The sequence below is a fragment of the Pseudoduganella sp. GW821-FHT05F09 genome, from assembly GCF_059419605.1.
The window spans coordinates 226576-451167 of sequence record NZ_JBWKSD010000005.1 but is presented as its reverse complement, the minus strand read 5'-3'; the positions used below and the strand labels follow the sequence as shown (position 1 = coordinate 451167).

The following is a 224592-nucleotide window of genomic DNA, read 5'->3' as shown; positions in this document are numbered from 1 at the left end:
GTGGAACAGCCTGCGCGCGCGCGCCCTCGGCATGGACGTGCCGGTGGCGCTGGGCATCGCCGCCGCCTTCGGCGCCAGCTGCATCGCCACCTGGCGCGGCCACGGCGACGTGTACTACGACTCCGTGACCATGTTCATCTTCCTGCTGCTGTGCAGCCGCTACGTGGAACTGGCCGCGCGGCGCAAAGCCTCGGCCGCGCTCGAGCGCATGCAGCACGGCCTGCCCGCCTCCGCCACGCGCCTGCCGGACTGGCCGCTGGCACGCGGCGGCAGCACCGTGGCCGCCGCCGCGCTGCGGGCCGGCCATTTCATCCTGGTCAAACCCGGAGAAGCGTTTGCCGCCGACTGCGAGATCGTCGAAGGCCAGACCTCGGTCGACCTGTCGCTGCTGACCGGCGAGAGCGCGCCGCAGCACATGGGCCCGGGCGCCAGCGTGCCGGGCGGCGCCATCAACGCCAGCGCCGTGGTGGTGGCGCGTGTGGACAAACCCGCCGGCGACAGCACGCTGTCCGGCCTGCTCAAGCTGATCGAAAGCGCGGGCGCCGAAAAGCCGCAGCTCGCGCAGTGGGCCGACCGCGCGGCCTCGCGCTTCGTGGCAGGCCTGCTGCTGTTCGCGCTGGCCGCATTCGCCTGGTGGAGCTGGCATGACGCAGCCCGCGCCTGGCCGGTGGCGATCGCCGTGCTGGTGGTGTCCTGCCCGTGCGCGCTGTCGCTGGCCACGCCGTCCGCACTGGCCGCCGCCACCGGCAGCCTGCTCGGCAAGGGCGTACTGATCGTGCGCCCGCACGTGCTGGAAACGCTGCACCGCGCCACCCACATCGTGTTCGACAAGACCGGCACGCTCACGCAAGGCCGGCCCACCGTGCAGCGCATCGATCCGCTGGCCCACACCGCCGCCAGCGCAGCGCTGCAAGTGGCCGCGGCGCTGGAAGCGAACAGCGCGCACCCCATCGGCCGTGCGCTGCTGGCAGCGGCGGGCGAAGCCGCCGTGATGGCGCGCTGGAACGCCACCGATGTGCAGGAGCTGCCGGGCCAGGGCCTGGAAGGCACGGTGCAGGGCATGCGCTACCGGCTGGGCAGCGCGGCCTTTGTGGCCGGCATTGCGGGCAGCGCCATCCCGGCCGCATCGTCCCGGCCCGCACTCCCGGCGGACAGCGATGCCGACGGCGAGGCCACGCCGGTCTACCTGGGCTGCAGCGGCGCATGGATTGCGCGCTTCCTGCTATGCGACGCGCTGCGGCCGGACGCGCAAGCCACCATCGACTATTTCCGCGCGCAGGGCAAGCAGCTGGTGCTGCTCAGCGGTGACGGCGAGGCGCTCACGCAGCGCGTGGCGCGCAGCCTCAACATTCCCCTGGCCAGCGGCGAATTCCTGCCGCAGCAAAAGCTCGCCTTTGTGCAGGAGCTGCAGCAGCAGGGCGCCGTGGTGGCGATGGTGGGCGACGGCATCAACGACGCCGCCGTGCTGAGCGCGGCCGACGTCTCCTTCGCCATGGGCAGCGGCGCGGCGCTGGCGCAAGCGCATGCGGACACGGTGCTGATGAACGGCCATCTGGGCGCCGTGGCCGACACCGCGCGCACCGCCGCGCGCACCATGGCCGTGATGCGCCAGAACCTGGCCTGGGCCACGCTGTACAACCTCACCGCCATCCCGGCCGCCGCGCTGGGCTATCTGAACCCCTGGCTGTCCGGCGCGGGCATGGCCCTCAGTTCCGCCGTGGTGGTGCTCAACGCGCTGCGGCTGCGCAAAGGCTGAAGGATAAGGAAAAACAATGGAAGCCCTGTATTTGCTGGTTCCCCTGAGCGTGGCCCTGGTCTTCGGCGCGCTGTGGGTGTTTTTCAAAGCCTCCGACAACGGCCAGTTCGACGACCTGGTCGGCCCCGGCCTGCGCGTGCTGCAGGACGACGACGCGGCCGAGGATTCCTGACCCGGTTCGGTCAATTTTGATCCACATCAAAGTTTTTTGAGGTCCACCCACGTAACCTTTGACATACATCATCAAAGCGTTCTTGGGAGAACACAAAGTGGATCACACTCTGAACTACAACTACAAGATCGTGAAGCAATTCGCGATCGCCACGGTAGTCTGGGGCATAGTCGGCATGCTGGTAGGCGTCATCATCGCCGCCCAGCTGGCCTGGCCCAGCCTGAACCTGGACATCGCCTGGCTTACCTACGGGCGCCTGCGGCCGCTGCACACCAACGCCGTCATTTTCGCGTTCGGCATTTCCGGCCTGTTCGCCACGTCCTACTACGTGGTGCAGCGCACCTGCCAGGTGCGCCTGTTCTCGGACAAGCTGGCCGCCTTCACCTTCTGGGGCTGGCAAGCCGTGATCCTGAGCGCGGTGGTCACGCTGCCGATGGGCCTCACGCGCGGCAAGGAATACGCCGAGCTGGAATGGCCCATCACCATCCTGATCGCGCTGGTGTGGATCGCCTACGCGGTGGTGTTCTTCGGCACCGTCATCAAGCGCAAGGTGGAGCACATCTACGTGGCCAACTGGTTCTTCGGCGGCTACATCCTGGCGGTGACACTGCTGCACGTGGTGAACGGCATGAGCATGCCGGCCTCGCTGACCAAGTCCTACTCCATGTACACCGGCGTGCAGGACGCCATGATCCAGTGGTGGTACGGCCATAACGCGGTGGGCTTCATCCTGACCGCAGGCTACCTGGGCATGGTGTACTACTTCATTCCCAAGCAGGCCGAAAGGCCGGTGTATTCCTACCGCCTGTCCATCGTCCACTTCTGGGCGCTGATCTTCACCTATATGTGGGCCGGCCCGCACCACCTGCACTACACCGCGCTGCCCGACTGGACCCAGTCGCTGGGCATGGTGTTCTCCCTGATCCTTCTGGCGCCATCGTGGGGCGGCATGATCAACGGCATGATGACGCTGTCGGGCGCATGGCACAAGCTGCGCACCGACCCTATCCTGAAGTTCATGATCGTGTCGCTGTCGTTCTACGGCATGGCCACCTTCGAAGGCCCGATGATGTCGATCAAGACCGTCAACGCGCTGTCGCACTACACCGACTGGGGCATCGCCCACGTGCACGGCGGCGCGCTGGGCTGGGTGGGCTTCATCACCATGGGCTCGATCTACTACCTGCTGCCGCGCCTGGCCGGCCGCAAGGAAATGTGGAGCGTCAAGCTGATCGACCTGCACTTCTGGGTCGCCACCATCGGCATCGTGCTGTACATCGCCGCCATGTGGATCGCCGGCGTGATGCAGGGACTGATGTGGCGCGCAGTCAATCCGGACGGCACCCTGACCTACACCTTCGTCGAAAGCGTGAAGGCGACCTATCCCTACTACGTGGTGCGCTTCAGCGGCGGCCTGCTGTACCTGGGGGGCATGTGCCTGATGGGCTACAACACCTGGATGACGCTGCGCGGCCGCGACACGGTCACCGCCCGCATCCCTGAACTCAAAGCCGCGTGAACTTTGGAGCTGACAAATGAAATTTTCGCATGAATGGATAGAGAAGAACCCCTGGCTGCTGATCGTGCTGGTGACGCTGGTGGTGTCGGTGGGCGGTGCGGTGGAGATCATTCCGCTGTTCTTCCAGAAGTCGACCACCGAGCCGGTGGCGGGCCTGAAGCCTTACAGCCCGCTGCGCCTGGCCGGCCGCGACGTGTATGTGCGCGAAGGCTGCTACAACTGCCACTCGCAGATGATACGTCCCTTCCGCGCCGAGACCGAGCGCTATGGCCACTACTCCGTGGCCGGCGAATTCGTCTACGACCGCCCGTTCCAGTGGGGCTCCAAGCGCACCGGCCCGGACCTGGCCCGCGTGGGCGGCCGTTATAGCGACGAATGGCACAAGACCCACCTGGCCAACCCGCGCGACGTGGTGCCTGAGTCGAACATGCCGAACTACCCGTGGCTGGCCAAGTCCGCGCTCAAGCCGGCCGACATCGTGCCGCACCTGCGGGCGCTGCAGCGCCTGGGCGACCCGTACACGGACGCTGAAATCGCCGCCGCCCCGGCCGAGCTGGAAGGCAAGACCGAGGAAGACGCCCTGATCGCCTATCTGCAAGGCCTGGGCACCCAGATCAAGACGAGGAACTGACATGGATAACCTGTTTGACAACGCCAGCCGCGTGATGACCGTCATCTCATTCATCACCTTCATCGGCATCGTCGCGTGGGCATACGCGCGCCGCAACCAGGCCGGCTTTGCGCAAGCGGCGCAACTGCCGTTCGCGGACGAGGAGAAAGACCATGTCTGACTTCACCAGCGGCTTCTGGAACTACTACATCATCACGCTCACCATGCTCGGCGTGTTCGGCTGCGCGGTGCTGCTGTATTCGCAGTCCAAGCACAAGGTCAAGGCGCTTAAAGATGTGAACGCGCCGGTCGGCACCACCGGCCATATCTGGGACGAGGACCTGACCGAACTGAATACGCCCATGCCGCGCTGGTGGATGTGGCTGTTCTACATCACCATCGTGTTCGGCCTGGCCTACCTGTTCCTGTACCCCGGCTTGGGCGACTACGCCGGCAAGCTGGGCTGGAAATCGAGCGGCCAGTACGGCGCCGAGCTGAAACAGGCCGAGGCCGAGTACGGCCCGCTGTTCAACCAGTACCTGAAGCAGGACCTGCCGGCGGTGGCCGCCGATCCGAAGGCGCAGGCCATAGGCGAGCGCCTGTTCCTGACCTACTGCGCGCAGTGCCACGGCTCGGACGCGCGCGGCAACAAGGGCTTCCCCAACCTGACCGACAAGGACTGGCTGTACGGCGGCGCGCCGGACGTGATCAAGACCACCATCATGAACGGCCGCCACGGCGTGATGCCGCCCATGGGCGCGGCGCTCGGCTCGGACAAGGATGTGGAAAACGTGGCGCACTATGTGCTGAGCCTTTCCGGCGGCGCGGCCGATCCGATCAAGTCCGTCTTCGGCAAGAGCAAGTTCAACGCCTGCATGGGCTGCCACACCGGCGCCGGCACCGGCAACCAGGCACTGGGCGCGCCCAACCTGACGGACAAGGTCTGGCTGTACGGCGGCAGCGCCGAGACCATCATGGAAACCATACGCAAGGGCCGCAACAACACCATGCCGGCCTTCGCGGACTTCCTCGGCGAAGGCAAGGTGCACGTTCTGGCCGCCTACGTGTGGGGCTTGTCGAACCAACCGGCTGTAGCAGCGGCTCCAGCACAAGGCAACAGCAATGAACGCGCCGGAACAAGTCATTAAGATGTACGCCGCCCGCGAGGAGATTTATCCTCGCGAGACGGCGGGCCGCTACGCCAGCCTGCGCTGGGTCTTTGTCTGGCTCACGCAGCTGGCCTTCTACGGCACGCCCTGGCTTACATGGAACGGCCGCCAGGCCTTGCTGTTCGACCTGGCGGCGCGCAAGTTCTACATCTTCGGCCTGGTGCTGTGGCCGCAGGACTTCATCTACCTGGCGGCGCTGCTCATCATCTGCGCCTACCTGCTGTTCCTGGCCACCGCCATCGCCGGGCGAGTGTGGTGCGGCTTCTCCTGCCCGCAAACGGTGTACACCGAAATCTTCCTGTGGATAGAGCGCAAATTCGAAGGCACGCGCAGTGCGCGCATGCGCCTGGCCAAGGAGGGCCTCACTTTCAACAAGATCTGGCGCAAGGGCGGCAAGCACCTGGCCTGGGGCGCCGTGGCGCTGTGGACCGGCTATACCTTCGTCGGCTACTTCACACCCATCAAGTCGCTGGCGCTGGAAGCGCTGCATCTGAGTTTCGGCCCGTGGGAATGGTTCTGGGTGCTGTTCTACAGCCTGGCCACCTACGGCAACGCGGGCTGGCTGCGCGAGCAGGTGTGCAAATACATGTGCCCCTACGCCCGCTTCCAGAGCTCGATGTTCGACCGCGACACGCTGATCATCACCTACAACGCGAAACGCGGCGAGCCGCGCGGCGCGCTGAACAAGAACACCGGCGGCTCCTGCATCGACTGCTCCATGTGCGTGCAGGTGTGCCCGGTGGGCATCGACATCCGCAAGGGCCTGCAGTACGAGTGCATAGGCTGCGCCGCCTGCGTGGACGCCTGCGACAGCGTGATGGACAAGATAGGCCAGCCGCGCGGCCTGGTGCTGTACAGCACCGACCACGCGCTGGCGGAAGGCTATACGCCGAGCCAGATCCGCCAGCATGCGCTGCGGCCGCGCGTGCTGATCTACGGCGCCATCCTGCTGGCGATCATCTGCGCGGTCGGCACGGCGCTGTGGCTGCGCACGCCGCTGAAAATGGACGTGATACGCGACCGCGGCGCCATGGGGCGCGAGGTGGAGGACGGTATGATAGAGAACGTCTACCGCCTGCAGATCATGAACACCTCGGAGCAGGCGCACAGCTACCGCATCCGCGTGTCCGGCATACCGTCGCTGGAGCTGGTGACGGAGCAGGAAGTGGCGCTGGCGGGCACCGAAACGCGCGCCGTGCCGATCCGCCTGCGCGCCGCGCACGGCGACGGCGCCAAGGGCTCGAACAAGATCGCCATCGAACTGACCGCGCTGGACGACCCGGCGCTGAGGGTCAAGGAAAACGCGGTGTTCATTGTGCCGCGCTAACGTGAAGGAGATGATTATGCAAAGCCATCAACTCAATCTGCCGGCGGTGCAGCCGTGGTGGTCGCAGCGCTGGCCGTGGCTGCTGATGCTGGGGCCATGCCTGGCGCTGGTGGGCGGCCTGTACACGGGCTGGCTGGCCTTCTCGCAGCCGGATTCGCTGGTGGTGGGCGACTATTACAAGCGCGGCAAGGCCATCAACCAGGATTTGCGGCGCGACAAAGCGGCCAGCGCGCTGGGGCTGTCGGCCGAGCTGCACTACGACGTGGCGCGCGGCGTGCTGTCGGGCCGTGTGGGCGGCGCGGACAAGGCCGGGCCGCAGCGCGTGCTGCTGCACCTGGCGCACGCCACGCAGCCGGAGCGCGACATCAAGCTGGAACTGGCGCCGGCGGCCGACGGCAGTTTTGAAGTGGCGCTGCCCATGCTGGAACGCAGCCGCTGGCAGGTGCTGCTGGAGGACGACAGCCGCCGCTGGCGCCTGGAAGGCAGCTGGCAATGGCCGGCGCAGCGCGAAGTGACGGTGCGGGCGGATTGAGCGCGGTTGTCAATCTCAGTCAGGCAATCAGATATTCGCGCGCCATCTGGCGGGCGCGGTGCAATCGGCTTTTGGCGGCGGGCACCGTCAGCGCCAGTTCCGCCGCGATTTCTGCGATGCTCATTTCAGCGAAGTCGCGCAGCAAAATCACCTGGCGGTAATCCACAGGCAGCGATTCGAGCGCGTTCACCAGGTCCGCGCGCAGTCCCGCCGTGTCCTGCGCGGCCAGCCATTGCTCGGCGCGCGCCTCGTCATACGGGTCGAAGTTGAGCGCCACCCGCCCCAGGCGGCGGCATTCGCGCTGCACCACCTTGAACAGCCAGCCGGAGAAGGCCGCCAGCACGCGCACCGCCTCGAGCCGGCGCGACAGCACCAGCAGCGCCTCCTGCACCGCGTCGTCCACGTCGCTGATCAGGCAGGAACGCTGCGCGTAGCGGCGGATATCGGGCTGGCACAGGCGCAGCAGCTGGGCCAGCGCCGCCGGATCGCCGCGGTGGGCGGCGTCCAGCACCGGCAAGTGTGTTTCAGAGAGTGCCATTCTTTTTCGCTTTATCGAGGCGGCGGCCCACCATGGCGCACATGGGGCAGAAGCCGAACAGGCCGGAGGCGACGATGCCGCCCGCCGACGCCGCCAGCACCGCGCCCAGCACGCCGCCCACGCTCACCAGGCTGAAAGCCACCGCCAGCAGGCCGGCCACCACGCGCAGCACGCGCTCACCATTTGGTACATTTTTAACATAGAACATTTTGCTCTCCTTTTCAGTAGATTGCTAAGTAGATTGCCATCGTGAGGAAGTCCCTCGGCTACTAAGAGGCGGGCAAACCGCATTTGGATTCGCGGATTCAAAAATATTTTGTTAGGCTACGTACATGAGCGCCCCCAAACACCCACCCAAGCCTCCCACGCTGGACCAGCACCTGTGCTTCAAGCTGTATTCCACCTCGCTGAAAATGACGCAGCACTACAAGCCCCTGCTGGCCGCCCTCAACCTCACCTATCCGCAATACCTGGTGATGGTGGTGCTGTGGGAGCAGGAAGGCCTGGGCATCAAGGACATCGCCGAGCGCCTGCAGCAGGATTCAGGCTCCATCACGCCGCTGGTGAAGCGGCTGGAGGCGGAAGGCTATCTGCTGCGCGGGCGCGATCCGCTGGACGAGCGCAACCGCGTGCTGACCCTGACCGCCAAGGGACAGGAGCTGCGCGCCGCCGGCCTGCGCGTGAGCGAGCAGTTCGCGCACGCCTGCGCCATCACCCACCAGGACGTGGAGCAGCTGGCGAGCGGGCTGGATAAGCTGAACGGCAACCTTTCCTGAAAGATCACGCCGCGCGCCTTGCCAAAACAGCACTTTGATAGGAGAATTCCCCAGCACCCCCGTCCAAGGAAGACATGAAACCTCTCGGCATCAAAGTCAAGGTTGCACTGGCCACCAGCATTACTTCGGTGGTCATGGTGGCGCTCGTGACCGTGGTGCAGATGCAGCGCATGGAGGCCGACTTCACGCGCGTGCTGTTCGCCCAGCAGACGGCGCTGATCAACCGCACCGCCGAGGAGCTGGACGACAAGCTGAACATGCTGCTGGGGATCATCGCGCTGTCGGCAAAAAACCAGCCGCTGGGCATCTCCCGCGACCCCGCAGCGCTGCGCGCCTACTACGCCGACCGCGCCGTGCTGTCCTTGTTCGACGACGTGCTGGTGCTCGACCCGCAAGGCCATGTGATCTCCGACCTGCCGGTGGTGAGCGGCCGCGTAGGCGTGGATGCCAGCGACCGCGCCTATTTCAAGCGCGTGATGGCCACCCGCCAGCCGCTGATCGCCGAGCCGGTGATAGGCCGCGCCGGCAAGCAGCCCATCGTGCAGATGGCCGCGCCCATCCTGAACCAGCAGGGCGAGGTTCAGGCCGTGCTGATCGGCGTGCTGCGGCTGTACAAGGACAATGTGCTGGGCCACCTGCGCACCGCCAAGGTGGGCCGCACCGGCTACTACTTCGCCGTCACGCGCGCCGAAGTGCCGCTGTATGTGCTGTACCCGGACCTGAACCGCCTGCTCAAGCCCCGCCCCGCCAATGCCAACCCGGCCACCACGCGCGCGCTCAACGAAGGCTTCGAGGGCACGGTGATCAGCACCAACAGCGTCGGCCTGCGCGCGCTGAACAGCTTCAAGACGCTCAAGTCGGTGGACTGGGTGCTGGCCGCTTCTCTGCCGGTGGACGAGGCCTTCGAACCGTTTGAGGGCATGCTGCTGCGGCTGGCCGCGTGGAGCTGCCTGGCCTCGCTGGCGGCGGCCGCGCTGATAGGCTGGCTGACCATGCGTTTGATGGCGCCGCTGGCGCAGCTGCGCGGCGCCATGCAGCGCATGCGCGGCAACGCCGCCGACTTCACGCCTATCCCGGTGCGGCAGGAGGACGAAATCGGCGACCTGACGGCGGCCTTCAACAGCCTGATGCAGGAACGCCAGGCCGCCGATGCGCGCCTCAACGATTTGATCGAGCTGGCGCCCAACGCCTATGTGGTGGTGGACGCGGAAGGCCGCATCGAAACCTTCAACCGCCAGGCCGAGCGCTACTTCGGCTACCAGCGCGCGGACGTGTTGGGGCAGCCGGTGGAAGTGCTGCTGCCGTCGGCGCAGCGCGAGGAGCACGGGCATTTGCGCCAGGGCTTCTCCTCGACGCGGCTGACGCCCGAACCGGTGCGCATGGGCGACGGCCGCGCGCTGTTCGGCCAGCGCCAGGACGGCAGCCGCTTCCCCGTCGAGGTCAACCTGAGCGCGATCCAGACCGGCGAAGGCACCAAGGTGCTGGCCATGATCTCCGACATCACCGAACGCCACCGCCTGCAGGGCGAGGTGCAGGCGCGCGCGCTGGAGCTGGAGCAGGCGCGCGACCGCGCCGAGGCGGCCAACCGCGCCAAGAGCGATTTCGTGGCCAATATGAGCCATGAAATCCGCACGCCGATGAACGCGGTGCTGGGCATGGCCTACCTGCTCGGCAACACCGCGCTGACCGGGCAGCAGCGCAAATACCTGACCATGGTGCAGGCCTCGGGCCAGACCCTGCTCGGCATCCTGAACGACGTGCTGGACTTCTCCAAGATCGAGGCGCGGCGCATGGAGCTGGCGCCCACCGATTTCGACCTGGGCGACGTGATCGGCACCCTGGCCACCACCATGACCATGAACGCCGGCGAGAAGGAGCTGGAGCTGGCCATCGCCGTGGAGCCGGACGTGCCGCGCCTGCTGCACGGCGACGCGCTGCGGCTGCAGCAGATCCTGGTCAACCTGGCCGGCAACGCCGTCAAGTTCACGCAGCAGGGCGAGGTGGTGGTGCGCGTCAGCCTGGAACAGGCGGCGGCGGACTACGCCATGCTGCGCTTCGAAGTCAGCGACACCGGCATCGGCATGGGCGAGGCGCAGCTGGGGCAGCTGTTCAGCGCCTTCTCGCAGGGCGACGAAAGCATCACGCGGCGCTTCGGCGGCACCGGCCTGGGGCTGGCCATCACCAAGCGGCTGATAGAACTCATGGGCGGCAAGATCGCCGTGCACACGGTCGAAGGGGAGGGCAGCCGCTTCTGGTTCAGCCTCCCGTTCGCGGTGCTGCCGGCGCCCGAAAAGCGCCAGCCCGCGCTCGGCCCGCAGCGCCTGCTGGTGGCCGACGACAACAGCACCACGCGCAGCCTGGTGGGCAAGCTGATACGCGCCTGGGGCTGGGAGGCGGACGAAGTGGCGTCCGGCGCCGAGGCCATCGCGCGCTTCCGCGCGCAGCAGGAGGCGGGCGAGCCCTACAGCGTGGTGCTGGCCGACTGGCATATGCCCGGCATGGATGGCGTGGCGGTGGCCAAGGCCATACGCGCGGCGGCCGGGCCGCAGGCGCAGCCCATCGTGGTGATGGTGAACGCCTTCGCGCGCGGCAAGCTGGAGGAGATTTCCGGCACGCCGGAGGCGGACGTGGTGCTGGTCAAGCCGATTACCAGTTCCAGCCTGTTCGACGCCCTGCACCAGGCGCTGGTGGCCAAGGGCGGCGATGAACACAGCGTGCAGGCGCAAGTCATCGCCAACCGCCTGAAAGGACGGCATTTCCTGCTGGTGGAGGACAATCTGCTGAACCAGGCCGTGGCGCGCGGCATACTGGAGCTGGCGGGCGCCACGCTGGACGTGGCGGAAGACGGCCAGCAGGCGCTTAACATGCTGCGCGCGGACGCCGGCCGCTACGACATCGTGCTGATGGACATGCAGATGCCGGTGCTGGACGGCTTCAGCGCCACCGCCATGCTGCGCCGTGAATTGAAACTGGACTTGCCCGTCATTGCGATGACGGCCGGCGTGCTGGCCTCGGAGCGCGACCGCTGCCTGGAAGCGGGCATTACCGACTTCATCCCCAAACCGGTGGTGGTGGAGGAAATGCTGGCGGTGATACAGCGCCACCTGCCGGAGCGGCACGGCGTGAAACCAGCCGCGCCCGCGCCGCTGCCGCTGCCGGCAGCCGCGGATCCCGCCGAACCGCTGTTCAGCATGGACAGCCTGATGCGGGTCATGGGCCAGGACCCCAAGGGCCGCCAGGTCATGTTCAAGATGGTGCGCGGCGCGCTGGACAGCGGCATGCAGCCGCTGGACGAAGCCGACCTGGCGCTGCGCGAAGGCCGCGCCGGCGAGGCGGCCCAGCTGCTGCACAGCCTGCGCGGCGCTGTCGGCGTGCTGGGCGCCAAGCGCCTGGTGCGGGTCACGCTCGACGCGGAAAACGCCATCGTGCAGCAGCGCACCGAAGAACTGCCCGCCATCTTCGCCGGCGTGCGCGGCGTGCTGGAAGCCACGCTGCAGCAAGCGGCCGACTGGCTGGAGCGGGAAGACCAGTAACAGGAAAGCGCGCCGCGCCTAGGCCTGCCCGCGCGCGGCCCGCTTGATGGCCTGCGGCGGCTGGCCGTAAGCGCGCAGGAAAGCGCGCCGCATGCGCTCCGGGTCCGCAAACCCGGTCTCGCGCGCCACCACGTCTATGGCATGGCCGCCCGCCTCGATCAGCGCGCGCGCCGCCTCCACCCTCAGCCCTTCCACCGCGCGCGCAGGCGACTGCCCGGTCTCCATGCGGAAGGTGCGGCTGAACTGGCGCCGGCTCAAGTGCGCCGCGTCCGCCAGTTCATCCACAGACAGCGCCTTGCGCAGATTGCTTTTGGCATAGGTCAGCGCCACCTGGATGCGGTCCGACTTCGGCTCCAGCTCCAGCAGCGCGGAGAACTGCGACTGGCCGCCGCTGCGGCGGTGGTACACCACCATCTTGCGCGCCACGGCCTTCGCCAGCTCCACGCCGTGATCCGCCTCCACCATGGCCAGGCACAGGTCTATGCAGGCCGTCATGCCGGCCGAGGTCCAGACCCGCCCGTCGTGGATATAGATGCGGTCCTCCTCCACCTTCACTTTCGGATACATGCGCTGCAGGTCGCGCGCCTGGCACCAGTGCGTGGTGGCGCGGCGGCCATCCAGCAAGCCCGCTTCCGCCAGCAGGAAGGCGCCGGTGCAGATGCTGGCCGTGCGGCGCGACAGCGCGCTGGCCGCCCGCAGGAAGCCGACGAAGCCGGGCGTCGACACGATCAGCTCCATGGCGCCCGCCACCAGCACGGTGTCGAAGCTATGGCCGCCGAACGCCTGCGTCAGCACTGGCACGCCGGAGGAGCTCGACACCGCGCCGCCGTGCTCGGACAGCAGCGCCACTTCATAGCAGGCTTCGCCCTTGAGTTCATTGGCCACCTCGAACACGGTGGTGGCCACCAGGTCCAGCACCTGGAAGCGGGGGAAGAGCAATAGTGCAATCTTGCGTGTCATGATGTCCCAAAACGAGGTATATACGGCATACGGGACTCAATTTAGAGGCCTACACTGCTCTTGTCAACCACATTCAAGGACAGCAAACATGAACACCAGCACCCACAACAGCGCCAAATCCGGCCTCGCCCTCATCACCGGCGCCTCCACCGGCATAGGCGCGCGCTACGCGCAACGCCTGGCCGAACGCGGCTACGACCTGGTTTTGGTGGCCCGCAACCGCGAACGCCTGCAAGCCGTGGCCGACAGCGTGGGCGCCAGCACCGGCCGCAAAGTGGAAATCCTGCCGGCCGACCTGACGCAGGAAGCCGGCCTGGCGCTGGTGCAGCACCGCCTGGCGAACGACGCGGACATCACCATGCTGGTGAATAACGCCGGCTTGGGCGCCACCGCGCCGCTGGTCGACTCGAAGCAGGAAGACCTGGACCGCATGATCTTCCTGAACGTGCACGCGCTGACCCGCCTCACGCGCGCCGTGGCGCCGGGCTTCGCCGCGCGCGGCCACGGCGCCATCATCAACATCGCCTCCATCGTGGCGGTGGCGCCGGAAGTGCTGAACGGCACCTACGGCGGCACCAAGGCCTATGTGCTGGCGTTCACGCAGTCGCTGCAGCACGAGCTGGGCGCCAAGGGCGTGCGCGTGCAGGCCGTGCTGCCCGGCGCCACCGGCACCGAGTTCTGGGACCATGCCGGCGTGCCGGTGGCCCACCTGCCGAGCGACATCGTGATGAACGTGGACGACCTGGTCGACGCCGCGCTGGCCGGGCTGGACCTGGGCGAAGTGGTGACCATACCGTCGCTGCCGGACCGCGCCGACTGGGACAAGTTCGAAGCCGCCCGCCTGGCCATGGGACCCAATCTGTCGCGCAGCAAGGCAGCACCGCGCTACACGGCCTGACAAGGCCCTGTACAAAACTGCGGCGCCGCCGCAGAATTCGTCCCGCACCTGGCCTGCTTCGTCACACGGGCAAGGCGTGCTGGCGGCGGCGTCACTAGACTCGGAGCCTCGATCAACATTACAGGCTTCGAACATGAAAACGTCACGCCATCTCACACTTTGCGCCCTGGCCGGCGCGCTGCACGCTGCCGCCTTCGCGGCCGATACCGGCCAGGCCGGCGCCGCCCCGGCGGAGATGGCGCGCGTGGAAGTGAGCGGCCCCGGTGCGGACGCCCTGCGCCGCAACGACTCCGCCGGCAAGATCGTGGTGGGACGCGAGGAACTGCTCCAGTACGGCGACAGCGCCTTGTCCGGCGTGCTGAAACGCCTGCCCGGCCTGTCCATGGCGGGCAGCGAAGTGCGCATGCGCGGCCTGGGCGCGGGCTACACGCAAATCCTCATCAACGGCGATCCGGCGCCGCCAGGCTTCGCCATCGACACGCTGGCGCCGGAGGTGATCGAACACATAGAAATCATGCGCACCGCCTCGGCCGAATTCAGCGCGCAGGCGGTGGCGGGCAGCATCAACATCGTGCTGCGCAAGGGCGCCAGCCGCGCGCAGCGCGACCTGAAACTGCAAATCGAACACGACCAGCGCTGGAACCCCAGCGCCACCATGCAGCTGGCCAACCGCGACGGCGCCTACTCGTATTCGGTGGCGAGCACGCTGTCGCGCACCGGCTACGACAACGGCGCGCGGATCAGCGAAATCCTGGCCGACGCCGCCGGCGTCCCCACCACGCGGCGTTTGTTCGATGAACGCTACCTGGGCGGCATCAGCAAGGCCAGCCTGGCGCCGCGCCTGAACTGGACGCTGGACGGCGGCGACGCCATCGCCTGGCAAAGCCTGCTCGATATCGCGCGCATCAACAACCACGGCGGCTCCCGCGAGACCACGCTGATGGGCGCCGCCACGCCGTCGCCCATCAGCAGCTACGGTTCCCGCATCCACAACGACGCGCTGCGCAGCGACGTCAGCTGGTCGCACAAGACCGGCGGGGAGGGCAGGCTCACCGTCAAGGCGGGCGTGAACGTCAACCAGCGCGAGATAGCCTATGTCTTCACCGGCGCGGACGCGGGCGGCGCGCCCTGGCTGCGGCGCGAGGTGAACTCCAGCGCCAGCGACAACAGCGCCACCAGCAGCGGCAAATATCAAACCCCGCTGTGGCCCGGCCACGGCTTCGGCGCAGGCTGGGACGGCAGCTTTACGCGCCGCAGCGAAAACCGCTTGCAGCGCGACAGCACGCCGCAGGGCGCGCCGCTCTACACCCTGGACCAGGACTACACCGCCGACGTCAAGCGCCTGGCCCTGTACGCGCAGGACGAGTGGGACGTGGCGCCCGGCCTGCAAGCCTATCTCGGCCTGCGCTGGGAAGGGCTGGACACCGGCACCGTGGGCCGCGCCATGGACAAGGTGCAAAGCCGCTCCAGCGTGTGGAGCCCGGTGCTACAAGCGCTGTGGAAGCTGAAGGACGGCGGGCGCGAACGCGACCAGCTGCGCCTGGCCCTGTCGCGCACCTACAAGGCGCCGCTGACGCGCAACCTGGTGCCGCGCCGCTACACCATCAACAACGGCAACGGCCCCACCAACCCGGACGTGGAAGGCAATCCCTATCTGCAGCCGGAACTGGCCTGGGGCGTGGACGCGGGCTACGAATCCTATTTCGGCAAGGGCGGCATGTTCAGCGTGTCCGCCTATGCGCGCCGCATCAGCGGGGTGACGGTGCAGCGCCTGTTCCAGGACGGCCCCACCTGGGTCAGCACCTTCGCTAACGGCGGCAACGCCAGCGCGCGCGGCCTGGAGTTCGACGCCAAATTCCCGCTGGCCGCGCTGTACGCGGACGCGCCGCCCGTCGACCTGCGGGCCAACGCCAGCCGCAACTGGTCGCGCATGGACAGCGTGCCCGGCCCGCACAACCGCCTGGCCGAACAGACGCCGCTGACGGCCAACCTCGGCCTGGACTACCGCATGTCCGCCGCGTGGAGCAGCGGCTTCAATTTCAACTACCTGGGCGGCGGCCCGGCCCGCATCACGGCGGCGCTGGCCAGCGACAGCGGCCCGCTGCGCACGCTGGACGCCTACGCCCTGTGGAAGACCGGCAGGGCCAGCCAGCTGCGCCTGTCCGTGGCCAACGCGCTGGGCCAGGACCGCCGCAGCACCCAGTACTATGCCGACATCCACGGCAGCACCGCCCGCAGCACCAGCGCGCCCGGCAGCCGGGGCGTGCGCCTGCAGTACGAGCAGCCGCTGTAGCGTAAGCATGCGCTAGAATCATGTATCGCCGATACAGGAGTCGCCATGCAGAACCGCCTTGTCACGCTGCCGCCGCTCGATGCGCTGCGCGGCTTTGTCGCGGCGGCGCGGCGCATGAGCATCACCGCTGCGGCGGACGATTTGTGCCTGACGCAATCGGCCGTCAGCCGCCAGATCCAGGCGCTGGAGGAGAAGCTGGGCACGCCGCTGTTCACGCGCCGCAACCGCGCCATCGCGCTGACGCCGGCCGGCGAGCAGCTGTTCCAGCTGGCCTCGCCGTGGATGGACAAGCTGCTGGACCTGGCCGACACGCTGCGCCAGGACAGCCGCGTGCGGCCGGTGACGGTGTCCGCCAGCATAGGCGTGGCCTCGCTGTGGATGCTGCCGCGCCTGGGCGAATTCCAGGCCGCCCATCCGCATATCGACGTGCGCGTGGCGACCAGCAACCGCCTGCTGGACCTGGAGCGCGACGGCGTGGACCTCGCCATCCGCTACAGTCCCGCCTCGCCCGCCACGCAGGGAGGGCTGAAGCTGTTCGACGAGGTGGTGGCGCCGGTGGCCAGTCCCGCGCTGGCGGCCAGCGCCTTCCGCGAACCGGCCGCGCTGCTGGAGCACGTGCTGCTGGACCTGGACGAACGCGTCGGCCCCTGGCTGCACTGGGAATACTGGCTCAAGGCGCAGGGGCTGGCGCAGGCGCCAGGGCGGCGGCCCAAGGGACGGCTGCACTTCAACCAATACGACCAGCTGATCCACGCGGCCGCCGGCGGCCACGGCGTGGCGCTGGGACGCCTGCCGCTGCTGCTGCCCATGCTCAGGGACGGCACGCTGGCCGCGCGGCTGGACCTGAGCCTGCAAGTGGACGACTACCGCTACTGGCTGATGCAGGCGCCCGGCGCGCAGCGCGCCGAGGTGGCGGCCTTCCGCGACTGGCTAATCGAGCAGGCGGCGCAGACCGCGCAGGAGTTGCGGCAGAAGCTGGCGCAGGCGCTCGCCAGCGCCGCCTGAGCGCGCGCCGCCGCCATCTCCGCCCGCCCGGTGCAGGCTGATGCTGGCTGCCGGCCCGCTCACCTCGAACGACACCGCCTCGTTGCGCCCCACGCTGGACAAATAGCGCCGCTGCGCCGCGCACAGCTCCGCGCTGTCGCCCGCCTTCAGCACGCGGTCCTTGCTGTCGCCATGATTGGTAATCCACAGCACGCCCGCCAGGCACTGCACGCGCACGGCATTGCCCGGCGCCATGGTGGCGCCTTCGCTGGGTTGCAGGGTGATCCGCATGGTGTTCTCCTTCGATGGTTGATGCTGGCATTGTTGCCCCGCCGCGCGCCGCGGACAAACGTTATCCCGGCATGCAATCCATGCGCCACACGCATGGATAACATGCCGATTTACCGTTGGCGCGCGCCCCGCCGTCCTGGCTATGCTTGCGGCACGGACTGGCGAGGAGACCCCGATGAAATACCTGAAAACACCACTGGCGGCCGTGCTGTGCGGCGGCGTCATCATGGGCCTGGCGCTGGGCATGCGCCACGTGCAGGGCCTGTTCATGCTGCCCATGACCTCCGCGCGCGGCTGGGGCAGGGAGGAGTTCGCGCTGGCCATCGCCCTGCAAAACCTGGTCTGGGGCCTGGCCCAGCCCTTTACCGGCATGATCGCGGACCGCTACGGCTCGCGCCGCGTGCTGGCCGCCGCCTGCCTGCTGTACGCGCTCGGCCTGGTCCTGATGGCGCACGCGGCCACCAATGCGCAGCTGCTGCTGGCGGGCGGCCTGCTGATCGGCATGGCCTTGTCCGGCACCGCCTTCGGCACCGTGTACGGCGCGCTCAGCCGCATCGTGCCGCCGCAGCGGCGCGGCTGGGCGCTGGGGCTGGCGGGCGCGGTGGGCGGCGTGGGCCAGTTCGCCATGGTGCCGGCCGCGCAGGGACTGATCGCCGGCGCCGGCTGGATGGCGGCGCTCACCGTCATTGCGCTGCTGCTGGCGCTGGCCGCGCCGCTGGCCTTCCCCATGGACGACAGCGCCGCCGCCGGCGCGCCGCAGCAGCCCGGCCAGTCGATGCGGCGCGCCATTGCGGAGGCCTTGTCGCACCGGGGCTTCTGGCTGCTGAACCTGGGATTTTTCGCCTGCGGCTTCCAGCTGGCCTTTATCGCCGGGCATTTCCCGGCCTATCTGCTGGACCAGGGCTTTTCCGCCAACACCGGCGTGATGGCGCTGGCCATCGTGGCGCTGGCGAATGTGGCGGGCACCTACTGGTGCGGCAAGCTGGGCAATGTCTATCGGCGCAAGCACCTGCTGGCCTGGCTGTACTGCGCGCGCTCGGCGGCCATGCTGCTGTTCCTCGTCGCGCCCATCAGCACGGCCAGCATCTATTTGTTCTCCTGCGCCATGGGATTGACGTGGCTGGGCACGGTGCCGCTGACCAACGGGCTGGTGTCGCAGGTGTTTGGCGTGAAATACATCTCCACGCTGTTCGGCCTGGTGTTCGTGGGCCACCAGCTGGGCGGCTTCCTCGGCGTGTGGCTGGGCGGCGCGGTGTACGACGCCACGCATTCCTACAAGCTGGTGTGGGCCGCGTCGGTGGGCGTGGGGCTGGCGGCGGCGCTGCTGCACTGGCCCATCGACGACCGCGCCGTGGCAGGGCTGCAGCCGGCATGAAGCCGCTGCACAACCTCGTGCTGTGGGCCGTGCTGGCGGCGGTGTGCGCGTGGGCCTGGCTGGCGCTGCTGCAGCCGGACCATGTGCTGACCTTCGCCAGCCTGGCGGCGCTGTGCTGAACGCTAGGCCAGTTTCAGCTCCCAGTAGCCGACGTCGACCCAGCGTCCGAACTTCATGCCGACTTCGGAGAAGTGCGCCACCTTCCTGAAGCCCATGGATTCGTGCAGCGCCACGCTGGCCTCGTTGGGCTGGGCGATGCCGCCGATGACCATGTGCAGGCCGCGCGCGCGCAGCTGGTCCAGCAGTTCGCGGTACAGGCGCGTGCCCACGCCCTTGCGCGGATGGCCGGGCGAGACATAGACGCTGCTTTCCACCGAAAACCGGTAGGCGCTGCGCACGCGCCAGGGCGTGGCGTAGGCATAGCCCATCAGGACGCCGTCCTGCTCGCACACCAGCCACGGCAACTTGGCGCCCACGCTCTCGATGCGGCCGGCCATCTCCTCGGCGGAAACCGGCTGCTCCTCGAAGGAGATGGTGGTGCTGGCCACGTAGTGGTTGTAGATGGCGGCGATGGCGGCGGCATCGGCTGTGGCGGCTGGGCGGATAAGGCTCATGGCAGTGTCGGAAAATTTTACAGTGATGGAATATTTAGTATCAAATAATACATGGATTTCACCTAAGTCACTGATATTACACGGATGGAACAGTAATTGCTTAAAAATAAGAATTCATATCAACCAACTACTTTCCAACCATGAAACTGATGTCCAAACTGGCACTGGCCCTCGCCACCCTGTCCGCCTGCGCAGCCGTGCAAGCGACCCCGATGACCTATACCTTCACCGGTCCGACCTTCACCTCGGTCAGCGGTCCCTACACCACGTCGGACCGCATCACCGGCTATGTGTCGTTTGATTCCAGCCTGCTGAACGCGCAAGGCACCGGCAATATCTACACCAGCTCGAACGGCATCAACAGCGGCATCAAGTGGATGTTCCAGGACGGCTACAACCACTTCGACAACGTGATCACCACCAATGCTTTCACGATTTCGATGAGCTTTACCAACTTCGCCGCCAGCGACTGGTTCATTGACGCCACCCATGGCTGGACTTCCAACGACCTGTACATCGCCGGCTCCAGCACCTACATCAGCATCTACCAGAACTCGGTAGCATCCAGCCCGGGCATTACCGCCGCCAACTTCTCCCGCGTGCCGGAACCGGGCAGCCTGGCGCTGGCCGGCATCGGCCTGCTGGGTCTGCTGGCCGCTCGTCGCCGCAAGGCCACCGGCCAGGCCTGATCAAATTTTCCCAATCTGGCGGTCGATAGCCTTGACCGCCTGCTCATTGCGCTCGCTGTAGCGGTCGGTCAGATAAGCGGTCCGGCCGCGCAGCAGCAGCGTCATCTTGAACAGCTCCTCCATCACGTCCACCACCCGCTCGTAGTAGGCGGAGGGACGCATGCGGCCGTCCTCGCCGAATTCCTTGTAGGCCATCGGCACCGAGGACTGGTTGGGAATGGTGAACATGCGCATCCAGCGTCCCAGCAGGCGCAGCGTGTTGACCACGTTGAACGACTGCGATCCGCCGCACACCTGCATCACCGCCAGCGTGCGCCCCTGGCTGGGCCGCAGCGCGCCCTGCTCCAGCGGTATCCAGTCGATCTGGTTCTTCATCACGGCCGTGATGGCGCCGTGGCGCTCGGGGCTGCACCACACCTGGCCTTCGGACCACAAGCTCAGCGCGCGCAGCTCCACCACCTTGGGATGCGTTTCGGGCACGCTGCCCGCCATGGGCAGCTCCATCGGATCGAATATCTTCACCTCGGCGCCGAAGTGCTCCAGGATGCGCGCCGCCTCGTAGACCAGGAAGCGGCTGAAGGAGCGCTCGCGCAGCGAGCCGTACAGCATGAGAATGCGCGGCGGATGGTCCAGCTCGCCCACCGGCGCCAGCTTGGCGAGCGTGGGCGTATCCAGCAGTTCGGGTTTGATGTTGGGCAGATTCGGGATGCTCATACGGACTCCTTATTCTCCGCGTACAGCCAGCGGAACAAGACGGTGGCGGCGGCCGCGCCGAGCAGCTGGGCCGCGATGAAGCCGGGCGCGTCCACGGGACGGATGCCGGCGAAGGTGTCGCTGACGCTGCGCGCCAGCGTGACGGCGGGATTGGCGAACGAGGTGGAGGCGGTGAACCAGTAGGCGGCGGTGATATAGGCCGCCACCGCGAACGGCGTGGCGCCCGGCCGGCTGCGCGTGCAGCCGATGATGACGCCCAGCAGCCCGAAGGTGGCCACGCATTCGCTCCACCACTGGGCCGCGCCGCTGCGCGCATGGGCCGAGGCGGTGTAGGCGTCCAGCCCGAACATGGCGTGCGCGGCGGCCACGCCCGCGAAGGCGCCCGCCAGCTGCACCGCCAGGTAGGGCAGCACTTCGCGCGCCGGATGGCGGCCCTGCCAGGCGGCCGACAGCGTCACCACCGGGTTGAAGTGCGCGCCGGAGACGGGGCCGAAAGTCAAAATCAGCGCCACCAGCCCGGCGCCGGTGGCCAGCGCATTGGCCAGCAGGGCAATGGCGGCATTGCCGCCCGCCAGGCGCTCGGCCATGATGCCGGAGCCCACCACCACCGCCAGCAGCAGCGCCGTGCCCAGGCCTTCGGCCACGTAGCGGCGCGCCGGGGTCATGGCAGCAGCGTGCCGATGCGGTCCAGCTCGGCCTTCAGGCGGATCGGATTGTTGACCAGCTGCTCAAGCGGCAGCGCGAAGAAGGCTTCGATGCGGGCGCGCAGCACGCGGTAGGCGTGCATGAAGGCGGCGTCGATCTCCTCCTCGGTGCCGGTGGCGTGCGCCGGATCTTCCACGCCCCAGTGCGCGCGCAGCACCGGTCCCAGGTAGGCCGGGCAGGTTTCACCGGCCGCGCTGCCGCAGACGGTGATGACGATGTCGGGCGTGACCGGCAGGCTGTCCCAGGACTTGCTGTGGTAGCCCTCGGTGGAAATGCCTTCGCGGGCCAGCAGCGCCAGCGAGCGCGGGTGCACATAGCCGGCCGGCTTGCTGCCCGCGCTGACGGCGTGCCAGCCGGCCGGCGCCAGGTGGTTGAAGGTGGCTTCGCCCAGGATGGAACGGCAGGAATTGCCGGTGCACAGTACTAAAACGTTCATTCAAACTTCCTTGGTGGGGGTGGGGGGACAGCAGTCCGCGGCGGCAGGCGCGCAGGGCACGCCGCCGCAGCAGTTTTCGGTGAGGAAGGCCAGCAAGCCGTTCATGGCGCCGAAGCTGGCGCTGTAGATCAGGAAGCGGCCGTCCTGGCGCGCGGAGATCAGGCCGGCATGGGCCAGCTCCTTCAGGTGGAAGGACAGCGACGAGGGCGCAATGTCGAGCTGCTCGGCGATCCGGCTGGCCGCCAGGCCGTCCGGCCCGGCCTGCACCAGCAGGCGGAAGGCCGCCAGCCGGGATTCCTGCGCCAGCGCCGCCAGCGCGGCCAATGCTTGTCTGGTGTCCATTTCCGCTCCAATTCGATATTTCAACGATTATCGAAATATACTACAACATCGTCAAAATGTGTAAAACTAGCCGGCATGGACAGACGACGAGCAATTGCAGCCCTGGGCAGCACGCTGGGGACATTGGGCGCCGTGGGCGCGGCCCTGGCCGCCCTGCCGGCGCAGGCGGGCGTGGCAGCGCGCATGCGTTTGGTGACCGCGCACTTGCCGCCGCTGGTGCTGGAACACGGCGGCGCCCGGCCCGGCGCGCTGATGGAGCTGGTGAACGAGCTGTGCCAGCGCATGCAGTTGGCGCCGCAGACCCAGTTCGTGCCGTGGCGGCGCGCCATCTTCCTGACCACCACGCTGCCCGCCACCGCCATCTTTCCGCTCACGCGCCAGCCCGCGCGCGAAGCCCAGTACCGCTGGCTGGCGCCGCTGTACGAGGAGCACTATGTGTTCACGGCCCCGCGCGGCAGCCGCTTCGACATCCGCCATCCGCTGGACATGAAGGCGCGCCGCATTGCGCTGCTGCGCGGCGCGGGCCAGGCCGCCGTGCTGAAGGAGCTGGGCTATGAGAACCTGGTCGAGGCCGCCAGCATCGACGAAGTCCACCGCTTCCTGCAGAAAGGCATCGCCGACGCCGCCTTCGGCGAGTACAACATCATCCGCGCCTCGCTGCGCAGCCGGGGAGAAGAGGCCGGCTTCGCGCTGAGCCCGCCCGTGCGCAGCACCACCGCCTGGCTGGCTGGCTCGCTCGACTTCGGCACGGACGACGTGCAGCAGTTCCAGCGCACCATGGCCGCCATCACCGCCGACGGCAGCAGCCGCCGCATCCTCGCCAAATACGGCCTGGGCTCACCAGAGAAAGCACAATGAAACCAGAAATCCTCGTGTTCGCCGCCAGCCCTTCCGCCGCCGTGATGCGGCAGCTCGACGAACAATTCCATTGCCACCACGTGTGGCGCGTGCCGCCCGCCGAGCAGGACGCCTATGTGGACAGCGTGGCCGAGCGGGTGCGCGCCATCGTCACCACCGGGCCGCAGGGGGTGAGCCCGGCGCTGGCCGCGCGCCTGCCCCGGCTGGAAATGGTGAGCCTGAACAGCGTGGGCTACGACAAGGTCGACCTGGACGCGCTGCGCGCGCGCGGCATTCCCGTCACCAACACGCCCGGCGTGCTGACCGAGGACGTGGCCGACCTGGCGCTGCTGCTGCTGCTGTCGGCCGCGCGCCGCCTGCCCGCCATGGACCGCTACGTGCGCAACGGCGACTGGAGCGCGCGCCTGCCGCTGGCGCCGTCGCGCAGCGTGCGCGGCAAGGTGGCCGGCATTTTCGGCTACGGCCGCATCGGCCAGGCGATCGCCGCGCGGCTGGCCGCGCTGGGCATGGAGATACGCTACTACCAGCCGCGTCCGGTTCCCGGCGTGGCCGCGCCGCGCGCCGACTCGCTGCTGGCGCTGGCGCAGCAAAGCGACTACCTGGTGCTGAGCGCCCCGGCCAACGCCGCCACGCGGCACGCGGTGAACGCCGCCGTGCTGGACGCGCTGGGGCCGGAGGGCACGCTGGTGAACATCGCGCGCGGCGCGCTGGTGGACGAGCAGGCGCTGATCGCGGCGCTGCAGAGCGGCCAGCTGGGCGCCGCCGCGCTGGACGTGTTCGAGCACGAGCCGGAGGTGCCGCCCGCGCTGCGCGCGCTGGACAACGTGGTGCTCACGCCCCACATCGGCAGCCTGACGGTGGAAACCCGGCACGCCATGGGCCAGCTGGCGGTGGACAACCTGCTGGCCCATTTCGCCGGCCAGCCGCTGCTGACGCCGCTTTCCTAGCCAAGCCAAATCCGCGCACACTGTCCGGAAGCGCACACCGCCAGCGTCCGCTTCCGGACGCCTGCGCGGCAGCGCGCCGCGCCGGCCACGCCGCCATGCGCCCCGGCCACGCGTGGCATGAAAGTTGCGATTCCCCAGCCAGATCCACTACTCATCGCTCATTATGAAACTGCGGGACTTCCGTATCGGCTGGCGCAGCTTGCTGCAAGACCCGGTGTATTCCTTCGTCGTCATCGCCGGCCTGGGCATAGGCCTGGCCGCCGCGCTGCTGCTGCTGGGCCTGGTGCGCCATTCCTGGCAGTACAACCGCCACGTGCCCGACGTGGACCGGGTCTACGTGGTCAAGCAGCGCTTCAACGTCGACCCGAAAGCGCCGTGGTTCGACCAGGCGCCGCTGCTGCTGCGCGCCAGCGCGGCCGGCACGCCGGGCGTGGCCGCCGCCACCGGCTACCTGCCGTCGCGCGCCGAGACGCTGGGCCTGACGGTGCGCATCGCCGGCCGGCTGCACAAGGTGGACGGCCTGACCGTGCTGCCGGACTTCGCCGCCATGCTGGGCCTGCAGGCAGTGCAGGGCGACCTGGCCGCCGCGCTGGAGCGCCCGGACAGCTTCGCCATCACCGAGGAGGCCGCGCAGCGCCTGTTCGGCACCGCCAACGCGCTGGGACTGACCATGCTGGCCGAGGGCAAGCTGCTGCGCGTGGGCGCGGTGCTGCGCACGCCGCCGGCCAGCAGCACCATCCCCTTTGAAACCCTGCTCGGCACCCGCTCGGTGCTGGTGGAGCCCGAGGTGCGCGACGAACTGGCGACCGGCTCGCGCGGCTGGTGGGGCAAGATGCTGCTGCGGGTGCAGCCCGGCGCGTCCCTGCCCGCCATTACGGAGGCGCTGCAGCGCGCGGTGGACAACTCTCCCGGCCTGCAGGACCAGCCGCCCGAAGTGCGCCAGCGCCTGGGCGGGCGCAAGGTGATGGAGGTGGCGCTGGCGCCCCTGAAGGACGCCTATTTCGACCAGGACGTGGCGCAGAACTTCGTGGCCGCGCCCGGCCCGCGCGCCCACCCGGCCGTGATTGCCGGGCTGGGCGGCGTGGCGCTGCTGATACTGCTGCTGGCGGCGGTGAACTACGTCAACCTGGCGGCGGTGCGGGTGCTGCGGCGCCAGCGCGAAGTGGCCATGCGCAAGGTGCTGGGCGCCGGCGCGCGCCAGATCGCGCTGCAGCTGCTGGCCGAGTCCATGCTGGTGGCCCTGCTGGCCACCGCCATCGGCCTGCTGCTGGCCTGGCTGGCGCTGCCGCTGTTCTCCGAGCTGGTCAACCGCAAGCTCGACAGCGTGCTCGCGCCCGGCCACGTGGCGGCCGCGCTGCTGCTGGGCTGCCTGCTGGGCGTGCTGACGGCGCTCTACCCGGCCTGGATCGCGCTGCGCGTGCGTCCCAGCCAGGTGCTGGCAGGGCGGGGCGGCACGGAGTCCGCCGGCGGCCTGCGCATGCGGCGCGTGCTGACGGTGCTGCAAGTGGCCACCGCCATGGGCCTGGCCAGCGTGGCCGTGGCCATAGGCTGGCAAACCGCCTTCGCCATGCGCGCCTCGCCCGGCTTCGACCCGGCGCCGCTGCTGATCGTGGACCTGCCGGAACCGGTGCGCATGAGCCCGGCGGCGCAAAGCTTCGTGGCCGCGCTGAAGGCCCAGCCCGGCGTGGCGGGCGTGGCCATTTCGGAGGACGCGGTAGGGCGCAGCAATGTGTCCTGGTTCCGCGACCTGAAACGCCTGGACGGCCGCAGCACCGCCACGGAGATCAAATCGGTGAGCGCGAACTTCTTCGAGCAGTACCGCATTCCGGCGCTGGCGGGCCGCGTGTTCGACCCGCGCCAGGACAAGGAGGACGACCCGGTGCCGCTGGTGCTGAACGCCATCGCCGCGCGCGAGCTGGGCTTCGCCGATCCGGCCGCCGCCGTCGGCCAGACCCTGCTGTTCAGCGGTTTCGACAACAAGGTGATACAGCGCCGCGTGGTGGGCATAGCGCCCGAGCTGCGCTTCCACTCGCTGCGCGCGGCGCCGCGCGCGGTGGCCTATGAATTGTGGACCGCCGGCATTACCCTCAGCGTGCGCGCCGCGGGAGAGGGCGCGCCGGCCGCCGCGCTGGAGCCCGCGGTGCGCGCGCTGTGGCCCAAATACTTTCCGGAGGCGATACTGAAAACCCGTTCCGCCGCCGACATCCTGGCCGTCAACTACGCGGACGACGCGCGCATGGCCCGCCTGCTGGCGCTGGCCACCGGCATTGCGCTGGCCATTGCCGCCTTCGGCACCTATGTGCTGTCGGCGCACACGGTGCAGCGGCGCGCGCGCGAGATCGTGCTGCGCAAGCTGTACGGCGCGGGCCGCAGCGCCATCGGCGTGCTGGTGGTGAAGGAGATCGGCGTGCTGGCGCTGCTGGCCGCGCTGATCGGCCTGCCGCCGGCGGCGCTCGCCATCCAGCGCTACCTGGCCGGCTATGTGGAGCACGCGCCGATAGGCGGCTGGACCTTGCTGCTGGCGCTGGCGGCCACGCTGGCCGTGGCCGCCGCCGCCGTGGCGCGCCACGCCTGGCTGGCCATGCGCATGAAACCGGCGGACGCGCTGCGCAGCCAGGCCTAGGCGGTTGCCGTCAAGCCTGCGGCGGCGTGGCGTTCGGGTCCATATACACCAGCTCCCACAGGTGGCCGTCCAGGTCGGAAAAACCGTGGCTGTACATAAAGCCCATGTCCTGCGGCTCGCGCAGCGGGGCGCCGCCGGCGGCCAGCGCCTTGGCCACGGTGGCGTCCACTTCCTCGCGGCTCTCGCAGGACAGGCAGTTGATCACCTGCGCCGATTCGTGCGCCGACGACAGTGGACGGTTGAGGAAGCCCTTGAAGAAATCCTCGGTCAGCAGCATGGTGAAAATGTTCTCCGAAATCACCATGCAGGCCGCCAGCTCATTGGTGAACTGGGGGTTGAAGCTGTAGCCCAGGGCGGCGAAAAAGTCTTTCGAGCGCGGCAGGTCTTTGACGGGCAGGTTGACGAAAATTTGCTTGTTCATAATGTCTCCGGATAAGAAGTTGGGTGGCTTGCTGTACTACGACGGCTGGCGCCGCCGCGCTTCGACACTTGCTGCAAAATATTTTTTCGGCGCCGGATCAACTGCGTGAGTGATTGGGCGGCGCGGGTGCTGCGCGGCGGCAAGGCGGTTTACCATGGAAAAAACACTCTGGAGACCGCCTTGCCCCGCCAACATTCCCCCGCATATACACGCCGCCACCTGCTGCTGGCCGGACTGGCCCTGGCCGCCACCGGCTGCGCCCCGCTGCCGCGCGCGGCACAGCAGCGCCAGCTGCCCCAGGAACGCGTGCGCGCCAGCGCCCCCTTCCCCATGCCGGACATCAGCGTACCCGATTTTTCCGCCAGCCAGCGCTTCCCCATCACCGATTTCGGCGCCGCCCAGGGCGACCAGCAGAAAACCAGCAGCGCCATCGCACTGGCCATCGCAGCGGCCAACGCGGCCGGCGGCGGCGTGGTGGTGGTGCCGGAAGGCGTGTGGCCGACGGCGAAAATCCATCTCAAGAGCAATGTGAACCTGCACGTGGCCAAGGGCGCCACCTTGCTGTTTTCCGAGCGCCCTGAGGACTACCTGCCCGCCGTCATGACGAGCTGGGAAGGCCTGGAGTGCTACAACTATTCGCCGCTGGTCTACGCCTTCGAGTGCGACAACGTGGCCATCACGGGCGAGGGCACGCTGAAGGCGAAACTGGACGTGTGGAAGGTCTGGTACGCGCGGCCCAAGCCGCATATGGACGCGCTGGTGGCGTTGTACCACATGGCCGCCAAGAAGGTGCCGGTGGCGGAGCGCCAGATGGCCACCGGCGAGGCCCATCTGCGTCCGCATTTCGTGCAGTTCAACCGCTGCCGCAACGTGCTGGTGGAGGACGTGAGCATAATCGACAGCCCGTTCTGGGTGCTGCATCCCTACCTGAGCCGCGACGTGGTGATACGCCGCGTGAAAGTGCGCGCGCACGGCCACAACAACGACGGCGTGGACCCGGAAATGAGCCAGAACGTGCTGGTGGAGGACTGCGTGTTCGACCAGGGCGACGACGCCATCTCGGTGAAATCCGGCCGCGACCAGGACGCCTGGCGCATCAACGTGCCGTCGCGCAACATCATCATGCGCAACTGCCGCATCAAGAACGGCCACCAGCTGATGGCCATCGGCAGCGAGCTGTCGGGCGGGGTGGAAAACGTGTTTGTGGACAACTGCCACTTCGACAACGCCGGTTCCGGTGCACGCAGCACCATCAACAACATCCTGTTCGTGAAAACCAACGAACGGCGCGGCGGCTATGTGAAGAACATCCACGTGTCCAATGTCAGTGCGACCAAGATCGCGGGCGGCGTGCTGAGCGTGGAAACGGACGTGCTCTACCAGTGGCGCGACCTGGTACCCACCTACGAGCGGCGCCTGACGCCGATCGAAGGCCTGCACGTGAGCAATGTGACGGTGGGCGAGGCGGCCTTCGTCTGCCGCATCCAGGGCGAAGCGGAGATGCCGGTGAAAAACGTCTCGCTGCGCGCCGTCACCGTGGCCAAGGTGCTGGAGGCCCCGGTGAAAACCGAGAACGTGCAGGGCTTCGTGCAGGCCTCCTGATATCCGCCGCTCCGAAATTAAATCGGAATCGCTTTAATCGCATGCGAAAATAGTTCTTGACTCTTGGACCTCCATGGTCCAAGATACATACATCGCATACGACATAAGCGAGTGCGAGAAGAAACTCTCCACCCATTTTATAGAGGAAACCATCATGAGCAACATCACCAAAGTCCTGGCCACCGGCAAAACCCGCACCACCGGCACCGACTCCGCCATCTTCTCCGGCAACCACGAAGGCCAGCTGGACATCCATCTGACCACGCCGGGCAACCCGGCCGGCCGCGAACACCATTTCGCCGCCATCGAAGCCCACCCGACCGCCGAGCAGCTGTTCGCCGGCGCCTGGTCCGCCTGCTACAGCGCCGCCGTCGGCATCGTCGCCAAGCAGCTGAAAGTGGCCCTGCCGGCCAACACCGCGGTGGAAATCGAAGTGGACCTGGGCCTGGGCGGCAACGCTTACTTCATCCAGGCGCGCATCAACCTCATCGTTCCCGGCGTGGATGCCGAACTGGCGACCAAAATCGCCCACGGCGCCGACGCAATGTGCCCTTACTCCAAAGCCACCAAAGGCAATATCGACGTGGCTGTGAATGTTATTACCGCTTAATACTTTACCTTAAACATCGCATGCGATAAAAACGCATGCGTTAATAAATCCTAAAGGAAATATCATGAGCAAGATCACCAAAGTCCTGACCACCGGCAAAACCCGCACCACCGGCACCGACGCCGCCATCTTCTCCGGCAACCACGAAGGCCAGCTGGACATCCATCTGACCACGCCGGGCAACCCGGCCGGCCGCGAACACCGTTTCGCCGCCATCGAAGCCCATCCGACCGCCGAGCAGCTGTTCGCCGGCGCCTGGTCCGCTTGCTACAGCTCGGCTGTCGGCATCGTCGCCAAGCAGCTGAATGTGGCCCTGCCGGCGGACACCGCCGTGGAAATCGAAGTGGACCTGGGCCTGGGCGGCAACGCGTACTTCATCCAGGCCCGCATCACCCTGTTCGCACCCGGCGTTGCCCAGGAGCTGGCCGACCAGATCGCCCACGGCGCCGACGCAATTTGCCCGTACTCGAAAGCCACCAAAGGCAATATCGACGTCGTGCTGACCGCCATTACCGCCTGATTGGAGAACACCATGAACAAGCGCCGCAATTTCATCCAGGCCGCCGCCGCAAGTCTCACCATATCCATCGCCGTGGCCGCCGCCTTCGCCATCGCGCCCGGCTTCGCCCGCGCCGCCAACGCCGGCAGCGAAATCCGTCCCTTCCATATCGACGTGCCGGAAGCCCAGCTGGCCGACCTGCGCGAGCGCATCAAAGCCACCCGCTGGCCGGACCGCGAAACCGTGCCGGACAACACGCAAGGCGTGCAGTTGGCCACCGTGCAGTCGCTGGCCGCCTACTGGGCCAACAGCTACGACTGGCGCAAGGTCGAAGCCAGGCTGAACGCCCTGCCGCAGTACGTGACGAAGATCGACGGCGTGGACATCCACTTCATCCACGTGCGCTCCAAGCACAAGAACGCGCTGCCGCTGATTATCACGCACGGCTGGCCCGGTTCGGTGGTGGAACAGCTGAAGATCATCGATCCGCTGGTCAATCCGACCGCCCACGGCGGCAAGGCGGAAGACGCGTTCGACGTGGTCATCCCTTCGCTGCCGGGCCATGGCTACTCGGGCAAGCCGGCTGAAACGGGCTGGGGCCCGGACCGCACCGCGAAAGCCTGGGCCGAGCTGATGAAGCGCCTGGACTACAAGAAATACGCGGCGCAGGGCGGCGACTGGGGCGCCATCGTGACCGACCTGATGGCGGTGCAAGCACCGGCGGGACTGATCGGCATCCACACCAATATGGCCGGCGCGGTGCCGGTCGATATCGACAAGGCGCTGTGGGCGGGCAACCCGCTGCCGGCCGGCCAGACCCTGACGGCGGAAGAAAAAGCCGCCACCGAACAGCTGAGCTTTGTGTACGACCACGTGGGCTATGCCCGCCTGATGGCGTCGCGCCCGCAGACCCTGACCGGGCTGACGGACTCGCCGGTGGGTCTGGCGGCCTTCCTGCTGGACCACGACGTGCCGAGCCAGAAGCTGATCAGCCGCGTGTTCAACGGCCAGACCGAAGGCCTGAGCCGCGACGACGTGCTGGACAACATCACGCTGTACTGGCTGACCAATACGGCCGTGTCCGCGTCCCGCTACTACTGGGAAAACAAGCATCCCTTCTTCGCCGTCAAGGGCGTGAAGATACCGGCTGCGGTGAGCGTGTTCCCGGACGAGCTGTACCAGCCGCCGAAGAGCTGGGCCGAGCGCGCCTACCCGAACCTGGTCTACTACAACAAACTGGACAAGGGCGGCCACTTCGCGGCCTGGGAACAGCCGGCGCTGTTCACGCAGGAAGTGCGCGCCGCGTTCCGTCCGCTGCGGAAGTAAGCGCCGCAAAGTAGTCCCGCACCTCCTGGCCCGCCGCGATGCGGGCTTCCGCGACAGCGTCCGGCCCCAGGCCGGTACCTTGCACCGAGAAGAACGCCAGGTCGTGCAGTCCTATCGTCGCCAGTATGGTTTGCAAATACGGCGTCAAAAAATCCGGCTGGCGCGCGCGCTGGCCGGAATACCTTCCGCCGGACGCGATGGCGATCAAAACCGGCCGGTCGCGCAGCACGCCAACCTTGCCTTCCGGCGTCAGCCGGAACGTCCGCTGTGCGCGCACCACGTGGTCTATCCACGCCTTCAGTGCCGCCGGCACGGTCAGATTATGCATGGGCGTACTGATGACCACGGCGTCCGCCGCTTCCAGCTCTGCGATCAGTTCCTCCGAATACAGCACCGCATCCACGCGCGGAACCTCGCCCCCGCCGAGGGTGCGCCGCACCACGTACGCCGCCGGGCTTTGCTCCAGCAAGCCGGCGATGATGTGTTGAGAGAGCCGGTAGCTCTCGGCCGCTTCCCCGCTGGGGCTGCAGCTGATGTGGAGGATGTTCATGGCCTACCTTTCCAGGATGTTGTTGATAGCCATGATTCTAGGCAGGCCATGGTATATTCAGAAGATCCATAAATTCACATTGGCACTGAGCCATGACCGCTCATATCGCACCGCTGGACCCTGCATCGGCGCAACCGTTCTACCGGCAAATCTATGACCGCTTCCGCGCCGCCATAGACAGCGGCGTGCTCAAGCCGGGCAACCGCGTTCCGTCCGCGCGGGCGCTGACCAAGGAGCTGGGCCTGGCCAGGGGCACCATAGAAGCCGCCTATTCCTTGCTGGCGGCGGAAGGCTATATTGTGGCGCGCGGGCAAGCCGGAACCATCGTGGCGCCCGACCTCAAGCCGCGCGCGCCGCCGGCCGCCGCGGCGGCCCGCCCCGGCCCCGGCGCCCCACTCAGCTTCCGTCCGGATTCCATCCTCCCTTTCCAGATGGGCCTGCCGGCTCTGGACGCGTTTCCGCGCAAGATATGGGCGCGCCTGGGCGCGCGCTGCATCCGCGCCATGCAGCCGCAGGACATGATGCATGCCCCGGTCTCCGGCCTGCCGGAACTGCGCGCGGCAATCGCCGCTTATCTGCACATGTCGCGCGGCATCAGCTGCGCGCCGTCGCAGATCGTCGTCACTTCCGGCTACCGCCACACCATGCAGCTGATCTGCCAGGCATTGCTGAAGCAGGGCGACCGCGTATGGCTGGAGGACCCCGGCTATCCCCCCACGCGCGAGCTGCTGGGGCATATGGAGATCGAGGCGGTGCCGGTGGCGGTGGACGGCGACGGCATGATGGTGGATGCCGGCCTGCGGGCGGCGCCCGGCGCGCGCGCGGCGGTGGTAACGCCGGCCCACCAAAGTCCGCTGTGCGTCACCTTGTCCCTGCCACGGCGGCTGGCGCTGCTGGACTGGGCGGCGCAAAACCAGGCCTGGATAATCGAGGACGATTACGACGGCGAGTACCGCTACGCCAGCCGTCCCCTGCCTGCGCTGAAAAGCCTGGACCGCGACGGGCGCGTGCTGTACTCGGGCACCTTCAGCAAGGTGCTGTTCCCCGGCATCCGCCTGGCCTACCTGGTGGTGCCGGAATCGCAAGTGGAACGCTTTGAGCAGATCAATCAGTCGTTCGCGGGCGGCAGCCCGCAGCTGACGCAAGCCATCGTCAGCGCCTTTATAGCGGAAGGGCATTTCGCGCGCCATATCCAGCGCATGCGCAAGCTGTATGCGGAGCGCCGCGCGGCGGTCAAGGCGGGACTGGAAAAGGTGCTGGGCAAGCATGTGCGCATCGATACGCCGCCGGGCGGCATGCATTTGATACTGCGGCTGCAAGGCAAGCAGTCCGGCCGCGCGGTAGTGGCCCGCATGCGGGAGCATGGCCTGTACGCCGAGGCGCTGGCGGACTGGACGACGAGCGGCGCGGAAAACGCGGCGCTGCTGCTTAACTTCACCAATATCGCTACGCAGCGCATGGCGGAAGACCTCGCGAAGCGCATGCTGCCGCTGCTGCAGCCCGCTTCACGCGGCATGGCTTAGTATGGAAGCGTATTTATGGCCCTTCTTGAGTAGGCCAAGATGCGTCACGATGAAGTCCTTCCCAACCCACAAAGGATTTCATCATGACTCAACGTATCGATTACGCCAAAGCGTCGCCCGACGGCTACAAGGCGTTCGGCAATGTGTACGCCACTCTGCAAAAGAGCGGCCTGCCGAAGGAGCTGGTTGACCTCGCCTATCTGCGCGTCTCGCAAATCAACGGCTGCGCCTTCTGCATCGACATGCATACGGCCGACCTGCTCAAGTCCGGCCTGGCGGTGGACAAGCTGGTGCTGGTGGCGGTATGGCGCGATGCCGGCGCGGTCTTCAGCGGGCGCGAACGCGCGACGCTGGCCTGGGCCGAAGCCGTCACGCGGGTGGCTGACAGCGGCGTGCCCGACGCGGAATACGCCGCCGCCGCCGCCGAATTCAGCGGCAAGGAGCTGGCGGATCTGACCTATGCCATCGGCCTGATGAATGCATTCAACCGCTTCGGCGTGGCGTTCCGGTCCACGCCTGCGGCGGCCGCCAGGGCAGCCGGCGCAAGCGGGGCCTGACATGGCCTGGACGCTGCTCGGCATCGCCGGCCTGCTGGAAATTGTGTTCGCCTTCAGCATGAAGGCGTCCGACGGCTTCACACGCCTCGCGCCCGCGCTGTGCACGGTCGCCAGCGGACTGGCCAGCGTGGTGCTGCTGTCCCTGGCGCTGCGCACGCTGCCCATGGGCACCGGCTACGCGGTGTGGACCGGCATCGGTGCGGCCGGCGCCGCCATCGTCGGCATCGCGGTGCTGGGCGACTCCGCCGCGCCGATGCGCATCCTCTGCCTGGCCCTCATCCTGGCGGGCGTGATTGGCCTGAAACTCTCGGCCTGAAGCGGAGGGACTAGATGGCGCAATCCGGCGGGAAGTCGGCCAGCTTGTAGCCGTCGACTTCGACCAGGCGGTCCAGCCGGACCGTCTCGCCGGAACTCAGCGTCAGGTAATCGGCGCCTTCGCGGGCGAACACGTCCTTGATGACGGCGCTGCGCTGCTGCTGCGCACCGCCGCCGTCAATAAAGCTGATGCTGGCCTGCTTGCGCAAGGTGGCCAGATCCTCCAGCCGGTCGTGGAACTCGCAGCTGACGGGAATGTACTCTGTCGATGCGCTCATGGCTGCCTCCGTTTAATTTTCCTAGTATGCCAGTTTCGCCGGCACGGTCACTTCGATCACGGTCCCGCCGCCGGGGCTGCTGTCGATGCGCAGCGCGGCGCCGATGCCGGCGGCGCGCTCGCGCATGCCGACCAGGCCCCAATGGCCGGGGCGGTGGCCGGCTTTCGCCACGTCCTCGTCCAGGCCGCGCCCGTCGTCGCGCACGCGCAGGGTGAGCGCCTGCGGCGCAAAATCCAGCTCCAGCACGATGTTGGCCGCCTCCGCATAGCGCGAGGCGTTGAACAGCGCTTCGCGCGCGATGGCGTAAATTTCGTCGTGCACGCGCGGCTGCAAGGGACGGCATTTCTCGCTCACGCGCGCCTCGAAGCGGTGCGCGCGGTGCTCGGCCAGGCCTTTGCCGAACTGCTCCAAGGCCAGGCCCAGTTCTTCCGGCGAGGCCGAGGCGCGCAAGTCCATGATCTGGTCGCGCCCCTCCACCAGCAGCTGGTCCGCCAGGTTGAGCGTCTGGTCCAGCCGTTCGCGCTCGCGCGTGCCTTGCGGCAGCAGGTGGGCATGGGCGTGGAAGGACATGATCAGGCCCTGCACGCTCTGGAGCAGCGTGTCGTGCAGCGACCTGGCGATGCGCGAACGTTCCGCCAGCCGCTCCTGCAAGCGCTCCTTCATGCGCTGCGTCAGGCTGCGGATGCGCAGCACATAGGCGCCATACAGCAGCAGGCCGGCGCCCAGCGCCAGCAGCAGCTTGAACCACGGCGTTTGCATAAACCCCGGCGGAATATGGATCTCCAGCGCGGCGCCGTCCTGGTTCCAGACGCCGTCCTCGTTGGCGGCCATGACCTCGAAGCGGTAATTCCCGGGAGCCAGATTGGTGTAGTAGGCTTCGCGCCGGCCTACCGGCTCCTGCCAGCCGTCGTCCACGCCGGCCAGGCGGTAGCGGAAGCGCACGCGCTCCGGCATGGACAGGCTCAGCGCCGTAAAGGCGATCTGCAGGCTTTTGCTGCCCTGCGGCAGGCGGACCGGGCCTGAACCCTCGGTGGCGTAGCGCACGCCGTCGGCCAGCAGCGCGTGCACCTGCACCGGCGGCGGCAGCGGGTTGCGGCGGATGTGCGCCGGGTCCAGCGTGGCGACGGCGCCGGAGGTGGACAGCCAGAGCAGCCCGTCCGACCCGTATATCAGCGACGGCACCGGGCGCAGCTGGGCGGCGTGGCCTTGCAAGCCGTCCAGCGCGTCGAAGCGCTCGAAACTCACGGCCTGGTCAGGCTGGTTCAGCCACGCCGCCACGCTGGCCGCAGTCACATGGAAAAGGCCGTCCGCGCCGTGCAGCCACAGGTCGCCGCCGGGCAGGCGCACGATGCCGGACACGCCACGGAACGTCTCGCCGCGCTCGCCGCGCAGCGCCGCGAACCGGCCGGCGCGGAACAGGGCCACGCCTTCCTCGCCGCCGGCCCACATCAACTCGCCGTCCCGGTATAGCTGCAGCACGGTGCCCAGCTGCAGGCCTTGCTCCGCGCCCAGGCGCCGCACCGCGCCGTCCTGCTGCCGCTCCGCCACCAGGCTGATGCTGTTGCGCGCATGGCCGAACCACAGCGTGCCCTGGCCGTCCATGGCCATCGCCGTGGTCAGCTCCCTGGGAAAGCCGCGCAGGCCGCCTTCCCTGATCCACTGCCCGCCCGCGCGCTTGAACAGGCCGCCGCCCGAGAATGAGGCCCACAGCGCGCCGCTGCGGTCCTGCTGCAGGGCTTGCGGGTCCAGCCCGGCCACGCCGTCGGGCGGCGCGAGCTGCGTCATGCTGCCGTCCGGCGCGCGGCGGTGCAGGCCTTTTTCGTTGCCCAGCCAGAGTACGCCGTCCGGCGCCCAATGGCTGGCCGACAGCATGGCCTTCAGCTCGACTTTCTTCAGCCCCTCCGCGCTGAAGCTGCGCACGTCGCCGGCGTAGTCGCCGATCCACACATCGCCGTCCGGCCCCGGCAGCAAACCGGGATGGTCGAACTGTCCCTCCACCTGCAAGATCTTCAGGCGGTTGGGGCGCAGCCGGTCCAGCCCGGTGGAGGTGCCTATCCACAGATTGCCCTCGCGGTCCTGGAAGGTCGATTGCGGCAGCGGGCCGCTGATGCCGTTCTGCCGCGTCAGGCGCTGCGCCGGCACGCTGGGGCCGGACGGCTGCAGCTTGCGCTCCACGCCGTCCCGCTGCAGCAGCCACATGCCGCCGTCGCGGCCGAAGCGCATGCTGACGCCCTTCTCGTCGGGCTTGACCAGCTCGCCCGGCGCGGGCGCGCTGCTGCGCACCCGGTAATAGTTGTCCTCGCCATCGACCGCCCAGATGCTGCCGTCCGGCCCTTCGTCCATGCTGGTGAGCATGGTGCGCGGCCAGGCATGGCTGAAACGGCTTTCGCCGGGCCGCCGGAAGTAGGCGCCGTACATGGTGCCCATCCACTGCGTGCCGTCGCGGGCAAACAGGATCTGGTAGACGCGCCGGGTCGGCAGGCCGACATTGGCGCCCATGGGCTCGAAGCGGTCCGCCCCCGGCGCCAGGCGCGCGGCGCCGTCGCGCGTGCCCACCCACATGGCGCCGTCCGGCGCCGCCTCGATATGGAACACGGCGCCGGCCGGCAGTCCGTCGGCCTCGGTGTAAGTGCGCGCGCCGCCTTTGCGGAACACGCTCACGCCGCCCAGGCGGTAACCCACCCACACCGCGCCGTCGCCGGTGACCGCCAGGCCGAGCACATTGCTGGAAGGCAGCGCATGGCCGTAGACGCTGCCGGTGCGCTCGAAGCGCGCGCCGTCATAGCGGAACAAGCCGGTGGCGGTGGCGATCCAGAGCCAGCCGTCCTTGCCCTGGGCAAACTTCAGCACGTCCACCGGCGCCCCTTGCAGGGCGCCCCAGGCGCTGTGGGTGTAGTCAGTGAGGAGGGGGGCCGGGGCGGGCGCAGCGTGGCAATGCAAGTGCAGCGCAGCCATGGGAGCGAGTGCCAGGCAGCGCAGGAAGCGGGAAGTCATCAAGCGGGGGCTGTTCAGGATGTGGTCATATAGCCATCACTATAGCGCATTCTCCTTGTCGGCAAGAGAGCGTTGCCGCACAGACCAACTGTTTGTTACCGCGTACTGTCATGGCATCGGACTGCTTAGTCCGCCGACCTGGAGACCATCATGAAATTCCCACTAAAAACAACGCTCGCGGCATGCACCTTACTGCTTGGCGGGCAAGCAATGGCTCAAATCACGCTGTACCAGAACGAAGGCTGGCGCGGCCGCGCCGTCTCCATCTCCAGCACCTCGGACGACTTGCGCCGGGTTGGCTTCAATGACCGCGCCTCGTCGGTGGTGGTGGAGAAGGGCCGCTGGGAGGTGTGCGAAGACGCCGGCTTCCGTGGCCAGTGCCGCATCCTCAAGCGCGGCAGCTACGAATCGCTGGCCGGCATGGGCCTGAACGACCGCGTGTCGTCGGTGCGCGCCGTGCGCGGCAACCGCTATTCGGAAAATGAAGCGCCCGCACCGCTGCCGCAAGCCAGCTACGAATACCGCCAGCGTCCGAACGAACGCACCTACGAGGCGCGCGTGACCTCGGTGCGCGCCGTGGTGGGACCGCCCGAGCAGCGCTGCTGGGTTGAACGCCAGCAGGTGCAGGACAGCCGTCCCAATACCGGCGGCATGCTGGCCGGCGCCCTGCTGGGCGGCGTGCTGGGCCACCAGATCGGCGGCGGCAGCGGGCGCGACATTGCAACCGTGGGCGGCGCGATCGCCGGCGGCGCGGTCGGCGCGAACGCCGGACGCAGCAACAACACCTACGGCCAGGATGTGCGCCGCTGCGAAAACGTGGCCAACGCCACGCCGCAGTACTGGGACGTGACGTATGAGTACCGTGGCGTGGAACACCGCACCCAGCTCGCCGCCGCTCCCGGCGAATACATCCCCGTCAACCGCGACGGCGTGCCCCGCATGTAAGGCACAAGAAGGCACGAGCGGCAAATTGCTCATCAAGTTGAGAGTTCCGGGGGAATGTTTGCGCATATCATGATTTTTGCCATCATGTACCCTTGGACGCGAGACCGCTTTGAGTATCAAGTTTGCCTTCCTGCTGTTCGCCGCCGACTGCGCCAGCGCCGTTCCATCGCATGCCGCGCCGGCGGCGGCCCCCATGCCGCCCGGCGTGTGGGTGCCGGACCAGGGCGACGGCAGCTACATCAATCCCGTGCTCAACGGCGATTACTCCGATCCCGACGTGGTCCGCGTCGGCGATGATTTCTACCTGACCGCTTCCAGCTTCACCAATATTCCCGGCCTGCCGGTGCTGCACTCCAAAGACCTCGTCAACTGGACGCTGATCGCCTACGCGCTGGACAAGAACGTGCCCGCCGCCCACCACGCGGCGCCCCGGCACGGCGGCGGCGTATGGGCGCCGGCCATCCGCCATCACGGCGGCAAGTTCTACATCTACTATCCCGACCCCGATTTCGGCATCTACATGGTGAGCGCCACCGATCCCAAAGGACCGTGGACGGCCCCCGTCATGGTGGACGGCACCAGGGGCGCCATCGATCCCGCGCCGTTCTGGGACGACGACGGCCAGGCCTGGCTGGTGCACGGCTACGCCGCCTCGCGCGCCGGCTTCGCCAACGTGATCACGCTGAAGAAAATGAAGACCGACGGCACGCAGACGCTGGACGCCGGCGTGCGCATCATCGAAGGCGACAAGCTGCCCAAGACCATGACCTCGCAGGGGCCGATGCCGTGGTTCACCACCGAAGGCCCCAAGCTGTATAAGCGCGGCGGCTACTACTACGTGTTTGCGCCGTCCGGCTCCGTCAAGGGCGGCTGGCAGGGCGTGTTCCGCGCCAAACGCATAGACGGCCCCTACGAGGCGCGCAACGTGATGGACCAGGGCGACAGCGCCATCAACGGCCCCCACCAGGGCGCCTGGGTGGACACGCCGTCCGGCGAGGACTGGTTCCTGCACTTTTCCGACACCGACTCCTACGGCCGCCGCGTCTTCCTGCAGCCCATGCGCTGGAGCGCGGACGGTTGGCCCGTGATCGGCGCGCAGCAGGGCAAGCAAAGCTACGGCGCGCCGCTCAGCCGGCACGCCAAGCCCAGGGTGGCGGCGCAGCCCGTCGCGGTGCCCGTCAACAGCGACGAATTCGACGCCGGCTACCACCTGGGCTGGCAGTGGGCCGCCAATCCCGCGCCGGACTGGGTGGACGGCGCCGTCCGTGGCCGGCTGCGGCTCAAGGCGGTGTCCTCGTCCGCCAACCTGTGGGAGGCGGGCAATCTGCTGACCCAGAAGCTGCCCGGCATGGCCTTCTCCGTGACCGCCAGCGTGGAGCTGCGCCCCGGCGCCATCGGCGAGCGCGCCGGCCTGCTGGCGATGGGCTACGACTATGCGTGGATAGGCCTGGAAAACACCGTGGACGGCCTGCGCCTGGTGCAAGCCACACGCCTCAAATCCAATCTCGGCCTGCACCTGGGCACGCTGCAGCAAAGCTCCGAAACGGTGGTGACCGCGCCCGTGCCGGTCCAGGGGCCGGTGCATGTGCGGCTCAGCTTTGCGCCGCTGGAAGTGCCCGCGCTGCCGCCGCAGGAGCGCCTCTACTGGCCGTCCATGCTGCGCGCCACGCACGCCAAGGTGAGCTTCAGCTACAGCCTCGACGGCGCCACTTTCCACCCGCTCGGCCCCGCGTTCACCACCCAGCCGGGCCGCTGGGTAGGCACGCAGGTGGGCCTGTTTGCGCAAGCGCCGTCCGGCACGCCGTCCCATACCGCTACCCGCGTCGGTTACGCGGACTTTGATTATTTCCGTTTTTCCAAACCCAATCCATGACCACTCCTTTCAGCCGCCGTTCCTTCCTCCAGGCGTCGATGCTCGCATCGCTGCCGCTCGCCACCGCCAAGGCGCAACCGCCTGGCGCCGCGCCAGCCTCCGCGCCAGCCGCGCCCGCCATCCAGCCCAGCCAGGGCGCGGCCTTGCAGTGGCTGGAAGGCGGCGTTCCGGCGCTGTCCAACGGCGCCACGCTGGGCCTGCCCTGGCCCAAGGGCGCGTTTCCGAAAGACCAGTCCTTCGTGCTGGCCGGCGCCGCCGGCGACGTGGCGGTGCAGACCTGGCCGCTGGCCTACTGGCCGGACGGCTCGCTGAAATGGACCGGCCACGCCCTGCCGGCAGGCGCGGGCCTGGCGAAGCAGCTGGCCATCAAGCCCGGCAAGGCGGCCGCCGCCGCCGTGGCCGTGCGCGTGCTGGAGGGCCCGAACGCGATTGACGTGGACACCGGCGTCATCCGCGCCACCATTCCGCGCAAGGGCGCCGAGCTGATTTCCGCCATCCGCCGCGACGGCCGCGACATCGCGCGCGGCGGCCGCCTGGTGGCGCTGACCGACGACCAGCCGGACGCCTCGGCCGGCGCCGTGCGCCAGACCAGCTACGAGAGCACCGTCAAGTCCGTCACCGTGGAACAGAAGGGCCCGGTGCGCGCCGTGCTGCGCATAGAAGGCAAGCACCGCAGCGGCCAGCGCGAATGGCTGCCCTTCACCGTGCGCCTGTACTTCTACGCCGGCGCCGAGTCGGTGCGCATCATGCACACCTTCGTATTCGACGGCGACGAGCACAAGGACTACCTGCGCGGCATAGGCGTGCGCTTCGCGGTGCCGCTCACGGACGAGATGCACAACCGCCACGTGCGTTTCGCCGGCGAGAACCAGGGCGTCTGGGGCGAGGGCGTGCGCACGCTGACCGGCCTGCGGCGCGATCCCGGCGAAGCCTTCCGCAAGGCCCAGGTGGCCGGCCTGCCGGTGCCGCCGCTGGAGCAGATGAACAAGCAGGTCAGCAGCCGCCTGAACCTGATCCCGGCCTGGGGCGACTTCACGCTGTCGCAGCTGTCGGCCGACGGCTTCCAGATCCGCAAGCGCACCAAGCCGGGCCACGGCTGGATCGACGCCAGCTGGGGCCGCCGCGCGGCGGGCTCCGGCTACATCGGCGGCATTTCCGGCGGCGTGGCCTTCGGCCTGCGCGACTTCTGGCAGCGCCACCCGACCCAGCTCGACATCCGCAACGCCCACACCGACGCGGCCGAAGTGACGCTGTGGATGTGGTCGCCCGACGCGCCGGCGATGGACATGCGCTTCTACCACGACGGCATGGGCATGGAAACCCACGAGCAGGAGCGCGAAGGCCTGGAGATCACCTACGAGGACTACGAAAAAGGCTATGGCAGCCCGGTGGGCGTGGCGCGCAGCAGCGAGATCACGCTGTACGCGCTGGCCGCCACGCCGTCGCGCGAACGCATGGCGCAGCTGGCCGAGGCGGTGCAGCTGCCGCCGCAGCTGGTGAGCACGCCGGCCCACTACCTGGCCTGCAATGTGTTCGGCGGCATGTGGTCGCTGCCGGACCGCTCGCACCCGCTCAAGGCCCGCATCGAGGACGAGCTGGACCGCCGCTTCGACTACTACCGCAGCCAGATCGAACAGCACCACTGGTACGGCTTCTGGAACTACGGCGACCTGATGCACACCTACGACGAGGACCGCCACACCTGGCGCTACGACGTGGGCGGCTACGCCTGGGACAACTCGGAGCTGTCGCCCGACCTGTGGCTGTGGTACTCCTTCCTGCGCACCGGCCGCGCCGACATCTTCCGCCTGTCCGAAGCCATGGTGCGCCACACCAGCGAAGTGGACATGTACCACCTGGGCCAGTTCGCCGGGCTGGGCACGCGCCACAATGTGCAGCACTGGGGCTGCAGCGCCAAGCAGGTGCGCATCAGCGCGGCCGTGTACCGCCGCTTCTACTACTACCTGACCGCCGACGAGCGCGTGGGCGACATCATGCGCGAGCTGCTGAACGCGGACAGCAAGCTGGCCGCCGTGGACCCGGTGCGCAAGCTGAAGGATGCGCCGCCGCCCGGCAAGTTCCCGGTGCGCGCCGCCTTCGGCACGGACTGGGGTTCGCTGGCGGGCAACTGGCTGACCGAGTGGGAGCGCGGCGGCAACCAGCGCTACCGCGACAAGCTGCTGACCGGCATGCACGACATCGGCGCCATGCCCAAGGGCTTCTTCAACGCCGAGCGCGCCGGCTACGAGCCGGACACCGGCCGCCTGCACAACCTGATCGGCGAGGACGTGAAGGCGTCGCACCTGAACGCGGTGTTCGGCGCGGTGGAGATTTTTGCCGAGCTGATTTCGCTGACCGGCGACGCCAACTTCGAAAAGGCCTGGGTGCAGTACTGCGCCATGTACAACGCGCCGAAAGCCGAGCAGGCCAAGGTGCTGGGCAAGGCGCACAACGGCACCAATGCGCTGCAGGTCGGCCATTCGCGCCTGACCGCCTACGCGGCCTGGCGCAGCAAGGACGCGGCGCTGGCCAAGCGCGCCTGGCGCGAGTTCAGCCACCCGCCCACCAAGCCGGTGCGCACGGTGCGCATCAGCGGCCCGGCGGTGCTCAATCCGGTGGACGAGGTGGCGTGGCTGAGCACCAATGAAACCGCCCAGTGGGGCCTGGCGGCGATCCAGAACCTGGCGCTGGTGGGCGACTATATCGAGTAGGCCGGGCCGGCCTCTGTCAACCGGCAACAAATAATCAACTTACCCTGCGTGGAGATTTACTATTGGTAACAAAATATGACGGCTAAGTAATTGTTTCCTGTCCGGTAAGGATTTGATAATGCTGGCATCGCTGCTGTCAGCGCTCCGCCTTCAAACCCGACAAGGACATGCATGAGTACCCGTCTTTCCCAGCTCGCCGTGGCTGCAGTTTCGCTCGCTGCAGCCACGTTCGCCCCCTTGGCCACCGCCTCCGGCCTGCCCGAATATGGAACCTTCGGGCTCGACCTTGATGCCCGAAACACCGTGGTCAAGGCTGGCGATGATTTCTGGTCCTACGCCAACGGCGGCTGGGCGCAGCGCACACCGATCGGCCCCAGCATGGACGCGGCCGGGGTGACGGTGCTGATGCACGAAAACGCAAGCAGCAATGTGCGCCGCATCGTGGAAGACATGGCGCGGCAGCCTGCCTACGGAAGCGCCGGCCAAAAGATCGGCAAGTTCTACCGGAGCTGGATGAACGAAGCGGCCATCGAGGCGCGCGGCGCGGCGGCGCTTCAGCCTTACCTGGCGCGCATCCAGTCCGCTGACAGCCACGCCGCCGTGCAGGCGTTGTTTGCCGAGGCCGGCTATGCCTCTCCGCTGGCGATAGAACCGGATGTCCACCCCGCCGATCCGCATCGCTATATTCTCAACATCGCGCAAGGCGAGCTCGCCCTCCCGCGCGACTATTACCTGAAGGAGGGCGACGAGTATGCCCGCGTGCGCAGCGCCTACCGCGCCTACGTGCGCCAGGTGCAGGAGCTGGCGGGCATAGGCGGCGCCGAGGCCAAGGCGGATGCCATCATCGCGCTGGAAACCGCGCTGGCCAAGGTCCAATGGTCGATGGCGGAGTCGCGCGATCAATCGAAAACCAGCAATATCGAAACCCGCGCCAGCCTGGAGGCCAAATACGCGGAATTCGACTGGACGACGCTGCTGGAAAGCTACGCCCTGCCGCCCGCCGCGGAGGTGCTGGTCGCGCAGGAGAGCGCCGTCAAGGAGAGCGGCCGCATCATGTCCGCCACGCCGGTGCAGGACTGGAAGGACTACCTGGCCTACCGCTTCATCAGCGACCATGCGGAAAGCCTGCCGGCATCCTTCGCCAACGCCCGGTTCGATCTCTACGGACGCACGCTCGCCGGCCTGCAGTCCCGGCCGGAGCGCTGGAAGCGCGGCGTCCAGCTGGTCAACAGCACTTTTGGCGAGGAAGTCGGCCGCATTTACGTGCAACGCCACTACCCGCAGGCCGCCAGCCGGCAGGTAAAGGAACTGGTGGAAGATGTGCGCGCCGCCTACCGCGACCGCATCACCGCCTCGGCCTGGATGGACGGCGCGACCAGGCAGAAGGCGCTGGCCAAGCTGTCAGCGCTGAAGGCGTTGATCGGCGGTCCGAACAGCTATCTGGAGCGTGAGGCGGCAACCATCGAGCAGGATGATTTGCTGGGCAACCTGGTGCGCGCCGGCGCAGCGGCAAAAAAGCGCGGCGCCGCGCACTTGCACAAGCCGGCCGATCCGGGCGAATGGCTGGTGACGCCGCAGACCATGAACGCCTACTACGACTACCACTCGAACGCCATCGTGTTCCCGGCGGCGATGCTGCAAGCGCCGTTCTTCGACCCGCGCGCCGACGCGGCCGTCAACTACGGCACCATAGGCGCGCTTATCGGCCATGAAATGGGCCACGGCTTCGACGACCAGGGGCGCCAGTACGGCGCGGACGGCAGCCGCGAAAACTGGTGGACGGAAGAGTCGGCGCAGGCCTTCCAGCGGCGGGCCGACGCGCTGACCGCGCAGTACGACCGCTACCAGCCCCTGCCCGGCACGCAGGTGAACGGCAAGCTCACGCTGGGCGAAAACATCGCCGACTTGAGCGGGGTCGAAGCGGCCTACGCGGCTTACCAGGCTTACCAGAAGCGACACGGCAAAGCGAAAGTGCTCGCGGGCCTGAGCGGCGAACAGCGCTTTTTCATGGCCTTTGCGCAGGGCCGGCGCGCCAAGGTCAACGATGCGGCGATGCGCCAGCTATTGGTGATCGATACGCATGCACCGCCGCTGTTCCGGGTCAACGGCACGCTGCGCAATGTGGATGCCTGGTACCGCGCCTTCAATGTCCAGCGCGGCGACGCCTACTATCTCGCTCCGGCGGAGCGCGTTCATATCTGGTGACCAAACCAGCGGCTTGCCGCCGCTGTTGCGCCTTCCTCGTCCAGGCCGGCCTCGCCCACCCAGGCGACGATGCCGTCCGGACGCACCAGCACGGCGCTCAGCCCCAGCTGCTCGCTGGCCTGGGCCGCCACGTAGGCAATGCGGCCGGCCCAGCGCCCGGCGAGCGCCTGCAGCGGCTTGCCGGGTGCGAAATCCAGCAGCAGTCCTTGGCCGTTGCTGAAGTGCTGGCCGCAGCGCGTGCCGTCGGCCAGCTCGAAGTCGGGCACGCTGCGGCCGACCAGGGGATGCTTGCCGCCCAGGTCGTAGGCGATGGAGACGCCCCACACACGCTCCGCGAAATAGGTGGCGCCGTCGGCCGTGTCGACGAGATCGCGGATGATGGCTTCGAGCGCGCGCGAACTGCGGCTGGGCCGCATCACCGCCACCTGCGCGCGCGACCAGTCCAGCACCTGCGCGCCCACCGGATGCCGTTCGGCCTCGTAGCTGTCGAGCAGCCCGTCCGGCGCGCGGCCTTGGATCGTGGCCGCAAGTTTCCAGCCGAGATTCATCGCGTCGCCCAGCCCGAGGTTCAGTCCCTGGCCGCCCAGCGGCGAGTGGATGTGCGCGGCATCGCCGGCGAGCAGCACGCGGCCCTTGCGGTAGGCGGTGGCCTGGCAGGCACGGTCCGTCCACGTCGTAGCCAGTTCCAGGCTGGCCACGGTCGCATCGGTGCCGGAGATGCGCCGCAGCACTTCCTGCACATGGGCCGGCGTGATGGACGCGGACCGATGGCAGGCGCCCCCGTCAAAGTCCACCATCGCAATGGTGCCGGGCTGCTGGTAGGTGTACATGCCCGCCGCCGTGTAGTGGCGGCCCACGGCGAGCTGGGCCGGATCTTCCAGCACAACTTGAACCGAATAGCCGGTGAACTCCGGCTCCGTGCCCGCGAATTCAAACCCGGCAGCCTTGCGCACCGTGCTGCGGCCGCCATCGCAGCCCACCAGCCAGCGCCCGCGCAGGGACTCGCCGCCCGCGCAGACGGTCACCATGTCGTCCGACTGCTCGATACTGTCCACGCCCAGGCCGCGCCTGATCTCCACGCCCATTGCCAGGGCGCGTTCGGCAAGGACGGATTCGACCTGCTGCATGGTGGTCGCCAGGCTGGCGGGAGCGGGGCCTGCGATACGGTAGGGCCATTTCGCCGTGTCGATTTTGTCGTGAAAGAACTGGATGCCGGCGAAGTGGCCGCCGGGGCGCCGGGCCTGCTGCTGCCAATGGGCGGCAGCGCCCTGCGGCGGCGTCAATGCGGCGAGCAGGCCACGGCGGTAAAAAGCTTCGATGGTGGGCGCGGAAAGGCCGCGCATGCCGAAGGGCAGCGCTTTCAGGGGCGAATCCGGGTGCGCGGATTTTTCGAGGACCAGCACGGAAACGCCGGCGCTGCGCAGCTCGCAGGCGAGAAACAGCCCGACCGGGCCGGCTCCGGCAATGACTACATCGTGGATCAAGGGATTTGACATGAACTACTCCTCCAAAGCCGTTCGACCGGAGCAGTTCATCGGGATGAGAACCACACGGACGAACTCAGGGCGCGCGAATGGCGCCAGTTGTTCGTCGAGGGGACGCATGCATAAAGCAAGGACAGAGCTTCCGTTTCCGAAAGGACTTGGGCTTACCAAACCAAGTCTGCCTTTTCCGACATGGCGAATATACCCGCTGGGCATTCGGCTGACAAGGACGCGCTGTCCCCGAACGCCGCAGCGTTTCCGCAGCGGTTTTAAAAATACACGGTGGCGGTGATGGTCGATTTATAGGTGTCCGGCATCGGCGTGGTTTGCGCCGGGATCTGGCCGTAGACCGTCAGCGTTTGCATGGTGCCGTTGCCCACGCCGGCCAGGGTGTCGGTGCCCTGGGTGTTGCCCCACAAGGTGGCGCCGGCGGTCTGGAACAGGTTGAACTGCACGGTGGCGGTGTTGCCGCCGGTGCCGCTCATGTAGCGCGTGGTGCCGGAGGAGCCGGTGCCGTTGCCAGCGTTCAGGCCCACGTTGTAGGGCGTGGTATTGCTGCAGGTGACGGAAAGATTGGTGTTGACGTTGACTGCCGACGTCAGCACGCCCTGGGATTGACCAAAGTCCAGGTTGCTCGACGAGATGATGCAGTTGGCGATGATTTTCACCGACACGTCAAAGTTCGAAGTATTGGTGCCGTTCGAGTAGGTGGCGGCGCTGGCGCCGGTGGACAGCAGGTTCAGGGACAGAATAGCTGCGGCCGCAACGCCGCTGGATTTAACACGCAACATAAAAACCTCCGAAAGTCGGGCTTTTTGCCCAGGCAAGGGGGTGTCACGGTTTTAACGGCGGCATTTGGGCGCGCAAACCTACAACAGATCAGAGGCTGTTCGCCAAGGTGGGGCCGTTTGTTTAGGGGCCTGCCTGTGGGTGGCGAATCAGCCAGCATTTACAGCGGCCGGTGCTGGTCTGGACCGGCGATGTGAGAACTATAGCTTGCTCAAAAAAATCATGCTTTTGAGAAACGAGAAAACGCTTTTGCTGGACGCGAATTACACGCAAATACAACACCCATTTTTCTCCGATGCGCGCAAGATTTTCAAGAAGACATTGAACCAAAAAAATATTCGACGGCGCGCGGTGAGATTTGGTGAGAATTGCCGAAAATCAGCGTATAGTGACATTTGGAGAGAATTCCGTGCGGCAACTTCCGGAATTTTTTGCTAAACTAGTGACGTGAAGAAATAATCCCGGACTTCGATTTTTCGCTCTACCTTTGAGCGGCCAGGCAACAAGGCCACGCTCCATGCAGTCGGTAGAATAGGCAAAGGCGCACCATGAAAACCCTGCTCATCCCCGCATTGCTGTTCAGCGCAGCACTGATAGCCCAGCCGGCTTTGGCCGCCGGCAAAACCGCAACCATGCAAGCCACGTTCACCGTCGTTGAATCGTGCGCGGTGGACAGCGGCGCCAAACAGCCCATCGTGCGCTGCCAGTTCGCCTCCCCTTCCAGCGTTGACGCGCAGTCCGCCCCGGTGGCCGCCGCAGCCCAGGCGCCGCAGCAGGGCGCGGCCGACGCCAGCCAGGCCAAGGTCTGGGTCGTTACTTTCTAAGCTCTCATCCACATCAAAAATACACCGTCGCCGTGACGGTGTCGCTATAGTCCCCCGGCGCCGGCGTCGCTTGCGCGGGCAGCATGCCATACACCGTGATGCCCACCGTCGATCCGGTTCCCGTTCCCGTATAAGCCGACGTTCCCGCCGTGCCGTCTCCCCAGAGTGCGCCGTCCAGCGACGCGGACAGCCGATAGCTCAATCGGTCCGTTCCTCCTCCCGCCGGCTTCATTTTCCGCGCCGCCACGCTGCCCGCAACCGAGCCGCCATTGAGCGTGATGCGGTAGGCGTTGTTGTTGACGCAGCGGACCGACAGCGTGCCGGTGGCGCGTATCGGACTGGCCAGTAGATTGCTGGGGCCGAAATTGACGGGATTGGCGCTGATGGTGCAGTCGTTGATGGCCGTGGCCTGCACCTGGAAGCTGAAGCTGGCGCTGCTGCCCGATGTGCAGCTCGGCTGGAACAAGTTGAAATAGGCAAACGAGATGGTGGCCGCCCCGGCGAAGCTGGAGCTGTACAGGGTGTTGCCGTTGCCGGCAGTAGGCACCGCCGCCAGGCTGGCGCCGGCAGGGATCTTGCCGTACACCGTGAACGGCTGGGAAAAGCTGCCGCCGGTGATCAGATTGGGCGACGTCAGCACCATGGTGAGCGGGGTGGTGGCGCCCGTCACGCCCGGCCCGCCCCAGATCGCGGCGGCGGCATAGGTGCCGTCGCGGTAAAGGTTGTAGTCCATGCGCGTGCTGCCGTTGCCCAAGGTGCGCGGGACGGCCGCGGTGGAATTGCTGCCGATGCCGATATTGATGCACACCACGGCTTTGGGCAGCAGCAGGATGTAGGGCGGCGTGGGCGTGAGCAGCGCCCAAGTGCAGGTGACGCTGCCGGTGGCCGTGGCGGTGATGTCGCTGCTGGTGATGGGGTTGACGTTACCGAAGTCCAGCGTATTGAGGGTGGCGCTGCACACGTCGGCGCGCGCGGCGCCGGCGCAGAACAGCAGCGCCAGCAGCGCCAGCAAGGCCGGCAAGCGCTTCATGGTCCGCCTCATGGCCTGCCTCCAGCGCGCAGGCAGGCCACCGGGCCGATGACGGGCAAGGCGGGCGTATCGCCAGCCTGGTAGCGGAAGCGCGCCCGGCACACGGCGCTACCTTCGCCGGCTTCCAGCTGGTTGTCTTCGAGCAGGCCGTCGATGAAGGCGACGCCGTCATAGCCGACGATGGTGGCGGCGCCACTTTCGAGGTGGCGCACCGGCGTGCCCGGCGGCAGGGGCTGGCCTTGCGCGTCGTGCAGCAGCACGCTGGCGGCGCGGTAGCGCTGCACCGGAAAGGAGGCCAGCGTGCCGGACAGGCGGCGCGGCACCACGGTGGCCTGGGTGCTGTCCACCCGCGCGTCCACCGGCAGCGCGCTGGTGTCGATCGACACCCGGTTGCCGCTGTAGGGATTCAGATTGGGGATCAGCATATAGCCGGCCGCGTTGGTGGCGCCGATAAGGCGGTTCTCGTGCAGCACCGGCACATTGCCCACGCCGCCGGTCGACACCAGCGCGAAGCCGCCGCCCACGTTGCGCGCGGCCGCCACCGCGCCGCCCATGGTGACCACCGAGCCGGACGCCTCCACCGTGGCGCTGCTGGATGCGCCTATGGTCTGCGCCTGCGCGGTGATCTGGCCATAGCGGCCCAGGTAGGAGGCCTGCGCCTGCCGGAACGGCGTGTCGCCGGTACCGCCGTGCTGCAAGGCCCAGCCCACGCCGCCGTCCAGGTCGGGCGAGCGGGTGAGGTTCTGGTTGCGCTGGCTGATGCCGTTCTGGCGCCCGCTCATGGCGCCGCCCGCGTAGCGGTCGCCAAAACTCGTGGACAGGCCGAAGAACAAGCCCCGGTTGGCGCGGTTCTTGTGGTCCTGGTAGGCGGAAATGCTGAAGAAGATGCGCCGGAACAGGGTGGCGGCGTAGGACAACGACGTGATGCGGGCCGGTTCGGCGGGCGCGGCGCGGTAGGACACCAGTGACAGGCTGAGGCTTTGCTCGCCCGGCAGCGCCAGGTTGAACGACAGGCGGTTGGATGCGCGCGGCACCGGGCTGCCGTCGCGCGCGGCAAGGTCGGCGTAGCCGCGCGTGGCGTGCTGGCTCTGGGCGTCGACGCTGAAGCGGCGGCTCACGTACTGGTAGCCCAGGCCGCCCTGGAAGCCGCTGTTCTTGCCCGTGCTGGCCGCCAGGCTGGCATTGAGCACACCCGCCTGGCCCAAGGCCGCCAGGGCACCGCCGCCGGCGTTGAGCAGGCCGGCGGCCGCCTCGCCATGCGCTTCCAGCGTGAGGCGGTCGCTCCAGCCGTAGCGGCCGGATGCGCTGGCCACCGGCGCGGCCCGGTAGCCGAAAGAGGTTTGCGCGTAGCCGCGCCGCACGAATCCGGTCTCCACCGAATATTCCGACAAGCCTGCCGCCAGCATGCGGGTGTCCACATACATCGGCAGGGCGGTGGTGACGGTGCGGCCGAACGCGTCCTGCGTGACGATGGTGGCTTCGCCCGCGCCGCTGATGCCGGCCACCTGGTTGAGCACGAACGGCCCGCTGGGCACGCTGGCCGCATATTGCTGCACGCCGTTCACGTACAGGCTGAGCGCGGACGGTACCACCGCCGAGCCGCGCATCGACGCCACCGGGAAGGTGAGCAAGTCGGGCCGTAGCGCGAAGCTCTTGCTCCATTGCACGCCACCGAGGCGCAGCGAGCGGTTCCAGCTGAGCGAGGACGAGATCATGTCGCCCACCTGGAAGGAGCGCAGCGTGTCCGGATCGGATTCGTTCCAGTAGGTTTCATAGCGCAGATAGTGCTTGTCCAGCGCGGACAGGGTGAGCAGGCCGGTGCTGGTGAGCACGCCGCGCTGGTTGAAATAGCGCAGCTCGTTGGCCACCAGCGCCGAGCGCTGCGGACGCACTTGCAGGTAGGCGTTGTAGTTGAGCACCGCGCCGGGTACGGTGGGCGTCGGCGCCATGCGTTCGGGCCGGCGGGCCTGCAGCTGGAAGGGCGTGCGCAGCGCGTCGTCCAGCACCAGGGCCACAGTCTGGCGGCCCGCATCATAGTTGTAGCGCAGGCCGCGCACCTCGTCCAGGTCGATCTCGCCCTGGCCACCAAGGCCGAAGGCGGCCGGGTCCAGGCCCAGCTCGCGCAGGCTGTCCACGCCCACGCGCAGGCCGCGCTTGCCTTGCGTAAAGCGCACCACTTGTCCGCTCGGCTCACCGTTCACGCTGACCTCCAAAAAGAGTTCCTGGACAACGGGTGCGGCCGGCACGGCGCTCTGGGCGGCAGCGCCCGAGGCCGTCGCCAGCAGCAGGGCCATGCAGCAGACCGCCGCGCCGGCCCCCATTCATTCCGCGTCGCCGGACTTGCTCTGGGCGACAGTAGGTTTTGCATTGATGTGGGCCTTGATGGTGATTTGCCCGCCCAGTTCGGCACTCTTTTCCACCGGCAAACGCCACACGCGGCTGCGGCCGGCCAGCACATAGCCGAACAGGCCTTTGCTGATTTCATACTCCTTGCCGGCCTGGTTGGCGAATTGCATGGCGCCGATCTGCGCGTGCAGCAGGCCGCTGTTGCGCACGGCCAGGTGCCACTCGCCGTCCTTGCGGAACAGGCGCCAGGTCAGGGACTCGGCCCGCGCTTCGCCGGCGGGCAGCACGAACAGCGGCACCGAATAGCGCAGGCGGAAGTCCACGCCGGAGTTGGGCGAGTCGCCCTCCTTGGCGATTTCGTCAATGAGGATGCGATAGGTGGACTCGCCGGGCTTGGGCGGACCGACCCGCACCAGGCGGATCAGCTGGGTGGAGTTGGGACCGACCTGGACGATGGGAGGGCTGGCCACCACCTGCTGCGTCGGCGTGAGCACGTCCTCGGTATCGGACTGGTCCCATTCATAGACGCGGACCTGGCCGAACACCGGCGCCTCGCCCAGGTTCTGCAGCTGGATGCTGGTTGCGCTCTGTTCCCCGCGCAAATGGATGGTGACAGGAGAGATCTGCAGATTGGCGGCACCGGCGTGCATGGTGAGCGCGGCGATGGCTGCTGCAGTGAAACGGAGGCGGGTGGCAAGCAATGCTAAACCTCCAGATTCCAGGTGAGGACAGGCGGATTGACCGGGCTAAGCTGCAATAAATTATAACGAGCGAAAAAATCAGCTGCTTTTGAGCAAGGAGAATTGGCTTTTGCTGGGAGTGAAAAGCAACAGTATTCTTTGCTTTTCTATGCCGTGCCGGAGTCGCCGGCGAGCTTGGCCACGTAGGCGCACAGCATGTCGGCCAGCGCATCGGCATACGCCGTGATCTCCGCGTCCGCGCGCGGCGCGGCTGAGAACTGCTGTCCAACCGCGCTGAGGGTCGTCATCACCAGCTCCCCCGCCGTGGCGCGCACGGTGCCGCTGGCGTGGGGCAGGAGCTCTTGAATAAAGGCCTGGAACATGCGCGTGCCGGCGGCTTTGGCCTCCGCGGCTTCCGGCGCGTCCCGGTAAAACGGCGCGGCATCATTGAGTGCCGTGCGGACCTCGGCTTCTTCGCACTCCGAGCGCACGAAGGCCAGCACCAGCATGCGCAGCCTGTCCAGCGGCGGCTGGCGGACATCCTGCAGGATGGTGGCCAGCATGGCCGACGTTTGCTCCCATTCGTCGCTTTGCAGGCGGAACAGGATGGACGCCTTGTTCGGGAAGTACTGGTACACCGATCCCACGCTCACGCCGGCGCGCTCGGCCACGCGGGTGGTGGTGAAGCGGTGCGCGCCTTCCTTCGCCAAAACCTGAATAGCCGCTTCCAGTATCGCTGAAACGAGGCCGCTGGAACGCGCCTGTTTTGGCTGTCTGCGCGAGGAGATGCGGGGGCTGCGGCGGTCGGTCATGGCGGGCGCGGGGAACGCGAATATGAAATGTGAAGGATTCTTCATATTATTACCGCTCTTACTTGAGAAAGGAATCCCCCCATGAGCACCCTGACCACAGCCCCTGTCGCGCCCCTGCTGGAGCGCCTGTTCGACGAGACCGGCAATGCCGGCATACCGGCGCTGCAGGCTTTCGCCACGCTGTCTCTGGCGGAGCGCACCAGCATGATGAGCAGCAAAACCGGCTACCGCGAGCTGTACGCGCAGCTGAAGGATGCCGCGCTGCCGGTGTCGCGCCAGACCGGCACGCTGCTCTACATGCTGGCGCGCAGCGCGCAAGCCGGCGTGATTGTCGAGTTCGGCACCTCGTTCGGCATTTCGACGCTGCACCTGGCCGCAGCGCTGCGCGACAACGGCGGCGGCCGGCTGATCACCACCGAATTCGAGCCGTCCAAGGCGCAGCGCGCGCGCCAGAACCTGTCGGCCGGCGGCCTGCTTGATTTAGTGGAAATCCGCGAAGGCGACGCGCTGGAAACGCTGCGCAGCGGCCTGCCCGAGCGGATCGACCTGCTGCTGCTGGACGGCGCCAAGGCGCTCTACGCCGATGTGCTGCGCCTGGTGGAACCCAGGCTCCGGCCCGGCGCCTTCATCGTCGCCGACAACGCCGGCTACTGCCCCGAATACATGGCGCTGGTGCGCGCGCCGGGCAGCGGCTACCTGTCGCTGCCGTTCGACGGCGACGTGGAGCTGTCAATGAAGTGCTGCCCATAGGCGACTGCTCCATCAAAACTTCTGGTTGAATTCAACGTAGAAATAGCGGTCAGGCATGCCGAAGTTGAGCGGATAGCTGCGGTTGGAGTTGATCGCCAGTGGGGGCACCTTGTTGAATACGTTGTTGATGCCGACCTTGATGCGGCTCTTACCCCAAGGCAGGTAGGCGAAGCTGAGGTCGTGCAGCGTATATCCGGGTATGCGGTTGGCGCTGCCGCCGCCCAGGAACTGCAGGTATTTGGCGGTGGCGGGATTGCTTGGATCGCTCTGGGACTGCAGCGGGCCCAGGTCGTTACACAGGCCGACCGCTGCCGTGCCGGTCAGGATGCAGTTTTCCGTCTGAGGCGAGAAATAGCGGGCGCCCCAGCGCGCGCTCAGTTTGCCCAGGCTCCAGTCCAGGCTGAAATTCGAACGCAAGCGGTAATGCGATCCGCTGGAAGTGGTGGCGGTAGTAAACACGCCGACCTTGTCGACAGGCGCGGAAGGCGTATCGATGACTTTGGTCAGGAAGGCGTTGTTGAGTTCAAAGGCGAATTTGCCATAGCTGGTGGACTTGGGACGGTAGCGCAGGTTGACGTCCACCCCCGAGAAGCGTTCGCCGCCTGGTCCGTTCATCGCGCTAATGCGAATATTGCTCACTGCACCGCTGGCGCCGCGCACCAGCCAGCCGTCCGGACACAGGCCGGGATTGCCGGGATCGGACAGGCAGTTGAGCACCATCTGGTTCGCATTCGGCTTCAGGATACTGTCGTGGAACAGCACGTCCCAATAGTCGACTGTCAGGTCCAGGCCGGGAGCGTAATGCGGGCTGTACACGAAGCCGGCCGTGCGGAAGATGTCGCGCTCCGGGCCAAGCTGTTGATTGCCGGTGCTTAATTGGGTGGCCTGTGCCGGCAGGGCGGTGCGGGTGTCGTAGCCGCCGGCAGGCACGCCGGCTGCACGGCATTGCGTCTGCTGCTCCGGCGTCAGCTGCGCGTAGCGGTTGCTGGCAATGGTGCCGTTCGAGTTGGTGGTGTACGAACACGGGTCCGATACCGTGACGGCCGAGGTCTGGGTGTTCTGGATGATGCCCGACAGGTCCAGGCGATAGCCGGTGCTGAAGCTGGCGCGCAGCGCGAGGTCATCGGCCACGCGCCATTTCAGGCCAAATTTCTTGTTGTTGACGCTGGCGCCGCTGTCGTAGCTGGAGTGGCGGAATGCCAGGCTCAGGTCCAGCATCTTCATGAGTGGCAGGTTCTTCAGCATCGGCACATAGAATTCGGCATAGACATCCTTGGAACCATAGCCGCCGCCCGTATTGCCGCGCGTGCCGGCCAGGACATCGCCATTGGCATACCCAACGCCATTTCCGGTGTTGCCGTACACGATATGGCGTTCGAAACCGCTTGCAAAGCCTACCGATCCGGCCGGCAGCTTGAACAGTTCCGGAGAGCTGATCTGCGCGAAGTAGTCGTGGTCCCAGAAGTTATTGAACCAGCTCGCTTCGTCGGGGCTGAGACGGATGTAGTTGATCATCTCCGGGGTCAGGGTGCCTGCGCCGAGCAGGTTGACCGGCACGCAGCCGGCGATGGTATTGCCGGGCGTGCCGCAGACGATATTGCCACTGGCATCCTTGAACGATGGGCCAAGAGCGGCGGTCAGGCGGCTGACGCTGATTTCGTTATTGCGATGGGCGAGCTGATGGGTTGAGCCGTACTCCATGCCGGCCTCCCAGTCGAAGCTGCGGCCCGCGATCTTGAAGTCCCCGGACAGCACAGGCGAAATGGCGCGCGTCTTGGTGTTGGCGACGCGCTGTTCCGGCCCCAGTTCCGTCGCCGCACGCTGAACGCGTCCGATTGCCACGCCAAACGGGTTGTAGTAGCTGTTCTTGGCGATGAAGATATTGGCGCCGTTGGCCAAGCCGCCCGGGCCGAGGTTGAAGTCGACCGGCGGGGTGTCGGCGGTCGAGTCCACATCCATGATTTGCGCGGTCACGCGGAGCTTCATGTGATCGCTAAAACGGTAGGTCATGTCGCCAACCAGCGACTTCTGGGTCAGCGGGGTGATCAGACTGTTGTAGACCTGGCTGTTATAGCTGTCGCTGGGACGGTTGTAAATACGGTACTGGTTGCCCGCCGCACCCAGGGCTGGATTGTAGGGTGTAGTGTAGGTGATGAAATTATTCTTGTTGCCGCTAGGGTCGGCGAGCGTGCCGGCGGCACAGCCGCCCGACGCCAGCAACGCGCCCTTGCACAGCTGGAAGCGGCCGGCCGGCGTGTTGTCGGTGTAGTTCTGGGAGCCGGAGCCGAATGGGGAACGCTCCCTGGTACGGGGGTAATCGCTGTTGTGGATGCCGTCGCCTTTGTTGATCTGGAGCGAAAGCAGGCCGGAGTAGTTTTCGCCGGAGGTGCCGGCGGTCAACTCGAACTTTCTCTGGCCGCCGCCGCCGCGCTGGTTGGTGCCGTAATAGGCGCGGGCGTCAACACCGTCGTAGTGGTCTTTCAGGATGATATTGATCAGGCCAACCATCGCATCGCCGCCGTACAGCACCGAGCCGCCATCTTTCAGCACGTCTATGCGTTCGACCGATGCCAGCGGAATCGAACTCAGGTCCACAGTGCCGTTCAGGTCGGAACTGCCGACCCATCGATGGCCGTTGACCAGCACCAGGGTGCGGCCGAAGCCGATGCCGCGCAGGTTGGCAAAGGAGTTCTGGTCAGCATTCGACGTGCGGTTCCTTGCGTCGCCCGAGATCGCCATCATCTGCAGCACTTCATCCAGTCCGGTGACGCCGGTGGCGTCGATTTGCGCGCGTGAAATCGTCTGGATAGGCACCGAGGATTCCATGTCGACACCCTTGATCTTGGATCCGGTGATTTCGATGCGGTCGACTTTGGGAGCTGCATTTTGCGCGAACGCGGATGCGCCGTAGAGAGCCGCGATAACGGCGATGGTGACTGGTTTGGCGTGCAACTTGGCTCGACGTCGGATTTGGCTCTTCACTACGATCTCCATTGGTGAAAGTATGAGATAACGTTATCATTTAATTTCCATGATTTGCTCTCGTCTTTCGATTTTTTTTCGTGCTGCCGCAAGCGAAAGTGGAGATTCGCTGGGTTTTCAATGCCGGATTGAGGATATCGTTACCATGCAGGACGGGCAGGTAATCCTTTCAAAGCACGGTGCGCTTGTCCTTGAAGAAGGCCCAAGCCTCCTCGGCGGCCTCGATGTCGCCGTTCTGGGCGCCGGGGAAGCGGGAGAACAGGCCCGGGTAGCGCTTCACCATGCTGGGCTCGGCGTGGCCGCCGCCGTCTATTTTCAGCAGGCACACTTGCAGCGCGGCGCGGTCGCTTCCCCAGGTGTAGCGGGTGACGCGCGTGGCGGCGCCCGGATGCCGCTGCGGGATGGCGGCGACCATGGGTTCGCCATCCAGTCCGGCCAGCCCGCGCCAGACGGCGACGGATTCTTCCACGCTGGTCATCGGCGCGGCGAGCGGGGAAAAGATGGGGAACTGGTAGAGGAATTTACGCCCGGTGTAGGGGATGAAGGGATCTGCCGTGCCCGCCATGAACAGCACCGGCAGTGGCGTGCGCGGCGGGCCGCAATTGCTGTCGACGGGCATGGCGGCCAGCGCCACCGAGAAGGCCGCCAGCCGCGGCGCCATCTCGGTCGCTGCGCGGTAGGCCATCATGCCGCCCTTGGAGACGCCCATGAGGTAGACGCGCGCCGGATCGACATCGTCCTCGGCGATGGCGCGGTCGATCGCGGCGCCGATCAAGCCGGTATCGTCGGTTTCAGGATTGGCGGTCACGCCGGCGTAGCTGTCGTTCCAGGCGCGTTCGCCACGGCGCTTGCTGCCGTCCAGCGCAATGACCACCAGATGCTCGCGCTCCGCGATTTCCAGCCACAGCGACAAGGGCGAGGGGGGAAACTTCAAGCCGAGCAGTTGCGCGGCCGAGGAACCGGCGCCGTGCAGCAGGATGACCAGCGGCCGCTTGCCCGCAGCGGCGCCGCCAGGCAGCGCCTTCAGGTAATGCCGCGCGCCCTCGGGGCGCTGCAGCGTAGCGGCCTCGATGCGCGCCTTGGGGGCCGTGCTGGTATCGCTGCCCAGGAAGAAGTCCCGCACTCTTACTCGACCGTCACCGACTTGGCCAGGTTGCGCGGCTTGTCCACGTCGGTGCCGCGCGCCAGGGCGGAGTGGTAGGCCAGCAGCTGCAGCGAGACCACGTGCAGGATGGGCGACAGCTGGCCGTAGTGCTCGGGCATGCGGATCACATGCACGCCGTCGCCGGAGGTGATGCGCGAGTCCACGTCGGCGAACACGAACAGCTGGCCGCCGCGCGCGCGCACTTCCTGCATGTTCGATTTCAGCTTTTCAATCAGCGCGTCGTTCGGCGCGATGGTGACCACCGGCATTTCCTCGGTCACCAGCGCCAGCGGACCGTGCTTCAGCTCGCCCGCCGGATAAGCCTCGGCGTGGATGTAGGAAATCTCCTTGAGCTTGAGCGCGCCTTCCAGCGCGATCGGGTAGTGCAGGCCACGGCCCAGGAACAGGGCGTTTTCCTTGCGCGCAAATTCGTCGGCCCAGGCAATGATCTGGGGCTCCAGCGCCAGCACCGAGGTGATGGCCGACGGCAGGTGGCGCATGGCTTTCAGGTGCGCGGTTTCTTCTTCCTCGGTCAGGCGGCCGTTCACTTGCGCCAAGGTCAGCGTGAGCAGGAACAGGGCGGCCAGTTGGGTGGTGAAGGCCTTGGTCGAGGCCACGCCCACTTCCACGCCGGCGCGGGTGATGTAGGCCAGTTTGCATTCGCGCACCATGGCGCTGGTGGCCACGTTGCAGATGGTGAGCGTGTGCTCCATGCCCAGCGAACGCGCGTGCTTGAGCGCTGCCAGGGTGTCGGCGGTTTCGCCGGACTGGGAGATGGTGACGACCAGGGTGCGCGGGTCGGGCACGGAGTCGCGGTAGCGGTATTCGCTGGCGATTTCCACGTTGACCGGCACCTTGGCGATGGATTCGATCCAGTACTTGGCGGTGGAGCCGGCGTAGTAGCTGGTGCCGCAGGCCAGTATCAGCACGCGGTCGATTTCCTTGAACACTTTGTAGGCGCCGTCGCCGAACAGCTCGGGCATGACGCCGGTGATGCCTTCCAGCGTGTCGCCGATCACGCGCGGCTGCTCGAAGATTTCCTTCTGCATGTAGTGGCGGTACGGTCCCAGCTCGGCCGCGCCGGTGTGGGCGTGCACGGTTTTCACTTCGCGCTCGACCGGCTTGCCGTTCACGTCCACGATCCACACTTTGCCCAGCTGCAGGTCGACCACGTCGCCTTCTTCCAGGTAGATGATCTGGTCGCTGGTGCCGGCCAGCGCCATGGCGTCGGAGGCGACGAAGTTTTCGCCCTGGCCGACGCCGACGATGAGCGGCGAGCCCTGGCGCGCGGCCACCACGCGGTGCGGTTCCTCGCGCGCGAACACGGCGATGGCGTAGGCGCCGTGCAGGCGCTTGACGGCTTGCTGCACGGTGTCGAACAGGTCGCCGTTGTACATGTGGTCGACCAAGTGGGCGATCACTTCGGTGTCGGTCTGGCTCTGGAACACATAGCCCAGCGCGGTCAGTTCGGCGCGCAGCTCGTCGTGGTTTTCGATGATGCCGTTGTGCACCAGGGCGATGCGGGCGTTGTCGGAACTGGGCGAGAAGTGCGGGTGGGCGTTGTGCGAGGCGGGCGCGCCGTGCGTGGCCCAGCGGGTGTGGGCGATGCCGGTGAAGCCCTTGAGGCCGGTTTCGTCCACCTGCTTTTCCAGGTCGGCCACGCGCGAGGTGCTGCGCGAGCGCTGCAGGGCGCCATCCACGTGCAGGGCGACGCCGCAGGAGTCGTAGCCGCGGTATTCCAGGCGCTTCAGGCCTTCGAGCAGGATGGGGGTGATATTACGCTGCGCTACCGCGCCGACGATGCCGCACATAAAAACCTCTGTATGAATAGTTAATGAATCCATACTAGAGCAGCGGTGTTGAAATAAGCTTTCTAAATTCAACCGTGCATGAAATATTCTTTCATCGGTGTATGATGATGAAATTAAATTTCAATATTAGAAGAATTTTTTATGAATATTCCGGAACTCGATGAGGTGGACAGGCGCATCCTCAACGTGCTGCAGCAAAACGCGGCCCTGAACAATGCGGAGCTGGCGCTGGCGGTGCACGTGTCGCCGCCCACCTGTTTGCGCCGCGTGAAACAGCTGACGGAAAGCGGCGTGATACAGCGGCAGGTCGCCATCGTATCACCGGAAGCGGTGGGCGCGCGCCTGACTGCCATCGTGGAGATTACGCTGGATGTGCAGGCGGCCGAGCGCATGGTGGAGTTCGAGCAGCACGTGGCGGGCGACGAGGCGGTGCTGCAATGCTACCGCGTGTCGCCGGGGCCGGACTTTGTGCTGGTGATACAAGTGGCCGATATGCCGGCCTATAACGCGCTGGCGCACCGCCTGTTCGCGGCGCACGCCAATGTGCGCAACGTGAAAACCTACTTCTCCACGCTGCGCAGCAAGTTCGAGACGCGCATCGCCGTGTAAGTTATACAGGGCCGTCCACGGGTTTTCCACGCAGTTATACGCGGCTTATCCGCTGCTTTTCCAGCGGTTTTTCACAGGCTTATCAACATTGCCGCGTAGGCCGGATTGCGGCGGCGGCGGATTCCGGCCTGTGGCCGGAGTTATCCCGGTGTTTCAACAGCCTTGCCCACAGCTTTATGCACATGCGTACTGCGCTTATCCCGGGTTTTTCAGTGCTTATCCAAGGCTTGTTCCAGCGCTTACTCACAAAGTTGTCCACATTTTTTGTTAAACCTGTTTGTTTACACAGTAGAAATGTTCAAAACCGGTATGTACTTGAATACAAGGAAGTTGTTGGCAAGTTATCCTCCACTTGCCCCAAGCTTGTCAGCCTGTTCTCCGCAAGCTTGCCCACATCCTTATCCACAGGCTGCGGACATAAAAAAACGGCGCCTCACGGCGCCGTCGTAGAAACACAGGGCAGTTTTACTTCTTGATCTTGACCGGACGCTTCCAGCCCGGAATCGTCAGCTGCTTGGGCCGCGAGATGGTCAGCTGGTCCGCCGGCGCATCCTTGGTCAGCGTGGTGCCCGCGCCTATGGTTGCGCCACGGCCTACCGTCACCGGGGCCACCAGCTGGCTGTCGCTGCCGATAAAGGCGTCATCCTCGATCACGGTGCGGAACTTGTTGGCGCCGTCGTAGTTGCAGGTGATAACGCCCGCGCCCACGTTCACGCGCGAACCCACGGTGGCGTCGCCCACATAGGCCAGGTGGTTGGCCTTGCTGTGCGCGGCGATCTGGCTGTTCTTCACTTCCACGAAGTTGCCGATGTGGACGTCTTCCGCCAGCACCGTGCCCGGGCGCAGGCGCGCATACGGGCCGAGGATGGACTTGGCGCCCACCACCGCGTCTTCGATATGGCAGAAGGGCTTGATCTGCACGCCTTCGGCGATGCGGGCGTTCACCAGCACGCTGTGCGCGCCCACGGTCACGCCGTCGGCCAGCTCGACCTTGCCTTCGAACACGCAGCCCACGTCGATGGTCACGTCGCGGCCGCAGACCAGTTCGCCACGCACGTCGAGGCGGGCCGGGTCCATCACCGTCACGCCGCGCTCCAGCAGCGCCTGGGCGATATTGAGCTGGTGGATGCGTTCCAGCTGCGCCAGCTGTACCTTGGAATTGACGCCCGCCACTTCCCACACGCCGCCGGGATTGGCCGACACCACCGGCACGCCGTCCGCCACGGCCTGGGCCACGATGTCGGTCAGGTAGTACTCGCCCTGGGCGTTATTGTTTTGCAGCGCGCCCAGCCACTTCTTCAGGTGGGCGGTGGGCGCCACCATGATGCCGCTGTTGATTTCCTTGATGGCGCGTTCTTCGGCGCTGGCGTCTTTTTCCTCGACGATGCGGGTAATGTTGCCGCCCTCGCGCACGATGCGGCCCAGGCCGAAAGGATCATCCTGCACCACGGTGAGGATGCCCAGCTTGTCTTTGCCGGCCGCGTCCACCAGGCGCTGCAGGGAGGCGGCGGTGGTCAGCGGCACGTCGCCGTACAGGATCAGGGTAGGGTGGGCTTCGTCCAGCACCGGCAGCGCCTGCATGACGGCGTGGCCGGTGCCCAGCTGCGGTTCCTGCAGCGCGGCGGAGATGTCGGCGCCGGGCACCTGCTTCTCCTTTTCCAACTGCGCCAGCACGGCTGCGCCGCCGTGTCCGTAAATAACGCATAATTTAGCTGGAGACAGGCCGCGCGCCGTGTCTATCACGTGCGACAACAGCGGCTTGCCGGCCAGCGGATGCAAGACTTTGGGCAGGGCGGACTGCATGCGTTTGCCCATGCCTGCGGCGAGAATAACAACGTTCATAGGCCTACTCAAAAAGTTAAAAATATGGAAAAGTTTAACATGCAAGGCCGCGCCAGCCGGGGCGCACGCTACATTTTCCTGGCCATGATGCTGGCGCTGCTGGCCGCCTGCAGTTCGCTGCGCCTGGCCTATAACAACGGCGACACGCTGCTGTTCTGGTGGCTGGACGCCTATGTGGACCTGGAGGCGGCGCAAAAGCCGCCGGTCAAGTCCGACATCGGCGACTTCTTCCATTGGCACCGCAAGACCCAGCTGCAGGATTACGCGCAAGTCCTGCAGCAGGCCCAGCAGCAGTTGAAGGGCAACCCCACGCTGGCCGACCTGCAGGAGGACTACAAGGACATCCGCGCGCGCACCCAGACCATGCTGCTCAAGGCCGCGCCCGACATCGCCGAGCTGGCGCTGGCGCTGAAACCGGCGCAGCTGGAGCAGATGGAGAAGAAATTCGCCAAGAACAACAGCGACTTCCGCAAAAAGAACATGAAAGGCGGGCGCGAAGAGCAGCTCAAGTTCCGCTACAAGAAATCCATGGAGCAGTTCGAGCTGTGGTTCGGCGATTTCAGCAGCGAGCAGGAGGCCGCGATCCGCAAGGCGTCCGACGCGCGTCCGCTGGACAACGAGCTGTGGCTGGACGAGCGCCTGCGGCGCCAGAAGGGCATCCTGCAGATGGCGCGCCGCATCCAGCAGGAGCGGCCGGCGCCGGCGGCGGCCGAAGCCATGGTGCGCGAGCTGATCCTGGAGAATTTCGAGCGCACCGAGCAGCCGTCCGACCGCAAGCCCTTCTTCGACGCCTACACCAAGGGCACCATGGAACTGGTGCTGACCGTGATACGGATAGCGACGCCGGCGCAGAAGGCGCACGCCAACAAGCGCATGCAGGACTGGATAGAGGATTTGAACGCGCTGGCGGCCCAGGCAAAGTAAGCGGGGTAAAGTAGCGGCGTCCGGCCGCATGTTATAGTGCCGCCATGCAAAAGAAGCCCGCCAAACCCGCCAAAGTGCCCGTCCACGGGCCGAAACACAGCAACCAGGTCCGCATTATCGGCGGCGCCTGGAAACGCACCCCCTTGCCCGTGCTCGAAGCGCTGGGCCTGCGTCCCACGCCGGACCGCGTGCGCGAAACCGCCTTCAACTGGATCAGCCACCTGCGCGACGGCGAATGGGCCAGTGCCCAGGTGCTGGATCTGTTCGCCGGCAGCGGCGCGCTCGGCTTCGAAGCGGCCAGCCGCGGCGCGGCCAGCGTCATCATGGCCGACACCAACACCGCCGTGGTGCGCCAGCTGGACGCCATCAAGAGCAAGCTGAACGCCAACAACGTGCAGCTGCTGCGCAGCGACGCGCTGGCCACCGCCCAGTCGCTGGCCGTGCGCGGCCAGAAATTCGACCTGATCTTCCTCGATCCGCCCTACCAGCAGGATTTCCTGGAGCGCGCTTTGCCGCTGTGCAGCAAATTGCTGAAGGAAAACGGCCTGGTGTACGCCGAATCCGGCCTGCCGCTGACCTTCGAGGAAGGCGAGCCGCCCGAGTGGATGGCGGGCTGGCAAGTGGTCCGGGCTGACAAGGCGGGCATGGTGTTCTATCATTTACTGCAGTACACCGGCTAAGCAGGCGGCCCCCCGGCCCTGAGCGGCCGCCTGATTTTCAGGCATAATGCGCGTTCTATGGTGCGACGCAAGGGAGCCGCAATGGTAGTAGCCGTATATCCGGGAACGTTCGATCCGCTGACGCGCGGGCATGAAGATTTGGTGCGCCGCGCATCCGGCCTGTTCGACACGCTGGTGGTGGGCGTGGCCGACAGCCAGAACAAAAACCCCTTCTTCTCGCTGGAAGAACGCCTGGAAATCGCCAACGAGGTGCTGGGCCATTATCCGAATGTGAAGGTGGAGAGCTTCTCCGGCCTGCTGAAAGACTTCGTGCGCCAGCATGATGCGCGCGTCATCGTGCGCGGCCTGCGCGCCGTGTCCGACTTCGAGTACGAGTTCCAGATGGCGGGCATGAACCGCTACCTGCTGCCGGACGTCGAAACGCTGTTCCTGACCCCGTCCGACCAGTACCAGTTCATTTCCGGCACCATCGTGCGCGAAATCGCCGTGCTGGGCGGGGACGTGTCCAAGTTTGTCTTCCCCTCCGTCGACCGCTGGCTGCAAAAGAAAATTGCCGCCATGAAGGGTACGCCGGCGGCGGAATAAGGAATAACCATGGCTTTACTGATTACCGACGAATGCATCAACTGCGACGTGTGCGAGCCCGAGTGCCCGAACGACGCCATCTACATGGGGGCCGAGATCTACGAGATCGACCCCAACAAGTGCACCGAATGCGTGGGCCACTTCGACGAGCCGCAGTGCGTGGCGATCTGCCCAGTGGAGTGCATTCCCCTCAACCCGGCCTGGGTTGAGAGCAAAGAACAACTGATGGCGAAATACGAACGCCTGACTGCGGGCAAGGCGCCCGAATAACTAACCCTGACCCCATTTTTCCATAGTGGTATATTTGCCCTATACAAATAACACTATGGAGACTTTGCATGACTTTCCCCCGCCGGACCGTACTGAAAAGCGCTGCCGCAGCGACCCTGCTGGCCCTGGCCTCCCTGTCTGCCTTGCCGGCCGCCGCCGCCGAGGTGGCGGGCGTGAAGTTCGATGAGACGGTCACCGTCAACGGCGCCACGCTGAAGCTCAATGGCGCCGGCCTGCGCACCAAAGTCATCTTCAAGGTCTATGCGCTGGGCCTGTATCTCACTGAAAAGAAATCCACCGTGCCGGAGATCCTGGCCGCCGACGGCCCGCGCCGCGTGCGCATCGTGGTGCTGCGCGAGCTCACGTCCGAGGAGTTCGGCAAAGCCTTCATGACTGGCCTGAATGACAACACCGACGCGGCCGAGCGCAACAAGCTGGTGCCGCAAACCAAGCAATTCGGTGAAATGTTCGCCATGTTCCCCGCCCTGAAGAAGGGCGACGTGCTGACGGTGGACTGGCTACCCGGCTCGGGCTCGCAAGTTATGCTGAACGGCAAGAATGTCGGCGGCGTGCTGCCGGACCTGGCCTTCTACAATGCGATCCTGCGGATCTGGCTCGGCGACAAGCCGGTGGACAGCTCGCTGAAGCCTCAGCTGCTGGGTGAAAAATAAAGTTGTTGCGGCGCGGCAGGCGGTTTACAGCGTCCTGCCGCGCGGTGCGGCTTGAAACTCAGGCGCGCGCCGCCATGGCGCGCAGCTCGGCCGCGTGGCTGGGGGCGCTGTCCATGGAATTGAGCATGCGGTTCAGCATCATGGCGTCCTGCATCAGGCGGCGCTGCAGGCGTTGTTCCTTGTTCAGCTTGGGTTTCACCACCAGCAGCAGTGCGCGCGCGATGCCGCGCAGCAGGGGCTTGAACAGCAGCAGCATGGCCAGCGCCAGCACGGCGCCCAGCAAAATTTGAATCGCGTCCATGATGGAGATTCCGGAGGTCAGAGCTTGTACAGCAGAAATGAAGGTAGACATTGAAGTTCAGGTGCAATTACAATCAAGTGTAACTATAGTGCGCCGCAACATATAAATCCAATTCCGTTTCCCGATAACAACCATGTGAAACGTGAATATCAGTCCTAACCACCGAGCCGAGTCTTTATGAGCTTCCTGACGCTGGACTTGAATTTGCTGCGTGTTTTCGACGCGGTGATGACCGAGCAAAACCTCACCCGCGCCGCCGGCCACCTGGCCATGACCCAGCCGGCCGTCTCCAACGCCATCAAACGCCTGCGCGAAAGCCTGGGCGACGAACTGCTGATACGCACCGCCTACGGCGTCAAACCCACCCCGCGCGCCGAAGCGCTGTGGCCGTCCGTGCGCAGCGCGCTGGCCAGCCTGGAAGCGGCGGTGACGCCGGAGACCTTCGACGTCTCCAAGGCGCACGCCACCTTCCGCCTGGCCATGGCCGACGCCACGGCCGCCTTCTGGCTGCCGTCGCTGATGCGCTCGATCGAACGGGAAGCACCGGGCGTGAACGTGCGCATGGTGCCGTTGACCACCCGCGAACCGCGCCCCATGCTGCTGCGCGGCGACGTGGACCTGGCGGTGGGCTTCTTCCCCGGGGTGGCGGCGCAATTGTCGAGCGACACCAGTTCGCCGATACGCCATGAACGTTTGTATTCCGGCCATTATGTGTGCGTGATGCGGCGCGACCATCCGCTGGCCAAGGTGGACCTGACCCTGGAAAATTACTGCACCGCCAACCATTTGCTGGTGAGTTTTTCCGGCCGCGCGCACGGCCTGGTGGACGAGGCGCTGGCGCAGATCCAGCGCGAACGGCGCATTTTGCTGACCGTGAACCAGTTCTTCACGGCAGGGCGGGTAGTGGCCAACTCGGACCTGATCACCGTGCTGCCCAAGCACCTGATCGCCTCCACCGGCATGACGGACGCGCTGATCCACAAGGAGCTGCCATTCACGCTGCCGGCGGTGCACCTGGACATGCTCTGGCACGAACGCGACGCGCGCAGCCCGGCGCACAAATGGCTGCGCTCCAATCTCGAAGGCATGAACAGCGTTGCCCAGCGCACCGCACCGGGCACCACGCCGCGCAGCGATACCTACTAGGCCCGCCCGGGCTTAGTGGGCGGCGGAACGGTAGCCGATGCGGAAGCCGCCCCAGTGCTGGCCGTTGACGTAGATGGGCGCCGACAGGTCGTGCATCACTTCGCCCGTGTCGCGCTTGTAGGTCTGCAGCAGGAAAGGCTGGGTGTTGGACCCGCAGCGCTTGCCTGTGCGGTCGCTGAAGATGCGCTTGGTGCGGTTGTTGACGATGTCCACGTCGTAATCGCCCGTCAGCGGCTGCGAGAATTTCTTGTTATGCGTGGGGAAATAGCCATTGTTGTCCACCGCGCCCGCGTAAGCCAGGTGCGGCATGCGCGCCAGCAGGCTTTCCTGCAGGTCCGGCAGCACGCGGTCGGTGAAGGCGTCGAACCTGGTGTTGTGCTTGGGCGGGTCGGTGTTGGGGATGGCCTTGTACTGGCGGTCGAACAGCGCCGCCTGGGTGATCTTGCCGCCGGCGATGGCCGCTTCGAAGATCTTGCCCACTTCCCGGGCCGCTGTCTGCGCCGCCAGGCGGATCTCGTCGTGCGCGGTTTCAATATCGGACATACCCAGCGCGGCCGTGATCACTTCGGCGCGCTCGGCCAGCGCCATCGCCGAGCCGGCCGCGCGCGGCAGCTCCTTATCGGTGGACAGCATGCTGTCGCGGATCTGCGTGATGGCGTCCGCGATCACGCGCGTGGTTTCCACGTGCTCGCGCGAGGCCTGCGCGATTTCGCCGATTTCCTTTTCCGACACGCCGGACGACTGGGCGATGCTGCTCAGCAGCCCGTGCACCGTTTCCACATTGCCGGCCGCCTCGCTGACCATGCCGGCCAGCGAATCCATGCCGGCCGTGGCCGACACCGCCTGTTCATTGATGGAGCGCACCATGGCGCTGATCTCGTCGGTGGCTTCCTTGGTGCGCTGCGCCAGCTGGCGCACTTCGCCCGCCACCACGGCAAAGCCGCGGCCCTGCTCGCCGGCGCGCGCCGCTTCGATGGCGGCGTTCAGCGCCAGCAGATTGGTGCGCGCGGAGATTTCGGTGATGGCTTCGGTAAAGCCGTAGATGCGCTTGGCTTTTTCCTGCAGGCTGGCCATGGTGGCGGCGGCCTGCTGCGCGTCGCTGCGGGCGCGGCTGATGCGGGCCAGTCCCTGGTCCACTTCGGCGCGCCCGGTTTCGGTTTCGGCCCGCACCTGGGCCGCCACCTTGGCCGCGCGCTCGGCGTTGGCGGCGATCTGCTCGGTGGCGCGCGCGTTCTGCACCGAACTCGAGACGATGCCGCTGGCCGTGCGCACGTCGCTTTCGATTTTCTTTTTGACGGAGTCCACAAAATACGAGGTTTCCGCCGCGCCTATCATGATGGCGTCGATTTCCTCGCCCACGGTGTGGGCAAAGCGGCGCGTGCCGTCCTCGCCGCCGCCGCCGGCCGCCTGGGCCAGCTGGGCCGTCAGCGCCGCCACCAGGCCCGCCAGCGTGGCTTGCCACAGCGAACCAGCGCCAGCCAGCTGCGCCAGCCATGCAGCGCCGGCGCCTGCCGCCGTGGCCCCGAGTATCCATAAAACTTGTCGCACCTGCTTGTGCTGCAACTTCATCTGACCTCCGTCTCCGTGGCGGCTTAGGCTTGCCGATCAATAGCCGCTTGGCTATTTGATCGGCAGCTTGCTCGTATTTTTTACTTCTTCCATCACAGCATAAGTATGGGTTTCGCGCACGCCTTTTTGCAGCAGCGTCTTGCCCAGGAATTCGCGGTAGGCCGCCATGTCCTTTACGCGCGCCTTCACCAGGTAGTCGAAGCCGCCGGCCACCATGTGGCACTCGAGCACTTCGGGGATCACCTGGACGCTATGTTTGAATGCATCAAACACTTCCGGCGTGGTACGATCTAGCACCACTTCAATAAACACCAGCAGCGATACGTCCAGCAATTGCGGGTTGAGCTGGGCGGTGTAGCCCATGATGTAGCCGGACTCGTGCAGCTTGCGCACGCGCTCCAGGCAGGCCGCAGGAGACAGGTTGACGCGCGCGGCAAGCTCGACGTTGCTGATGCGTCCGTCGCTTTGCAGCTCCATCAGTATCTTCTTGCTGATCTTGTCGAGCATGAGTTATTCCCCTCAAATTATATTTGGTTAAATTCTCTCATCAAAAACAATGTATTGCTAGTCTTTAGTAATACCAGAATTAATCCGATACAAATCCCTCTACAATCGAAACATTAGTAGCGCCAAGATTACGCTCGCCCAGCCGTGTGCCGGACGGGCGTTTTTTCCATGCGCGCGCCTTGAATTCCCATTGTAGAAAGCCTTCCCATGCAAGCAGTCAATCCGGCCACGGCCGCTCCGTTCTCCACCCTGCAAGCCGAAATCCTGCGCGAGCCCAGCCCGCAGCGCGCCGCCATCACCGCCGCCTACCGCCGCGACGAAGCCGGCGCCGTGCAGTGGCTGCTGGGCCAGGTCCGCGAAAGCGGCGCCGCCGAGGCGCAGGCGCTGGCGCACCGCCTGGTGTCGTCCGTGCGCAAGGAGCGCACCCGCGCCTCCGGCGTGGACGCGCTGATGCATGAGTTTTCGCTGTCCTCCGAGGAAGGCGTGGCGCTGATGTGCCTGGCCGAAGCACTGTTGCGCATCCCCGACAGCGCCACCGCCGACCGCCTGATCGCCGACAAGATCAGCAAGGGCGACTGGCGCAAGCACCTGGGCGAATCGCCGTCCATGTTCGTCAATGCCGCCACCTGGGGCTTGCTGGTGACCGGCAAGCTGGTCGGCTCGAGCAGCGAGCAGGGCCTGGGTTCGGCCATCACCCGCTTGATCGCCAAGGGCGGCGAGCCGCTGATCCGCAAGGGCGTGGACCTGGCCATGCGCATGCTGGGCAACCAGTTCGTGACCGGCCAGACCATCGCCGAAGCGATCAAGAACGGCGAGCCGAACGAGGCGCGCGGCTACCGCTATTCCTACGACATGCTGGGTGAAGCCGCGCTGACCGAGGCCGACGCAGCCCACTATTACAGCGCCTATGAATCGGCCATCCATGCCATCGGCCGCGCCTCGAACGGCCGCGGCATCAAGGACGGCCCCGGCATCTCCGTGAAACTGTCGGCGCTGCACCCGCGCTACTCGCGCGCCCAGCACGCCCGCGTGATGGACGAGCTGCTGCCGCGCCTGACCGCGCTGGTGCTGCTGGCCAAGCAATACAACATCGGCCTGAACATCGACGCCGAGGAAGCCGACCGCTTGGAACTGTCGCTGGACCTGATGGAGGCGATGGCCTTCAATCCGGCGCTGGAAGGCTTCGACGGCATCGGCTTCGTGGTGCAGGCTTACCAGAAACGCTGCCCCTTCGTGATCGACTACCTGATCGACCTGGCCAAGCGCAGCGGCCGCAACTTCATGGTGCGCCTGGTGAAGGGCGCCTACTGGGACGCCGAGATCAAGCGCGCCCAGGTGGACGGCATGCCCGGCTATCCGGTCTACACGCGCAAGGTCTACACCGACGTGTCCTACCTGGTGTGCGCGCAGAAGCTGCTGGGCGCCACCGACCGCATCTTCGCGCAGTTCGCCACCCACAACGCGCAAACCCTGGCCACCATCCACACCTGGGCCAAGGAAGCGGGCGTGACCAACTACGAATTCCAGTGCCTGCACGGCATGGGCGAATCGCTGTACGACCAGGTGGTGGGCAAGGACAACCTGGACAAGGCCTGCCGCATCTACGCCCCGGTCGGCTCGCATGAAACGCTGCTGGCCTACCTGGTGCGCCGCCTGCTGGAAAACGGCGCCAACTCGTCCTTCGTGAACCAGATCGTGGACGAAGCCATTCCCGTGGAATCGCTGATCAAGAACCCGATCGACGCCGCGCGCGAGCAGGGCGGCGCCCCGCATCCTTCCATCCGCCTGCCGCTGGACTTGTTCGGCGCCGAGCGCCGCAACTCCGCCGGCCTGGACCTGTCCAATGAGGACGTGCTGCGCCAGGTGGCCGCAACGCTGGCCGAGCCGCGCAGCTGGAGCGCCGGTCCGCTGCTGGCGGGCGCGCTGACCATAGGCCAGCCCTCGCAGCCGGTGGTGAATCCGGCCCAGCGCGGCGACACGGTCGGCAGCGTGACCGAAGCCACCGCCGCCGACGTCGACAGCGCGCTGGCCAGCGCCAGCGAATTCGCCATGGACTGGCAGACCACCGAACCCTCGCTGCGCGCCGCCGCCCTGACGCGCGCGGCCGACCTGTTCGAGCAGAACATGCTGGAACTGATGGCGCTGGCCATCCGCGAAGCGGGCAAGTCGCTGCCGAACGCCATCGCCGAGATCCGCGAAGCGGTGGACTTCCTGCGCTACTACGCGCAGCAGGTGAGCTCGTCGGCCAACACGCTGGCGCTCGGTCCGGTGACCTGCATCAGCCCGTGGAACTTCCCGCTGGCCATCTTCACCGGCCAGGCCGCCGCCGCGCTGGCAGCCGGCAACGTGGTGCTGGCCAAGCCGGCCGAACAAACCCCGCTGATCGCCCACCGCGCGGTGCAGCTGATGCACGAAGCGGGCGTACCGCGCGCCGCGCTGCAATTCCTGCCCGGCCGCGGCGAAGTGGTCGGCGCAGGCCTGTGCAACGACGCGCGCGTGAAAGGCGTGATCTTCACCGGCTCCACCGAAGTGGCGCAGCTGATCAACCGCACCCTGGCCAAGCGCGCGGTGGCCGAAGGCGCAGACATCCCGCTGATCGCCGAAACCGGCGGCCAGAACGCGATGATCGTCGACTCCTCCGCGCTGCCAGAGCAGGTGGTGCAGGACGCCATCTCCTCCGCCTTCGACAGCGCCGGCCAGCGCTGCTCGGCGCTGCGCGTACTATTCCTGCAGGAAGACATTGCCGACAAGACCATCAAAATGCTGAAAGGCGCGATGGGCGAACTGAACATCGGCAGCCCGGACCGCCTGATCACCGACATCGGTCCCGTCATCGACAGCGAAGCGCAGCAAAACCTGCTGAGCCATATCGAAGCGATGAAAAAGACCGCCGTGAACCACTTCTCGCTCAACGTGCCCGTGGCTGCGGCCGGCACCTTCGTGCCGCCCACCGTGCTGGAAATCCGCTCGCTGGCCGAGTTGAGCAAGGAAGTGTTCGGCCCCGTCATGCACGTGATCCGCTACAAGCGCGCCGACCTGGGCAAGATCGTCGAGCAGATCAACACCAGCGGCTACGGCCTGACCCTGGGCGTGCATTCGCGCATCGACGAAACCATAGACTTCATCACGGCGCGCGCGCATGTGGGCAACATCTACATCAACCGCAACATCGTGGGCGCGGTGGTGGGCGTGCAGCCCTTCGGCGGCGAAGGCAAGTCCGGCACCGGCCCCAAAGCCGGCGGCCCGCTCTACCTGAAACGCCTGCAGCGCGGCGCCGTCACGCCGGCCCAGCACGCACGCCTGTCCACCCCGGCGCTGGACGCGCTGCAAGTGTGGGCCAAAGGCAAAGGCAAGCAGACAGTGGTCGCCCTGGCCGACCAGTACGCCCACAGCACCGCGCTGGGCAGCACCATCGAGCTGCCGGGCCCCACCGGCGAGCGCAACACCCTGAGCTTTGCCCCGCGCGGCACGGTGGTCTGCCTGGCCGACTCGGAAGACGTGCTGCTGAACCAGCTCGCTGCCACGCTGGCCACCGGCAACCGCGCCATCGCCGTCTGCAAAACCTTGCCTGCGGACCTGCCTGCGGCGGTACTGGACCAGGTCCAGCAGGTAAGCAACCTCAGCAGCATCGATTGCAGCTTCCAGGTGGCCTTGGTTGAGTCCGCCCTGGCCCCGGGTGTGCGCGAGCAGCTGGCGGCCCGTGACGGGGCTCTGGTGGCCCTTATAGACACCCTGGCGGACGAAGCCCTCCCGCTGTGGCGCCTGGTGGCCGAGCGCGCCCTGTGCGTCAACACCACCGCCGCCGGCGGCAACGCCAGCCTGATGACCCTCAGCGTCTAAGTCCCCCCGCTCCCCCCAAGCCAGGCTCCCCGCCTGGCTTTTTTTATTTCCGCCCCCCAAAAATCCCCCATCCACCCCACATTCAGCTTGACGACGTGCCGCTGCACCTTGGGGCAGCGCGGCCTATGGCGCCATGTTCGGCCAACACCTTAGCGACGATCTGTTGAACGCTATACGCAACGCGCTGAACCACAACAAGCCTGTGGGTAATTCCGAATTTATCCACAAGGTCGAGGAATTGACCAGTTTGCAGTGCCAGATCAATCCGCCAGGCCGGCCTTGCCTGAAAAAATAATCAACCCTGACCCCTTATTGGGGCTGGCAGAAGTGTTTCAGGATGTTATAGGCGTAGCGGGAGGCGACGGTGTGGACAAAGTGCATGAAATCCACAGCCGCGTCTTCGTTGGCGTTGTCGGAGATGGTGCGGATGATGCCGAAGGGGATGCCTAGCTCGAAACACACTTGCGCTACCGCTGCGCCTTCCATTTCCACTGCCAGTAATTCGGGCAGGGCGTCTTTCAGGGCCGCCAGCTGGGTGCGTTTGTTGATGAATTGGTCGCCGCTGGCGATCAGGCCGCGGTGGAATTGGGGGCTGCCGGGCTCGTTTTGCAGGAAATTGCGTGCTGCAGCGGAGAGCCGGCGCGTCAGTTCGCGGTCGCTGGCGATGCGTGATTGCCCCGTCAGCGGGATTTCGAACCTGGGGAAGAGCGGGCTGGCGTCCATGTCGTGCTGGACCAGGCTGTCTGCAACCACCACATCGCCCACCCTGACGCCCAAGTCTCCACTACCTGCCACGCCAGTGAAGACGATGTGGGTAACTCCGAACTTTTCCACAAGGATGCTGGCCGTCATTGCAGCGGCTACTTTGCCTATACGGGACAGCACGCAGACGCTGTCTACACCCCAAAGCCTGCCTGCAGTGTAGTCGCGCATGCCGTGGCTGACCTTGGCGGCGTGTTCCATGGCTTCTATCAGCCCGTTTTGTTCTTCTGCGAGAGCACTGATGATGCCAAGACGCATTTTTCCTCCGTTTTTCCGCTTCGCGTTCTTTTATAGGTTTACAACAAAAATATATATAAAAAATAGTAGTAGATAGTAAACCGGCGTTTTTTTGTGGATAAGTCTGTTAACAAGTGAAAAATCAAGCGTTTACAGCGTTTACAAGCACATGAACAAGCATTGTATCTACGCAGGAGGACTTCTGGACAAGATTTTCGCGGTGCGTAAGTGGCTGCTTTTCCCACAAGTCATCCTGTGGATATCCAGCACCTTATCCACAATCGCTGTTTTTGCTTGTTTTTTGGTCTGCAGTGCAAAGCATGCAAAATCCGCGTCTTCCTTAGTTTGTTAACTAAAGCTTTTATATAAAATGATAGTAATAGTAAACGCCGGTTTTGCTGTGGATAACTGCCTTAAACGCATAAAAATCATATATTTACAGAAAAGATAAGCGGCAGGACAAGCGCTGTATCAGTTCGGGGGCAAAACTTGGATAAATTTTGCTCTGTGGACTTTCCACTTCCTTACTCACATCTCGCCCTGTGGATATCCATAGACTTATCAACAGGCGGGAAGCTTCCATAGTAGTGATAGCAGTTGCGGCCGTGCTGTTTGGCGAAATACATGGCCTGATCCGCGTTCTTGAGCAGGATTTCAGGGTCGGTCGCATCGTCCGGGAACAGCGCGATGCCTATGCTGGCGGAAATATGGGCGGTTTCCTGCCCCAGCAGGAAGGGAGCGGCCAGGCTGGACAGGATTCCCTGGGCTATGCGCTGCACGTCGCCGCTGTCGTTGAGCTCGCCGGCGATGACGGTGAACTCGTCCCCGCCCAGCCTGGACACGACGTCGGTGCCCCGCACGCAGTGGCTGAGCCTGTTTGCCGCCTCTTTCAGCAAGAGGTCGCCCATGGAGTGGCCGAAGGTGTCGTTGACGGCCTTGAAGCCGTCCAGATCGATAAATACCAGGGCCATGGGCAGGCTGGAGCGCTCGGCTTTCCGGATTTCCTGCCGCATCCGCTCCTGGAACATGCGGCGGTTGGGCAATCCGGTCAGGGCGTCGAAGTTGGCCTGGCGCCAGATCAGCTCTTCGGTGGCTTTTTTCTTGGTGATGTCGCAGAACAGGGCCACGCGCCGGTAGGCCTGGCCGTTTTCGTCGAATACCGCGTTGAAGCGCATTGATACCAGGTAGTGCTCGCCCTGTTTGTTCTGGTGCCAGACTTCGCCTTCCCACTCGCCGTTGTGGCGCAGCGCGTTCTGCATGCGGCGGAAAAAGTCCTGGTCCTGCCGGCCGGAGGTCAGTTCGTAGGCCCAATGGCCTTTCACTTCGTCTTCGCTATAGCCGCTCAGGCGGGAAAATGCCGGGTTGACGGACAGGATTTTGCCGTCGGCATCCGTCACCATCATGCCTTCGCTGCTGTTTTCATACATCAAGGTTGCCAGTTTCATGGTGGCTTCGCTGGCGCGGCGGGCCGTGATGTCTTCCGCCATGACGAACAGGCCGCGTACCTGGCCGGCGGGGTCGAAATCCGGCACATAGCTGATGCCGTCCCAGCGCACGCCCTTGCTGGTCTCGAGCGGACGCTCGAAATAGACCATCTGGCCGGCCAGCGCTTTGTGCAAATGCGGCCTGGATATGGCGTAGACAGCCGGGCCGACCACTTCTGCCACGGTTTTTCCCAAGGCCGCCTGCTGGCTGATCTCAAATACCTGGTCGAACAGCTGGTTGGTGAAAGTGTAGCGCTCCTCGCAATCCACATAGGTGATCATGATGGGGAGATTGTCTGCAATCAAGCGCAATCTTTCCTCGCTGACGGACAGCTTGGTTTCCATTTCGCGGCTGGAGTTGTACAGCTGGCGGTAGCGCAGTTCGCGTTCTTCCAGTTTTGCATAGGATTTGAGCGCGAACATGCCGCTCAGCAGTATCAACAGCAGGAGCAGGGCCAGGCCGGCACTGCCGACAATGAAGGTGGGGCTGGCGAACCAGACCGCATCCTTATCCGTGCCGCCGACGGCGATGATGAGCGGCAGATTGCTTAGAGCGCGGTAGCTGAACACGCGGGATATCTGGTCCACCATGCTGGCCGCGCGGAAGGTGCCGGTGGGACTGTCTTTCAGATGCGCAAACAAGACGCTGCCGGAGAGGTCCAGATTGAAAGCTGCTTCAACTTGCGGCGCGCGGGCGATCAGGCGGCCGTTGCGATGGATCAAGCTGATGGAAACATCGTCGGTGATGCGGGAATTTTCAAAGACAGCGACGAAACGGGCCACATCCAGGGGCGCGACGATGATGCCGAGGAAGCGGCCTTGCTTGTCTTCCACTCTGCGGCTGATAAATAGCAGTTTCTGGTTCGATACTTTCCCCAGCGAGGGGCCGCTGATGTAGAGCTGGTAGGGGGAAGTGCCGTCGCCGTTTTTGTGGAACAGGAAATAGTCGCGGTCGGTGTAGTCCACGCCGATGATAGGCAGCTGGTTGGAGGTGGCGACGCCTTTTCCGTTGGCGTCGATGAAACTGATCCAGAAATCGTGGGTGAAAGAGGAACTGCGCGAGGAGAGCAGGGCGGCGATGGTGTCGGCCGAGCTTTCAGGGGGCAGGACTTTGATGGCGTTGGAAAAGCCGATCAGCGACAAGTCGGCAAACTGGATGGCGTAGAGCACATGCGCTTCCATGGCGCGTGCGAAGTGCTGGGTCTGGCGGCGCAGGCCTGCTTCGCGCTCGATGTAGGAAGTATGCAGTTGCCAGGCGACTACCGCGATAGCGATCATCGCCATGGTCAGCAAGCCGGACAGCAGACGCGTGCGAAAGCGCAGGTAGGCTTGCGAGCGGACGATTTCCGTTGTTTTGCGCTGATAGGCCACGGCAACTCCGGCTCTGGGCTGGTTGAAAGCTGCGAGTTCAGTATAAGGGTAAAGCGTTGTAGTTGCAGCTTTGCAGTTGTGGTTTCTTTCCGTCAGGGCCGGGTAAGAAGTCCTTGGTTTACTTTAAAAGATAGGTATACAAAATAGTAGTAGTTGTTAACGTCGCCACTTTTCTGTGGATAACCGGGTTAACTGGATTAGAATCAGTCGTTTGCACGCTGTACAACACGGCGGGTATACGGTGTACGGCGGAAGGACTGTATCTGGACAATTTTCCGCGCCCAGGTTTACCTTTTGCTTACTCACAAACCATGCCTGTGGATATCCAGATAGTTATCAACAGGTGCCAGGAGGCTGTAATGGAGTTGCTGTCCCTGTTTTCCCACCCCATCATCCAGGGCCCCATGGCCGGCGGCAGCAATACGCCCGAGCAAGTGGCGGCCGTGTCGAACGCCGGCGCGCTGGGTTCGCTGGCCGGTTCGCTGCTGTCGCCGGATGCGCTGCGCAGCCAGGTGGCAGCCATCCGCGCGCTGACGGACCGCCCGTTTTTGATCAATTTCTTTGTCCAGGGAACGCCGGCGCCGGACGCCGCCAGCGTGGAAGGCGCGAAAGAACTGCTGAAACCGGTTTACCAGGAGCTGGGGTGGAGCGAACTGCCCACGCCCGCCAAATGGTGCGAGGATTTCGCGGCCCAGTTTGCAACGCTGCTGGAATTGCGCCCGGCCGTGGCGAGTTTTACCTTCGACATTCTCAGCCCGGTGCAGGTGGCCAGCTTGCACGCGGCCGGCATCGCCGTGATCGGCACCGTGACGACGATAGCCGAGGCGCTGGCCTGGCAGGCGGCGGGGGCGGACGCGGTGGTGGCCTCCGGCGTGGAGGCGGGCGGCCATCGCGGCACCTTCATCGGGGCGCAGAAAGACGCCACGCTGACCACCTTCGAGCTGCTGCCGTCGGTGGTGGCGGCAGTGCGCATTCCGGTGATTGCGGCCGGCGGCATTATGGACGGCAAGGATATCCAGCGCGCGCTGGCAGCCGGCGCCAAGGCGGTGCAAATGGGCACGGCTTTCCTTGTGACCAATGAATCCGGCATCCATCCGGCCTATAAACAGGCGCTGCTGACGGCGGGCGACCGTCCCACGCGGCAGACGCGCGCCTTTTCCGGCCGCTACGCGCGCGGCCTGGAGAACCGGTTCATGCGGGTAATGGCCGATGTGGAATTGCAGGTGCCGGCCTATCCGGTGCAAAACGCGCTGACCGGCAGCATACGCGCGGAGGCGGCGCGGCGCGGCGACACCGAGTGGATGTCGCTGTGGTGCGGCAGCAGCGTGAACCGCGCGCGCGGCATGCCGGCGGCGAGATTGGTGGAAACCTTGCTGAAGGAAATGAAAGCAGGCTGAGCAGTCCAATACACGTAATACAGCGCAAGGAGTGGTCTTTGGAATCTGCGGGACAGTTCGACTACATCATCATCGGCGCCGGCACTGCCGGCTGTGTGCTGGCCAACCGCCTGACGCGCGATAAAAACGTACAGGTGCTGCTGATCGAGGCGGGCGGCAGGGACGACTATCTGTGGATACACATCCCGGTGGGCTATCTGCATTGCATCAACAATCCCCGCACCGACTGGCTGTACCGCACCGAGGCGGACGCCGGCCTGGGCGGGCGCAGCCTGATTTATCCGCGCGGCAAAGTGCTGGGCGGCAGTTCTTCCATCAACGGCATGATTTATATGCGCGGCCAGGCCGGCGATTACGACCGCTGGGCCGAAGCCTGCGGCGACGACAGCTGGCGCTGGGACGCGGTGCTGCCGCTGTTCCGCCAGAGCGAGGACCATCACGGCGGCGCCAGCGAGTTTCATGGCGCCGGCGGCGAGTGGCGGGTGGAAAAGCAGCGCCTGTCCTGGCAGATATTGGACGCTTTCCGCGACGCGGCCGAGCAGACCGGCATTCCGAAAGTGGACGATTTCAACCGGGGCGACAACCTGGGCTGCGCCTATTTCGAGGTCAACCAGAAGCGCGGCATACGCTGGAACACGGCCAAGGCTTTCCTGAAACAGGCATCGGCGCGGCCCAATTTCACCTTGATGACGGGCTGCCATGTGGAAAAGCTGCTGGTGGAGCAAGGAGAGCAGGGGCCGGTCTGCAAGGGCGTGGTGTTCACCGGCGGCGGCACGCAGTGGCGGGCCGAGGCCAGGCGGGAAACCATCCTGGCCGCCGGCGCGGTCGGTTCGCCGGCCTTGCTGCAGCTGTCCGGCATAGGCCCGGCCGGCATGCTGCAGCAGCTGGGCGTGGCGCCGGTGGCCGATGTGCCGGGCGTGGGCGGCAATCTGCAGGACCATTTGCAGCTGCGCATGGTGTTCAAGGTGGACGGCGTGAAGACGCTGAATGTGCTGGCAGGCAACTGGCTGGGCAAGATGCGCATCGGCATGGAGTATGCGCTGTTCCAGAGCGGGCCCATGTCGATGGCGCCGTCGCAGCTGGGCGCCTTCGCCCGCTCGGACGCGGGCCAGGCCACGCCCAATCTGCAATACCACGTACAGCCGCTGTCGCTGGAAAAGTTCGGCGACCCGCTGCACGCTTTCCCGGCCTTCACCGCCAGCGTGTGCAACCTGCGGCCCACCTCGCGCGGCCATATCCGCATCGCCAGCGCCGATTCCTATGCGCCGCCCAAGATCACGCCCATGTATCTGAGCACGCCGGAAGACCGCCAGGTGGCGGCGGACGCGCTGAAACTGACGCGCCGCATCGCCGCCGCACCCGCGCTGGCGCCGTACCGGCCGACGGAATTCAAGCCCGGCCCCGAGTTCCAGAGCGACGAGGAACTGGCGGCGGCGGCCAGCGCCATCGGCACCACCATCTTCCACCCGGTGGGCACCTGCCGCATGGGGCAAAAAAACGACACTCTGGCGGTGGTCGACAGCGAATTGCGGGTGCGCGGTGTAGCAGGACTACGGGTGGCGGACGCGTCCGTCATGCCATTTATTACCTCCGGCAACACCAATTCGCCGACCATCATGATCGCGGAGAAAGCCGCGCAGATGATACATTCCGCGTGGAATCGGACCTGATATTTTGAGCCAGATCAAGCCAGCCGGTTTGTAGCCAAACTTGCTAGCTTGATGGTATTTATACTGTATTGTTCATGATTTTTTTTGTGTGTATGATCGGTTGAAAATTTGGCAGTTTATAAAGAATAACCAGGAGATACGATGTCAAACTTCATCTTGGAAACAAGAAATTTGACCAAGGAATTCAAAGGTTTCACTGCTGTAAACGACGTGAATTTGAAGGTCCAGCGCGGCCACATACACGCATTGATCGGCCCCAACGGCGCCGGCAAAACCACCTGCTTCAACTTGCTGACCAAATTCCTGGTGCCGACCTCGGGCCAGATCCTGTTCAACGGCAAGGACATCACCGCCGCCAGGCCCGCCCATATCGCGCGCATGGGGGTGATACGTTCGTTCCAGATTTCCGCTGTTTTTCCCCACCTGACCGTGCTGCAGAACGTGCGCATCGGCCTCCAGCGCCAGCTCGGCACCACCTTCCATTTCTGGCGCAGCGAAAGCTCGCTGAACCAGCTCAACGCGCGCGCCATGGAACTGCTGGCCGAAGTGGACCTGACCGAGTTCGCCGACACCGTCACGGTGGACATGCCCTACGGCCGCAAGCGCGCGCTGGAGATCGCCACCACGCTGGCCATGGAGCCGGAACTGATGCTGCTCGACGAGCCCACCCAGGGCATGGGCCATGAGGACGTGCACCGCGTAACCGAGCTGATCAAGAAGGTGTCGGCCGGCCGCACCATTTTGATGGTGGAACACAATATGAACGTGGTGTCTGGTATTTGCGACAAGATTTCGGTGCTGCAGCGCGGCGCCATGCTGGCCGAGGGCAGCTATGCCGAGGTGTCGAAGAACCCGCAGGTGATGGAGGCCTATATGGGCACCGAAGCGGCCGAACTGGCGGGGGCGCACTGATGGCGGCGGCTCTGGAAATCAGCAATCTGCAGGCCTGGTACGGCGAATCGCACATCCTGCACAACGTGAACATCACGGTGCAGCCGGGTGAGGTGGTGACCCTGCTTGGGCGTAACGGCGCCGGCCGCACCACCACCCTGCGCGCCATTATGGGGCTGACCGGCGCGCGCAAAGGTTCGATCAAGGTCAACGGCGTGGAAGCCATCGATCTGCCGACGCATAAAGTGGCCCACCTGGGCATAGGCTATTGCCCCGAGGAGCGCGGCATTTTCGCCTCGTTGTCGACCGAGGAAAACCTGCTGCTGCCGCCGCAGCTGGCCACCGGCGAGAAGGGCATGCCGGTCGAGGAAATCTACGCCATGTTCCCCAACCTGGAGGAGCGCAAGCACAGCCAGGGCACGCGCTTGTCCGGCGGCGAGCAGCAGATGCTGGCGGTGGCGCGCATCCTGCGCACCGGCGCGCGCCTGCTGCTGCTGGACGAGATTTCGGAGGGCCTGGCGCCGGTCATCGTGCAGGGCCTGGCGCGCATGATCACCACCCTGAAAGCCAAGGGCTACACCATCGTCATGGTGGAACAGAATTTCCGCTTCGCCGCTCCGTTGGCGGACCGGTTTTACGTGATGGAGCATGGTCAGATCGTCGAGACTTTTGCTGCATCGGAGTTGAGCGCCAAGATGCCAGTGTTGACCGAACTGCTGGGCGTCTGATTTTTACCGTACTACAACAAAACCTTTAAGGACGGAGACAAAAATGAAACTCAAAACCATCGCCACCGCAACCGCAGCAGTTTGCGCCCTAGGCCTGGCCTGCGGCGCGCAAGCCCAGGTGTCCGGCGACACCATCAAGATCGGCTTCATCACCGACATGTCCGGCCTGTATTCCGATATCGACGGCCTGGGCGGCGCGGAAGCGATCAAGATGGCGATCGCCGATGCCGGCGTTGTTATCGCCGGCAAGAAAGTTGAATTCATCTCCGCCGACCACCAGAACAAGGCCGACATCGCCGCCTCGAAGGCGCGCGAATGGTTTGACCAGCAGGGCGTGGACCTGCTGATCGGCGGCACCAACTCGGGCGCCAACCTGGCCATGGCCAAGGTGGCGGGCGAGAAGAAAAAGATCTTCATCTCCATCGGCGCGGGCTCGGCCCGCCTGACCAACGAGGAGTGCACGCCCTACACCGTGCACTACGCCTACGACACCGTGGCGCTGGCGCGCGGCACCGGCGGGGCCATCTCCAAGCAGGGCGGCAAGAACTGGTACTTCATGACCGCCGACTACGCCTTCGGCGCCTCGCTGGAAAAGGACACCTCGGACGTGGTGAAAGCGGCCGGCGGCAAGGTGCTGGGCAGCGTCAAGCATCCGCTGTCGGCGTCGGACTTCTCGTCCTTCCTGCTGCAGGCGCAGTCGTCCGGCGCGCAGATCCTGGGCCTGGCCAACGCCGGCGGCGACGCCATCAACTCCATCAAGGCGGCCAACGAGTTCGGCATTACCAAGAAGATGAAGCTGGCCGGCCTGCTGATCTTTATCAACGACATCCACTCGCTGGGCCTGAACACCACCCAGGGCATGTATCTGACCGACGGCTGGTACTGGGACCTGAATCCCGACACCCGCGCCTGGTCCAAGCGCTACTTCGAGAAGATGAAGAAGGAGCCGTCCATGCTGCAGGCGGCCGACTACTCGGCCACCGCCAACTACCTGAAGGCCGTGAAAGCGGTCGGCACCGACGACTCGGACAAGGTGATGGCGCAGCTGAAGAAAACGCCGATCAACGACATGTTCGCCAAGGGCGGCGTGATCCGCCAGGACGGCCGCATGGTGCACGATATGTATCTGATGGAAGTGAAGAAGCAGGCGGAATCGAAATACCCTTGGGACTACTACAAGGTGGTGGCCACCATTCCGGGCGACCAGGCTTATGTGACCAAGGCCGAGACCAAGTGCGCGCTCTGGAAGTAACCCTGTAGCGCGCCCGCGCTGCATATGGCGGGTTAGGGGCGGCGCCCCAACCCGCCCTACCGCTCTACCTCTTCTGGAATCAAGTAGATATGGATATATTCGGCGTCCCCCTGCCTGCAATGATGAGCCAGCTGCTGCTGGGCCTCGTCAACGGCTCCTTCTATGCCATGCTGTCGCTCGGCCTGGCCGTGATCTTCGGCTTGCTGAACGTGATCAATTTTTCGCACGGCGCCCTGTACATGATGGGCGCTTTCCTGGCCTGGATAGGCATGACGTATTTCGGCCTGAACTACTGGGCCATGCTGGCGCTGGCGCCCATCGTGGTCGGCATTTTCGGCATCATCATCGAGAAGACCATGCTGCGCTGGCTCTACAAGCTGGACCACCTGTACGGCCTGCTGCTGACCTTCGGCATCACGCTGGTGGTGGAGGGCGTGTTCCGCTCCTTCTACGGCGTGTCCGGCCAGCCGTTTGAAACGCCGGCGCTGCTGCAGGGCGCAACCGACCTGGGCTTTATGTTCCTGCCGAACTACCGCGGCTTCGTGGTGGTCGCTTCGCTCACGGTGTGCCTGGCCACCTGGTATGTGATCGAGAAAACCAAGCTCGGCTCCTATCTGCGCGCCGGCACCGAAAACCCCAAGCTGGTGGAAGCGTTCGGCATCAACGTGCCGCTGATGGTGACCCTGACCTACGGCTTCGGCGTGGCGCTGGCGGGCTTCGCCGGCGTGCTGGCCGCGCCCATTATCCAGGTCTCGCCGCTGATGGGCTCCAACCTCATCATCGTGGTGTTCGCCGTGGTGGTGATCGGCGGCATGGGCTCCATCATGGGCTCCATCCTGACCGGCCTGGCGCTGGGCGTGATCGAGGGCATGACTCGCGTGTTCTATCCCGAGGGCTCGGCCGTGGTGGTGTTCGTGGTGATGGTCATCGTGCTGCTGCTGCGTCCCGCCGGCCTGTTCGGCAAAGAGAAATAAGGCTACTTCCATGAATAAGAAAATTGGCTACGCCATCGTTCTGGCCATTGCACTGGCCGCGCCCTTCGTGGGCTATCCGGTGTTCCTGATGAAGCTGCTGTGCTTCTCGCTGTTCGCCTGCGCGTTCAACCTGCTGATCGGCTTTACCGGCCTGCTGTCCTTCGGCCACGCCGCCTTCTTCGGCGGCGCCGGCTATATGGCCGGCTATGTGCTGCGCGACCTGGGCTGGCCCTTCGAGCTGGGCCTGCTGGCCGGCGTGGCGGGCGCGGCGCTGATCGGCCTGGTGATGGGCAGCCTGGCGATCCGCCGCCAAGGCATCTATTTCTCCATGATTACGCTGGCGCTGGCGCAGCTGGTGTCCTATGTGGCGCTGCGCTCGCCGTTCACCGGCGGCGAGGACGGCCTGCAGGGCGTTCCCCGTGGAAAGCTGTTCGGCGCCATCGACCTCGGCAACGACACCACCTTGTATTTCGTGGTGCTGGCCATCTGCGTGGCCGGCTTCGCGCTGATCGTGCGCACCGTGCATTCGCCGTTCGGCCAGGTGCTCAAAGCCATCAAGGAAAACGAGCCGCGCGCCATCTCGCTGGGCTACGACGTGGACCGCTACAAGCTGATGGCCTTTGTGCTGTCGGCCGCGCTGGCCGGCCTGGCCGGCGCCACCAAGACCGTGGTGCTGGGCTTTGAAACGCTGACCGACGTGCACTGGACCATGTCCGGCCTGGTGATCCTGATGACCCTGGTCGGCGGCATGGGCACGCTGGCCGGCCCCATGCTGGGCGCCGTCATCATCATCATGCTGGAAAACAAGCTGGGCGACATCGGCACCTTCCTGGCCCGCAACACCGGCGTGGAATGGTTCAATACGCTGGGCGAGGCGGTCAGCATGGTGACCGGCTTGATTTTCGTGGCCTGCGTGCTGCTGTTCCGGCGCGGAATAATAGGGGAAATCGTGGCGCGCTTCGGTCAGAAGAAGCTAGCCTGAATGAGCAAGAACGCCGGACTCGTCCGGCGTTTTTTTTGACTACCAACCTGCAAGATGGAGGAGACCAAATGAAAAATACAATCCGCATCGCCAGCAAGCTTACCCTGATCGCCGCCGCCGTTGCCACGCTCGCGTCCTGCGGCGACAACAGCAACACGCCGGAGGAACTGAACGTGCTGCCGTCCTACCTGAGCGCGGTCAGCAGCATCAGCTACGACGGCAGCTCGGACGACCTGCTGACGGGCGGCCTGGGCCGCACCGGCCTGGCCGCCGCCGCCGCGCCCGCCTACGCGGACCCGCTGAAACCCACCCCGGCCGAACTGCGCCGCAACGCCATCTACGCCAACTACCGCGCCGTGCTCGACATCAGCGCCAACAGCGGCTGGGGCACCATGTACGGCCCCAACGTCAGCGCGGCCGGCGTGGCGGGCACCGGCGAGGGCCGGGTGGCGGGCACCGAATACATCGCCTACGCCGACGACGGCACGGGCAAGCAGAACGTGACCCTGCTGGTGCAGGTGCCGGCCACCTTCGACCCCATCAACCCCTGCATCGTCACCGGCACCTCCAGCGGCTCGCGCGGCATTTACGGCGCCATCGGCAGCGCGGGCGAGTGGGGCCTGAAGAACAACTGCGCCGTGGCCTATGCCGACAAGGGCAGCGGCACTGGCCTGTACACCTTCGAGGACGACAGCGTGAACCTGCAGAACGGCCAGCGCGCCACGCGCGCGGCGGCCGGCAAGGGCGCCAATTTCTCCCCGGCCTATACCGAAGCCGAGCGGGCCGCCTTCGCCGCCAGCAACCCGGGCCGCGTCGCCTTCAAGCATGCGCACTCGCAGCAGAACCCGGAGAAGGACTGGGGCAAGATCACCCTGCAGGCGGTGGAGTTCGCCTATTACGTGCTCAACGAGCGCTACGGCCAGCTGGCCTCGGACGGCAAAAGCCACCTGGTGCGGCTGACGCCGAAAAACAGCGTGGCGATCGCGTCCAGCATCTCGAACGGCGCCGGCGCGGCCTTGCTGGCTGCGGAGCAGGACACCAAGGGCCTTATCAGCGCCGTGGCGGCCACGGAGCCGCAAATCCAGCCCAAGGCAGCCACCGGCTATACCGTGCGCCTTGGCGGGGCTGCTGTGCCTTCCCAGGGGAAAGCCCTGTTCGACTATTCCACCTTCGCCGCGCTGTACCAGCCCTGCCTGGCGGAAACTGCGTCCGGCGGACGCTGCAGTGCACTGGCGGCCAAGGGCCTGCTAACCGGTGCCAGCCTGCTGGACCAGCAGAACGACGCCAAGGCGCGCCTGAAAGCCTACGGCTGGAATGCGGACGCCGAGGTGCTGCAGGCTTCGCACGCGGGCACCAACATCCTGGTGGCGGTCACCTATGCCTATGCCTACGGCAAGTTCAGCGCGCTCGACAAGGTGTGCGGCTTCACCTTCGCGGGCGTGGACGCCACCGGCGCGCCGGCGGCATTGTCGGCTGCCGTGAAGGCGTCCAGCTTCGCCACGCAGAACGGCATCATCGGCAGCGTGATTTACGAGAATTCGGTGGGCGGGGCCAAGGCCTACAACCTGGGCGTGTCGCCGTCGACCAATGCGGCAGACCAGTCGCTGGACGGCTTCCTGTGCCTGCGCTCGCTGGCCACCGGCGCCAATCCCGTGACGGGCGCTGCGCTCAGCGGCACGCTGGCGGACCAGAGCGCGCGCGTGAAAGCCGGCGTGGCCGAAGTGCTAGCCAGCGGGAATCTGAAGGGCAAGCCGGCGATTATCGTGGCGGGCCGCAGCGACGCGCTGATCCCGGTCAACCATGCGTCGCGCGCCTACCTGGGGCTGAACGCGACGGCGGAGGGCAGTGCCAGCAAGCTGCGCTACATCGAAGTGACCAACGCCAACCACTTCGATTCCTTCGCCAACGCGCTGCCGGCCAATGTGGTGCCGCTGCACGTCTACCTGTTCCGCGCGCTCGATGCGGTGTACGCCAATCTGCGTAATCCGACCGGAGCGCCGTTGCCGCCGTCGCAGGTGGTGCGCACCACCACGCGTGCCAGCAACGCCGTGCCGATCACAGCGGCCAACCTGCCGCCGATCGCCGCTGCCGCCGGCAACAACGCCATCACCGTGGGCAACAGCACGGTGGACGTGCCCAACTAAGTCTTCACAGCGCTGCGGCGTAAATCGCTCTGGCATCCGCGCGGCTCACCTCGCGCGGATTATTCCCCAGCAAGCGGGTTTGCAGCATGGCGTCGTCGGCCAGGCGGTCCAGGTCGCTCTCGGCGATGCCCACTTGCTGCAGGCTGCGCTCTATGCCCGAGATGGTGGCAATTTGCTGCATGGCAACAATCAGCGCTTCCGATCTTGCCTCCACCGATCCCTCCGCATGCGGCACCACGATCGCGGCCAGCTCCGCGTACAGCGGCGCGGCCGCCGGTGCATTGAAGCGCATCACATGCGGCAGCACCAGCGAATTCGACAAACCGTGCGGTACATGGAAGATGCCGCCTATCGGATAGGCCAGCGCATGCACGGCCGCCACCGGGGCGTTGGAAAACGCCTGTCCCGCCAGCATGGCGCCCAGCAGCATGGCCTGGCGCGCGGCCAGGTTGCCGCCGTTCTCGCAGGCCGGTATCAGGTTGCGCGACAGCAGTCCCAGCGCCTGGCGCGCCAGCATGTCCGACAGCGGGTTCTTTTTATGGCGGCTGGTGTAGGCCTCGATCGCGTGCACCATGGCGTCGATGCCGGTGGCTGCGGTCACCATGGCGGGCAGGCCCGTGGTCAGCTCGGCGTCCAGGATGGCCAAGTCGGCATACAGCTGGGGCGCCACCACACCCATCTTGGTGGTTTCGCCGGTGGTGACGATGGCGATATTGGTGACCTCGGAACCGGTGCCGGCCGTGGTGGGCATCTGCACCAGCGGCAGGCGCGTGCCCCGCACGTTGCCGATGCCATAGATGGCGGCGATGGGCTGCTCGCTGCCGGCCAGCACGGCGATCAGCTTGGCCACGTCCATGGAGCTGCCGCCGCCCAGGCCGATGACCACATCGGCCTCATGCTCGCGCGCGGCAGCCACAGCCGCCAGCACCACCTGCTCGGGCGGATCGGCCACCACATCCGAATAGATTTTCACGTGGAAGCCGGCTGCCGCCAGGCTATCGGCTGGCGCTTGCACCAATCCGGTTTTCAAGAAGCCCGGATCGGTCACCAGCAGCGCGCGCTGCGCGGACGGAAAGCGCGCGCGCACCAGCTCCCCCAATTTCCGGGCCGCGCCCAGTTCAGAAACGATGTGGGCAACGGTACTGAAAGCGAAAGCAGGAAAGTCATTCATGGCGAGGTTGGCTGTTAGCTGGCGAAGAATGTTGGCATTCCAGCTTACACCAAAACCTGCCAGCCTGAGCCGCATTCGGGGTCAGACCCCGAATGCGGCTCAGCTCGGTAGGCGGCGAGGGGGTTTCTTCCGTAGAATGATGGGCTTCTTTGTTTGCGTGAGCGGTGGCTGGTGATGGTGGAATATCTGGTGTTGGGTGTGGCGGCGTTTTCGGCTGGCTTGGTCGATGCGGTGGTGGGCGGGGGCGGGCTGATACAGATCCCCGTGATCTTCTCGGTGTTCCAGGGGACGGCGCCGGCCACCTTGCTGGGCACGAACAAACTGGCGTCCATCTTCGGCACGGCGGCAGCCGCCGTCAACTATGCGCGCCGCGTGCGCATCGCCTGGTCGACCGCCGCGCCGGCTTCCGTGTCGGCGCTGGTGTTTGCCTTCCTTGGCGCTTACACCGTCACCCGCATCCCGGCGGACTTCATGCGCAGCCTGCTGCCGGTGGTGCTGATCGCGGTGGCGGCCTACACGTTCTGGAAGAAGGACCTGGGCAGCGTGCACGCGCCGCTGCACAGCGGCGTGCGCGAGCAGGTGTGGGCGGTGATCATCGGCGCGGCCATCGGCTTCTATGACGGCTTCTTTGGCCCGGGCACCGGCAGCTTCCTGGTGTTCCTGTTTGTGCGCTTCTTCGGCTTCGACTTCCTGGCGGCGTCCGCGGTGGCCAAGGTGGTCAACGTGGCCTGCAACTTCGCCGCGCTGGTGTGGTTCGGCTACAGCGGCCATTTGATCTGGCAGCTGGGCTTGATGATGGCGGTGTGCCAGGTGTGCGGCTCCATCCTGGGCACCAGGCTGGCGCTCAAGCACGGCAGCGGTTTCGTGCGCCGCTTGTTCCTGGTGGTGGTGACGGTACTGATCTTCAAGACGGGTTACGACGCTTTCCTGAAGTGATTGTTTCACGTGGAACAGTGGATGAGGGCGCTTCGGCGCCCTTTTTTACGTCCTTCGCTCAACAAAGCCCAATGTTCCACGTGAAACAATGGCCCATTCCACGGCTAAATTTTTGCCTAAAAAAGTCGCAGCAGCAAAAAGACTCTATAATCTGGTCTCATCCCTCGCATTTACTCCATTACCAAAATGTTATTTCCTACTCAATTCGACGTCATCGTTGTCGGCGGCGGTCATGCCGGCACCGAGGCGGCCCTCGCTTCAGCCCGCATGGGCCAGAAGACGCTCTTGCTCACGCATAACATAGAGACGCTGGGCCAGATGTCGTGCAACCCATCCATCGGCGGCATCGGCAAAGGCCACCTGGTCAAAGAAGTCGACGCGATGGGCGGCGCCATGGCGATCGCCACGGACGAGTCGGGCATCCAGTTCCGCATTCTGAATTCCTCCAAGGGCCCTGCCGTGCGCGCCACCCGCGCCCAGGCCGACCGCATTCTGTACAAGCAGGCCATCCGCTCGCGCCTGGAAAACCAGCCCAATCTGTGGCTGTTCCAGCAGGCCGTGGACGATCTGATGGTGGAGGGCGACCGCGTGGTCGGCGCCGTCACCCAGATCGGCCTGAAGTTCCTGGCCCCGGCCGTGGTGCTGACCGCCGGTACTTTCCTGGACGGGAAGATCCACGTCGGCCTGCAAAACTACTCGGCTGGCCGCGCCGGCGACCCGCCTGCGATCTCGCTGTCGGCCCGTCTGAAGGAGCTGAAGCTGCCGCAGGGCCGCCTGAAAACCGGCACGCCGCCGCGCATCGACGGCCGCAGCATCGACCTGTCGGCCATGACCGAACAGCCGGGCGACCTGGATCCGGTGCCGGTGTTTTCCGTCATGGGCAACACCGCCATGCACCCGCGCCAGATGCCGTGCTGGGTGACGCACACCAACACCAAAACGCACGATATCATCCGCGCCGGCCTGGACCGCAGCCCGATGTACACCGGCGTCATCGAAGGGGTGGGGCCGCGCTATTGCCCGTCCATCGAGGACAAGATCCACCGCTTCTCGTCCAAGGAATCGCACCAGATTTTCCTGGAACCGGAAGGCCTGACCACCAACGAGTTCTACCCGAACGGCATCTCCACCAGCCTGCCATTCGACGTGCAGATTGAACTGGTGCGCTCGATGAAGGGTATGGAAAACGCCCACATCCTGCGTCCCGGCTACGCCATCGAATACGACTATTTCGACCCGCGCGGCCTGAAGGCCTCGCTGGAAACCAAGGCCGTGGGCGGCCTGTATTTCGCGGGCCAGATCAATGGCACCACGGGCTACGAGGAAGCCGCCGCGCAGGGCATGCTGGCCGGCATCAACGCCGCGCTGCAGACCCAGGGCAAGGAGTCCTGGACCCCGGCGCGTTCGGAAGCCTACCTGGGCGTGCTGGTGGACGACCTGGTCACGCAGGGCGTGCAGGAGCCGTACCGCATGTTCACCAGCCGCGCCGAGTACCGTTTGAGCCTGCGCGAGGACAATGCGGACATGCGTTTGACCGAGATCGGCCGCAAGCTGGGCGTGGTCGGCGACGCGCAGTGGGAAGCCTTCGACCGCAAGCGCGAAGCCGTGGCGCGCGAGCTGGAGCGCCTGCGTTCCACGTGGGTGAACCCGCGCATCCTGGCGGCGGACGAGTCCGAACGCGTGATCGGCCAGGCCATCGAACGCGAGTATTCGCTGGCCGATCTGCTGCGCCGTCCGGGCGTGGCCTATGACAAGCTGATGACCATGTCGGGCATGGAAGGGCAGTCCCTGGCCGGCCCTGGCGTGGACGACGCGGCGGTGCAGGAACAGGTGGAAATCCAGCTCAAATATTCGGGCTATATCGACCGCCAGAGCAAGGAAGTGGAGCGCCACGAGCACTATGAAAACCTGAAACTGCCGGAAGGTTTCAACTATCTGGAGATCACCGCGCTGTCGGTGGAGGTGCGCCAGAAGCTGCACGCGCAGCGCCCGGAAACCCTGGGCCAGGCCTCGCGCATCTCGGGCGTGACGCCGGCGGCGATTTCGCTGCTGCTGGTGCACCTGAAAAAGACCGGTTTCGGCGGTTTCGTGAACTTGAAAGATGAGGCTGTGCAATGAAGGTATTCGACCGTGCAGCATTGGCCGAAGTGTTGAAGCAGGGCGAGGCGGAACTGGGTTTGAACCTGTCCGCCGCGCAGCAGGAGCAGCTGCTGGATTACCTGGCGCTGCTGAACAAGTGGAACAGCGTCTACAACCTGACCTCGGTGCGCGATCCGATGCAGATGATGACGCTGCATTTGCTGGACTCGCTGGCCGCCGTGCCAGCCTTCCAGGGCGCGCAGAACGTGCTGGACGTGGGCGCGGGCGGCGGTTTGCCGGGCGTGGTGCTGGCGATCTCGAAGCCGGACATGAAGCTGTCCATGATCGATACGGTGCACAAGAAAACCGCCTTCCTGACGCAGGTGAAGGCGGAGCTGGGACTGGCCAACGTGACGGTGTACACCAAGAAGGTGCAGGAACTGGAAGTGAAGCAGCCCTTCGACGTGATTACCTCGCGCGCCTTCGCCGACCTGAGCGACTTCGTGAACTGGTCCGGGCATCTGCTGGCCGAGGGCGGCCGCTTCATCGCGCTGAAAGGCACGGCGCCGCAGGACGAGCGCGAGCGCCTGCCGGAGCCGTGGAAAGTGGAACGGCTGCAGGCCCTGAAAGTGCCGGGGCTGGAGGCGGAGCGCCACCTGGTTTTCATCAACAAGGCTTAATAATTTATACGGTATAAACCATTTATACCGTATAAATGAAATAAACAAAATAAACGATTTATACCGTATAAACGATATATAATGAAAACAGCATAAGAAGAATACATGGCCAAAATTTTTTGTGTAGCGAATCAAAAGGGCGGCGTGGGCAAGACCACCACCACGGTCAACCTCTCCGCCGGACTGGCCAAACTGAACCAGCGCGTGCTGCTGGTGGACCTGGACCCGCAGGGCAACGCCACCATGGGCGCCGGCGTGAACAAGGCCGGGCTGACCGCCTCGACCTATGAGGTGCTGCTGGGCCAGACCGACGTGGCCACGGCGCGCCAGCGTTCGGAAGCGGGGCGCTTCGACGTGCTGCCGTCCAACCGCGAGCTGGCCGGCGCTGAAGTGGAGATGGTGGAGCTGGACAACCGCGAGCGCCGCCTGAAGGACGCGCTGGCCGCGGTCGACAAGGAGTACGACTTCATCCTGATCGACTGCCCGCCCGCGCTGTCCATGCTGACGCTGAACGGCCTGTGCGCCGCGCACGGCGTGATCATTCCCATGCAGTGCGAGTACTACGCGCTGGAAGGCCTGTCCGACCTGGTGAACACCATCAAGAAGGTGCACGCCAACCTGAACCCGGACCTGAAGATCATAGGCCTGCTGCGCGTGATGTTCGATCCGCGCATGACGCTGTCGCAGCAGGTGTCGGCGCAGCTGGAGCAGCACTTCGGCGACAAGGTCTTCAAGACCATCATCCCGCGCAACGTGCGCCTGGCTGAAGCGCCGTCGTATGGCATGCCGGGCGTGACCTTCGATCCATCCTCCAAGGGCGCGCAAGCCTATATCGCCTTCGGCGCGGAGATGGTCAAGCGTATCAAGAAGATGTAACCGGACGGATTAATCAAAATGGCAACCAAGAAACTGAAAGGCCTGGGACGCGGCCTGGACGCCCTGCTGGGCGGCGACGGCGATCCCTCCAACCCGGCATCGAACGGCAGCGCGCCGAGCGAGCTGGCGGTGGCACAAATGCAAGCGGGCAAATACCAGCCGCGCACCCGCATGGACGAGGGCGGCCTCGCCGAGCTGGCCGCCTCGATCAAGACCCAGGGCATCATGCAGCCCATCCTGGTGCGTCCGGTCGGCAAGGACAAGTCCGGTCTTGTGAAATATGAAATCATCGCCGGCGAGCGCCGTTTCCGCGCGGCCCAGCTGGCCGGACTGGAGCAGGTGCCGGTGCTGGTGCGCGAGGTGGACGACAAGACCGCCGCCGCCATGGCGCTGATCGAGAACATGCAGCGCGAGGATTTGAATCCGCTGGAGGAGGCGCAGGGCATCTCGCGCCTGATCTCGGAATTCGACTTCACCCACGAGCAGGCGGCCACCGCCGTCGGCCGCTCGCGCAGCGCCGTGTCCAATCTGCTCAGGCTGATTAACCTGGCGGCGCCGGTGCAGACCATGCTGATGGCCGGCGATATCGACATGGGCCACGCGCGCGCCCTGCTGGCGGTCGATGCCGCCACCCAGATCACGCTGGCAAATGTTGTCGTGGCGAAACGCCTGTCGGTGCGCGAGACGGAAAAGCTGGTGCAGCGGGCGCAGGAGGAGCAATCCGAACAGTCCGAGCGCAAGCAGAAGGAAAAATCCGGCGACATCCTGCGCCTGGAGGAAGAGCTGGCCGACCTGCTGGCCACGCCGGTGGTCTTCAAGATGGGCAGCAAGGGCCGCGGCCAGATGGTGATCGATTTCGCCGACCTGGACGTGCTCGACGGTCTGCTGAGCCGGCTGCGCGGCTGACGCCCAGGGGGAGGCGTGCGCCATCTTGGTGCATCTCCCCCAAAACCGTATCTTTCTTGCTCAAACAGCCATGCTGCGGCGCACCATGTTTGACCAAACTAAGCAAATCCTAATATAATCCCGTGTCTTTAGGTGTATACGCTTTCTCTGGGAACCTGGCAAGTGAGTGATTTTACGCAGAACATTGCCTCCCCCGTGTTTAAAGTTGTTGCCTTGCAGTTCACAATCGCCACGTTTTTTTCCGCCGCCACGGCTTACTTTGGCAGCGTTGAGAGAGGCTGGTCTGCCGCTTTGGGCGGAATGATCGCAGTCATCGGGAGCCTGGTGTACGCGATCATCGTCGCGGGCGGAACGAATGACGCGAAAAAAGCGTTTCAGCGGCACTTCCGCGCTGAAATGACGAAGGTTTTTATCACGGCAGCGCTGTTTATTGCCGCGCTGGTGCTGTTTCCGACGGCCGCTTGGTTATGGCTGATCATAGGTTTCGCGGTGGCGACCCTCGCATACTGGTTCGCACTGCTAGCAGTTTAATTAACAAAATCTGACAAACATTATGACCACTGAACACGGGGGCCACGCGGCTCCGGCTAACGCCACAGAATATATTCAGCACCACTTGTCGCACCTGCGCAATGCGGACAACACCATCAACCTGGACACGTTCTGGGTTTCGGCGCTTCTGGGCCTGGTGTTCCTGGGCATCTTCTACATGGCCTCCAAGCGCGCCACCGCCGGCGTGCCGGGCAAGCTGCAGAACTTCGTTGAATGGGTCATGGAACTGGTCAACGACACCGTCAACTCGGCCTTCCACGCCAAGAGCAATGTGATCGCGCCGCTGGCCATCACCATCTTCGTCTGGGTCTGGCTGATGAACGCAATGGACTTCCTGCCGGTTGACCTGCTGCCGAAAGTGCTGGAATTCTTCGGCGTCTACAAGCTGCGCGTGGTGCCGACCGCCGACGTGAACCACACCTTCGGCATGTCGTTCTCGGTGCTGCTGTGCATTATCGCCTTCTCCATCAAGGCCAAGGGCGTCGGCGGCTGGACCAAGGAACTGTTCACCGCGCCGTTCCACGCGCATGGCGCCATGGCCATCGTGCTGGCGCCGGTCAATTTTGTGTTCCAAATGATTGAGCTGGTGGCCAAGCCAATTTCGCTGGCACTGCGACTGTTCGGCAATATGTACGCCGGCGAACTGATTTTCATTCTGATCGCGTTGTTGCCTTGGTGGGCGCAGTGGCTGTTGGGTGGTCCATGGGCAATCTTCCACATTCTGATTGTAACTCTGCAAGCTTTTGTGTTTATGGCGTTGACGGTTGTGTATCTGGCCCTCGCGGTTGAGAAGCACTAATCAGCAACTTTATATTTGTTTTTTTAGTATCTTTCGTTTTTTTTAAATTAGGAGAATTACATGCAAGCTCTGATCGCACAAGTACAAGGTATGACCGTTCTGGCCGTGGCTATCATCGTTGGTCTGGCCGCTATCGGCACCGCACTGGGCTTCGCCATTCTGGGCGGCAAATTCCTGGAAGCGTCGGCACGTCAACCTGAACTGATGCCACAACTGCAAACCAAGCTGTTCGTTATCGCTGGTCTGCTGGATGCGATCTCGATGATCGGTGTTGGTGTTGCTCTGCTGTTCACGTTCAACAACCCATTCCTGACCGCTGTTCTGGCTGCTCACTAATCTTCGCTCCAAGCGGGGAAACTTTTTAGGAGCAAGGTATGGACATTAATATGTCGCTCATCGGCCAGATGATCACCTTCGGGGTGCTCGTATGGTTCTCGATGAAATTCGTATTCCCAGCGTTGAATGCAACGCTGGACGAGCGTGCCAAGCGTATCGCCGATGGTCTGGCCGCGGCCGACCAAGGCAAGGCTTCGATGGAAATCGCTGAAAAGCGCGCCGCCGAAGCCCTGTCCTCCGCCCGTGACGAAGCTGCCCAGCGCGTCTCGGACGCGGAAAAGCGTGCGCAACTGGTTGCCGAAGAAATCAAGGCCAACGCCAAAGCCGAAGCGGACCGCATTATTGCGCAAGCCAAAGCGGAAGCCGACCAGCAAGTTACCCAAGCCCGCGAAGCACTGCGCGCCCAGGTAGCCGACCTGGCGGTCAAAGGCGCCGAGCAGATCCTGAAGCGCGAAGTCACCGCGTCGGCCCACGCCGACCTGCTGGCCCGCCTCGCGACTGAGCTGTAATCATGGCTGAACTCGCAACCGTCGCCCGTCCCTACGCGGAAGCCCTCTTTCGCGTAGCCCAAGCCGGCAACCTCGCGCAGTGGTCCGATCTGGTGTCCGAACTGGCCCAGATCGGCGGCAACGCCGAAGTGCTGGACTATGCCCGCAATCCGAAAGTTTCGGAAAGCGATGTCGCCGCCACCATCCAGTCGCTGCTGAAAACGCCGCTGAATGCGGAAGCCAATAACTTCCTCGTCATGCTGGTCGCCAACGGCCGTCTCGAATTGCTGCCGGAAATCGGCGCCCAATTCCAGCTGTTGAAAAACAGTGCGGAAGGTGCGGCGGATGCCGAGATCACCAGCGCGTTCGACATGAGCGCCGCCCAGGTTTCCGAGCTGATCGCCACGCTGGAAAAGAAATTCAGCCGCAAGCTCAACCCGAGCGTAACCGTAGACCCATCGTTGATCGGTGGCGTGCGCGTGGTAGTCGGTGACGAAGTGCTCGACACTTCGGTCCGCGCCAAGCTGCAGCAGATGCGTGTCGCGCTGGTCGCTTAAGACCCGCAGGCAGCTACGGCAGACCAAATATACCCTCGCGCAAGCGGAGAGAACTACATTTAGGAGTTAGTATGCAACTCAACCCATCTGAAATCAGCGAGCTGATCAAGAGCCGGATCCAAGGCATTGATGGCGGCGCTGAAGTGCGCAATCAAGGCACGGTGATTTCCGTAGCCGATGGTATCTGCCGCATCCACGGTCTGTCGGACGTAATGCAAGGCGAGATGCTGGAATTCCCAGGCAATACCTTTGGCCTGGCGATGAATCTGGAGCGCGACTCGGTCGGCGCCGTGATTCTGGGTGCTTACGAGCACATCTCGGAAGGCGACACGGTCAAGTGCACCGGCCGCATCCTGGAAGTGCCAGTCGGTCCTGAACTGCGCGGCCGCGTGGTCAACGCCCTGGGCCAGCCTATCGACGGCAAAGGTCCGGTCGATGCCAAGCTGACCTCGCCTATCGAAAAGATCGCTCCGGGCGTGATCGCCCGCGAATCCGTGTCGCAGCCTATGCAGACCGGCCTGAAGTCGATCGACGCGATGGTGCCTATCGGCCGTGGCCAGCGTGAGCTGATCATTGGCGACCGCCAGACTGGTAAGTCGGCGGTGGCGGTTGATGCGATCATCAACCAAAAAGGCCAGGGCATGACTTGCATCTACGTTGCAATCGGCCAAAAAGCTTCCACCATCAAGAACATCGTGCGCTCGCTGGAAACGCACGGCGCGATGGAATACACCATTGTTGTCGCTGCCACCGCGTCCGAATCGGCCGCCATGCAGTACATCTCGGCGTACTCCGGCTGCACCATGGGCGAATACTTCCGCGACCGCGGCGAAGACGCCCTGATCGTGTACGATGACCTGTCCAAGCAAGCTGTTGCCTACCGTCAGATCTCCCTGCTGCTGCGCCGCCCACCAGGCCGCGAAGCCTACCCGGGCGACGTGTTCTACCTGCACAGCCGCCTGCTGGAACGCGCAGCACGCGTGAACGCCGACTACGTCGAAGCCTTCACCGGCGGCGCCGTCAAGGGCAAGACCGGTTCGCTGACCGCGCTGCCAATTATTGAAACCCAGGCTGGCGACGTTTCGGCGTTCGTGCCAACCAACGTGATTTCGATTACCGACGGCCAGATCTTCCTGGAAACCTCGCTGTTCAACTCCGGTATCCGTCCTGCAATTAACGCAGGTATCTCGGTATCGCGCGTTGGTGGCGCCGCCCAGACCAAGGTCATCAAAAACCTGTCCGGCGGTATCCGTACCGACTTGGCGCAGTACCGTGAACTGGCTGCGTTCGCGCAGTTCGCTTCCGACCTGGACGAATCGACCCGCAAACAGCTGGACCGCGGCGCACGCGTGACCGAACTGCTGAAGCAGGCTCAGTACTCGCCGCTGTCGATTTCCCTGATGGGCGCATCCCTGTTCGCAGTGAACAAGGGCTTCCTGGACGACGTGGCAGTGAAGAAAGTACTGCCATTCGAAGCCGGCCTGCACGCCTACCTGAAGACCAAGCAAGCTGCTCTGCTGGCCAAGATCGAAGAAACCAAGCAACTGGACAAAGACGGCGAAGCTGCCCTGTCGGCCGCCATTGCTGATTTCAAGAAATCCGGCGCATTTTAAGCGGCACGGCGGTTCCGGCTCAGGCCGCGAACCGCCCTCAGCGCAGAAGGAGTAAGGACTCATGGCAGTAGGCAAAGAGATACGTGGCAAGATCAAAAGCGTAGAGAATACGAAAAAGATCACCAAGGCGATGGAAATGGTCGCCGCATCGAAAATGCGCAAGGCGCAGGATCGCATGCGCGCCGCCCGTCCCTACAGTGACAAGGTTCGTAATATCGCCGCTAATCTGGCGAGCGCCAACCCTGAATACACGCACCCGTTCCTGGCGCAAGCCCAGGGAACCGAAGCGAAAGCAGTGGGTTTCATCATCGTCACGACCGACAAGGGTCTGTGCGGTGGCCTGAACACCAACGTGCTGCGCATGGTGACGGCGAAAACGCGCGAGCTGGAAACGGCCGGCGTCAAGGTTGAGGCGGTCGCCATCGGTAACAAAGGTTTGGGGTTCTTGAATCGGGTTGGCGTTCCTGTCGTTGCGCAAGCAACGCAGATCGGCGACACGCCGCATCTGGACAAATTGATCGGACCTGTCAAGGTCATGCTCGAGAAGTTCACTGAAGGCAAGCTCGACGCAGTGTACCTGTGCTATACCAAGTTCATCAACACGATGAAGCAAGAGCCGCAAGTGCAGCAGCTGCTGCCGCTGACGGCGGACAACATCAAGGCCGACAAGGGTAGCCACAAGTGGGACTACATCTACGAGCCGGATGCGCAAACCGTGATCGATGAACTGCTGGAGCGCTATGTAGAAGCGCTGGTATACCAGGCGGTGGCGGAAAACCTGGCGTCCGAGCAATCGGCCCGCATGGTGGCGATGAAAGCCGCCAGCGACAACGCAGGTAGCGTCATCGGTGAACTGAAGCTGATCTATAACAAGACGCGTCAGGCTGCGATTACCAAAGAACTCTCCGAAATCGTTGCCGGTGCGGCTGCGGTTTAACGAAACAACTAAATATAGAAGGAACGAACATGGCTGATGGCAAAATCGTTCAGTGTATCGGCGCTGTGGTGGACGTAGAGTTTCCACGCAACGCGATGCCTAAGGTATTTGATGCCTTGAAAATGGAAGGCTCCGAGCTGACCCTGGAAGTACAACAACAGCTGGGCGACGGCGTGGTCCGTACCATTGCTCTGGGTTCGTCCGACGGCCTGCGCCGCGGCATGATGATCCAGAACACCGGCAAACCAATCATGGTTCCAGTTGGCAAAGCCACCCTGGGCCGCATCATGGACGTGCTGGGCAACCCGATCGACGAATGCGGCCCAGTGGCCCATGACCAGATCGCTTCGATCCACCGCACGGCCCCTGCGTACGACGAACTGTCGCCATCGCAAGACCTGCTGGAAACCGGCATCAAGGTGATCGACCTGGTATGCCCGTTCGCCAAAGGCGGTAAAGTCGGTCTGTTCGGCGGTGCAGGTGTGGGCAAGACCGTGAACATGATGGAACTGATCAACAACATCGCCAAAGCTCACTCGGGTCTGTCCGTGTTTGCCGGCGTGGGCGAGCGTACCCGCGAAGGTAACGACTTCTACCACGAGATGGCCGATGCCAAGGTAGTGGACCTGGAAAACCCGGAAAACTCCAAGGTAGCGATGGTCTACGGCCAGATGAACGAACCACCAGGCAACCGTCTGCGCGTCGCGCTGACCGGCCTGACCATGGCGGAAGCGTTCCGTGACGAAGGCAAGGACGTTCTGTTCTTCGTGGACAACATCTACCGCTTCACCCTGGCCGGTACCGAAGTATCCGCACTGCTGGGCCGTATGCCTTCCGCAGTGGGCTACCAGCCTACCCTGGCCGAAGAAATGGGCCGTCTGCAAGAGCGTATTACGTCCACCAAGACCGGTTCGATCACCTCGATCCAGGCCGTGTACGTTCCAGCGGATGACTTGACCGACCCGTCGCCAGCGACCACCTTCGGTCACCTGGATTCGACCGTTGTTCTGTCCCGTGACATCGCTTCGCTGGGTATCTACCCTGCAGTGGATCCACTGGATTCGACCTCGCGCCAGCTGGACCCGCTGGTTGTGGGCCAGGACCACTACGACACCGCGCGTGCCGTACAGGGCACCCTGCAGCGCTACAAGGAACTGCGCGACATTATCGCGATTCTGGGCATGGACGAACTGGCGCCGGAAGACAAGCTGCTGGTATCGCGCGCTCGTAAGATGCAGCGTTTCCTGTCGCAGCCATTCCACGTTGCTGAAGTGTTCACCGGTTCCCCAGGTAAATACGTTTCGCTGAAAGACACGATCAAAGGCTTCAAGATGATCGCATCGGGCGAACTGGATCACCTGCCGGAGCAAGCGTTCTACATGGTCGGCACGATCGAAGAAGCAATCGAAAAAGCCAAAAAACTCGGCTAATCGCTGAGTTTGCTTCGGCCCCGCCGCAAGGCGGGGCCGTCACCATCCCGATAGGACAGACATGGCAAATACCATACACGTAGACGTGGTTTCCGCGGAAGAGCAGATCTTCTCCGGCGAAGCCGAATTCGTCGCGTTGCCGGGCGAGCAGGGCGAGCTGGGTATCTATCCCAAGCACACCCCGCTGATCACCCGTATTCGTCCAGGCGCGGTACGCATCAAGGTAGCAGGCAAGGCGGAAGAAGAGTTCGTCTTCGTCGCCGGCGGCCTGCTGGAAGTGCAGCCGAACGCCGTTACGGTACTGGCTGACACCGCGATCCGTGGTGCAGACCTGGATGAAGCCAAGGCCTCGGCCGCCAAGAAACTGGCGGAAGAAGCGCTGGCCAACAACACCGGCAGCATCGACTACGCGAAAGCGCAAGCCGAGCTGGCCTCCGCGATCGGCCAGCTGGCCGCCATCGCCAAACTGCGCGCCAAGCACTAAGTTCGGCCTGCAGACGCTAAAAAGGCAGCTTCGGCTGCCTTTTTTATTTTCCGGATATTGCTTTTCTGGCAAAATGCACATTTCAAACTAGAAATGTTCATATGAAGCCATCCTGGATCGCCTGCCTCCCTTGTCTTGCCATGCGGCCGATGCGCCAGTGGCGCCCAGAATGGAAGTGCACAGCCTGGCGCGCGAGTTTGTCGCGTTCTGGGACGGCACGCAGGGCTGGCCCGAGGCCGAGCGCGTGCAGGCCTTCAAGACACAGGTGGGCGCCAAGTTTCCGGAGTTTTACAGCGTGACGCGCTATGCCGGCAGCCGCACCGAAGCCGAGCACGACGAAATCATCCGCCGGAATATCGCGGTGTTCGGCAAGCAGCGGCAGGCCTATCTGGACAAGGTGAGCCAGTTCGACGCCGACTTGCCCCGCCATATCGCAACCTTCACCGCCGCGTTTCCGGACTTCAAGCCCGAAGTGACCACTTACTTCCTCCATGCGCTGGGAGAAATGGACGGCGGCCCGCGCGAACTCGGCGGCCGGCGTTACCTGGTCTTCGGCGCCGACGGCATGGTGCGCTACCACGGCAACGGCGACGAGGCCGCCTTCTTCCACCATGAGCTGTTCCACGTCCATCACCAGGCGCAGGCGCCCGATTGCGACGACAGCGTGCTGTGGCAGCGCCTGTGGACCGAAGGCCTGGCCACCTATGTCTCCAAGGTACTGAACCCGCAGGCGAACGACCGCGAAATGCTGCTCGACCTGCCGGAAGGCAGCGCCGCCCGCATCCGGGGCCAGCTTTATGCCAGCCTGGCGCAACTGGAGCAGGTGCTCGACAGCGGCGACGACAAGCAGCTTGGCAGCCTGTTCCACATGAACGGCGCCAGCGTGGACGGCTTGCCGCCCCGGCGCGGCTATATGCTGGGCTATCTGGTGGCCCAGGAAATCGGCAAGGCCCGCACTCCATCCCAGCTTGCCAGCCTGAGCTGCGCGCAGGCGCGGCCGCTGATCAAGGCCGCCATCGGTGAACTGAAGCGGCAAGCAGCCCCCGCCAGCGTCCAACTGCAGACGCCATAACAGGCGCCATAACAAGTACGCCACGCTATTGAGGCAGATCAAATTGTCCATGCCCGGAGGCGCTGCGGCCGAGCGGACCGACGTTACAATTTCCGGATGCGGTTCGACCATGACACGGGTTACAAGCAGTTATTCTCCCATCCGGAACTGGTGTGCGAGTTGCTGGCCCTATGTTTGCCGCATCGCTAGTCCCGGCGGCTGAAAACACAGGCCTGCGAGCGTATCAACGCCAGTTATGCCAGCGACAGCGGCCGTCAGCGACACGATGATATGGTGTGGCACGTTCAAGCGCCTGGTGGCGAAGACGATTTCTATCTCGTGCTCGAATTCCAGTCCCAGCCGGACCGCCGCATGGCCGAGCGTATGCAAGTTTATATAGGTCTGCTGTATCAGGACTTGTTCAAGCAGGGACGCTTGCAGCATAGCTGCAGACAGCACGCTGGAGGAGGTACGCATCATGCATGGCAAACAGTTTGCTGGAACGGCAGGCCGGGCCGCTGGCACAGGAAGTGGCCGCAAAGATCGATGCAGCCGCCCCGGAACTACTGCAGCAATGGCTGGATCAGGCCATCAATGGCGAGCGTCCGCAGCAACTGCTCGAGTTTGCGGACTAAGCAAAGCGCGGCTGTCCGAAGCGCTCAGGAACACATGCCGTAGGCTTTACGGTCTTCGAAATAACGGTAAGTAAAGGTACGCACCGGATACCGGTCGCGGTTAATCACCATGACCGGTGGCGTGAAATCGAAGCGATCCGGCAGCTTGCCTTTGAATTGCAGCCTGAACCGGAATTGCGTGGCGTCCGACGTCGCGGTGGCCACCATCAGCACCGGCATTTCCTTAATGACCTCTACTATTTCCGGTCGCGCACTGGTGCCGCGCTGGTAAATGCTGGCGATTTCAGCCGTCGCCAGCGGAGCACCTTTGGGCTGGGATATCTTGAATGCCCGGCTGGCGAATTGTGCTTGCGTATTTCTGGGCAGCATATATACCAAACCTATCTCCACCCCGCCTTCCGGCAGCGCCGCCGGCGCAGTCGCCGTCACGAAAATACCCTTGGGCAGATCAAAGCGCGACTCATCCGCCCAATTCTTGCAGTCCGGTGTTTTGGCCTGGTACAAATCGACAGGCGTGTAGTTATCGCCGCAAGCGGCAAGGGCAAATAGCAGGGGTAGTGGAGCGTAGCGGCGCATTAGCGATACCGGTAAATGTTTGAACTACCCGCATGGTAGCAGAAATCAGCGCTTTTCCTCCATTAAAGCCAATAAATGGCCGTCCGGATCGCGGAAAAACGCCATCCATAATTCGTGATCCGACATCTTGGCTACTAAATGCGGCGTTCCATCGAAAGGAACGGATTTCGATTTCAACTTGTCCGTCACCGCGTCTATGTCTTTCACCGTAAAGTAAATACATGTTCCTTGCGCAGGTTCGATCTTTCGGCTTGTGCCCTCCAGCATCAAACGTATGCCATCGCAGCTGAAAAACACCAGCTCGCCAAAACGGTAGAGTTTATGTAATCCCAGCGTTTCTCCATAAAACTGTTCGGCCCGGTCCGCATCGGACACCGACATCGCAATTTGCCCAACTTTCAATAAAGCCATCGCTGCCTCCCCAAGCTGAGTTGATCTCCACAGCGTAGGCGCATTGCGGCGCGCATTCAAGCGTGCCGTGCCCAGCGTGCACAATTCAAGCACGATCAAGCCAGAAGCTGGCATGGAAAGGGGCGAAAAGGGGCAAAAAAGGGGCGGAAAACCGCCCCCAGCCCGTTTAGTTCCGCTTGTCGCGGCTGCGGGCGGTGCCAGCTTTGTTTAATACTTTCCACTTCGCTTTTTCAGCAATGCGCTCCAGCGGCGTTTGCTGGCCGCGCTGGGCGTCGCGCAGCAGCTTGTGATAATTCAATAGCCGGTCGGCATGGACATTCCCCCGCACGGCGCAGCCCGGTTCAGATTCGTGGCGGCAATCGCGAAACTGGCAAGCGGCGGCGAGCAATTCGATATCGCTGAATACGGAGGCCAGAGTTTCTTCATCCGCATCCGGCCGCCACGTGCGCAATCCGGGCGTATCGATAATGCACGTGCCGTCGGCGCATGAATGCAAGGAGCGGGCCGTAGTGGTATGGCGTCCTCTGCCATCGCCTTTTCTAATACTCCCCGTTTCCTGGTGCGCAGCGCTTAATGTATTGGTGAGTGTGGATTTTCCTGCTCCCGATGAGCCGAGCAGGCATAAGGTCTGGCCGGCGCCCAGCCATGGAGCCAGTTCGCTTATTGAATTCCGGCTTAATGCATTGATGCACACCACTGGAATATGGGCGAGAAACCGCTGGTTTATATTATTTAGGTGCTGTTCAGCGTTTTCGGTTATATCCGCCTTGGTCAATACAATTACCGGAAATATTCCGGCTGATTGCACAACCGCAATATAACGCTCCAAGCGGCGGAGATTAAAATCATGATCCATCCCCATTACCAACAGCACTGTATCGATATTGCTGGCGATGGCTTGCCGCTTGCCGTCGGCTGAAAGCCGGGAAATGTGGTTGGCTGGGGGTAAGTGCTGGCTTATCCACAGCTCATGATGGCTATTGTTTTCCACAACGAGCCAGTCGCCGACAGCCAGTATGCGCTGTGAGATTAATCGCGGCAGGGCGCGGGCTTGATATTCGGCCTTGCCGTCGTGGACGGTAAACCAGTCGCGCTGGACTTCCGTCAAGCGCATCAGGCGGGCGCCTTCTGCAGCGGGTTCCAGCCCGGCCAATTGGCCGGCGGTGAATTGATTAAATCCGATGCGGCGTAAAATTTCGAAATTGAATTCGATCATGATGAGTGGTGTTCCTGTATTCGAGGCCGCTCGCGGCGCGCGCGAGCACAGCCATCCGCAAAACGCGGAGGCGCGAAAAATCAGGGATAGGCCGGCACGCGATCAGGCGCGGCGCAACACCAGCTCGGTTAAAGCAAAGGAGGGCGGTGGAAGATCAGGCGGCCGGCAGGAGGGCAATGTCAACGTGGCGCATGGTTTTCTCCTGTGGCGGTGATGGGAAGTGCCAGTGTGGCACGGCAGGCTTGCCTGGTCAATCGGCGCCGCCCTGGAAAGGCGGCGCCGGGGCGCTGTTATGGCAGTGCGATCTTGACCACGTTGCGGTCGGAGTCGACCACCAGCGTTTTATCATCGATCAGGCGAATGACGCGCGGGTAGTACAGGCCGCCCGGCAGGCTGCCTGTCCGCAGGCCGACGCGGCCGAAAGCGCCAGCCACCGTGCTGACGGTGCCGTCCGGCGTGATCTTGCGGATCACGTGGTTGCCGGTGTCGGCCACGTACAGATTGCCCTGGCTGTCGGCGGCGATGCCGGTCGGGCTGTTAAAGCGCGCTGCATTGCCTTTGCCGTCCGCATAGCCGGGCACGTTGGTGGCGCCGGCAAACAGCTGGCTGCGGCCGCCCGCCGCCACGCGGCGGACCTCGCTGCTGCGCTGGTCGACGATGTAATAGTCCTTGCCAACCACGGCCACGTCGGTCGGCGTGTCCAGCGTCGGGCCGAGTTCCGGCTCGGGATAGGCGAGTATGGTCGACAGCGTGCTGCCTTTGACTTCGCGCAGCATGTGGTTGCTGGTGTCGGCCAGGGCCAGCGTCCCGGTTCCGGTGTTCCAGACCAGGCCGCGCGTCTGGCCTATGCTGCCGCCCGCGCCGTCCAGTTTACCGGCGGTGCCGGTGCCGCTGTGGGTGCTGACCATGCCGGCGGGCGTGATCTTGCGCACTTTGTAACTCCAGTCGGACACGTACAGATTGTCGGACGGATCAAGCGCCAGGCCCATCACAAAGTAGAAGCTGGCGCTGTCGGCAGGTCCATCCAGCTTGCCAAGCTGGTTCAGCCCGCCGGCCACGGTGCTGACTGTGCCGTCGGCCGCGATCTTGCGCACCGCGCTGTAGCTGTCGGCCACGTAGACATTGCCCTTCTTGTCCGGCTGCAGGGCCGAGATGTCGCGGAAGCGTGCTTGCCGGGACGTACCGTTGACGCTGATGGTCTCGCGCGCGGTGCCGGTCAGCGTGGTGAGCACGCCGTTGCTGATCTTGCGCACCAGGTTGACGTCGATGAAGGTCAGGTTGCCGGCAGCGTCCAGCACCAGGTCGGAGATGCTGGTCACGCGGGCCTGGTCCAGCGGGCCGTCCACCTGCGGGGAAACGTCGAATTCGCCCGCGCCAAGGGGACGGGCGACCGGGGTGGTGACCTGGCCGTCCGGCGTCATCTTGCGCAGCGCGCCGCCGTTCAGCTCGGCGACGTAAACCGTGCCGTCGCCGGCCACGGCCACCGACCACGGTAGGAACAGGCGCGCTTCACTGCGGCTGCCGTCGTTGCGGCCGCGCTGGCCCGCCAGGCCCATGATCGTGCTGACCTGGCCGGCCGGCGTGACTTTGCGTATCGTGTAGTTGCCGGAGTCGGCCACGTAGAGGTTGCCGGCGCTGTCCAGCGCAATGCCTTTCGGATAGGAGAAGCGCGCGGCGCTTCCCTGGCCGTCGCTGATGCCGGATTCGAGCTCGGCGCCGGCCAGCGTGGAGACCACGCCCTGCGGCGTGATCTTGCGCAGGGCGTGCCCGGACAGCACGAATACCGTGCCGTCCGGCGCCACTTCCATGGCGCCCGGGCCGGTGAAGCGCGCCTGCGCACCCGGGCCGTCCACCGGCTGGGCGGAGGCCACGCCGCCTGCCAGCGTGGTGACCACGCCGGCAGGCGTGATTTTGCGGATGGCTTTGTTTTGCGCGTCGCTGACGTACATATTGCCCGCCGCGTCCAGTTCCACGTCGGCCGGGATGGCGAAGCGCGCGGCGCTGCCGGTCCCTTCCGCATAGCCCCGTGCCGTGTCGCCGGCGACCGTGCTGATGCCGCTTTGCGTGCTGAACTTGCGGATGCGGTTGCCGTCCACCAAGGCGATATTGCCGGCCGCGTCGGCGCCCAGCGCCGTCAGGCCGATGAAGCGCGCCGAACCCAGCGTGCCGTCCTCATCGCCCGCCGACACGCCGTCGCCGGCCAGCAGCGAGATGCTGCTCGGGTAGGACGCGGTGTAGCGGATGCCGCTCGCCATGGCGGGCGCCAGCAGATCCTGGTTCTCCTGGCTCTGCGCGATGGCCGACAGCACGTCGCCGCGCGCGGCGCCCGCGCGCAGCACGCCGACCCAGTAGTCCAGGCCGGCCTTTTCCGGGGCGCGGTGCAGCACGTTGAAATAGATCTTGGAGACCAGGCTTTGCGGGTCGGGATCGGCGCCGTACAGTGCGATGAATTCGCCGCTGCGGATGAAGGCGGAGGCCACGTCGATCTGGCTGGCGCCCTGGTCCATCTGGCTCATCCAGTAGCCCAGGCCGGCGGCGTCCGGCGTGCGGTTGAACGCGGCCTGGTAGATGCGGTACACCTGGCCCGGCACGCCGCCGGTGTCGAGCGCGATGCTGGTGTCGCTGAAGTGGATGCGGCTGCCGTCCGCCAAAGTGCGTGCCGGCTCGATGCCTGCCAGGTGGGTCACCGTGTAGACACCGTTCTGCTGCGTGATGCTGTAATTGGTGCTGGGACCGTAGATGGTCAGCGTGCTGGCCGCCGCCGCGCCGGCCGCGGCGCCGCCTTGGCGCAGCTTGGCCGCCGGGGCCGCGGCGGTGTCGGACGTGCCGCCGCCGCAGGCGCTCAGCAGGAGCGCTGCGGTAGCAGCCGCAGTCCAGAATTGATAGGCCATTTGAGTTTCCTAGTGGAAAAAAGGCCTATTATTGCATCTTATTTAAAACTGCCCGTCACGCGGGCGCGGCGGCGCGGCGCACCGTGTGCAGCACGCAGGAATGCGGGGCCAGCGCCGCCTGGATCACGCCCAGCGCGGTCTGCGGCTGGCTGGCGCCGCACATGAAGATATCCACAGCCGCAAAGCCGTTTTCCGGCCAGGTATGGATGGAAATGTGGGATTCGGCGAGCAAAACCACCCCGGTTACGCCCATGCCGGCGCCAAAACCGTGGAAATGGCTGTGCAGCACGCGCGCGCCGGCCGCCGCCGCCGCCGAGCGCAGCAGGGCCTCCAGCTCGTCGCAGTCGCCCAGGCGGCCGGCCTCGATGCCGGACAGGTCGGCCAGCAAATGGCTGCCGGCCGCCAGGTGCACGGTGTGCGCGCCGGCCTCGCTCACTTGTGGCCTCCGCCGCCGCCCGAACCGCCGCCGTAGCTGCCGCCGCCGCCGCCGGTGTGCGAACTCCAGCCCGAGCCGCCACCGCTATAGCCGGAGCTGGACGAGCCGAACATGCGCGCCCAGCTGCTGCAGCTGGTCATGGTGAACACCAGCAGCGCGTAAATCAGATAGCGGTTCAAGACTTGTCCCCTTTATCGATGGAGTCCAGGAACAGCGCCGGCAGGTAGATGGCCAGCGCGCCGAGCAGGTTGAAGACCAGCGAACCGCCGAAGTTCACCAGCAGCGGAATCGCGTTCACGGCCAGCATCACCATGATGAATTTTTTGGCAGCGGCGGCGTAACGGCCTTTCTGCGGCGGCGCGCCGGGCGGCTTGCCCTTGATCTTGAGCCCGAACCAGGCGTTGATCTGGTCGGTGGCCACGCGGGTCGAGCGCGACCAGGTCAGCTCCTCGCCGCTCAGTTCCGCCGCCAGCCGGGTCTGGCCGTGTTCGAACTCATACACGTGGGTATGGTCGCCCACCTGCACGCGCCAGTTGAAGGCGCCCGCCGCGTACACCACGGTGGCGCCGTAGTCGTACAGCTTGCCGAATTTGACCTTGTCCAGCACCACGCTGTCCGCGCCGGTGCCCTCCCATGCCGGCCATTCGGGCAGCACGCCGGCGCGCCACCAGCCTTCGTCCGTCTCCACCAGCCAGCTGAATCCCGCGCGCGGGCTGGAGATCAGGTACTCGGTCCAGCGCGCGCCCTCATCGTCCTCGCGCAGCATGAAGCCGATCACGCGCCAGCGCTGCTTGTTGATGTCGGCCTCGGCGCCCAGCGGCAGGGTGGGGCGCATGGCGTCCACCTGTTCGCCGGCCGCCAGCACCAGCGCCTTGGGGCTGGCCGCGTCGATCTGCGCATGGCAGGCGGGGCACAGCAGGTTGGCGGTCTGGCCGGGCAGGTAGTTGATGGCGCTGCCGCAGGCGGGGCAGTCCAGCGCGGACAGCTTGCCGCGATAGCGGCCGGCGCTGCGTTCAATCGCGTCCTCGTCGCGCAGCAGCTGGCATTGCATGGCTTCCAGCGTGACCGAGACGCCGGTGTACACCACCGGCTCCTCGCCGTCCGAATAATCGAGCGTGACGAAGCTGGCGCCGCGCCGGAAGTCGGCCACCCTGGCCTGCCAGCCTTCGCCCACTTTGAACGGCAGCTCGCCCTGGCCGCCTATGCAGTCGGCCACGCGCACTTCGGACACCATCAGCCGTTCGCCGCCCACGCGCACCGTCTCGCCGGCCTGCAGGTCGCCGAAGGCCGGCAGCGGCGGCGGCGTTGCACGCGCCGTGGTGACGGTGTACAGGCCGGACGAATCGCCCAGCCAGGAAGTGGCGCCGTCGTCCAACAGCAGATACCACTCGTTCCACATGCCGGCCGAATAGCGCAACTGGATGCGGCCGATGACGGTGAACGCGCGCCCGCCCAGCACTCCGGAGGCGCCGATCTGCAGCGGCGAATAGTCCTCCAGCACCGAGGAGATCTTGCCCAGGTCCTTGACCGCGTCCGCATCCTTCAGCACGCGGGTGTTGCAGTACTCGCACACGGCCATGACCGAGGCGTGCGAGCGGAATTTGACCTCCGCGCCGCAGCTGGGACAGGAAACGATTTGCATGTACGCGGTCTTAGCCTATCAGTTTCTTGAGCAGCTCGGACTTGGCGCTGTCGTAGTCGGCGGCCGAGATCAGGCCTTTGTCCAGCAGGCCTTTGAGTTTTTCCAGGCGCGCTTCGATGCCGTCTTCGGCGGGGGCGGCAGGAGTGGCAGGAGCGGCCGCTGTGGCGGGATGCGAACTGGCCGGCGCCAGCGTGGAACCGACCGCCTGGCCCATGGCCTGGCCCAGCATCACGCCCGCGCCCAGGCCTGCGCCTATGCCGGCGATGCCGCCTTCGTTCTGCGCCGCCAGCGGAATGGCGGTGGCGGTCTGGAACTTGGTGAAGCCGCTCAGCTTGTCGGCGCTCAGGCCGCCCTTCATGCCGGCCGAGATGCGCTCGTCCAGCGCGGCCTGCAGTTCTTCCGGCAGGCTCACGCTGGCCACGTTGAATTCATCCAGGCCGATGCCGTAGCGCGCGAAGGCGTCGGCCAGGTCGCCGCGCACTTCCTGCGCCATCAGCGCCTGGTTGGCGGCCATGTCCAGGAAGGCCACCTTGGCGCCGCCCAGCGAGCTGGCCATGGTGGCCATCAGGATGCCGCGCAGCTGTTCTTCCACGTTGTCGCGCGTGTATTCCTCGCGGGTGCCGCTCAATTCGGTGTAGAACTTGCGCGGGTCGGCCACGCGGTACGAGTACATGCCGAAGGCGCGCACCCGTATCATGTCGAAGTCCTTGTCGCGGATGGTGATCGGCTGCTGCGTGCCCCACTTGCGCCCGGTCTGCACGCGGGTGCTGAAGAAGTACACGTCCGACTTGAACGGCGAGTCGAACAGCTTGTCCCAGTTTTTCAGGTTGGTCAGCAGGGGCAGGGTCTGCGTGGTCAGCGTGTGGGTGCCGGGGCCGAATACGTCGGCGATCTGGCCTTCGTTGACGAACACCGCCACCTGCGATTCGCGCACCACCAGCACGCCGCCGTTCTGGATCTCCATGTCCGTCATGGGGAAGCGCCAGGCCAGCACGCCCTCCGTGTCTTCCGTCCATTGCAGAACGTCGATAAACTGCTTCTTGATAAAGCTGCCGAGGCCCATGATAGTCGTCCTTAAAGTGCGGTGTCAGGAAATGCAGGCGGCGTTGATGGCGCCGATGGACAGCGAGATGGCGCCCAGCAGGCCGCCAAACGCGGTGTTGCCCGATTCAATATGGTCTTGCGCCATGCGCAGCGCGCGCGTGGTGCAGAAGTACGCCAGGATCTGTACCGCCATGGCGCCGAAGGCCCACAGGAAGAACTGCTGGTAGTCCGCCGTGTGCAGCAGGCTGGAGGCGATGGTCATCGAGAAGCCGAGCAGCGCGCCGCCCAGCGACAGCGCCGCCGCATTGTTCCCCTGCCTGATCAGCAGCACCTCGTTGTAGGGCGTGAGGCGGGTGTAGATCATAAAGAACATCACCAGCAGCAAAGCGGCCAAAAACAGGTGGATCACATAGTTTAGGATGGGCGGCACGGCGTTCCTCGGTTAAAGTGGCTATCCTGATAATTGTTCATCATAAGACATTCGCACCCACATGACAAAAAAGATTCTGATCCTGTCCGTCTTCGTGGTGGCATCCTGCGGCCTGGCTTACGAACTGATCGCCGGCGCGCTGTCCAGCTATCTGCTGGGCGACTCCATCCTGCAGTTCTCCACCATCATCGGCTGCTATCTGTTTGCCATGGGCGTGGGCGCCCACCTGTCCAAGTACGTGAAGGACGAGGACGTGCTGGCGCGCTTCGTCGACATCGAACTGGCCGTGGGCCTGATCGGCGGCGTTTCTGCCGCGCTGCTGTTCCTCACCTTTTCGTGGATGACCGCGCCGTTCCGGGGCCTGCTGTACACCACCGTGTTCATGATCGGCTGCATGGTGGGCATGGAAGTGCCGCTGGTGATGCGCGCGCTGAACGAGCGCAATACCGAATTCAGTGAGCTGGTCAGCCGCGTGCTGACCTTCGACTACCTGGGCGCGCTGGCCGTGTCGCTGCTGTTCCCGCTGGTGCTGGCGCCCTATCTGGGGCTGGTGCGCACCGGCTTCCTGTTCGGCATGCTCAATGTGGGCGTGGGCCTGTGGACCATCTACGTGTTCCGCGCGGAGCTGGCCAACGTCACCGGCCGCGTGCTGCGCGCCTCGGTGGTGATGTGCGTGCTGCTGTTCGGCTTCGCCTCGGCGGACCGCATGACGCACTGGGGCGAGCACGGCCTGTTCGGCGACGAAATCGTCTACTCCACCACCACGCCCTACCAGCGCCTGGTCATCACGCGCTGGAAGGACGATCTGCGCCTCTACATCAACGGCAACCTGCAATTCTCCTCGCGCGACGAGTACCGCTACCACGAGGCGCTGGTGCACCCGGTGATGGAGGCGCTGCCGTGGGCCAGGCGCGTACTGGTGCTGGGCGGCGGCGACGGCCTGGCGCTGCGTGAAATCCTGCGCTATCCCAACGTCGAGCAGGCCACCGTGGTGGACCTGGATCCAGCCATGACGGGCGCCTTCACCACCCGCGAAGAGCTGGTGAAACTGAACGGCGGCTCCTTCCGCGACAAGCGCGCCCGCGTCATCAACGCCGACGCGGCGGTGTGGCTGCAGAACTCCACCGAGATGTTCGACGCCGTCATCATCGACTTCCCCGACCCGTCCAGCTTCGCGCTGGGCAAGCTGTACTCGGTGCCCTTCTACGGCCTGGTGAAGAAGCACCTGGCGGCAAAGGGCCTGGTGGTGGTGCAGTCCACCTCGCCGTTCTTCGCGCCCCATGCCTATTGGACCGTGAACTCCACGCTGAACGAAGTGGGCCTGGCAACCCACCCTTACCACGCCTACGTTCCTTCGTTTGGCGAGTGGGGTTTCATCCTGGCATCGCCGCAGCTGGAGTACAAGCCGCCCACCTCCTACAAGCTGCCGATGCGCTACCTGAACGCGGACACCACGCGCGAAATGTTCATCTTCCCGCCGGATATGAAGCCCCTGAAGATGGAACCCAACCGACTCAACACGCAGTCGCTCGTGCATGAATTCGAGCAGGACTGGCGCCAGGTGATACGCTGATGCTGCGCCGTTCCTTCCTGGCCTGGGCCGGCGCCAGCGGGCTGGCCGCCGCAGGCAGCGTGGCGGCCTTCCAGCGCTGGCAGGAGATCACGCCCACGCTGCATTTCCCCGGCCGCGACGAAGGCCACTTCATGCGGGACCGGCACGCCTTGCCGCCGCCGTCCGAGGTGCTGGAAACGGATGTCGCCATTTTCGGTTCCGGCATAGGCGGCTTGTCGGCGGCGTGGAAGCTGAACAGGCTGGGACACAAGGACTTCCTCATGGTGGACGGACCGCAGCCCTACGGCAACGCGGCCGGCGGCCGCTTCGGCGATCTTGAGTATCCCACCGGTGGTCACTACTTGCCGCTGCCCTCGCCGGAGTCCGTCCATGTGCGCGAAATCCTGGCCGACCTGGGCGTGATCCAGCGCGATCCCTTTGGCGAAAAGCCGTATTACGACGAACGCTTCCTGCTGCACGCGCCGGAAGAACGCCTGCTGTACAAGGGTAAATGGCAAGAGGGCTTTATTCCCACCGAAGGCGTGCCGCCGGGAGAGCTGGCGGAGCACAAGCGCTTCTTCGCCGAAGTGGAGCGCCTGCGCCAGACGCGCGGCAGCGACGGGCGCCGGATTTTCGTCTTCCCCACCGTGCAGTCCTCGGAGGATCCCGAGTGGCGCAAGCTGGACGGCATCACGCTCAAGCAGTGGCTGGAGCTGAACGGCTACCAGTCGCCCACCTTGCACTGGTACCTGAACTACTGCTGCCGCGACGACTACGGCGCGCGCTACGACCAGGTGTCCGCATGGGCGGGCCTGCACTACTACTGCAGCCGCTGGGGCCGCGCCGCCAATGCGGAGAACGGCACCTGGCTCACCTGGCCGGGCGGCTTGCAGCCGCTGGCTTCCGGCATGGAGCGCGCCTCCGGCGTAAAGCGCGCGGGCGGCACCGTGGTGTCGCTGAAGCGCACCAGCGCCGGCATCGAGGCGCTGTGCTTCCGCCTCGAAAACGGCAAGCCGCGCAGCTACCTGGTGAAAGCGCGCAAGGCCATCTGCGCCATGCCGCTGTACGTGGCCGAGCGCGTGGTGGACGGCATACGCGACATGGGCTACGAGCCGCAGCGCGACACGCCCGTGTATTCGCCGTGGATGGTGGCCAATTTCCTGCTCAAGCGCTTTCCGGAGGAGCTGCCGCGCGCGCCGCTGGCGTGGGACAACGTGGTGTACCAGGAGCCGGGACTGGGCTTTGTGGTGTCCACGCACCAGGACATCCGCGTTACGCCGCCGGAGAAAACCGTGTTCAGCGCCTACGTGGCGCTGTCCCACCGCACGCCGGTGAGCGCGCGCCGGTGGATGGTGACGGCCACGCCGGCGGAACTGCTGGAGCTGGCCAGCGCCGACCTGAAGACCGCCTACGGCGCGCAGTTCGCATCCTGCGTCGAACGCGTGGACATCACGCTGCGCGGCCACGCCATGGCGGCGCCGCTGCCCGGCTTCCGCAGCAACCCCGGCATGAAAGCGCTGCGCGAACTCGATGGCCCCATCCTCTTTGCCCACGCCGACCTGTCGGGCTTTTCGGTCTTCGAAGAGGCCGCATGGTGGGGCTGCCGCGCCGCGCAGCTGGCGGCGAAATAATCACCTATGTGATTATTGTATAGATCTTGCGTGATTATTCATATTTCCATTCTAGTTGCTGAACTTACACTCGCTGGCAATAACCATAACTAGATTCCCGGAGAGAGTAATGAACAAAGCATACGCACTAGGCGTGTTGCTGGCCGCAGGCATGGCCAACGCCGAAACACTGCTGCGCATCGACGCCAGCGCCCCCGCCAAAACCCCGCTTGAAAACCAGCTGCAAATGGGCGCGTCCGTGTCGCCTTCCGGCGTCAAGCTGGGCGTCAACAGCCAGTACCTGACCCGTGGTGGCAAGCCTTGGCTGCCGGTGATGGGCGAGTTCCACTACACCCGCACCCCCGCCGCCGAATGGGAAACGGAGCTGCGCAAAATGAAGGCGGCCGGCATCGACGTCGTCGCCACCTATGTGATCTGGTCCCACCACGAACAGCGCGACGGCCAGTTCGACTGGAAGGGCCAGCGCGACCTGCGCCGCTTCGTGCAGCTGGCCGCCAAGGCCGGGCTGGAAGTGGTGGTGCGCATGGGACCTTGGGTGCATGCCGAAGTGCGCTACGGCGGCATCCCCGACTGGGTGGTGAACGCCATGCCGACCCGCAGCAACGACCCGCAATACATGAGCCACGCGGAGCGCCTGTACCAGCAGACCGCCGCGCAGATCAAGGGCTTGCTGTGGAAGGACGGCGGCCCGGTGATCGGCGTGCAGCTGGAGAACGAATACAACCTGGACGGCCCGGGCGAAGGCGCCGCGCACATCAGCGCGCTCAAGGCGCTGGCGCGCAAGGCCGGCGTGGACGTGCCGCTGTACACCGTCACCGGCTGGGACCAGACCGTGTATCCGTCCGGCGAAGTAACGCCGGTGTTCGGCGGCTATCCGGACGAACCCTGGGCCAAGAGCACCAAAGAGCTGCCGCCCAAGGAAACCTACGCCTTCCGCTTCGACAGCCGCGTGAGCGGCGACCTGGGCGCGCAGACCTCGCGCAAGGGCAAGGGCACGGCCGACACCGACATGGCAACCACGCCTTTCCTGGGCGCGGAATACGGCGCGGGCCTGCCCTTCATGTACCGGCGCCGCACCGTGGTGTCGCCGGACGATATCGCTTCCATGCTGCCGGTGCAGCTGGGTTCCGGTGTGAACCTGATCGGCTACTACATGTTCCACGGCGGCCGCAATCCCATGGACCTGACCTCGCTGGAGGAAAGCTCGCTGTCCGGCGGCTACAACGACACGCCGATGATCAGCTACGACTTCCAGGCGCCGCTCGGCCCGGACGGCCAGCAGCGTCCCGTGCTGGCCAAGCTGCGTCCCTACCACTTGTTCATGCGCGACTTCGGCGACCGCCTGGCGCCCATGACCGTGCGCAAGCCGGATGTGACGCCGGCCGGTCCGGAAGACCTGGCCACGCCGCGTTTCGCCTTGCGCAGCAAGGGTGACAGCGGTTTCCTCTTTGTCAGCAACCATGTGCGCCAGTACGCCATGCCGGCGCAAAAACAGCTGCGTTTTTCGGTACAGCTGCCCGGTGGCGCCAAGACCTTCCCGCGCCAGCCGGTGGACGTGGCCAACGGCAGCTACTTCATCTGGCCCGTGAACATGGACCTGGACGGCACGCGCCTGTCCTACGCCACCGCGCAGCCGGTGGCGCGCCTGGACAACGGCAAGGCAGGCATCACCTATGTGTTCGCCGCCAGCGCCGGCGTGCCGGTGGAACTGGCTTTTGAAGGCGCAGCAGCGGGCAGCCTGTCCGCGCCCGGCGCGCGCATGGCAAAGGCCGGCAGCGAAGCCGATGGCGATGTGGTCGTCGAGGGCATCACCCCCGGCACCGGCGCGGCCGTCACCATACAGCGCGGGCAAAAGCCGCCGGTCACGCTGCTGGTGCTCACGCCGCAGCAGGCCGAGAGCATGACGGTGGAGCAGTTCGCCGGCCAGCGCCGCCTGGTGCTGAGCGAGCAGCAGACCTGGTTCGACAACGGCGCGCTGCGCATGCGCTCGGACGGCGACGCCGCGTTCCGCTTCGCGGTCTATCCGGCGCTGCCGAAGGCGCCCAAGTCCAGCGTGGCGCTGCGCGCCAGCACGGACGGCGTGTTCCAGGCCTTCGACGCCAAGCTGCCCGAGCGCCGCCTGGAAGCGAAGATCACGCCGGTGCGCGAAGCGAAGAATATCGGCCCGGTGGTGGTGGGCGGCCTGGCGCATGCCGCCGTGCAGCCTATCCCCGAATCCTTCCGCAGCGCCGCCGCCTGGCGTATCGACCTGCCGCAGGGCGAGAAGAACGCGCTGGTGGAACTGGACTTCGTGGGCGACATCGGCCGCCTGTTCAACGGCACCCGCATGCTGGATGACTGGTACTACAGCGGCTACGGCTGGCAGTTCGCCGTGGAGCATGCAGGCAAAGGTTCGCTGGCCTTGTCCGTGCTGCCGCTGCGCGCCGACGCGCCCATCTATCTTCCCAAGGAAGGCCGCCCCGATTTCGGCGGCAAGCAGCAAGTTGCGCAGCTGCGCGGCGTGAAAGTCACGCCGGTCTACACGCTGGCGGTACAACCATAAAAAAACATACAAAACGACGGAGAGACAATATGAAACAGAAAAAGCTCAGCTGGCTGATCGCCAGTCTGTTCACGATGCCGTTCGCCTCTACGGAAGCGATGGCCCAGGCGCAGCAGGCTGCGGAGGCCGTGCAGCAAGTTACCGTGTCCGGCATCCGCAGCTCGGTGCGCAATGCGCTGGCGGTCAAGGAGGCCTCCAACAGCATGGTGGAGGTGATCGCCTCCGAGGACATCGGCAAGCTGCCGGACACCACCATCGCCGAATCGCTGGCGCGCCTGCCCGGCCTGTCGTCCGGCCTGGACCGCGGCAACGCCAGCCAGATCGTGGCGCGCGGCCTCGGCCCGCGCTTTATCGGCGCCACGCTGAACGGCCGCGAGCTGGCCTCGTCCGAACCGGCGCGCGCGGTGCGCTTCGAGCAGTTCCCGTCCGAGTCGCTGAGCGGCGCCACCGTCTATAAAACGCAATCCGCCGAGCTGGTGGAAGGCGGCGTGGCCACCACCATCGACCTGCAGACCGTGCAGCCGCTGAAGTACAACGGCCGCCAGGCCACGCTGCGCGCCGACGCGCTGTACTACCCCATCTCCAAGGACGTGCCGGGCGCAGACAAGACCGCGCCGCGCGTGGGCGGCGTGTATATCGACCAGTTCAACGACCGCACCCTGGGCGTGGCGCTGGCCTTCAGCTACCAGGACCAGCCTTCGGTGCAGAAGAACATCAAGCACTGGGGCTTTAACGAGGACCACTCCGGCGACCTGAATGGCGACGGCAAAGTGGATAAGTCGCCATGGGGCTTCGAGGACGGCGTCAAGCGTGGCAACGACAAGCGTTCCAGCTTGCTGGGCAAGCTGGAATTCAAGGCCAGCCCGGACGCCTTCATCACGGCCGACGCCTATTACTCGCAAGCGAAGATCCGCGAGCCGGGCCTGTCGCACTGGAGCGGCGACGTGGGCAACTGGGACGGCTGGCAGAAGGCCAACTACAGCAATGTGGACATCCGCGACGGCTACGTGGTGGGCGCCAGCGTGAAGGACGTGGGCCTGACCACCAACGACAGCCTGTGGACGCAGGACATGGACACGCTGGCCCTGGGCCTGAACGGCAAGTTCAACGCCGGCGCATGGAAGCTGGAAGGCGACCTGTCGAGCTCCCGCTCCGGCCGCGACAGCCAGTGGCGCGACCTGCGCCAGTTCAGCAAGAACAACGGCACCATCAGCTGGGCCTTCACCGGCAACGAGCGCCAGGACTACTCCTTCGGCCAGGACACCGGCAACCCCGCCAACTTCGGTCCCGCCACGATGTACGTGGACACCGACGGCCACCTGAACGACAAGCTCACCGCGCTGCACCTGAACGCTTCGCGCGACCTGGACGCCGGTCCGCTGAAGCGCATCAAGATGGGCGCGCGCGCCACCGACCGCGAAAAGAGCTACGGCCAGACCACCTGGACCCTGTCGCCGACCGGCACCATCGCCGATTCCGACTACGAGCGCGTGGCCGTGAAAGGCTTTGCACCCTATATCGCGCTGAAGGACTTCATGGGCACCACCACCAAGGTGTTCGGCGCCAGCGCCTTCGACCCGGCCGGCCGCGTGAAAACGCAGAACGACCTGCTGTCCGGCTGGAAGGTCACCGAGCGCAGCACCTCGCTGTACGGCCAGGGCGAGCTGGAAGGCGAGAACTATCGCGGCAACGTAGGCCTGCGCGTGGTGCGCACGCGCCAGACCGGCGAAGGCATGCAGTCGCTGAACGGCGCCGCCCCCACCGCCGTCAGCGAAAGCGGCAGCTACACCGAGTTCCTGCCCAGCCTGAATTTGATTTTCAATCTGGACGAGAAGCAGGAGCGCCAGCTGCGTTTCAGCCTGGCCCGCGCCATGTCGCGCGCGCCGCTGGATGAAATGCGCGGTTCGCGCAACCTGAACGTGGACTCCAACCCCGCGCAGCCGCTCACCGGCAGCGCCGGCAACCCCGGCCTGAAGCCGATGATGGCCAACCAGGCCGACCTGGCCTACCAGTGGTACTTCGAGAAGGGTTCGCTGCTGTCCGCAGGCCTGTTCTACAAGCAGATCAGCCGCTACATCGGCATCACCGGCGACACCACCACCATCAACGGCCGCAGCGCAGTCATCACGCGTTCGGTGAACGGCGAGGGCGGCAATGTGCGCGGGCTGGAGCTGATCTACCAGCAGTCCTTCGCCAACGGCTTCGGCATCTCCAGCAACTACTCCTACACCGCCAGCGACATCAAGGAGAACTTCCCGGCCGGCCATCCCTTCCCGATCGAAGGCCTGATGCGGCATAACGGCGGCGCCACCGTGTGGTACGAACGCGACGGCTACGAGGCGCGCCTGTCGGCCAACTACCACAGTGCCTTCGTGCGCAACCCCACCTGGAGCGCGGGCCAGCTGATCGAGAACGAGGCGGAGACCTTTGTGTCGCTGAACCTGGCCAAGCAGCTTACGCCGCATCTGCAGCTGCGTTTTGGCATTGAGAACCTGACGGACCAGAAAGTGATCTATACCAGCGCCAATAATCCGTACCAGCAGGAGGTGACGGACTTCGGGCGGCGCTACAACCTGGGCTTGACCTACAAGTTCTGATGCGCGGTGGCGGGTTGCGGCGCTGCGCTGTAACCCGCCGATATGCCAAATCCGCATAGGTTTGCGCAAACATTGCATATTTCCGAGTTAGGTAGGCGCGCTAGACTGCCATCACACCATCACTTTTGACCGCCATGAAAATTACCAAGCTGACTACGTACCGTGTGCCACCGCGCTGGATGCTGCTCAAAATCGAAACCGACGAGGGCATCGTCGGCTGGGGCGAACCTGTCATCGAGGGCAAGGCCCGCACTGTGGAAACGGCGGTACAGGAGTTCGAGCCCTACCTGATCGGCCAGGACCCGCGCCGCATCAACGACCTGTGGCAAGTCATGTACCGTGGCGGCTTCTACCGCGGCGGCGCCATCCTGATGAGCGCCATGGCCGGCATCGACCAGGCGCTGTGGGACATCAAGGGCAAGGCCCTGGGCGTGCCGGTGTACGAACTGCTGGGCGGCCTGGTGCGCGACCGCATGAAAACCTATAGCTGGGTAGGCGGCGACCGCCCGGCGGACGTGATCGAGGGCATCCGCACGCTGCGCGAAGCGGGCTTCGACACCTTCAAAATGAACGGCACCGAGGAATTCGGCATCATCGACAGCGCCGCCGCCGTCGACGCGGCAGTGGGCCGCATCGCCGAGATCCGCAGCGCCTTCGGCAACGAGATCGAATTCGGCATCGACTTCCACGGCCGCGTGGCCGCGCCCATGGCCAAAGTGCTGCTGCGCGCGCTGGAACCTTACCGCCCGCTGTTCGTGGAGGAGCCGGTGCTGGCCGAGCAGGCCGAGTACTATCCGCGCTTGGCCGAATCGACCTCGATCCCGCTGGCGGCCGGCGAGCGCATGTACTCGCGTTTCGAATTCAAGAATGTCTTCCATGCCGGCGGCCTGTCCATCGTGCAGCCGGACCTGTCGCACGCGGGCGGCATCACCGAATGCGTGAAGATCGCCGCCATGGCCGAGGCGTATGACATCGCGCTGGCGCCGCACTGCCCGCTGGGTCCCGTCGCGCTGGCGGCCTGCCTGCAGGTGGACTTCGTGTCGCACAACGCCGTGCTGCAGGAGCAGAGCATGGGCATCCATTACAACAAGGGCGCCGAAGTACTGGACTACGTCACCAATAAAGAGGACTTCCACCTCGAAAACGGCTACATCAAGCCGCTGCCGAAACCGGGCCTGGGCGTGGAAATCGACGAGAAGCGCGTGATCGAGGCCAGCAAGAACGCGCCCGACTGGCGCAATCCCCTGTGGCGCCACTTCGACGGCAGCGTGGCGGAATGGTAAGCCACGCGTCCAGCCCTGCCGGCGCCCTGGCTGCGGCGCGGCTGATCGGCATCGACTGGGGCAGCAGCGGCCTGCGCGCCTTCCTGATCGGCGCCGACGGGCTGGCGCTGGTGGAACGGGCCACCGCGCAGGGCGCGGCGACGCTGTCCGGCGCGGACGCCTACGCGGCGGTGCTGGACGAAGCGGCGGGCGACTGGATGCGCGCCCGTCCCGAACTGCCGGTGCTGGCCTGCGGCATGGTGGGCAGCCAGTACGGCTGGGTGGACGTGCCTTACGCCACCTGCCCGGCGGACGCGCGCGCGCTGGCCGCCGGCATGCGCCGCACGCCGGACGGCGCGGCCCTCATCATTCCCGGCCTGCTGAAGGATGGCGGCGGCCTGCCGCCGGACCTTATGCGCGGCGAGGAAACGCAAATCGTCGGCGCCCTGCAGCTGCGGCCCGAACTGCGCGAACAGGCCTGCATCGTCCTCCCAGGCACCCACTCGAAATGGGCCCAGGTGCGCGGTGGACGCGTGGAGCGCTTTGCCACCCACATGACGGGCGAACTGTACGCCGTGCTGCGCCAGCATTCCGTGCTGGGCCGTTTGATGCAGGACAGCGGCGGCTTCGACGAAGCGGCGTTCTGCGAAGGCGTGGAAATGGCGCGCGACGCCGGCCACCTCGGCATGAGCCACCAGATCTTTTCTGCCCGCAGCCTGGGCGTCACCGGCCGCATGCCGGCGCCGGCGCTGGGCGACTATCTTTCCGGCCTGCTGATCGGCCATGAACTGCGCGCCGGCCTGGAATGGCGCGCCGATGCGAAACTGGACCACGCGCCGCTGGCGCTGGTCGGCAGCCCGGCGCTGTGCGTGCGCTACCAGCTGGCGCTCAGGCGTTACAGTGGCGTGCAAGCCCTGGTATTGGACAACACCGCGCCAGCGGGACTACTCAGCCTGGCGCAAGCCGCAGGCGTGGTCCCGGCCTGAGCCGCGAAGGAGAATTCAGCATGAACCCATCTATTTTCGACAGCGCTTTCGAAGCGCTCCCCCTGGTTGCCATCCTGCGCGGCCTGCGCCCGGAGGAAGCCGAAGGCGTGGGCGCCGCCCTCTATGACGCGGGCTTCCGCATGATAGAAGTGCCGCTCAATTCGCCGCAGCCGCTCGAGTCCATCGCGCGCCTGTCGCGCAGCCTGCCTGCCGACGCCCTGCTGGGCGCGGGCACGGTGCTGGGCGTGGAAGCGGTGCACGACGTGAAAAAGGCCGGCGGCCAGCTGATCGTGATGCCGCACGCGGACACGGAAGTCATCCGCGCCGCCAAGGCGGCCGGCATGTTCTGCGTGCCCGGCGCCGCCACCCCGACCGAAGCCTTCGCCGCCCTGCATGCTGGCGCGGACGCGGTCAAGCTGTTCCCGGCCGAACTGGTCACGCCGACGCTGGTGCGCGCCATGCGCGCCGTGCTGCCGCCCGCGCTGCGCTTGCTGCCGGTGGGCGGCATTACGCCGGAAGGCATGGCGGTCTACCGCGCGGCCGGCGTGGCGGGCTTCGGCCTGGGCGGCGCGCTGTACCAGCCCGGCCTGAGCGCGGGCGAAGTCGGCGAACGCGCCCGCGCCTTTGTGCGCGCATGGCGTGGCTGATGGACCGCGCCGCGCGCCAGGACACGGCCCCCGCGGCGGCGCAGGCGCTTGCGCCGGACGCCGGCGTGGACAGCCTGCGCTGGCACGCGGACCGCTGGTGGTGGACCGATCCCGATAGCGCCGCGCTGTACCTGTGGGCGCCCGGCAGCGCGCCGCTGCGCAGCCGCCTGCCGGACTCGGTAAGCGCTTTCGCATTCTGCCGCTCCGGCCGGGTGCTGCTGGCGCAGGCCAAGTGGCTGTGCTTCGCCGACCTGGCCGCAGCCCCGCTGCAAGGCCTGGGACGGCGTCCGCCGCAGCCCGCCATGGCGGTGGACCCGGCCGAGCCGCGCACCGCCATCAGCGACGGCAGCACCGACCGCGCCGGCAATTTCGTGTTCGGCACGGGCACCGCCGCCGGGACGCAGGGCACGGCGCAGGCCATAGGCAGTTTTTACCAGTATTCAGCGCACCACGGCTTGCGCAGGCTGGCGCTGCCCACGGTCGCCGCCGCCAACAGCATTTGTTTTAGTCCGGACGGCCGCGTCATGTACTTCAGCGACGCCGCCACCCGCCGCATCCAGCAGTGCGATTATGATGCGGAGGCGGCGCGCGTGGCCAATGTGCGCCTGTTCGCCGACGCGCAGGACGCCCGCCCGCGCGGCGCCGCCGTCGATAGCGCCGGGTGCGTATGGAGCGCCCAGGCGCTGGACGCGGACGGCCATTGCCGCGTGGTGCGCTACGCGCCGGACGGGGCCGCGCTGCGCAGCGAGCTTGTCGCGGCGGTGCATCCCACCCGGCCCGCGTTCGGCGGTCCCGGCTTGCAGCAGCTGGTGGTGGGCAGCGCGGCCGGCCTGCATGTGATGGATGGCGCGGGCGCCAGCGGCATGCCCTGCACGCTGTTTAACGATGTAAAAGAATAAGCCCCAAGAATAACTCACTGGAGACAAGCATGAAGATCAAGCTACTTGCAGCAGCGCTGACCGCCACCCTGGCCGCAGCCGCGTTCACCACCCACACCGCGCAGGCGGCGGACCCGGTCAAGATCGGCTTCCTGGTCAAGCAGGCCGAGGAACCGTGGTTCCAGGACGAGTGGCGCTTTGCCGAGCAGGCCGCCAAGGAGAAGGGCTTCACGCTGGTGAAAATCGGCGTGCCCAACGGCGAAAAAATGATGGCCGCGATCGACAACCTGGCCGCGCAAAAAGCGCAGGGCTTCGTCATCTGCGCGCCGGACGTGAAACTGGGCGCGGCTGTCGAGCGCCAGGCCAAGCGCCAGAACCTGAAAGTGATGTCGGTCGACGACCGCCTGGTGGACGGCGCGGGCAAGCCTATCGCCAGCATCCCGCACATGGGCATTTCGGGCTACGAGATCGGCCGCCAGGTCGGCCTGGGCCTGGCCGAGGAAATGAAAGCGCGCGGCTGGAAGCCGGAAGAAGTGGGCGCGCTGCGCATCGCCTACGACCAGCTGCCAACCGCCAAGGAGCGCACCCAGGGCGCGGTGGACGCGCTGAAGGAATCCGGCTTCCCGCTGGCGAACATCGTCGATGCGCCGCAAAGCCGCACCGACACCGAAAGCGCCTTCAACGCCGCCAATATCGCGCTCACCAAGCAGGCCCGCTTCAAGCGCTGGGTGGCCTTCGGCCTGAACGACGAAGCGGTGCTGGGCGCGGTGCGCGCCGCCGAGGGACGCGGCCTGCGCGCCGACTCGGTGATCGGCATCGGCATCGGCGGCAGCAAGACCGCGCTGAACGAATTCGCCAAGCCGGCCGCCACCGGCTTCTACGGCACCGTGCAGATCAGCCCCAAGCGCCACGGCTATGAATCCTCGCTGATGATGCACCAGTGGATCACCGCCAACCAGCCGCCTGCGGCAGTCACGCTGACCAAGGGCACGCTGATGACGCGCAAAAACCAGGCCGAACTGGTGAAAGCCGGAGGCTAAAAGTGTCCGCGTACCTGCAATTTGAAGACGTCAGCAAAGTCTTCCCCGGCGTGAAAGCGCTGAACGGCGTGAGCTTCGAAGCGCACGCCGGCACCGTGCACGGCCTGCTGGGCGAGAACGGCGCCGGCAAGTCCACGCTGCTGAAAATCCTCGGCGGCCAGTACAAGCCGGACGGCGGCCGCCTGGTGGTGGCGGGCAAGGAGCGCCACTTCACCTCGGCGGCCGATGCGATCGCCGCCGGCGTGGCGGTGATCCACCAGGAGCTGCAATACGTGCCGGAGCTGACCGTGGCCGAGAACGTGCTGCTGGGCCGCCTGCCCACGCGCTTTGGCCTGGTGGACCACAAGGCGGCGCAGCAGCTGGTGACGCGCCGCCTGGCCGAACTGGGCGTGGACCTCGACCCCGCCGCGCGCCTGGCGGACCTGTCCATCGCGCAGCGCCAGATGGTGGAGATCTGCAAGGCGCTGATGCAGGACGCGCAAGTGATCGCCTTCGACGAACCCACCAGCAGCCTGTCGCACCGCGAAAGCGAAGTGCTGTTCCGCCTGGTGCGCGAACTGCGCGCCGACGGCCGCACCATCATCTACATCTCGCACCGCCTGGAAGAGCTGTACGCGCTGTGCGACACCTGCACCATCTTCCGCGACGGCCGCAAGATCGTCACCCATCCGGTGATGGCGGAGGTGCCGCGCGAGCGCCTGATCGCCGACATGGTCGGCCGCGAAGTGAACGACATCTACGACTACCGCACCCGTCCCGCGCACGGCGAACGCCTGTCGGTGCGCGGCCTGGACGGCGCGGCGCTGGACGGCCCGGCCAGCTTCAGCGTGCGCGGCGGCGAAGTGCTGGGCTTCTTCGGCCTGGTGGGCGCCGGCCGCAGCGAATTGATGCGCCTCCTGTACGGCGCCGACCGCCGCAGCGCCGGCCAGGTGCTGCTGGACGGGAAAGCCGTCTCCGCCAGCGGCCCGTCCGCTGCCATCGCGGCCGGCATCGTGCTGTGCCCGGAGGACCGCAAGGAGCAGGGCATCCTGGCGCGCGCCTCGGTGGCCGAGAACATCAACATCAGCTGCCGCCGCAACAGCCTGTTGGGCGGCCTGTTCCTGCGCCACAAGGAGGAAGCCGCGCGCGCCGATGACTTCATCCGCCGCCTGCGCATCAAAACTCCCCACCGCGAGCAGGAAATCCGCCTGCTCTCCGGCGGCAACCAGCAGAAGGTCATCCTGGCGCGCTGGCTGGCCGAACCGGACCTGAAAGTGCTGATCCTCGACGAGCCCACGCGCGGCATCGACGTCGGCGCGCGCAACGAGATCTACCGCATCATCCATGAAGTGGCCGAGCGTGGCTGCTGCGTCATCGTCATCTCTAGCGACCTGCCGGAAGTGCTGGGCGTGGCCGACCGCGTGCTGGTCATGCGCGAAGGCCGCATCAGCGGCGAACTGTCGCGCGCGGACGCCAGCGAAACCGCCGTGCTGCGCCTGGCGCTGCCGGACGCAGTCCAAACCATGACCCCGGCCGCGAGCGCGGCCGGCCATACCCCATCCCGGAGTTTGCAATGAACAGCCTGAGTTCCAATCCCTCCGCCGCGCCGGAAGCGCCGGCGTCCGCCCCCGCCGCCACGGTCCAGCGCAAGCACGCCTGGCTGGCCGACTACAGCATGCCGCTGCTGTACATCGCCCTGTTCACCGTGCTGGCCCTGACGGTGGAGAACTTCTTCTCGGCCGGTAACGTGGTCGGCCTGATGCTGTCGGTGGCGCAGATCGGCATGGTGGCCTGCACCATGATGCTGTGCCTGGCCTCGCGCGACTTCGACCTGTCGGTGGGCTCCACCATCGCCTTCTCCGGCGTGCTGGGCGCCATGCTGCTGGAACGCACCGGCAGCGTGACGGTGGCGGTGATAGGCGGCCTGGCTGCCGGCGCGCTGATCGGCGCCGGCAACGGCGTGCTGATCGCCTACCTGCGCATCAACGCGCTGATCGCCACGCTGGCCACCATGCTGATGGTGCGCGGCCTGGCCTTCATCGCCTCGCAGGGCCAGGCGGTGGGCATCGCCAACGACGCCTTCATCAGCTTCGGCGACGCGCGCGTGTTCGGCCTGCCGCTGCCGGTCATCGTGGTGGCGGTGTGCTTCCTGGTGTTCGGCGTGCTGCTGAACCACACGGTCTTCGGCCGCAACACGCTGGCCGTGGGCGGCAATCCGGAGGCCGCGCGCCTGGCCGGTGTGAAGGTGGAGAAGCTGCGCGTGTGGATCTTCCTGCTGCAAGGCCTGGTCACCGCCATGGCGGGCCTGATCCTGGCTTCGCGCATCACCAGCGGCCAGCCGAATGCGGCGCAGGGCTTTGAGCTGGACGTGATTTCGGCCTGCGTGCTGGGCGGCGTGTCGCTGCAGGGCGGCAAGGCCCGCATCATCGGCGTGCTGGTGGGCGTGCTGATCATGGGCACCGTGGAAAACGTGATGAATTTGATGAACGTGGATGCGTTCTACCAGTACCTGGTGCGCGGCCTGATCCTGCTGGCCGCCGTGCTGCTGGACCAGCTCAAAACGCGCGGCGCCGGCGGCCACCGCGACTAAGGCGGCGCCATGGCCGGACGTATCCAGGACAAAGTCGCCATCGTCACCGGCTCCACGCTGGGCATAGGCGCGGCGGTGGCGCGCCTGTTCGCGCAGGAGGGCGCCTACGTGGTGCTCAACAGCCACCGCGACGACGATGCCGCCGCCGCCATGCGCGCCGAACTCGATCCCGCCCGCACGCTGTTCGTGCAGGGCGATATCGCCGACAAGGCCGCCATGCAGGCGCTGGCGGAACAGGCGGTGGCCCGCTTCGGCCGCATCGATATCGTGGTCAACAACGCGGGCGTGAACATGTTCGCCGATCCGCTGGAATTGACGGACGAGCAATGGCAGCGCTGCTTCGCCGTCGACCTGGACGGCGCCTGGAACGTCACGCGCGCGGCGCTGCCGCACATGCTGGCGCAGGGCGCGGGCAGCGTGGTCAATATCGCCTCGGTGCACGGCCACAAAATCATCCCCGGCACCTTCCCCTACCCGGTGGCCAAGCACGCGCTGATCGGCCTGACCCGCTCTCTGGGCATCGAATACGCGGCGCGCGGCATCCGCGTGAACTCGATTTCGCCCGGCCTGATCATGACCGAAAACGTGGAAGCCTGGCTCGCGTCCAACCCCGATCCGGAGGCCGAACGCGCCCGGCAGGCCGCCTTGCTGCCGCCGCGCCGCATCGGCGAGCCGCGCGAAGTGGCCTACACGGCGCTGTTCCTGGCCAGCGACGAAGCCCGATTTATCAACGCAACGGACATCCTGATTGACGGTGGCAGGTCGCAGCTCTATCATGAGTAACGACTTTTTAGCCGCATAGGCCTGCATGCCCGACCCACGTTCCGATCGATTTGTCCGTTCACACCTGAAGACGCGCCACCTGGTTCTGCTGGTAGAACTGGGCCGGCACGGCTCCATCCTGCACGCCGCACAAGCCGCCAACCTGACCCAGCCCGCCGCTTCCAAGCTGCTGGGCGAGCTGGAACACGCCCTGAACGTGCAGCTGTTCGAGCGCCTGCCGCGCGGCGTGGTGCCAACCTGGTACGGCGAGGTGATGATACGGCGCGCCAGCGCGGCGCTGGCGGAAATGGACGCGGCCCACCAGGAAGTGATGGAACTGCTGTCCGGCCTGAGCGGCCGGGTGTCGCTGGGCACGGTGCTTACGCCGTCTGCCGGTCTGGTGACGGACGCCGTGAAACTGATCAAGCGCCGCAACGCGCGCCTGCAGGTGGCCATTACCGTGGACACCAGCAAGGTGCTGGCCGAGCGCCTGCGCGCGGGCGAGCTGGATCTGGTGATCGGCCGCATTCTCGATACCGCGCTGACCGCCGAACTGAATTTCGAACCGCTGACCGACGAGCCGCACAGCGTGATCGCCGGCGCCGGCCACCCGCTGGCCGGGCGCACGGACCTGCAACTGGCCGATTTGTCGCGCGAAGGCTGGGTATTGCCGCCGGCCGGCAGCATCCTGCGCGACCGCCTGACCGCGCTGTTCCTGTCGCAAGGCCTGGAGCCGCCGTCGGAAACCGTGGAGACGCTGGCGCTGCCGGTGGTGACCAATCTGCTGAGCGGCAGCCGCATGGTGGCGGCGCTGCCGGAGGAGCTGGTGCGGCCCTACCTGGACGCGGGCCTGCTGGTGGTGCTGCCCTATGACCTGGGCCTGCGCATGGATTTGTACGGCATCGTCACGCGCCGCCAGCACCAGCTGTCGCCCGGCGCGGAGGCCATGCTGTCCACCTTGCGCGAAGTGGCCGCCATGCGCTACCCGGCGCGTACCTGAAAGCCCGCATGAAATCCTCCAACAAAAAAGCCCTCGAGCTGTTCCGCCTTCCCGCCGACTTCAAGCTGCGCGACGCGGACGCGTCCCGCCAGCCCCTGGGCGACGGCGACAAGGGGGACGACAAGGAAACCACGGCGGCGCTGCTCGAGCGCGTGGCCGCGCTGCAGCCCATGCTGTACGCCCAGCGCAAGCACAAGGTGCTGCTGGTGCTGCAGGGGATGGATGCGTCGGGCAAGGACGGCGCGGTGCGCAGCCTGTTCGGCGCCATCAACCCGGTGGGATTGCGGGCGGTGTCGTTCAAGGCGCCCACCGAACTTGAACTGGCCCACGATTACCTGTGGCGCGTGCACCGCGAAGTGCCCGCCAAAGGGGAGCTGACGGTGTTCAACCGCAGCCATTACGAGGACGTGCTCATTACCCGCGTGCTGGGCATGGTGGACGACAAGGAATGCAAGCGCCGCTACGCCCACATCCGCGACTTCGAGCGCATGCTGGCGGAAACCGGGACCACCATCATCAAGGTCTTCCTGCACGTCTCGAAAGATGAGCAGCGCAGCCGTTTGCAGGCGCGCCTGGATGATCCGGCCAAGCAGTGGAAGCTGGACCCGGCGGACTTCGAGCTGCGCAAGAAATGGTCCGCTTTCCGGCGCGCCTACGAGGACGCCCTGCGGGAAACCGACGCCAGCCACGCTCCCTGGTACGTGGTGCCGGCCGACTCCAAGCCGCACCGCGACCTGGCCATCGCCTCCATACTGCTGGAGACTTTGGAGGGCCTGAAACTGAAATGGCCCAAGCCCGATCCGGCCCTGCTGGCGATCAAGATCAAGTAAATTCAGGCGCCCTGCAAGCGCGCCGCCTCTGTGGCATAGTAAGCGACGGTAATCACTATGCACGGAGCCACCTATGCAATTGAAAGATCCCACCCTGCTGCGCCAGCAAGCCTATATCAACGGCGTCTGGACCGATGCCGACAACGGCAAGACCCACGCCGTGCACAACCCGGCCACGGGCGAACTGGTCGGCACCATGCCCGACTGCGGCGCCGCTGAAACGCGCCGCGCCATCGAGGCCGCCAACGCCGCCTGGCCGGCCTGGCGCAAGAAGACCGCCAAGGAGCGCGCCGCCGTGCTGCGCAAATGGGCCGACCTGATCGTGGAGAACACGGACGACCTGGCGCTGCTGATGACCACCGAGCAGGGCAAGCCGCTGGCCGAAGCCAAGGGCGAAGTGGTGTTCGGCGCGTCCTTCATCGAGTGGTTTGCGGAGGAGGGCAAGCGCGTCGCGGGCGACACGCTGGCTTCGCCCTGGCCGGACCGCCGCCTGATCGTGACCAAGGAGCCGATCGGCGTGTGCGCCGCGATCACGCCCTGGAATTTCCCGACTGCCATGATTACCCGCAAGGCCGGCCCGGCGCTGGCGGCGGGCTGCCCCATGGTGCTGAAACCGGCCGAGGCCACGCCGTTCTCGGCGCTGGCGCTGGCCGTGCTGGCCGAGCGCGCCGGCGTGCCGCCGGGCGTGTTCAGCGTGGTCACCGGCTCGCCCAAGGCCATCGGCGGCGAAATGACCAGCAATCCCATCGTGCGCAAGCTCACCTTCACCGGCTCCACCGGCGTGGGCCGCCTGCTGATGGAGCAGTGCGCGCCCACCATCAAGAAGCTGTCGCTGGAACTGGGCGGCAACGCGCCCTTCATCGTGTTCGACGACGCCGACCTGGACGCGGCGGTGGAGGGCGCCATCGCCTCCAAGTACCGCAACGCGGGCCAGACCTGCGTGTGCGCCAACCGCATCTATGTGCAGGACGGCGTGTACGAGGCCTTCGCGCAGAAGTTCGTGGCGGCGGTGTCCAAGCTGAAAGTGGGCGACGGCACCGAGCCGGGCGTGACGCAGGGGCCGCTGATCGACGCCAAGGCGGTGCAGAAGGTGGAGGAGCACGTGGCCGACGCGCTGGCCAAGGGCGGCCGTCTGCTGCTGGGCGGCAAGCGCCACGCGCTGGGCCACAGTTTCTTCGAGCCCACCGTGATCGCCGACGTGACGCCGGCCATGCGCGTGTCGGACGAGGAAACCTTCGGCCCGCTGGCGCCGCTGTTCCGCTTCCATACCGACGAGGAAGCCGTGGCCCTGGCCAACAACACCGAGTTCGGCCTGGCCAGCTACTTCTATTCGCGCGACATCGGCCGCATCTGGCGGGTGTCCGAAGGGCTGGAATCCGGCATGGTGGGCGTGAACACCGGGCTGATTTCCAACGAAATCGCGCCCTTCGGCGGCGTCAAGCAGTCCGGCCTGGGCCGCGAAGGGTCGATTTACGGCATGGAAGACTATCTGGTCATCAAGTACATCTGCCTGGGCGGGATTTAATCGCTCTTGGCCGGCGGCTGCAGCAGGTGCAGCAGCTGCTGGCTCAGCTGTTCATAGCGCGCGCCGTCCTGCTTGCGCAAGGTGCGCAGGTAGTCCGCGATCCTTTCCCCGCTGATGTCGCCCGCCGCCAGGTAATGCCGCTCCAGCTTCATGCGCTGGATGTCGGCGTTGGCCAGGCGCAATTTGCCCAGCGGACTGTTTTCGTCCGCCGGCACCTCTTTCATCGCCTCCAGCAGCACTTCCGTGATCCAGCCCAGCTGGCTGCCGTAGGAGGCGCGCTTGAAGGCCGCCTGCTCGATCGCGCCGTCGCCGGCCGCGCGCGGGATGGCGTTGAAAAACCGGTCCAGCTCGATATCCTGCCTGACGCTGCCGCTCCACGGCAGGAAAAACTGCGGCGACCAATTCCAGAACAGGGGAAACATGGCGACCTCCTAGGGACAAGTAACTACATGGAAATAGCTGAGGGCATCGGCAACAGCAGCAGGGCGACGGCGATCAGCGCCAACAGGATGACGGTGTGCAGCAGGCGGTGGGAACGGGGATGGCGGCGCATGGGGAGACTCGGCTTGGGACAGGTAAGCTGCCATTTTGCTGGCGCGGCGGGGGCCGGAGTTTAATCTGCATCAATAGTGCGGCGGTTAGGTGTTTGGCATAGAATGGTTTTTTTAATCTGATTGCCCCTACCGCCATGTCCAAGAAAATCGCCGCTCTCGCCATCGTGTCCTCGCTGGGTCTGCTGGGCAACGCCCCTGTCTACGCGCAATCGGCTGCTCCGGCCGCCGCACCGGCCGCCGCCAGCTGCCCGGCCATCCTGAAGCAGTCGTTCAACCGCCTGCAGGACGAGGCGCCGCAGGACCTGTGCCAGTACGCGGGCAAGGTTATCCTGGTGGTGAACACCGCCAGCTATTGCGGCTACACCAAGCAGTACGAGGGGCTGGAGGCGCTGTACGGCAAGTACAGCGGCAAGGGCTTGGTGGTGCTGGGCTTCCCGTCGAACGACTTCGGCAAGCAGGAGCCGGGTTCGGCCAAGGAAATCGCCGACCTGTGCTACAACACCTACGGCGTGAAATTCCCCATGTTCGCCAAGACCGTGGTGTCCGGCACGGCGGCCAATCCCTTCTATGCCAGCCTGATCAAGGCCACCGGCAAGACTCCGGCCTGGAACTTCCATAAATACCTGATCGACCGCAACGGCAAGGTGGTGGAGAGCTTCCCGAGCAAGGTCACTCCGGAAGACAAGCAGCTGGTGGGCGCGGTGGAAAAAGCGCTGGGCGGCTAAGCGCGCCGCGCCATGGCCACCAAGCTCGCTCTCAAGCCTGCCTTGGCGCCGACCGCGTCCCGCGTGGCTGACCTGATCGGCGCCACGCGTTTGGCCGCCGGCGCCGTGGGCGGCGTGGCCGATCTGGCGCAGGCTGTCCACTTGGCCGTACTGGGCCACGTTCCTGCGCCTGTGGGGCGGCCGCTGGCGCTGGCCACCTCAATGGTCTACCGCAGCGTGCGCGGCGTGGCGGGACTGGCGGGCGGCGGGCTGGAGCACAGTCTGGCGCGCCTGCAGCCCCTGCTGGGCGAGCGCAGCGGCTGGGCGGGCCGCGAGGCCGTCCTCGCCGCGCTGAACGGCGTGCTGGGCGACCGGCTCGCGCAGGACGGCAATCCCCTGGCCATACCGATGCAGTTCCGGCGCAATGGCCAGCCGCTGGCGTTTCCCCCGCCATCGGCGGCCCCGGGCGGCCGCATCCTCGTGCTGGCGCACGGCCTCTGCATGAACGACCTGCAATGGCGGCGCAACGGCCATGACCACGGCGCCATGCTGGAACGCGAGCGCGGCTACACGCCGGTCTATCTGCACTACAACACTGGCCGCCACATCTCTGAAAACGGCGACGATTTCGCCCACAAGCTGGAAGCGCTGCTGGCCGGCTGGCCGGTGCCGGTGGAGGAACTGGTGATTGTCGGCCACAGCATGGGCGGCCTGGTGGCGCGCAGCGCCTGCCACTACGGCGCGCAGGCCGGACACCGCTGGCTGGCCCATCTGAGCAAACTGGTGTTCCTCGGTTCGCCGCACCAGGGCGCGCCGCTGGAGCGCGGCGGCAACTGGGTCCACCTGCTGACCGATTTCACGCCCTACACGGCGCCCTTCACCCGCCTGGTCAAGCTGCGCAGCGCCGGCATCACCGACTTGCGGCACGGCAGCCTGCTGGACAGCGACTGGGTGGGCCGCGACCGCTTCGCCCATGGTGCGCTGCCCGCGCCGGTGCCGCTGCCGGAAGGCGTGGCCTGCTACGCGGTGGCCGGCACCATAGGCAAGGATGCAAGCCAGCTGAGCGGCCGGATGGCGGGCGACGGCCTGGTGCCCTTGGCCAGCGCCCTCGGCTGGAACGAAGACCTTTGCCGCTGCCTCGATTTCGCCCCTGGCCGCCAAGCCACCGTCTACCGCAGCAACCATATGGACCTGCTCGACTCCCCGCAAGTCCGGGAGCAGCTGCTGGCTTGGCTATAGTTACTTGCTCGAATTATTGGGGAAGTAGAATGAAATCACCAGCGTGACCAGCGGCAGCGCGCCGATCTTGACGAGTTCGAAGATGGCCGAGAGTGCACGGTTTTCTGGTGCGCAAGCATATGCTGCAATGATTCCCCCGCAGAGTAAGCCCATGCCGAGCAGGACTTGTTTGGCAAAGCGCAAACGCTCACCAGCGCTAAGCGTGACGTCCTGCTGCATCAAGATTTCCGTGAGATCCGGGGCATCACGTGCCCGGCGCTCCGGTTGACGGGTTGTCATAGTCCGTTGATTGGGCAGATCGCTTCCAGTTGGTCGTCTTCGTTTCGGCGGACTATCCCTACGCTAGATCCGTCGTTGCGCTGTCGTTCTTCGTCGGCAACAATGAGCAGCGCAAAGGCCCGGCGAACCGCTTCGATTTTCGGTATGCCGCTACGTTTGGCGATAGCGTCCAGTTTGCTGTCCAGGCTGCGGGACAATTCAAGATTCAAAGTTGGCATGGCGGCACCTCGCAATATCATCCTTTCATCCTAGTGCAAGCGATCGTTGTAATCCAGTGAGCGCAACATGTCCGGCATCAACGGTTGATTTAACTCAAACAGTGCTCACGCGACTGTGGCCAAGTCTGATCGCGCAAGGCTGAAGCCTTCGTCTAGCCAGCCGGTGATGCCGCCGGCCATCAGCTTGACGGGCAAGCCCAGCCCGGCCAGGCGGACGGCGGCGCGGGCGGCGCCGTTGCAGTGCGGCCCGGCGCAATAGACCACGAACAGCGTCCCCTCCGGATAGGCCGCCATCTTGGAGCCGATGATTTTACGGTGCGCCAGATCCACCGCGCCCGGCACATGGCCGGCCGCGTACTTCTCCGTGCCGCGCACGTCGAGCAGCACGAAATCCTGCTGGCCGCTGCTGAGCGCGTCATGCACGTCCCAGCAGTCTGTTTCAAACGAGAATTCGGCCTCGAAATGCGCCAGCGCGAGCGGGCTGGGGGCGGCGGCGGTTGCGGTCACGTGCGACATGGTCAACTCCTGTTGTTGGTTGCGGTATGGCCATTATCAAATTCCCGGTCATCCGGCGGCAGTGGCGCATATGCCAATATGCGGTAAGATTACGCCATGAAAAAGCACCTTGTCGTCGCCCTGGCCTACGACCGGCTCTGCACCTTCGAGTTCGGCTGCGTGGTGGAATTGTTCGCGCTGGAACGCCCCGAGCTGGGCGTGGACTGGTATGACTTCCAGGTCTGTGCCATCGAACCGGGCCCCATCCGGGCGGCGGGCGGCATTACGGTGCAAGCGCCTTACCGGCCCGAGCTGCTGGCGCTGGCCGACACCATCGTCATCCCCGGCTGGCGCGACGCCGACGAAGCGCCGCCAGCGGCACTGCTGGAAGCCATCCGAGCCGCCCACGCGCGCGGCGCGCGCCTGTGCTCGATCTGCTCCGGCGTGTTCGTGCTGGCCGCCGCCGGCGTGCTGGACGGCCTGCGCGCCACCACCCACTGGCGCTACACCGAACGCCTGGCGCGCCGCCACCCGCGCATCATCGTGCAGCCGGACGACTTGTACGTGGACCAGGGCCAGGTCATCACCTCGGCCGGCTCGGCGGCCGGCATCGACATGCTGCTGCACCTGGTGCGGCGCGACTACGGCGCGCGCGTCGGCAACCTGGTGGCGCAGCGGCTGGTGGTGGCGCCGCACCGCGAAGGCGGCCAGGCCCAGTTCCTGCCGCGCCCCATGGCGCACGACGAGCAGGGCCGGCTGGCGCGCCTGCTGGACTGGCTGCGCGCCAATCCGGCGCTGCCGCACACCGTCAAATCGATGGCCGAGCGCGCGGCCATGAGCGCGCGCACTTTGCAGCGGCAATTCCAGGACGCCACCGGCATGGGACCGGTGGAATGGCTTACGCGCGAGCGTGTCGCCATCGCCAAGGACCTGCTGGAATCGCCGGATATTCCGCTCGCGCAAGTGGCCGAGCGCGCCGGCTTCGGCTCGGAAGAATCGCTGCGCCACCACTTCCGCCGCCTCGCCGCCACCAGCCCCGGCGCCTACCGCCGCCAGTTCGCCGAGCAGTGCTAGTATTGAAGCATGGAGTGTCCAAGGAGGCGAAATGAATACGCTGACAATTCGAAATCTTGATGATGAATTACAAGCAAGGTTGCGAAGCAATGCGGCTAGGAATAAGCGATCTGTTGAGGATGAGGCTTTGCAAATTCTCAAGCAAGTGCTCGCTGCAGAGCAAATCTCCGAAGGATTGGGCAGCAAAATCAGCAGGCGCTTTGCGCATCTTGATTTACCTGAACTTGCTCTTCCCGTCCGCAAGGAAAAGCCGCGCGCAGCGAACCTTTCGGAATGATAATTCTTGATACTAATATTTTGTCGGAGTTGATGCGGTCTGCGCCGGATCAATCTGTGGTTGCATGGATAGACAATTTACTAACTGGTGAAGTCTTTATTACCGCTATTACAGTTGCCGAGTGCCTATATGGCGTGGAACGTCTTCCCCCTGGAAAGCGCAAGGCATTATTGGCCCAAGCGCTGTCCAATATGCTGCTAGAAGATTTTGATGGCCGTGTCCTGGCGTTTGATGGCGCAGCGGCGGAGCGCTACGCTGCACTGGTCGTCGCGGGCGAACGTTCCGGCCATCCTGTCAGTATGGCAGACGGCCAGATAGCGGCGATATGCCAAGTCCATTCCGCGGTGTTGGCAACGCGCAATGTCAAGGATTTTGGGCGCTTGGGAATTTCGCTGCATAATCCTTTCTCCAAGTAATCTAGAGGTTATCGTGTGCTGCTTGTTCTGCGCGCGTGGATGGCCTAATCTGGGAGACTCACAAACGCGAAGGAGACAGCCATGCCTTATGTCGATGGATTTGTTTTGCCGGTTCCGATCAAGAACCTGGATGCGTATAAAAGAATGGCCACCGTGGGCGCCGCCATCTGGCGCGAGTTCGGTGCGCTGGAATACCGCGAGTGCGTTGCCGACGATGTGAAGCCCGGCAAGCACACTTCCTTCCCGCAAGCCGTCCTGCTGGAGGAGGGCGAGACGGTGGTGTTCTCGTGGATAGTCTACGAGTCGCGCGCCAAGCGCGACGAGGTCAACGAGAAAGTGATGAAGGACCCGCGCCTGGAAGAGTGGATGAAGCCCGAGAACCTGCCCTTCGACGGCAAGCGCATGTTCTTTGGCGGCTTCGAGATGATTATCGACCAGTAGCCTGCGGCGCAAGCTGCGCCCGCATTGCGCCGCGCAGCGCGTTGCAGACCACGATGTCCTCGGCCTGCTCCAGCATGGCGCGCGTGATGACGCGCTCGCTGGCGTTCCAGGCCGGATCGTCCAGCATGGCGGCGCGCATCACGCCGGGCAGCAGGCCGCTGGCCAGCGGCGGCGTGTACCAGCGCCCTTCCAGTTTCACGAACACGCTGCTGCGCCCGCCTTCCGCCAGTTCGCCGCGCTCGTTGAAGAACAGCGTGTCGAAAGCGCCTTGCGCTTCGGCCGCTTTCCACGCCGCGTCGTAGCCTGCGCGCAGGCTGGTCTTGTGGCGCAGGAACAGGTCGCCGCTGCTGGTGGCGTCTTCCGACAAGAGCACCCTCACCGGCTCCGTCAGCGGCGCCAGCGCGCCCTGCTGCACCGCGAAGGCGCCGGCCTGGTTCAGCGCCAGGCGCAAGCGCGTTGGCGTGGCGGGCGCCATGGTATTGCAGGCCATGGCGATGTAGGCGCGCGCCGCCTTGTCGTCGTAGGCAAAACCGAAATAGCGCGCCGACGCGGACAGGCGCTGCAAATGCCGCTCCAGGTTGCGCGGGCCTTGCTCGCGCGTGGCGTACATGGTTTCGAACAGGTCGAAGTCGTTGGACAGTCCGGTGAGGAAGCGCGCCTTGAGCTGGCATTCGGCGAATTCGTCATTGGCTTCGCTGTCGTAGACGATGCCCGCGCCCACGCCCATTTCGCCGCGCCGCGTGCCGTTCCGCGGCGCCTGCAGCGCCAGCGTGCGGATGGGCACTGACATGCAGAAATCGCCCACGCCGTGGTCCGAGGGCTGGAACCAGCCGATGGCGCCCGTGTACAGGCCGCGCGGCGCAGCTTCCAGTTCGCTGATGATTTCCATGGTGCGCCGCTTGGGTGCGCCGGTGATGGAGCCGCAGGGATAGAGCGCGTCGAAGATGCCGGCCATGTCCACGCCGCTGCGCAGTTTGGCGCGCACGGTGGACGTCATTTGCAGCACGCTGCTGTAGCGCCGCACCTCGAACAGCGCCGGCACTTCCACCGTGCCGGTCTGCGCGATGCGGCCGATGTCGTTGCGCAGCAGGTCCACGATCATCAGGTTTTCGGCGCGGTTCTTGGTGTCGGCCGCCAGCGCGGCGGCGCGCTTCGCGTTCTCCGCCTCGTCGCCGCCCGCCGCTGCCGGCGCCGTGCCCTTCATGGGCCGCGCGGTCAGCTCGCCGTTCTCGTGGCGCACGAACAGTTCCGGCGACAGAGACAGCACCGCCGTACCGTCGTCCAGCGCCACCAAGGCGCCGTAAGGCACGGGCTGGCGCGCGCGCAGGCGCTCGTACAGCGCGAAGATGGAGCCGAAGGCGTCGAAGCGCAAACGGTAGGTGTAGTTCACCTGGTAGGTGTCGCCCGCCGCGATGTAGTCGCGGATGCGGCCGATGGCGCTGGTGAACTGCGCCTGGTCCACATTGGCGCGCACGTCCGCAATGCCGGCCGGCGCCGGGTCGGCGGCCGAACACGCGGCCAGCCAGCTGGCCACTTCCGCCTGCGACAGCAAGTCGCAGCGGTTGAAGATCAATATCTGCGCCAGCGGCGCGCCTGCGGGCAGCGCGGTGTCGGGGCGTACCGGCGCGCTCATGCCCGCGATATGCGCGCCCAGCTCGTAGGCGCACAGCGTTACCGCGTGCTGGCCGCTGGCCAGCGCGGTTTCCATCTGTTCCAGGATGCGGTGCCAGCCTGCCAGGCCGGTGCAGCGCAGCGTGGCCGCGTGGCCGGTGTACAGGCGCGAGCGCGCCGTGGCCATGCCGTCCGGGCTGGCGTCGTCCAGCAATGCGAAGCACTGCACACTCGGTTCTGCGTTCATGGTCTGGGTCAGTTCAACAGCAGGGCGATCTGGATCGCCGCGTCCTGCGCGGGGTTCAGCTTGAAGCCGCTCTTGGCGTAGCGGTGCCAGCGGCCCGCCACATAGCTTACCAGCATGGCCGCGCGCGGCGCCACGTCCGCCTCGTGGCCGTGGCCGGTGCTGGCGGCCTGGCGCAAGGCCTGCTTGAGCGCCAGCTCCACGCGGTCGTAGAACTGGTTCATGCGCTGCTGCAAGCGCTCGTCCTCGTTCACCAGCGCGTCGCCGATCAGCACCCGCGTCATGCCCGGATTGCTGCTGGCGAACTGCAGCAGCATGCCGACGATGCCGCGCGCCTGCGCCAGGCCGTCTTCCTCGCGCTCGGCGATCTGGTTGATCAGGCCGAACACGGTGGTCTCGATGAATTCGATCAGGCCCTCGAACATCTGCGCCTTGCTGGCGAAATGGCGGTACAGGGCCGCTTCGGAAAACTCCAGCTTGCGGGCCAGCGCGGCGGTGGTGATCTTGTCGCCTTTGGGCTGTTCCAGCATCTCGGCCAGAGCTTCCAGAATTTGTTGCCTGCGTTGGCCTGGCGGTGTGCTTGCCATGGGATCTCGACGTGTGGATGAAAAAGAAACTCAGCGCAGCCGGGACAGGCGCGCTGGCAGATGCCGGACAGATTTTACTTTGACATCGACCCAAGCGGGGCGAATTAGTCTTTTCGGCACATGGGCCGCGCCGATGGGATCGGCCACTTTCAGGTATTGCGTCACCCAGGCGGTGCGCATGCCCAGGCCGTGCGCGGTGCGCAGATTGGCCAGCGTGTCCTCCACCAGGATGCAGCGCCCCGGCGTTACGCCCTGCTTGCGCATCAGCCTGCGCAGCATGAGCTTGGACGGCTTGGGCCGCAGCTGGCGGTGGATGCGCATCGACTCGATGGCGATATGGTGCGAGAAGTGGCGGTGCAGGCCCATATGGCGCAGCACCATGGTGGAGTAGCGGTGCGGCGCATTGGTGAGCAGGACCTTGCGGCCGGGCAGGGCGCGCAGCAGGCGGCCCAGGCCTTTTTCGGCCCGTATCATCTGCGCCAGGTTGGGCATGCTGTGCGTCTCGTGCAGGAAATGCTCGGAGCGCACGCCATGGTGCTTCACCAGTCCCAGCAGGGTGGCGCCGTAGCGCTGCCAGTACAGCTTGCGCGCCGCGTTCACCTCGTCCGCCCCGGCGGGCGCGCCTTCCTGGCCCAGCACGCGCGCAATATAGGCGTTCATATTCGCGGTAATGGCCGGGAAGATGGCATGCGAGGCGTTGTGCAGCGTATTGTCCAGATCAAACAGCCAGACAGGCGCGCGGGCGTAGGGTTTATTATTCACGGCAGCTTCAGTCAAAAGGAAAACATGCGACGCCAAATTATAGTGATGTTTTGCAGTCTGTTCTTGCTGCTGCCCGGCGCGGCCCAGTCCGGGGCCGCCGTCAACCGCGGCGCGCTGTTCAAGCTGGAACAGGGCGGGCATACGGCTTATCTGTTTGGCACCATCCATGTCGGCGCGCCCGACTTTTATCCGCTGGAGCCGCGCGTGATGCAGGCCTTGCAGCGCGCCACCGTGCTGGCGCTGGAGGTGGACCCGCTGGGCAATCCGGAGCAAATTGTGCAGGCGGTGCGCGAACACGGCATGTATGCGCGCGGAGGCGGTCCCGCTTCGGCCGAGCTGCCGGCGGAATACCGGCCGCGCCTGGCGCGCCTGCTGCGCCGCTACGGCATCGACGACGGCGCCGTGGCGGCCATGAAGCCGTGGATGCTGGCCAGCCTGCTGACCGTCAGCGAATTCGCGGCGCAGGGCTACCAGGCCAGCCTGGCGGTGGACTCCTGGCTGTCGCAGCAGGCGCGCGAGCGCAAGGTGCCGGTGCTGGAGCTGGAATCGGTGGGCGGCCAGATGGCGCTGTTCAGCGGCATGAGCGCGGCCGAGCAGGCGCTGTTCCTGCAGGAGGGCATCGCCGCCATCGAGGACCAGGAGCAGGCCGCGCAGGCGCGCGAAATCACCGACGCCTGGGGCAAGGCGGATGCGGCCGCGCTGGAAGCGCTGGCGCGCAAGGCGGCCGATGACGACACCTTCTCGGGCCGCTTTGTGCAGCAGGTGCTGCTGGACGGGCGCAATCCGGCACTGGCGGACAATATCGTGAAACTGCTGGCGCGCGAAAAAAACAGCCTGGTGGCGATCGGCGTGCTGCATCTGGTGGGAAGGAATAGCGTACCGGAATTGCTGAAGCAGCGCGGCGTTGCGGTGGAGCGTATTTACTAGGGGAGGCTTACTACGGAAGGGGTGCTGCGGGAAGAAATGGTGCCCTTTACGTGGATTGAACACGTGGCCTCTCCCTTACCAAGGGAGTGCTCTACCACTGAGCTAAAAGGGCATTCAAAAGTCAGGCGGCGCTTGCTGCTGCACCGCCAAACATTTAGTGAGACCGGATCATAGTGCCAAAAGCCTGTTCCGTCAAGACTTCCAGCAACAAAGAATGCTCAATCCGGCCGTCGATGATGTGGACGGTGTTGACGCCGGATTTGGCCGCGTCCAGCGCTGACGAAATTTTAGGCAGCATGCCGCCGGAAATGGTGCCGTCGGCGAACATCTCGTCGATCTCGCGCGCCGACAGGTCGGTGACCAGGTTGCCGTTCTTGTCCTGCACGCCGGCGATATTGGTCATCATGATCAGTTTTTCGGCTTTCAGGATTTCCGCGATCTTGCCCGCCACCACGTCGGCGTTGATGTTGTAGGCCTGGCCGTCCTGGCCGAAACCGATAGGCGAAATAATGGGAATGAAGGCGTCGTCCTGCAGCGCTTTCACCACCGCCGGGTTGATCGCGTCGATCTCGCCGACGAAGCCGATGTCCAGGAACTGGCCTGGATTTTCGCGGTCGGGCATCGCCATTTTGCGCGCGCGGATCAAGCCGCCGTCCTTGCCGGTCAGGCCCACGGCCTGGCCGCCGTAGTGATTAATCAGCATCACGATATCCTGCTGCACTTCGCCGCCCAGCACCCACTCCACCACTTCCATGGTTTCTTCGTCGGTGATGCGCATGCCCTGCACGAAAGTGCCTTGCTTGCCGATTTTCTTCAGCGCGTTGTCGATCTGCGGACCGCCGCCGTGCACCACCACCGGATTCATGCCCACCAGTTTCAGCAAAATCACATCGCGCGCGAAGCCATGTTTCAGGCGCTCGTCGGTCATGGCGTTGCCGCCGTATTTGATGACGATGGTCTTGCCATGGAAATTGCGGATGTAGGGCAGCGCCTCGGCCAGAATCTGAGCCTTGATCGCGGGCGACACCGCGGTCAGGTCATCAGAAGGTACGGCCAGGGTCAAATTGGTGAGTTGGGTCATGGCGAATCCGGTAAAAAGGTGAGCGATGTTAAGTCAAAGGCTGGCTTCCAGCACGCATTATAGGGCTTTTTGCGGTTGTAATTTCCGGGATGTTCCGCTAGGCTCGCCGGATATGCCTACCTCGCCATCCCTCCACAGCCAGCTTGAGGCCATGCGGCCGCAGCTTGTCCGATTCGCATCATTGCAATTGCGGAATGACGCGCTGGCGCAGGACGCGGTGCAGGACACCCTGATCGCCGTGCTGGAACAGCCCGAGCGTTTCCAGGGCCAGTCCTCGCTGCGTACCTATGTGACCGGCATTTTGAAGTACAAAATCATCGACAACCTGCGCGCCGCCACCCGCGAGCGCCAGATCGACACCGTGGGCGACCAGTCCGAGGACGACGCCATCGACGCGCTGTTCGCGGCCGACGGCCACACCGTGGACATGCCGCGCCAGTGGGGCGACCCGGACCGCACGCTGGAGCAGAAGGATTTCTTCAAGGTGCTGGAGCTGTGCCTGGAAAAGCTGCCGGCCAAGAATGCGCGCGTGTTCATGATGCGCGAGTGGCTGGAGCTGGAGACGGAAGAAATTTGTAAGGAATTGGCGATTACTTCGGCTAATGCCTGGGTGCTGCTGTACCGCGCGCGTTTGCGCCTGCGCGAATGCCTGGACCTGAACTGGTTCGGCGCACGCGGATAAAGGCAGAGGAAGAGATGATGAGCGGCTTGAAACCAACCTGCAAAGAAGTGCACCGCCTTGTTTCCGAAGGCATGGACCGCGAGCTGTCGCTGGTCGAGCGCACCCGCATGCGTTTGCACCTGATGGTGTGCGGCGCCTGCACGCGCTTCAGCAACCAGATGGACACCCTGCGCAAGGCCATGCGCGTGTTCCCGGGTGACGAGCCATGAGCGTGTGCAAGCGCTGCGGCGCGGAGTTCAGCTGCGCCATGATAGCGGGCGAAGGGGACGGCGGCCCGTGCTGGTGCACCGCCATGCCTCCCGCCGTCCCGGTGCCCGGCCCGGCCACCGACCTGACCTGCTGGTGCCCCGCCTGCCTCAAGCAGCACATCGCCGAGCGCGAGCGCCCTGCATCGGCGCCTTGAGAAAAGCCTAGCCCGCCACCGTGCGGAAGAAACGCATCATCTCCCTGCTCGCGTCCGGCCCTTTGCCGTCGGTATAACTGCCCGCCGCGCTGCCGCCCGACCAGGCGTGTCCCGCCCCATGCACCACCCAATGCTCGCCCAGCGGCGTGCCGTCCTCGTGGCGGTGCGTGGTGACGGTGTAGCGGTGCCCATTCGGCACGCTGCCCGCATCGGCTTCCGCTTTGGCCTGCCCGTGCGCGCGCAGCTTCTGTTCGATCACCTGCTCCCCATTGCGCGGATGCACCGTGTGATCCTGATCGCCATGGAACACGATAATCGGCGGGCTCGCGCCCTCCGCGTGCGGGGCCTTCGCCACATTGCCGGACGCGCCGCGCTTCATGGCGCTCAGCGCCGACGGCAGATCCTGCGCCGACGCATACGGCAAGCCCGAATGCACACCCACCGCCGCGAACAGGTCCGGATACAGCGTGCCTACGATCACCGCCATCGCCCCGCCCGCCGACAGCCCGGCCACGTACACCTGGCGTTCATCGACCGGATACTCCGCGATCACCTGCTGCGCAATGCCCGCGATAATGGACGGCTCGCCCTGGCCGCGCTGCTGGTCGAGCGCATTGAACCAGTTCCAGCACTTGTGGTTATTGGCCTGCTGCGATTGCGCCGGATAGACCACGAAGCATTGCTTCTCCTCGGCCACCGCGTTCATTTGCGTGCCGGCCGCGAAATCGTCCGGGTCTTGCGTGCAGCCGTGCAGCATCACCAGCAGCGGCATGGCCTGGCCGTGGTAGCTGCTCGGAATGTACAGCTTGTAGCTGCGCGTGCCGGCGTGGTTGGTATAGCTGCCGCTGACGAACTGCGCGCCTTCCGGCACCGGCGCCTGCTTGCTTTTGCCGGGCATGCCGGGCACGCCGCCGAGGTCCGGCATGTCGAAATGCGGCATCTCGAACTTGCCGAGATCCAGCCCCGCCGGCAACTTGCCGGCCTGGATGCCCAGCTGGCCCAGCAGGTCCTCAACGAACGCTTGCGCGTTGGGTGGCGCCTGCGGCGCGGCTGCGGTATCCGGTGCGTTTGGCGCCTCTGGTGCAGCTTGTGCACGCGCCGCACGCGGCGGCTCCCTGAATGCTTCCGCTTCCGGCAGCGGCGTAGCGCTGCGCGCCGCTGCGCCGGGTGGCGGATTGATGTCCCGCATCGGCGGCGCTTCCTGCGGCGCGCCGGGCGCGGCTTGCGCTTGCGGGCGGCCTCCGATGTGCAGGCCGGCCAGCGCCTGCTGGATCGCTGCGGTGGCCGCTGCCGGTCCCTTGCCCAACAAATTCTGCGTCGCCGCTCGCATCTGGCTGAATAGCTTGTGATCCAATTTCATGTCCTGCCCCTCAAGCGCCGACTGCACGCTAATGTATGCGCCCTGCAAGCGCGGTTTTCAACACGGCGCTGGCGTGCAACGCACCCAGCACGAAGATTGATTCTATGGTCGCCAGCGCCAGTTCCACCGACACGTCATTGGCAATGCTCGCCAGCCCCAGCACATGGATACGCAAGCGCTCCCCGGCCGCCTGCAACTGCTCCAGGTCCTGGCGGGTGTAATGCTGCATGCCCAGCACCAGGCTTTTGCGCGCCACGGTCTGTTTCACCACGTCGGCATGCTGCGCCAGCTGGTTGCGGATGGCGGTGCGGATGAGATCGGTGCGGTTGGCGTAAAAGCCCTCCTGCACCAGCAAATCGATCTGCCCGAGGTCGATCGGCCCCAGGTTGATCGTGATCTTTTCCGACTCGCTCGTTTTCAGTCTCAGTTCTTGTTGTGTAGTCATTGTCTCCATCCATACACCATCCGTATGGATGGTAGTATAGGGACGAAATCTGCAAGGGCAAGCGCTTTCTTTGCGCTTGGAGTATGGTTGAGGCCTGTTCTCATAGGTAAAACCATGGCAAAAATAATTGGACTCGACCACGTGCAAGTGGCCATCCCCGTAGGTGCGGAAGACACGGCGCGCGCGTTTTACGGCCAGGTGCTGGGCATGCAGGAGCTGCAAAAACCGGCCAACCTGGCGGTGCGCGGCGGCTGCTGGTTTGCTTCGGGCAACCAGCAAATCCATATCGGCGGGGAAAGCAGTTTCCAGCCGGCCAAGAAAGCCCACCCGGCGCTGCTGGTCGACGACCTGGCCGGCTACCTTGCCGAGCTGAAGCAGCGCGGCCTGGACGGCGGCTTCGACGAGCCGGTGCCGGGCGCCCTGCGCGCCACCATCTTTGACCCTTTCGGCAATCGGATTGAACTGGTCGAACGCCTGGCGCGGTAAAATGCGCGCATTCTTCCTGTAAAACAGCGCAATGAGCATTGAAAATCCCACCGGCACGCCCGAACTGGCCTCCCCGGTGCCATCCCCCTGCGTCAGCCTTTGCAAAATGAACCGCGAAACCGGTTATTGCGAGGGTTGCATGCGCACGATCGATGAAATCGTGCAATGGTCGCGCGCCGACGACGATTTCAAACGCACCGTGTGGGCCGAAATCCGCCGCCGCGAGCAGCTGATCGATTTTGAATAGACGTAACAATGAACGCTTTACCAGACAACATCCACGTCTTTGAACGTGGCTGGCTCTCGTCCAACAATGTGCTGATGCTGGGCCGCCACGAGGTCACGCTGGTCGACAGCGGCTATATGAGCCACGCGCCGCAAACGCTCGACCTGGTGCGCCACGCGCTCAAGGGCCGCCGCCTGGACCGCATCGTCAACACGCATATGCATTCCGACCATTGCGGCGGCAACGCCATCCTGCAGGCGCACTACGGCAGCGAAACGCTGGTGCCGGTGTCCGAGCTGGAGCACGTGCGCCACTGGAACGAGGACAAGCTCAGCTTCAAGGCCACCGGCCAGCAATGCCAGCGCTTCAGCGCCGACGGCCCGCTGTCGCCGGGCGACAAGCTGACCATGGCCGACCTGGAATGGCAGGTGCTGGGCGCGCCCGGCCACGACGTGCATTCGCTGATGCTGTTCTGCGCGCAGCACGGCATCCTGATCTCGGCCGATGCGCTGTGGCAGAACGGCTTCGGCGTGATCTTCCCCGAGCTGGACGGCGAGTCCGGCTTTATCGAGGAGCGCGCCACGCTGGACCTGATCGCCACGCTGGACGCGCGCGTGGTCATCCCCGGCCACGGCGCCGTGTTCACCGACGTGGCGGCGGCGCTGAAACGGGCCCGCACGCGGCTTGATTTCCTGTCCGGCAACCCGGTGCGCAACGCCGAGTACGCCGTCAAGGTGCTGCTCAAGTTCCTGCTGCTGGAGCGCCAGCGCATGAAGCTGGACGAGGTGCCGGCCATGTTCGCCGCGCTGCCCATCGTGGCGGCCGCGTCCCAGCGCTATCTGGGCAAGACGCCGGAAGAAACCGCCGAGTGGACCATCAAGCAGCTGGTGCGCGCCTGCAGCGCCCGCATCGAGAGTGGGTACTTACTCAACGACGGCTAAGCGCGGGATAAGCGACAGCGGGACACAGTTTAGAGCACGACCGTACTATTTTCGACTTATAATGGTTTGATCGTTTTCAATCATTTAACCCGGAGTCCGTCATGGCCTTGCCCACCGTGCTGCAAAACCTGTCCCTTCCCGTCATCGCCTCGCCGATGTTCATCGCCAGCGGCCCCAAGCTGGTGGCGGCGCAGTGCAAGGCCGGCATCGTCGGCTCCTTCCCGGCGCTGAACGCGCGCCCGGCCGAGCTGCTGGACACCTGGCTGACCGAGCTGCAAGCCGAGCTGGCCGCCTTCCAGGCCGCCAACCCCGGCAAGCGCGTCGGCCCCATCGCCGTGAACCAGATCGTGCACCAGTCCAACGACCGCCTGGCGCACGACGTGGAAGTGTGCGTGAAGCACCAGGTGCCCATCATCATCTCCTCGCTGCGCGCGCCGCCGAAAGAGATGATGGACGCCATCCACAGCTACGGCGGCATCGTGCTGCACGACGTGGTGAACATCCGCCACGCCGAAAAGGCGCTGGAAGCGGGCGTGGACGGCCTGATCCTGGTGGCCAGCGGCGCCGGCGGCCATGCGGGCACCCTGTCGCCGTTCGCGCTGGTGGGGGAGGTGCGTAAATTCTTCAAAGGTCCGATCGCCCTGTCCGGCTCCATCGCCACCGGCGACGCCATCCTGGCGGCGCAGGCCATGGGCGCGGACTTCGCCTATATCGGCTCGCGCTGGCTGGCGACCGAGGAATCCAATGTGACGGACGAATACCGCAACGCCATCGTGGAGTCGGCGGCGGCGGACATCGTCTACACCAATCTGTTCACCGGCGTGCACGGCAACTACCTGAAGAAATCCATCCTCAACGCGGGCCTGGACCCGGAGGCGCTGCCGGAATCGGACAAGAGCAAGATGAGCTTCGGCACCGGCACCGCCAAAGCCTGGCGCGACATCTGGGGCGCCGGCCAGGGCGTGGGCCTGATGGACGACGTGCCAACCGTGGCCGAGATGGTGGAACGCCTGAAGGCGGAATACGCGGCGGCGCGGGCGCGCCTGAGCTTGTAGTAGTGTTTTCGCCGCAGTCGCGGCATACTGCCTGGTACCCCTATTCCGAAAGCGCACATGACTGCGTGGAGTGCCCATTTCCTGGCCTGTGCCCTGGCGCTGGCAATGTGCGCACGGCCGGCGGGCGCGCAGGAACAGCTGACGTTTGCGGCGGTCACGGATCTGGATACGCGTATCGGCGCAGAGGTGTTGCGCGCCGCATACGCGAAACTGGGTATCACCATCAACGGCAAGGAGTTGCCGGCCGCACGCGCGCTGGCGCTGTCCAACGACGGCGTGCTGGACGGCGAAATCAACCGCATCGAAGGGATGGAGAAACTCTATCCCAACCTGATACGCGTGCCCGTCGCCATCAGCCAGATGGAAGGCGTGGTGTTCACCAAAGGCCTGAACTTTCCCGTCACGGGCTGGGAGAGCCTGCGCCCGTACCGGATCGGCACCAGGATAGGACTGAAATTCGCGGAGCAGGGCATGGCCGGCATGAGCGTCGAACGCGTGTCGACCGTGGAACAATCATTCGCCAAGCTGGCCGCCGGCCGCGTGGATGTGGTGGTCGAAGCCAGGCTCTCGGGCCTGTGGCAGCTGCAGGCGGCCGGCCTGCGCGGCATCGCGCCGCTGGAACCGCCCCTGGTCAGGTTTCGCCTGTTCCACTATCTGCATAAAAAACATGCAGACCTCGTGCCGCGCATCACCGCCGTGCTGGAGAAAATGCAGGCGGATGGCCAGTTGCAGGCGCTGCGCAAACAGGCGATCGCCCACTATCTGGGCAGCGCGGCCAACTAAATACGATCAGACTGCCTTGTTGCGGCGGCGGGCCAGGGCCAGGCCTGCCAGGCCCATGCCGAACAGCGCCAAGCTGGCTGGTTCCGGTACCGCGCCCACTGCCTCGTTGTAGGTGAAGTTGTCGAACGCGATGTAGCTGCCGCCGCCCGGCGTGCCCGCATCCGTGCCGCCGAAGGCGCGGAAGGTCAGTTTGTCGATGTTCTGGTAGTTGAACGCGAAGTAGGTGGCCACGTCGTCGCTGATCACCTTGGTCTGGGTGTAGACCGCAACGCTGTTACGGTATCCGATGACTTCAACGCTCATATTGTCCATCCACGCGGCGGTCATGTAGGAGCCGTTGAACGTGAAGGCCTGATTGCCGGTGCGGGTGAACGTACCGGTGCCGGCGATGAAGCCGACATAATCGCCCGAAGCGCGGCCCCGGCAATAGCCGCTGTTTTGTTCATAGGTGCTGCATTGAATCAAGCTCATGCTTTGAACCCAGCCGGTAGCCGAGTTGACATTGTTGGTTTCGAAGCCAATTACCGTGGCGTTGGCGGCGCAGGAGAACAGCAGGCTGGCGGCCAGGGCGATGGTGCGGGAAAAAAGAGTCATATGAGCCGTGTGAAATTAAATGATTCCACACAGTAAGCAATATTTATTCCATGAAACTTAAATTGATTAAAATCAAGCACTTGCGGCCAGCTGCCGCCGCGCGCCAGGCGCTAGTGTAAAGAAAACCGACAGTGGGGGCTTCAGGGAACTTGGGCAAGCCGGATCAGGTCTGGCTCGGAGCCTTTGACGAAAATCTTGGGCTGTTCCAGCACCGTGCGCAGCGCGGTGTCGCCGGTGCGCCACAGATGGCCGAACTCTTCGGCGGTGTAGAAGACTGGGCGTACTTCGCGGCCCAGCTCGCCCGTCAGCTCGCCCAGCGCCTGGCGCAGCGCTGGCTGCGGCGCCTTGGGGGCAATCACGATCAAGTCGATGCCGCTGCTGGCGTGCACCGTGCCGGCCACCGCGTCGCCGTGCAGGAAGGCGGCGTCCAGCTGGGGCAGCTGGGCCTGCAAGGCGGCCCGTATTAAGTCGCCCGCGCCAAAGGTTTTGATGACGATGCTGTGCAGTTCCTCGAAGATGGCGGCGTCGCGGTCGACCTGGTAGTGCTTCTGGTTGCCGGCGCGCCAGCTGTGCACCAGGCCCGATTCTTCCAGGCTGGCCAGCTCGCGCTGCACCGCGCCCGAGCCGCAGGCGGCCAGGGCGATGATTTCATTGGCGTAGAAGGAGCGGCTGGGCTGGCCATACAGCACGGCCAGCACACGCTGCTGCGTCTTGGTGAATAGTACGTCGGCGAAGATACCCATATTGGGTATCTTAGTTCGCCAGAGCAATAAAGGCTAGGAGTTCAGGTCTTCGGTCCGGATCGCCCACAGGCCCGGCAGATTGCGCCAATAGCCGTAGGCGTCCATGCCGTAGCCGACCACGAAGCGGTTCGGAATGGTGATGCCGATAATGTCCGCCGTCACCGGCTTGGTCTTGCCGATGGCCTTGTCGCAGAATACCGCCAGGATCACCTCGGCCGCGCCCATGTCCAGCAGGCGCTGCTTCACGTGGGCCAGGGTTTCGCCTTCGTCCAAGATGTCGTCCAGCACGATCACGGTGCGGCCCACCACGTTGGAGCGCGGTATCACCTTCCACACCACGGCGCCGCCCTTGTCCTCGTCGCCGTAGCGGCTGACGTGGATGTAGTCGAACTCGAGCGGGAAGGTCAGCTGCGGCAGCAGGTTGCCGGTGAACACCACCGCGCCGCCCATCACGCCCAGCACCAGCGGAAACTCCTGGTTCTCGGGATGGTCGAAGCGGGCGTTCAGTTCGCCTGCCATGCGGGCCACGGAGGCCTGGACGGCTTCCTGGTCGAAAATTTCTTCTGCGTTTTTCAGCAGGTCGCGGGCGCGGTTGTGATGAAAGTCTTGCATGGCTTCGTCTTTTTCTGACATCGGTAGGAATGGTCTTTATTATCCGCCATATCCCTCCCGCCCGCTCCGGCGTTGCTTGCGCGCTACAAAGTCAGGAATAGTCCCTTACGTCGTCGATCACCTTGCCATCGTTGGGCAAACTGCCTTTAACCGCGAAAGTCACCTCGCCGCGCAGCTTGGTCAGGTCGCGAATAGTTTCTATGATGGAATTGGCCTGTACAAGGGCCGGATTGTCGACTTCGCAATGCAAAGTCATCACATCGTTCGCCATCTTGCCCGAAACCACCAGCCGCGCCTTCAGGATCTCCGGGTGGCGGCGCGCAATTTCGTTCACCTGCGAGGGGTGGACGAACATGGCGCGCACCTTGGTGGTCTGGTCGGCGCGGCCCATCCAGCCGCGGATGCGCAGATTGGTGCGGCCGCAGGGCGAGGGCGGGGCGTCGGTCAGGATGGCGGACAGGTCGCCGGTGGCGAAGCGTATCAGCGGATAGTCCGGGTTGAACAGCGTGACCAGCACTTCCCCCACTTCGCCAGGCGGCACCGGCTCGCCGCTGCCGGGGCGGACGATTTCCAGCAGCACGTCCTCGTCCAGCACCATGCCGGGATGGACCGTGTCCCCGCTGCGGGTTTCGTAGGCGATGCTGCCGATGTCGGCCGAGGCGTAGGTTTGCAGCACGTGCGGCACACCGTTGTCGGCGAACCAGCGCCGCAGCGATTCGGGCAGCGCTTCCGCGCCCATCATGGCCTGCTTCACGCTGCTGATGTCGGCGCCCATTTCGCGCGCCTTCTCGATGATGATCTTGAGGAAGGAGGGCGTGCCGATATAGGTGTCCGGTTTGAGGGACTGCATGGCCTGCACCTGCAGCTCGGTCTGGCCGCTGCCGGCCGGGATCACCGCGCAGCCGATGCGCGCCGCGCCGGTTTCCACCATGAAGGCGGCGGGGGTGAAGTGGTAGGCGAAGCAGTTTTGCAGCAGGCCGCCGGCGCGCACGCCGGCCGCGTACATGGGCCGCGAAAAACGCCACCAGTCGGCGCCGCGTCCCTCGGGGTCGAAGATGGGGCCGGGCGACATGAACACGCGCGCCAGCTGGCCCACCGGCGTGGCGTTCAGGCCGCCGAAAGGCTGGAGCTGCTGCTGCAGCGCTTTCAGGTCGGACTTGCGCGTAACCGGCAGCGCGGCCAGCGCGGCGCGGCTGCTGACGGCGTTGGCGTCCACGCCGGCCAGGATGCGGTTCCAGCCCGGCGCGCTTTGCGCGCGCGCGACCAGGCCGGGCAGGCGCGCCAGCAGTTCGCGTTCGCGCTGTTCCGGCGGACGCGTTTCCAGGCTGTCCAGGGTTTCGTTCATGACATCGCTCATCATGCTTCTCCGATTTCGCGCTGCAGTTTCTTGGTCAGTTTGCCGAAGATGATTTCATAAGACCGTTTCAGCAGCTCGGCCGCTTCCGCGTCGCTCACCGCCTTGAAGTCCACGATCTTTACCCACTTGGCGCGCGCCAGGTAGGGCGCGGCGATGATGCCGGGGCGGTCGGTCAGCTCAAGGAAGCGCTCGTCGTCCACCTTGAAGCTGATGCCCTCGGCGTCCGCGCCGTTGCCGGTGACGGCGAACATTTTTTCGCCGACCGAGAACACCAGGTCCGCGCCCCATTTGATGTCTTCGGTGGCGCCGGGCAGGGCGCGGCAGACCGCGATGGCTTTTTCCAGTTTCATAAATTCCTCAGGCCAGCCAGCGTTTGCGGCGGCGGTAAAACTTCATGTCGCGGAAGCTCTTGCGGCCGGCGCCGGACATGCCCAGGTAGAACTCTTTGACGTCTTCGTTGTTGGCCAGCTCGCTGGCCTCGCCTTCCATCACCACGCGGCCGTTCTCCAGGATGTAGCCGAAGTCCGCGTAGCGCAGGGCCACGTTGGTGTTCTGCTCGGCCAGCAGGAAGGACACGTTTTCCTTGTGGTTCAAGTCCTTCACGATGCCGAAGATTTCATCGACGATCTGCGGCGCGATGCCCATCGACGGTTCATCGAGCAAAATCATGGAAGGCTTGGCCATCAAAGCACGGCCTATGGCGCACATCTGCTGCTCGCCGCCCGAGGTGTAGCCGGCCTGGCTGGCGCGGCGCTCCTTCAGGCGCGGGAAGTAGTGGTACACCTTGTCCAGCGATTCCTTCAGTTCGGCGCGCCCCAGGCTGCGGGTGTAGGCGCCGGTCAGCAGGTTTTCTTCTATGGTCAGGTGGCCGAAGCAGTGGCGGCCCTCCATCACTTGCGACAGGCCGCGCTTGACCAGTTCATTGGGCGTGAGCTGGTCCACGCGCTCGCCCTTGAACTGGACTTCGCCCTTGGTGACGTCTCCGCGTTCGCCGCGCAGCAGCGTGGAGATGGTCTTCAGCGTGGTCGACTTGCCCGCGCCGTTGGCGCCCAGCAGCGCCACGATCTTCCCTTGCGGGACTTGCAGCGAAACGCCCTTGAGCACCAGGATCACATGGTCGTAGATCACCTCGATGTTGTTCACCGAGAGGTAGGGCGGAGGTGCGGCGGCGGTTGCAGTGTCCATGGCGGCTTTTCCAAAAATTGTTCGATGGGCGGACCGGAGGCCCGCCCACGGTTTTTACTTGGCGCAGGCGGGCGTGATGCCTTTTTCAGCCGCGTACTTGGCGGACGATTCCTCCACCAGCTTGCGGGTGAGCGCCTTGTCGCCCACCACCCAGTTCGGCGTGATGGCCACCCATTTTTTGCCGTCCCATTGCTGCACTTTCACGGCGCCCGAGCCTTCGTGGTCGTCGCAAGTGGTCTTCACCGGCGGGAACATGCCCAGCGCGCCCAGCGCTTTCTGGCGCGCTTCGTCGATGTCCATGTTCTCCAGGCCCCAGCGGATCTGGTCCCCGGTCATGACCTTGCCCTTGCCGAATTTTTCCTGCGCGTGGCGGATCGCTTCCGCGTACAGGATGCCGGCCGTTACGCCGCGCATGTGGTACACGGAACCGATGCGGCTCTGGTCTGCCAGGTTGCCCTTGCCGGCCGCGTACACCTTCTTGCGCAGCTCGTCGAGCAGCGGGTAGTTGCCCGGCGTGTTGAAGGTCATCGAGGTGTAGCCTTTGGCCGCGTCGCCGGATGCGATGGTGTCTTCTTCCGAACCGGCCCACCACACGCCCAGCATCTTCTCGCGCGGGAAGCCGTTGCGCTGCGCGGTCTTGATGGCGACCGAATTCATCACGCCCCAGCCCCACAGGATCACGTGGTCCGGGTTGGCCTGGCGGATCTGCAGCCACTGCGACTGCTGCTCGCTGCCCGGCGGCGCCACCGCGATCTTGATCAGTTCAAAGCCGTGCTGCTTGGCCAGTTCCTCCAGCACCGGCAGGGGTTCCTTGCCGAAGGCCGAGTCGTGGTACAGGTGCACGATCTTCTTGCCTTTCAGCTTGGCCATGCCGCCGTTCTTGTCGCCCAGGTATTTGATCATGGCGGCGGCCTGGTTCCAGTAGCTGGTAATCAGTGGGAACACATAGGGGAAGACCTTGCCGTTGGCGGCGTCCGAGCGGCCGTAGCCCAGGGTGGTCATCGGCACCTTGTCTTTCGCCACGCGGTCCAGGATGCCGTAGGCGATGCCGGTCGACAGCGGCTCGACCAGGGTGGCGCCGCCGTTTTTGGTTTTCAGGCGTTCGTAGCATTCGATGCCACGCGAAGGGTTGTACTCGGTCTCGCATTCCTCCCACGAGATCTTGGTGCCGTTGATGCCGCCGTTGGCGTTGACCAGGTTGAAGTAGTCGACGATGCCGCCGTAGAAGCCCGAACCGCCCGCCGCGTAAGGGCCTACGCGGTAGGACGGCAGGGCGATGAATTGCTCGGTCTGGGCGAACGCGCCGCCCATGGATGCGAGCAGGGTGGCGCCTATTACCAGGGATTTAATCGATTTCATTTTTTGTCTCCTCCAATTGTTGTAGGAAGCGCTCAGTGCGGGAAAGGCCACAGGCGCAGTTTCTCTTTACCGATTTGCCACAAACGCGCCAGACCGTGGGGTTCCACGATCAGGAAAAAGATGATGAGGGCGCCGAACACCATCAACTCGAGATTGGACGCGACGCTGGTGGGCAGCCCCAGGCCGTGCGCCAGGATATTCAGGAACACCGGCAGCAGCACGATGAAGGCCGAGCCGAGGAAGGAGCCCAGTATCGAGCCCACGCCGCCGATGATGATCATGAACAGGATGCGGAACGACAGGTCCAGGTTGTACGCTTCCGGCTCCACCGTGCCGAGGTAGGCGAAGGCGTACAGCGCGCCGGCCACGCCGCAGTAGAAGGAGCTGACGGCGAAGGCCATCAGCTTGGTGCGCAGCGGGCGGAAGCCGATCACTTCGGCCGCCACGTCCATGTCGCGGATCGCCATCCAGGAGCGGCCCACGTTGGAGCGCACCATGTTCTTGGCCAGCAGCGCCATGATGGCGACCACGAACAGCACCAGCAGGTATTTGCGCGCCGGCGTGTCGAAGGCGTAGCCGAGGATTTCCATTTTCTGCGCGGTGATCACGCCGGAGGAGCTGTAATTCGTCAGCCAGCCTATCTTGGTGAGGCACCACACCACGAAGAACTGCGTCGCCAGCGTGGACGCGGCCAGGTAGAAGCCGCGTATGCGCAGCGAGGGCAGGCCGAAGGCGATGCCCACCATGGCCGCGCACAGGCCGCCCAGCACGAAGGCCAGCAGCACCGGTATGCCGGGAATGCGCAGGATGAAGTTGTAGGAGGCGAAGGCGCCCACCGCCATGAAGGCGGCGGTGCCCAGCGACAGCTGGCCCGCGTAGCCGGTGAGGATGTTGAGCCCCAGCGCGGCCAGCGCGAAAATCAGGAAGGGGATCAGGATGGCGGACAGCATATAGGGCGAGGCCAGCAGCGGCAGCGCCACCACCGCCACGATCAGCGTGGCGCCCAGCGCAAGGCGGTCCTGGCGGATGGGGAAGATCTGGCCGTCGGCCTGGTAGCTGGTCTTGAATTGTCCTGCTTCACGGTAGAACATGGCGTGTCCTTTCAGATCCTGCGGATGATTTTTTCGCCGAACAGGCCCTCGGGCCGCACCAGCAGGAACAGCAGGGCCAGCACGTAAGGGAACCAGCCCTCGATGCCGCCGCCCACCATGGGGCCGATATAGACCTCGGCCAGTTTTTCGGATGCGCCGATAATCAGCCCGCCGACGATGGCGCCCGGCACCGAGGTGAAGCCGCCCAGTATCAGCACCGGCAAAGCTTTCAGCGCGATGAAGGTGAGCGCGAACTGCACGCCGTTGCGCGCGCCCCAGAGCAGGCCCGCCACCAGCGCCACCATGCCCGCCACCGCCCACAGGATGCCCCAGATGCGCTGCAGCGGTATGCCCACCGCCAGCGCGGCCTGGTGGTCGTCCGCCACGGCGCGCAGCGCGCGGCCCACCTTGGTCCTGGAGAACACTAGCGACAGCACCAGCACCATCACGCCGCACACCATGGCCGCCGTCACGTCGAACTGCGACACGATGATGTTGAACTTATCCATCAGGAACTGCAGCGGCACGTCCTCGATGGGCAGCTCCAGGCGGTGCACCTGCGAGCCCCACATCAGCTGCGCCAGGCCCTCGATGAAGAAGGCCAGGCCTATGGTGGCCATGAACAGCGTGATCTCCGGCTGGTTCACCAGCGGCCGCAGCACCACGCGCTCGATCAGCAGGCCGAGAATGATCATGGCCACCACCGTGGCCGGTATCGCCAGCCACAGCGAGAAACCGAACTTGTCCATCAGCCCCACGCAGGTGAGCGCGGCGAAGAACACCATGGCGCCCTGCGCGAAGTTGAACACGCCGGAAGCCTTGTAGATCAGCACAAAGCCGATCGCCACCAGCGCATACATCACGCCGGACAGCAGGCCGCCGATCAGCACTTCAAAGAAAAAACTAATATTCATGGCGCAGCCCCTTAATGCGTGCCGAGATAAGCGTTGATCACGTCCTGGTTGCTGCGCACTTCATCCGGCGTGCCGTCGCCGATTTTCTTGCCGTAGTCCAGCACCACCACGCGGTCCGAGATATCCATCACCACGCCCATATCGTGCTCGATCAGCACGATGGTGGTGCCGAACTGGTCGTTCACGTCGAGGATGAAGCGGCACATGTCCTGCTTCTCCTCCACGTTCATGCCGGCCATGGGTTCGTCCAGCAGCAGTATCTCCGGTTCGGCGGCCAGCGCCCGGCCCAGCTCCACGCGCTTCTGCAGGCCGTAGGGCAGGCGGCCTACCGGCGTTTTGCGGATGGCCTGGATTTCCAGGAAGTCGATGATCTCCTCGGCCTTCACGCGGTGCGCAATCTCCTCGCGCCGCGCCGGCCCCCAGTACAGGGCCTGCATCAGGAAGTTGGACTTCATCTTGAGGTTACGGCCGGTCATGATGTTGTCCAGCACCGTCATGCCCTTGAACAGCGCAATGTTCTGGAAGGTGCGCGCGATGCCGGACTTGGCGGCGCCGTAGCAGTCCATGCCCTTGCGCTGCTGGCCCTTGTGGATGATGGCCCCTTGCTGCGGGCGGTACACGCCGTTGATCACGTTGAGCATGGAGCTTTTTCCCGCGCCGTTGGGGCCGATGATGGCGCGGATTTCATGCTGGCGCACGTCGAAGGAAATGTCGGTGAGCGCCTTCACGCCGCCGAAGGACAGCGAGATGTTCTTCAGGTCCAGGATCACCGGGCCGATACGGCGCGTGGCGCGCAGCAGCGCGTCGGGTTCGTTCATTTGCATGGGGGTCTCCTCGATCACGCTCACGCCGCCTTACCCACGACGGGGTAAGTCTTGCTGTCCTGGATGCGCAGGTCGGCAGCCGCCGTGCCCACGCGGCCGTCCTCGAATTTGACTTGCGTCTCGATGTATTGCGATGCCTTGCCGGAGTAGAGCGCGTCGATCAGCACCGCGTATTTCTCGGCCACGAATTTGCGGCGCACCTTGCGGGTGCGGGTCAGTTCGTCGTCGTCCGGGTCCAGCTCCTTGTGCAGCACCAGGAAGCGCTTGATCTGCGTGTTGCCCATCAGCGCTTCGGTGGCCAGGTCGGCGTTGACCTTCTCTATGCACTCCCGCACCAGCTCATAGGTCTGCGGCAGTCCGGCCAGGTCGGTGTAGCCCGAGTAGGCGATGCCGCGCCGTTCGGCCCAGTTGCCCACCGCTTCCATGTCGATGTTGATGAAGGCGCACACGTGGCCGCGCTCATGGCCGAAAGCCACCGCCTCTTTGATGAAGGGGAAGAACTTCAGCTTGTTCTCGATGTAGTTGGGCGCGAAGATGGTCCCGCACTGCATCTTGCCCACGTCGGCCGCGCGGTCGATGATTTTCAGGTGGCCTTCGCTGTCGAACACGCCCGCGTCGCCGGTGTGGAAATAGCCTTGCTCGTCCAGCGCTTCGGCGGTGGCATCGGGGCGCTTGTAGTAGCAGTGCATGGTGGAGGCGGACTTCACCAGCACCTCGCCGTTGGACGCCAGCTTCACTTCCACGCCAGGCGCGGGCAGGCCCACGCTGTCGAACTTGATGTTGCGGTCCGGCTGCAGGCAGATGTAGGCGCAGGTTTCGGTGGAGCCGTAGAACTGCTTCAGGTTCACGCCGATGGAGCGGTAGAAGCGGAACAGGTCGGGGCCGATGGCGGCGCCCGCCGTGTAGGCCACGCGCACGCGCGACATGCCCAGCACATTTTTCAGCGGGCCGTAGACGAAGAAGCGGCCCAGCGCGTACTTGATGCGCTCGCCCGCCGGCACCGGCTTGCCGTCCAGGATGTCGGCGCCGCTGCGGCGCGCCACGTCCATGAAGTAGTGGAACATGCGCTGCTTGAGGGCGCCCGCGTCCTCCATCCGTATCATCACCGTGGTCAGCATGTTCTCGAACACGCGCGGCGGGGCGAAGTAGAAAGTGGGGCCGATCTCGCGCATGTCCGTCATCACGGTGTCGCCCGATTCGGGGCAGTTCACGGTGAAGCCGGCCACCATGGCCTGCGCCACCGAGAACAGGCAGTCGCCCACCCAGGCCATGGGCAGGTAGGACAGCACGTTTTCGTCGTCGGTGAGGTTCTCGAAGCTCACGCCGCCTTCGCCCGCTTCGATAAAGGCGGCGTGGGTCTGGCACACGCCTTTCGGGCGGCCGGTGGTGCCGGAGGTGTACAGGATGATGGCGGTGTCGCCGGACCGGCCGGCCTGCACGGCGGCGTCGAAGAAGCCGGGGTGGGCTTTGTCGTAGTCGCGGCCCAGCTCCTGCAGCTTGGCGAAGGAGATCAGTTCCTTGTGCGTGTAGTGGCGCATGCCGCGTTCGTCGTCGTAAGCGATGTGCTCAATGTGGGGATAGAGCTCGGCCAGCTCGTGCAGCTTGTCGACCTGCTCCTGGTCTTCCACGATGGCGTAGCGGATCTCGGCGTTTTCCAGCACATAGGCCATGTCGGCGGCGGGCGCGTCCTGGTACAGCGGCACCGGCACGCCGCCCAGGCATTGGGCCGCCAGCATGGACCAGTACAGGCGCGGACGGTTGTCGCCGATCACGGCCAGGTTCATGCCGCGCTCAAAGCCGAGCGCGGCCAGGCCGCAGGCCAGGGCGCGCACTTCCTCGTTGACCTGGCCCCAGGTCCAGGTCTGCCAGATGCCCAAGTACTTTTCGCGGAACGCAGGCTTGTGCGCTCTCGCTTTCCCATGCTGCAGCAAGCGGCGCGGGAATGTGTCCAGATCTTTTTGCACCTTTGTCTCCTTCGTGACTCGTTGCGAGCGAGGGGTGTGCCTTTTCTTCGATTTTTCTTCGATGTGTGTGATGATAGTAGCTCGCGTTTCAGACACACGTTGTCTTTTCGGTGACAATTCATCCATATTTTAATGTTGCTATGCAACAATGACAAACAAGCCACCTACCCTTAAAGAAGCGCTGCGCTCCGCCATCTGGGCGCAGGCGCTCACGCCCGAGCAAATGGCACGGGTGGAAGCCGACACTTACGAGACGTTCGTGCCGAAAGGCGGCTTTGTGTGCCGCAAGGGCGAGGTGGTCGACAACTGGGTGGGCATCATTGCCGGCATGGTGAAGATGAACAATTTTTCGCCGTCCGGCAAAAGCGTCACCTTCACCGGCGTCCCGCCCGGAGGCTGGTTCGGCGAAGGCTCCCTGCTGAAGAACGAGCCGCGCAAATACGACGCCATGGCGCTGCGCGACAGCCGCATCGCGCGCATGCCGGCCGATACTTTTAACTGGCTGCTGGAAACAAGTCTACCGTTTACGCGCTTTTTGTTGATGCAGCTCAACGAACGATTGGGGCAGTTCATCGGCATGGTGGAAAACGACCGCCTGCTCGACATCGACACGCGCGTGGCGCGCTGCCTGGCGGGGCTGTTCAACTCGCTGTTGTATCCGGGGATCGAGAAGCTGGTGCAGATTTCGCAGGAGGAAATCGGGTTGCTGTCGGGCGCGTCGCGCCAGCGCGCCAACCAGGCTTTGCAGGTGCTGGAGAAGCAGGGCCTGTTGCGCCTGGACTATGGCGGCATCCGCATCCTCGACCTGGAGGGCTTGCGGCGTTTCGAAGCGCCGGAGACTTAAAACCAGCCGCGCCGCAGGCCGAAGGCCACCAGCAGCAGCACAGTTCCAATCAACGTCAGCGCGAGGGCGGGCTTGTTCGGCTTGTCCAGCGCGATCGGCTGCCCGGCAGGGTGGCCCTTGGGCCAGTTCAGCACATACGAGCCCGCCATGGCGAAAAATCCGGCGCTGGTCAGCAGCTCCGTCATATTGCCGCTGATCAGTCCCGAAAACAGATCAAAAATCGCGCCTATCAGCAGCAGGGTGATACCAGCGAGGAGGAATTTCTTAGATTTGTGCATGCCAAGATATTATCACTTGGCAATATTCCCCGCGACAGAAATCCTCCGCAGCCAAGCATCATAAATCTCCTGCATCCGCAACCAGCTTTCCGGCGAGCGCCCTAGCGACTGCGACAGCATGATTGCTATCTCAGGATTAATGTCCTGGCTACCGTTCAAAATGTTGTTCAATATCGCGGAAGGCATGCCGAGTGATCGTACCCATTCACCGGCACTCAGGCCAGTCGGCTGCAAGTACACTTCCTTGATGAATTCCCCTGGGGATGGCGGGTCGTACATTTGCATTAGTGATAATCCTCGTAATCGCCTGTCTGTGCGTTGCCATCCTCGAAGGCAAAGGTCATGCGCCAGTTTGCATTGACATGGACTGGCGCTGGGGCTGCGTATTGTGCAGCGGATGTAACCGGAATCCGGATATGTCCATGTCTAAGGGCTTATTTGCAGTATTGAGTGCGGCCAGAAGAGTGTTCAATCGACGTGCGTGCGCCGGCTGGATACCTGCCGTAACGCCGGATTGGAAAAATTTCCGCAAGCCTTTGTGCCGGAAGGTAGCAATCATGGTCAATATAGCGGCGCGTGCAGGGTTGAACAAGCTGAGCACTGATTACACCAGTTGTCTGCAAACAGGTATTGGCCAAGCGCAAGCTCTGCGCGGTTCGGGCTGCCGGCAGTGTTAGTGGCATCACACAGCGTTGCCGGCAGTTGGTATAAGCTGTGGGTGTCACTCACCTGGAGGGAATAGCATGGATACCCTGGCACGCCGGATCGGCGAAATGTTGGTGTTGCGCGGCGCTGCGGCGGCCGTGGCGCGGTGGGGATTGATGCGCGTGGTGGGCGTGACCGGACTGGCGCTGGCCGGCTACTACCTCCTCTCCCATCAGAAGGAGAATCCCCGCCTGCTGCCAGCCCCGGATGCGTCCGGACGCAGCGAGCTAAGCGGCTGGCCCGGCGAGGACCGCCGCCGCGCCCCTGAACTCGAGCCCGGCATGACCTATCCAGGCGAGCGCCGCACCTTGCATTGACTTGACGGATTACTCGCGTAGTGTGGCGTGGAACAATGAGTTGAGCCCATCAATTGCGCTGTCACGGCTGGAACGCCTGACTGGGGTGTTGTCTAGCCGCGCCAATTCCTCTTCGATATAGTTATTCAGATTAGCCACCGGTTTTTCCAAGCCTAGCTCAGGTGCTGCCCGTTTCTTCTCAAGTAGCAGATCTATGTCCCGCAGCAGTTGCGGCTGGTCATCCAGCAAATGCAGCAGTTTATGAAACTCAATTGGAGCTGCAGTGCCGTAGCGTTCCAGCCATTTCACGGACAGCAGCGGCCGCAGTACGTAGAAGTACTTCTTCAGTGGCACCATGTCCGCCCGTAAGTAACCTCGGTAGTTAGTCTTGGCCATGCTGCGGTAGTGGTGGATGCCATGTTCTACCGAGTAGATCGACGGCAGCAGCGTGCGGGCAACAGAGGCGAAGGAGCCGGTTTCGATATAGTTAATCGGCGACTTTATCCATTCGACGAAAGTTGGATTGGATTTCCAGAATAGGCGCAATGCCTTGCGGATATCCCACCCGTTCAAATCAATATCGTCGACAATAGGGTATTCAATAACGTCGCGCCGCTCTTCCAGATCAACCGCGAGATACCAATCCGCCGGCCTAGCATAGATGAAGCGCACGTCGTAGTCGCTATTGGGCGAAGCAAAGCCCCAAGCCCGGCTACCTGATTCCACCGCCAGCAAAATGCGGACACCATGTTCGCGTTCAGCCGCTGCCAGGCGGTTCATGATTTCACTTCGGACTTCGTTTGGTATCATGTTTCTCTCTCTTGGATACTTGATTGTATTGCAAACCAGCAGCGTTGCAGGCGGAGTATGATAGAGCCAAGTCGACAGCTTCACTTTGCTCATGCCCAACTCAGAACTTTCCACCATCGCCGGCCGTCTCGCCGCCTTGCGCGCGGCCATGCGCGAGCGGCAGATAGACGCCTTCATGGTGCCGTCCGCCGATCCGCACCTTTCCGAATATTTGCCGCAGCACTGGCAGGGCCGCGAATGGCTGTCGGGCTTTACCGGCTCGGTCGGCACCTTCATCATCACGGCCGATTTTGCCGGCGTGTGGACCGACGGCCGCTACTGGACCCAGGCCGAGACTGAACTGGCGGGCTCCACCATAGAGCTGATGAAAATCGCGTCCGGCGCCAGCGTGCAGTATGTGGACTGGCTGGCCGCGCACATGCAGCCCGGCCAGACCGTGGCGGTCGATGGCGCGGTGCTGGGCCTGGCCGTGGCCCGCCTGCTGGAGCAGGCGCTGGCGGCGAAGCAGGTTGCGCTGCGCACGGAGCGCGACCTCCTGGGCGATATCTGGCACGGCCGTCCCAGCCTGCCGGCGGCGCAAGTCTATGAACTGCTGCCGCCCTACGCCACCCGCAGCCGCAGCGACAAACTGGCGGACCTGCGCGCCGCGATGGCCGCGCACGGCGCCAGCCATCACGTGATCTCCACGCTGGACGACATCGCCTGGCTGTTCAATCTGCGCGGCGCGGACGTGAATTACAACCCGGTTTTCCTGGCACACGCCCTCATCGGTACGGTACGCGCCACATTATTCGTGGCCGAAGGCAAGGTGCCGCCCGGGCTGGCCGCGCGCCTGGCGGAAGAGGGCGTGGACCTGGTCCCTTACGCCGCGTTCGCCGCCGCGCTGGCCGCGCTCCCCACGGACGGCCCGGTGCTGCTCGATCCGCGCCGCGTCACCTACGGCACGCGCCAGGCGCTGCCCGCGAACGCGGCGGTGCTGGAGGCGGTCAATCCCACCACGCTGGCCAAGTCCCGCAAGTCCGACGCCGAAGCCGCGCACGTGCGCGCCACCATGGAGCAGGACGGCGCGGCGCTGTGCGAATTTTTCTGCTGGCTGGAGCAAACCCTGGCCAATCCGCAGCGCGAGCCGCTGACCGAAGTGGCCATCAACACCCACATCACCGCCGCCCGCGCGCGCCGCCCGCATTTCGTCAGCCCCAGCTTCGGCACCATCGCCGGCTTCAAGGCCAACGGCGCCATCATGCACTACCGCGCCACCGAGGCCAGCCATGCCGTGATCGAAGGCGACGGCCTGCTGCTGATCGATTCCGGCGGCCAGTACCTGGGCGGCACCACCGATATCACGCGCGTGGTGCCGGTGGGCGCCATTACCGCCGAGCATAGGCGCGACTTCACGCTGGTGCTCAAGGGCATGATCGCGCTGTCCGCCACCAAGTTCCCACAAGGCACCAAGTCGCCCATGCTGGACGCGATCGCGCGCGCGCCGATCTGGGCGGCCGGCATCGATTTCGGCCACGGCACCGGCCACGGCGTGGGCTTTTTCCTGAACGTGCATGAAGGCCCGCAGTCGATTTCGCCGTCCGCCATGCCGGAGCCGCACACGGCCATGGAGCGCGGCATGATCACCTCCATCGAGCCCGGCATTTACCGGCCGGGCCGCTGGGGCATCCGCATCGAGAACCTGGTGCTGAACCAGCCTGCGGACAGCGGCGAATTCGGCCCCTTCCTGCGCTTTGAAACCTTGACCCTGTGCCCCATCGACACGCGCTGCCTGGACCACGCGCTGCTGCGCGGGGACGAGCGCGCCTGGCTCAACGACTATCACGCCACGGTGCGCCAGCGCCTGGCCCCGCACCTGGCCGGCGATGCGCTGGCCTGGCTGCATACCCGCACGGAGGCAGTATGAGTTCGTCCCGTTCCACCCGTGCCAGCAATGCGCTCGACCGTTTGAAAGAGCGCAGCGGCAACAAGCTGTACACCATGTCGCGCACCGGCAGCGGCCATTTCTTCCTCACCGCCGGCCCCGGCCAGCCGCCGCTGTGCGCGCCGATGGAGCTGGACGAGTTCGTCGCCTTCGTCAACGCGCAGGGGCCGCAGAAAGTGCAGCGCATGAGCAAGCTGGACGTCGCGTTTGAAAAGCAGCTGAGCAAAAAAACCGAACCATAAAACCGAACAATAACCTGGGGACGGCCATGCCTTCCAACGCCCTGCTCGACGCCTACTGGTCCGCCAGCGAACTGGCCACCAATTGCATTGTTTTGCTGAATATCCTCGGCGCCCTGCTGCTGGGGCTGCTGGTCGGCTACGAACGCTCCTATCATGGCCGAGCGGCGGGCATGCGCACCTACGGCCTGGTGTGCATGGCGTCCTGCGCGCTGACGGTGATCTCCGGCTATCCCTCGTTCTGGTACGGCGGGCATATGGCGCACGTGGGCAGCGTGATCGGCACCGATCCCACCCGCGTTATCCAGGGCATCGTCACCGGCATCGGTTTCCTGGGCGCGGGCGTCATCATGCGCGAAGGCTTCAATATCAGCGGGCTGACCACGGCCGCCTCCATCTGGGCTTCGTCGGCCATCGGCGTGATGATAGGGGTGGGCTTCTATCTCGGCGCCATGGGCCTGGCCTTCATGTGTTCGATGTCGATGATCTATCTGTCCAAGCTGGAGGCCTGGCTGCCGTCGCGCCACGCGGTGGCGCTCACCATGCGCTTCAGGGCGGGCTATGTGCCCAACGAGGCCGCGCTGCGCGCTATTGCGCTCAAGCGCGGCTATGAAATCGCGGGCGGGTCCATGATGATCGCCAGCGACAAGGGCATGCAGGAATGGCGCTTTGTCGCCATCGCGCTGAGCAAGCGTTCGGGCGCGTCCATGTCCGAGCTGGCGGCGGAAATGGCGCAGTTCGAGGGCCTGGAAGGGTTCCAGGTTTCCCATGCGCGCAACTGAGGAATAGTGTGATGGTGTTGACGACAGCACAGGACGTACTGGATTTCTGGTTTTTGCCGATAGGCGTGAAGGGCCACAACACCCAGCGCGCCGAATGGTTCCGCAAGGACGACGCCTTCGACGCGCAAATCCGCGCACAGTTCGGCGACCTGGTGGCGCAGGCCTTGCAGGGCGGCCTGCGGCACTGGGACGACGAGGGCACGCAAGGCACGCTGGCGCGCATCGTGGTGCTGGACCAGTTCACGCGCAATATCCATCGGGGCACGCCGCTGGCCTTCGCCGGCGACACCCTGGCGCTGGAGGCGGCGCTGGCGCTGGACGACAGCGGCGCCAACCAGACCTTGCCGCCGGTGCAGCGCGTGTTCGCCTACCTGCCCTTCGAACATGCGGAAAGCCTGTCCATGCAGCTGCGCTCGCTGGACCTGTTCGACATGCTGCGCGCCTCGGCCACCGGCTTCGACGGCACCTACGACTACGCCAGGCGCCACTACGAGGTGATACGCCGCTTCGGCCGCTTCCCGCACCGCAACGCCATTCTCGGCCGCGCGTCGACGGCGGAGGAAGTCGACTTCCTCAAGCAGCCGGGATCGGGGTTCTGATGCGCACTTTGAGCGTGATCGGCGGCGGCCATGTGGGCCGCGCGCTGGGCCGCTTGTTCGCGCAGCAGGGCTTTACGGTGCTGGACGTGCTGGCGCGCTCGCCCGTATCGGCGCAAGGCGCGGTGGACTTCATCGGCGCCGGCACGGCCGCCGGCGGCTATGCCGGCTTGCGCCAAGCCGCCGTCTACATGCTGTCCGTCGGCGACGACCAGATCCTGCCGGCCTGCGCGGCGCTGGCGGCGGCCGTTCCGCTGCAAGGCGCCGTGGTGTTCCACTGCAGCGGCGCGCTGGCCTCGGACCGCTTGCAGGCCGCGCGCGACGCGGGCGCCCACGTGGCGAGCGTCCACCCCATCCGCAGCTTCGCCGACCCCGGCGCGGTGGCCGCCGCCTTCGCCGGCACCTTCTGCGGCGTCGAGGGCGACCCGCAAGCGCTGGCCGTGCTGGAGCCGGCGCTGCTGGCCATGGGCGCGCGCCCGGTTGCCATCAACGCCGCCGCCAAGACGGTTTACCACGCCGCCGCCGTGTTCGCGAGCAACTACCTGACCACCGTGCTGGACGCCGCGCTGCGCGCCTACCAGGCCGCCGGCATCCCCGAAGCGACGGCGCGCGAGCTGGCCCGGCCGCTGGTGGCGGAGACCGTGGCGAACGTGTTCCGCCTGGGCGCCGCGCCCGCCTTGAGCGGCCCCATCGCGCGCGGCGACATGGCCACCGTGGCCCGCCAGCAGCAGGCCGTTGCGCTATGGGACGCGGCCACGGGAGAGCTATATCAGGCGCTGGTCGCGCCCACGGAGAAACTTGCGAGCCGAAAGCACAACAAATAGAGTGAGTTGCTGGTCTTCACTGCCGATTTCCTTGTAAAACATCGGCAGAAGCAATAAGCTTAATTACTGGAAAACAAGAGCATGCCGGCCTCAATGGTGCGGCGGCCAAGATAGGGGCAAGAACATGTTATTTCTGAAGAGCACGACCGTAACGAAGGCGCCCGGCATCTACGAAGTGGATATCGCCGCCAAGCCACCCGGCAAGACTTATGGCGTCTACCTGGCCACCGATCCGGACAATCCGCCTGCCGACGTGCTGACCGCGCTGGCTGCGGCCGGTTTCCAGAACACCCACAGCTCGGGCTACACCCACAAGGACCGCGGCAAGGTGCTGGACCTGCATTTCCAAAAAGACGGCACCGACCTGTTCAAAGGCTGGAAACCGGAAGAAAACGAAGCCAACATGGCGCAGATCACCAAGATCTTCGCCGATGTCGGCATCGCCATCGCGCCGCGCGTCATGTCGCTGGCCGAAGCCTACGCTTAAAAGCCGGCTGCGCCCCGCAGGCCGTTCAGGCCTGCACTTCAATATGGTACAAGGCCCATGGGCAGGAGCCGAAACGCTCCTGCACGGGCCTGGCCGCCATGTCCGCCACCTTGTCCGCGTCGTACACCGCCCATAGCGGACCCAAGCCGCCCAGCGCCATCGGCGCGCCGTCCATCTGCGTCGCCACGATGTAGCGCTGCGCCCGCGCTTGCGCCACCGTGATGGTGGCCGCGTAGCCGTCCACCGCGCGCAGCACGATCTTGCCGCTGTCGGCCAGGGTTGCGCCGGCCGCTTTCAGCACGTCCAGCAGCAGCGGGCCGCGCAGCGCATGCGCTTTGCCGTCATATTCCAGCGTGGGCTTGATGGCGATAGCGGGCAGGGCGGACAGTTCGGCAAAGTCGAAGGCGTGCGCCTTGTCGAAGCTCAGCTTTTGCTTGTGCATCATCTGGTCGCGCACCGGCTCGAAAGGGCCGCGGTTCGGCTTGGCAATCGCGCCGGTCACGGTCAGCAGGGCGGGGCCGCGCGCGGGAGCGGCGGCGGCGCGGGCGGAGGGCAGGGCGGGCAGCGTGGCGGCGCTGGCCAGTGTGCCGAGGAAGAGTCGTTTTTTCATCCGGTTATGATAGCGGTTATGGACCTTTTTTCCGAGCATTCCGGCGTGCTGGACGCCATTCCCATCGAAGACGGCGAGCTGTACTTCATGCCGCGCCTGCCCTTGCAGCAGGACAGCGCCGCCGTGCTCGAGCGCCTGCTGGCGGAAACCGCCTGGCGCGCCGAAGCCATCACTTTATGGGGCAAGCAGATGCTGCAGCCGCGCCTGAGCGCCTGGTACGGCGATGCGCGCTACAGCTATTCCGGCATGACGCTGGAGCCGCAGCCGTTTACGCCGCTGCAGCTGGAGATCAAGCAGGCCGTTGAGCAGGCCAGCGGCCAGCGCTTCAACAGCGTGCTGCTGAACTACTACCGCGACGGGCAGGACAGCATGGGCTTCCACAGCGACGACGAAAAAGAGCTGGGCCGCAATCCCGTCATCGCCTCGGTCAGCTTCGGCGACCCGCGCACCTTCATCCTCAAGCACAAGCGGCTGCCGAAAACGGTGAAGCTGGCGCTGGGCAACGGCAGCCTGCTGGTCATGGCGGGCGCCCTGCAGCACCACTGGAAGCACGGCATCAACAAGGAAAAAACCGCCTGCGGGCCGCGCGTCAACCTGACCTTCCGCCATATCCTCGCCTGACACCTTCCTTAAGCCCTTCTTAAGCTAAGTTCCGCCATCTTGTGGCGATCGTCTGCGTTTCAATAGCGATTACATCTGCTCACAATTCGGTGGCCCGTAGCGCGTTTGCCAATGCTATCGTCACTACATCGCGCTTCACAACGAACTGCGATCCCAAGCAAGTCCCTTACTTTTTGCTGAAAGATCACTAACATGAAAAAAATTCTGTTCGCACTGATTACCTCCGCAACCGCCCTGGGCGGCATCTCCGCAGCCCAGGCTGCCGAACCAGGCACCGCCTATGTCGGCGTGGGCGTGGTGGCAAGCCAGCACAAGTACAACCTGGCCAACGACACCAGCAACGGCGACCGCAAGAGCGACGAATGGTCGGGCAAGATCTACGGCGGCTACCAGATCGACAAGACCTGGGCGGTTGAAGGCGGCTACACCGATTTCGGCAGCTCCAATTACAAATACTCGGTAGGCGCCAACAACGGCGCCATCGACAGCAAGTCGCACTCCTTCTACGTGGCAGGCAAGGGCAGCTACCCGATCAACGAGCAGCTGTCCGCCTTCGGCAAGCTGGGCGTGGCCTACAACAAGAATGAAGTGCACGGCACCGGCCTGGCCGCCCCGTATGCGCTGGGCGACAGCAACCGCACCAATCTGTACGCCTCCGTGGGAGCCGAGTATGCGATCAACCAGAAAGTGTCGCTGTCGCTGGAGTATGAACACTACGGCAAGAACGACATCGAGCAAGGCCGCAAGAAAGGCGCCGTCACCCTGGGCGCGCGTTACAACTTCTAAGCTGCCGCTCGCTTAATCCGCTTCATCCGCTTTATCTCCTCGATCCCCCTTACTTCCCCTCGCAGACTACACGCTGCAAGGGGAAGTCTTTTCCCCTCGCTTTGCCGCCCATGGTGCCCTCGATGCGGGCTTGCAGCTTGTCGCCTTCGCGCTTGTAGATGATGCGCTGGGGGAAGTCATGCTGCGGGTTCTCGAACACCGCGCTCGTGCCCTCCAGGCTCACCAGCTTGAATGAGGCCTCCGGCTGGCTGTGCGGCTTGGCCACGTAGGCCAGCTGGCCGTCCACTTCGCGTATCTGCAGAAATTCCCAGGCCGAGGTCTTGCCGTTCTTGACGGTGCGGCTCATGCCCAGCAGCGTGCCGCCCGCCGGCGCCGTCCATTGCTCGACCGAGCCTGCTTCCGCGCCCACGGCGGCCCAGCAGCCGGAGAGCCAGCCGAGCTGGCCGACGGCGTCCGCACTCAGGGGCGCGGCGCTGGCGCTGGCGGCCATCAGGGCTGCTGCTGCAATGAGGGTCTTGTGCATTTTTTTTTCTCCCCAAATAAAAAGGGCACGGTAAAAACCGTGCCCTTTGATGTTACACCTGATTAAGTCGTCAGGGGCTTGTAGCGGATACGCTTGGGCTTGGCGCCTTCTTCACCCAGGCGTTTCTTCTTGTCGGCTTCATATTCCTGATAGTTGCCGTCGAAGAAGGTCACTTGCGAGTTGCCTTCGAAGGCCAGGATGTGGGTCGCGATACGGTCCAGGAACCAGCGATCGTGGGAGATCACCATCACCGAGCCGGCGAATTCCAGCAGCGCATCTTCCAGCGCGCGCAGGGTTTCCACGTCCAGGTCGTTCGACGGTTCATCCAGCAGCAGGACGTTGCCGCCCATCAGCAGGGTTTTCGCCAGGTGCAGACGGCCGCGCTCACCGCCGGACAGGTTGCCGACGATCTTCTGCTGGTCGCCGCCCTTGAAGTTGAAGCGGCCCAGGTAGGCGCGCGACGGCATTTCGAAGCGGCCCACGCTCAGCATGTCGGCGCCGCCGGTCACGTCTTCGAACACGGTCTTGGAATCGGACAGGGCGTCGCGGTGCTGGTCGACGATGGAGACCTTGGCGGTCTTGCCGATGATGACTTCGCCGCTGTCCGGGGTTTCCTTGCCGGTGATCATCTTGAACAGCGTCGACTTACCGGCGCCGTTGGGGCCGATAATGCCGACGATGGCGCCGGCGGGAATCGTGAAGCTCAGGTTGTCGATCAGCATGCGGTCGCCGAAGGACTTCGACACGTTCTTGAACTCGATCACTTCATTGCCCAGGCGCTCGGCCACAGGGATGAAGATCTCCTGGGTCTCGTTGCGCTTCTGGTATTCGTGCTCGCTCAGCTCATTGAAGCGGGCCATGCGGGCCTTGGACTTGGCCTGGCGCGCTTTCGGATTCTGGCGCGACCATTCCAATTCCTTCTGCAGCGCCTTCTGGCGCGCCGATTCGGTGGCTTCTTCCTGCTTCAGGCGGGCCTGTTTCTGGTCCAGCCAGGAGCTGTAGTTGCCTTTCCATGGAATGCCGCTGCCGCGGTCCAGTTCCAGGATCCACTCGGCCGCATTGTCCAGGAAGTAGCGATCGTGGGTGATGCCGACCACGGTGCCCGGGAAACGCACCAGGAACTGCTCCAGCCATTCGACCGATTCCGCGTCCAGGTGGTTGGTGGGTTCGTCGAGCAGCAGCATGTCCGGCTTGGACAGCAGCAGCTTGCACAGCGCCACGCGGCGCTTTTCACCGCCGGACAGCACGCTGATCTGCTGGTCCCAAGGCGGCAGGCGCAGCGCGTCGGCGGCCATTTCCAGCTGCAGGTTCAGGTTGCCGCCGTCGGACGAGGAGATGATCGCTTCCAGGCGCGCCTGTTCGGCGGCCAGCGCGTCGAAGTCCGCGTCTTCTTCAGCGTAGGCGGCGTACACGGCGTCCAGCTTGGCTTGCGCCTCGAACGCTTCGCCCAGGCCGGATTCCACTTCCTGGCGCACGGTCTTGTTCGGGTCCAGCTGCGGTTCCTGCGGCAGGTAGCCAATGTTCAGACCCGGCATCGGGCGCGCTTCGCCCTGGATGTCGGTGTCGATGCCGGCCATAATTTTCAGCAAGGTCGACTTACCGGAGCCGTTCAGGCCCAGCACGCCGATCTTTGCGCCCGGGAAGAAGGACAGCGAAATATCTTTGAGGATCTGGCGCTTGGGCGGGACGATTTTGCCCACGCGGTTCATGGTGTAGACGTAGTTTGCCATTAGGAAATTCTCGATATGTTACGAAGGTCAACAAGGATACGCCAAACGCCGCGATACAGCTAGTTTCAGCGGCCTTGGGCGGGTTTCAGTAGCAGGTTCAGGCGGTCCAGCGGGCGAACGGCGCCGCGTCCACGCCGGCCGGCACATACCATTTGCGGCGCTTGGGGTCCCAGCGCGCGCCGAGCTGCTTGGCCTCTTCCTTTTCCGCGAAGGGCACGTTCAGCACCGTCACCGCCCGTCCGGACTGGCCGGGCTGGCTGGCGCGGGGCGCGGGGGCCGAGCCGGCCTCCGGCATGGCGGCGGCCGGCGCGCTGGTCTCCACCATGGAGCCGTCCGCGCGGACCTCCATCCATTTCACGCTGCCGTCTTCCAGGACGGTGCTGGCTTTGTAGGGCGGATCAAACGGTGGTGTGCTGGTCATGGGCTGTTGCTGGCTAGTCTGTCGGGGTGCTTATTATATGGCGGCGGCCGCGCGGCGCGTGGTCCACAGGCCCTCCGCCACGTACAGCGCCAGCGCACTCCAGATCACCACGAAGCCGGCCAGCCGCTCCGGCGAGAAGGCCTCGTGGAAGATCCACACCCCCAGCAGCATCTGCATGGTGGGCGACAGGTATTGCAGCATGCCCAGCACGGCCATGGGAATGCGGCGCGCGCCGGCGGCGAACATCAGCAGCGGAATCGCGGTGATGGGGCCGGCGGCCGCCAGCAGCCAGCGCGTGCTGTCGTGCGGCGAGTTGATGAAGGTGTTCTGGCCGTGCATGGTCAGCCAGACCACATAGGCCAGCGCCAGCGGGAACAGGATGATGGTCTCGAACGACAGCCCCTCCAGCGCCGCCAGCGCGGCGGTCTTGCGCAGCAGGCCGTAGCCGCCGAAGGTGATGCCCAGTATCAGCGCGATATACGGCGGCTGCCCAGCCTGCCAGGTCAGCCAGGCCACGCCGCAGGCGGCGATGCCGATAGCGATCCACTGCCCGCGCCGCATCTTCTCCTTCAGCACCAGCAGGCCCAGCAGCACATTGACCAGGGGATTGATGAAATAGCCCAGGCTGGCGTCGATCACGTGGCCGTTGTTCACGGCCCAGATATAGACGAACCAGTTGGCGGTCAGCAATATCGCGCTGGCAACAAAACTGGCCATCACGCGCGGCTTGCGCAGCACCTCCGGCAGCCAGCGCCACTGGCCGCGCGCGGTCAGCACCAGGGCCAGGAAGAGCAGCGACCACAGCATGCGGTGCGCCAGGATTTCAATCGGCGGCACCTCGCCGATGGCGTGGAAATACAGGGGGAACAGGCCCCAGCAGAAAAACGCGAGGGCGGCGTACAGGATGCCTGTGTTCATGGTGTTGTTTGAATAAGGGTGCGGCGGGTCTGCCATTATCCGGGAAAACGGCCCGGGCCGCTGGCGGCGGTAGAATGGAGGCCGAAAACAGCGGAGCGCGGCCATGCCAGAATGCACTTGCAAATTGCCGATAGTTGGCCTATTGTGCAACGCACCAGAACAAACTCAGGTGCAATCTTGACGTCGGAACATAAGAAAAGCAGCCTCGTCGCACTGACGCTAGCTGCCGTCGGCATCGTCTATGGCGATATCGGCACCAGCCCTCTGTACACCCTCAAAACCATCTTCGACCCGGAACACGGGCTCGCGCTGAACACGCCCAACCTGCTTGGCATCATCTCCCTGATCTTCTGGGGGCTGACCATGATAGTCTCGCTCAAATACGTCACCCTGGTGCTGCGCGCGGACAACCGCGGCGAGGGTGGCATCATGGCGCTGATGGCGCTGGCGCTCAATTCCGTGAGCAAGCGCTCCGGCTGGCACGGCCCGCTGCTGCTGCTGGGCGTATTCGGCGCCACCATGTTCTACGGCGACAGCGTGGTCACCCCCGCCATTTCGGTGCTGGGCGCAATCGAAGGCCTGGAAGTGGCCGCGCCCGCGCTGGAGCAGTACGTGGTGCCGCTGACCATTATCGTGCTGGTGTCGCTGTACGCGGTGCAGCGCCACGGCACGGCCGGCATCGGCCGCTTCTTCGGCCCCGTCATGGTGGTGTGGTTCGCCGCGCTGGCCGTCATGGGCGTGATCAACATCGTCGAAGCGCCGCAGATCCTGGCCGCGCTCAATCCGCTGCACGCCTTCCGCTTCATGCTGGAGAATAAATACAGCGGCTTCGTTGCGCTGGGCGCGGTGGTGCTGGCCTTCACCGGCGCCGAGGCGCTGTACGCCGACATGGGCCACTTCGGCAAAAAGCCCATCCGCGCGGCCTGGTTCCTGATCACCATGCCGGCGCTGGCGCTGAACTACCTGGGCCAGGGCGCGCTGCTGATCGCCCGCCCGGACGCCATCTCCAATCCCTTCTTCCAGCAGCTCGGCAGCTGGAGCGTGTACCCGCTGGTGATTTTGTCCACCATGGCGGCGGTGATCGCCTCGCAGGCCACCATCTCCGGCACCTTCTCCATGACCAAGCAGGCCATCGCGCTGGGCCTGCTGCCGCGCATGCGCGTCACGCACACCTCGGAAAGCGAAATCGGCCAGATCTACATCCCGGCCGTGAACTGGCTGCAGCTGGTGGTGGTGCTGATCGCCGTGGTCGGCTTCGGCTCGTCCGACAAGCTGGCCGGCGCCTACGGCATCGCCGTCACCGCCACCATGCTGTGCACCACCATCCTGACCTTCTTCGTGATCCGCTACCGCTGGCACCTGCCGCTGGCGCTGTGCTTCGGCGCCACCGGCTTCTTCATCGTGATCGACATCATGCTGTTCTCGGCCTCCACGCTCAAGCTGCTGCACGGCGGCTGGTTCCCGCTGCTGCTGGGCACCGTGCTGCTGACCATCATGCTGACCTGGCGCGAAGGGCGCGACCTGGTCTTCAAGAACCTGGAAAAGCACGCCATTCCGCTGGAAGCCTTCCTGTCCTCGCTGTTCATGGCGCCGCCGGCGCGCGTGTACGGCACCGCCATCTTCCTGCGCGGCGAGAGCGACGGCGTGCCGCACGCGCTGCTGCACAACCTGTCGCACAACAAGGTGCTGCACGAGCGCGTGGTGTTCATCACCGTGCACATCGTGGAAGAACCGTGGGTGGCGCCGGAGGAGCAGGTCAAGATCGTCGACCTCGGCCACCAGTGCTACCAGGTCAATGTGCACTACGGCTTCAAGGACGAACCGGACATTCCCAACGTGCTGGCCTTGTGCGGCAAGCACGGCCTGGAGTTCGAGATGATGGAAACCTCCTTCTTCATCGCCCGCCAGACCGTGATCTCCACCCCGGGCGCCGGCATGGCGTCCTGGCGCGAGAGCCTGTTCGTCACCATGTCGCGCAATGCGCGCGCGGCGGCCGATTATTACCAGATTCCGCCCAACCGGGTGATCGAACTGGGCACCCAGGTGGAAATTTGAGACAGCGAAGTTGTAACTGAATGTTCTGCCCGAAAGGGCGTTGTGGCAGTCTGCTACACTTCTGCTCCGACGGCGCCCGGATGGCGGCGCCAGCGCAGTGCCAGTTACATGTTCAACAATACAAAGGTAATCATGAAATCGATGTTCCAATTGATCGCGTCGCTCGCCTGTGTGGCGGCGCTGACCGCCTGCGGCGCGCCAGCCAGCACCACCAAGACGGAAGACGTTGCGCCGCAGCCCGCCTATCTGAAAACCGAACTGGCCGCCGGCAGCGGCGACGCGGTGGTCGCCAACGACCTGGTGCAAGTGAGCTATTCGACCTTCCTGTACGACAGCACCAAGCCCAATTCGCGCGGCGCCCAGGTGGACGGCTCGCCGTCGGCCGTGTACGCCATCGGCACCGGCCGCTGGCTGCCGGGTGCGGAGCAGGGCGTGCTGGGCATGCGCAAGGGCGGCACCGTGCAGCTGGTGCTGCCGGCCAACCTGGCCTACGGCGTGTACAGCTACACCAACCCGGCCTACACCGCCAAAGTGGGCGCCAACACCCCGCTGGTCATGGAGATCACCGTGCTGGGCATCACCAAGCCGTCGCCGTCGGCCCAGGTCACGATTATCGACAAAGTAGTGGGCACTGGCGCCGAAGTGAGCGCCACCAAGACCCTGACCGTGCACTACACCGGCTGGATCTACGACCCGACGGCGGCCGACCAGCACGGCGTCAAGTTCGACAGCTCGGTCGACAAGAACGTGCCGTTCGACTTCATGATCACCGGTTCTGTGATTGAAGGCTGGAAGCGCGGCGTGGTCGGAATGAAAGTGGGCGGCAAGCGCACCCTGATCATCCCGCCTGAACTGGGCTACGGCTTCACCGCCCAGACCCTGATCCCGGCCGGCTCGACGCTGATCTTCGACATCGAACTGCTGAGCGTAAAGTAATCCTTAGCGTTACACAAAAAAGGGGCGGCCATCTGGCCGCCCCTTTTTTTATCCGCGCAAGGCGAGGGCGGGGGAGATGCGCAGTGCGGCCAGGGTGTGGCGCGCGGTGGCCAGCAGCGCCACCAGGGCGGCCAGCAGCAGGGCCGCCAGCAGCGGCCAGGCGCCCATCGGCGCGTGCTCCACGTAGCCGGCCAGGTAGCGCCGGATGGCCAGCGCCGCCAGCGGCAGGCCAAGCACGGCGCCGGCCGCGATCAGCACCGCGAACTCGCGTCCGACCAGGCGGGCGATGGCGGCGCGGCCCGCGCCGTGCAGCTTGCGCAGCACGATTTCCTTGCGGCTGCGCTGCACGCTGTAGGCCGACAGCACATAGATGCCGCACGCCGCCAGCACCACCGCGATCAGGCTGGACGAGGCCAGCATGCGCGCCAGCCGCACGTCGTCCGCATAGGCCAGGCCGAACAGGCTGGCGGCCGATTGCAGTTCCAGCACGCTGTCCGGGAAATACTGCTTGAACAGCGGCGCAATGCTGGCATGGGCCGCAGCCGCGTCCTCGCTGGTGCGCACGGCCAGCACCTGCGCCGGGGCGATGCGGTAGGCCACCGGCTGCGCCATCTGCTTCAGGCTCTGGTAGCGCACCTCGGGCGCGATGCCGACGATCTGCACCGTGCGGTCGCCATTGGTGAGGAACTGGCCCACGGCCGCCTCCGGCGTGGCGAAACCCAGCGCAAGCGCCGCCGCCGCGTTGACCACGCGCGCTTGGGAATTGACCTGGTCGCGGGCCGGGTCGAACAGGCGGCCGTGCAGTGGCTTCAAGCCGTACACCTGGAAGAACTCGGGGCTGACGGTGCGGTATTCCATGCTGACCATTTCTCCGGTGCGGCCCGGCAGGGTGGCCACCATTTTCATCCCGTCGCGGCCCGCCGCTTCCGACATGGCGGCCACGCCGCGCACATTCGGCATGCGCGCCAGCGCCTGCATGAAGCCGTCCGCTGCGGGCTTGCCGGTTTCCTGCGGCAGGTCCAGCACCAGCATGCCGGCGGGGTCGAAGCCGCGGTCGGCCTTGGCGGCGTAGTCGGCCTGCCAGGCGATGGCCAGCGTGGCGCCGCTGAGTGCCATCGCCGTGGCGAACTGCAGCACCGTCAGCACGCGGCGCAGCCACAGGCCGCCCGCCGTTTCGTGGTCGCCGCGTCCGGCCAGCGCCGCCGCCGGGCGCACCCGAAGGGCCAGCACGGCGGGGTAGATGCCGGCGCACAGGCCGGCCAGCAGTCCGCCCAGCAGGGCCAGCACGCAGCTGGCGGGCGAGAACAGGCTGTCCAGCTGGCGCGCCACCAGGCCGCTGAACATGGGCAGGCACAACCAGGCCAAGCCCAGGCCCAGCACCGTGGCCAGCAGCGCCACCACCGAGGACTCGGTGAGAAACTGCGCCACCAGCCGCGCATGGCTGGCGCCCAGCAGCTTGCGCATGCCGATCTCGCGCTGGCGGCGCAGGGTGCGCACCGTGGCCAGGTTGACGTAGTTGCTGGCGGCCAGCAGCAGGATCAGCAGCGCAATGCCCGCCAGCGCGAACACGCTGCCGCGCTGGCCGTAGTCGCCGCTGTTGCGGCCGGAGGCCAGGTCTTCGTCGAAATACACGTCCGGCATCGCCACCATGGCCACGTCGGTCACGTTGCGGCCGTTGAGCTTTTTGCCCATGGGGCCATTGCGTATCACCGCGTCGCGCGGATCGGCGTTGACGGCGCTTTGCAGCAGGCGCGCCATCTGCGCCGCATCCGCGCCGGGCTTGAGCTTCAGGTAGATGCCGCCGCGCCGCTGGAAATTGCTGCGGTGGTCGCCGCGCTCCGGTTCCGGCCAGGCCGCGCTGGCGCTGCCGAGCAGGCCGTCGTAGCGCAGGGTGGCGTTGGCCGGCGGATCGGCCAGCACCGCCAGCACCTGCAGCGTCTCCTTGCGCACGCGCAGATACTGGTTCAGCGCGGGCGCCGCGCCGAAGATCTTGCGCGCGGTGGTGGCTGTGAGGGCGATACCATCGGGCCGCGCCAGTGCCGCCTGTACGTCGCCTTCCAGCGCGCGCAAGCCGAACATGGCTTCGAATGCCGGATCGACCACGCGCAGTTCCGCCTGGTGGCGCTGGGCGCCGTTCCACAGCGGCAGGTCCAGCTGCTTGGCGATGCTGGACGCCTCCACCATGCCGCTGGCCTCGGCGGCGGTCTGGATGGGCAGGTAGGCGTACTCGCCCCAGTCCGGGCGCGGGAACACGTTGATGCGCTGCTTCACCGAGTAGACGCGCGCGGCGTCCGGCACGTGGCTGTTGTAGCTCAGGCAGTAGTGCACAAAGCCGAGCAGCAGGAAGCAGGCCGCGAAGCCGACCGCCAGGCCTAAAATGGACACGGCGGAATAAGCGCGTTCCTGCAGCAGCAGGCGCCAGCCGATACGGAAATCTTGTGCTTGCATGGCTTCTCCTTAGCTGCGCAGGGCCAGCGCAGGCGAAATGCGCAGCGCGGCCAGGGTGTGGCGGATGGTGGCGCCCAGTGCGACGGCCAGCACGGCGCCCAGCGCCGCCAGCAGCGTCCAGTAGCCGACCGGCGCGCGCTCGGCGAACTCGGACAGGTAGCGCTGTATCGCCAGCGCGGCGGGCGGCAGGCCTAGCAGCGCGGCGCAGCCCAGCATCCAGGCGAATTCCTTGCCCAGCAGGCGCGCCACGGCGCCGCGCTGCGCGCCGTACAGCTTGCGCAGCACGATCTCGCGCGCGCGCCGCTGCACGTTGTAGGCGGCCAGTACGTAGATGCCGAAGGCCGACAGCAGCAGGGCCATGGCGCTGCCGGCCGCCAGCATGGCCGCCAGGCGGGCGTCGTCGTCGTAGTTTTCGGCGAAGTAGCTGGCGGCGCGGCGCATCTCGGGGATGGTGTCCGGGAAGTACTGCCGCCACAGCGCATCGGCGGCGCGTTCCAGCGCGGCCATGTCGCCGTGGTAGCGCACCGTCAGCACGGACGCGTGCAGATTGTTGCGGTACAGGACAGGCGCAGGCGATTCGCGCAGCGACTGGTAGCGCAGGTCCGGCACCACGCCGATGACCACCGGCCGCACTTCGCTGCCGCGGCTCTCCAGCGCCACGCTCTGGCCCACTGCGGCCTGCGGCGACGCGAAGCCGAGCACCTTGGCGGCGGCGGCGTTGAGCACCACCACGTCGTCGTTGTTCTCCTGTTCGCGCTGCGGATCGAAGCTGCGTCCGGCCAGCGGCGCCACGCCGTACACCTGGAAGAAGCTGGGCGACACGGAGCGCTGCTGCAGCGTGGCGGAGACGCCGGTGGCGGTGCGCACCGGGTTGTTCAGGCCCAGGTAGTAGCGCCCCGCCGGCGACGGCGACGCGGCCACGCCCTCCACGCCCGGCACCCTGAGCAAGGCGTCGCGCATCTGGCGCGGCGCCTGGCCCTGCCACATCAGCGCGGGCAGTTCCAGCACCAGCAGGGGCTGCGCATCGAAGCCGGGATTGGCGCTGCTGGCGTAGCGCGTCTGCCAGGCCACGGCCAGCGTGCTGGCCACCAGCGCCATGGCGCAAGTCATCTGGAACACGGTCACGCCGCGCCGCAGCCAGGTGGTGCCGTAGGTCTCCTGCCCGCCGCGCGCCGCCAGCGCCTGCACCGGCCGCACGCGCAGCGCCAGCCAGGCCGGATGAAGGCCGGCCAGTACGCCGGTGAGCAGGCCCACCGCCAGCGCCGCCAGCACCGCGCCCGGTCCCATGACGGTGGCCAGCGGCCGGTTCAGCAGCTGCGCCCAGGCCGGCAGCAGCAGCCAGGCGAGCAGCAGGCCGCAGCCTGCCGCCAGCATGCTGGCCAGCAGCGACTCGGCCATCAGCATGGCCGCCACCCTGGCGTGGCTGGCGCCGAGCACCTTGCGCATGGCGATTTCGGCGCGCCGGCGCATCACGCGCACGGTGGCCAGGTTGACGTAGTTGATGGCGGCCAGCAGCAGGATCAGCGCGCCGATGGCGGCCACGCCCAGCACCAGCCTGGCGTCGCCGTGCTTGGCGCTGCTGCTGTTGCTGGCCAGTTCGCGGTCGAAATACCAGTCGCGCAGCGCGGTCAGCGCGATGTCCGACACCTTGCGGCCGTTCAGGCGCTGCAGCACGTCCGGCGGCAGGGTGGCGATAAAGGGCGAGCGGTCGTGCGCTTCCTGCATCACCCGCTGCAGCGCCTGCGGCGTGGCGCCCGGCGCCAGGCGCACGTACAGGCGCGCGACGATGCCGCCCCAGTTGGAGGTATCGTTCTTGTCCAGGCTCTTGCGCATATTCTTGGGTATCAGCTGGCTGTTGGTGCCGGCCAGCAGCGCATAGTGCAGCGTGACGGCGGCCGGCGGGTCGGGCAGGACGGCCAGCACCTGGTACTGCTTGCCCTCCATGGTGATGGTCTTGCCCAGCACGCCGCGCGCGGCGCCCAGCAACTGGCGCGCCTTGCTCTCGGTGAGGGCGATCGCCTCGGGACGTTCCAGCGCGGCGGCCAGGTCGCCTTCCAGCGCGCGCAGGCCGAGCACCTTGGGCATGGCGGGACTGGCCAGCAGGAATTCGATGGTGCTGAGAGCACCGTTCTGGCTCAGCGTGGACGAGCCGGTCAACGCCACGGCCGCCGCCTCCGCCAGCGGACTGCCTTCCGCCACGGCCAGCAGATTGATCGGCGTGTTGTCGAACCAGCCGCCGTGCTCGAGGATGTTGATGCGGTTCTTCGCCACGTACACCCGGTCCGCCTGCGGCACATGGCTGTCGTAGCTGAAGCTGAAACGCACATAGGCCATCAGCAGGAAGCAGGCCGCGAAGCCCAGGGCCAGGCCGAGTATGGTCACGGCGGAATAGGCGCGCTCCTGCAGCAGCAGGCGCCAGCCGATGCGGAAGTCGGCCGCTTTCATGCTGCGCGCAGTGCGTCGACCATGATGCGGCCGTCGAGCAGGTTCAGCGTGCGCGAAGCCTGCGCGGCGTGGGACGGCGAGTGCGTCACCATCACCACCGTGGTGCCTTCGGCGTTGATGGTGCGCAGCAGGCGCATCACCTCGTCGCCGTGCGCCGTGTCCAGGTTGCCGGTCGGTTCATCGGCCAGCAGCAGGGCGGGGCCGGACACCAGCGCGCGCGCGATCGCCACGCGCTGCTGCTGGCCGCCGGACAGCTGCGACGGGCGGTGCCCGGCGCGGTGCAGCACGCCGAGCTTGTTCAGCATGGCCGTCACCTTGGCCTTGCGTTCGGCCTTGGCCATGCCGGTGTATTCCAGCGCCAGTTCCACGTTCTCGAACACGCTCAGCTCTTCGATCAGGTTGAAGCTTTGGAAGATGAAGCCGATGCGGCCGCGCCGCAGTTCGTTCAGCTTCCCTTCGCTCCATCCCGCCACGTTCTGGCCTTCGAACCAGTACTCGCCGCTGCTGGGCACATCCAGCAAACCCAGGAGGCTGAGCAAAGTGGACTTGCCGCAGCCCGAGGGGCCGGTGATGGCCACGTATTCGCCGGCGTCGATCTGCAGGTCGATGCGGTCCAGGGCGGTGGTCTGTACTTCGCCTGCCAGGTGGGTTTTGCTGACGCCGTGTAGCTTGAGCATGGTGACTCCTTTATCGTTGGTGGTGAGCTTACTTGGAAATTTGCAGCCTGGGGGCATTGCCGTAGGCCGTGTAGCCGGAGACGATCACGCGCTCGCCCACGGCCAGGCCGGACAGCACCTCCAGCTGGGCGTTGTTGCGCCGGCCGCTGCGGATGGCGCGCCGCTCGGCCACGGCGCCGTCCTGCGCCACGGCGTACACCCAGGTGCCGCCGCTGTCGTTCAGGAAGGCGCCGTTCGGCAGCAGCAGCGCGGGCGCCGGTTCGCCCAGCGTGATGGTGGCGTCCACGCTCTGGCCGGGACTGAGCGCGTCCGGCTGGCCTGCGCTGAAAACCAGTTCCACCGTGAAGCGGCCTTCCTTGATCTGCGGGTAGATGGTGGACACGTCCACCGTGTAGCTGCGGCCGTCCATCTGCACGCTGCCGTGGCGGCCCACGGCCACGCGCTTGAGGTAGTACTCGTCCACTTCGGCGGACAGCTTGAAGCGCGCCGGATCGTCGATGCGGCCGACGTGCTTGCCGGTGGTGATGGACTCGCCCACTTGCAGGCGGAAGTCGGTCAGCCTGCCGTCGCTGGGCGCGCGCACGGCCAGCGCGTCCACCGTGGCGCTGACCAGCTTCAGGCCGGACTGCAAGCCGTCCAGCGCCTTGTCCAGCTGTTCCAGCGCGGTGGCGCGCACGCGCTGGTCGGTGTCGTTGCTGGCTTGCGCCTGCGCCAGCACGCGCCATTGCTGCGCCACGCGGTCGGCCGATTCTTCCAGCGCCACCGGGGACAGAAAGCCTTGCGCCGCCAGCTTCTCGTCGCGCGCATAGCGCTTCTGCGCCTGGTCCATGGCGAAACTGAGGTCGTCCAGGCGGCGCTGGTGTTCGCTGCGGCTCGCTTCTTGCGCCACGCGCAGATTGGACAGGTTGGAAATCTGCTGCGCGCGTTCACCCTGGCGCGCCAGCAGCTCCAGGTTGCGCTGCGGGTTGGAGATGCGGAACAGCAGCTGGCCCTGTTTCACCAGGTCGCCGTCGCGCGCATACACCTCCTCGATGCGGCCCGACTCCACCGAGTCCAGCATCACCGACTGCAGCGGCTGGGCGGTGGCGCGCACCACCACGTCGTCGCGGAACACGCCGCGCTCCACGGCGGCGATGCGCAGTTCGCCCGCCGTCACCTGCAGGCCGCGCGGCATCCAGTGCCACAGCGCGAAAGCGAAGGCCGCCGCTGCGGCAGTGCCGGCTATGGCGAGCGCGATGGTCTTGCCGCGCCGTTTGGGCACGATGGTGTCCATGGCGGCGCCGCTGACCAGTTTGGGATGGGGAGTGTTCATATTGTGTGCTTGCAGTGTGCGATAGCCTTCACATTGCAAGCCCCGTGCCAGGCATGCCGCAGCGCTGTTTTTGGCGCTTTTTGGCTGCTGGCGCGGCGGTTTGTCCGCATGCGGACAGGGGCGGGTGTTCGATTCCGGACAGTGCGGAAACCCATGCTCCGCAAGGCGATCCGTACTGCTAGAATGCGCCACATGGCCGACTCCACAGCACACATCCTGATCCTCGACGACGACACCGACGTGGCCTGCGCCGCGCAGCTTTTGCTGCGCCGCCGCTACGGCACCGTCGCCACCCTGAACGATCCCGCCGGGCTGCCCGCCTATCTTTCGCGCGGCGTGCCGGACGTGGTGCTGCTCGATTTTAATTTCACTCCCGGCCGCATCGACGGCGCGGAAGGCCTGGCGCTGCTGGACAGGCTGCGCGCCGAGCGCTGCGCCGTGATCGCGCTCACGGCCTATGCCGACGTGCCGCTCGCGGTGGAGGCGCTCAAGCGCGGCGCGTGCGACTTCATCACCAAGCCGTGGGACAACGCGCGCCTGGTGGCGGCAGTGGACGCCGCACTGGCGCGCCGCGCCGCCGAAGCGCCAGCCCGCGCGCCGGCTCCTTCGCCGGACGACGCCACCGCCGCCCTGATGGGCGACTCACCCGCCATGCGCAGCGTGAAGGCCATGATCGCCAGCGTCGGCCCCACCGGCGCCAATGTGATGGTGCTGGGCGAAAACGGCGTCGGCAAGGAGCTGGTGGCGCGCGCCATCCATTTGTCCTCGCAGCGCGCCTGCGGCACCTTCCTCGCGGTGGACATGGGCGCCTTGCCCGAGTCCACCTTTGAAAGCGAATTGTTCGGCCACCGCAAAGGCTCCTTCACAGACGCCAAGGCCGACCGCGCGGGGCGCTTCCAGGCCGCGCGCGGCGGCTCGCTGTTCCTCGACGAGATCGGCAATATGCCGCTGGCCGCGCAAGCCAAGCTGCTGACGGTGCTGGAGCGGCGCGAAGTGACGCCGATCGGCGCCGACAAGCCGGAAGCGATAGACGTGCGCATCATCAGCGCCACCAACCTGGACGAAGTGCGGCTGTTCGACCCGGCCGAGTTCCGTCCCGACCTGCTGTTCCGGCTCAACACCATCGTGATCCGCGTGCCGCCGCTGCGCGAGCGGCGCGAAGACATACCCGGCCTGCTGCGGCACTACCTGGACGTCTACGAGCGCCAGTACCAGCGTCCGGCGCGCGCCTTGTCGTCCGCCGCGCTGGCCTGGCTGGAGGCCTATCCGTGGCCGGGCAATGTGCGCGCGCTGCGCCACGCGTGCGAGCGCGCCGTCATCCTCGGCAGCGACAGCGAATACCAGTCTGCGGACTTCGGCCTCGCAGCACCGGCCGAGAGCCCTGCGGCGGGCGGTGCTGCGATGCCTGCCTCCGCGCCTGCCTCCGCTCCATCCGCAGCGAGCGACGACCTGACCCTGAACGCGCTCGAACGCGACGCCATCTCCGCCGCGCTGGCCGCCGCCAAGGGCAACATCAGCCACACAGCCCGCATGCTCGGCGTCAGCCGCGCCGCGCTATACCGCAAGCTGGGCAAGCATGGCATCTGAACGGCCACGCCCAGCCTCCGCCTACATCGGCTACGCCTGCGTGGCCGCGCTCATGGCGCTGAGCTACGCCGCCGCCAGCAGCGCCGGATCGCCGCGCCTGCAAGTGCTGTGCGTGCTCGCCGCCGTCGTCCCCGCCTGGCTGCTGCAGCGCCGCCTGTCCGCCCAAGGCCAGGCAACGCAAGCCGCGCCTGCGGCAGAGACGCCTGCGGCGGCTGTTGGCATGCCGTGGGCGCTTACGCCGGACCGGCGCGCCCTGCTGGATGCGGCGCAGCTGCTGGAAGCGCGCCTCGAACATGCCCCCATCGCGCTGTTCTCCATCGCCACCCTGAGCGGTCCCGGCGCGCTGACGCCGCTCAACGCAAGCGCGCGCCGCCTGCTGGCGCCGGGCCGCGCCAGCGATCCCGTGCAGCTGGCCGAGGTACTGGCCGCGCAGATGGCCGAACGCCGCGAACTGGTGAGCTTTGAAACGGAGCGCGGCACCGAGCGCGCGCTGGCCTCCGTCACCGCGCTGACGGTGCAGGGCGCCGGCCAGCGCCTGGCCGCGCTGATGCCGGTGGAAAGCGAACTGGAAGCGGAAGCGATGAATGCCTGGCGCCAGCTGGTGCAAGTGCTCACCCACGAGATCATGAATTCGCTCACGCCGGTGGCGTCGCTGTCGCGCACCGCCTGCGACCTGCTGGCCGAAGTGCAGGCCGATCTGGCGCCCGACGTGAGCGGCGACCTGGGCACCGCGCTGGACGCCATCGCCCGCCGCGCCGCCAGCCTGGTGGAGTTCGTGGCCAGCTACCGCAGCCTGTCCAGCGTGCCGCAGGCGCAGCCCGAGCTGGTGCACCTGGGCGAGCTGTTCTCGCGCCTGTCCATGCTGATGGCGCCGCAATGGCTGGCGCGCGGCGGCCGCGCCGTCTTTTCCGTCGAACCGGCCTCGCTGGACGTCATGGTGGACCCCGGCCAGCTGGAGCAGGCCCTGATCAATTTGCTGAAGAACGCGGCCGAAGCCACCGCCGCCACGCCGCAGCCGCAAGTGCAGCTGAGCGCGCGGCTGAGCCGTGGCGGACGGCTGCGCATCGAGGTGGCCGACAACGGCCCCGGCGTGCCGCAGGAGCTGGCCTCGCAAGTGTTCACGCCGTTTTTTTCGACCAAGAAGCAGGGGCGCGGCATCGGCCTCGCCATGGTGCGCCATCTGGTGCACGCCAACGGCGGCATGGTGCGCTACGCCAAGCCGGTGGGCGCCGGAGCGCGCTTCATCATCGCGTTTTAACGCAGGCTGCTAGCGCAGCATATCGATGTGCATGATGCCATCTTCGTCATACGGCTCGCTCACGCGGACGAAGCCGAAGCTGCTGTAGAATTTTTCCAGGTAGAGCTGGGCGCCGATGCGGATGCGGTGGCCGGCATGCAGCGCTTCGGCGCGGCGTATGCCTTCGTCCAGCAACTGGCGGCCGATGCCGCTGCCGCGCGCGGACGACGCCGTCAAGACGCGGCCCAGGGACATTTCAGGGAATTTCACGCCGGGCGCTATGCAGCGCAGATAGGCCGCCAGCTGGCGTTTGCCGTCAACCGCATGCCAGGCCATCAGGTGATGCGCCGCCTGGTCGTAGCCGTCGAGGTCGGGATACAGGCACTTCTGCTCCAGCACGAAGACCTCTTGCCGCTGGCGCAGCACTTCATACAGGTCTTCGCGTGGAAGGTGTTCAAACTCAAGCCATTGCCACTCAATCATGGTCGCCTCTACTGGGATGGAAGCGACCATTGTAGGGGCTTTATTCATAGTGCGGCAGGGTGCCGGCCTTGATAGCCTGGGCCAGTTCGGCGCGCACTTCCTGGCGGGTCTTGCCCGGTGCGGCGGTGGTGAAGCTGGCTGGATAGGCTTCGCCGTTCAGGATCTGGCCATTGCGCAGCGCGGCGACGGTTTCCGCCTTCACTTCGGCGCGGCTGCGGGTGGACACGGCGCTGATGTTGGCCTGGTAGCCTTCGCCGCTGTTCACGGGTTCGGCGGCATAGGCGCTCGAGGTCAGGGCGATGACGGCGGCGGCGACGGACAGGATGGATGCTTTCATGGTATTTCTCCTAAGTTTAATTGGTATCGATTAGATCGTGCACTACTTGTTTGATGGACCTTCAGCCCGCCGCTACCGCCTTGGCGGTAGCAGCAAAGCCTTGCTTAGACGATGGTCAGCGTTACGTCGATGTTGCCGCGGGTGGCGTTCGAGTAAGGGCAGACGATGTGGGCGGCGGCGACCAGCTTTTCAGCGGTGGCGCGGTCCAGGCCCGGCAGCGAGATTTTCAGTTCCACTTCGATGCCGAAGCCGGTTTCGATGGCGCCGATACCGACGGTGCCTTCCACCGACACGTCCGCAGGCACGGCGATCTTGTCGCGGCCGCCGACGAATTTCATGGCGCCCAGGAAGCAAGCCGAGTAGCCGGCGGCGAACAGCTGTTCAGGATTGGTGCCCACCGCACCGGCGCCGCCCAGTTCTTTCGGGGTGGTCAGTTTGACGTCCAGCACGCCGTCGGAGGAGACAGCACGGCCTTCGCGGCCACCGGTTGCTTTAGCGTTTGCGCGGTACAGAACTTGTTTGATCGACATGATGATTTCCTTTGCTGTGGGTTAATTTAAATTGCTAGCTACTAAGTAGTGCGCTACATTTTTTGCTGCTCTTCGCTGTGTTTGCAGCGCCGATGTGTGTACTTTATATCGTGCGCTATAGAATAGCAAGCGATATTTTAAAAAATTTTTCGGCGGTGCGGTGGGGGGATTAGAATTCAGTTTTCCCATTTTGATGACGATCATCATGAATATAGATTTGCAAATGATTTCCGTTGCCGTGGCGGCCGTCTTGGCGATCGGCTTCATGAAGGGGGCCTTTGGCGGCGGCTTTGCGATTATCGGGATACCGGTGCTCGCCCTGGTGATGGACCCCATCAAGGCCGGCAGCCTGCTGGCGCCATTGTTCGTTGCGATGGATCTTTATGCCTTGCGCTTCTGGCGGCCGCACACCTGGTCCAGGCCTGACTTGGCCTTGCTGCTACCTGGCCTGGTCGTTGGCATCGGGGGCGGCTACTTCTTGCTTGAATACCTGGACCGCCACGTCGTCGAAATCCTGATGGCGGTGACCACATTGCTGTTTGCGTTCCTGTGGTGGCGTGGACGAAATACCGTGGTTGCGCTTCCGCGCTCAAGAGGCAAGGGACTGCTGGCCGGCACGGCATCCGGCGTCACCACCATGGTGGCGCATTCCGGCGGGCCGCCGCTTGCGATGTATCTGCTGCCGCTCGGCCTGTCGAAGGAAGTCTATGCAGGCACCACCAGCCTGTTTTTCACGATAGGCAACCTGCTGAAGGCTGGTCCCTGGCTGGCCGTCGGCGGCCTGTCCGGCGGCTCCTGGATGCTGATGGTGATCTGCTTGCCCGCCGCGCTGTTCGGTGTGTGGAGCGGATGGAAATTGCACGGCCGATTGAACCAGGAACAGCTCTACCGCATTTGTTATGGCCTGCTGATAGTCACGGCGGTCAAGCTGCTATGGGATGGCTCCATGGGTTTGCTGGGCTAGTGCCGGACAAGATTCCACGCCAGGCCAATTTGAAGCTGCAGCTAGCTGGTCACAACGATATTTGTACGGAGCGGGTGGTTAATTTTGGTAAATCCCTACGTGCTGCGGGCGCTACCAGGCTTTACCAGGCTTAACCCTGGTTCGGCGGGCCCCGGTGCTAAGCTGTTTTCACGGTATCCGATCAACTGTTACAGCAAAAATTTCCAGACCATGACCACCATCATCCAGGCAAAACTGTTTTCCCCCACCGCCATCGGCGCCATCGGCGTGGCCAACCGCGTCGCCATGGCGCCGCTGACCCGCTCGCGCGCCGACATGGACGGCGTGCACTCCGAGCACGCCATCGAGTACTACCGCCAGCGCGCCAGCGCCGGCCTGATTATCAGCGAAGCGACCAACATCACGCGCGAAGGGCGCGGCTACGCTTTTACGCCCGGCATCTACACCGAGGCGCAAGTGGCGGCCTGGCGCCGCATCACCGACGCGGTGCATGCAGCCGGCGGCAAGATCGTGTGCCAGCTGTGGCACGTGGGCCGCATGTCGCATGTGAGCCTGCAGGCCGGCGGCGCGGCGCCGGTGGCGCCGTCCGCCATCCAGGCCAACGAACAGGTGTTCCTGGAGAGCGAAGGCTTCGACCGCCCGTCCATGCCGCGCGCGCTGGAGGCGGCGGAAATCGCCCGCATCGTCGAGGACTACCGCCACGCCGCGCAGTGCGCCAAGGACGCGGGCTTTGACGGCGTGGAAGTGCACGCTGCCAATTGCTATCTGCTGGAACAGTTCATCCGCGACAGCACCAACCAGCGCTCCGACGAATACGGCGGATCGGTGCAGAACCGCACCCGCTTCCCTATCGACGTGGTGACGGCGGTGGCCGGTGTGTGGGGTGCGGACCGCGTCGGTGTGCGCCTGTCGCCGATTACCCGCGCTGTGGGCGACACGCCGCTGGACAGCGATCCGGAAGGCACCTACTTCTACCTGGCCGAACAGCTGGGCAAGCTGGGCCTGGCCTATCTGCATTGCGTGGAAGGCCAGACGCGCGGCGACAATGCCGCCGGCGAGTTCGACTTCAAGCGCCTGCACGCGGCCTTCGGCGGCAAGTACATCGCCAACAACAGCTATGACCGCGAAATGGCCATCGAAGCCATCAACGCCGGCCACGCCGACATGGTGGCCTTCGGCCGTCCCTTCATTTCGAATCCGGACCTGGTCGAGCGCCTGCGCCGCAACGTGCCGCTGGCCGAGGCGGACCGCAACACCTTCTACGGCGGCGGCGCCGGCGGCTACACCGATTACCCGTCGCTGGGCGGCGAGTGATCGAGCAAGGCCCGCGCGGCGCGCAGATCGGCGCTGCCGTGGCCTTCGCTGAACTGGCGCAGCACGCCCTCCAGCAGCTGCCTGCCCTCCTGCTGCGCTCCCTGGCGCATCTTGAGCCGGGCCAGGCTGGTGGCCGCGCGCAGCCGCCAGGACAGCGCCTCTTGTTTGGCGGCGATGGCCAGCGCTTGCCGATATAGCTGTTCGGCCGCGCCGGCATCGGCCGGCTCCCGCAGCACGCCTTTAATCCGCAGTACTTCCGGGTGATACCAGCGGTCTTCCCCGGCCTCGCAGGCCGCCAGTGCGCTGTTGATCAGCGCCAGGCCAGCGGCGCGCTGGCCCTGCGTCCCCAGCGCCTCGGCCAGCGTGCCGAGATGGCTGACCAGATGCATGCGGTAGCCCGCCTCCTGCAGCTCCATCACGGTTTGCTGCAGCACCGGCAAGGCGTCGGCGTCGCCGCGCACCACCTGCAAGCTGGCCTGCATGCAGCGCCACAGGGTCTCCCATTGCGTGAGCGCGTGCGTTTTCATATAGCAGGCCAGCTCGGCCAGATGCGCCTCGGCCGCCGCGTAGTCGCCGGTCAGCAGCATGAGCGGGAAGGCCGCATTGCTGATGGCGTACATCATGGACTGCGCGTGGACGGAGGCGCGCGCCTCTTGCAGCGCGGCCTGCGCGGTGTCCACCGCTTGCTCGGGATAGCCTTGCAGCCACAGCACGCAGGCCAGCGTGCCGAGCGCCGCCGCGCGCTGGTTGAGCTGGAAGCGCGCCAGGCGCGAGCCGCGCACCGGCGGCACGTAGTGCTCCAGCATGCACTCCAGATGGCGCCTTGCGCCCGCCTGATCGCCCGCGTAGTGCAGCGCGGTCCCGAGCAGCCTTTCCATGCTGACCGGCGCGGCGCCCGCGTCCGGCGCCACGGCGCGGAAGCGTTCCTGCAGCGCCTGAACGGCCTGCGGCTCGCCGGCATAGCTGCGGCACACCGCAATGCCCCATAGCGCCATCAGCTGGTATTCCTTGTCCTGCAGTCCGTCGGCCAGGGCCAGCACGCGTGTCCATGCAGCCTCGGTGGCCGGTATCGGACCGTTGGCGTACAGCGTGGCTGCGGCCCATGCGGCGCGCAGCTTCATTTCGGCGCAGGCCTCGGGCAGCGCGCCGCCGGCGCCGGCCAGTGCGCGCTCGGCGCATCGCCGGCCTTCCTCCAGCAGCGAGAGCTGCATCCACATCGGTATGGCCGACACGGTCAAACACGTGCCCAGCGCGGCGTCGCCGCCGGGCGCAAAGGCCCAGGCCAGCGCGGCGCGCACGTCGTCCAGGCAGCGGCCGTATCTGGCCAGCCAGTCCGCGCCGGGAATGGTGTCCCATTCGACCGAGGCGCGTTCCAGCAGCGCGCGGTGGTATTCGAGATGGCGCCGCCGCTTGTAGCCGGTTTCGCCGCATCGGTCGAGCTTTTCCTGGGCGTAGGCCTTGGTGGTGTCGAGCAGGCGGTAGTGGACGCAGGGCTGGGAGGTGTCGGCCGACAGCAGCGACTTGTCCACCAGGTTGGCCACGCCGTCGACGATGGTGGCGGCGTCGAATTGCGCATCCTGGCACAAGCCGGCGGCGTCGTCCAGCGTGAAGCCGCCGGCAAAGACGGACAGCGCGCGCAGCAGCGCCTGCTGGCGTTCGGACAGCAGTTCGTAGCTCCAGTCCAGTGCCGCCTCCAGTGTGCGGTGGCGTTCCAGCACGCCCCGGCGGCCGCGCTTGAGCAGCTGGAAGCGGTCGCCCAGGCGGGCCGCCAGCTCGGAAGCGCCGAGGGCGTCCATGCGCGTGGCGGCCAGCTCGATGGCGAGCGGAATGCCTTCCAGGCGGCGGCAGATTTCGGCCACGGGCTCCGCGTCGGCGTCGCTGAGCTGGTAGCCGTCCAGGCAGTCTGCGGCGCGCAGCGCGAACAGCTGGATGGCGGAAAAGGTGAGCGCCGAGGCGGCGTTGAGGGTGCCACCTGCGGCGGGATAGGCCAGCGGCATCAGGCGGTAGACGTACTCGCCGGCGATGCGCAGCGGCTCGCGGCTGGTGGCCAGTATGCGCAGCTCGGGCGCGCCCTGGATCAGCTGCTCCGCCAGTGCGGCCGCCGCATCGATCAGGTGCTCGCAGCTGTCGAGCACCAGCAGCAGCGGGCGCCCGTGCAGGGCGGCCAGCAGCGACTGCGCGTCCCCGGTCTGGATGGTGATGCCGATGGCGGCGGCCACTGCGCCCGCGAGAAACTGCGCGTCCGGTATCGTGCTCAGGTCCGCGAAGCACAGTTCCAGGCCGGCCTGGGCCGCGCAGCTCTGCGCCACCGGCAGGGCCACCGTGGACTTGCCTATGCCGCCCGGTCCAACAATGTTGACGCAGCGGCGCTGCTCCATGATGCGCAGCAGGGCGGCGATGGTTTCGCCGCGCCCGGCAAGGACGGCGGCCGGCGCCGGCAGCCTGCGCGCAGGCTCGCCGGCCGCAGGCGCAAAGGGCAGTGCGGCAGGCGCCGCCGCAGCCCGCACCTGCGACGTGACAGGCGCCACGAAGCGGTAGCCGCGCCCACTCACGGTGGCGACGTAGCGGTGTTCCCGCCCGTCGTCGCACAGCGCGCGGCGCAGGGCCGCCACGTGCACTTTGAGGTTGCTTTCTTCGACTACGCTGGTGGGCCAGGCGCGCGCCATCAGCTCGCGCTTGCTCACCAGTTCCCCGGGGCGCTCCACCAGCTCGGCCAGGATGTCCAGCGCGCGGTTGCCCAGCCGCACAGGGGTGTCGCCGTGCAGCAGCAGCTGCTGTCCCGGGATGAAACGGAACGGTGCGAAGCTGTACTCGCGCTCCGCGCTGGAGCTGGGCTGGTCGCTGGTCGTCATGGGGTCCGGCGCTGGTGGGTGGGAAATCCTGGCTTGCCTTGCCATGATCTCACAGACCGGACTGCGCCTTCAAGCGCCGGGCCGTTGTTTAGCGTCCGGGCTGGCCGCGCGTGCCGGTCCACACACGCGCAATCAGGTAGGGCGGCTTGCCCTGGTCGGCCGCATTGGTAAAGATGGGATTGCGGTGCAGCTGGTTGATGGCGACGTAGAGCCACGAATCCTGGCCGAAATGGACGTTGTCCGGCCACAGGAAGCGCGCGTCGCGCACCAGCGGACGCAGTTCGCCGCGCTTGGTCAGCACGTCGATGCCGTTGTCGGACAGATTGGTGAAGAAGTGGTTGCCTTCCGCGTCGGTGGAGGCGCCGTCGGAGATGGGCTTGGCGCCTTCGCGCTGGATGGCGGCGGCAATGCGCGCGTCGGGCGCGCCTTCGCGGAACAGCCGCGCCGGCACGGAATACCAGCCGGTGCCGTTCATGGCGCCGTAGTACAGCGTTTCGCCGTCGGCCGACAGCGTGATCGGATTGATGCCGACGCGCGCCGGTCCCATCACGCCGCCTGCGCCGGGGAACAGCAGCGGCTTGCCTTCCACCACCAGCTCAATGTTCTCGGCTTCGAGCGAGGCATGGCCGCTGAAGCGGCGCGCGGTGTTGGTCTTCATGTCGACCGCGACGATGGCGGGCGTCAGGCCGCAGTCGGCGATATAGATCATGCCGCGTTCGGTATCCACGGCCAGGTCTTGCAGGATCTGGTCGGCCGGCGCGGTGGCCGTGCTGAAGTCGTGGCGGTACACCAGCTTGCGCGTGTTGATGTCGAAGGCCAGCAGCTTGGCGGGCTGCGGGCGCTCCATCCAGTTGCCGTGGTCGATCACCCACAGCCTGTCCTTGCCGTCGATCAGAATGCCGTGCGGCGTATTCAGCACGTCCGGACCGGAGCCCGGCGCGGCGTTCCAGCTCGCATCCGGGAAGGGCTTGTAGCTGTTCTTGCCGGTCACTTCCACTAGCTGCACCGGGCCGCGCCGCATGCCGTGGATGCTGGCGAATACCCGTCCGTCGCGGGACGCGGTGACGTTGCCCGGCGTGATATCGAGTTCGGCCACGATCTCGACCTGGCCTACGGCCGGCACGCCGGCTTTGGCCTGCTGCACCGGTTCGCCCTGCGTGGTGCAGGCCGACAGCGCCAGTGCCGCCCAGAGGGCGTGGAAAGCATGTTTGCGCATTTGCATACTCCTTTGAATGAGGTTGTTGGGTGCAGGCAGATTAGCAAGCGCAAAGGCAGGGCAGGGGTTAAGAGTTGTCTATCGTGGTGGCGGCCGCGCGGCGCCGCTTTACCAAAATTTACCGCTCTTAACTGGTGCGCCATATGCCTGCTCGCTACAGTGGACACGTTCAATTCAATTTGGGAGAGCTAAACCATGTCTATCGATAATCCAGGCCGCCGCGAGCTGATGCTCGCCGCCGGCGCGGCCGCCGTCACGGCCTTCGTTCCAGCCGCAGTCCAGGCGGCGCCGGTCTCCGCAAGACGCGGCGCGCTCGGCGCCCGGCTGCAGGGCGTGCAGCATTTCGGCGTGACCGTGCAAAACATGGACCGCGCCTTCGCGTTCTACACGGAAGTACTGGGCGGCACCGAGATCATGCGCGACGGTGACTTCCAGGGCGACGTCATTCACAACACGCTGCTGCTGACCGAGGAACTGGACGCAGCGCAGCGCCACGTCAACCCGCGCACCGTCGGCATCCCCGATCTGCGCAGTGGCGCGCAGCGCCTGGACGTGCGCTTCATCCAGTTCGACAACGTGGTGATCGAGCTGCTGCAGTACCGCGACAGCAGCCAGCCGCAAGGCAGCGGCGCCAGCTTCGCGCCGCCCACCGAGAAAACCAGTCCGGCCTATCCGCGCTCCATGCATATCTGCTTCTACATCCGCGAGGATGTCGACTTCAACGAGTTCGTGCGCGACCTGGAAACCGAATCGGCCAAGCGCGGCATGAGCAATGTGCGGGCCAACCGCATCGTTTCCTCGCACAGCGAGCAGGAACGCCTGAAGGCCCCGCTCAACACCATGACCAACCGCATCACCAGCGGCAAGTCCGACGGCTGGACGCTGATCTATGCGAAGGGACCGGAAGGCGAGCAGCTGGAGTTCGTGCAGGTGCGCGGCCAGGCCAAGCGCGTCTTCGGCGACGCCATCGAAACGCGGCGCCGCATGCTGGCCGCCGCGCAGTAAACTTTTTTGTATTGAGAATAGCTAGATGAACAATTTTGATCTGCACAATCCCACCCGCATCGTGTTCGGCGCGAACACCATCAGCCGCCTCGACGAACTGGTGCCCGCCAGCGCCCGCGTGCTAATACTGTACGGCGGCGAAAGCGCGCGCCGCAACGGCACGCTGGCCGAAGTGCGGGCCGCCCTCGGCCAGCGCGACGTGCGCGAGTTCGGCGGCATCGAACCCAACCCCAGCTACGAAACGCTGATGCGCGCCGTTGAACAGATACGCCTGGAAGGCCTGGACTTCCTGCTGGCGGTGGGCGGCGGCTCGGTCATCGACGGCACCAAGTTCGTGGCGGCGGCGGTGGGCTACAAGGGCGATCCGTGGGAAATCATGGAAACGCACGGCGCCACGGTGCGCCGCGCCATGGCCTTCGGCTCGGTGCTGACCTTGCCGGCCACGGGCTCGGAGATGAACAGCGGCTCCGTCGTGTCCAAAAAATCGACCAAGGCCAAGCTGGTCTTTTCCAGCCCCCACGTGTTCCCGCGCTTCTCGGTGCTGGACCCAAGCAAGACCTTCAGCCTGCCGCTTACCCAGGTGGCGAACGGCGTGGTGGACGCCTTCACCCACGTCATGGAACAGTACATGACCTATCCGGCCGACGCCCGCGTGCAGGACCGCTTTGCCGAAGGGCTGCTGCAAACCCTGGCCGAGATCGGCCCGCAGGTGCTGGCCGAGCCGTCCAACTACGACGCGCGCGCCAATCTGATGTGGGCGGCCACCATGGCCCTTAACGGCCTGATCGCGGCCGGCGTGCCGGAGGACTGGTCCACGCACATGATAGGCCACGAGCTGACCGCGCTGCATGGCATCGACCATGCGCGCACGCTGGCCATCGTGCTGCCCGCGAATATGCAGGTGCGCCGCGAAGCCAAGCGCGCCAAGCTGCTGCAGTACGCCGAACGCGTGTGGCATATCACCGAAGGCGGCGAGGAGCAGCGCATCGACGCGGCCATTGCCCGCACCCGCGCCTTCTTTGAAAGCCTGGGCGTGCCGACGCGGCTGCGCGACTACGATATCGGCGCCCGCCATATCGACACGGTGATAGGCCAGCTGGAAGCGCATGGCATGACGGCCCTGGGCGAACGCCAGGACGTGACGCTGGAGACAAGCCGCCGCATACTCGAAGCGGGCTTGTAGCAGGGGGTTATCCCGGCGGCGGCGGCAGCTTCTTGCGCCCCATCAGCCTGAGCGTGAGGTTGCGCCCGCAGCGCAGCACCGGGTACAGCACGCGGGACAGGGTGCGCGAGCGGAACACGGCGCTGTTGATGCGGTTGAACGCGCCGGACTCCGTACTCAGCAGCGCAAGCATATGCACGCACTCGGCGCCGAAGTAGATGCGTCCTCCGTACAGCGCGGCCATGCCCTGGTTCAGGTCATAGCCGCCTTGCTGCAGCATGCCGGCGAGTACCGGCCGGGCGCGCGCATCCACCAGGTGCACCGGACCGGCGGACTCGCGCAGTTTGAGCACCTGCACATAGCTGGAGCAGAACGGGCATTCGCCGTCGTACACGATCACCAGGCCGCCGGGATACTCAGCCTGCAAGGTCGATGCGATATTCATTGTGATAGACCTTTCGCTTCAGGGCGCCGCTGTCCGGGTCGAGACAGACTGATTCGACCACCAGACGATACGCATCCACGCCGCGCATGTCCACGCCCGCAAACGCTTGCTCGACCGACGGCGCGCTCCAGAAATGGTGGGGGTAGAGCTGCCTGGACCAGCGCCCGTCCGGCCCCGCCTTGCCGATTACCTGGCGGTGGTAGCCCCGGATAAAGGCCGACAGCGCCGCGCCGTTCCAGCCCGCGCCTGCGGCCGGCGCCGCACTGCTGAAATCGCAGCGGTAGGACAGTCTCCGCACGGCGGAGGACAAGGTGCCGCCGTTGGTGGCCGTGGGCAGGTAGTTCCCCGGAGGCAGGCCGAAACTCATGTGCGCAATTGGATAGGAGTAGAAGCCGAATGCGGTCGACGGTACCCGCGCCGTGCCGCCGTCCTTTTTCACCACTTCAAAATACGCTTCATTGACGGCCAGGCTGTCATACCATCCCAGCCTGGCGACATGGGCGAATAGCGGCGACAGCGCAATGGCGAGCGCGCCCGCCGCGCCCGTGCGCCAGTTGAACGCGCTGCGCGGCAGCTGCGACGCTGCGGCGATGATGGACAGGTTCACCATGAACCAGGTCCAGAAATTCGCCCCGGCCAGTATGAAAATCCCGAGGTGCATCAGGTCGAACAAGGTGAACAGGACCAGCAGCAAGCGCCGGTTGGCAAACACCAGTATGGCCGACAGCTGGATCAGGAAAACGCCCACCGCGAACGGCCGTCCCACTACCTGCAGCAAGCCGGACACCGCGCTGGTGAGCGCGGTCCAGTCGCCCCACAGCAGCTGCTTGTTGTGCAGCGCGATGTGATAGATGTTGCGGTTCTCGTTGTTGAGCACCCAGTCCAGCACGCCGCCATCCAGGCCGCCCTTGGCCAGGGAGGAATAAAAGTAGTTCGCCGCCTGCATGGCAATCGCGATGAACAGGATGGCCCAGTAGGGCGCCGCGCCGGCAAGGTGCTTGCCGCCCTCCGGCCACGCGCGCTTGGCCAGCTCCAGCGCAAGCACGGACACGGCCAGGTAGGCCGGCAGCTGTATCAGTGGATAGACATCGAGCAGCGTCTCGTAGGGAAAGCCGGTGATATAGCCCGCCGCATGCTTGACCCAGTAGGCATAGAAGCCGCAATACAGCAGCCAGGCCGGGCGCCGCATGGCCAGCAGTGCCGCCAGCCCGGCGCTCAGCCAGGCGGCGGACAGCATGAACTGGCTCCAGCCATTGAAATCATGCGCAACTGCCGGGACCGAAGGGTAGAGCAGGACGCTGTAAAGACCGCAGGAAATGGCCAGGCCGCGCATCAGCGTGCGCAGTGGCCGGGGCGCCGCCCCGTAGCCTATGCCGGACGCCGCGATGCAGGCCGCCAGCACGGCGCCCAGTGCAGGCAGTGTGACGGAAGGGTAATTGCGCAGCAGGCGCTCGGCCAGCCAGTAGCCCTGGAACAGGGCCGCAGAAAACACGGCCACCGCCAGCAGGGCGGGCCAGTTTGCGGCCGGTTCAATCTCCGCCCCGGACGGGGCGATGGGGCTGCAAGTGGATGGTTCCATGGCCTTCCTTTTCCGTGCGGTGCAAAAACCTTAATGCGCGCTGCGGCGTCCGTCCAGCGCAACGAATGGGTTTCATGACGCCGCTCAAATTTGTTCAATCCAGGCGCCGGGTACGGTAGAATCGCGGCATTACGTGAATGGTGCCCTCCCGCTTGTCGGCTGGAGGGTGAAACGGGAAGCCGGTGACGCGCGCGATTTTCATTGCGAGCCAGTCCGGCGCAGCCCCCGCTGCTGTAAGCCTGACGACTTTGACCGAACGCCACTGTGCATTGCACGGGAAGGCAGGGCCAGGGAAGGATGAAGGCCAGCCAGAAGACCGGCCAGTCACGAAGATTGTGCAAAAACCCGGGGTGTGGTTTTGCCTGTTTTCCTGCGCGCCTGGCGCGCAGTCACTGCTAAAGTTCAAATTGGGCACTTCCATACTCCTGCGGCTAGCCGCAGCGCTGTTGTGCGCCTGCGCTTGTGCGCACGCGCCTGCGGCCAATCTGTTCGCCATCGTCACCGAGCGCGCCGCGCCGGCCGCCATCGAGGCCGCGCACCGCCATCTGGCCAGCCATCCCGGCGACCGCATCGTGCTGCGCACGCCGGCCCAGTGGATGGCCGCCAGCGAGCGTGACGCCGGCCTGTGGATCAAACAGGCCGACAGCGTGCTGGCCGTGTCGCTGTTCGGCGACCCGGCGCGCCGCCTCAAGGACGCCTTGCCGCGCAATGTACGCGCGCAGACCGCCGTGCTGGCCTTCAACGGCGAAGCGAGCCTGAGCCTGATGAGCCGCGACGGGCGCGCCGGCATGCAGGCCTTTTCGCCGGACACGCTGCGCGAACTGTCCTCCGAAGCGCCGTCGCCTGCTGCCCTGAAAGCTGCGCAGGCCGACCCCGCCGCGAGCCGCTGGCTGGCGGCGCGCCAGGTCTGGCAGGCGGGCGGCGTGGACAATACGGCGGCGCTGTTTGCGCACCTGCTCAATCCGGCCATGAAGCTTGCTGATCCGCTGCCTGAGCCAACGCTGCGCGTGCGCGTGGGCCAGCGCGAGCTGACTGACGCGCAGGCCTGGGGCAAGGGCGCGCAGCTTGGACTGAAGCCGCAGCCCACCGTGGTGGTGCTGGACCTGTCGAATATGGACAGCATGGTTCCCGCCGCCGTGTGCCGGCAGATCGAACAGCGCGGCCAGCCCTGCGTGCAGGTGCTCACGCGCTGGGGCGGCGCCTCGCGCGAGGCGCTGGAGCGCCTGCCCGAGCTGGTGGTGCCGGCCCAGCCGGCGGCGCTGGTGGTGCTGCAGGACTTCGTGGTGGGTGCGGCCGAAGGGCGCGAAGCGGTTACCGAAGCGTTCAAGCGGCTCAATGTGCCGGTCTTCAAGGCCATCCGCCTGTCCGACCGCAGCGCCGTGCAATGGCGCTTGTCGCCGGACGGCCTGCCGCCGGACTCGGTGCAGTACCGCGTGGCGCTGCCGGAGCTGCAGGGCATAGGCCAGCCCATTGTGGTGGCGGCGCTGGGCCAGCCGCAGCGCGACAAGCAGACCGGCATTGAAAACCGTCCGCCGGTGGTGCTGGCCGACGAAGCCGGGCGCCTCGGCGCGCGCGTGAGCCGCTGGCTGGCGCTGCGCGTAAAGGCCAACCGCGACAAGCGCGTGGCGCTGATCTATTACAACCACCCGCCGGGCCGCCAGAACATCGGCGCGGACAATCTGGACGTGCCGGCCTCGCTGTTCGACATGCTCAACGCGATGAAGGCGGCGGGCTACAGCACCGGCCCGCTGCCGGAATCGCCGCAGGCGCTGCTGGACATGATCATGGCGCACGGCGTGAACCTGCCGGAGGACCGCGCCGCGCTGCGTGAGCTGAGCGGCACGGTGAACAGCGTGAGCGCGGCCGACTATGGCCGCTGGTTCGCCACGCTGCCGCCGCGCGTGCAGGGCGAAATGACCAGCGGGCTGCTGGGCCGCCTGCACGCCGACGTGCTGGAGGCCGAAGCGAACGGCGAACGCGCGCTGGGCCGCAAGCAGGCCGAGGTCATCATCAAGGAACTGCAGCACCTGGTGGAAGGCGCGGACCATCCGCAGCGCGAAGCGGCCATCGCAGGCCTGGCCGAACTGCTGGAGGGCTACCACGCCTGCCTGGAGCTGGCCGGCGCGAAGGATGGCAAGGCAGCCAAGGGCGGCAAGTCCGGCAAGGCCGGCTGCGGCGCGCTGGCGCCGCTCAGCAAGCGCCTGTCCGGCTACGGCATCGAAGGCCTGAAAGGCTGGGGCGCGGCGCCCGGAAAAATCATGGTCGACAGCGGCAAGCTGCTGGTGCCCGGCCTGGTGTTCGGCAATGTCTTCATCGGCCCGCAGCCGCCGCGCGGCTGGGAAGTGGACGAGGAACTGCTGCACGCGAACACCAGCATCACGCCGCCGCACCAGTACCTGGGCTTCTACCACTGGGTGCGCGACCGCTTCAAGGCGGACGCGCTGGTGCATGTCGGCCGCCACTCCACCTACGAATTCCTGCCCGGTAAAGCGGTCGGCCTGAGCTCCGACGACTACCCCAGCCTGATCGCGGGCGACCTGCCCGGCATCTACCCCTACATTGTGGACGGCGTGGGCGAAGGCACGCAGGCCAAGCGCCGAGGCCTGGCCGTCATCGTCGACCACTTGACGCCGCCGCTGGCCGCCACGCCGCTGTATGACGACCTGCTGGCCCTGCGCCAGGTTGTTGAGAGCTTTGAAGCCGCCAGTTCTGAAACGCTCAAGGCGCAGGCCGCGAAGCTGATGCGCGAGCGCGTCAACGCGCTGAACCTGAAGGCCGAACTGGAGGCGTCGATGGCGGACGTGCTGGAAGTGCGCGGCATCGGTTTCGACGCGGCCGACGACGATTTGCTGGCGCACGAAGTGGGCCACTACCTGACCAAGCTGCAGGAAAAATTCATGCCGCACGGCCTGCACATTTTCGGCCGGCCATGGAAGCAGGAATCGATAGATTTGATGCTGGATTCGATGAAGAAGGGCGGCATCGAAGGCCCGGACGTGGCCGCCAAGCTGGCCGATTCGCCGCGCCGCGAAATGCTGGCGCTGCTGGCCGGACTGGATGGCCACTACATTGAACCGGGCAAGGGCAACGACCCCTTGCGTTCGCCCGAGGCGCTGCCCACCGGCCGCAATTTCCACGCGGTCGACGGCGACATTCTGCCCACCCGCCTGGGCTACCAGCTGGGCGAACGCATGGCGGACAAGGCCAACGCGCGCAGCGGCACGGACAAGGGCAGCGAAGGCATCATCCTGTGGGCTTCCGACGCCGTGCGAGACGAGGGCGTGATGGTGGCGTTCGCGCTGGCCATGATGGGCGCGGAGCCGGTGTGGAACGCGCGCGGCATCGTCACCGACGTGCGGCTCAAGCCGGGCGCGGTGCGGCGCGACGCGCTGGTGACCACCTCCGGCCTGTTCCGCGACCTGTATCCCAACCTGATCCGCCTGATAGACCGGGCCGGCCGCATGGCGTTGGCCGCATCGGCCTCGGGCCTGGCCGCCAAAGACCCGGCCTTGAAGGAGGCCTTGCAGGCGGCGCTGGAACCGGTGTCCGCCGCAGCCTGGGGCAGCGAAGACCCCGCGCAGAACCGCGTGGCGCGCGAATGGCTGGTGCGCCAGCGCGCGCTCGCCGCGAGCGGCATGCCGGCGGCGGACGCGGGCCGCGCTGCCGCCCAGCGCGTGTTCGGCGATGCGCCGGGCGCCTACGGCACCGGCGTCAACCGACTGACCGAACGCTCGGGCGCCTGGCGCGAACGCGACGAAATCGGCCGCGCCTACCGCAACCGCATGGGCCATGCCTACGGCCTGGACGCCAGCGGCGAAGCGAACCATGCCGCCTTCGACGTGGCGCTGGACGGCATCACGCGCACCTACCACGGCCGCGCCAGCAATCTGTACGGCCTGCTGGACAACAACGACGCCTTCGACTATCTGGGCGGCCTGTCGCTGGCCATCGAGGGTCGCACCGGCCGCGTGCCGGAAGCGATGATCCTGCAGCACGCGCAGCCCGGCCGCGCCGACGTGGAGCCGCTGGCCTCCGCCCTGCTGGGCGAACTGCGGGGCCGCTTCCTCAACCCCGCCTGGCTCAAGCCGCTGATGGGCCACGGCTACGCCGGCGCGCGCACCATGGGCCAGGAGTTCCTGGAGAACCTGTGGGGCTGGCAGGTAACGCGGCCGGACCTGGTGAAGAACTGGGCCTGGGACGAGGTGAAGTCGGTCTACTTCGACGACGCGCACAAACTGGGCCTGCCGCAGTTCCTCGGCCAGCAGCACAACGCGCATGTGAAGGCGCATATGCTGGCCATCTTCATGGTGGCTGCGGAGAAGGGCTACTGGAAGACCGACCCCGCCACCATCAAGCAGATGGGTGGCGAGCTGGCGCGCCTGGTGGCCAAGAACGGTCTGCCCGGCAGCGGCCACGCCGCACCGAATCATCCCATGTGGGAATGGCTCGCGCCGCAGCTGGACAGCGCCGACGCGGGCGCGCTGGGCGTCACGCTGGCGAAAGCGCGCGGCGACATGCTGTCCGCACCGCCTGCGGACGCAGCAGACGCCAGCCAGCGTGCCCGCCCGCAGCCGGACGCGGACGCCGCGGCAGCGGCCCAAGCCAAAGCCGCCGCTGCGAAGGCAACGCAGGCCACGCAGGCCGCGTCCCCAGCCGACGCCGCGCCGCCCGCCCAGCCCGCGCCGCGCGCCTATGAATTGCACCAGCAGTCCGAGCCGCCCGAAGCGCCCGCCATGCGCGCCGCCAAGCTGCTCGGCGCGCTGGCCGCCGTGCTGGCCTTGTTCTCGCTTGGCCTGTGGCGCGGCCGTTACGTATCTCAACCTGTAAGGAGTTCCCCATGACCGAAATTCTGTCCTTCGCCTGGCTGCACGACGCAGTCCGCTGGCTGCTCGCGCCCGCCCTGGCCGCCCTGCTGATCGCCTGCGCGATCGCGGTGGTGGAAGCGGGCATCGCCGTCGGCGAGCGCTTCCACGGCCTGGCCAAGCTGGGCGCCAGCGGCAACCTGGCGCAGGTGCAGGCCATCGCCCGCCACCGCCTGGAGCGCGCCGACCTGCTGGCGCGCATCCCGCCGATGCTGGGCCTGATGGCCACCATCATCCCGCTCGGACCCGGCCTGGCCGCGCTGGGCCAGGGCGACCCCGCCAAACTCGCCAGCGCCGTGACGGTGGCCTTCGACGCCACGGTGCTTGGCCTCGTCGCCGGCATCGGCGGCCTGGTGATCGGCAAACTGCGCCGCCGCTGGTACGAGGAAACGCTGGAAGCGATGGAGCACTCTCTGGAGCAAGCGGCATGAGCACCCAGCCCGCGCGCCAGCGTCTGCGCCTCTACTCCCGCCTCGACGCCCGCTTTGACGACGGCGACGAAGACCCGCGCGCCAGCCTGGTCAACCTGGTCGACGTGATGCTGGTCTTCGCCTGCGGCCTGATCGCCGCCATCGCCGGCACGCAGGGCGCGCTGAAGGCGCCCAAGCCGGTGGAGAAGGGCCGCCAGATCGAGCGCCCCGCCTCCGGCGTCACCCAGGACGGCAGCGGCTACGACCGCGTCGGCGAAGTATTCCGCGACCCCAAGACCGGGCAGCTGGTGCTGATCGAGCCGGCCAAACCGAAGTAAGCACGGCACGCAGGCCGTACACCCGCTACGGCAGCGCCGCGAACAGGCCGGCGGCCCAGTCGATAAAGACGCGCAGCCGGTTGCTCACGTGGCGGTTGGATGGGTACACCACGTAGAACGGATAGGGCGCGGGCTGCCAGTCCGCCAGGATGGGCACCAGCGCGCCGCTGGCGATGTGCGGCGCGGCTTCGTAGTGGAAGGCCTGCATCACGCCCAGTCCCGCCAGTCCCGCCGCCAGGTGGGCGTTGCTTTCGTTGACGCCCACCGCGCGCTCGCCCTGGATCGTATGCTGCTCGCCGTTGCGCGCAAAGCTGAGCGGCATGCCGCGCCCGGTGCGCGGCGACAGGTAATGCACGATGCGGTGGCCGCTCTCCAGGTCCGCAGGATGCTGCGGCGTGCCGTGCTCGCGCAGATAGGCCGGCGCCGCGCAGGTGATCCACTCGGTGCTGCCGATGCGCCGCCCGATCAGGGACAGGTCGCTCAATTCCCCGCCCCGTATCACGCAGTCCACGTTGTCGCCGATCAGATTCACATGCCGGTCCGATACGCCGAGATCGATGCGGATGTCCGGATAGCGCGCCAGGAAGTCCGGCAGCGCGGGCAGCACCACCTGGCTGGCGACGGAGCCGCCCATGTCCACCCGCAGATGGCCGCGCGGGCGCGCCTGCGCCGCGCTGAAGCTGGCGTCCACATCGTCCAGCTCCTTCAGCAGCCGCTGCGTCCTCTCGTAATACTGCGCGCCCTCTGGCGTGACCGACACGCGCCGCGTGGTGCGCTGCAAAAGCTTGATGCGCAAGTGCGCCTCCAGCGCCTGCACCGATTTGGTCAGCGTGGCTTTCGGCATGCCCAGCGTGTCGGCCGCCCGGGTGAAGCTGCCCGCTTCCACCACGCGGGCAAAGGCCCGGATTGCCTGCAATTGATCCATCGGCTTCCTTATTATTCATGGATGGGAATAAAGCATTCCGCTATAGCTACTTTATTCAACAATGGGCCGGGCGTAAAGTGGATTCCGTCGTCACTTACATTCCATTCAAGGAGCATAGACATGAACAAGGCACAGAAACTGGCAGGCAAAGTAGCACTGGTTACCGGCGGCACCACCGGCATCGGCCTGGCGTCGGCGCAGGACTTCGCGGCGCAGGGCGCGGTGGTCTACATCACCGGCCGCCGCCAGGCCGAACTGGAGGCCGCCGTGGCCACCATCACCGCCACCGGCGCCACCGCCTACGGCATCCAGGGCGACGTTGGCAAGCTGGAAGACCTGGACCGCATCTACGCTGCAATCGAGGCGCGTAGCGGCCATCTGGACGTGCTGTTCGCCAACGCGGGCGGCGGCGACATGATGCCGCTGGCCGACGTCACCGAAGAACACTTCGACCGCATCTTCGACGTCAACGTCAAGGGCACGCTGTTCACCGTGCAAAAAGCGCTGCGCCTGCTCAAGGACGGCAGCTCGGTGATACTGACCGCCTCCACCACCTCGGTGCAAGGCACGGAGAACTTCAGCGTCTACAGCGCCAGCAAGGCCGCCGTGCGCAACTTCGCCCGCAACTGGCTGCTGGACCTGAAGCCGCGCAATATCCGCGTCAACGCCGTCAGCCCCGGCCCTGTGCACACGCCCGGCCTGGCCGGCCTGGTGCCGGAGGAGCATCAATCCGGCCTGCTGGGCCACCTGGCCACGCTGGTGCCGATCGGCCGCCTGGGCCGGCCGGAAGAAGTGGCCAAGGCCGTGACCTTCCTGGCGTCGGACGACAGCAGCTTTATCAACGGGATCGAGCTGTTCGTGGACGGCGGCATCGCGCAGATCTGAGAACGGCTATACTGGGGCGGTATTCAACACACCGCTCCTCATGACACTGCCGAGTAACCGCCCGTATTGCGCCCCTTCGCCCCAGCGTGGCGAAGGCTGGCGCGCGCACGCGCGTGATCTCGCCGGCCTTTCCTGAGGCCCGGCGGGAACGCCAGGAAGACGCCGTCTTCCCTCCCTCCGGGCCGCTCTCCAACTGCCTTGCCTTTTTCCTGACATTTGTGGAGTTACATCATGAGACCCAATATCGTTGTGTCGTCCGTCGACATGGACCGCCTTGAGGCGCTGCTGGACGCGCTGCCGTCCGCGCAGTCGGCCGCCCGCCATGCACTGCTGGAAGAACTGTCGCGCGCCGAGCTGGTGGAACCGGCCGAGATGCCGCCGGACGTCGTCACCATGAATTCGCGCGTGCGCTTCGCGCTCGACCAGCCGGCCGAAGAGTTCACGCTGACGCTGGCCTATCCCAAGGACATGCGTCCCGGCGACGACCGCATCTCGGTGCTGGCGCCGGTCGGCAACGCCCTGATCGGCCTGGCGGCCGGCGACTCCATCGACTGGAGCCGCCCCGACGGCGCCGCCTTCAAGCTCACCGTGCTGGACGTGCTGTACCAGCCGGAGCGCGCGGGCGAGCTGCACCGCTGAGCCGCGCGCTTGCGCCTTATTTCGCCGCCACCGCTTCCACCTGGATGCGCAAGGCCACATCCATCGAGAAGCCGTAGTCCTTGCCCGCCGCGAGGCCGAACTCCTCGCGGTTGAAGGTGGCGGCGGCGTCCGCCCCGCACAGCTCGCGTTTGAGCATGGGGTGCTGAATGCATTTGAAGCGGTTCAGCTTGAGCGTGAGTGGCCTGGTCACGCCCATCAGCGTCAGCTGGCCCTGCACTTCGGTGGGGTCGCCGTTGGCGAGATTGAGCTTGCCGCTATAGTGCGCGGTTTTGCCGTGCTTCTTCACGTCGAAGAAGTCTTTGCCGAGCGCCCATTTGTTGAGCAGGTCTTCGCCAAAGTCGATGCTGGACAGGTCGATGGCGATGTCCACCGTGCCTTGTCCGGCTTCGCGGTCCAGCACGATCTTGCCGCTGTTCTTGTTGATCTTCCCGCGCCAGAAGGAGATGCCCATGTGGTCGGCCTCGAAGCTGGGGAAGGTGTGGTGCGGATCGACGTCGTAGCTGACCGGCGCCGCAGTGGCCCCATTGCTGGCCATGCCGCTGGCCAGGGCTGCGATTGCAAACAGTTTGCTGCTGAATTTCATGGCGTCTCCTGTCGTGAGGGAATGAGGCGCCTAGTCTAGCAGGGCTGCGGCCGCTCAGTCCTTCTGTTCCGGTATCGGCGTGAACTGGTAGTCGCTGCGCGCGAACTGCCGGCCGCGTTTCACGGTCAGCACCACCGAGCGCACGTTGGCGATGTCCTGCAGCGGGTCTTTTTTCAGGAACACCATATTGGCGAACTTGCCCGCTTCCAGCGTGCCGATGTCGCGCTGCTTGCCGACCGCGATGGCGGCGTTGGCGGTGGCCGCGATGATGGCTTCGTTCGGCGTCAGTCCCGCGTATTGCACCAGGCGTTCCAGCTCGCGGTCGACGATGGGGTAGGGATCGTCGCCTTGCCCGTCGGTGTCGGTGCCGGCGATGATTTTCACGCCCGCCTGGTGCGCGGCGCGGGTGATGTCGCCCGCCAGTTCGATCTGGCAGCGCGGCGTGTCCTTGGGCGCATACACGCTCAGCGTGGCGTCCAGCAGCGAGCCGGATTTCGCCAGCGCCGCGATGTATTTGCGTATGCCGGGATCGGCCGCCGTCAGTCCCGCGTAGGAAGGCTCGCCGCTGTGGCCATAGGCCGCCTTGCCGGCCTCGCGCACGTAGCGCGCCACCATGCACGCGTGCGACACCGAGGTCGCGCCCAGCGTGTCGTATGGCGTGGACGGGTAGACCTGCTGGTGCGTCCACACCGGGAAGCCCTGGCGCTTGCCTTCCTTGATCAGTTTTACCACCAGCGGGCCGGGCAGGTTGGCGTAGATTTTCAGGCCGCTGGCGCCGGTGCCGCGCGCCTGCGCAATGGCCAGCGGGATGTCGGTCTTGCCGTCCACCGAGTACAGCCAGGGCACTTGTCCCGGCGCCATGCCTTGCGCGGCGGCGACGGTGCGCGGGTCTTTGAAGAAGCTGGGGCCGGCCACCAGCGCGGCGTAGTAGATGTCCGGCGAGGGGATGCGGTTCAGCAGCGCGTCGCGCGACAGCGAAGCCAGTTCGCGCGCGTCGCCCGCCATGTCGCGCACGCCGGTCACGCCGCCGTACACATTGCGCTTCAGCTCCGCCTCGGCGTAGGGGCGGTCCGGGTTGGTGGCGTAGTGCACGTGCGAGTCGATCAGGCCGGGCAGCACATACATGCCTTGCGCGTCGTAGACGATGGCGCCTTCGGCGGCCTGCACTTGCGCTGAGGGGAGGATGGCTTTGATGCGTTCGCCTTCCACGATAATGGCCATGTCGGCGCGCGGCGCGGCGGCGGTGCCGTCGATTAGCGTGGCGCCCCGGTAAATGGTTTGCGTGGCTGCTGCGTGCACGGAGCCTGCGCACAGCGCGGCGATGGCGGCCAGTACGGGCTTGCGGGTGGTGATGGACATGGTTGCTTTATTCAGGATGGATCAAGCCTATCAACCCCACACGCCGCTGGCGGCGCGCAGGAAATTGAGGCCGAGGATTTTCTCGATACGGCCGCTGCCGTGGCCGCGCCGGGCCAGCAATCCGGCCAGCTTCTGGAATTTTTGCGGCCCTTGCAGGTCGGGCAGGAAGGGCACGATGTCGGCGCGTTCGCCGGTGGCTCCTATGCCGCTGGCGCGCCGCTGCGCGACTTCCTGCTCCAGCGCGCGCATATAGGCGGGCATGTCGGCGATGCCACTCACGTTGCCGTCCGTGCCTATGCCCACGTGGTCTTCGCCGCACACATTGATGGCGTGCTCGATGTGCGCCACCAGGTCCGCCGCCATGGGCTGCCGGCCCACCGCGAGGAAGGGCATGAAGTAGATGCCGACGAAGCCGCCCTTGTCCGCCACCATGCGCAGCTCGCGGTCGCTCTTGTTGCGGGGCAGGTCGGCCAGCGCGCGGCAGCCGGTGTGGGTGATGGCGACCGGCTGGCTGGACGCGGCGATCGCGTCCAGGCAAATGCGTTCGCCGCTGTGGCTCAGGTCCACCAGCACGCGGTGCTGGTTCAGCGCCTGCACCACTTCATGGCCGAAGGGCGTGAGGCCCCGGTTGCCGGGCGCCATGGCGCCGTCGCCGAGCTGGTTGGGGCCGTTGTAGGTGAGCTGGATCACGCGCACACCCTGCCTGGCGAAGGTCTCCACGCGGCCCGCGTCCTGGCCCATCATGGCGGCGTTCTGGAAGCCGAGGATGACGCCGGTGCGGCGCTGCCCGTGCGCGCGGCGGATGTCGGCGGCGCTGTGCACGGGCGACAGCTTGTCGCCGTGCTTGCGGATAAAGGCGTTCCACGCCGCCACCTCGCGCAGGCTTTGCTCGTAAGGGTCGTCCTTGCCGAACACATAGCCTATGGTCATGTTGAAGGCGGTCAGGCCTGCGGCGCTGGCGTCGGCCAGCGATTGCGCGTCGATGCCGATGGCGTTCGGGTCGTCCTGCTGCGCTTGCGGGCGGTTGGGATTGTCGATGCCGCCCAGCGCGTCGATGATGATGGGGCGCGGCGCGGACTTTGCGTCGGCCACTGCCGGCAGGGTGGCGCAGAAACCCAGCGCTGCGGCCTGCTGCAGGAAGGCGCGCCGGCCGGTGGCGGCGCTCACCGCGCGCCCCGCTTGGCGGCGGGCGCCAGCGGCGCGTAGGCCAGGCATTCGATTTCTATCTCGCCGCCCAGCGCCAGGGCGTTCACGCCGAAGGCGCTGCGGGCGGGCAGGCGGTCCGGCTTGAAGTAGCCGGTGTAGATCTTGTTGAAATCGCCCCACTTGCCCATGTCCGCTATCATCACCGTGCATTTGACGATGTGGTCCATGCCCAGGTTCATGCCCTTCAACACGGCCTCGATATTGTCCATCGCCTTGCGCGACTGGGCCTCGAAGCCGCCCGGCACCAGGCCGTTGGCGTCGGTGCCCATCTGGCCGGACAGGTGGATGTAGTCGCCCGCGCGCACCGCCAGCGTGAACGGGCGCGCAGGCGGGTTGCCTTCGTTGTAGTAGGCCGATTGCGGCAAGGGTGCGGCGAAGGCGAGGCCGGGCAGCGCGACGGCCATGGCGCTGGCGAGCTTTTTGTAGTGTCTGCGTTTCATGCGGAAATTATAGGCAGGAGTGGGCGCGGCCGGTAAACATAATGTTGAAAACAGCCATTCGGTTAGAATATCTCAACACTTTGTTGAAAGTCCCCATGAAGATCAAACCCTCCGCCGCCATCCAGGCCGAGCGCGACGCCGTCATCAACGCCTTGCGCCTGGTGGTGCCCATGCTGGCCGCCATGGCGGGCACGCATCTGGAAGTAGTGCTGCACGACGTGGGCCGTCCTGAAAACTCGGTGATCGCCATCGCCAACGGCCATATCTCCGGGCGCGTGGTGGGCAGTTCGGTGCTTGAAGGGCCGCATGACGACAAGGGCTTTGCCGCAGCCACGCGCGTCATCTCCACCAAGGGCGCGGTGCACAGCGTGGTGGACGGCTACACCACGGTGACGGCGGACGGCCGCACGCTGAAATCGGCGTCGGCGATTTTCCGCGACGCCAGCGGCGTGCCGTTCGCAACCCTGTGCCTGAATGCGGACGTATCGGTGTTCCAGGCCACGCATGCCTGGCTGGAGCAGATGCTGCAGCCGTTCCGGCAGGCCAGCGGGCCCGCAGCGGCGCCGGTGGCGGAGGCGCCCCAGATGGATCGCCTGATGCAGGAGATCATCGGGGACGCCGTTTCGCTGGCGAAAATGAGCAAGGAAGAGAAGATCCAGGCGGTGCGCGAGATGCAGCGGCGCGGCCTGTTCATCGTGAAGGGCGGCGTGCAGCGCGCGGCGGCGGCGCTGCAGGTGTCGCGCTTCACGATCTACAACTACATGGAGGAACTGCGGCGCAGGGAAGGCGCGGCCTACAGCGCCGTCTCGTAGCCTTCGAGCACATTGACCACGTTCACGCCCAGTTCCTTCACCGCGTAGCCGCCCTCGAACACGAAGGCGGTGGGCAGGCCCAGCCAGGCCAGGCGCTCGCCGATGCGCAGGTAGTCCGCGCTTTGCAGCGCGAAGCGCGACAGCGGGTCGCCGGCGAAGGTGTCCACGCCCAGCGACACCACCAGCGCTTCCGGCGCATACATCTGCAGGCGCACGCAGGCCGTCTCCAGCGCGGCGAACCAGGCCTGCGTGCCGGTGCCGTGCGGCAGCGGCAGGTTGACGTTGAAGCCCAGCCCCGCGCCCGCGCCGGTTTCGTCGGCGTGGCCCAGGTAGAAGGGGTACTCCTGGCGCGGGTCGGCGTGGATGGAGACGAACAGCACGTCGCTGCGCTCGTAGAAAATGCTCTGCGTGCCGTTGCCGTGGTGGTAGTCGATGTCCAGGATGGCGACTTTGCGCGCGCCGTCGTCCAGCAGGTGCTGGGCCGCCAGCGCGGCGTTGTTCAGGAAGCAGTAGCCGCCGTAGAAGTCGGCCCCGGCGTGGTGGCCGGGCGGGCGCGTCAGCGCGAAGGTGCCGCGCTCGCCCAGGCGCAGCGCGTGCGCCGCGTTGACGGCGCAGTCGGCGCCGGTCTTGGCGGCGGTCCAGGTGCCGGCCGTGATGGGCGTGCCGCTGTCCATCGAATACAGCCCGAGCTTGGCGCAGAAATTGTCCGGCTCGATGTCCGAGCGCAGCGAGCGCACCGGCCACACGGCGGGGAAGGCGTCCTTGCCGGCGTTGGCCGGATCGAGCGCCAGCCATTCGTTCCAGGCGCCGCGCAGGAATTGCAGATAGCGCGGGCTGTGCACGCGCTCCAGCGTCATCAGCGGCACGCCGTGCGGCGTGACGATCTGCCCCAGGCCGCGCCGGCCCAGTTCCGCCAGCACGGAGTCGACCCGCTCCGCCTTCTCGAAGCAGGGCACCATTTCGCCACGGAAGATTTCGTAGCGGCCCTGGTGCTGGCCGTGCTGCTCGTTGTAGAAGGTCAGCACGGTGGCTTAGCCGACGTTTTTACACAGGTTGCTGTTGCGGTAGGCCGCCACGAAGTCGTCGAAGCTGCCGCTGTTGGCCGCTTCCATCGCTTCCTGTTCGGCCAGCGAGGCGGCCGCCTGCGCGTCGAAGTAGGCGGCTTCCCCGGCGGTGGGCGGATGGCTGCGGAAGTAGGCCGCGTGGCGTTCGCTCTGGTGCAGGCCGAAGGCGGCAAACGAGCCGCCGTTGGCGCGCAGCTCGCGCAGCACGCGCGCGGACGGCGTGCGGTCCGGATCGTCCAGCTTGGCGGCCTGCACGGCCATCGACTCGGCGTGCACGCTGCCGCCGCGCTGGCGGTCCAGCAGCTCGGCCACCGGACGGATGCGCTCCAGCAGCTCGCGGCCCCAGGCCTGCAGCGTCACTTCGGCGCCGTTGTGCTGCAGCGTCAGGCCCGAACGGCGGCCTTCCTTCACGGTGCGCGCAAAGTTCTCGGTGTAGATGCGGCCCTGCTCCTCGGAGATGGCGGGGCTGTCCTCCAGCGCGCAGAACAGCAGGAAGGCGTCCAGGAAGCGGCCCGTTTCCAGGCTGATGCCCACCGGCTCGAACGGGTCCACGTCCATGCAGCGCACTTCGATGTACTGCACGCCGCGCGAGCACAGCGCCTGGATGGGCCGTTCGCCGCTGCGGATCACGCGCTTGGGACGTATGGTCGAGTAGTACTCGTTCTCGATCTGGATCACATTGGTGGACAGCTGCACCCATTCGCCGTCCTTCTTGGTGCCGATTTCGGCGTAGGGCGCGTAGGGCTGGTTCACCGCCTTGGTGAGCGTGGCCACGTAGCTGTCCAGGCAGTTCTCGTGCGGGCTCAGGCCGGACTGGGCGTCGTTCTGGTAGCCCAGGTCGCTCATGCGCAGGCTGGTGGCGTAGGGCAGGTAGAGCGTTTCGTCCGACAGCTGCTCGAGCTTGTGCGGACGGCCGCGCAGGAAGCTGGCCGACAGCGCCGGCGAGGCGCCGAACAGATACATCAGCAGCCAGCTGTAGCGGCGGAAGTTGCGGATGGTGGCGAAGTAGCGCTCGGACTGGTAGGCCTTGGCCGAGAGCTTGCGATCGTCCGGTTCGCTGTCGTGCAGCAGCGCCCACAGCTGCTCGTCCAGCGAGTAGTTGTAGTGGATGCCGGCGATGCACTGCATGGCCTTGCCGTAGCGCACGGCCAGGCCGCGCCGGTACACATGCTTGAGCATGCCCATATTCGACTTGCCGTACCAGGCGATTTCGATGTCTTCCTCGGCCGGCAGCTGGCAGGGCATGGACTGGCTCCACAGCATTTCGCTGCCCAGCTTGCTGTAGCTGTAGCGGTGGATGGCGTCCAGCTTGTCCAGCGTGATGGCGATGTCGTGCTCGGCCGGAGTGATGAACTCGAGCAAGGTTTCCGCGTAGTCGGTGGTGATTTCGGGATGCGTGAGCGCCGAGCCCAGCGCAACCGGGTGCGGCGTGTCCGCCAGGTGGCCAGCGGGGTCCACGCGCAGGGTTTCCCGCTCTATGCCGCGCAAGCCGCCGCCCAGCACCGCGCGGTGCTTGTCATCGGCCAACAAGGCCAGGCGGCGCGTCAATAGGTTGGACAATTTGGGCTTCCTTTCTGGTGCAGCAATGTAAGATTGGTGCGAGATTAACCGAAAACGGCCAAGCGCGTCGGCGACCGCCCAAAAAGCTCGGATTGCTATTTTATCAAACGGCGCGCGGCCCGCGCCACGGCGCGCTTTCAGGCCGCCGGGGTGGGCGCGATGCCGCCGCTGACGCGCTCGATGCCGGCCAGGTCGCGCCAGCTTTGCACCTCAGTGTACCCCTGGGCGGCCAGCAGTGCGCGCACGGCCCCGGCCTGGTCGTAGCCGTGCTCCATCAGCAGCCAGCAGCCGGCTTCCAGGTGGGCCGGCGCGCCCGCGATGATGGTGCGCAGCGCGCTCAGGCCGTCGGCGTAGTCGGTCAGCGCGCCGCCCGGCTCGAAGCGCAGGTCGCCCTCCGACAGGTGGCGGTCGCCGTCGGCGATATAGGGCGGGTTGGAGACGATCAGCTGGTAGCGCTGGCCGGCGGCGGCGCTGTACCAGTCGCTTTCCAGGAAGCGCACGCGGGCCTGGTTCAGCGCCGCGTTGCCGCGCGCCACCTCCAGCGCGGCCGGGCTCACGTCCAGCGCGGTGACGTCGGCGTCGCGCCGGGTGTGGGCCAGGGCCACGGCGATGGCGCCGCTGCCGGTGCCCATGTCGAGCGCGCGGCCGGACGGCGGCAGGCGCTCGATGGCCAGCTCCACCAGCAGTTCGGTGTCCGGACGCGGTATCAGCACGGCCGGGCTGACCTTGAACGGCAGCCCGAAGAACTCGCGCTCGCCGACGATGTAGGCGATGGGTTCGCCGTCCAGGCGGCGGCGCAGCAGCGCGGACAGGCGGGCCGCCTCGTCTTCGCTAACGGTGCGTTCGGATTGGGTGATCAGGCCCACGCGCGTCAGGCCCAGCGCGTGGCAGATCAGGATGCGGTTGTCGAGCGGGTCCAGGCGCTGCGCGTAATGCGTTTGCGCCTGCAAGGCGGCGATGGTGGCGCCGGCTGCGATCATCGCGCGCGGCGGCGCAGCAGCGACCAGCCCAGGGCTACCGCGAACAGGCCGAACCAGACGAAAGCCCACTGCGGGATCGACATGCCGAGCAGGCCGTCGGTGGCGTTCTCGCACAGGCCGTCGGCCTGGAACAGGAAGGGCAGGTAAGTGGCGGTAGGGATCTTGTTGAGCATGGTTTCCATAGGATCGATGCCGCAAGACAAGCCGGGGTGGGCCAGCACATAAAGGTGCTTGCCCGCCACGCCCAGGCCGCCCAGCGCGCCCAGCAGACCGATGCCGGTGCCGATGGCGGTGTTCTTCATGAAGTAGCCGGCCAGGCAGGCGAAGCCGATCAGCAGGAACAGATAGCGCTGGATCACGCACAGCGGGCAGGGCAGCAGATCGACCACGTGCTGCAGATACAGGGCGACGCCGATCAGGCCGAAGCAGGCCATGGCGATGGACAGGAGCAGGGAACGTGGATTCATCGTGGAAATAGAAAGATTATAGGCGGGCCAATTCTCGCACAAAGCGGCATGGCCGCGCCTTAAGCCTCAATTAATCGCCTTAGTCGCCCAGGGCGGCCAGCAGCTCGGCCTGGTGTTCGGCGGCCAGGGCGTTGGTCAGCTCGGTGAGGTCGCCGTCCATGATGAAGTCCAGCTTGTACAGGGTCAGGTTGATGCGGTGGTCCGTCATGCGGCCCTGCGGGTAGTTGTAGGTGCGGATGCGCTCGCTGCGGTCGCCCGAGCCGATCAGGCTCTTGCGGGTGGCGGCCTCCTTGGACTGCTGCTCGCGCAGCTGCACGTCCTTGATGCGCGCCGCCAGCACCTTCATGGCCTGGGCCTTGTTCTTGTGCTGCGAGCGGTCGTCCTGGCATTCCACCACGATGCCGGTGGGCAGGTGGGTCAGGCGCACGGCCGAGTCGGTCTTGTTGATGTGCTGGCCGCCCGCGCCCGAGGCGCGGAAGGTGTCGATGCGCAGGTCGGCCGGGTTGATGTGCACGTCCTCCACCTCGTCCGCCTCCGGCATCACCGCCACCGTGCAGGCCGAGGTGTGGATGCGGCCCTGGGTTTCGGTGGCCGGCACGCGCTGCACGCGGTGGCCGCCCGATTCGAACTTCAGCTTGGAGTACACGCCGTTGCCCACCAGGCGCACGATGACCTCGCGGTAGCCGCCCAGGTCGGAGGCCGACTCGGACACCATCTCCACCTGCCAGCGGTTGCGCTCGGCGAAGCGGGTGTACATGCGCAGCAGGTCGCCCGCGAACAGCGCCGACTCGTCGCCGCCGGTGCCGGCGCGGATCTCGAGGAAGATGTTGCGCTCGTCGTTGGCGTCCTTGGGCAGCAGCATTTTCTGCAGCGCCAGTTCCAGCTCGGCCAGGCGGCCCTTGCCCGCTTCGATTTCTTCCTGCGCGAACTCCTTCATCTCCGGATCGGACAGCATGGCCTGCGCCTCGGCGATGTCGCCCAGCGCGCCCTGGTAGTCCTTGTACAGCGCCACCAGCGGGCCGAGTTCGGCGTGCTCGCGCGTCATCTTGCGGTAGCTGTCCATATTGGAGGTGGCGCCCTCGGACATCAGCAGTTCGTCCAGTTCGTCGAGTCGGTTTGCCAATTGGTCCAGCTTGGCCAGCATTGATGGTTTCATGGGTGCTCTGTGGAATACGTGGAATTGGGGGAGTGCGGTACTGCTGCGGCGCGCGCGCCGGGAGGAAAGCTGGCTGCGCTAACGGCGGCCGCGGAACATCTGGGGCAGCAGCGACGCCAGCTGGGCGCGCTCGTCGCCCTGGGCGCGGTGCAGCGCCTGCTGCGGGCCGTGCATGAACTTGGCGGTCAGGCCCTTGGACAGCGCTTCCAGCACCGCGTCGATGTCTTCGCCCTTGGCCAGCATCTTGCGGGCGCGCTCCAGTTCCATCTGGCGCAGCGCCTCGCCGCTTTCCTGCAGGCTCTGGATCACGGGCACCACCGCGCGGTCGTCTATCCAGTGCATAAACGATTGCACCCGGGTTTCGATGATGGCTTCGGCCTGCGCCACCGCCGCCTGGCGGTTTTCCATGCCGGTCTGCACCACTTTGCCGAGGTCGTCCACGGTGTACAGGAACACGTCGCTGAGGCGGCCCACTTCGGGCTCGATGTCGCGCGGCACCGCCAGGTCCACCATGAACATGGGCTTGTGGCGGCGCGCCTTGATGGCGCGCTCCACCATGCCCAGGCCGATCAGCGGCAGCGAGGAGGCGGTGCAGGAAATCACGATGTCGTAGTGCTGCAGGCGGTCCTGCAGTTCGGCCAGGCGCATGGCCTTGGCGCCGAAGCGGTGCGCCAGCTGCTCGCCGCGCTCCATGGTGCGGTTGGCGATGGTGATGCTTTTCGGGTTCTGCGCCGCGAAGTGCGTGGCGCACAGCTCTATCATTTCGCCGGCGCCGATGAACAGCACGTTTTGCTCGGAAATCTTGTCGAAGATGCGCTGCGACAGGCGCACGGCGGCGGCCGCCATCGACACGCTGTGCGCGCCGATCTCGGTGGTGCTGCGCACTTCCTTGGCCACCGAGAAACTGCGCTGGAACAGCTGGTGCAGATAGGTGCCCAGGCCGCCCGCTTCCTCGGCGGTGCGGATGGCGTCCTTGATCTGGCCCAGGATCTGGGTTTCGCCCAGCACCATGGAGTCCAGCCCGGAAGCGACGCGGAAAGTGTGGCGCACCGCGTCGTGTTGCGGCAGCATGTACAAATGCGGGCGCAGTTCGCCGTAGTTGAGCTTGTGGAAGTCGGCCAGGAAATGGGCGCCCGCGTCGAGTGGATTGACGCCGTGGCTGGCCGCGTACAGCTCGGTGCGGTTGCAGGTGGACAGGATGGCCGCCTCGTCGCCGCCGCGCGGGTCGATGCGCTCGAACCACGCGCGCGCCGCCGTCACCGCCTGGCCCAGTTGCTCAGGGGCGAACGCCAGTTGTTCGCGCAGCGACACTGGAGCGGTGGTATGGTTGAGGCCGACGGCAAGCAGTTGCATGTTGGACAGTATGCGGCGGAAAGGAACGTTACCGGTCATTATACCGTGATGCGCCCCGCCTCACCGGCGGCCGGGGCCGATAGCCCCTATTTGTTCCGGGCGAGGTTCAGGCGCCCAGCTTTTCCAGGCGGTAGCCGTAGCTGTACACCGGCACCAGGCGGAAGCCGTTTTCCGGCTTCAGCTGCAGCTTGTTGCGCACGCGCGAGACGTGGGTGTCCATGGTGCGCGAGGGGATGGCGGTTTCGCGTATCCACACGGCCTCATGGATGTAGGCGCGCGACAGCGGACGGCCGATGTTGCGGAAAAATAGCAGGGCCAGGTAGAACTCCTTGTGCGTCACGTCCAGCACGGCGCCGTCCATCAGCAGGCGGCCCGGGCGGGTTTCGAAGACGTACTGGCCAAATTGCAGCTGTTCGGCGCCGTTCTGGGTAGGATAGGCGCGGCGCAGCAGGGCTTGCACACGCGCCACCAGTTCGCTGCGGCGCAGCGGCTTGATCATATAATCGTCGCAGCCGGCGGCCAGGCCGGCCACGATGTCGTCTTCGCCGGAGGCGGTGGTGAGGAACAGCACCGGCGCCTGTTCGGGCATTTTTTCGCGGGCGCGGCGCACCACTTCGGCGCCGCTCATGTCCGCCACCTGCCAGTCCAGGATCAGCATGTCGTAGCTGTCCTTGCGCAAGTGGCCGTGCAAGTCCTTGGCGGTCTGGAAGCCGTGGCAGATGTGACCCGCCGAGGTGAGCACCTGGCAGATCACGTCGGCTTGGCTGCGGTCATTGTCTAGTACTACGATTCTCATGATAGGGCGGGTCAAATCCGGCGATGCAAGGCGTTCGCCGAGGAAGTTGGAATATAGTTACAGGGGCGGCCGACGGAGTGTATCACTTCAGGAATGAACTTTTTCCTGTAGGAATCAAAAATGTTCTTATGCAAACTCGTCGTATGATTACACGGTACACCCTTAAAAGTGTCTTTTCAATGTCCTTTGGTACAATTGCGTAACACGAAAAGTCATCATGTTTACAAAGAAAGACGTGAAATGGACGCTGATTCCGGCCTCCGAACAGGAGCTGGACGAGGTGCGCGCGCGCTGCCGGCGCCTGGTGCAGCGGCGCGCCGCCGTGTCGGCCGGCATTTCGGCGGTGCCGATACCGGGCCTGGACGTGGTGTCCGACTTGCGCCTGTTTTCCGAGCTGATCGAGGACGTGAACCGCGAATTCGGCCTGACGCCGGAGCAGGTGGGGCGCTTGCAGCCGCGTTTCCGGCTGCTGGCTTACCAGGCCGCCGTCAACGTGGGCGGCACCATGGTGGGCAAATACGTAACCAGGGAAGTGGTGCTGCGGCTGATGCAGCGGGCCGGCGCCGGGCTGGTGGCCAGGCAGGCTACCCGGTTTGTACCGCTGGCGGGCCAGGCCGCGGCGGCGGCGATCGGCTTTTTCGCCTTCCGCCAGATCGGCTACCAGCATGTGGAAGCCTGCGCCAGGGTGGCGCAGGAAGTGATGCTGGCGCAGCGCGCGGCTGCGCCCTAGCCGGATTACGCGTCCGGCAGCACCACGTTGACGTCGAGCACCTCCAGGTTGCCCTGGCGGTCCAGCGAAATCTTGATGTCGTCGGCGTTCACCTTGGTGTACTTGGAAATCACCTCGATCAGTTCCTTGTGCAGGGCAGGCAGGAAGTCCGGACCGGCGCGGCCATTGCGTTCGCGCGCGATGATGATTTGCAGGCGCTCCTTGGCGGCGGTGGCCGTCTTGGGCTTGCTCGGGAACAGGAATGACAGCAGGGCCATATTACTTCCCTCCGAAGATGCGCTGCAGCAGGCCGGGCTTTTCGTAGGTCGTGAAGCGCAGCGGCAGGTCTTCGCCCAGGAAGCGCGACACCACATCTTCATAGGCGTCGGCCACGTCGGTGCCCTTGAAGTGGATGGCGGGATTGCCCTGGTTGGACGCGTGCAGCACCGATTCCGATTCCGGAATGATGCCGATCAGCGGGATGCGCAGGATTTCCTGCACGTCCTGGTAGGACAGCATTTCGTCCGCTTCCACGCGTTTCGGCGAGTAGCGGGTGATCAGCAGGTGTTCCTTGACCGGCTCGCCGCCCGATTGCGCGCGGCGCGATTTGGCCTGGATGATGCCCAGGATGCGGTCCGAGTCGCGTACCGACGACACTTCCGGATTGGTCACCACCAGCGCCTCGTCGGCGAAGGTCAGCGCCATCAGCGCGCCGTGCTCGATGCCGGCCGGCGAATCGCAGATGATGTATTCGAAGCCCATGTTGATCAGCTCGTGCAGTACCGCTTCCACGCCTTCTTCGGACAGCGCGTCTTTGTCGCGCGTCTGCGAAGCGGGCAGGATGAACAGGTTGTCGCAGTGCTTGTCCTTGATCAGGGCCTGGTTCAGCGTGGCTTCCTTGTTGATCACATTGATCAGGTCGTACACCACGCGGCGTTCGCAGCCCATGATCAGGTCGAGGTTGCGCAGGCCGACGTCGAAGTCGATCACCACGGTTTTGTGTCCGCGCAAGGCCAGGCCGGAGGAGAAGCTGGCGCTGGACGTCGTCTTGCCGACACCGCCCTTGCCGGACGTTACAACGATAATTCTTGCCACAAAAGTGTCCTTTTCAGAAAGCTACGCCGCAGCCTGGCCGCGGTCGAGCATTAAGCGCGAGTAGGGGAATTGACAGATAGTATATCGATTCGGTCGCCAACCAGGCTGATTTGTGTCGGTTTGCGTGCGTGCTCGGCCGGGAAACCGTCTTCAAAAGTGCTGTACACGCCTGCAATCGACACCAATTCCGGCGACATGGACATGGCGAAAATGCGCGCGCCGGCATTGCCGGAAGCGCCCGCCAGCGCGCGGCCGTTCAGGGTGTTGTAGACGTGGATGCTGCCGTCGGCGATGATTTCGGCGCCGTTGTTGACCACCGCCGTCACGATCAGGTCGCCGCCGCGCGCGTAGATGCGCTGGCCGGCGCGCACCGGCGTGTCGATAATCATGGTGCCGGCGGCGCCGACGGCGGGCGCGGCGGCCGGGGCTGTTTCCGCAACCGGGGCTGGAGCAGGCGCTGCGGCAGGCGCAGGCGCATCCGCCCGTTCGTCGTCGCGCTTGCCGCTGTCGAGCGACAGGCCGTGGGCCAGGATGTCTTCCATCATGTCCGGCGCGGCGTTGCGCACGGCCACCGGGTTCAAACGGTATTTTTTCAGCAGGGCAATAATGCTGCCCCATTCGATGCGCGCGCAGCCGGGAGGCAGCGAACCGACGTCGACCACGGTCAGGTCGCCTTCGAAGAAGTCGGGCGTGCCGCCGGTCATTTCATTGAGTGCTGCGTCGAGTGCGAGGCCATCCGAGGTGTGCAGGATGGCGGAGACGGCAACGACGGTGGAAATCTTGATTTCGATGGGCTTTTGGAACGAGCTTTTGGACATAAACGGTCAGTAAAAGAGTCAGCTTGGCGGCCCATCGGCCAGGATTTGCCAAAGGCTCAAGCATTTTACTGTGGTTGCGCCAGAAATGGGAGAGCCGTTTCACGCGTGAAACGGCTCCAGGCCAAGGCGGCAGGCGGGATGCGCGGGCGTCAGGCGGCCCGCAATTCGCGCGCCGCCGCCACCATATTGCGCAGCGCGGCTTCGGTTTCCTTCCAGCCACGGGTCTTCAGGCCGCAATCCGGATTCACCCACAGCTGCGCCGCCGGGATCACCGCGCTGGCCTTTTTCAGCAGGCGCACCATTTCCGCCGTGTCCGGCACGCGCGGCGAGTGGATGTCGTACACGCCGGGGCCGATCTCGTTCGGATAGCGGAACGTGCCGAAGCCGGTCAGCAGTTCCATCGCCGAGCGGCTGGTTTCAATGGTGATGACGTCCGCGTCCATGGCGGCGATCTGGGGCAGGATGTCGTTGAACTCGGCGTAGCACATATGGGTGTGGATCTGCGTTTCGTCGCGCGCCGCGCTGGCCGACACGCGGAAGGCGCGCGTGGCCCAGTCCAGGTATTCGCCCCAGCGGCTGCGGCGCAGCGGCAAGCCTTCGCGCACGGCCGGTTCGTCGATCTGGATAATGCCGATGCCGGCCTGTTCCAGGTCCGCCACCTCGTCGCGGATGGCCAGCGCGATCTGCAGCGTGGTCTGGGCGCGCGGCTGGTCGTCGCGCACGAAGGACCATTGCAGGATGGTGACCGGACCGGTCAGCATGCCTTTCACCGGTTTGCCGGTCAGCGATTGGGCGTGTACGGTCCAGTCCACGGTCATGGCCTGCGGCCGGGCCACGTCGCCGTAGATGACGGGCGGCTTCACGCAGCGCGAACCGTAGGATTGCACCCAGCCCAGCCGGGTGAAGGTGAAGCCGTCCAGCTGCTCGCCGAAGTATTCCACCATGTCGTTGCGTTCCGCCTCGCCGTGCACCAGCACGTCCAGGCCCAGTTCCTCCTGGCGCGCGATGGCGTAGGCGATTTCCTCGCGCATGCTCTGCCGGTAGGCGTCAGCGCCGAGCTCGCCGCGCTTGAAGCCGGCGCGCGCCGCGCGGATGGCCGGCGTCTGCGGGAAGGAACCTATGGTGGTGGTGGGGAAGGACGGCAACTGGAAGCGCGCGCGCTGCAGCGCCTGGCGGGCCGGGAAAGGCGAGGCGCGGCGGTCGGCGTGGGCGGGCAGGGCGGCGATGCGCGCCGCCACGGCGGGATTGTGCACGCGCGGGCTGGCGCGGCGGCTGGCGCAGGCGGCGCGCGCGGCGGTCCAGGCGGCGTCGAAGGCGGCGCTGTCGGCCGCGCTGCCGGCTGCTTTGCCCGCCGCTGCCGCGGCGCCGGCGCGCAGCAGCGCCGTCTTCAGCAGTTCCAGCTCGTCCAGCTTCTCGCCGGCGAAGGCCAGCCAGCTCTTGATTTCCGCATCCAGCGCGGTTTCCTGCTCCAGGCTGAACGGCGTGTGCAGCAGCGAGCACGAGGTCGACAGCCACAGCTTGCCGCCGCGCTTGGCCGCGATGGGCGCCAGCTGCGCCAGCGCCAGGTCCAGGTCGGTGCGCCAGATATTGCGGCCGTCCACGATGCCCACCGACAGCACCTTGTGCACCGGCAGCCAGTCCGCCACGCTGGTCAGCTCATGCGCGGCGCGCACGCCGTCCACGTGCAGGCCCGCCACCGGCAGGCGGCACGCCAGGCTGACGTTTTCTTCCAGCGGCGAGAAGTAGGTGGCCAGCAGCAGCGGCACGCCCACCTGGTTCAGCTGCCAGTAGCTGTTCTCGAATGCATTGCGCCAGGCCGGCGGCAGGTCCAGGCCGAGGATGGGTTCGTCGACCTGCACCCAGCCCACGCCCTGCTGCTTCAGGCGGTCCAGCACCGCACCGTACACCGGCAGCAGCTTGTCCAACAGCGAGAGGCGATCAAAGCCCGCGCTGCGTTCCTTGCCCAGCCACAAGAAAGTCAGCGGACCGATCAGCACGGCCTTGACCGCGTGGCCCAGCGCCTGCGCCTCGGCCACCTCGGCAAACAGGCGCTCGCAGGCCAGCGAGAATTCGGTTTCCGGCGAGAACTCCGGCACCAGGTAGTGGTAATTGGTGTCGAACCACTTGGTCATTTCCAGCGCCTGCGCATTGTGCTCACTGCGGTGCTCACTGCCGTGCTCGCCGCCGTGCTGATGCGTGCAGCCGGCGTGGTGCTCGTGCTCCGCATGGGAAACGCCGCGCGCCATGGCGAAGTAGCGCGCCAGCTGGCCCTGCTCCGCGTGGAAACCGAAGCGCGCCGGCTCGCAGCCCAGCAGCTGGATATGGTTGGCCACCTGGTCGTAAAAGGCGAAGTCACCCACCGACACCAGGTCCAGGCCCGCGTCGCGCTGCTGCGCCCAGTGGCGGGCGCGCAATGCCGCGCCGGTCGCTTCCAGTTCCGCCTCGCCGATCTCGCCGCGCCAGTGTTTTTCCAGCGCAAACTTGAGTTCGCGCGCCGCGCCTATGCGGGGAAAACCGGGAATATGTGTCTGAATTGATTTCATGAATGTTGTCATCCGCATTAAATATTGGTGAGGTAAAGTGTGCGGCAAACGCGTTTATAATCAAAACGAAAGATTTTGCGCGTCAACATGAAATAAATTAATACAAGGCCCGCCATGCTGGAAATCCGCCACCTCCGCACCCTTAGCGCCCTGCGTTCCGCAGGCAGCCTGGTGCGCGCAGCCCAGTTGCTTAACCTGACCCAGTCAGCGCTGTCGCACCAGATCAAATTGCTGGAAGATCGCTACGGTAGCCCGTTGTTTGAGCGAAAATCGGTGCCGATCGGCTTTACCGCCACCGGCGCCCGGCTGCTGCGCCTGGCCGACACCCTGCTGCCGGAAATCGAGCAGGCCGAGCGCGACGTGGCGCGCCTGTCGCAGGGCGACCAGGGCCAGCTGCGCGTGGCGCTCGAGTGCCACACCTGCTTCGACTGGCTGATGCCCGTCATGGACGAGTTCCGCAAGCGCTGGCCGGACGTGGAAATCGACCTGGTGTCCGGCTTCCACAGCGAGCCGGCCGACTTGCTGCGCGCCGGCAGCGCCGACCTCGTCATCGGCTCCGATTACAGCGCCGACTTCGCCACCTTCCCGCTGTTCCGTTTCGAAATCCTGGTGGTGATGGCGCAGAAGCACCGCCTGCAGGCGCAGCGCCGCCTGCACGCCGCCGACTTCGAAGGCGAAACGCTGATCACCTACCCGGTGCCGGAAGCGCGCATCGACCTGATCCGCGAAGTGCTGCGCCCGGCCGGCATCGGCTTCGAACGCCGCACGGCGGAACTGACTGTGGCTATTTTGCAATTGGTGGCCAGCCGCCGCGGCCTGGCCGCTTTGCCTAACTGGGCAATAAAAAACTATGTGGATTACGATTATGTGAACGCCCGTCCTATTGGCGAGCAAGGTTTATGGAGCGACTTATTTGTTTCCGTACCGGAAGCATTGCGCCAAAAAGCCTATGTGCTCGACTTCGTTAATGTGATACGGGAACAGTGCGCGGCCACGCTGGATGGAATCAAGTTATTGTCGTGATGCTTAATCGTGACAATTGGTGAGCTTTCAATAGGGCAGCAGTTGTTAGCATTGACGAATATCAAAGCCAGTGCGCGCGGGGGGCGCTAGGATAGCGTTTTTCACCGCCGGCCCTGCATCCTGAAGGAATCCATGTTTAGCAACGATCAAGACCACTTCCGCAGCCTCTCCGACCTGGCCGATTTTCAGCACGATATTGTTAAAGCCGCGCTTGCCAACTCCATCGTCATTAGCCGTTTATTGTGCAATGCATTAAATGGAACGGGCGTGCTGTTCGTGGAAGCAACCGAGCAAATACAAGGGTTATTCAACCGTGCGCTCCACAAATCGTTAGAATGAAAGCACCGTCAATCTTAATCACCTGACCACTCGGTTGGATCTTCTGGAGAATTAAATGGATGATGTAGTTATCGTAGCGGCGGGCCGTACCGCCGTAGGCAAATTCGGCGGCAGCCTGGCCAAGATTCCCGCAGCCGAACTGGGCGCGCATGTCATCAAGGGCCTGCTGGCCAAGACCGGCCTGGACGCGAACCTGATCAACGAAGCCATCCTGGGCCAGGTGCTGACCGCAGGCGTGGGCCAGAACCCGGCGCGCCAGGCCGTCATCAAGGCCGGCCTGCCGACCAGCATCCCGGCCTACACCATCAACAAGGTGTGCGGTTCGGGCCTGAAAGCCACCCACCTGGCCACCCAGGCCATCAAGTGCGGCGACGCCAACATCATCATCGCCGGCGGCCAGGAAAACATGAGCGCCTCCCCGCACGTGCTGAACGGCTCGCGCGACGGCTTCCGCATGGGCGACGTGAAGATGACGGACACCATGATCGTCGACGGCCTGTGGGATGTGTACAACCAGTACCACATGGGCGTGACCGCTGAAAATGTTGCGAAAAAGTATGACATTTCGCGCGCAGCGCAGGACGAGTTCGCCCTGCAGTCGCAGCTGAAAGCCGAAGCGGCGCAGAAGGAAGGCAAGTTCAAGGACGAGATCATTCCGCTGGAAATCGCGCAGAAGAAGGGCACCATCCTGTTCGACGCCGACGAATACATCAAGCCGGGCTCCACGCTGGAAGCGCTGGCCGGCCTGCGTCCCGCTTTCAACAAGGAAGGCACGGTCACCGCCGGCAACGCCTCCGGCCTGAACGACGGCGCCGCCGCCGTCATCATGATGTCCGCCAGCCAGGCGCGCGAGCTGGGCCTGACCCCGCTGGCCAAGGTGAAAGCCTACGCCTCGTCCGGCATCGACCCGGCCTACATGGGCATGGGTCCGGTCTCGGCCGCCAAGCTGTGCCTGAAAAAAGCCGGCTGGACCCCGGACGACCTGGACCTGATGGAAATCAACGAAGCCTTCGCCGCCCAGGCGCTGGCCGTGAACAAGGAAATGGGCTGGGACACCAGCAAGATCAACGTGAACGGCGGCGCCATCGCCATCGGCCACCCGATCGGCGCGTCGGGCGCCCGCATCCTGGTGACGCTGCTGCACGAAATGGTGCGCCGCGACGCCAAGAAAGGCCTGGCTTCGCTGTGCATCGGCGGCGGCATGGGCGTGGCGCTGGCGGTTGAGCGCGCGTAAGTTCGCAAGCAAGCAGGCATAACAAGCAGTACGGCAGCAGGCAGTTCAGTTCTTTTAGTGTTCGATACAATAAGAGGGGATGACAAATGGCAAGAATCGCATTGGTAACAGGTGGTATGGGTGGTCTGGGCGAAGCGGTGTGCATCAAGCTCGCCGCGCTGGGCTATAAAGTAGTGACCACATATTCCCCTAGCAACAAGAAAGTTGAAGAATGGCTGGCCACGACGCGCGACATGGGCTTTGATTTCAAGGCTTATCCGTGCGACGTGGCGGACTACGACTCGGCGCAAGCCTGCGTCGCCGCCATCGTGAAGGATATTGGTCCGATCGATGTGCTGGTCAACAATGCCGGCATTACGCGCGACATGACCTTCAAGAAGATGGACAAGCTGAACTGGGACGCGGTGATGGGCACCAACCTCGACTCCGTGTTCAACATGACCAAGCCGGTTGCCGATGGCATGGTGGAGCGCGGCTGGGGCCGCATCATCAACATCTCGTCGGTGAAC

At 65.5% G+C, this 224592-nt stretch carries 219 protein-coding genes, 1 tRNA gene, 1 pseudogene and 1 riboswitch (2 of these 222 cut by a window edge); of the genes and pseudogenes, 125 read left to right on the top strand and 96 right to left on the bottom strand.

What is annotated here, in order from left to right; genetic code table 11:
* The 8 genes from AC07S4_RS18920 to AC07S4_RS18885 all read left to right on the top strand — a co-directional run.
* On the top strand, nt 1-1756 hold the 3' portion of the coding sequence (locus AC07S4_RS18920; RefSeq protein ID WP_494988120.1) for a heavy metal translocating P-type ATPase. Its footprint begins 749 nt before the window's first position; 1756 of the gene's 2505 nt are visible here — the last part of the coding sequence; its start codon lies beyond the left edge, outside the window; the stop codon is at nt 1754-1756.
* 16 nt (nt 1757-1772) lie between these two features.
* Nucleotides 1773-1928 carry a cbb3-type cytochrome oxidase assembly protein CcoS gene (gene ccoS, locus AC07S4_RS18915; protein ID WP_494988119.1) on the top strand — a complete coding sequence of 52 codons (156 nt, stop codon included), beginning with the start codon at nt 1773-1775 and terminating at the stop codon, nt 1926-1928.
* 97 nt (nt 1929-2025) lie between these two features.
* The gene (ccoN, locus tag AC07S4_RS18910) at nt 2026-3447 is read left to right on the top strand and encodes a cytochrome-c oxidase, cbb3-type subunit I (protein WP_494988118.1); all 1422 of its coding nucleotides are present in this window, start codon (nt 2026-2028) and stop codon (nt 3445-3447) included.
* A 16-nt stretch (nt 3448-3463) separates the two neighbouring features.
* Nucleotides 3464-4078 carry a cytochrome-c oxidase, cbb3-type subunit II gene (gene ccoO, locus AC07S4_RS18905; protein ID WP_494988117.1) on the top strand — a complete coding sequence of 205 codons (615 nt, stop codon included), beginning with the start codon at nt 3464-3466 and terminating at the stop codon, nt 4076-4078.
* Between the two features lies 1 nt (nt 4079).
* Nucleotides 4080-4238, top strand: coding sequence for a cbb3-type cytochrome oxidase subunit 3 (locus tag AC07S4_RS18900; protein WP_494988116.1), 159 nt, complete (start codon nt 4080-4082; stop codon nt 4236-4238).
* Entirely contained in the window at nt 4231-5205 is a 975-nt protein-coding gene (gene ccoP / locus AC07S4_RS18895; protein ID WP_494988115.1) for a cytochrome-c oxidase, cbb3-type subunit III, read from the top strand. Before AC07S4_RS18900 ends, ccoP begins: the two co-directional genes overlap by 8 nt.
* Nucleotides 5180-6553, top strand: coding sequence for a cytochrome c oxidase accessory protein CcoG (gene ccoG / locus AC07S4_RS18890; RefSeq protein WP_494988114.1), 1374 nt, complete (start codon nt 5180-5182; stop codon nt 6551-6553). The genes ccoP and ccoG overlap by 26 nt, the downstream gene beginning before the upstream one ends.
* Before the next feature lie 16 nt (nt 6554-6569).
* Complete coding sequence (locus AC07S4_RS18885) at nt 6570-7085, top strand: FixH family protein (protein ID WP_494988113.1); 516 nt, start codon at nt 6570-6572, stop codon at nt 7083-7085.
* A gap of 19 nt (nt 7086-7104) precedes the next feature.
* Here AC07S4_RS18885 and AC07S4_RS18880 read toward each other — a convergent pair whose 3' ends face one another.
* Nucleotides 7105-7623, bottom strand: a complete 519-nt coding sequence (locus AC07S4_RS18880) for an RNA polymerase sigma factor (protein ID WP_161070301.1) — start codon at nt 7621-7623, stop codon at nt 7105-7107.
* Entirely contained in the window at nt 7610-7831 is a 222-nt protein-coding gene (locus tag AC07S4_RS18875) for a YgaP family membrane protein (protein ID WP_161070300.1), read from the bottom strand. The genes AC07S4_RS18880 and AC07S4_RS18875 overlap by 14 nt, the downstream gene beginning before the upstream one ends.
* Nucleotides 7832-7955: 124 nt before the next feature.
* On the opposite strand from AC07S4_RS18875, the gene AC07S4_RS18870 reads away from it, so the two are divergent.
* Entirely contained in the window at nt 7956-8399 is a 444-nt protein-coding gene (locus AC07S4_RS18870) for a MarR family winged helix-turn-helix transcriptional regulator (protein WP_494988112.1), read from the top strand.
* Between the two features lie 74 nt (nt 8400-8473).
* Nucleotides 8474-11932, top strand: a complete 3459-nt coding sequence (locus AC07S4_RS18865) for a response regulator (RefSeq protein WP_494988111.1) — start codon at nt 8474-8476, stop codon at nt 11930-11932.
* A gap of 18 nt (nt 11933-11950) precedes the next feature.
* Here the strand turns inward: AC07S4_RS18865 and AC07S4_RS18860 are convergent, their stop codons facing one another.
* Complete coding sequence (locus AC07S4_RS18860) at nt 11951-12892, bottom strand: GlxA family transcriptional regulator (protein WP_494988110.1); 942 nt, start codon at nt 12890-12892, stop codon at nt 11951-11953.
* A gap of 88 nt (nt 12893-12980) precedes the next feature.
* Between AC07S4_RS18860 and AC07S4_RS18855 the strand changes: the two genes are divergently transcribed.
* From AC07S4_RS18855 to AC07S4_RS18845, 3 genes are all read left to right on the top strand, one after another.
* Nucleotides 12981-13790 carry an SDR family NAD(P)-dependent oxidoreductase gene (locus tag AC07S4_RS18855; RefSeq protein WP_494988109.1) on the top strand — a complete coding sequence of 270 codons (810 nt, stop codon included), beginning with the start codon at nt 12981-12983 and terminating at the stop codon, nt 13788-13790.
* A 133-nt stretch (nt 13791-13923) separates the two neighbouring features.
* Entirely contained in the window at nt 13924-16083 is a 2160-nt protein-coding gene (locus AC07S4_RS18850; protein ID WP_494988108.1) for a TonB-dependent receptor plug domain-containing protein, read from the top strand.
* A gap of 45 nt (nt 16084-16128) precedes the next feature.
* On the top strand, nt 16129-17088 hold the full coding sequence (locus AC07S4_RS18845; protein ID WP_494988107.1) for a LysR substrate-binding domain-containing protein: 960 nt from the start codon (nt 16129-16131) through the stop codon (nt 17086-17088).
* On the opposite strand, the gene AC07S4_RS18840 is transcribed toward AC07S4_RS18845, so the two are convergent.
* Entirely contained in the window at nt 17014-17358 is a 345-nt protein-coding gene (locus AC07S4_RS18840) for a DUF2917 domain-containing protein (RefSeq protein ID WP_494988106.1), read from the bottom strand. The two genes, AC07S4_RS18845 and AC07S4_RS18840, sit on opposite strands and share 75 nt — an antisense overlap.
* 175 nt (nt 17359-17533) lie before the next feature.
* Here AC07S4_RS18840 and AC07S4_RS18835 point away from each other — a divergent pair, with 175 nt between their 5' ends.
* Together AC07S4_RS18835 and AC07S4_RS18830 are read left to right on the top strand one after the other, a co-directional pair.
* A complete protein-coding gene (locus AC07S4_RS18835; protein WP_494988105.1) occupies nt 17534-18733 on the top strand; it encodes an MFS transporter in 1200 nt (399 codons plus the stop codon).
* A complete protein-coding gene (locus AC07S4_RS18830) occupies nt 18730-18852 on the top strand; it encodes a hypothetical protein (RefSeq protein ID WP_494988104.1) in 123 nt (40 codons plus the stop codon). Before AC07S4_RS18835 ends, AC07S4_RS18830 begins: the two co-directional genes overlap by 4 nt.
* A 3-nt stretch (nt 18853-18855) precedes the next feature.
* On the opposite strand, the gene AC07S4_RS18825 is transcribed toward AC07S4_RS18830, so the two are convergent.
* On the bottom strand, nt 18856-19347 hold the full coding sequence (locus AC07S4_RS18825) for an arsinothricin resistance N-acetyltransferase ArsN1 family B (protein WP_494988103.1): 492 nt from the start codon (nt 19345-19347) through the stop codon (nt 18856-18858).
* Nucleotides 19348-19496: 149 nt separating this feature from the next.
* On the opposite strand from AC07S4_RS18825, the gene AC07S4_RS18820 reads away from it, so the two are divergent.
* Nucleotides 19497-20036 carry a PEP-CTERM sorting domain-containing protein gene (locus AC07S4_RS18820; RefSeq protein WP_494988102.1) on the top strand — a complete coding sequence of 180 codons (540 nt, stop codon included), beginning with the start codon at nt 19497-19499 and terminating at the stop codon, nt 20034-20036.
* On the opposite strand, the gene arsH is transcribed toward AC07S4_RS18820, so the two are convergent.
* The 4 genes from arsH to AC07S4_RS18800 are packed head-to-tail and all read right to left on the bottom strand — an operon-like array spanning nt 20037 to nt 22233.
* Entirely contained in the window at nt 20037-20750 is a 714-nt protein-coding gene (gene arsH / locus AC07S4_RS18815; RefSeq protein ID WP_494988101.1) for an arsenical resistance protein ArsH, read from the bottom strand.
* On the bottom strand, nt 20747-21415 hold the full coding sequence (locus AC07S4_RS18810; protein ID WP_494988100.1) for an aquaporin: 669 nt from the start codon (nt 21413-21415) through the stop codon (nt 20747-20749). The genes arsH and AC07S4_RS18810 overlap by 4 nt, the downstream gene beginning before the upstream one ends.
* On the bottom strand, nt 21412-21891 hold the full coding sequence (locus AC07S4_RS18805) for an arsenate reductase ArsC (protein ID WP_494988099.1): 480 nt from the start codon (nt 21889-21891) through the stop codon (nt 21412-21414). The genes AC07S4_RS18810 and AC07S4_RS18805 overlap by 4 nt, the downstream gene beginning before the upstream one ends.
* Entirely contained in the window at nt 21892-22233 is a 342-nt protein-coding gene (locus AC07S4_RS18800) for an ArsR/SmtB family transcription factor (protein ID WP_494988098.1), read from the bottom strand.
* Nucleotides 22234-22308: 75 nt separating this feature from the next.
* Here AC07S4_RS18800 and AC07S4_RS18795 point away from each other — a divergent pair, with 75 nt between their 5' ends.
* From AC07S4_RS18795 to AC07S4_RS18785, 3 genes are all read left to right on the top strand, one after another.
* Entirely contained in the window at nt 22309-23091 is a 783-nt protein-coding gene (locus tag AC07S4_RS18795; RefSeq protein ID WP_494988097.1) for a substrate-binding periplasmic protein, read from the top strand.
* Complete coding sequence (locus tag AC07S4_RS18790; RefSeq protein ID WP_494988096.1) at nt 23088-24038, top strand: 2-hydroxyacid dehydrogenase; 951 nt, start codon at nt 23088-23090, stop codon at nt 24036-24038. The genes AC07S4_RS18795 and AC07S4_RS18790 overlap by 4 nt, the downstream gene beginning before the upstream one ends.
* Before the next feature lie 163 nt (nt 24039-24201).
* The gene (locus AC07S4_RS18785) at nt 24202-26661 is read left to right on the top strand and encodes an FtsX-like permease family protein (protein WP_494988095.1); all 2460 of its coding nucleotides are present in this window, start codon (nt 24202-24204) and stop codon (nt 26659-26661) included.
* Nucleotides 26662-26671: 10 nt separating this feature from the next.
* Here AC07S4_RS18785 and AC07S4_RS18780 read toward each other — a convergent pair whose 3' ends face one another.
* Nucleotides 26672-27082 (bottom strand): VOC family protein, encoded by a 411-nt coding sequence (locus AC07S4_RS18780; RefSeq protein WP_494988094.1) that lies wholly within the window; start codon nt 27080-27082, stop codon nt 26672-26674.
* A gap of 180 nt (nt 27083-27262) precedes the next feature.
* Between AC07S4_RS18780 and AC07S4_RS18775 the strand changes: the two genes are divergently transcribed.
* From AC07S4_RS18775 to AC07S4_RS18760, 4 genes are all read left to right on the top strand, one after another.
* Entirely contained in the window at nt 27263-28684 is a 1422-nt protein-coding gene (locus tag AC07S4_RS18775; RefSeq protein ID WP_494988093.1) for a glycoside hydrolase family 28 protein, read from the top strand.
* 154 nt (nt 28685-28838) lie between these two features.
* Nucleotides 28839-29294, top strand: a complete 456-nt coding sequence (locus AC07S4_RS18770; RefSeq protein ID WP_161070284.1) for an Ohr family peroxiredoxin — start codon at nt 28839-28841, stop codon at nt 29292-29294.
* A gap of 64 nt (nt 29295-29358) precedes the next feature.
* Nucleotides 29359-29814 carry an Ohr family peroxiredoxin gene (locus tag AC07S4_RS18765; RefSeq protein WP_494988092.1) on the top strand — a complete coding sequence of 152 codons (456 nt, stop codon included), beginning with the start codon at nt 29359-29361 and terminating at the stop codon, nt 29812-29814.
* Nucleotides 29815-29826: 12 nt separating this feature from the next.
* On the top strand, nt 29827-31119 hold the full coding sequence (locus AC07S4_RS18760) for an epoxide hydrolase family protein (RefSeq protein WP_494988091.1): 1293 nt from the start codon (nt 29827-29829) through the stop codon (nt 31117-31119).
* Here AC07S4_RS18760 and AC07S4_RS18755 read toward each other — a convergent pair.
* Nucleotides 31076-31669, bottom strand: a complete 594-nt coding sequence (locus AC07S4_RS18755; RefSeq protein WP_494988090.1) for an FMN-dependent NADH-azoreductase — start codon at nt 31667-31669, stop codon at nt 31076-31078. The two genes, AC07S4_RS18760 and AC07S4_RS18755, sit on opposite strands and share 44 nt — an antisense overlap.
* A gap of 92 nt (nt 31670-31761) precedes the next feature.
* Between AC07S4_RS18755 and pdxR the strand changes: the two genes are divergently transcribed.
* From pdxR to AC07S4_RS18740, 3 genes are all read left to right on the top strand, one after another.
* A complete protein-coding gene (pdxR, locus tag AC07S4_RS18750; RefSeq protein WP_494988089.1) occupies nt 31762-33192 on the top strand; it encodes a MocR-like pyridoxine biosynthesis transcription factor PdxR in 1431 nt (476 codons plus the stop codon).
* Nucleotides 33193-33275: 83 nt separating this feature from the next.
* Nucleotides 33276-33749, top strand: coding sequence for a carboxymuconolactone decarboxylase family protein (locus tag AC07S4_RS18745; RefSeq protein ID WP_494988088.1), 474 nt, complete (start codon nt 33276-33278; stop codon nt 33747-33749).
* A 1-nt stretch (nt 33750) separates the two neighbouring features.
* Nucleotides 33751-34065, top strand: coding sequence for a DMT family transporter (locus AC07S4_RS18740; protein ID WP_494988087.1), 315 nt, complete (start codon nt 33751-33753; stop codon nt 34063-34065).
* A 10-nt stretch (nt 34066-34075) separates the two neighbouring features.
* On the opposite strand, the gene AC07S4_RS18735 is transcribed toward AC07S4_RS18740, so the two are convergent.
* Nucleotides 34076-34342: a hypothetical protein gene (locus AC07S4_RS18735; RefSeq protein ID WP_494988086.1), complete on the bottom strand. Its 267-nt coding sequence runs from the start codon at nt 34340-34342 to the stop codon at nt 34076-34078.
* A 21-nt stretch (nt 34343-34363) separates the two neighbouring features.
* Nucleotides 34364-37336, bottom strand: a complete 2973-nt coding sequence (locus AC07S4_RS18730) for a sensor histidine kinase (RefSeq protein WP_494988257.1) — start codon at nt 37334-37336, stop codon at nt 34364-34366.
* Nucleotides 37337-37546: 210 nt separating this feature from the next.
* Here AC07S4_RS18730 and AC07S4_RS18725 point away from each other — a divergent pair, with 210 nt between their 5' ends.
* The 4 genes from AC07S4_RS18725 (at nt 37547) to AC07S4_RS18710 (ending at nt 45070) form a co-directional block, all read left to right on the top strand.
* A complete protein-coding gene (locus AC07S4_RS18725) occupies nt 37547-38281 on the top strand; it encodes a beta/gamma crystallin-related protein (protein ID WP_494988085.1) in 735 nt (244 codons plus the stop codon).
* Nucleotides 38282-38390: 109 nt separating this feature from the next.
* Complete coding sequence (locus AC07S4_RS18720; RefSeq protein ID WP_494988084.1) at nt 38391-40154, top strand: glycoside hydrolase family 43 protein; 1764 nt, start codon at nt 38391-38393, stop codon at nt 40152-40154.
* Nucleotides 40151-42865, top strand: coding sequence for an exo-rhamnogalacturonan lyase family protein (locus tag AC07S4_RS18715; protein ID WP_494988083.1), 2715 nt, complete (start codon nt 40151-40153; stop codon nt 42863-42865). Before AC07S4_RS18720 ends, AC07S4_RS18715 begins: the two co-directional genes overlap by 4 nt.
* Before the next feature lie 171 nt (nt 42866-43036).
* The gene (locus AC07S4_RS18710) at nt 43037-45070 is read left to right on the top strand and encodes a M13 family metallopeptidase (protein ID WP_494988082.1); all 2034 of its coding nucleotides are present in this window, start codon (nt 43037-43039) and stop codon (nt 45068-45070) included.
* Here AC07S4_RS18710 and AC07S4_RS18705 read toward each other — a convergent pair.
* Nucleotides 45058-46566 carry an FAD-dependent monooxygenase gene (locus AC07S4_RS18705; RefSeq protein WP_494988081.1) on the bottom strand — a complete coding sequence of 503 codons (1509 nt, stop codon included), beginning with the start codon at nt 46564-46566 and terminating at the stop codon, nt 45058-45060. The two genes, AC07S4_RS18710 and AC07S4_RS18705, sit on opposite strands and share 13 nt — an antisense overlap.
* A gap of 257 nt (nt 46567-46823) precedes the next feature.
* The gene (locus AC07S4_RS18700; protein ID WP_494988080.1) at nt 46824-47345 is read right to left on the bottom strand and encodes a Csu type fimbrial protein; all 522 of its coding nucleotides are present in this window, start codon (nt 47343-47345) and stop codon (nt 46824-46826) included.
* A 64-nt stretch (nt 47346-47409) separates the two neighbouring features.
* On the opposite strand from AC07S4_RS18700, the gene AC07S4_RS18695 reads away from it, so the two are divergent.
* Together AC07S4_RS18695 and AC07S4_RS18690 are read left to right on the top strand one after the other, a co-directional pair.
* Complete coding sequence (locus AC07S4_RS18695; RefSeq protein WP_494988079.1) at nt 47410-47781, top strand: hypothetical protein; 372 nt, start codon at nt 47410-47412, stop codon at nt 47779-47781.
* A gap of 110 nt (nt 47782-47891) precedes the next feature.
* Nucleotides 47892-48167: a hypothetical protein gene (locus AC07S4_RS18690; protein WP_494988078.1), complete on the top strand. Its 276-nt coding sequence runs from the start codon at nt 47892-47894 to the stop codon at nt 48165-48167.
* A gap of 13 nt (nt 48168-48180) precedes the next feature.
* Here AC07S4_RS18690 and AC07S4_RS18685 read toward each other — a convergent pair whose 3' ends face one another.
* The 4 genes from AC07S4_RS18685 to AC07S4_RS18670 all read right to left on the bottom strand — a co-directional run bounded on the left by AC07S4_RS18685 (nt 48181) and on the right by AC07S4_RS18670 (nt 53080).
* Nucleotides 48181-49197 (bottom strand): Csu type fimbrial protein, encoded by a 1017-nt coding sequence (locus tag AC07S4_RS18685; RefSeq protein ID WP_494988077.1) that lies wholly within the window; start codon nt 49195-49197, stop codon nt 48181-48183.
* 8 nt (nt 49198-49205) lie between these two features.
* Nucleotides 49206-51518: a fimbria/pilus outer membrane usher protein gene (locus AC07S4_RS18680; protein ID WP_494988076.1), complete on the bottom strand. Its 2313-nt coding sequence runs from the start codon at nt 51516-51518 to the stop codon at nt 49206-49208.
* On the bottom strand, nt 51519-52244 hold the full coding sequence (locus AC07S4_RS18675; protein ID WP_494988075.1) for a fimbrial biogenesis chaperone: 726 nt from the start codon (nt 52242-52244) through the stop codon (nt 51519-51521).
* Between the two features lie 146 nt (nt 52245-52390).
* Nucleotides 52391-53080: a TetR/AcrR family transcriptional regulator gene (locus AC07S4_RS18670; RefSeq protein ID WP_494988074.1), complete on the bottom strand. Its 690-nt coding sequence runs from the start codon at nt 53078-53080 to the stop codon at nt 52391-52393.
* Between the two features lie 36 nt (nt 53081-53116).
* Between AC07S4_RS18670 and AC07S4_RS18665 the strand changes: the two genes are divergently transcribed.
* The gene (locus AC07S4_RS18665; protein ID WP_494988073.1) at nt 53117-53785 is read left to right on the top strand and encodes an O-methyltransferase; all 669 of its coding nucleotides are present in this window, start codon (nt 53117-53119) and stop codon (nt 53783-53785) included.
* Nucleotides 53786-53797: 12 nt separating this feature from the next.
* Here AC07S4_RS18665 and AC07S4_RS18660 read toward each other — a convergent pair whose 3' ends face one another.
* The 3 genes from AC07S4_RS18660 to glmS all read right to left on the bottom strand — a co-directional run bounded on the left by AC07S4_RS18660 (nt 53798) and on the right by glmS (nt 59722).
* On the bottom strand, nt 53798-56737 hold the full coding sequence (locus tag AC07S4_RS18660) for a TonB-dependent receptor domain-containing protein (RefSeq protein WP_494988072.1): 2940 nt from the start codon (nt 56735-56737) through the stop codon (nt 53798-53800).
* Nucleotides 56738-56936: 199 nt separating this feature from the next.
* Nucleotides 56937-57890, bottom strand: a complete 954-nt coding sequence (locus AC07S4_RS18655; protein WP_494988071.1) for a CE1 family esterase — start codon at nt 57888-57890, stop codon at nt 56937-56939.
* Nucleotides 57891-57892: 2 nt separating this feature from the next.
* Complete coding sequence (gene glmS, locus AC07S4_RS18650) at nt 57893-59722, bottom strand: glutamine--fructose-6-phosphate transaminase (isomerizing) (RefSeq protein ID WP_494988070.1); 1830 nt, start codon at nt 59720-59722, stop codon at nt 57893-57895.
* A 141-nt stretch (nt 59723-59863) separates the two neighbouring features.
* Between glmS and AC07S4_RS18645 the strand changes: the two genes are divergently transcribed.
* Entirely contained in the window at nt 59864-60331 is a 468-nt protein-coding gene (locus AC07S4_RS18645; protein WP_494988069.1) for an Lrp/AsnC family transcriptional regulator, read from the top strand.
* Nucleotides 60332-60796: 465 nt separating this feature from the next.
* Here AC07S4_RS18645 and glmU read toward each other — a convergent pair whose 3' ends face one another.
* Complete coding sequence (gene glmU / locus AC07S4_RS18640) at nt 60797-62173, bottom strand: bifunctional UDP-N-acetylglucosamine diphosphorylase/glucosamine-1-phosphate N-acetyltransferase GlmU (protein ID WP_494988068.1); 1377 nt, start codon at nt 62171-62173, stop codon at nt 60797-60799.
* 24 nt (nt 62174-62197) lie between these two features.
* Here glmU and AC07S4_RS18635 point away from each other — a divergent pair, with 24 nt between their 5' ends.
* The 5 genes from AC07S4_RS18635 to AC07S4_RS18615 all read left to right on the top strand — a co-directional run bounded on the left by AC07S4_RS18635 (nt 62198) and on the right by AC07S4_RS18615 (nt 65303).
* Nucleotides 62198-63097 (top strand): DUF6279 family lipoprotein, encoded by a 900-nt coding sequence (locus tag AC07S4_RS18635; protein ID WP_494988067.1) that lies wholly within the window; start codon nt 62198-62200, stop codon nt 63095-63097.
* 44 nt (nt 63098-63141) lie between these two features.
* Nucleotides 63142-63777, top strand: a complete 636-nt coding sequence (gene rsmD, locus AC07S4_RS18630; RefSeq protein ID WP_494988066.1) for a 16S rRNA (guanine(966)-N(2))-methyltransferase RsmD — start codon at nt 63142-63144, stop codon at nt 63775-63777.
* A gap of 81 nt (nt 63778-63858) precedes the next feature.
* Entirely contained in the window at nt 63859-64362 is a 504-nt protein-coding gene (gene coaD, locus AC07S4_RS18625; protein ID WP_494988065.1) for a pantetheine-phosphate adenylyltransferase, read from the top strand.
* A gap of 9 nt (nt 64363-64371) precedes the next feature.
* On the top strand, nt 64372-64632 hold the full coding sequence (locus tag AC07S4_RS18620) for a YfhL family 4Fe-4S dicluster ferredoxin (protein ID WP_494988064.1): 261 nt from the start codon (nt 64372-64374) through the stop codon (nt 64630-64632).
* 68 nt (nt 64633-64700) lie between these two features.
* Nucleotides 64701-65303, top strand: coding sequence for a chalcone isomerase family protein (locus tag AC07S4_RS18615; RefSeq protein WP_494988063.1), 603 nt, complete (start codon nt 64701-64703; stop codon nt 65301-65303).
* 58 nt (nt 65304-65361) lie between these two features.
* Here the strand turns inward: AC07S4_RS18615 and AC07S4_RS18610 are convergent, their stop codons facing one another.
* Nucleotides 65362-65604 (bottom strand): hypothetical protein, encoded by a 243-nt coding sequence (locus tag AC07S4_RS18610; protein ID WP_228894191.1) that lies wholly within the window; start codon nt 65602-65604, stop codon nt 65362-65364.
* A gap of 177 nt (nt 65605-65781) precedes the next feature.
* Between AC07S4_RS18610 and AC07S4_RS18605 the strand changes: the two genes are divergently transcribed.
* Nucleotides 65782-66750: a LysR family transcriptional regulator gene (locus AC07S4_RS18605; protein WP_161070266.1), complete on the top strand. Its 969-nt coding sequence runs from the start codon at nt 65782-65784 to the stop codon at nt 66748-66750.
* 12 nt (nt 66751-66762) lie between these two features.
* Here AC07S4_RS18605 and AC07S4_RS18600 read toward each other — a convergent pair whose 3' ends face one another.
* Together AC07S4_RS18600 and AC07S4_RS18595 are read right to left on the bottom strand one after the other, a co-directional pair.
* Entirely contained in the window at nt 66763-68319 is a 1557-nt protein-coding gene (locus AC07S4_RS18600) for a methyl-accepting chemotaxis protein (RefSeq protein ID WP_494988062.1), read from the bottom strand.
* A 51-nt stretch (nt 68320-68370) separates the two neighbouring features.
* Nucleotides 68371-68826 (bottom strand): Lrp/AsnC ligand binding domain-containing protein, encoded by a 456-nt coding sequence (locus AC07S4_RS18595; protein WP_028833852.1) that lies wholly within the window; start codon nt 68824-68826, stop codon nt 68371-68373.
* 207 nt (nt 68827-69033) lie between these two features.
* Between AC07S4_RS18595 and putA the strand changes: the two genes are divergently transcribed.
* A complete protein-coding gene (gene putA / locus AC07S4_RS18590) occupies nt 69034-72666 on the top strand; it encodes a trifunctional transcriptional regulator/proline dehydrogenase/L-glutamate gamma-semialdehyde dehydrogenase (RefSeq protein WP_494988061.1) in 3633 nt (1210 codons plus the stop codon).
* Nucleotides 72667-72975: 309 nt separating this feature from the next.
* On the opposite strand, the gene AC07S4_RS18585 is transcribed toward putA, so the two are convergent.
* Together AC07S4_RS18585 and AC07S4_RS18580 are read right to left on the bottom strand one after the other, a co-directional pair.
* Nucleotides 72976-73686 carry a 5'-methylthioadenosine/adenosylhomocysteine nucleosidase gene (locus AC07S4_RS18585; RefSeq protein ID WP_494988060.1) on the bottom strand — a complete coding sequence of 237 codons (711 nt, stop codon included), beginning with the start codon at nt 73684-73686 and terminating at the stop codon, nt 72976-72978.
* A gap of 503 nt (nt 73687-74189) precedes the next feature.
* Nucleotides 74190-76520, bottom strand: coding sequence for a diguanylate cyclase domain-containing protein (locus AC07S4_RS18580; protein ID WP_494988059.1), 2331 nt, complete (start codon nt 76518-76520; stop codon nt 74190-74192).
* A 359-nt stretch (nt 76521-76879) separates the two neighbouring features.
* Here AC07S4_RS18580 and AC07S4_RS18575 point away from each other — a divergent pair, with 359 nt between their 5' ends.
* From AC07S4_RS18575 to AC07S4_RS18540, 8 genes are all read left to right on the top strand, one after another.
* Nucleotides 76880-77917, top strand: a complete 1038-nt coding sequence (locus AC07S4_RS18575) for an NAD(P)H-dependent flavin oxidoreductase (protein ID WP_494988058.1) — start codon at nt 76880-76882, stop codon at nt 77915-77917.
* A 38-nt stretch (nt 77918-77955) separates the two neighbouring features.
* Entirely contained in the window at nt 77956-79587 is a 1632-nt protein-coding gene (locus AC07S4_RS18570) for a GMC family oxidoreductase (protein ID WP_494988057.1), read from the top strand.
* Nucleotides 79588-79728: 141 nt separating this feature from the next.
* Nucleotides 79729-80499, top strand: a complete 771-nt coding sequence (locus tag AC07S4_RS18565) for an ABC transporter ATP-binding protein (RefSeq protein ID WP_494988056.1) — start codon at nt 79729-79731, stop codon at nt 80497-80499.
* The gene (locus AC07S4_RS18560; protein ID WP_057154276.1) at nt 80499-81206 is read left to right on the top strand and encodes an ABC transporter ATP-binding protein; all 708 of its coding nucleotides are present in this window, start codon (nt 80499-80501) and stop codon (nt 81204-81206) included. Before AC07S4_RS18565 ends, AC07S4_RS18560 begins: the two co-directional genes overlap by 1 nt.
* A gap of 43 nt (nt 81207-81249) precedes the next feature.
* Nucleotides 81250-82458: an ABC transporter substrate-binding protein gene (locus AC07S4_RS18555; RefSeq protein WP_494988055.1), complete on the top strand. Its 1209-nt coding sequence runs from the start codon at nt 81250-81252 to the stop codon at nt 82456-82458.
* An 89-nt stretch (nt 82459-82547) separates the two neighbouring features.
* Nucleotides 82548-83432 carry a branched-chain amino acid ABC transporter permease gene (locus tag AC07S4_RS18550; RefSeq protein WP_161070256.1) on the top strand — a complete coding sequence of 295 codons (885 nt, stop codon included), beginning with the start codon at nt 82548-82550 and terminating at the stop codon, nt 83430-83432.
* Nucleotides 83433-83442: 10 nt separating this feature from the next.
* Nucleotides 83443-84414, top strand: coding sequence for a branched-chain amino acid ABC transporter permease (locus tag AC07S4_RS18545; RefSeq protein WP_494988054.1), 972 nt, complete (start codon nt 83443-83445; stop codon nt 84412-84414).
* Nucleotides 84415-84482: 68 nt separating this feature from the next.
* Complete coding sequence (locus AC07S4_RS18540; protein WP_494988053.1) at nt 84483-86558, top strand: 3-hydroxybutyrate oligomer hydrolase family protein; 2076 nt, start codon at nt 84483-84485, stop codon at nt 86556-86558.
* Nucleotides 86559-86562: 4 nt separating this feature from the next.
* Here the strand turns inward: AC07S4_RS18540 and AC07S4_RS18535 are convergent, their stop codons facing one another.
* On the bottom strand, nt 86563-87729 hold the full coding sequence (locus AC07S4_RS18535) for an iron-containing alcohol dehydrogenase (RefSeq protein ID WP_494988052.1): 1167 nt from the start codon (nt 87727-87729) through the stop codon (nt 86563-86565).
* A 174-nt stretch (nt 87730-87903) separates the two neighbouring features.
* Here AC07S4_RS18535 and AC07S4_RS18530 point away from each other — a divergent pair, with 174 nt between their 5' ends.
* The 17 genes and pseudogenes from AC07S4_RS18530 (at nt 87904) to AC07S4_RS18450 (ending at nt 102088) form a co-directional block, all read left to right on the top strand.
* Nucleotides 87904-88665 (top strand): sulfite exporter TauE/SafE family protein, encoded by a 762-nt coding sequence (locus tag AC07S4_RS18530; RefSeq protein ID WP_494988256.1) that lies wholly within the window; start codon nt 87904-87906, stop codon nt 88663-88665.
* 186 nt (nt 88666-88851) lie between these two features.
* Nucleotides 88852-90783 carry a tRNA uridine-5-carboxymethylaminomethyl(34) synthesis enzyme MnmG gene (gene mnmG / locus AC07S4_RS18525; RefSeq protein WP_494988051.1) on the top strand — a complete coding sequence of 644 codons (1932 nt, stop codon included), beginning with the start codon at nt 88852-88854 and terminating at the stop codon, nt 90781-90783.
* A complete protein-coding gene (rsmG, locus tag AC07S4_RS18520) occupies nt 90780-91424 on the top strand; it encodes a 16S rRNA (guanine(527)-N(7))-methyltransferase RsmG (protein WP_494988050.1) in 645 nt (214 codons plus the stop codon). The genes mnmG and rsmG overlap by 4 nt, the downstream gene beginning before the upstream one ends.
* A 105-nt stretch (nt 91425-91529) precedes the next feature.
* Complete coding sequence (locus tag AC07S4_RS18515; RefSeq protein WP_161070250.1) at nt 91530-92300, top strand: ParA family protein; 771 nt, start codon at nt 91530-91532, stop codon at nt 92298-92300.
* Between the two features lie 18 nt (nt 92301-92318).
* The gene (locus tag AC07S4_RS18510) at nt 92319-93206 is read left to right on the top strand and encodes a ParB/RepB/Spo0J family partition protein (RefSeq protein WP_494988049.1); all 888 of its coding nucleotides are present in this window, start codon (nt 92319-92321) and stop codon (nt 93204-93206) included.
* A gap of 162 nt (nt 93207-93368) precedes the next feature.
* Nucleotides 93369-93737 (top strand): ATP synthase subunit I, encoded by a 369-nt coding sequence (locus AC07S4_RS18505; protein ID WP_494988048.1) that lies wholly within the window; start codon nt 93369-93371, stop codon nt 93735-93737.
* A 22-nt stretch (nt 93738-93759) separates the two neighbouring features.
* On the top strand, nt 93760-94557 hold the full coding sequence (atpB, locus tag AC07S4_RS18500) for a F0F1 ATP synthase subunit A (RefSeq protein WP_494988047.1): 798 nt from the start codon (nt 93760-93762) through the stop codon (nt 94555-94557).
* A 60-nt stretch (nt 94558-94617) separates the two neighbouring features.
* Nucleotides 94618-94893, top strand: a complete 276-nt coding sequence (atpE, locus tag AC07S4_RS18495) for a F0F1 ATP synthase subunit C (RefSeq protein ID WP_161070247.1) — start codon at nt 94618-94620, stop codon at nt 94891-94893.
* 38 nt (nt 94894-94931) lie between these two features.
* Nucleotides 94932-95402: a F0F1 ATP synthase subunit B gene (locus tag AC07S4_RS18490; protein WP_161070246.1), complete on the top strand. Its 471-nt coding sequence runs from the start codon at nt 94932-94934 to the stop codon at nt 95400-95402.
* Between the two features lie 2 nt (nt 95403-95404).
* Complete coding sequence (locus tag AC07S4_RS18485) at nt 95405-95938, top strand: F0F1 ATP synthase subunit delta (protein ID WP_494988046.1); 534 nt, start codon at nt 95405-95407, stop codon at nt 95936-95938.
* A 71-nt stretch (nt 95939-96009) separates the two neighbouring features.
* Nucleotides 96010-97551, top strand: a complete 1542-nt coding sequence (gene atpA, locus AC07S4_RS18480; RefSeq protein ID WP_161070244.1) for a F0F1 ATP synthase subunit alpha — start codon at nt 96010-96012, stop codon at nt 97549-97551.
* A 61-nt stretch (nt 97552-97612) separates the two neighbouring features.
* Complete coding sequence (gene atpG, locus AC07S4_RS18475) at nt 97613-98488, top strand: F0F1 ATP synthase subunit gamma (RefSeq protein WP_161070243.1); 876 nt, start codon at nt 97613-97615, stop codon at nt 98486-98488.
* A gap of 29 nt (nt 98489-98517) precedes the next feature.
* Nucleotides 98518-99918, top strand: a complete 1401-nt coding sequence (gene atpD / locus AC07S4_RS18470; RefSeq protein WP_161070242.1) for a F0F1 ATP synthase subunit beta — start codon at nt 98518-98520, stop codon at nt 99916-99918.
* Between the two features lie 61 nt (nt 99919-99979).
* Nucleotides 99980-100402, top strand: coding sequence for a F0F1 ATP synthase subunit epsilon (locus AC07S4_RS18465; RefSeq protein WP_161070241.1), 423 nt, complete (start codon nt 99980-99982; stop codon nt 100400-100402).
* Nucleotides 100403-100571: 169 nt separating this feature from the next.
* Nucleotides 100572-101474 (top strand): hypothetical protein, encoded by a 903-nt coding sequence (locus tag AC07S4_RS18460; protein ID WP_494988045.1) that lies wholly within the window; start codon nt 100572-100574, stop codon nt 101472-101474.
* A gap of 270 nt (nt 101475-101744) precedes the next feature.
* A pseudogene (locus AC07S4_RS18455) lies at nt 101745-101822 on the top strand (hypothetical protein); the annotation flags it as partial.
* 113 nt (nt 101823-101935) lie between these two features.
* On the top strand, nt 101936-102088 hold the full coding sequence (locus AC07S4_RS18450) for a hypothetical protein (protein ID WP_494988263.1): 153 nt from the start codon (nt 101936-101938) through the stop codon (nt 102086-102088).
* A 24-nt stretch (nt 102089-102112) separates the two neighbouring features.
* Here AC07S4_RS18450 and AC07S4_RS18445 read toward each other — a convergent pair whose 3' ends face one another.
* The 9 genes from AC07S4_RS18445 to AC07S4_RS18405 form a co-directional block, all read right to left on the bottom strand.
* Nucleotides 102113-102664 carry a hypothetical protein gene (locus AC07S4_RS18445; RefSeq protein ID WP_494988044.1) on the bottom strand — a complete coding sequence of 184 codons (552 nt, stop codon included), beginning with the start codon at nt 102662-102664 and terminating at the stop codon, nt 102113-102115.
* Between the two features lie 45 nt (nt 102665-102709).
* Nucleotides 102710-103189: a VOC family protein gene (locus AC07S4_RS18440; protein ID WP_494988043.1), complete on the bottom strand. Its 480-nt coding sequence runs from the start codon at nt 103187-103189 to the stop codon at nt 102710-102712.
* A 52-nt stretch (nt 103190-103241) separates the two neighbouring features.
* Nucleotides 103242-104291 (bottom strand): ribosome small subunit-dependent GTPase A, encoded by a 1050-nt coding sequence (rsgA, locus tag AC07S4_RS18435; protein WP_494988042.1) that lies wholly within the window; start codon nt 104289-104291, stop codon nt 103242-103244.
* Nucleotides 104292-104581: 290 nt separating this feature from the next.
* A complete protein-coding gene (locus AC07S4_RS18430; protein ID WP_494988041.1) occupies nt 104582-107182 on the bottom strand; it encodes an NHL domain-containing protein in 2601 nt (866 codons plus the stop codon).
* A gap of 55 nt (nt 107183-107237) precedes the next feature.
* On the bottom strand, nt 107238-107618 hold the full coding sequence (gene speD, locus AC07S4_RS18425) for an adenosylmethionine decarboxylase (RefSeq protein WP_494988040.1): 381 nt from the start codon (nt 107616-107618) through the stop codon (nt 107238-107240).
* The gene (locus tag AC07S4_RS18420) at nt 107615-107797 is read right to left on the bottom strand and encodes a hypothetical protein (RefSeq protein ID WP_494988039.1); all 183 of its coding nucleotides are present in this window, start codon (nt 107795-107797) and stop codon (nt 107615-107617) included. Before AC07S4_RS18420 ends, speD begins: the two co-directional genes overlap by 4 nt.
* Nucleotides 107794-109260, bottom strand: a complete 1467-nt coding sequence (locus tag AC07S4_RS18415; RefSeq protein WP_494988038.1) for a DUF4178 domain-containing protein — start codon at nt 109258-109260, stop codon at nt 107794-107796. The genes AC07S4_RS18420 and AC07S4_RS18415 overlap by 4 nt, the downstream gene beginning before the upstream one ends.
* Nucleotides 109261-109270: 10 nt before the next feature.
* A complete protein-coding gene (locus tag AC07S4_RS18410; protein ID WP_494988037.1) occupies nt 109271-110323 on the bottom strand; it encodes an SPFH domain-containing protein in 1053 nt (350 codons plus the stop codon).
* Between the two features lie 24 nt (nt 110324-110347).
* The gene (locus AC07S4_RS18405; RefSeq protein ID WP_494988036.1) at nt 110348-110734 is read right to left on the bottom strand and encodes a DUF350 domain-containing protein; all 387 of its coding nucleotides are present in this window, start codon (nt 110732-110734) and stop codon (nt 110348-110350) included.
* Between the two features lie 61 nt (nt 110735-110795).
* On the opposite strand from AC07S4_RS18405, the gene AC07S4_RS18400 reads away from it, so the two are divergent.
* From AC07S4_RS18400 to gabD, 15 genes are all read left to right on the top strand, one after another.
* Entirely contained in the window at nt 110796-112307 is a 1512-nt protein-coding gene (locus AC07S4_RS18400) for a polyamine aminopropyltransferase (RefSeq protein ID WP_494988035.1), read from the top strand.
* Complete coding sequence (locus AC07S4_RS18395) at nt 112307-113917, top strand: NAD(P)-binding protein (RefSeq protein ID WP_494988034.1); 1611 nt, start codon at nt 112307-112309, stop codon at nt 113915-113917. Before AC07S4_RS18400 ends, AC07S4_RS18395 begins: the two co-directional genes overlap by 1 nt.
* A gap of 109 nt (nt 113918-114026) precedes the next feature.
* Nucleotides 114027-116459, top strand: coding sequence for a beta-galactosidase (locus AC07S4_RS18390; protein WP_494988033.1), 2433 nt, complete (start codon nt 114027-114029; stop codon nt 116457-116459).
* A 29-nt stretch (nt 116460-116488) separates the two neighbouring features.
* Nucleotides 116489-119056 carry a TonB-dependent receptor gene (locus tag AC07S4_RS18385; RefSeq protein WP_494988032.1) on the top strand — a complete coding sequence of 856 codons (2568 nt, stop codon included), beginning with the start codon at nt 116489-116491 and terminating at the stop codon, nt 119054-119056.
* A 134-nt stretch (nt 119057-119190) separates the two neighbouring features.
* Nucleotides 119191-120339: a galactonate dehydratase gene (gene dgoD, locus AC07S4_RS18380; RefSeq protein WP_494988031.1), complete on the top strand. Its 1149-nt coding sequence runs from the start codon at nt 119191-119193 to the stop codon at nt 120337-120339.
* Nucleotides 120333-121304 (top strand): 2-dehydro-3-deoxygalactonokinase, encoded by a 972-nt coding sequence (locus tag AC07S4_RS18375; protein ID WP_494988030.1) that lies wholly within the window; start codon nt 120333-120335, stop codon nt 121302-121304. The genes dgoD and AC07S4_RS18375 overlap by 7 nt, the downstream gene beginning before the upstream one ends.
* A 20-nt stretch (nt 121305-121324) precedes the next feature.
* The gene (locus AC07S4_RS18370) at nt 121325-121951 is read left to right on the top strand and encodes a 2-dehydro-3-deoxy-6-phosphogalactonate aldolase (protein ID WP_494988029.1); all 627 of its coding nucleotides are present in this window, start codon (nt 121325-121327) and stop codon (nt 121949-121951) included.
* Complete coding sequence (locus AC07S4_RS18365) at nt 121939-122850, top strand: SMP-30/gluconolactonase/LRE family protein (RefSeq protein WP_494988028.1); 912 nt, start codon at nt 121939-121941, stop codon at nt 122848-122850. Before AC07S4_RS18370 ends, AC07S4_RS18365 begins: the two co-directional genes overlap by 13 nt.
* 29 nt (nt 122851-122879) lie before the next feature.
* Nucleotides 122880-123869 carry an arabinose ABC transporter substrate-binding protein gene (locus tag AC07S4_RS18360; RefSeq protein ID WP_494988027.1) on the top strand — a complete coding sequence of 330 codons (990 nt, stop codon included), beginning with the start codon at nt 122880-122882 and terminating at the stop codon, nt 123867-123869.
* A 2-nt stretch (nt 123870-123871) separates the two neighbouring features.
* Nucleotides 123872-125425, top strand: coding sequence for an L-arabinose ABC transporter ATP-binding protein AraG (araG, locus tag AC07S4_RS18355; RefSeq protein ID WP_494988026.1), 1554 nt, complete (start codon nt 123872-123874; stop codon nt 125423-125425).
* A complete protein-coding gene (araH, locus tag AC07S4_RS18350; protein ID WP_494988025.1) occupies nt 125422-126438 on the top strand; it encodes an L-arabinose ABC transporter permease AraH in 1017 nt (338 codons plus the stop codon). Before araG ends, araH begins: the two co-directional genes overlap by 4 nt.
* Before the next feature lie 9 nt (nt 126439-126447).
* The gene (locus AC07S4_RS18345) at nt 126448-127221 is read left to right on the top strand and encodes an SDR family oxidoreductase (protein WP_494988024.1); all 774 of its coding nucleotides are present in this window, start codon (nt 126448-126450) and stop codon (nt 127219-127221) included.
* Between the two features lie 25 nt (nt 127222-127246).
* Nucleotides 127247-128200 (top strand): LysR substrate-binding domain-containing protein, encoded by a 954-nt coding sequence (locus AC07S4_RS18340; RefSeq protein ID WP_494988023.1) that lies wholly within the window; start codon nt 127247-127249, stop codon nt 128198-128200.
* An 8-nt stretch (nt 128201-128208) separates the two neighbouring features.
* On the top strand, nt 128209-129030 hold the full coding sequence (locus tag AC07S4_RS18335; protein ID WP_494988022.1) for a PPK2 family polyphosphate kinase: 822 nt from the start codon (nt 128209-128211) through the stop codon (nt 129028-129030).
* A 73-nt stretch (nt 129031-129103) separates the two neighbouring features.
* Nucleotides 129104-130555: an NADP-dependent succinate-semialdehyde dehydrogenase gene (gene gabD, locus AC07S4_RS18330; RefSeq protein ID WP_494988021.1), complete on the top strand. Its 1452-nt coding sequence runs from the start codon at nt 129104-129106 to the stop codon at nt 130553-130555.
* Here gabD and AC07S4_RS18325 read toward each other — a convergent pair.
* The gene (locus AC07S4_RS18325) at nt 130552-130977 is read right to left on the bottom strand and encodes a hypothetical protein (protein WP_494988020.1); all 426 of its coding nucleotides are present in this window, start codon (nt 130975-130977) and stop codon (nt 130552-130554) included. The two genes, gabD and AC07S4_RS18325, sit on opposite strands and share 4 nt — an antisense overlap.
* A 266-nt stretch (nt 130978-131243) precedes the next feature.
* Here AC07S4_RS18325 and AC07S4_RS18320 point away from each other — a divergent pair, with 266 nt between their 5' ends.
* Nucleotides 131244-131834 (top strand): glutathione peroxidase, encoded by a 591-nt coding sequence (locus tag AC07S4_RS18320; protein WP_494988019.1) that lies wholly within the window; start codon nt 131244-131246, stop codon nt 131832-131834.
* 12 nt (nt 131835-131846) lie between these two features.
* On the top strand, nt 131847-133052 hold the full coding sequence (locus AC07S4_RS18315) for a PGAP1-like alpha/beta domain-containing protein (RefSeq protein ID WP_494988018.1): 1206 nt from the start codon (nt 131847-131849) through the stop codon (nt 133050-133052).
* Here the strand turns inward: AC07S4_RS18315 and AC07S4_RS18310 are convergent, their stop codons facing one another.
* The 3 genes from AC07S4_RS18310 to AC07S4_RS18300 form a co-directional block, all read right to left on the bottom strand.
* Nucleotides 133053-133271, bottom strand: a complete 219-nt coding sequence (locus AC07S4_RS18310; protein ID WP_494988017.1) for a hypothetical protein — start codon at nt 133269-133271, stop codon at nt 133053-133055.
* Between the two features lie 56 nt (nt 133272-133327).
* Nucleotides 133328-133549, bottom strand: coding sequence for a hypothetical protein (locus AC07S4_RS18305; RefSeq protein WP_494988016.1), 222 nt, complete (start codon nt 133547-133549; stop codon nt 133328-133330).
* 105 nt (nt 133550-133654) lie between these two features.
* Nucleotides 133655-134065, bottom strand: coding sequence for a rhodanese-like domain-containing protein (locus AC07S4_RS18300; RefSeq protein ID WP_494988015.1), 411 nt, complete (start codon nt 134063-134065; stop codon nt 133655-133657).
* Between the two features lie 96 nt (nt 134066-134161).
* Between AC07S4_RS18300 and ftrA the strand changes: the two genes are divergently transcribed.
* The 4 genes from ftrA to AC07S4_RS18280 all read left to right on the top strand — a co-directional run bounded on the left by ftrA (nt 134162) and on the right by AC07S4_RS18280 (nt 136252).
* Nucleotides 134162-135118 (top strand): transcriptional regulator FtrA, encoded by a 957-nt coding sequence (gene ftrA / locus AC07S4_RS18295; RefSeq protein ID WP_494988014.1) that lies wholly within the window; start codon nt 134162-134164, stop codon nt 135116-135118.
* Nucleotides 135119-135149: 31 nt separating this feature from the next.
* The gene (locus AC07S4_RS18290; protein ID WP_494988013.1) at nt 135150-135395 is read left to right on the top strand and encodes a FitA-like ribbon-helix-helix domain-containing protein; all 246 of its coding nucleotides are present in this window, start codon (nt 135150-135152) and stop codon (nt 135393-135395) included.
* On the top strand, nt 135392-135811 hold the full coding sequence (locus AC07S4_RS18285; protein WP_494988012.1) for a type II toxin-antitoxin system VapC family toxin: 420 nt from the start codon (nt 135392-135394) through the stop codon (nt 135809-135811). The genes AC07S4_RS18290 and AC07S4_RS18285 overlap by 4 nt, the downstream gene beginning before the upstream one ends.
* Nucleotides 135812-135892: 81 nt before the next feature.
* Nucleotides 135893-136252 carry a DUF1428 domain-containing protein gene (locus tag AC07S4_RS18280; RefSeq protein WP_494988011.1) on the top strand — a complete coding sequence of 120 codons (360 nt, stop codon included), beginning with the start codon at nt 135893-135895 and terminating at the stop codon, nt 136250-136252.
* Here AC07S4_RS18280 and pabB read toward each other — a convergent pair.
* From pabB to AC07S4_RS18265, 3 genes are read right to left on the bottom strand one after another with little or no spacing between them, the layout of a single operon-like run.
* The gene (pabB, locus tag AC07S4_RS18275; protein WP_494988010.1) at nt 136239-138110 is read right to left on the bottom strand and encodes an aminodeoxychorismate synthase component I; all 1872 of its coding nucleotides are present in this window, start codon (nt 138108-138110) and stop codon (nt 136239-136241) included. The two genes, AC07S4_RS18280 and pabB, sit on opposite strands and share 14 nt — an antisense overlap.
* Before the next feature lie 8 nt (nt 138111-138118).
* Entirely contained in the window at nt 138119-138694 is a 576-nt protein-coding gene (gene slmA / locus AC07S4_RS18270; RefSeq protein ID WP_494988009.1) for a nucleoid occlusion factor SlmA, read from the bottom strand.
* Nucleotides 138695-138724: 30 nt separating this feature from the next.
* Complete coding sequence (locus tag AC07S4_RS18265; RefSeq protein WP_494988008.1) at nt 138725-139456, bottom strand: HAD-IA family hydrolase; 732 nt, start codon at nt 139454-139456, stop codon at nt 138725-138727.
* Nucleotides 139457-139480: 24 nt separating this feature from the next.
* On the opposite strand from AC07S4_RS18265, the gene AC07S4_RS18260 reads away from it, so the two are divergent.
* Nucleotides 139481-140383: a TraB/GumN family protein gene (locus AC07S4_RS18260; protein WP_494988007.1), complete on the top strand. Its 903-nt coding sequence runs from the start codon at nt 139481-139483 to the stop codon at nt 140381-140383.
* A 37-nt stretch (nt 140384-140420) separates the two neighbouring features.
* On the opposite strand, the gene AC07S4_RS18255 is transcribed toward AC07S4_RS18260, so the two are convergent.
* Nucleotides 140421-140495: transfer RNA gene (locus AC07S4_RS18255), tRNA-Thr, on the bottom strand.
* Between the two features lie 42 nt (nt 140496-140537).
* Nucleotides 140538-141464, bottom strand: a complete 927-nt coding sequence (gene argB, locus AC07S4_RS18250) for an acetylglutamate kinase (protein WP_056400633.1) — start codon at nt 141462-141464, stop codon at nt 140538-140540.
* Nucleotides 141465-141576: 112 nt separating this feature from the next.
* Here argB and AC07S4_RS18245 point away from each other — a divergent pair, with 112 nt between their 5' ends.
* From AC07S4_RS18245 to AC07S4_RS18235, 3 genes are read left to right on the top strand one after another with little or no spacing between them, the layout of a single operon-like run.
* On the top strand, nt 141577-142146 hold the full coding sequence (locus tag AC07S4_RS18245; protein WP_161070202.1) for a sigma-70 family RNA polymerase sigma factor: 570 nt from the start codon (nt 141577-141579) through the stop codon (nt 142144-142146).
* Nucleotides 142147-142163: 17 nt separating this feature from the next.
* Nucleotides 142164-142355 (top strand): zf-HC2 domain-containing protein, encoded by a 192-nt coding sequence (locus AC07S4_RS18240; RefSeq protein WP_494988006.1) that lies wholly within the window; start codon nt 142164-142166, stop codon nt 142353-142355.
* Nucleotides 142352-142549, top strand: a complete 198-nt coding sequence (locus AC07S4_RS18235) for a cysteine-rich CWC family protein (RefSeq protein ID WP_494988005.1) — start codon at nt 142352-142354, stop codon at nt 142547-142549. The genes AC07S4_RS18240 and AC07S4_RS18235 overlap by 4 nt, the downstream gene beginning before the upstream one ends.
* A gap of 7 nt (nt 142550-142556) precedes the next feature.
* Here the strand turns inward: AC07S4_RS18235 and AC07S4_RS18230 are convergent, their stop codons facing one another.
* Nucleotides 142557-143909 carry an extracellular catalytic domain type 1 short-chain-length polyhydroxyalkanoate depolymerase gene (locus tag AC07S4_RS18230; RefSeq protein ID WP_494988004.1) on the bottom strand — a complete coding sequence of 451 codons (1353 nt, stop codon included), beginning with the start codon at nt 143907-143909 and terminating at the stop codon, nt 142557-142559.
* 28 nt (nt 143910-143937) lie between these two features.
* Nucleotides 143938-144354 carry a CopG family transcriptional regulator gene (locus AC07S4_RS18225; RefSeq protein WP_161070199.1) on the bottom strand — a complete coding sequence of 139 codons (417 nt, stop codon included), beginning with the start codon at nt 144352-144354 and terminating at the stop codon, nt 143938-143940.
* 114 nt (nt 144355-144468) lie between these two features.
* Between AC07S4_RS18225 and AC07S4_RS18220 the strand changes: the two genes are divergently transcribed.
* From AC07S4_RS18220 to AC07S4_RS18200, 5 genes are all read left to right on the top strand, one after another.
* A complete protein-coding gene (locus AC07S4_RS18220) occupies nt 144469-144840 on the top strand; it encodes a VOC family protein (RefSeq protein ID WP_494988003.1) in 372 nt (123 codons plus the stop codon).
* A 31-nt stretch (nt 144841-144871) separates the two neighbouring features.
* Nucleotides 144872-145087 (top strand): DUF1289 domain-containing protein, encoded by a 216-nt coding sequence (locus AC07S4_RS18215; protein WP_494988002.1) that lies wholly within the window; start codon nt 144872-144874, stop codon nt 145085-145087.
* An 8-nt stretch (nt 145088-145095) separates the two neighbouring features.
* Nucleotides 145096-146007, top strand: coding sequence for an MBL fold metallo-hydrolase (locus tag AC07S4_RS18210; protein ID WP_494988001.1), 912 nt, complete (start codon nt 145096-145098; stop codon nt 146005-146007).
* Nucleotides 146008-146108: 101 nt separating this feature from the next.
* Entirely contained in the window at nt 146109-147062 is a 954-nt protein-coding gene (locus tag AC07S4_RS18205) for an NAD(P)H-dependent flavin oxidoreductase (protein WP_494988000.1), read from the top strand.
* A gap of 57 nt (nt 147063-147119) precedes the next feature.
* Nucleotides 147120-147845 carry a substrate-binding periplasmic protein gene (locus tag AC07S4_RS18200; RefSeq protein WP_494987999.1) on the top strand — a complete coding sequence of 242 codons (726 nt, stop codon included), beginning with the start codon at nt 147120-147122 and terminating at the stop codon, nt 147843-147845.
* 6 nt (nt 147846-147851) lie between these two features.
* Here AC07S4_RS18200 and AC07S4_RS18195 read toward each other — a convergent pair whose 3' ends face one another.
* The 11 genes from AC07S4_RS18195 to AC07S4_RS18145 form a co-directional block, all read right to left on the bottom strand.
* Complete coding sequence (locus AC07S4_RS18195) at nt 147852-148439, bottom strand: PEP-CTERM sorting domain-containing protein (RefSeq protein WP_494987998.1); 588 nt, start codon at nt 148437-148439, stop codon at nt 147852-147854.
* 140 nt (nt 148440-148579) lie between these two features.
* Nucleotides 148580-149182, bottom strand: coding sequence for a transcriptional regulator (locus AC07S4_RS18190; RefSeq protein ID WP_494987997.1), 603 nt, complete (start codon nt 149180-149182; stop codon nt 148580-148582).
* A 33-nt stretch (nt 149183-149215) separates the two neighbouring features.
* A complete protein-coding gene (locus AC07S4_RS18185) occupies nt 149216-149794 on the bottom strand; it encodes a hypoxanthine-guanine phosphoribosyltransferase (RefSeq protein ID WP_494987996.1) in 579 nt (192 codons plus the stop codon).
* Between the two features lie 91 nt (nt 149795-149885).
* Entirely contained in the window at nt 149886-151139 is a 1254-nt protein-coding gene (locus AC07S4_RS18180; protein WP_494988255.1) for a phenylacetate--CoA ligase family protein, read from the bottom strand.
* Between the two features lie 11 nt (nt 151140-151150).
* A complete protein-coding gene (locus tag AC07S4_RS18175; protein WP_494987995.1) occupies nt 151151-151501 on the bottom strand; it encodes an MmcQ/YjbR family DNA-binding protein in 351 nt (116 codons plus the stop codon).
* Nucleotides 151502-151508: 7 nt separating this feature from the next.
* A complete protein-coding gene (locus tag AC07S4_RS18170; protein WP_494987994.1) occupies nt 151509-152336 on the bottom strand; it encodes an ABC transporter ATP-binding protein in 828 nt (275 codons plus the stop codon).
* 54 nt (nt 152337-152390) lie between these two features.
* Nucleotides 152391-153695: an ABC transporter substrate-binding protein gene (locus tag AC07S4_RS18165; protein WP_494987993.1), complete on the bottom strand. Its 1305-nt coding sequence runs from the start codon at nt 153693-153695 to the stop codon at nt 152391-152393.
* Between the two features lie 32 nt (nt 153696-153727).
* A complete protein-coding gene (locus tag AC07S4_RS18160) occupies nt 153728-154786 on the bottom strand; it encodes a branched-chain amino acid ABC transporter permease (RefSeq protein WP_161070186.1) in 1059 nt (352 codons plus the stop codon).
* Nucleotides 154787-154797: 11 nt separating this feature from the next.
* The gene (locus AC07S4_RS18155) at nt 154798-155694 is read right to left on the bottom strand and encodes a branched-chain amino acid ABC transporter permease (protein WP_494988254.1); all 897 of its coding nucleotides are present in this window, start codon (nt 155692-155694) and stop codon (nt 154798-154800) included.
* A 17-nt stretch (nt 155695-155711) separates the two neighbouring features.
* Nucleotides 155712-156524, bottom strand: coding sequence for an ABC transporter ATP-binding protein (locus AC07S4_RS18150; protein WP_161070184.1), 813 nt, complete (start codon nt 156522-156524; stop codon nt 155712-155714).
* A gap of 20 nt (nt 156525-156544) precedes the next feature.
* The gene (locus AC07S4_RS18145; protein WP_494987992.1) at nt 156545-158488 is read right to left on the bottom strand and encodes an AMP-binding protein; all 1944 of its coding nucleotides are present in this window, start codon (nt 158486-158488) and stop codon (nt 156545-156547) included.
* A gap of 148 nt (nt 158489-158636) precedes the next feature.
* Between AC07S4_RS18145 and AC07S4_RS18140 the strand changes: the two genes are divergently transcribed.
* The gene (locus AC07S4_RS18140) at nt 158637-159332 is read left to right on the top strand and encodes a Crp/Fnr family transcriptional regulator (protein ID WP_494987991.1); all 696 of its coding nucleotides are present in this window, start codon (nt 158637-158639) and stop codon (nt 159330-159332) included.
* Here the strand turns inward: AC07S4_RS18140 and AC07S4_RS18135 are convergent.
* From AC07S4_RS18135 to AC07S4_RS18125, 3 genes are read right to left on the bottom strand one after another with little or no spacing between them, the layout of a single operon-like run.
* Nucleotides 159329-159610: a hypothetical protein gene (locus tag AC07S4_RS18135; RefSeq protein ID WP_494987990.1), complete on the bottom strand. Its 282-nt coding sequence runs from the start codon at nt 159608-159610 to the stop codon at nt 159329-159331. The two genes, AC07S4_RS18140 and AC07S4_RS18135, sit on opposite strands and share 4 nt — an antisense overlap.
* A gap of 12 nt (nt 159611-159622) precedes the next feature.
* Nucleotides 159623-159895 (bottom strand): HigA family addiction module antitoxin, encoded by a 273-nt coding sequence (locus tag AC07S4_RS18130; RefSeq protein WP_494987989.1) that lies wholly within the window; start codon nt 159893-159895, stop codon nt 159623-159625.
* 55 nt (nt 159896-159950) lie between these two features.
* The gene (locus AC07S4_RS18125; protein WP_494987988.1) at nt 159951-160169 is read right to left on the bottom strand and encodes a type II toxin-antitoxin system RelE/ParE family toxin; all 219 of its coding nucleotides are present in this window, start codon (nt 160167-160169) and stop codon (nt 159951-159953) included.
* A 184-nt stretch (nt 160170-160353) separates the two neighbouring features.
* Here AC07S4_RS18125 and AC07S4_RS18120 point away from each other — a divergent pair, with 184 nt between their 5' ends.
* Nucleotides 160354-160632: a hypothetical protein gene (locus AC07S4_RS18120; RefSeq protein WP_494987987.1), complete on the top strand. Its 279-nt coding sequence runs from the start codon at nt 160354-160356 to the stop codon at nt 160630-160632.
* Between the two features lie 9 nt (nt 160633-160641).
* Here the strand turns inward: AC07S4_RS18120 and AC07S4_RS18115 are convergent, their stop codons facing one another.
* The gene (locus AC07S4_RS18115; RefSeq protein WP_494987986.1) at nt 160642-161514 is read right to left on the bottom strand and encodes a nucleotidyltransferase domain-containing protein; all 873 of its coding nucleotides are present in this window, start codon (nt 161512-161514) and stop codon (nt 160642-160644) included.
* Between AC07S4_RS18115 and AC07S4_RS18110 the strand changes: the two genes are divergently transcribed.
* From AC07S4_RS18110 to AC07S4_RS18085, 6 genes are all read left to right on the top strand, one after another.
* Nucleotides 161513-163327: an aminopeptidase P family protein gene (locus AC07S4_RS18110; RefSeq protein ID WP_494987985.1), complete on the top strand. Its 1815-nt coding sequence runs from the start codon at nt 161513-161515 to the stop codon at nt 163325-163327. The two genes, AC07S4_RS18115 and AC07S4_RS18110, sit on opposite strands and share 2 nt — an antisense overlap.
* Nucleotides 163324-163587: a hypothetical protein gene (locus AC07S4_RS18105; RefSeq protein WP_494987984.1), complete on the top strand. Its 264-nt coding sequence runs from the start codon at nt 163324-163326 to the stop codon at nt 163585-163587. Before AC07S4_RS18110 ends, AC07S4_RS18105 begins: the two co-directional genes overlap by 4 nt.
* A 26-nt stretch (nt 163588-163613) precedes the next feature.
* Nucleotides 163614-164366 (top strand): MgtC/SapB family protein, encoded by a 753-nt coding sequence (locus AC07S4_RS18100; protein WP_494987983.1) that lies wholly within the window; start codon nt 163614-163616, stop codon nt 164364-164366.
* Between the two features lie 11 nt (nt 164367-164377).
* Entirely contained in the window at nt 164378-164965 is a 588-nt protein-coding gene (locus tag AC07S4_RS18095; RefSeq protein WP_494987982.1) for a DUF924 family protein, read from the top strand.
* Nucleotides 164965-165786, top strand: a complete 822-nt coding sequence (locus AC07S4_RS18090) for a Rossmann-like and DUF2520 domain-containing protein (protein ID WP_494987981.1) — start codon at nt 164965-164967, stop codon at nt 165784-165786. The genes AC07S4_RS18095 and AC07S4_RS18090 overlap by 1 nt, the downstream gene beginning before the upstream one ends.
* A 124-nt stretch (nt 165787-165910) precedes the next feature.
* The gene (locus AC07S4_RS18085; protein ID WP_161070173.1) at nt 165911-166273 is read left to right on the top strand and encodes a hypothetical protein; all 363 of its coding nucleotides are present in this window, start codon (nt 165911-165913) and stop codon (nt 166271-166273) included.
* A 25-nt stretch (nt 166274-166298) separates the two neighbouring features.
* On the opposite strand, the gene AC07S4_RS18080 is transcribed toward AC07S4_RS18085, so the two are convergent.
* Entirely contained in the window at nt 166299-166883 is a 585-nt protein-coding gene (locus tag AC07S4_RS18080) for a putative pterin-binding protein (protein WP_494987980.1), read from the bottom strand.
* Nucleotides 166884-166901: 18 nt separating this feature from the next.
* On the opposite strand from AC07S4_RS18080, the gene AC07S4_RS18075 reads away from it, so the two are divergent.
* Both AC07S4_RS18075 and AC07S4_RS18070 read left to right on the top strand, forming a co-directional pair.
* Nucleotides 166902-167504, top strand: a complete 603-nt coding sequence (locus AC07S4_RS18075; protein WP_494987979.1) for an alpha-ketoglutarate-dependent dioxygenase AlkB family protein — start codon at nt 166902-166904, stop codon at nt 167502-167504.
* Nucleotides 167505-167696: 192 nt separating this feature from the next.
* Entirely contained in the window at nt 167697-168290 is a 594-nt protein-coding gene (locus tag AC07S4_RS18070) for an outer membrane beta-barrel protein (RefSeq protein ID WP_494987978.1), read from the top strand.
* Nucleotides 168291-168339: 49 nt separating this feature from the next.
* Here AC07S4_RS18070 and AC07S4_RS18065 read toward each other — a convergent pair whose 3' ends face one another.
* From AC07S4_RS18065 to rarD, 4 genes are all read right to left on the bottom strand, one after another.
* Nucleotides 168340-168813: a DUF6265 family protein gene (locus tag AC07S4_RS18065; RefSeq protein WP_494987977.1), complete on the bottom strand. Its 474-nt coding sequence runs from the start codon at nt 168811-168813 to the stop codon at nt 168340-168342.
* A gap of 62 nt (nt 168814-168875) precedes the next feature.
* Complete coding sequence (gene ettA, locus AC07S4_RS18060) at nt 168876-170543, bottom strand: energy-dependent translational throttle protein EttA (protein ID WP_161070168.1); 1668 nt, start codon at nt 170541-170543, stop codon at nt 168876-168878.
* A 97-nt stretch (nt 170544-170640) separates the two neighbouring features.
* Entirely contained in the window at nt 170641-170964 is a 324-nt protein-coding gene (locus AC07S4_RS18055; protein WP_494987976.1) for a DUF5710 domain-containing protein, read from the bottom strand.
* Nucleotides 170965-170997: 33 nt separating this feature from the next.
* On the bottom strand, nt 170998-171882 hold the full coding sequence (gene rarD, locus AC07S4_RS18050; RefSeq protein WP_494987975.1) for an EamA family transporter RarD: 885 nt from the start codon (nt 171880-171882) through the stop codon (nt 170998-171000).
* A 177-nt stretch (nt 171883-172059) separates the two neighbouring features.
* Here rarD and AC07S4_RS18045 point away from each other — a divergent pair, with 177 nt between their 5' ends.
* The gene (locus tag AC07S4_RS18045; RefSeq protein WP_494987974.1) at nt 172060-173937 is read left to right on the top strand and encodes a potassium transporter Kup; all 1878 of its coding nucleotides are present in this window, start codon (nt 172060-172062) and stop codon (nt 173935-173937) included.
* 132 nt (nt 173938-174069) lie between these two features.
* Complete coding sequence (locus tag AC07S4_RS18040) at nt 174070-174873, top strand: FKBP-type peptidyl-prolyl cis-trans isomerase (RefSeq protein ID WP_494987973.1); 804 nt, start codon at nt 174070-174072, stop codon at nt 174871-174873.
* 48 nt (nt 174874-174921) lie between these two features.
* Here the strand turns inward: AC07S4_RS18040 and AC07S4_RS18035 are convergent, their stop codons facing one another.
* From AC07S4_RS18035 to AC07S4_RS18020, 4 genes are read right to left on the bottom strand one after another with little or no spacing between them, the layout of a single operon-like run.
* Complete coding sequence (locus tag AC07S4_RS18035) at nt 174922-177321, bottom strand: ABC transporter permease (protein ID WP_494987972.1); 2400 nt, start codon at nt 177319-177321, stop codon at nt 174922-174924.
* A 9-nt stretch (nt 177322-177330) separates the two neighbouring features.
* Complete coding sequence (locus AC07S4_RS18030; RefSeq protein ID WP_494987971.1) at nt 177331-179766, bottom strand: ABC transporter permease; 2436 nt, start codon at nt 179764-179766, stop codon at nt 177331-177333.
* A complete protein-coding gene (locus AC07S4_RS18025) occupies nt 179763-180443 on the bottom strand; it encodes an ABC transporter ATP-binding protein (RefSeq protein WP_161070162.1) in 681 nt (226 codons plus the stop codon). Before AC07S4_RS18025 ends, AC07S4_RS18030 begins: the two co-directional genes overlap by 4 nt.
* 28 nt (nt 180444-180471) lie before the next feature.
* Complete coding sequence (locus AC07S4_RS18020) at nt 180472-181755, bottom strand: efflux RND transporter periplasmic adaptor subunit (protein ID WP_494987970.1); 1284 nt, start codon at nt 181753-181755, stop codon at nt 180472-180474.
* Nucleotides 181756-181947: 192 nt separating this feature from the next.
* Here AC07S4_RS18020 and AC07S4_RS18015 point away from each other — a divergent pair, with 192 nt between their 5' ends.
* Nucleotides 181948-183342, top strand: coding sequence for a sigma-54-dependent transcriptional regulator (locus AC07S4_RS18015; RefSeq protein ID WP_494987969.1), 1395 nt, complete (start codon nt 181948-181950; stop codon nt 183340-183342).
* The gene (locus tag AC07S4_RS18010) at nt 183332-184600 is read left to right on the top strand and encodes a sensor histidine kinase (protein ID WP_494987968.1); all 1269 of its coding nucleotides are present in this window, start codon (nt 183332-183334) and stop codon (nt 184598-184600) included. The genes AC07S4_RS18015 and AC07S4_RS18010 overlap by 11 nt, the downstream gene beginning before the upstream one ends.
* A 9-nt stretch (nt 184601-184609) precedes the next feature.
* On the opposite strand, the gene AC07S4_RS18005 is transcribed toward AC07S4_RS18010, so the two are convergent.
* The 3 genes from AC07S4_RS18005 to AC07S4_RS17995 all read right to left on the bottom strand — a co-directional run bounded on the left by AC07S4_RS18005 (nt 184610) and on the right by AC07S4_RS17995 (nt 185929).
* The gene (locus tag AC07S4_RS18005) at nt 184610-185062 is read right to left on the bottom strand and encodes a GNAT family N-acetyltransferase (RefSeq protein ID WP_494987967.1); all 453 of its coding nucleotides are present in this window, start codon (nt 185060-185062) and stop codon (nt 184610-184612) included.
* Between the two features lie 40 nt (nt 185063-185102).
* A complete protein-coding gene (locus AC07S4_RS18000; RefSeq protein WP_494987966.1) occupies nt 185103-185399 on the bottom strand; it encodes a DUF4148 domain-containing protein in 297 nt (98 codons plus the stop codon).
* A gap of 104 nt (nt 185400-185503) precedes the next feature.
* A complete protein-coding gene (locus tag AC07S4_RS17995; RefSeq protein ID WP_161070158.1) occupies nt 185504-185929 on the bottom strand; it encodes an organic hydroperoxide resistance protein in 426 nt (141 codons plus the stop codon).
* 193 nt (nt 185930-186122) lie between these two features.
* On the opposite strand from AC07S4_RS17995, the gene AC07S4_RS17990 reads away from it, so the two are divergent.
* A complete protein-coding gene (locus AC07S4_RS17990) occupies nt 186123-186893 on the top strand; it encodes a sulfite exporter TauE/SafE family protein (RefSeq protein WP_494987965.1) in 771 nt (256 codons plus the stop codon).
* Nucleotides 186894-187103: 210 nt separating this feature from the next.
* Entirely contained in the window at nt 187104-188207 is a 1104-nt protein-coding gene (locus AC07S4_RS17985; protein WP_494987964.1) for an alkene reductase, read from the top strand.
* On the opposite strand, the gene AC07S4_RS17980 is transcribed toward AC07S4_RS17985, so the two are convergent.
* Both AC07S4_RS17980 and AC07S4_RS17975 read right to left on the bottom strand, forming a co-directional pair.
* Entirely contained in the window at nt 188183-191059 is a 2877-nt protein-coding gene (locus AC07S4_RS17980) for an ATP-binding protein (RefSeq protein WP_494987963.1), read from the bottom strand. The two genes, AC07S4_RS17985 and AC07S4_RS17980, sit on opposite strands and share 25 nt — an antisense overlap.
* Before the next feature lie 88 nt (nt 191060-191147).
* On the bottom strand, nt 191148-192275 hold the full coding sequence (locus AC07S4_RS17975; RefSeq protein ID WP_494987962.1) for an L-dopachrome tautomerase-related protein: 1128 nt from the start codon (nt 192273-192275) through the stop codon (nt 191148-191150).
* Between the two features lie 195 nt (nt 192276-192470).
* On the opposite strand from AC07S4_RS17975, the gene AC07S4_RS17970 reads away from it, so the two are divergent.
* Nucleotides 192471-193280, top strand: a complete 810-nt coding sequence (locus tag AC07S4_RS17970) for a VOC family protein (RefSeq protein WP_494987961.1) — start codon at nt 192471-192473, stop codon at nt 193278-193280.
* 25 nt (nt 193281-193305) lie between these two features.
* Nucleotides 193306-194463, top strand: coding sequence for an iron-containing alcohol dehydrogenase (locus AC07S4_RS17965; protein ID WP_494987960.1), 1158 nt, complete (start codon nt 193306-193308; stop codon nt 194461-194463).
* A gap of 7 nt (nt 194464-194470) precedes the next feature.
* On the opposite strand, the gene AC07S4_RS17960 is transcribed toward AC07S4_RS17965, so the two are convergent.
* Together AC07S4_RS17960 and AC07S4_RS17955 are read right to left on the bottom strand one after the other, a co-directional pair.
* On the bottom strand, nt 194471-194887 hold the full coding sequence (locus AC07S4_RS17960) for a DCC1-like thiol-disulfide oxidoreductase family protein (RefSeq protein WP_494987959.1): 417 nt from the start codon (nt 194885-194887) through the stop codon (nt 194471-194473).
* Nucleotides 194859-196466 carry a hypothetical protein gene (locus AC07S4_RS17955; protein WP_494987958.1) on the bottom strand — a complete coding sequence of 536 codons (1608 nt, stop codon included), beginning with the start codon at nt 196464-196466 and terminating at the stop codon, nt 194859-194861. The genes AC07S4_RS17960 and AC07S4_RS17955 overlap by 29 nt, the downstream gene beginning before the upstream one ends.
* A gap of 121 nt (nt 196467-196587) precedes the next feature.
* Nucleotides 196588-196805: riboswitch (cobalamin riboswitch) on the top strand.
* A gap of 68 nt (nt 196806-196873) precedes the next feature.
* Between AC07S4_RS17955 and AC07S4_RS17950 the strand changes: the two genes are divergently transcribed.
* The 3 genes from AC07S4_RS17950 to AC07S4_RS17940 are packed head-to-tail and all read left to right on the top strand — an operon-like array spanning nt 196874 to nt 202076.
* The gene (locus AC07S4_RS17950) at nt 196874-201307 is read left to right on the top strand and encodes a cobaltochelatase subunit CobN (RefSeq protein ID WP_494987957.1); all 4434 of its coding nucleotides are present in this window, start codon (nt 196874-196876) and stop codon (nt 201305-201307) included.
* Nucleotides 201304-201759: a MotA/TolQ/ExbB proton channel family protein gene (locus AC07S4_RS17945; RefSeq protein ID WP_161070141.1), complete on the top strand. Its 456-nt coding sequence runs from the start codon at nt 201304-201306 to the stop codon at nt 201757-201759. The genes AC07S4_RS17950 and AC07S4_RS17945 overlap by 4 nt, the downstream gene beginning before the upstream one ends.
* Nucleotides 201756-202076 (top strand): hypothetical protein, encoded by a 321-nt coding sequence (locus tag AC07S4_RS17940; protein WP_494987956.1) that lies wholly within the window; start codon nt 201756-201758, stop codon nt 202074-202076. Before AC07S4_RS17945 ends, AC07S4_RS17940 begins: the two co-directional genes overlap by 4 nt.
* 25 nt (nt 202077-202101) lie before the next feature.
* Here the strand turns inward: AC07S4_RS17940 and AC07S4_RS17935 are convergent, their stop codons facing one another.
* Nucleotides 202102-203001, bottom strand: coding sequence for a LysR family transcriptional regulator (locus tag AC07S4_RS17935; RefSeq protein WP_494987955.1), 900 nt, complete (start codon nt 202999-203001; stop codon nt 202102-202104).
* 120 nt (nt 203002-203121) lie between these two features.
* Here AC07S4_RS17935 and AC07S4_RS17930 point away from each other — a divergent pair, with 120 nt between their 5' ends.
* Both AC07S4_RS17930 and rnk read left to right on the top strand, forming a co-directional pair.
* Nucleotides 203122-203886, top strand: coding sequence for an SDR family NAD(P)-dependent oxidoreductase (locus AC07S4_RS17930; protein WP_494987954.1), 765 nt, complete (start codon nt 203122-203124; stop codon nt 203884-203886).
* Nucleotides 203887-204117: 231 nt separating this feature from the next.
* Entirely contained in the window at nt 204118-204525 is a 408-nt protein-coding gene (gene rnk / locus AC07S4_RS17925; RefSeq protein WP_494987953.1) for a nucleoside diphosphate kinase regulator, read from the top strand.
* 16 nt (nt 204526-204541) lie between these two features.
* On the opposite strand, the gene AC07S4_RS17920 is transcribed toward rnk, so the two are convergent.
* Genes AC07S4_RS17920 through AC07S4_RS17905 form a run of 4 tightly spaced genes read right to left on the bottom strand, consistent with a single transcriptional unit; the run spans nt 204542 to nt 208134 of the window.
* The gene (locus AC07S4_RS17920; protein ID WP_494987952.1) at nt 204542-205129 is read right to left on the bottom strand and encodes a YceI family protein; all 588 of its coding nucleotides are present in this window, start codon (nt 205127-205129) and stop codon (nt 204542-204544) included.
* A 54-nt stretch (nt 205130-205183) separates the two neighbouring features.
* Entirely contained in the window at nt 205184-206488 is a 1305-nt protein-coding gene (locus AC07S4_RS17915; protein WP_494987951.1) for an amidohydrolase family protein, read from the bottom strand.
* Nucleotides 206489-206518: 30 nt separating this feature from the next.
* Nucleotides 206519-207703: a dipeptidase gene (locus AC07S4_RS17910; RefSeq protein ID WP_494987950.1), complete on the bottom strand. Its 1185-nt coding sequence runs from the start codon at nt 207701-207703 to the stop codon at nt 206519-206521.
* Nucleotides 207652-208134 carry a RidA family protein gene (locus AC07S4_RS17905; protein WP_494987949.1) on the bottom strand — a complete coding sequence of 161 codons (483 nt, stop codon included), beginning with the start codon at nt 208132-208134 and terminating at the stop codon, nt 207652-207654. The genes AC07S4_RS17910 and AC07S4_RS17905 overlap by 52 nt, the downstream gene beginning before the upstream one ends.
* Before the next feature lie 95 nt (nt 208135-208229).
* On the opposite strand from AC07S4_RS17905, the gene AC07S4_RS17900 reads away from it, so the two are divergent.
* Nucleotides 208230-208946 carry a helix-turn-helix transcriptional regulator gene (locus AC07S4_RS17900; protein ID WP_494987948.1) on the top strand — a complete coding sequence of 239 codons (717 nt, stop codon included), beginning with the start codon at nt 208230-208232 and terminating at the stop codon, nt 208944-208946.
* Here the strand turns inward: AC07S4_RS17900 and AC07S4_RS17895 are convergent.
* The 7 genes from AC07S4_RS17895 to AC07S4_RS17865 form a co-directional block, all read right to left on the bottom strand.
* Nucleotides 208928-209971, bottom strand: coding sequence for a histone deacetylase family protein (locus tag AC07S4_RS17895; protein WP_494987947.1), 1044 nt, complete (start codon nt 209969-209971; stop codon nt 208928-208930). The genes AC07S4_RS17900 and AC07S4_RS17895 overlap by 19 nt on opposite strands.
* A gap of 6 nt (nt 209972-209977) precedes the next feature.
* Nucleotides 209978-211570: a glutamate--cysteine ligase gene (gshA, locus tag AC07S4_RS17890; RefSeq protein WP_494987946.1), complete on the bottom strand. Its 1593-nt coding sequence runs from the start codon at nt 211568-211570 to the stop codon at nt 209978-209980.
* 137 nt (nt 211571-211707) lie between these two features.
* Nucleotides 211708-212550, bottom strand: a complete 843-nt coding sequence (gene prmC, locus AC07S4_RS17885; protein WP_494987945.1) for a peptide chain release factor N(5)-glutamine methyltransferase — start codon at nt 212548-212550, stop codon at nt 211708-211710.
* On the bottom strand, nt 212547-213017 hold the full coding sequence (locus AC07S4_RS17880; RefSeq protein WP_494987944.1) for a disulfide bond formation protein B: 471 nt from the start codon (nt 213015-213017) through the stop codon (nt 212547-212549). Before AC07S4_RS17880 ends, prmC begins: the two co-directional genes overlap by 4 nt.
* Nucleotides 213018-213096: 79 nt before the next feature.
* A complete protein-coding gene (gene prfA, locus AC07S4_RS17875; RefSeq protein ID WP_494987943.1) occupies nt 213097-214173 on the bottom strand; it encodes a peptide chain release factor 1 in 1077 nt (358 codons plus the stop codon).
* A 78-nt stretch (nt 214174-214251) separates the two neighbouring features.
* Complete coding sequence (gene hemA, locus AC07S4_RS17870) at nt 214252-215526, bottom strand: glutamyl-tRNA reductase (protein WP_494987942.1); 1275 nt, start codon at nt 215524-215526, stop codon at nt 214252-214254.
* A 106-nt stretch (nt 215527-215632) separates the two neighbouring features.
* Nucleotides 215633-216322 carry a response regulator transcription factor gene (locus AC07S4_RS17865; RefSeq protein WP_494987941.1) on the bottom strand — a complete coding sequence of 230 codons (690 nt, stop codon included), beginning with the start codon at nt 216320-216322 and terminating at the stop codon, nt 215633-215635.
* 217 nt (nt 216323-216539) lie between these two features.
* Between AC07S4_RS17865 and AC07S4_RS17860 the strand changes: the two genes are divergently transcribed.
* Nucleotides 216540-217052, top strand: coding sequence for a hypothetical protein (locus AC07S4_RS17860; RefSeq protein ID WP_494987940.1), 513 nt, complete (start codon nt 216540-216542; stop codon nt 217050-217052).
* Nucleotides 217053-217057: 5 nt separating this feature from the next.
* Here AC07S4_RS17860 and minE read toward each other — a convergent pair whose 3' ends face one another.
* The 4 genes from minE to metE all read right to left on the bottom strand — a co-directional run bounded on the left by minE (nt 217058) and on the right by metE (nt 221487).
* A complete protein-coding gene (gene minE, locus AC07S4_RS17855) occupies nt 217058-217309 on the bottom strand; it encodes a cell division topological specificity factor MinE (RefSeq protein WP_056400827.1) in 252 nt (83 codons plus the stop codon).
* A 1-nt stretch (nt 217310) separates the two neighbouring features.
* A complete protein-coding gene (gene minD / locus AC07S4_RS17850) occupies nt 217311-218126 on the bottom strand; it encodes a septum site-determining protein MinD (RefSeq protein WP_161070123.1) in 816 nt (271 codons plus the stop codon).
* A gap of 50 nt (nt 218127-218176) precedes the next feature.
* Nucleotides 218177-218944: a septum site-determining protein MinC gene (gene minC, locus AC07S4_RS17845; RefSeq protein WP_494987939.1), complete on the bottom strand. Its 768-nt coding sequence runs from the start codon at nt 218942-218944 to the stop codon at nt 218177-218179.
* A gap of 149 nt (nt 218945-219093) precedes the next feature.
* Nucleotides 219094-221487, bottom strand: a complete 2394-nt coding sequence (gene metE / locus AC07S4_RS17840) for a 5-methyltetrahydropteroyltriglutamate--homocysteine S-methyltransferase (protein WP_494987938.1) — start codon at nt 221485-221487, stop codon at nt 219094-219096.
* Between the two features lie 114 nt (nt 221488-221601).
* On the opposite strand from metE, the gene AC07S4_RS17835 reads away from it, so the two are divergent.
* The 4 genes from AC07S4_RS17835 to phbB all read left to right on the top strand — a co-directional run.
* Nucleotides 221602-222510, top strand: coding sequence for a LysR family transcriptional regulator (locus AC07S4_RS17835; RefSeq protein ID WP_494987937.1), 909 nt, complete (start codon nt 221602-221604; stop codon nt 222508-222510).
* Between the two features lie 132 nt (nt 222511-222642).
* A complete protein-coding gene (locus tag AC07S4_RS17830) occupies nt 222643-222849 on the top strand; it encodes a hypothetical protein (RefSeq protein WP_494987936.1) in 207 nt (68 codons plus the stop codon).
* Nucleotides 222850-222904: 55 nt separating this feature from the next.
* Nucleotides 222905-224083, top strand: a complete 1179-nt coding sequence (locus AC07S4_RS17825; protein ID WP_494987935.1) for an acetyl-CoA C-acetyltransferase — start codon at nt 222905-222907, stop codon at nt 224081-224083.
* 86 nt (nt 224084-224169) lie between these two features.
* Nucleotides 224170-224592, top strand: partial view of an acetoacetyl-CoA reductase gene (gene phbB / locus AC07S4_RS17820; RefSeq protein WP_494987934.1) — the 5' portion only. Its footprint extends 318 nt past the window's final position; only the first 423 of its 741 coding nucleotides appear in the window; it begins with the start codon at nt 224170-224172; its stop codon lies off the right edge, out of view.

Coding starts and splice junctions, on each gene's coding strand:
- ccoS (WP_494988119.1), top strand. CDS start 1,773: ATGGAAGCCCTGTATTTGCTGGTTCCCCTGAGCGTGGCCCTGGTCTTC.
- ccoO (WP_494988117.1), top strand. CDS start 3,464: ATGAAATTTTCGCATGAATGGATAGAGAAGAACCCCTGGCTGCTGATC.
- AC07S4_RS18900 (WP_494988116.1), top strand. CDS start 4,080: ATGGATAACCTGTTTGACAACGCCAGCCGCGTGATGACCGTCATCTCA.
- ccoP (WP_494988115.1), top strand. CDS start 4,231: ATGTCTGACTTCACCAGCGGCTTCTGGAACTACTACATCATCACGCTC.
- ccoG (WP_494988114.1), top strand. CDS start 5,180: ATGAACGCGCCGGAACAAGTCATTAAGATGTACGCCGCCCGCGAGGAG.
- AC07S4_RS18885 (WP_494988113.1), top strand. CDS start 6,570: ATGCAAAGCCATCAACTCAATCTGCCGGCGGTGCAGCCGTGGTGGTCG.
- AC07S4_RS18880 (WP_161070301.1), bottom strand. CDS start 7,623: ATGGCACTCTCTGAAACACACTTGCCGGTGCTGGACGCCGCCCACCGC.
- AC07S4_RS18875 (WP_161070300.1), bottom strand. CDS start 7,831: ATGTTCTATGTTAAAAATGTACCAAATGGTGAGCGCGTGCTGCGCGTG.
- AC07S4_RS18870 (WP_494988112.1), top strand. CDS start 7,956: ATGAGCGCCCCCAAACACCCACCCAAGCCTCCCACGCTGGACCAGCAC.
- AC07S4_RS18865 (WP_494988111.1), top strand. CDS start 8,474: ATGAAACCTCTCGGCATCAAAGTCAAGGTTGCACTGGCCACCAGCATT.
- AC07S4_RS18860 (WP_494988110.1), bottom strand. CDS start 12,892: ATGACACGCAAGATTGCACTATTGCTCTTCCCCCGCTTCCAGGTGCTG.
- AC07S4_RS18855 (WP_494988109.1), top strand. CDS start 12,981: ATGAACACCAGCACCCACAACAGCGCCAAATCCGGCCTCGCCCTCATC.
- AC07S4_RS18850 (WP_494988108.1), top strand. CDS start 13,924: ATGAAAACGTCACGCCATCTCACACTTTGCGCCCTGGCCGGCGCGCTG.
- AC07S4_RS18845 (WP_494988107.1), top strand. CDS start 16,129: ATGCAGAACCGCCTTGTCACGCTGCCGCCGCTCGATGCGCTGCGCGGC.
- AC07S4_RS18840 (WP_494988106.1), bottom strand. CDS start 17,358: ATGCGGATCACCCTGCAACCCAGCGAAGGCGCCACCATGGCGCCGGGC.
- AC07S4_RS18835 (WP_494988105.1), top strand. CDS start 17,534: ATGAAATACCTGAAAACACCACTGGCGGCCGTGCTGTGCGGCGGCGTC.
- AC07S4_RS18830 (WP_494988104.1), top strand. CDS start 18,730: ATGAAGCCGCTGCACAACCTCGTGCTGTGGGCCGTGCTGGCGGCGGTG.
- AC07S4_RS18825 (WP_494988103.1), bottom strand. CDS start 19,347: ATGAGCCTTATCCGCCCAGCCGCCACAGCCGATGCCGCCGCCATCGCC.
- AC07S4_RS18820 (WP_494988102.1), top strand. CDS start 19,497: ATGTCCAAACTGGCACTGGCCCTCGCCACCCTGTCCGCCTGCGCAGCC.
- arsH (WP_494988101.1), bottom strand. CDS start 20,750: ATGAGCATCCCGAATCTGCCCAACATCAAACCCGAACTGCTGGATACG.
- AC07S4_RS18810 (WP_494988100.1), bottom strand. CDS start 21,415: ATGACCCCGGCGCGCCGCTACGTGGCCGAAGGCCTGGGCACGGCGCTG.
- AC07S4_RS18805 (WP_494988099.1), bottom strand. CDS start 21,891: ATGAACGTTTTAGTACTGTGCACCGGCAATTCCTGCCGTTCCATCCTG.
- AC07S4_RS18800 (WP_494988098.1), bottom strand. CDS start 22,233: ATGGACACCAGACAAGCATTGGCCGCGCTGGCGGCGCTGGCGCAGGAA.
- AC07S4_RS18795 (WP_494988097.1), top strand. CDS start 22,309: ATGGACAGACGACGAGCAATTGCAGCCCTGGGCAGCACGCTGGGGACA.
- AC07S4_RS18790 (WP_494988096.1), top strand. CDS start 23,088: ATGAAACCAGAAATCCTCGTGTTCGCCGCCAGCCCTTCCGCCGCCGTG.
- AC07S4_RS18785 (WP_494988095.1), top strand. CDS start 24,202: ATGAAACTGCGGGACTTCCGTATCGGCTGGCGCAGCTTGCTGCAAGAC.
- AC07S4_RS18780 (WP_494988094.1), bottom strand. CDS start 27,082: ATGAACAAGCAAATTTTCGTCAACCTGCCCGTCAAAGACCTGCCGCGC.
- AC07S4_RS18770 (WP_161070284.1), top strand. CDS start 28,839: ATGAGCAACATCACCAAAGTCCTGGCCACCGGCAAAACCCGCACCACC.
- AC07S4_RS18765 (WP_494988092.1), top strand. CDS start 29,359: ATGAGCAAGATCACCAAAGTCCTGACCACCGGCAAAACCCGCACCACC.
- AC07S4_RS18760 (WP_494988091.1), top strand. CDS start 29,827: ATGAACAAGCGCCGCAATTTCATCCAGGCCGCCGCCGCAAGTCTCACC.
- AC07S4_RS18755 (WP_494988090.1), bottom strand. CDS start 31,669: ATGAACATCCTCCACATCAGCTGCAGCCCCAGCGGGGAAGCGGCCGAG.
- pdxR (WP_494988089.1), top strand. CDS start 31,762: ATGACCGCTCATATCGCACCGCTGGACCCTGCATCGGCGCAACCGTTC.
- AC07S4_RS18745 (WP_494988088.1), top strand. CDS start 33,276: ATGACTCAACGTATCGATTACGCCAAAGCGTCGCCCGACGGCTACAAG.
- AC07S4_RS18740 (WP_494988087.1), top strand. CDS start 33,751: ATGGCCTGGACGCTGCTCGGCATCGCCGGCCTGCTGGAAATTGTGTTC.
- AC07S4_RS18735 (WP_494988086.1), bottom strand. CDS start 34,342: ATGAGCGCATCGACAGAGTACATTCCCGTCAGCTGCGAGTTCCACGAC.
- AC07S4_RS18730 (WP_494988257.1), bottom strand. CDS start 37,336: ATGACTTCCCGCTTCCTGCGCTGCCTGGCACTCGCTCCCATGGCTGCG.
- AC07S4_RS18725 (WP_494988085.1), top strand. CDS start 37,547: ATGGCTCAAATCACGCTGTACCAGAACGAAGGCTGGCGCGGCCGCGCC.
- AC07S4_RS18715 (WP_494988083.1), top strand. CDS start 40,151: ATGACCACTCCTTTCAGCCGCCGTTCCTTCCTCCAGGCGTCGATGCTC.
- AC07S4_RS18710 (WP_494988082.1), top strand. CDS start 43,037: ATGAGTACCCGTCTTTCCCAGCTCGCCGTGGCTGCAGTTTCGCTCGCT.
- AC07S4_RS18705 (WP_494988081.1), bottom strand. CDS start 46,566: ATGTCAAATCCCTTGATCCACGATGTAGTCATTGCCGGAGCCGGCCCG.
- AC07S4_RS18700 (WP_494988080.1), bottom strand. CDS start 47,345: ATGTTGCGTGTTAAATCCAGCGGCGTTGCGGCCGCAGCTATTCTGTCC.
- AC07S4_RS18690 (WP_494988078.1), top strand. CDS start 47,892: ATGAAAACCCTGCTCATCCCCGCATTGCTGTTCAGCGCAGCACTGATA.
- AC07S4_RS18685 (WP_494988077.1), bottom strand. CDS start 49,197: ATGAAGCGCTTGCCGGCCTTGCTGGCGCTGCTGGCGCTGCTGTTCTGC.
- AC07S4_RS18680 (WP_494988076.1), bottom strand. CDS start 51,518: ATGGGGGCCGGCGCGGCGGTCTGCTGCATGGCCCTGCTGCTGGCGACG.
- AC07S4_RS18670 (WP_494988074.1), bottom strand. CDS start 53,080: ATGAAGAATCCTTCACATTTCATATTCGCGTTCCCCGCGCCCGCCATG.
- AC07S4_RS18665 (WP_494988073.1), top strand. CDS start 53,117: ATGAGCACCCTGACCACAGCCCCTGTCGCGCCCCTGCTGGAGCGCCTG.
- glmS (WP_494988070.1), bottom strand. CDS start 59,722: ATGTGCGGCATCGTCGGCGCGGTAGCGCAGCGTAATATCACCCCCATC.
- AC07S4_RS18645 (WP_494988069.1), top strand. CDS start 59,864: ATGAATATTCCGGAACTCGATGAGGTGGACAGGCGCATCCTCAACGTG.
- glmU (WP_494988068.1), bottom strand. CDS start 62,173: ATGAACGTTGTTATTCTCGCCGCAGGCATGGGCAAACGCATGCAGTCC.
- AC07S4_RS18635 (WP_494988067.1), top strand. CDS start 62,198: ATGGAAAAGTTTAACATGCAAGGCCGCGCCAGCCGGGGCGCACGCTAC.
- rsmD (WP_494988066.1), top strand. CDS start 63,142: ATGCAAAAGAAGCCCGCCAAACCCGCCAAAGTGCCCGTCCACGGGCCG.
- coaD (WP_494988065.1), top strand. CDS start 63,859: ATGGTAGTAGCCGTATATCCGGGAACGTTCGATCCGCTGACGCGCGGG.
- AC07S4_RS18620 (WP_494988064.1), top strand. CDS start 64,372: ATGGCTTTACTGATTACCGACGAATGCATCAACTGCGACGTGTGCGAG.
- AC07S4_RS18615 (WP_494988063.1), top strand. CDS start 64,701: ATGACTTTCCCCCGCCGGACCGTACTGAAAAGCGCTGCCGCAGCGACC.
- AC07S4_RS18610 (WP_228894191.1), bottom strand. CDS start 65,604: ATGGACGCGATTCAAATTTTGCTGGGCGCCGTGCTGGCGCTGGCCATG.
- AC07S4_RS18605 (WP_161070266.1), top strand. CDS start 65,782: ATGAGCTTCCTGACGCTGGACTTGAATTTGCTGCGTGTTTTCGACGCG.
- AC07S4_RS18600 (WP_494988062.1), bottom strand. CDS start 68,319: ATGAAGTTGCAGCACAAGCAGGTGCGACAAGTTTTATGGATACTCGGG.
- AC07S4_RS18595 (WP_028833852.1), bottom strand. CDS start 68,826: ATGCTCGACAAGATCAGCAAGAAGATACTGATGGAGCTGCAAAGCGAC.
- putA (WP_494988061.1), top strand. CDS start 69,034: ATGCAAGCAGTCAATCCGGCCACGGCCGCTCCGTTCTCCACCCTGCAA.
- AC07S4_RS18585 (WP_494988060.1), bottom strand. CDS start 73,686: ATGCGTCTTGGCATCATCAGTGCTCTCGCAGAAGAACAAAACGGGCTG.
- AC07S4_RS18575 (WP_494988058.1), top strand. CDS start 76,880: ATGGAGTTGCTGTCCCTGTTTTCCCACCCCATCATCCAGGGCCCCATG.
- AC07S4_RS18565 (WP_494988056.1), top strand. CDS start 79,729: ATGTCAAACTTCATCTTGGAAACAAGAAATTTGACCAAGGAATTCAAA.
- AC07S4_RS18560 (WP_057154276.1), top strand. CDS start 80,499: ATGGCGGCGGCTCTGGAAATCAGCAATCTGCAGGCCTGGTACGGCGAA.
- AC07S4_RS18555 (WP_494988055.1), top strand. CDS start 81,250: ATGAAACTCAAAACCATCGCCACCGCAACCGCAGCAGTTTGCGCCCTA.
- AC07S4_RS18550 (WP_161070256.1), top strand. CDS start 82,548: ATGGATATATTCGGCGTCCCCCTGCCTGCAATGATGAGCCAGCTGCTG.
- AC07S4_RS18545 (WP_494988054.1), top strand. CDS start 83,443: ATGAATAAGAAAATTGGCTACGCCATCGTTCTGGCCATTGCACTGGCC.
- AC07S4_RS18540 (WP_494988053.1), top strand. CDS start 84,483: ATGAAAAATACAATCCGCATCGCCAGCAAGCTTACCCTGATCGCCGCC.
- AC07S4_RS18535 (WP_494988052.1), bottom strand. CDS start 87,729: ATGAATGACTTTCCTGCTTTCGCTTTCAGTACCGTTGCCCACATCGTT.
- AC07S4_RS18530 (WP_494988256.1), top strand. CDS start 87,904: ATGGTGGAATATCTGGTGTTGGGTGTGGCGGCGTTTTCGGCTGGCTTG.
- mnmG (WP_494988051.1), top strand. CDS start 88,852: ATGTTATTTCCTACTCAATTCGACGTCATCGTTGTCGGCGGCGGTCAT.
- rsmG (WP_494988050.1), top strand. CDS start 90,780: ATGAAGGTATTCGACCGTGCAGCATTGGCCGAAGTGTTGAAGCAGGGC.
- AC07S4_RS18515 (WP_161070250.1), top strand. CDS start 91,530: ATGGCCAAAATTTTTTGTGTAGCGAATCAAAAGGGCGGCGTGGGCAAG.
- AC07S4_RS18510 (WP_494988049.1), top strand. CDS start 92,319: ATGGCAACCAAGAAACTGAAAGGCCTGGGACGCGGCCTGGACGCCCTG.
- atpB (WP_494988047.1), top strand. CDS start 93,760: ATGACCACTGAACACGGGGGCCACGCGGCTCCGGCTAACGCCACAGAA.
- atpE (WP_161070247.1), top strand. CDS start 94,618: ATGCAAGCTCTGATCGCACAAGTACAAGGTATGACCGTTCTGGCCGTG.
- AC07S4_RS18490 (WP_161070246.1), top strand. CDS start 94,932: ATGGACATTAATATGTCGCTCATCGGCCAGATGATCACCTTCGGGGTG.
- AC07S4_RS18485 (WP_494988046.1), top strand. CDS start 95,405: ATGGCTGAACTCGCAACCGTCGCCCGTCCCTACGCGGAAGCCCTCTTT.
- atpA (WP_161070244.1), top strand. CDS start 96,010: ATGCAACTCAACCCATCTGAAATCAGCGAGCTGATCAAGAGCCGGATC.
- atpG (WP_161070243.1), top strand. CDS start 97,613: ATGGCAGTAGGCAAAGAGATACGTGGCAAGATCAAAAGCGTAGAGAAT.
- atpD (WP_161070242.1), top strand. CDS start 98,518: ATGGCTGATGGCAAAATCGTTCAGTGTATCGGCGCTGTGGTGGACGTA.
- AC07S4_RS18465 (WP_161070241.1), top strand. CDS start 99,980: ATGGCAAATACCATACACGTAGACGTGGTTTCCGCGGAAGAGCAGATC.
- AC07S4_RS18460 (WP_494988045.1), top strand. CDS start 100,572: ATGGAAGTGCACAGCCTGGCGCGCGAGTTTGTCGCGTTCTGGGACGGC.
- AC07S4_RS18450 (WP_494988263.1), top strand. CDS start 101,936: ATGGCAAACAGTTTGCTGGAACGGCAGGCCGGGCCGCTGGCACAGGAA.
- AC07S4_RS18445 (WP_494988044.1), bottom strand. CDS start 102,664: ATGCGCCGCTACGCTCCACTACCCCTGCTATTTGCCCTTGCCGCTTGC.
- AC07S4_RS18440 (WP_494988043.1), bottom strand. CDS start 103,189: ATGCCAGCTTCTGGCTTGATCGTGCTTGAATTGTGCACGCTGGGCACG.
- rsgA (WP_494988042.1), bottom strand. CDS start 104,291: ATGATCGAATTCAATTTCGAAATTTTACGCCGCATCGGATTTAATCAA.
- AC07S4_RS18430 (WP_494988041.1), bottom strand. CDS start 107,182: ATGGCCTATCAATTCTGGACTGCGGCTGCTACCGCAGCGCTCCTGCTG.
- AC07S4_RS18415 (WP_494988038.1), bottom strand. CDS start 109,260: ATGCAAATCGTTTCCTGTCCCAGCTGCGGCGCGGAGGTCAAATTCCGC.
- AC07S4_RS18410 (WP_494988037.1), bottom strand. CDS start 110,323: ATGGGCCTCGGCAGCTTTATCAAGAAGCAGTTTATCGACGTTCTGCAA.
- AC07S4_RS18400 (WP_494988035.1), top strand. CDS start 110,796: ATGACAAAAAAGATTCTGATCCTGTCCGTCTTCGTGGTGGCATCCTGC.
- AC07S4_RS18395 (WP_494988034.1), top strand. CDS start 112,307: ATGCTGCGCCGTTCCTTCCTGGCCTGGGCCGGCGCCAGCGGGCTGGCC.
- AC07S4_RS18390 (WP_494988033.1), top strand. CDS start 114,027: ATGAACAAAGCATACGCACTAGGCGTGTTGCTGGCCGCAGGCATGGCC.
- AC07S4_RS18385 (WP_494988032.1), top strand. CDS start 116,489: ATGAAACAGAAAAAGCTCAGCTGGCTGATCGCCAGTCTGTTCACGATG.
- dgoD (WP_494988031.1), top strand. CDS start 119,191: ATGAAAATTACCAAGCTGACTACGTACCGTGTGCCACCGCGCTGGATG.
- AC07S4_RS18375 (WP_494988030.1), top strand. CDS start 120,333: ATGGTAAGCCACGCGTCCAGCCCTGCCGGCGCCCTGGCTGCGGCGCGG.
- AC07S4_RS18370 (WP_494988029.1), top strand. CDS start 121,325: ATGAACCCATCTATTTTCGACAGCGCTTTCGAAGCGCTCCCCCTGGTT.
- AC07S4_RS18365 (WP_494988028.1), top strand. CDS start 121,939: ATGGCGTGGCTGATGGACCGCGCCGCGCGCCAGGACACGGCCCCCGCG.
- AC07S4_RS18360 (WP_494988027.1), top strand. CDS start 122,880: ATGAAGATCAAGCTACTTGCAGCAGCGCTGACCGCCACCCTGGCCGCA.
- araH (WP_494988025.1), top strand. CDS start 125,422: ATGAACAGCCTGAGTTCCAATCCCTCCGCCGCGCCGGAAGCGCCGGCG.
- AC07S4_RS18345 (WP_494988024.1), top strand. CDS start 126,448: ATGGCCGGACGTATCCAGGACAAAGTCGCCATCGTCACCGGCTCCACG.
- AC07S4_RS18340 (WP_494988023.1), top strand. CDS start 127,247: ATGCCCGACCCACGTTCCGATCGATTTGTCCGTTCACACCTGAAGACG.
- AC07S4_RS18335 (WP_494988022.1), top strand. CDS start 128,209: ATGAAATCCTCCAACAAAAAAGCCCTCGAGCTGTTCCGCCTTCCCGCC.
- gabD (WP_494988021.1), top strand. CDS start 129,104: ATGCAATTGAAAGATCCCACCCTGCTGCGCCAGCAAGCCTATATCAAC.
- AC07S4_RS18325 (WP_494988020.1), bottom strand. CDS start 130,977: ATGTTTCCCCTGTTCTGGAATTGGTCGCCGCAGTTTTTCCTGCCGTGG.
- AC07S4_RS18320 (WP_494988019.1), top strand. CDS start 131,244: ATGTCCAAGAAAATCGCCGCTCTCGCCATCGTGTCCTCGCTGGGTCTG.
- AC07S4_RS18315 (WP_494988018.1), top strand. CDS start 131,847: ATGGCCACCAAGCTCGCTCTCAAGCCTGCCTTGGCGCCGACCGCGTCC.
- AC07S4_RS18310 (WP_494988017.1), bottom strand. CDS start 133,271: ATGCAGCAGGACGTCACGCTTAGCGCTGGTGAGCGTTTGCGCTTTGCC.
- AC07S4_RS18305 (WP_494988016.1), bottom strand. CDS start 133,549: ATGCCAACTTTGAATCTTGAATTGTCCCGCAGCCTGGACAGCAAACTG.
- AC07S4_RS18300 (WP_494988015.1), bottom strand. CDS start 134,065: ATGTCGCACGTGACCGCAACCGCCGCCGCCCCCAGCCCGCTCGCGCTG.
- ftrA (WP_494988014.1), top strand. CDS start 134,162: ATGAAAAAGCACCTTGTCGTCGCCCTGGCCTACGACCGGCTCTGCACC.
- AC07S4_RS18290 (WP_494988013.1), top strand. CDS start 135,150: ATGAATACGCTGACAATTCGAAATCTTGATGATGAATTACAAGCAAGG.
- AC07S4_RS18285 (WP_494988012.1), top strand. CDS start 135,392: ATGATAATTCTTGATACTAATATTTTGTCGGAGTTGATGCGGTCTGCG.
- AC07S4_RS18280 (WP_494988011.1), top strand. CDS start 135,893: ATGCCTTATGTCGATGGATTTGTTTTGCCGGTTCCGATCAAGAACCTG.
- pabB (WP_494988010.1), bottom strand. CDS start 138,110: ATGAACGCAGAACCGAGTGTGCAGTGCTTCGCATTGCTGGACGACGCC.
- slmA (WP_494988009.1), bottom strand. CDS start 138,694: ATGGCAAGCACACCGCCAGGCCAACGCAGGCAACAAATTCTGGAAGCT.
- AC07S4_RS18260 (WP_494988007.1), top strand. CDS start 139,481: ATGCGACGCCAAATTATAGTGATGTTTTGCAGTCTGTTCTTGCTGCTG.
- argB (WP_056400633.1), bottom strand. CDS start 141,464: ATGACCCAACTCACCAATTTGACCCTGGCCGTACCTTCTGATGACCTG.
- AC07S4_RS18245 (WP_161070202.1), top strand. CDS start 141,577: ATGCCTACCTCGCCATCCCTCCACAGCCAGCTTGAGGCCATGCGGCCG.
- AC07S4_RS18240 (WP_494988006.1), top strand. CDS start 142,164: ATGAGCGGCTTGAAACCAACCTGCAAAGAAGTGCACCGCCTTGTTTCC.
- AC07S4_RS18235 (WP_494988005.1), top strand. CDS start 142,352: ATGAGCGTGTGCAAGCGCTGCGGCGCGGAGTTCAGCTGCGCCATGATA.
- AC07S4_RS18230 (WP_494988004.1), bottom strand. CDS start 143,909: ATGAAATTGGATCACAAGCTATTCAGCCAGATGCGAGCGGCGACGCAG.
- AC07S4_RS18225 (WP_161070199.1), bottom strand. CDS start 144,354: ATGACTACACAACAAGAACTGAGACTGAAAACGAGCGAGTCGGAAAAG.
- AC07S4_RS18220 (WP_494988003.1), top strand. CDS start 144,469: ATGGCAAAAATAATTGGACTCGACCACGTGCAAGTGGCCATCCCCGTA.
- AC07S4_RS18215 (WP_494988002.1), top strand. CDS start 144,872: ATGAGCATTGAAAATCCCACCGGCACGCCCGAACTGGCCTCCCCGGTG.
- AC07S4_RS18210 (WP_494988001.1), top strand. CDS start 145,096: ATGAACGCTTTACCAGACAACATCCACGTCTTTGAACGTGGCTGGCTC.
- AC07S4_RS18205 (WP_494988000.1), top strand. CDS start 146,109: ATGGCCTTGCCCACCGTGCTGCAAAACCTGTCCCTTCCCGTCATCGCC.
- AC07S4_RS18200 (WP_494987999.1), top strand. CDS start 147,120: ATGACTGCGTGGAGTGCCCATTTCCTGGCCTGTGCCCTGGCGCTGGCA.
- AC07S4_RS18195 (WP_494987998.1), bottom strand. CDS start 148,439: ATGACTCTTTTTTCCCGCACCATCGCCCTGGCCGCCAGCCTGCTGTTC.
- AC07S4_RS18190 (WP_494987997.1), bottom strand. CDS start 149,182: ATGGGTATCTTCGCCGACGTACTATTCACCAAGACGCAGCAGCGTGTG.
- AC07S4_RS18185 (WP_494987996.1), bottom strand. CDS start 149,794: ATGCAAGACTTTCATCACAACCGCGCCCGCGACCTGCTGAAAAACGCA.
- AC07S4_RS18180 (WP_494988255.1), bottom strand. CDS start 151,139: ATGAACGAAACCCTGGACAGCCTGGAAACGCGTCCGCCGGAACAGCGC.
- AC07S4_RS18175 (WP_494987995.1), bottom strand. CDS start 151,501: ATGAAACTGGAAAAAGCCATCGCGGTCTGCCGCGCCCTGCCCGGCGCC.
- AC07S4_RS18170 (WP_494987994.1), bottom strand. CDS start 152,336: ATGGACACTGCAACCGCCGCCGCACCTCCGCCCTACCTCTCGGTGAAC.
- AC07S4_RS18165 (WP_494987993.1), bottom strand. CDS start 153,695: ATGAAATCGATTAAATCCCTGGTAATAGGCGCCACCCTGCTCGCATCC.
- AC07S4_RS18160 (WP_161070186.1), bottom strand. CDS start 154,786: ATGTTCTACCGTGAAGCAGGACAATTCAAGACCAGCTACCAGGCCGAC.
- AC07S4_RS18150 (WP_161070184.1), bottom strand. CDS start 156,524: ATGCAAATGAACGAACCCGACGCGCTGCTGCGCGCCACGCGCCGTATC.
- AC07S4_RS18140 (WP_494987991.1), top strand. CDS start 158,637: ATGACAAACAAGCCACCTACCCTTAAAGAAGCGCTGCGCTCCGCCATC.
- AC07S4_RS18135 (WP_494987990.1), bottom strand. CDS start 159,610: ATGCACAAATCTAAGAAATTCCTCCTCGCTGGTATCACCCTGCTGCTG.
- AC07S4_RS18130 (WP_494987989.1), bottom strand. CDS start 159,895: ATGCAAATGTACGACCCGCCATCCCCAGGGGAATTCATCAAGGAAGTG.
- AC07S4_RS18125 (WP_494987988.1), bottom strand. CDS start 160,169: ATGATTGCTACCTTCCGGCACAAAGGCTTGCGGAAATTTTTCCAATCC.
- AC07S4_RS18120 (WP_494987987.1), top strand. CDS start 160,354: ATGGATACCCTGGCACGCCGGATCGGCGAAATGTTGGTGTTGCGCGGC.
- AC07S4_RS18110 (WP_494987985.1), top strand. CDS start 161,513: ATGCCCAACTCAGAACTTTCCACCATCGCCGGCCGTCTCGCCGCCTTG.
- AC07S4_RS18115 (WP_494987986.1), bottom strand. CDS start 161,514: ATGAGCAAAGTGAAGCTGTCGACTTGGCTCTATCATACTCCGCCTGCA.
- AC07S4_RS18105 (WP_494987984.1), top strand. CDS start 163,324: ATGAGTTCGTCCCGTTCCACCCGTGCCAGCAATGCGCTCGACCGTTTG.
- AC07S4_RS18100 (WP_494987983.1), top strand. CDS start 163,614: ATGCCTTCCAACGCCCTGCTCGACGCCTACTGGTCCGCCAGCGAACTG.
- AC07S4_RS18095 (WP_494987982.1), top strand. CDS start 164,378: ATGGTGTTGACGACAGCACAGGACGTACTGGATTTCTGGTTTTTGCCG.
- AC07S4_RS18090 (WP_494987981.1), top strand. CDS start 164,965: ATGCGCACTTTGAGCGTGATCGGCGGCGGCCATGTGGGCCGCGCGCTG.
- AC07S4_RS18085 (WP_161070173.1), top strand. CDS start 165,911: ATGTTATTTCTGAAGAGCACGACCGTAACGAAGGCGCCCGGCATCTAC.
- AC07S4_RS18080 (WP_494987980.1), bottom strand. CDS start 166,883: ATGAAAAAACGACTCTTCCTCGGCACACTGGCCAGCGCCGCCACGCTG.
- AC07S4_RS18075 (WP_494987979.1), top strand. CDS start 166,902: ATGGACCTTTTTTCCGAGCATTCCGGCGTGCTGGACGCCATTCCCATC.
- AC07S4_RS18070 (WP_494987978.1), top strand. CDS start 167,697: ATGAAAAAAATTCTGTTCGCACTGATTACCTCCGCAACCGCCCTGGGC.
- AC07S4_RS18065 (WP_494987977.1), bottom strand. CDS start 168,813: ATGCACAAGACCCTCATTGCAGCAGCAGCCCTGATGGCCGCCAGCGCC.
- ettA (WP_161070168.1), bottom strand. CDS start 170,543: ATGGCAAACTACGTCTACACCATGAACCGCGTGGGCAAAATCGTCCCG.
- AC07S4_RS18055 (WP_494987976.1), bottom strand. CDS start 170,964: ATGACCAGCACACCACCGTTTGATCCGCCCTACAAAGCCAGCACCGTC.
- rarD (WP_494987975.1), bottom strand. CDS start 171,882: ATGAACACAGGCATCCTGTACGCCGCCCTCGCGTTTTTCTGCTGGGGC.
- AC07S4_RS18040 (WP_494987973.1), top strand. CDS start 174,070: ATGAAATCGATGTTCCAATTGATCGCGTCGCTCGCCTGTGTGGCGGCG.
- AC07S4_RS18035 (WP_494987972.1), bottom strand. CDS start 177,321: ATGCAAGCACAAGATTTCCGTATCGGCTGGCGCCTGCTGCTGCAGGAA.
- AC07S4_RS18030 (WP_494987971.1), bottom strand. CDS start 179,766: ATGAAAGCGGCCGACTTCCGCATCGGCTGGCGCCTGCTGCTGCAGGAG.
- AC07S4_RS18025 (WP_161070162.1), bottom strand. CDS start 180,443: ATGCTCAAGCTACACGGCGTCAGCAAAACCCACCTGGCAGGCGAAGTA.
- AC07S4_RS18020 (WP_494987970.1), bottom strand. CDS start 181,755: ATGAACACTCCCCATCCCAAACTGGTCAGCGGCGCCGCCATGGACACC.
- AC07S4_RS18015 (WP_494987969.1), top strand. CDS start 181,948: ATGGCCGACTCCACAGCACACATCCTGATCCTCGACGACGACACCGAC.
- AC07S4_RS18010 (WP_494987968.1), top strand. CDS start 183,332: ATGGCATCTGAACGGCCACGCCCAGCCTCCGCCTACATCGGCTACGCC.
- AC07S4_RS18005 (WP_494987967.1), bottom strand. CDS start 185,062: ATGATTGAGTGGCAATGGCTTGAGTTTGAACACCTTCCACGCGAAGAC.
- AC07S4_RS18000 (WP_494987966.1), bottom strand. CDS start 185,399: ATGAAAGCATCCATCCTGTCCGTCGCCGCCGCCGTCATCGCCCTGACC.
- AC07S4_RS17995 (WP_161070158.1), bottom strand. CDS start 185,929: ATGTCGATCAAACAAGTTCTGTACCGCGCAAACGCTAAAGCAACCGGT.
- AC07S4_RS17990 (WP_494987965.1), top strand. CDS start 186,123: ATGACGATCATCATGAATATAGATTTGCAAATGATTTCCGTTGCCGTG.
- AC07S4_RS17985 (WP_494987964.1), top strand. CDS start 187,104: ATGACCACCATCATCCAGGCAAAACTGTTTTCCCCCACCGCCATCGGC.
- AC07S4_RS17980 (WP_494987963.1), bottom strand. CDS start 191,059: ATGACGACCAGCGACCAGCCCAGCTCCAGCGCGGAGCGCGAGTACAGC.
- AC07S4_RS17975 (WP_494987962.1), bottom strand. CDS start 192,275: ATGCGCAAACATGCTTTCCACGCCCTCTGGGCGGCACTGGCGCTGTCG.
- AC07S4_RS17970 (WP_494987961.1), top strand. CDS start 192,471: ATGTCTATCGATAATCCAGGCCGCCGCGAGCTGATGCTCGCCGCCGGC.
- AC07S4_RS17965 (WP_494987960.1), top strand. CDS start 193,306: ATGAACAATTTTGATCTGCACAATCCCACCCGCATCGTGTTCGGCGCG.
- AC07S4_RS17960 (WP_494987959.1), bottom strand. CDS start 194,887: ATGAATATCGCATCGACCTTGCAGGCTGAGTATCCCGGCGGCCTGGTG.
- AC07S4_RS17955 (WP_494987958.1), bottom strand. CDS start 196,466: ATGGAACCATCCACTTGCAGCCCCATCGCCCCGTCCGGGGCGGAGATT.
- AC07S4_RS17945 (WP_161070141.1), top strand. CDS start 201,304: ATGACCGAAATTCTGTCCTTCGCCTGGCTGCACGACGCAGTCCGCTGG.
- AC07S4_RS17940 (WP_494987956.1), top strand. CDS start 201,756: ATGAGCACCCAGCCCGCGCGCCAGCGTCTGCGCCTCTACTCCCGCCTC.
- AC07S4_RS17935 (WP_494987955.1), bottom strand. CDS start 203,001: ATGGATCAATTGCAGGCAATCCGGGCCTTTGCCCGCGTGGTGGAAGCG.
- AC07S4_RS17930 (WP_494987954.1), top strand. CDS start 203,122: ATGAACAAGGCACAGAAACTGGCAGGCAAAGTAGCACTGGTTACCGGC.
- rnk (WP_494987953.1), top strand. CDS start 204,118: ATGAGACCCAATATCGTTGTGTCGTCCGTCGACATGGACCGCCTTGAG.
- AC07S4_RS17920 (WP_494987952.1), bottom strand. CDS start 205,129: ATGAAATTCAGCAGCAAACTGTTTGCAATCGCAGCCCTGGCCAGCGGC.
- AC07S4_RS17915 (WP_494987951.1), bottom strand. CDS start 206,488: ATGTCCATCACCACCCGCAAGCCCGTACTGGCCGCCATCGCCGCGCTG.
- AC07S4_RS17910 (WP_494987950.1), bottom strand. CDS start 207,703: ATGCCTGGCCTACGCGCCGCTGGCGCCCGCCGCCAAGCGGGGCGCGCG.
- AC07S4_RS17905 (WP_494987949.1), bottom strand. CDS start 208,134: ATGAAACGCAGACACTACAAAAAGCTCGCCAGCGCCATGGCCGTCGCG.
- AC07S4_RS17900 (WP_494987948.1), top strand. CDS start 208,230: ATGAAGATCAAACCCTCCGCCGCCATCCAGGCCGAGCGCGACGCCGTC.
- prmC (WP_494987945.1), bottom strand. CDS start 212,550: ATGATCGCAGCCGGCGCCACCATCGCCGCCTTGCAGGCGCAAACGCAT.
- AC07S4_RS17880 (WP_494987944.1), bottom strand. CDS start 213,017: ATGAATCCACGTTCCCTGCTCCTGTCCATCGCCATGGCCTGCTTCGGC.
- prfA (WP_494987943.1), bottom strand. CDS start 214,173: ATGAAACCATCAATGCTGGCCAAGCTGGACCAATTGGCAAACCGACTC.
- hemA (WP_494987942.1), bottom strand. CDS start 215,526: ATGCAACTGCTTGCCGTCGGCCTCAACCATACCACCGCTCCAGTGTCG.
- AC07S4_RS17865 (WP_494987941.1), bottom strand. CDS start 216,322: ATGAGAATCGTAGTACTAGACAATGACCGCAGCCAAGCCGACGTGATC.
- AC07S4_RS17860 (WP_494987940.1), top strand. CDS start 216,540: ATGTTTACAAAGAAAGACGTGAAATGGACGCTGATTCCGGCCTCCGAA.
- minE (WP_056400827.1), bottom strand. CDS start 217,309: ATGGCCCTGCTGTCATTCCTGTTCCCGAGCAAGCCCAAGACGGCCACC.
- minC (WP_494987939.1), bottom strand. CDS start 218,944: ATGTCCAAAAGCTCGTTCCAAAAGCCCATCGAAATCAAGATTTCCACC.
- metE (WP_494987938.1), bottom strand. CDS start 221,487: ATGAAATCAATTCAGACACATATTCCCGGTTTTCCCCGCATAGGCGCG.
- AC07S4_RS17835 (WP_494987937.1), top strand. CDS start 221,602: ATGCTGGAAATCCGCCACCTCCGCACCCTTAGCGCCCTGCGTTCCGCA.
- AC07S4_RS17830 (WP_494987936.1), top strand. CDS start 222,643: ATGTTTAGCAACGATCAAGACCACTTCCGCAGCCTCTCCGACCTGGCC.
- AC07S4_RS17825 (WP_494987935.1), top strand. CDS start 222,905: ATGGATGATGTAGTTATCGTAGCGGCGGGCCGTACCGCCGTAGGCAAA.